The organism is Streptomyces sp. NPDC017095, assembly GCF_044332325.1.
Taxonomy (GTDB): Bacteria; Actinomycetota; Actinomycetes; order Streptomycetales; family Streptomycetaceae; genus Streptomyces.
Genome location: NZ_JBIROU010000012.1, coordinates 57,672 through 243,017 on the forward strand (window position 1 = coordinate 57,672; position 185,346 = coordinate 243,017).

The window sequence follows — 185,346 nt, forward strand, 5'->3', positions numbered from 1 at the left end:
GGGGACCAGCTGCCCGGCGAAGAAGGCGACCACGCTCTGCTTCACCATGCGCACCCCCCAGGTGTTCGTGGTCACGAATCCCGTCATCCCGGTCAGCAGGTTCACCAGGAAGGCGAGCAGGACGGACAGCGCGGTGGACACCAGGAACAGCAACACGTCCCCGGGCCGCGGCACGGACAGCGGCACGATCAGGGCGAACAGGGCGAGCACGGGAACGCCGACCAGGACGGCGTTGGCCGCGACGACCGGCAGGCAGGCGAAGAACCGCATCACCGGGTAGCTGACGGGCCGCACCAGCATCACGGCCACGTCGCCGCGGTAGACGTCGGCCGCGACCTCGTCGTCCACCCGGTTGGCGTGCAGGACTTGCAGCACCTGCGCCATCAGCAGATAGGTGGTGATGCCCTCGGTGGTGAAGCCGCCCGGTCCGCCGCCGGGCGGGGAGCCCGCGTACACGGCCCGCCACAGGAAGACGGTGACCGCCGCGCCGGCCGCGGCCGTGATGCCGGTGGTCACGAACGTCGAGCGGTACTGGAGCAGGGACTGCAGTCCGCCGGTGGCGAAGGGCAGGTAGCGCCGGACGCGCGCGGTCGGCGGCACGGGCCCGGGAACCTCCCGCGGCCGGGCGGGGGAGCCGCTCATACGGCACCCTCCCGGCGCGCGCCCGGAGTGTCCGCCGTGGCCGGCGCGCGGTGCTCGCCGGCGTAGATCCGCCGCAGGACGTCCTCCAGGTCGGGTTCGGGCGCGTAGCAGTCCGCCAGGTCGAAGTGGTCGAGCAGGAAGGCGAGCACCTGGCGGGAGGTGAACGCCTCCGCCGGGTAGTCGACCCTGATCCGGCCGTCCTCGGTGGCGGACGCGCTCACCCCGGGAAGCCCCCGCTCGATGTCCGCGCAGGCCTGCCCGGGTCCGGGGCCGCCCCGGTGGTCGAACAGGACGCAGCGCCGGCCGGCGGTGTGCAGCAGCTCGCGCAGGCTGCCCTGGTGCACCACCCGGCCCCGGTCGACGACCAGGGCGCTGTCGCAGATCGCGGCGATGTCCGCGATGTCGTGGCTGGTGAGGACGACGGTCGTGCCCAGTTCCCGGTGGACGTGGTTGACCAGGTGCCGCACCGCGTCCTTGAGCACCATGTCGAGGCCGATGGTGGGCTCGTCCCAGAAGACGACCTGCGGATCGTGCAGCAGGCTCGCCGCTATCTCCGCCCGCATCCGCTGGCCCAGGCTGAGCTGGCGCACGGGCGTGGTGCCGAGGGCGTCGATGTCGAGCAGCTCCCGGTACAGGGCGAGATTGCGGCGGTACACCGGGTCGGGGATGTCGTAGATACGCCGCAGGATGCGGAACGAGTCCGGCACGGACAGGTCCCACCACAGCTGGCTGCGCTGGCCGAAGACGACCCCGATGCCGCGGGCGTTGGCCTGCCGGTGCCGGTAGGGCTCGATGCCGCGCACCACGCAGCGCCCGCTGGTGGGCGTCATGATGCCGGTCAGCATCTTGATCGTGGTGGACTTGCCGGCCCCGTTGGCGCCGATGTACGCCGTCTTCGAGCCGGCCGGGATCGTGAAGGACACGCCGTCGACCGCGCGGACGATCCGGTGCCGCCTGGTGAACAGGGTGGACAGACTGCCCGCCAGGCCCGGCTTGCGCTCGGCGAGCCGGAACTCCTTGACGAGGTTCTCGGCGACGATCACGACAGCACCCGCTCCAGAGCCTCTTCGAGCAGCCCGACGCCCTCCTCCAGGAGGGGCTCGTCGATGGTGAACGGCGGTGCCAGGCGCAGGATGTGCCCGCCGAGGGCCACGCGCAGACCCAGGTCGAGGGCGGTGGTGTACACGGCCCGGGCCAGGTGCGGCGCCGGGGTGCGGCTGTGCCGGTCGGTGACGAACTCCAGCCCGTACAGCAGCCCCAGGCCGCGCACCTCGCCGAGGTTCTCGAAGCGGGCCCCCAGCGCGGTCAGCCGCTCGTGCAGCACGTCCCCGAGGACGCGCACGCGCTCCAGCAGCCGGTCGCGCTCGATGACTTCCAGGGTGGCGCGGGCGGCCGCGATGCCGAGCGGGTTGCCCGCGTACGTCGACGCGTAGGCACCCGCCCCGGAGGCCGCCGGATGGTGCAGCAGGTCCGCCCGTCCCGCCAGGACGGCGAAGGGGAACCCGCTGGCCAGGCCCTTGGACAAGGCGGCCAGGTCCGGTTCCACGCCGAACTGTTCGCTCGCCAGGAAGGTGCCCGTCCGGCCGCCGCCGGTGAGTACCTCGTCGGCGACGAGCAGCACCCCGCCTGCCTGGCAGGCGTCGGCGATCTGCTCCCAGTAGCCCGGGGGCGGGACGATGACCCCGGCGGCGCCGAGGACCGGCTCGAAGACCAGCGCCGAGACGTTGGGCTTGTCGGCGATGTGCTTGCGCACCAGCGAGGCGCACCGCACCCCGCAGGACGGGTAGGTGAGTTCCAGCGGGCAGCGGTAGCAGTAGGGCGCGTAGCCGAGGACGGAGTTGCCGGCGAAGGCCTGGTGGCCGATGTCCCAGTGCACGAGCATCCGCGCACCCATCGTCTTGCCGTGGAACCCGCCGCGCAGCGCCCCGATCCGGTTGCGGCCCGGTGCGGCGGTCGCCTGCACCACGCGCAACGCGGCCTCGACGACCTCCGCGCCGGTGGAGAACAGGGCGTAGGTGTCGAGCTGTTCGGGCAGCAGCCGGGCCAGCAGCTCCAGCAGGCCGGCCCGGTCGGGCGTCGCCGAGTCGTGCACGTTCCACAGCCGCCGGGCCTGCGCGGTGAGGGCCTCGACGACTTCGGGATGGCCGTGTCCGAGGGACTGCGTCAGGGTGCCCGCGGCGAAGTCCAGGTACTGGTTGCCGTCGAGATCGGTGAGGACCGGCCCCCGTCCCTCGGCGAACACCCGGCGTCCCACGGCCGCCTCCTCGGAGGCGCCCGGTGCCAGATGTCCGGCCTCGCGCTCCAGCCGTTCCCGCTGGTGCCGTCCTGTCACTGCTGCTCCCCACCTCTGGTGCGAACTGCTGTGCGGGGCACCGCCTTTGAGCGGTGCCGGGAGTGAGTCAAACACCGAAGCGCAGCTCCTTGCAAGAGATTGCTGAAAGTTTCAGTTGTCTCTTGCGTGGGGTCGGTGTCCTCTGCTTGAGTCAGGACCAGCTCCACCGGTGACACCGCGACTTCCGTTCGAGGAGAGATCCGTGAGACCACAGACCCAGCCCCCTCCGCGACTCCGGTGGCCGACGTGAAGGCCCTGGTCCTGGCCGGCGGCACGGGCAGCAGACTGCGGCCCTTCACCCACACCCGCGCCAAGCAGCTCCTCCCCATCGCCAACCAGCCGGTGGTGCACTACGCCCTGCGGGCGATCGCCGACGCCGGCATCGTGGACGTGGGAGTGGTGGTCGGCGGCCACGCCGACGACATCCGCCGTGCCGTGGGGGACGGCTCCGCCTTCGGCCTGCGCGTCACCTATCTGCACCAGCCCGAACCGCTCGGTCTCGCGCACGCGGTGCTGATCGCCCGGGACTTCCTCCAGGACGACGACTTCCTGCTGTACCTCGGCGACAACTACCTGGAAGGCGGGGTCACCGAGTTCGTCCGGCGCTCCCGGGCGGGCCGGGACGCCGCCCGGCTGCTGCTCACCGCGGTCCCCGACCCCACCGCCTTCGGCGTCGCGGAGGTCGACGGCGACGGACTGGTGCGGCGGCTGGAGGAGAAACCGGAACAGCCGCGCAGCGACCTCGCCATGATCGGGGTCTACGCCTTCACCCCCGCGGTGCACGAGGCGGTGCGCGCGATCGCCCCCTCCGGCCGCGGTGAACTGGAACTCACCCACGCGGTCCAGTGGCTGATCGACCGCGGCCTCGGCGTCCGCGCGGAGACCACCACCATGCCGTGGCGCGACACCGGCAGCGTGGACGACCTGCTGGAGGCCAACCGGCACGTCCTGGACCGGCTGGAGGGACGCGTCGACGGCAAGGTCGACGCGCACAGCGTCCTGGTGGGCCGGGTCAGCATCGCCGAGGGCGCGGTGGTCAAGGGCTCGCGGATCGTCGGGCCGGCGGTGATCGGACCCGGGGCAGTCATCAGCAACTCCAGCGTCGGGCCGTACACCGCCATCGGCGAGGACTGCCGGATCGAGGACAGCGCGATCTCCTTCTCGGTCCTCCTGCGGGGCGCGCGCGTGGAGGGCGCTCCCTGCATCGAACAGTCGCTCATCGGCCGGGAAGCGGTCGTGGCGGCGGCGCCCCGGCCTCCGCAAGCCCACCGTCTCGTCCTCGGCGACCACAGCAAGGTGCAGCTCACGTCATGACTTCCCGCATCCTCGTCACCGGCGGAGCCGGTTTCATCGGGTCCGCCTACGTCCGGGCGCTGCTCGGCCCGGACGGGCCGCCCGGCGTCACGGTCACCGTGCTGGACAAGCTGACCTACGCGGGCAGCCTGGCCCGCCTGGACGCGGTGCGCGGCCATCCCGGCCTGGCCTTCGTGCAGGGCGACGTCTGCGACACCGCGACCGTGCGGCGGCTGGCCGCCGGGCACGACGAGATCGTCCACTTCGCGGCCGAGTCGCACGTGGACCGCTCCATCGAGGACGGCTCCGGCTTCACCCGGACCAACGTGGTGGGCACGCAGACGCTGCTGGACGCGGCGCTGCGGCACGGCGTGCGGACCTTCGTCCAGATCTCCACCGACGAGGTCTACGGCTCGATACCCGAGGGTGCCGCGCGGGAGGAGGACCTGCTGCGGCCCAGTTCGCCGTACGCCGCGTCCAAGGCGGCCGCGGATCTCGTCGCGCTCGCCCACCATCACACCCACGGCCTGGACGTCCGGGTGACCCGCTGCTCCAACAACTTCGGCCCCTTCCAGCATCCGGAGAAGGCGATCCCGCGTTTCGTGGCCACGCTCCTGACCGGCGGGAGCGTGCCGCTGTACGGCGACGGCCGGCAGGTGCGCGACTGGCTGCACGTGGACGACCACGTCCGGGCGGTGGAGCTGGTGCGCACGGGCGGGCGGCCGGGCCAGACGTACAACATCGGCGGCGGCACCTCGCTGACCAACCTGGAGCTGGCGCGGCAGCTGCTCGACCGGTGCGGTGCCGGCCCCGGCCGCATCACGCACGTCGCGGACCGCAAGGGCCACGACCGCCGGTACGCGGTGGACCACGGCAAGATCACCGCGGAGCTGGGCTACCGGCCGCGGACCGACTTCGCCTCGGCGCTGGCCGCGACGGTGGACTGGTACCGGACCCACCGGTCGTGGTGGGAGCCGCTGCTCGTGGCGGTCTGAACAGGGGCGGGCAGCGGCCGGGACGTCCGTGCCGGTCCGCCGGGGAGTGTGCCATCCGACGCCCCTTCCGCCCCGTCGGGGCGCGAGGTCCGGTCCACGGTGGTCAGGGGCTCCGGCCCGGACGGCCGGGCGCGTCGGGGGCACGGGTGGTGCACCCCGCGGCCGGGGGCCGGAGTCCGTCGAAGGTAACACCGCTGAAACTCTTGCGAAAGGGATTACGCACACGGGCTTTAACTATTGCCTGATCAACTGGTCATTCGTCCCCAGGGGTTGACCTGCGGTAAGCGGCGCCGTACGGTCTCGATCGCAATTTCTTGCAGCAAGAACCAACGAACGGCCTTCCCCTGGCACGGCGCGTTGTCAACCGAGGCTGTCCTCCGGTATCACCCCACTCCCCAAACTGGAGACACCATGGCCAAGAAGCCCGTGGCCGCTGCACTCGCCCTTCTGGCGGGAGCCGCTGTGGCCGTCACGGCACCGACGCCGGCGCAGGCCAGTGCGCCCGGCGGCAAGGACGTCACCGCGGTGATGTTCGAGTGGAACTTCCAGTCCGTCGCGAAGGCGTGCACGGACGAACTGGGCCCGGACGGGTACGGATACGTCCAGGTCTCCCCGCCCAACGAGCACATCCAGGGCAGCTCCTGGTGGACGTCCTACCAGCCGGTCAGCTACAAGATCGGCACCAAGCTGGGCGACCGCACCGACTTCAAGAGCATGGTGGACACCTGTCACGCCGCGGGCGTCAAGGTGGTCGCCGACACCGTCATCAACCACATGGCCAACGCCTCCGGCACCGGCACCGCCGGGTCGTCGTTCAGCAAGTACGACTACCCCGGCACCTACTCGTCCGCCGACATGGACGACTGCAAGACCAGCATCACCGACTACAGCGACCGCTGGAGCGTGCAGCACTGCGAGATGGGAGGGCTGCCGGACCTCGACACCGGCGAGGAGTACGTCCGCAAGACCATCGCCGGCTACCTGAACGACCTGCTCTCCCTCGGCGTCGACGGCTTCAGGATCGACGGAGCCAAGCACATAGCCGAGGAGGACCTCGCCAACATCAAGTCCCGGCTCACCAACCCCGGCGTCTACTGGAAGCAGGAGACCATCGGGGCCTCCGGCGAGGCCGTGCAGCCGCCCGAGTTCTACAACACCGGTGACGTCCAGGAGTTCCGCTACGCCTACGACCTCAAGCGGGTCTTCAACAACGAGAAGCTGGCGGAGCTGAAGAACTTCGGCGAGGCCTGGGGCTACGTCCGGTCCGACAAGGCGTCCGTCTTCGTCACCAACCACGACACCGAGCGCAACGGCGGCACCCTGACCTACAAGGACGGCGCCAACTACAGCCTCGCGCACGTCTTCATGCTGGCCTGGCCCTACGGCTCACCCGACGTCCACTCCGGCTACGAGTTCAGCGACACGTCCGCCGGCGGCCCGAACAACGGCCAGGTGAAAGCCTGTTACAGCGACGGCTGGAAGTGCCAGCACGCCTGGCGCGAGATAGCGGGCATGGTCAAGTTCCGCAACACGGCCGCCGGGAGCGCGGTGACCGACTGGTGGGACAACGGCAACAACCAGATCGCCTTCGGCCGCGGCGACAAGGCGTACGTCGCCATCAACCACGAAGGCTCCGCCCTGACCCGCACCTTCCAGACCTCCCTGCCCGCCGGTGACTACTGCGACGTGCAGAGCGGCAAGGGCGTCACCGTCAACTCCTCCGGACAGTTCACCGCCACCCTCGGCGCCAACACGGCCCTCGCCCTGCACGTCGGCGCCAAGACCTGCGGCGGCGGCTCGGGCAGCGGCTCCGGCGACAGCGGTAACACCGCCACCGGAGCGTCGTTCCGCGTCAACGCCACCACCCAGATGGGCCAGAACATCTACGTGGTCGGCAACAACTCCGCTCTCGGCAACTGGAACCCCGCCGGCGCCCTGAAGCTGGACCCCGCGAACTACCCCGTCTGGAAGCTCGACGTCTCGCTGCCCGCGGGCACGTCGTTCGAGTACAAGTACCTCCGCAAGGACGGCAGCGGCAACGTGACCTGGGAAAGCGGCGCCAACCGCACCGCCACGGTCGGCTCCGCCGGCCTGGTCGCGCTGAACGACACCTGGCGCGACTGACCGCCGTACCCGACGGCGACGGCGTCCGCCCACGGCACACCGCGACCGCCCCGGCGGACCGCCCGGCCCCTTCCCCGGTGCCGGGCGGCCCGCGGCCCCGCCCGTCCGGCGGGGTCCCGTCCTTGCCCGTCACCCAGCTCTCAAGGAGAGGCTCCCGTGGCCGGCAGACCCCGACACTACGCAACCACCCTGGCCGTCGCCCTGCTGACGGCGGCCCTGCCACCGCTGACGCCCCGGGCGTCGGCCGTGGCGGGGCCGCCCCCGCCGCCGTCGGACGCCTGGCTCGCCGGGCAACCCGACCGGCCGGCCGCGAGCCGGGAGCAGTTCTACCTGCTGCTGCCCGACCGCTTCGCCGACGGCTCCGCCGCCAACGACCGGGGCGGCCTGACCGGCGACCGCACCAGCACCGGGTACGACCCCACCGACAAGGACTTCTTCCAGGGCGGCGACCTCCGGGGCGTCATCGACCACCTCGACTACATCAAGGGTCTCGGCACCACGGCCATCTGGCTCGCCCCCGTGTTCCGGAACAAACCCGTGACGGTCCGCGACGGCAGGGCCACCGCGAACTACCACGGCTACGCCATCACCGACTTCACCCGCGTCGACCCCCACTTCGGCACCGACGCCGACCTGTCGGAGCTGATCGGCAAGGCGCACGCCAAGGGGATGAAGGTCTTCTTCGACGTCATCACCAACCACACCGCGGACACCGTCGACTACGCCGAGGCGCGCTACGGCTACCGCGGCAAGGGCGCCTACCCCTACCTCGACACCGAGGGCCGCCCGTTCGACGACAGCGCCGGCATGCGCCCCGTGGACGCGGACGGCGCCCCCTACACCCCGCGCGTCTCCGCCGACCCGCGGGACCGCAAGGTACCCGAGTGGCTCAACGACCCGGCCATGTACCACAACCGGGGCAACTCCACCTTCGCCGGGGAGAGCGCCCTGGACGGCGACTTCATGGGCATGGACGACCTGTGGACCGAGCGGCCCGAGGTCGTGCACGGCATGGAGGAGATCTACGAGAAGTGGGTCGACGACTTCGGCGTGGACGGTTTCCGCGTCGACACCGCCAAGAACGTCGACATGCCCTTCTGGACCCAGTGGGCCACCGCGCTCGACCGGTACGCGGCCCGCCACGGACACCGGGACTTCTTCCTCTTCGCCGAGGCGTTCTCGGCCGACGCGGCCGTCACCGCCCCCTACGTCACCCAGGGCCGGCTCGACTCGACCCTCGACTTCCCCTTCCAGGCCGCCGCCCGCAACTTCGCCTCCCGCGGCGGTCCCGCCGACGACCTCGCCCACGTCTTCGCCCAGGACTACCGCTACAGCACCGACAAGACCAACGCCTACAGCGAGGTCACCTTCCTCGGCAGCCACGACATGGGCCGCATCGGCACCTTCCTCGCCCAGGACAACCCCGGCGCGGACGACGCCGAACTGCTGCGCCGCGACCGCCTGGCCCACGAGCTGATGTTCCTCTCGCGCGGCAACCCGGTGGTCTACTCGGGCGACGAGCAGGGATTCACCGGCGCCGGCGGCGACGTCGACGCCCGCCAGACCCTGTTCGCCTCCCACGTCCCCGACTACCTGGACGACGACGAGATCGGCACCGCCCGGACGGCGGCCTCCGACGCCTACGACACCGCCCACCCCCTCTACCGGGCGATCGCGCGCCTGTCCGCGCTGACCCGGCACCACCCCGCGCTGCGCGACGGCGTACAGACCGAACGCCTCTCGCAGGGCTCCGTGTACGCCTTCTCCCGCACCGACGTCCGACGGGGCCGGGACTACCTGGTCGCCTTCAACAACGCCACCGCGGACCGGACGGTCACCGTGCCCACCGGCTCGCCGCGCACGGGCTTCAGGGCGCTGTACGGCACCACGGGCCACCCCCGGAGCGACACCACCGGCGCGCTCACCCTCACCGTCCCGGCCCTGTCCGCGGTGGTGTACGAGGCGGCCCGTCCGCCCGCCCCGCCGGCGGCCGCGCCCTCCCTCACCCTCCGCCCGCCGGCCGCGGGCGCCTACGGGACCGTGGAGATCTCCGCCGACGTCAGCGGCGGCGGACCCGAGCGGGTCGTCTTCGCCGCACAGGCGGGCGACGGCCCCTGGAAGCCCCTCGGCACCGCCGACCACGCCCCCTACCGGGTCACCCAGACCATCACCGGGGACATCCCGGCCGGCACGCCCCTGCGGTACAAGGCGGTCGCCGTCGACAGCGCCGGCCGGACCGCGGGCGACCTCGCCGCCACCGTCGCCGGCCACGCGCCGGCGGCCGGGAAACCGACCGCGGCACGCCACCGGGCCGTCGTCCACTACCGGCGCCCCGACGGCGACTACGACGGCCTGCGGCTGCGGACGGCGGACGGCGGCACCGCAGAGTTCACCGGCCGGGACGCCTACGGAGCCTTCGCGTGGTTCAGCCCGCCCCCGGGCAGCACCGACGTGCCCTTCACCGTCGAGAAGGACGGCACCCCCGACGGCCCCGCACGCACCCTCGACTTCGCCGCCGCGCCCGAGGTGTGGACGGAGCAGCACAGCGACACCGTGACGCGGACCCGACCGGCGGCCGACTACCCCGCGCAGGACCCGGCGAAGGCGGTCATCCACTACCACCGCCCCGACGGCGACTACGACGGCTGGGGACTGCACGCCTGGACCGGAGCGGCGAACCCGCCGGAGTGGAACGACCCCGTGCGCCCGGTGCGCCGGGACTCCTTCGGTCTCGTCTTCGAAGTCCCGCTGACCGGCCACACCGACTCGCTCAGCTACCTCCTGCACAAGAAGGAGGACAAGGACGTCCCCACCGACGAGACCCTGGACTTCTCCCTCTACGGGCACGAGGTGTGGCGCGTGGCCGGCGATCCCGCCTACCTCGCCCCGTCCCTCGGCGGCGCGTTCGGCCTGGACCTGGGGACCTCGGCCGCGACCTGGCTCGACGACACCACCGTCGTCTGGCCGGGCACCGGGACCGGAGTCGCCAGCCAGCAGCTCGTGTACGCGCCGGACGGCGGCATCACCCTCCGGGACGGCGCCTTGTCCGACGAGGGCCGCTGGCTGCGCCTGAACCCCTCCGAGCTGACCGGGGACCAGCGGGCCGCCCACCCGGAGTTCGCCCACCACCAGGTCTTCACCGTCGACCCGCGCGACCGCGACCGCATCGCCGAGGCCCGGACGAGCCGCCAGGTGATCGCCACCCAGCGCGGGGCGGACGGGGCCCTGCTCGGCGCCACCGCCGTGCACCCCGTCCAGCCTTGAACCGCACCCGCACCGACCGAAAGGAACGAGCCGCACCGTGACCCCTTCACCCACCGGCAGAGGCAACCCCGGCGGACGACCGGCCCGCCTCCCGCGCCGCGGCCGCCCGGCCGCCGCGCCCCGCGCCGCCACCGCGGCCGTCGCCGCCGCCCTCCTCGCCACGGCCCTGCACGCCGCCCAGCCGGCGAGCGCGACCGCCCGGCACTCCGCGCCGCCGTCGGACCGCCGGCTCGCCGCGGTGGCGGCACGGCACGACCTGACCCGGGAGCAGTTCTACTTCCTCCTGCCGGACCGCTTCGCCAACGGCTCCGCCGCCAACGACCGGGGCGGCCTGCCCGGGGACCGCACCAGCACCGGGTACGACCCCACCGACAAGGGGTTCTACCAGGGCGGGGACCTCAAGGGCCTGATCAACAAGCTGGACTACATCAAGGGACTCGGCACCACCGCGGTCTGGCTGGCCCCGATCTTCAAGAACAAGCCGGTGCAGGGCAACGGCGAGAGCGCCGGCTACCACGGCTACTGGATCACCGACTTCACCCACGTCGACCCCCACTTCGGCACCGACGCCGACCTCGCGGAACTCATCCGCAAGGCCCACGCCAAGGGCATGAAGGTCTTCTTCGACGTCATCACCAACCACACCGCCGACACCCTCACGAACGCCGAGAAGACGACCGCGTACCGCAGCAAGGGCGCCTACCCCTACCTGGACACCGAAGGCCGCCCCTTCGACGACGCCGCAGGCATGCGCAGGATCGACGCACGCGGCCTGCCCTACACCCCGGTGACCAGCCCGGCCGAACGCAACGCCAAGGCCCCCGCGTGGCTGAACGACCCGACGATGTACCACAACCGCGGTGACTCCACCTTCGTCGGCGAGAGCGGCCTCTACGGCGACCACACCGGCCTGGACGACCTGTGGACCGAGCGCCCCGAAGTCGTGCACGGCATGGAGGAGATCTACGAGAAGTGGGTCCGGGACTTCCGTGTCGACGGCTTCCGCGTCGACACCGTCCGCAACGTCGACCTGCCCTTCTGGACGCGGTGGGCGACGGCCCTCGACGCCTACGCCGCGAAGAAGGGCCGCGAGAACTTCTTCATCTTCGGCGAGACACTCTCCTCCGACCCGTCCGTCACCTCGCCGTACGTCCGCCGGGGCCGCCTCGACGCGACCCTGGACTTCCCGCTCCAGGACGCGATCCGGCAATACGCCTCCCAGGGCCGCGGCGCCGACCGGCTCGCCGACGTCTTCGCGCAGGACTACCGCTACACCACCGACAAGGCGAACGCCTACGAACAGGTGACCTTCCTCGGCAACCACGACATGGGCCGCATCGGCGGGTTCCTGCTGAAGGACAACCCCGGCGCGGGCGACGCCGGTCTGCTGCGCCGGGACCGCTTCGCCCACGAGCTGATGTTCCTCTCCCGGGGCAACCCGGTCGTCTACGCCGGTGACGAGCAGGGCTTCACCGGCGCCGGCGGCGACAAGGACGCCCGGCAGACGATGTTCGCCTCGAAGGTGCCGGACTACCTGGACGACGACGAGATCGGCACCGACCGGACGGCCGCCTCCGACGCGTACGACACCTCCCACCCGCTGTACCGCGCGATAGCCACGCTCTCCCGGCTCACCCGGCAGCACCCCGCCCTGCGCGACGGCGTCCAGACCGAGCGCTACGCCGAGGGCTCCGTGTACGCGTTCTCACGGACGGACGTGCGCCGCCGCGCCGACTACCTGATCGCCTTCAACAACGCCGCCGAGGCCAAGACCGTGCGGGTGCCCACCGGGTCGGCCGGGCTGGCCTACCGGGGCCTGTACGGCACCACCGCCACGGTGACCAGCGGCGCCGACACCCGGGTGACCGTCACCGTCCCCGCGCTGTCGGCCGTGGTCCTGAAGGCGGCGAAGCCGCTCGCCACCCCGGCCACCCCGCCCTCCCTCACGCTGCACGCCCCGGCACCGGGCGCGACCGGCGACGTCGACGTCAGCGCCGACGTGAGCGGCGGCGGCCTGAACCGGGTCGTCTTCGCCGCCCGGACCGGCAACGGCGCCTGGCACACGCTCGGCACCGCCGACCACGCCCCCTACAAGGTCACCCAGCACCTGCCCGGCACGGTGCGCGAGGGCACCCCGCTGGCGTACAAGGCCGTGGCCGTCGACCTGGCGGGCCGCACCGACGGTGACCTCGCCACGACCACGGCGGGCCGGCCGCCGGCGCCGCAGCCGCCGAGCGCCGTGCACCGCGACTACGCCGTCGTGCACTACCTGCGCCCGGACGGCGACTACACCGGCTGGACGCTGGACGCCGCCGGGCAGTCGGCCGCGTTCACCGGACGCGACGCCTACGGCGCCTTCGCCTGGGTCAGGCCCCAGGACGGCGTGAAGAGCCTGACGTACACGGTCACCGGGAACGGCACCGCGGACGGCCCCCAGCGCACCATCGACCTGGACCGGACGGGCGAGGTCTGGCTCCGGCAGGGCGAGGACACCGCCTCGGACACGGCACCGGCGGGCGCCTACCCGCCCCTCGACCCCGGCAAGGCCGTGATCCACTACCACCGGGCCGACGGCGACTACGACGGCTGGGGCCTGCACACCTGGACCGGTGCCGCCCGGCCCACCGACTGGACGACCCCGCTCACACCGGCCGGCCGGGACTCCTTCGGCGTGACCTTCGAGGTTCCTCTCGCCCAGGGCGCGACCTCGCTCAGCTACATCGTCCACAAGGGCGACCAGAAGGACATCAGCGCCGACCGGTCGCTGGACTTCGGCACCTACGGCAAGGAGGTCTGGCTGGTCGGCGGTGACGACGACTACCTGCTGCCGACCGTGGGCGCGGCCCCCGACCTGGACCTCGGCGCGGCGAAGGCCCGCTGGATCGACGCGGACACGGTGGTGTGGCCGGTGAAGGTCACGGACTCCACCAGCCAGCAACTGGTGTACTCCCCGCACGGAGGCATCACCGTTAAGGACGGCGCGCTGTCCGACGAGGGCCACTGGCTGCGTCTGGTCCCGGCCGCACTGACCGACGCGCAGAAGAAGGCACACCCGGAGCTGGCGGACGCCCCGGCCTTCCGGGTCGACGCCCGCGACCGCGACCGCGTCCCGGCCGCACTGCGCGCCCAGCTCATCGCCACGCAACGGGCCGCCAACGGCGCGCTGCTGGCCGCCACCTCGGTCGCCGTCTCCTGACACCGCTCCCCTCACACGCCGGCCGGCGGGTGCCTCCCGTACCGCTGGGAGACACCCGCCGGCCGGAGACCTCTCGGTCCCGTGAGGAGGGGGGGCGGGTTCAGGAGCGGAACACCGCGACCGTACGGGCCGGCACCGTGAAGGTGCCGGTCCGCCGCTCGTAGTGGGAGGTCTTCACCACCGGGTCCGCACCGGCGGCCTGCACCGGGTGCAGGTGGTACGAGGTCCCGGCGAGCCGGCCGATCCGCTGCCGCTGCCGCTGCGGGGTGGCGTTGAAGACGACGACCAGATCGCCGAGGGCCATGGTGACGACGCCCGGGGTCTCGTGGGTGCCGGACAGCGGGAAGGACAGGCGGTCCTGCACCTGGGCGGCGGTGCGGAGGGAGAACGTGTCCTCGGTGGTGCGGATGCGCAGCAGGTCGCGGTAGGCGGCGGAGGCGGCGGTGATCTGGGGACAGCCGGCCCTGACGGTGGTCAGCAGCGCCTTGGCGTACTGCCACTTGGACTGGTTGTCGGCCGCGGGGGGCAGTCCGCGTCCGAAGCCGTTGCCGTCGGCGCAGTTCCAGTGGATGGCGTTGAACCAGTCGCCGCTGTCGAAGGAGTTGCGGTCCAGGGACTTCGAGCGCAGCAGGTCGGTGCCCGCCTGGGAGAGCGCCGGACCTTGGGAGAGGGTGGCCGTGGCCATGGCGAGGACCTGCATCCGGGCCCGGTCGGCGGGGGAGGTGCCGGCGGGCAGCTTGTAGGCCAGGGCGTCGAAGAGGGACTCGTTGTCGTGGGCGTCGGCGTAGGCGAGGGCGTCACCGGGCGCGTCGGCGTAACCGGCGGGCGCGCCGTTGTAGTCGACGCCGGCGCCGCTGACCCGTTCGCCGCTGGTGTCGGTGAAGGTGAAGTCCTTCAGACTGCCGGTCAGGCCGACCTTGACGAGGTCCTGGTAGTGCAGGAGCCGGGCCTTCTGTTCCTCCGTCGTGCCGTTGGCGGGGGAGGTGTTGGGGTCGGTGTAGAGGCCGGAGCCGAAGCCCTGGACGCGGGGATCGGCGTCGAAGGGGCTGCCGCCGCGCACGGCGTCGCGGGCGCGGTCGGAGAAGGTGGCGATGCCGGTGCCGGCCATGTTCGCCTGCGTGGCCTGGGTGAAGCGGGCGTTGTCGGCGACCTCGCCGAAATTCCAGCCCTCCCCGTACAGGATGATCTTCTTGCCGTCCACGTCGTCCTTCGCGGGAGTGAGGGCGTCCAGGGCTTGGCGGACGGCGAGGAGGTTGGCCTTGGGCTGGTGGCCCATGAGGTCGAAGCGGAATCCGTCGACCTTGTACTGCCGCGCCCAGGTGACGACGGAGTCCACGACCAGTTTGCCCATCATCGTGTTCTCGGTCGCGGTGTTGGCGCAGCAGGTGCTGTTGGCGACCGAGCCGTCGGCCAGCAGGCGTTGGTAGTAGCCGGGCACGATCCGGTCCAGGACGCTGGTGCCGGCCTGGCCCGCGGCGGCGGTGTGGTTGTAGACGACGTCCATGACGACCCGCAGACCGTCCTGGTTGAGAGCCTGCACCATCCGCCGGAACTCCACCGTGCGGGCGGTGCCGTCCGGGTCGGTGGCGTAGGAGCCCTCGGGCACGGTGAAGTGGTACGGCTCGTAACCCCAGTTGTAGGCGTCCTGCGCGGCGGTCTTCGCCACGCACTCCTGCTGCCGGCCGGAGTCGGCCGGGTAGGACGGCAGAGCACACGCCGGGACCGCCTGGTCCGCCGCGCGCTCGGGGATCCCGGCGATGTCGAAGACGGGCAGCAGATGCACGTACGACGTGCCCGCCCGCGCCAGTCGCCGCAGGTGCCGGGAGCCGTCACTGTCCTTGTCGGTGAACGCCAGATAGGTGCCCGGATGCCGGGAGGTGCGGTCCTCCACCGAGAAGTCCCGCACGTGCAGCTCCTGGATCTGCGCGTCCCTGAGCGCGACGGCCCGGGGCTTGCGCAGCCCCGCCCACCCGGCAGGCGCCAGGGACGGATCGTCCAGGTCCACGACCAGACTGCGCCCGGAGTCCGCGGTGAGGGCGACGGAGTAGGGGTCGGTGACCTTGTTGGTGACGACCTCGCGCACGCTCGGCGCCCACACCTTCACCACGTACCGGTAGGACTTGCCCGTCCAGGACGCCGGGCCCGTCACGGACCAGACACCGGTGGCGTCGTCGCGGCGCATGGCCACGGTGGAGCCGTCCAGCTCCAGTGAGACGCTCTGCGCGGTCGGCGCCCACACGTTCAGGGCGGGCCGGCCGTGGTGGAAGACCGGGCCCAGCTCCGCCTTGGCCGCGCCACGGTAGAGGTCGTCGAGCACACCGGCGGTCTGCACCCCGGTCGCGGCCAGCACCGTTCCGTCCGCCGCCCGCTGCGCGGCCACGAGCTGGCCCCGGAGCGCGGCGCGCACCCGGTCCCGGTCCCGCGGGTCCACCGACCAGGCGGTGTAGTCCTCCAGGTGCGGGAACCTGGCCTTCTGGGCGTCCGTGAGCGCGGTCCTCCCCAGCCTGATCCAGCGCTCGTCGTCGCCGCTCAGGGTCCCGTCCCGGACGGTGAGGGAACCGTCTTCGGAGGCCAGCAGCTGGGTGGAGGCGGCGCCGTCGACGCCGTTCCAGGCGACGGTGTCCCGGTCTATCCAGATCGCCTTGGAGGTGGTCAGGTCCACGGCGGCGGTGTCCGCCGCGCCGGGAGCATCGGCGGCCGCGCGGACGGGCGCGGCGAGCGACTGGAGGGCGGCGGTGGCGAGCAGGACGGCGGTGACCGCCGCCGCCCGCCGCCGTATGCCTCTCCTGCGCACGGACCGGAGGAGGCCGCCCCGCACTGGGGCCGGCCGGTTGGCTGTCACGAGTGTCGACTCCTCGCGTCGAGGGATGGCTTGAGCGGGCCCGGCGGCGCGCCGGCGAGCGGCTTCGGCGCCGGGACGCCGGCGCGACCGTATCCACGCCGGGACGGTTACAGCAAGGGTCTTGAAAGCCCCAGCAAGAATCTTCACTACTAAAGCTGACGACACGTCAGATCATGCGAATGCCGATACGGGCGGTGGCGGTCCGGCGCTTCGGGTCCGGGTCCGGTGGAGGGAGGGGTGTCTGCCGCGAGAGGGGGCGGGAGATGCCGTAGAGCGCGCTGGAGCCTCGGCTGACCTGCACAGACGGGCCGCCGAGTGGTCCCGGTGCACAACCTCCGCCGTAGGTCGCGAAGTTGTCACGGTCGCGGGATCTTGGGGAAATCTCCCTGCAATGTCTTTCGCAAGGGATTGCAACCTTGTTATGTTCAAGTCGCGCCCGGCGGCCGTCGATTGGGACAGACGGCACCCCGGTCCCCTCAAGGGATGACCCGGGCATCCACTTCAAGGAGTTCACATGCGACGTGGCCTTTCGATCGCCGCCGCAGTCACCGTGGTCGCACTCACCGCCTCCGCCTGTTCCGGCTCGGATGGTGACGCTTCCGGCAAGCCGAAGGACCCCAAGGACATCAGCGGGACGATCACGTACTGGGACACCTCGGACGCGGCGACCGAAGCCCCGACGTACAAGGCGCTGGTCAAGAAGTTCGAGACCAAGTACCCCAAGATCAAGGTCGATTACCAGAACGTCCCGTTCACCGACATCGAGCAGAAGTTCAAGTCGGCCGCCAAGAGCGGCAAGGGCGCCCCGGACGTCGTGCGCACCGACGTGGGCCTGATGGCGGAGTACGCCTCGCTGGGCTACATCGCCCCGCTCGACGGCACCCCGGCCCTCCAGGACACCGCCGACTACAACGCCGTCCCGCTGAACACCGCCAAGTACCAGGGCAAGACCTACGGCGTCCCGTCGGTCACCGACACCCTGGGCCTGCTGTACAACAAGAAGCTGCTGAAGCAGGCCGGCATCGCCAAGCCGCCCGTGACCTGGGACGAGTTCATCGCCGACGCCAAGACCATCAAGCGGAAGACCGGGGCCTACGGCACGTACCTCAACCCCGACTCCTACTTCCTGCTCCCGCTGCTCTACAGCAACGGCGCGGACCTGGCCGAGCCGTCGGCCAAGAAGATCACCATCAACAACGACGCCGCGGTCAAGGCCCTCACCGTCGCCAAGAAGATCAACGACGAGGCGTCGATGAAGGTCGACTACGCGAACGCCTACCAGAACATGCAGGCCGCCTTCAAGAACGGGAAGGTCGCCATGCTGGTCCAGGGACCCTGGTCGGTGGGCGACGACCTGACCGGCCCGGCGTTCAAGGACGACAAGGGCAACCTCGGCTTCGCGGCCGTCCCGGCCGGCGCCGGCGGCAAGGCCCAGGCCCCGACCGGCGGCCACAACCTCGCGGTCTACCAGGGTTCGAGCAACATGGACGCCAGCTACCTGTTCACGCAGTTCATGACGTCCACGCAGAGCCAGATCGCCATCGCCGAGGGCACCGGCACCCTGCCGACCCGCAAGTCCGCCTACACCAGCGAGGTCACCGCGGACGCCAAGATCGCCGGCTTCAAGCCGATCCTGGAGCACACGGCACGCGCCCGCGTGGCCCTCCCGCAGGTCGGTTCGCTCTTCACCCCGCTCGCGCAGAACTACGTGAAGATCCTCCAGGGCGACGAGTCGGTCAAGGGCGGCCTCGACGCCACCGCCGACGAGTTCAAGAACCTCCTGCCCGGTTATTCCATCGGCTGACCCGGCGGGCACCGCCCCCGGTCACCGCAGGACACGCAGCCCCGGGGACCAGATTCCCCGCTAACGCCCCGTCCGGGGCTCCCCGGGGCTGCGGAACCACCCGACCTCGTTCGCGAAAGAGCCGATGAGTATGACGATGGCATCGAACACCGGAAAGACCGGCGAAACGGCACGCGGCCGCCAATCCCCGACCCGCCCCCGTGTCTCGGCGCTCCGGCGTTCCTGGGACAAGTACTGGTACGCCTGGGCCATGGTCGCCCCCGTCGCCCTCGTCATCACCCTGCTGGTGCTGTATCCGCTGGGCTACGGCTTCTACCAGTCGCTGACCAACGCCAACGAGTCGAACGTCGCGACCACCATCGGTGCCTTCCACCGCCCGGCCACCTACGACTTCGTCGGGCTGGACAACTACTGGCACGTCCTGTCGGGCGCGGACGGCGACTTCTACCCGCGCCTGCTGTGGACGATCGTGTGGACGGTGTCCTGCGTCGTCCTCCAGGTCGGTCTCGGCATGGCGCTCGCGGTGCTGCTCAACCGCAAGATGCGCCTGCGCGGCTTCTACCGCGCGATGCTGATCCTGCCGTGGGCCGTCCCGTCGTTCATCGGCGTCTTCGCCTGGCGGCTGATGCTCAACTCCCAGTACGGCGTCTTCAACGAGATCATCCAGGCGGTCGGCCTGCCCGCGCAGAACTGGCTCGGCACCCCCCTGGCCCAGAAGATCGCCGTCATCATGGTCAACGTCTGGATCGGCATCCCCTTCAACATGGTCGCCCTCCTCGGCGGACTCCAGTCGATCCCCAAGGAGCTCTACGAGGCGGCCGAGATGGACGGCGCCTCGCCCTGGCAGCGCTTCGTCAACGTCACGCTGCCCGGACTGCGCCCGGTCTCCAACACCGTGGTCCTGCTGGGCTGCATCTGGACGTTCAACATGTTCAACGTCATCTACCTGCTGCTGGGCAACAACACCACCGGCGACACCGACATCCTCGTCACCTTCGCCTTCCACAAGGCCTTCAACGGGATCTCGGACTACGCGGGAGCGGCCACCTACGGGATCATCATCCTCGCCCTCCTGCTGGCCTTCTCGACCTTCTACCGCCGCAGCACCCTGAAGTCCGAGCAGGCGTAAAGGAGTTATCGCCATGACCGCAGCAACGCCCGAGACCGCGGCCGCGCCCCGCGACACGGCACCGCGTCCCGTCCCCGCCCCCGCACCCACCCGCAGGGTGCGCGGCCGGGAGGAACGCGGCGTGGGGGCCTCCGTCGTCCTGCACGGCACGCTGATCCTCGCCACCGTGATCGCGGCCTTTCCCGTGGTGTGGATCCTGTTCATCTCCCTGGGCCCGAAGAACGCCTGGCAGCAGCCGGGCGAGGTGCTGAAGAACCTCAGCCTGCACAACTACGCCGACGTGCTGGCGCACTCGGACCTGATGCAGTGGTTCCTGAACACGGTCATCGTGGCGGCCGGCACCACCGCGCTGGGCGTCTTCCTCGCGGCGACCGCGGGCTACGCCGTGTCCCGGATGCGGTTCCCGGGCAGCCGGCAGCTGATGTGGACCTTCCTGGTCACCCAGATGTTCCCCAGCATCGTCCTGATCGTGCCGCTGTACCTGCTCATGTCCGAACTGCACCTGCTCGACAACTACCTCGGACTGATCCTGGCCTACGCGACCACCGCGGTGCCCTTCTGCGCCTGGATGATGAAGGGCTACTTCGACACCATCCCGAAGGAGATAGACGAGGCGGGCCGGGTGGACGGCCTCACCCCCCTCGGCACCTTCTGGCGGCTGATCGTGCCGCTGGCCAGGCCGGGCCTGGCGGTGACGGCCTTCTACAGCTTCCTCACCGCCTGGGGCGAGGTCGCCTACGCCACCCAGTTCATGCAGTCCGACCACTACACGCTCGCCGTCGGCATCCGCACCTTCGCCCAGGACCAGCGGCCCGACTGGGCGTGGACCTCGGCCACCGCCATCATCATCACCCTCCCCGCCGCCCTCGTCTTCATGCTGGTGCAGCGCAGCCTCGTCTCCGGGCTGACGGCCGGCGGCACGAAGTCCTGACCGGCCCTCGCCCACGCACGACCGGCTCCCGCCGACCGGGCGGGCGCCGCCGCCGTCCTGCCCGCCGCCCCCCAAGGGAGGGAAACCATGACCCAGCACGTCACCGACACCGTTCCCAGCGAAGCCCCCACCGCCGCCCCCGGGCACCGCGAGTGGTGGCGCGACGCCGTCATCTACCAGGTGTACCCGCGCAGCTTCGCCGACAGCAACGGCGACGGGACCGGCGACCTGCCCGGCATCCGCGCCCGCCTGCCCTACCTGAAGGAACTCGGCGTCGACGCCGTCTGGCTCTCGCCGTTCTACGCCTCCCCGCAGGCGGACGGCGGCTACGACGTGGCCGACTACCGCGCCGTGGACCCGATGTTCGGCACGCTCGCCGACGCCGACGACCTGGTGCGCGACGCGCACGCACTGGGCCTGCGCATCATCGTCGACCTGGTGCCCAACCACTGCTCCGACCAGCACGAGTGGTTCAAGCAGGCGCTGCGCGAAGGCCCGGGCTCCCCGCTGCGGGACCGCTTCCACTTCCGCCCGGGCAACGGTGCCGGCGGCGAACTGCCGCCCAACGACTGGGAGTCCATCTTCGGCGGCCCCGCCTGGACCCGGGTCACCGAACCGGACGGCACCCCGGGCGAGTGGTACCTGCACCTCTTCGCGCCCGAGCAGCCCGACTTCAACTGGGAGCACCCCGCCGTCCACGACGAGTTCCGCTCCATCCTGCGGTTCTGGCTGGACCTGGGCGTCGACGGCTTCCGCGTCGACGTGGCGCACGGCCTGGTCAAGGCCGCCGGGCTGCCGGACGTCGGCCACACCGGACAGGTCCGGCTGCTGGGCGCGCAGGCCGTGCCCTACTTCGACCAGGACGGCGTCCACGACATCTACCGCGGCTGGCGCCGCATCCTCGACGAGTACGCGGGCGAGCGCATCGCCGTCGCCGAGGCCTGGACGCCGACCGTGGAGCGCAGCGCCCTGTACCTGCGTCCCGACGAACTCCACCAGGCGTTCAACTTCGACTTCCTCGGCACCGCCTGGAACGCGACGGAACTGCGCGAGGTCATCGACCGCTCGCTGCGCGCCGTGAACGCCGTGCACGCGCCGGCGACCTGGGTGCTGTCCAACCACGACGTGGTCCGCCACTCCACGCGGCTCGCCGAGGGCGACCCGGAGCGCGGTCTGCGCCGGGCCCGGGCGGCGACCCTGCTGATGCTGGCCCTGCCGGGCTCGGCCTACCTCTACCAGGGCGAGGAACTCGGCCTGCCCGAGGTGGTCGACCTGCCCGACGAGGTGCGGCAGGACCCCGCGTTCTTCCGCAACACCGGCCAGGACGGCACCCGCGACGGCTGCCGGGTGCCCCTGCCGTGGTCCGGCGTCGCACCCCCGTACGGCTTCGGCAGCGCCGAGGGCGGGCAGACCTGGCTGCCCCAGCCCGCGGACTGGGCCCACCTGACCGTCGAGGCGCAGCACGGCGACCCGGCCTCCACCCTGGAGTTCTACCGCAGCGCGCTCGCCGTCCGCCGCGCGCACCCGGCGCTGGGCGCGGGCCACCAGATCACCTGGCTGGACAGCCCGGAAGGCGTGCTGGCGTTCCGCCGGGACAGCGGGAACGGCTCCTTCGTCTGCACGGTCAACCTCACCGCCGCCCCCGTCGCCCTGCCCACGCCCGGCACGCTGCTGCTGGCGAGCGCCGACGTCGAACCGGGTGCCGGCACCACGGCGCTGCCGGCGGAGTCCGCCGTCTGGTGGGCAGTCTGACGTGCGTCCGGTACAGACCGTGCCGGTGACCATCCGGCTCGCCGACATCGCGGCCCAGGCGGGGGTGAGCGAGGCCACCGTCAGCCGCGTCCTCAACGGGAAGCCGAGTGTCGCCTCCCACACCCGGCAGTCCGTCCTGGCCGCCCTGGACGTGCTGGGGTACGAGCGCCCCTTACGGTTGAGGCAGCGCAGCGAGGGACTGGTGGGGCTGATCACCCCGGAGCTGGACAACCCCATCTTCCCGGCGCTCGCCCAGGTCATCGGGCAGGCGCTGACCCGGCAGGGCTACACCCCGGTGCTCGCCACGCAGACCCCCGGCGGGTCGACGGAGGACGAACTCACCGAGATGCTGGTGGACCGGGCGGTGGCCGGCGTCATCTACGTCTCCGGGCTGCACGCGGACACCACCGCCGACATGGCGCGGTATGGTCGCCTGCGCGCCCAAGGGGTGCCGTTCGTCCTGGTGGACGGCTTCTCCTCGAAGGTGGAGGCGCCGTTCATCTCGCCCGACGACCGGGCGGCGATGACGCTGGCGGTGGCCCACCTGACGTCCCTGGGACACACCCGCATCGGGCTGGCGGTGGGCCCCCGGCGCTTCGTCCCGGTCCAGCGCAAGGCCGACGGGTTCGTCCGGGCCATGCAGGCCCACCTGGACCTGCCCATGGGCGTCATCGAGTCCGAGCTGATCCAGCACTCCCTCTACAGCCTGGAGGGCGGCCAGGCCGCCGCGACGGCCCTCATCGACAGGGACTGCACGGCGGTGGTCTGCGCCAGCGACATGATGGCGCTCGGCGCGATCCGGGCGGCCCGCCGGCGAGGCCTGGAGGTCCCCCGGGACTTCTCCGTCGTCGGGTTCGACGACTCGCCCCTGATCGCCTTCACCGACCCGCCCCTGACGACGATCCGCAAGCCGGTACCGGCCATGGGCCAGGCCGCGGTGCGCACCCTGCTGGAGGAGATCGGCGGGACGCCCGCACCGCACAGCGAGTTCGTGTTCATGCCGGAACTGGTGGTGCGCGGCTCCACGGCCGCGGCCCTCAGGACCCGGCCCGGCGGCGCCGCAGCGTGGTGACGGCCCCCAGGACCACGCCGACCGCGATGACGATCAGCCCGCGGGTCCAGACCTCGGCCTCGACCTGCGTCGCGAGCACCACGCAGGAGAGCGCGCCCAGGACGGGGACGGCGGTGTACGCCCGGAAGTGGGGCCGCTCCGGGCGGTCGCGCCGCTGGACGAGGACCGCGGTGTTGACGAGGAAGAACACCACGAGGAGCAGCAGCACGAGGGTGGAGGCGAGGCTCGCCACGTCTCCGGTGAGCGCCAGCAGGAAGGACAGGACGGTCGTGGCCGCGATCGAGGCCCACGGCGTACGGCGCCCGGGGAGCACCCGGGTCAGGAAGCGGGGGAGGAGGCCGTCGCGCGCCATGCCGTAGGCCAGCCGGGAACTCATGATGCCGGTGAGCAGCGCGCCGTTGGCGACGGCGACGAGGGCGATGGCGCTGAACAGCTTCGGCGGCACGCCGCCCGCCGCCTTCACCACTTCGAGCAGCGGACCGCTGGAACCGGCCAGCCGCCCGGTGGGGACGGCGGCCGAGGCGACGATGCCGACGAGGACGTAGACGGCTCCCGCCGTCACCAGGGCGCCGAAGAGGGCGCGGGGATACGAGCGGCGCGGGTCGCGGGTCTCCTCGGCGACGTTGACGGAGGTCTCGAAGCCGACGAAGGAGTAGTACGCGAGCACCGTGCCGCCCAGGACGCCGGCGGCGGCACCGGTGTCGGGGGTGCCGAGCCGGACGAGTCTGCCGGGGTCGCCGTCGCCGCGCAGGAACAGCCACGCCCCCAGGCCGACGATGAGCAGGAGACCGCCCACCTCGACGACCGTCGCCGCCACGTTGGCGCGGGTGGACTCGCTGATGCCCCGGGCGTTCAGGAGGGCCAGGGCGCACAGGAAGACGGCCGCCACCAGGACGACGGGCAGGCTGACGAAGGCGGTCAGGTAGTCGCCGGCGAAGCCCCGCGCCAGCGCCGCCACGGACACGATGCCCGCGGCGAGCATGCAGAATCCGGCGAGGAAACCGGTGAACGGGCCGTACGCGAGGGTCGCGTAGTGGGAGGCGCCGCCCGCCCTCGGGTACTTGGTGGCGAGCTCGGCGTACGAGGCGGCCGTCAGGAGCGACAGCAGCAGGGCCAGGAGCAGGGGCACCCACACGGCGCCGCCCGACTCCGCGGCGATCTGGCCGACGAGGACGTAGACGCCCGCGCCCAGCACGTCACCGAGGATGAAGAAGTAGAGCAGAGGCGTGGTGAGCGCCTTCTTGAGCGAGGTGGTCGCGCCCTGCGGCGCGCCGCCGGACGTCTTCACGGAGGGAGTAGTCACCACGGCCGTCTACCCCTGCGGCGCGGTGACAGACGGGACGGATGTGACCCGTGGGACGGCCCGGTCCGGGCCGCCACCTGCGGCGGACGGGGGCGACCGTCGCGGCGCAGCGGGTCGGCGCCGCGTCAGCCGCTTCTCCCGATGAGTTCGGCGAGGGCGCCGTCGAGGTCCAGGTGGTCGCTCTCGGTGCCGGCGGGCACCAGGGCGAAGGTCTGCCGCAGGAACGCGGCCACCTCCGCGGCCGGCAGCTCGACCAGTGCCGCACCGATGTCGTCGCTGAGCACGACGCGCACGGAGCGGGGACGGTGGCAGTACCGGGGCACGACCAGGACGGCCCCGGGGCCGACGGGCCGCCTCATCCCCTCGTCGAGCAGCTCCCGGGCGAACACCCAGGTGACGGGCGGCCCGGTCGACGAACCGAGGGAGAGCCGTACGGCGTAGGGGTCGGCGGTCCCGTAGTGCAGCTCGGCCGGCAGCGGCAGGGACGATCCCTTCAGCACGCTGACCTGTGCCGTCACCGCGCACCTGACCGTGCTGGGACGTTGTTCCATGGGCGGCCCCCGAAACAGTGCGGATGTGTCATTCACTCGTCACGAACCTAGGAACGGGTGACCGGGAGAGCTTGTCCCGCAGCGCACGGACCGTTGTCCCCGGGAGCACGGTTGGGCGGATCCACGCCGAACGGAGCGGGAGCACCCGGCGGCCGGGGGGATGCTTGATCGCGTCCGTGAGGCCCCGCGTTCGACGGGCGCCTCGACACCCACGCGTAAAGGACACCCACGCCATGTTCCGCAGCATTCTCGTCGCCGTCGATTCCAGTCCCGCCCGCCACTCCGCCGTCCGCCTGGCCGGTGACATGGCCCGGCTGACCGGGGCCGCGGTCGGCGTCCTGCACGTCGCCGCGTCCACCGCGACGCTCGCCACCATCGTCTCCCTGGAGGACGACGCGCAGGCCAAGGCCGTCCTCGACGAGGCCGTCACCTCGCTGCGGGACACGGGCGTCGAGGCCGAGGGCCTCATCGCCAACGCCCTGACGACCCAGATAGCCACCACCATCTCCGCCGTCGCCGAGGAGCGGCAGGCCGACCTGCTGGTCCTCGGCCCCCATCACCGCGGCCTGCTCCAGGCGCTCGTCAGCCCCCGGGTCACCGACTCCGTCGTCCACAACAGCCGTACGGCCGTACTCCTCGCGCCTGCGGACGGGTCCGGTGCCGCGGGCTGACCACGCGGCCGGACACGCCACGCGGGCCGCCCGCCGTTCCGCGCGCCCTCACCCCGGGTCCGCCCGGCCGTGAGCGGTGCGCTGACGGGCTCCGCACGGTGCACACAGGAGCAACCGGCCCGCCCGGCGCCTTCCTAGCCTGGCCGCGGCCCCCGTGAGCGACCACCAGAGGAGCACCATGGCCGGACAGTCCGTCGCCGAGCAGTATGTCGACCTCCTGGCACGCGCCGGCGTGCGCCGCATGTACGGGGTGGTCGGCGACAGCCTGAACCCCGTCGTCGACGCGGTCAGACGGCACGACCGCCTGGAGTGGATCCAGGTCCGGCACGAGGAGGCCGCGGCCTTCGCCGCCGGTGCCGAAGCCCAGCTCACCGGCAGGCTCGCCGCGTGCGCCGGGTCGTGCGGGCCGGGCAACCTGCACCTGATCAACGGCCTGTTCGACGCGCACCGCTCGATGGCACCGGTCCTCGCCCTGGCCGCGCAGATACCGAGCGGCGAGATCGGCACCGGCTACTTCCAGGAGACCCATCCCGACCGGCTGTTCGAGGAGTGCAGTCACTACTCGGAGCTGATCTCCTCGCCCCGGCAGATGCCGCGGGTGGTGCAGACCGCGATCCAGCACGCGGTCGGCCGGCGCGGAGTGTCCGTGGTGACCCTGCCCGGCGACGTGGCGGCCCAGGACTCCCCGGCCGACCGGGCGGAACTCGCCACGCCGCTGGACCGGCCGGCGGTCCGCCCGGGCGACGGGGAACTGGCCCGGCTGGCCGAGCTGGTGGATGCCGCCGAGAAGGTGACGGTCTTCTGCGGCCGGGGCGTCGAAGGGGCCCACGCGGAGGTGATGGCGTTCGCCGAGAAGGTGAAGGCCCCCGTGGGCCACACGCTGCGCGGCAAGGAACACATCCAGTACGACAACCCTTTCGACGTCGGCATGTCCGGCCTGCTGGGGTACGGCGCCGCCTACGAGGCGATGCACGAGTGCGACCTGCTGCTGCTCCTCGGCACGGACTTCCCGTACACGGACTTCCTGCCCCGCCGGGTGCGGACCGTACAGGTCGACGTGCAGCCCGAGCGGCTGGGACGGCGCACGCAGCTCGACCTCGCCGTGTGGGGAGACGTCCGCGAGACGCTCCGGTGCCTGACACCCGCCGTGCGGGAGAAGCCGTCCCGCCGGTTCCTCGACCGCATGCTGCACCGGCACGTCCGCGCCCTGGAGGGCGCCGTCGGCGCCTACACCCGCGACGCCGGCCGCCACACCCCGATCCATCCCGAGTACGTGGCGTCCGTGCTCGACGAGGAGGCCGCAGACGACGCGGTGTTCACCGTGGACACCGGTATGTGCTGCGTCTGGGCGGCCCGCTATCTGACGCCGAACGGCCGGCGCCGCATCCTCGGCTCCTTCGTGCACGGCTCCATGGCCAACGCGCTGCCGCAGGCCATCGGCGCGCAGTTCCTGGACCGCTCGCGCCAGGTCGTCTCGCTCTCCGGCGACGGCGGCTTCTCGATGCTGATGGGCGACTTCCTGACGCTGGTCCAGCACGGCCTGCCGGTCAAGGTCGTCGTCTTCAACAACTCCTCGCTGGGCATGGTCGACCTGGAGATGATGGTCGACGGACTGCCGCCGCACGGCACCGGCTACCCGCACACCGACTTCGCCGCCATCGCCACCGCGGCCGGCGCACACGGCATCCGGGTCGAGAAGCCCGCCCAGGTGCGCGAAGCCCTGCGCGAGGCGTTCGCCCACGACGGGCCGGCCCTGGTCGACGTGGTCACCGACCCCAACGCCCTCGCCATCCCGCCGAAGATCACCACCGGGCAGGTCACCGGCTTCGCGCTGTCGGCGAGCCGCACCGTCCTCACCGGCGGCGTCGGACGCATGATCGACCTGGCCCGGGCCAACCTCCGCAACGTACCGCGTCCCTGAGCGGACCCACGGCCCCGGCGCCGCTCCCGGCGTCCCGCCGACCCGTACCCCGCCGCTGCACGGACAGGCCGCCGGCGCGGCACGGACGGGCAAGGACACCTCGCCCGCCGTTCCTGGAGTCGCCTACCAGCCGGCGGTGACGGCATCCCGCGCACCGCGACCCGCCGCCGGACCGGCGGACCGTCCCGCGCACCCACCACGACACCCGTCCCGCGTACCCACCACGACACCCGTCCCGCGTACCCACCACGACACCCGTAAGGAAGTACCCCCATGTCCCGTTCCCCCCAGCCGACCGTCGTCCTCGTCCACGGCGCGTTCGCCGACGCCTCCAGCTACGCCGAGGTGATCCCCCGGCTCCTCGCCCGCGGTCTGGACGTGGTCGCCCCGGCCGTCCCCAACCGCAGCCTGATCGGAGACGCCGCGTACGTCGCCTCGGTCGTCCGGCAGATACCGGGCCCCGTCGTCCTGGTGGGCCACTCCTACGGCGGTGCCGTCATCACGGTCGCCGGCACCGAGGACAACGTGCAGGCGCTGGTCTACCTGGCGGGTTACGCGCTGGAGCAGGGCGAGAGCCTCGGCGAGCTCCAGGGCCGTTTCCCGGACTCCGACCTCGCCGCCGCACTCGTCTACACGCCCTTCCCTCTCGACGGCCCGGACGAGACCGGCACCGACGTGTCCGTCCGGCCGGACCGCTTCCCGGCGATCTTCGCCGCCGACGTCGACGTCCGCCGCGCCGAGGTCCTCGCCGTCTCCCAGCGCCCGCTCGCCGCCCAGGCGTTCGCCGACGCCGCACCGGCCGCCGCCTGGAAGACCAAGCCCTCGTGGGGTCTGGTCGCCTCCTCCGACCACACCATCAACCCGGACGTGGAGCGCTACGGCTACCAGCGGGCCGGTATGACCACCGTCGAGGTCGACTCCTCCCACCTGGTGATGCTCTCCCACCCCGAGCGGGTCGTCGAGCTGATCGAGGAAGCCGTCCGGGCCACCTCCGCCTGAGACCCGCTGCCGGCCACGCCCGTCCACCCGGCCGTCCGGGAACGGCCCCCTCCCTCCGCAGAGAGCGAACGATGAACGCACCGATCTCACGTCGTACCGTGACCGCGTCCCTCCTGGCCGGCGCCGCCGCGCTGGGCACCGCGGGCCCCGCGTACTCCGTGCCCGCAGCGGCGGCAGACCGCCCGGGCGGCCCGCACGGCCACTCGGAGACACCCACCGTCGTCCTCGTCCACGGCGCCTTCGCCGACGCCTCGAGCTGGAGCGGCGTGGTCGCACGCCTGCACCGGCACGGCCACCGCGTGCTGGCCCCCGCCCTGCCGCTGCGCGGACTGGCGAGCGACGCCGCCTACATCCGCAGCGTGCTGGACAGCGTCACCGGTCCGGTCGTGCTGGTGGGCCACTCCTACGGCGGAGCGGTCATCAGCCAGGCCGCGGCCGGCGCCCCGCGGGTCAAGGGCCTGGTCTACGTCGCCGCCTTCGTGCCCGAGGTCGGCGAGAGCGCGCTCCAGCTCACCGACCGGTTCCCCGGCAGCACCCTCGGACAGGCCACCGTCACCCAGCGCTACCCGCTGCCCGGCGGCGGAGAGGGCGAGGAACTGGTCATCGCCAGACACCTCTTCCGCGAGCAGTTCGCGGCCGGTGTGCCCGTCCGGACCGTCCAGGTCATGGCCGCGGGACAGCGGCCGATCACCCTCGCCGCGCTCCAGGAGCCCGCCACCGCCGCCGCCTGGAAGACGATCCCCAGCTGGTACCTCGTGGCGACCGAGGACCGCAACATCCCGCCGGCCGCGGAGCGGTGGATGGCCGAGCGCGCCCGTGCCCGCACCGTCGCCGTCCGCGCCCCGCACGCGGTGTCCGTGAGCGACCCCGGGGCGGTCACCGACCTGATCCTGAGCGCCGTCCGCTCCGTCCGGTCCGGTCACCGGCCCTGACCGCGACGGCTGCACGGACCGCCCCGGCACCCGGCGGCGGTCCTCATCTCCGTGCGGTGCGAAGAACGAGCCGAAGAACGACCCGAAGAAAGAAGGCACAGCCCGCATGCCCCCATTCCTCACCAGGACGCGCACCGGCGTCCTCGCCTCCGCCGTGGCGGCGGCCTTCGCCGTGACGGCGGCCGGCCCCGCGACCCCGGCGGCCGCCGGCCCCCGGCCGGACGTGCGCTTCGTGGCCCACCTGGACATCGCCGCCGGTCAGCGTCCGGAGAACATCACCTTGGAACCCGGCGGCGGCGCCGTCGTCACCTTCGCCTACAGCCGCCAGGTCGCCCGCATCGGCCCCGAGGGCCGGGTGCGCGTCCTGGCCACCCTGCCCGCACCGCCGGCCGGCTCCGCCACCCCCGTCCTGTCGTCCCCCTTCCTCGGCGGCATCGTCCGCGCCCACGACGGGACGCTGTACTTCCTGTACGCCACCGGGAGCAGCGATCTGACCGGCCTGTGGCGCCTGCGCCCCGGTGGCACCCCGCAGCGCATCGCCGTGCTCCCGGCCGACGGCCTGCCCAACGGCCTGGCCCTCGACCGGCACGAACACCGGCTGTACGTCGCCGACTCGGTCCTCGGCACCGTCTGGCGGGTGCCCGTCACCGGGGGCACGCCCACCCGCTGGGCCACCGCGCCCGCGCTGGCCGCCGGCGGCTTCCTCGGGGCCAACGGCATCAAGGTCCACCACGGCGCGGTCTGGGTGTCCAACCTGGACCGGGGCACCGTGCTCCGCATCCCGGTCACCCGGCACGGAACGGCCGGCGCCGTCGAGACCCGGGCCACGGGTCTGGCCGGCATCGACGACTTCGCGTTCACCGGCCGCGGCGACACGCTCCTGGCCGCGATCAACGCGGACAACGACGTCGCGCTGGTGGAGTCCGGCGGCCGGCACCGGACCGTGCTCACCGGCGCCGACGGGCTGGAGAACCCGACCTCGCTCGCCGTACGGGGCACCACCGCGTACATCGCCAGCGGCGCCTACTTCACCGACGACGACCCCAACCTCCTGGCCGCCCGGATCGTCCCGGGCGAGTAGGCCGGCCCCCGCCGCCCACCCGGGGCGGCGGCCCCATCCCACGAGAGGACGACTCGATGACACAGCCCGACACGGCACCGGACACGTACCTGCTGCGGCGCCGGTGAGCAGGGGAAGAGACGTGACCCACCGCTTCCTCCTGCCCGGAGCCCTCCTCTGCTGCGCCGTGCTGGCCGGTTGCGGGGGCGGCAGCACGGACGGCACCGCGCACCCCGGCCCGAGCGGGCCCGCACCGTCGGCACCGGCGGCCGCCACCGCCGGGGGAGCTTCCGGCACCGGCACCTCCGGCCCGGCCGACGGGACGGACGCCGCGCCGCCACCGTCGCCCGGCGCCGGCACCGCGTCATCGGGGACCGCCGTACCGACGACGGGACGCCGCTGCCACACCGCGGAACTGAAGGCGTCCGTCGGAGCCGACCACCCGGGCGCCGGCCAGGCGAACTTCGCCCTCGTCCTGGCCAACACCTCCGGCCGTACCTGCACGGTGCACGGCTTCCCCGGCGTGGCGTTCGTCGACGGCGCGGGCCAGGCGGTCACCCCGGATCCCGAGCGGGCCACCGGCGAGGCGGCAAGCACCGTGACGCTGTCTCCCGGGGGCCACGCCTGGTCGGCGCTGACGTACGCCAATCCGGCGATCACCGGCGTCACCACCGTGACACCGGCCTCGGTCCTCGTCACGCCGCCCGACGAGACGGCCGCGATCCGGGTCCGCTGGAGCGGCGGCGAGGTGTCCAACACGGGCAAGGCGTCCGTGCCCCGGGTGAGCCCGCTGCGACCGGGCGACGGCGCCTGATCCGGCGCGGCACAGCGACGCATGACGGCGGACGGGACCACCGCCGCTCCGGTGGCCGGGGAAGACCCCGCCGCACCAGGCCCGAACGAGGAGGAAGCACAGATGACTGCCGAGATGACGGGTGACGAGGTCTACCAGCCGGACGGGGCGGAGGTGCAGGACGACGCCGGTCTGCTGGACGCGTCCGACACCCTGGACTACGGGGCCGGAGACGAGGTCCTGGACGAGGGCTACTCCCCGCCGGAGAGGCCGTGGGGCGCGGAGCACACCGGTGTCACGGCGTCCGAACGGCGGCGCGGGGAGAGCCTGGACGAGCGCCTCTCGGAGGAGATGCCCGACCTCCGGGTCCCGGAGGGCGACGGGCTAGGCGACCTGTGGGGCGGGGACGGCGAACTGCTCGACGACGAGGTCGGCGACGCGCGTGCCGGACGGCTGGTCGCCCCGGACGAAGGCAGCCGCGAGAACACCGAGTCGGATGTGTTCGCCTCCGACGTCGGGCTGGACGGAGCCGGTGCGTCGGCGGAGGAAGCGGCGATGCACGTGATCGCCGACACCGACTACCGCTGACCGCGCACGACTCCGTACGGCGCCGTCCGCGCACGGCAGGAACAGGGCCGGGACACGCTGTCCCGGCCCCGGTGTGTCAACGCCCGAGGGAACCCGAGGGAACCGGAGAGAAGCGGACGGGTGTCAGGACACCCCGGCGATCGACCGCGGCATCACCACGTGGTCGATCAGTCCGTACTCCTTGGCCTCCGGGGCGGTGAAGATCTTGTCCCGCTCCACGTCCTGGGAGATCCGCTCCAGCGGCTGCTTCGTGTGCTGCGCCAGGACCCGCTCCATCATCACACGCAGCCGCTCGACCTCCGCGGCCTGGATCTCCAGGTCGGACACCTGACCCTGGCTGCCCTGGCTGTACGGCTGGTGGATGAGGATCCGAGCGCTCGGCAGCGCCAGCCGCTTGCCTGCCGTGCCCGCGGCGAGGATCACCGCGGCGGCGGAGTTCGCCTGGCCCAGGCAGACGGTCTGGATGTCCGGCTTGACGAACTGCATGGTGTCGTAGATGGCCGTGAGGGCCGTGAAGGAGCCTCCCGGCGAGTTGATGTAGAGGGAGATATCCCGGTCCGGGTCCATGGCTTCCAGGCAGAGGAGCTGCGCCATGATGTCGTTGGCCGACACGTCGTCGACCTGGTGTCCGAGGAATATCACCCGCTCGCTGAAGAGCTTGCCGTACGGGTCCAGTTCCCTGGTTCCCTGTGAGGTGCGCTCCACGAAGCTCGGAACGACGTAGCGGCCTTCCATGGGCAGGCCTCGGTCTGGGGACGAGAAATCAATCGGCTTCACTGAGCGTGACACCTCCATGCGAACGGGCTTGTGGTTCCAACCGCGCGGTCAGCCGGCGGGCGTGCTCGGGTAGGCACCGCTGCCCGGTGCGCCCGACGCATGGGTCATGATCTCGTCGATGAGGCCGTACGCCTTGGCCTCGGCCGGCGTGAACCAGTGGTCCCGGTCCGAGTCCTTGGTGATCTGCTCGAAGGTCTGCCCCGAGTGATGGGCGATCAGCTCGGCCATCTCCCGCTTCGTCTCCAGCAGCTGCTTGGCGTGGATCTTGATGTCCGTGACGGAGCCCGCGAGCCCGGCCGACGGCTGGTGCATGAGGATCCGGGTGTGCGGCAGCGCGAACCGCTTGCCCGGGGTGCCGGCCGTGAGCAGGAACTGGCCCATGGACGCACAGAATCCCATCGCGATGGTGACGACGTCGTTGCGGATGTACTGCATCGTGTCGTAGATCGCGAGACCGGCCATCACCGAGCCGCCGGGGGAGTTGATGTAAAGGTAGATGTCCTGTTCCGAATCGGCCGCCAGCGTGAGCATCTGCGCGGTGATCTGGTTCGCGATCTCGTCGTCGACTTCCTTGCCCAGGAAAATGATGCGGTCACCGAGCAGGCGGTTGAAGATCTGGTCACCGAACGCGACGCCGCCGCTGGGGCTGTAGGCCGACGGTGCCATCGACGATGCCGGGAGGTGGAATTTCGCGTCACTCATGTCTTTCCCCTGTTCTTGACCGAGCCCCAGGCGCCCCGGGGAACTGCGTTGGGCAAGCGGTGATCGAAATCGCCTGCCCCAGCCTCGTTCGAAGCTAACACGCTCACACGCCACGGAGAGCGGCTCCGCCTGCCGTTCGCTGAGAGCGGAGGCAGGGCCTCAACATCCCTGCTGGCGCAGCCTGTTGGGGGTTTGACCGCAAATCGCCGACGGGCGCCATCCGGTCTCGGACGAACAGCGATGCATTTCAGTCAGATGTCGCAGATCTTTGCCCATCCTGGGTGCGCGCAGGGTAAGAGCGTCCGTCCTCGCCGGTCCCCGCGCTTATTGATCTTGCCTTATCTGACGGTGCGTCAGAACGTGTTGGCGCGGTGATCGATGTCGTCGGCGGATCCGCTCCCGGCCCCGGGCCCGGTTCCGGCCATGCGGGCGATCGGCTTGTTCCGGACCCATGGTGCGAGAGCGGTCCGGTCCCTTATGGGATGCCTCGTGCCATAGTCGCCCCTGTGTCCGGCGTATCCGGCGGGGTGTGGGTCCGCACGCTGTCACGGTCCGGCCGGCAGCCCCTGTCACCACCGCGTTTAGCGCATTGCCGGCCGCCGTCGCTCCGTCGTTCTGTCCGGGTCAGGAAAATGGTCCAGCTCCCCCCGTTTTCTTCGAGGGAAAGATTTCGGCCTTGTAACCGAACGGGTTCTGGTCGTCTTCGGCGCTCCCGGCGGCCTGAAGGGGAGGAAGGCAGACGCGAGTACCGCACGTTTCACGCCACCCGGGGGCGGGGTGGTGGCTGGAGAGGCCTTGTGTGACCTCCAGGTTTGCTGTTGCCTCTTGGGCGGGGGAGGTGGCGGCGATGCAGCAGACCATGGAGAGACGGCGCCACTCGTTCGGCGCCGGCGTTGCCGGGCCGGGGGACCGGGCTCCCGGGAGAAGACGCCGCTGTACGGGCCACCGCACACCGCCGGGGCCGATGACGCCGAGGCCGCGCCGCGTCCCTGTGAGGGCGAACGCCGCCCGCCGGCCCGCCGGATGACGCACAAGGCGTACTCCATGTCCGAAACGGAGCGGTAGGACAGCCTGCCGCGGACGGCGGTCCGCGGCGCCCGCTCCCGTCCTCTTTCCCGACTTTCCCGAATGTCCCGAACGGCGATCGATCAGCAGAACCGGACGATGCTGGACTTCACCACGACTCGGCCGACGGTGTGCGCACCCGAGGCCCGCGAAACCGTGAAGGGGATCATCATGACCGAACCGTCGGCGACCGCCCTGGACGAGCTGTGGCAGCTGGTGTACACCAGCTTCCGCTTCCCGTTCCTGCACGCGGCACTCCGTCTGAAACTGTTCACCCTGCTCAAGGAGCGGCCGGGCAGCACCCTGGATGAGATCACCCGCGAACTGGGCCTCGAAGAACGCCCCGGACACGTACTGCTGTTGGGATGCAGCGCGTTCGGACTCGTACGCAAGGAAGGCGACGGGTACCACAACACCGCCGCGACCGATCTCCTGGCGGGCGACCCGGACGGCTTCATGCCCGTCATCGTCCGCTACACCCACGAGATGCTGTACCGGCCGATGAGCTGGCTCTACGAATCGCTGGTGGACAACGAGAACCAGGGTCTGCACCGTGAGCTGCTCGCCGGATCGTCGGCGACGACGCTCTACGAACTCCTCGCCGAGGACAAGAACCTCGAGCAGGTGTTCACCGCCATGATGGAGCACCAGAGCCGCTCGGTGGTCGAGGACTTCGTCGACTCCGTGGACTTCTCGTCGTACCACCACGTCCTGGACGTCGGCGGCGGGACCGGGACCAACGCCATCGGCTTCGCCGAGCGGTGGCCGCAGCTCCAGGCGACCATCCTGGAACTGCCGAACGTGGCCGCGATGGCGAACGACCGGATAGCCGAGGCCGGCCTGTCCGACCGGGTCCGCGCGATCGGCACCGACGTCATGAACGACGCGTTCCCGACGCCGGACACGTCCCACGACTGCGTCGTGTTCTCCCGGTTCCTCGAGATCTGGTCCCCGGAGCAGGTCCGCGACCTCTTCGCCAAGAGCTACCGGGCGCTGGAGCCGGGCGGCCATCTGGTGATCGTGGCCTGCGCCCAGAACGACGAGGAGACCGGTCCCGCGCACGCCGCGTTCATGTCGGCGTACGTCCAGACGGTCGCGTCGCCCGAGGGCCGCATCTACACGCCCCGCGAATTCGAGCAGTGGTACGCCGAAGCGGGCTTCGAGCCCCTGGACCGTCAGTACCCCGGGCGGTTCGACGTCATCCTCCGCGCCCGCAAGCCCCTGGCCGGCTGAGCCGCCGCTGCCCGCACCAGGGCAGGTCACGCCGGCCGGCCGGACAGAGCGGTGCTCTTCGGGCCGGGCGGCGGACAGACCATCGGTCTCCATGCCCACGTGAGGACCGCACGACCGGGATGAGCCACCGGCGGGAGGAGCGCACCGCCCCTGACCGCGTCGTCGGCGGCCGGGGCACCGTGGCGGGGGCGTTCCGCCACGGCCGGCGAACCGCTCACGGCCGGGTGCGGCAGGCGCACCCGGGCCGCTGTGATGCCGCGGAGCACGCGCCACGCGCCGCGACGGCACGGAACGCCGGGTCCGGGCCGCGCCACCGGCGCGGACGCCCGGGTGCCGGGGCCACACCGCCCCACCCGCGCCACCGGAGGGCCCGAGCGGCGTTCCACGGTGCGCCCTGGCGGCGCCGGGCCGGAGCGCTCACTTCCTGGAAGACGGACATATCGACGGGAAGGCAGTGTTTGATGCGACAGAGTGTGAGTGGAACACCCGACAAGCTGGCCGTCGTCACGGGCGGAACGAAGGGGATCGGGCTCGCGTTCAGCCGCCGGCTCGTCCGGCTGGGATACCGGGTGGTGGCGACGTTCCACAGTGACCAGGAGTCCGCGAACCAAGCCGTCAGGGAGATGGAGAAGGGCCTGTCCGTCGTCCGGTCGGATGTGTCCGACCCCGACGAGGTGGCACGGCTGGCCGAACTCGTGCGGGCCGAACACGGAGTTCCGCGGGTGCTGGTCAACAACGCCGGCCTGAACATCGACCGGCCGGTGCTCGACATCTCCGACTCGGACTGGCGCCGGGTACTGGACACGAATCTCTCGGGGCCGTTCTATATGACCCGGGCGTTCGCTCCGCCCATGCGGGAGAGCGGCGGCGGTTCCATCGTCAACATCGGCGCCACCACGGCGATCCGTCCCCGGCTGAACGGCGCCAATTACTGTTCGAGCAAAGCGGGTCTGCTCCATCTGACCAAATGCCTGGCCATGGAACTCGCGCCGGACATCCGGGTGAACTGCCTCATCCCGGGAATGATCGACACGGAGGAGATGCGGACCCGCTACCGCGTGGCCGAACCGGAATACCTGAGCGCGCTGCTGGACGAGATTCCGCAGCGCAGGATAGGCACCACCGACGAGATGGCGGACGCCCTGGAATTCCTGGTGGGCGAGGGCGCCGCCTATGTCACCGGCCAGAAACTGATCGTGGACGGCGGCCAGTTCATGTGGTGAAGACCCCCGGCCGTTCCCTGGAGACCGCGCATCAGCACCATCTGACAGCACCGGCAACCGAGGAAGAGAGGCACAGTCATGCGATCACGCCTTGAGCGCTACCAGGAGTTCCTGGAGCAGGAGTACCGCTCCGGTTTCACGAAGTACAACGAGTACGACATCTCCGGTATATCGGAGGACCTGGCGAAACAACTGCGCAACGGCCGGTTCAACCGCATCGTGTTCAGCGGCATGGGCTGCTCGGCCATCGTGTCGGACGTGATCAAGGTCTTCTTCACCTCGATCCGCAGCGGCCTCGAAGTGCATGTCTTCAACGACTACGACTTCGAGTACCTGATCCCGCGCTCGGTGATCGAGGACGACCGCACGCTCATCATCCTCAGCTCCTACAGCGGTCACTCCAACGAGCCGATCCGCGCCTTCCACGCACTGCGCCCGATGCACGACCGGGTCCTGCTGCTCACCTCCGGGGGCCGACTCGGCGAACTGGGCGAGGAGCACGGGGTGTCCATCGCGCGCTGGACCCTGAGCAAGCCGGACCGCGAGTACCCGCTGTTCCACGTCGGCCAGTACTTCTCGATCCTGGTCGACATGTTCCTGAAGCTGGGGCTTCTCGACACCGACCACGGTCCCGAGGTCCGGGCCCTGGCGAAGACCCTGGAAACCGACTTCACACCCGCCCTGCGCGAGCTGGCCGCCGACGCCGCCGCGCGCAGCGAGAACGCCAACATCATCATGCTCGGGTCGCCCAAGTGGCACGAGAGCCTGCTGAAGCTGGCCAAGATGCACTTCAACGAGATCGCCATGGTGCCGGCCACCCGGAACTACTTCCACGAGTTCTGCCACAGCGAGGTGGCCACGCTCACCGACCCCGAGCGCCGGCACAGCATTCTGCTCTTCACCGACCCGGACGAGGACGACTACACCCGCGCCAAGCGCAAGAACCTGGTGGCGCTGCTGACCGCGCCGATCCCGCAGAACGCCAACGTCACCGTCACGGAGATCGAACTCGACCAGCCGACGTTCATGCGCCAGTATTTCACCGCGCTGGAATTCGTCCAGTACATGACTCTTGATCTCGGAAAGGCGCGGGAGACGAAGTCGCGCAACCTGATCTCCGAGGCCGCCGGAAACCCCTGGTACCACGGCAGCACCATCGCTGCGGAGCAGGCCGGCTGAGGCAGTCGTACAGCTCGGACACCGAAGGCAACAGCCGAGAAAAGCCGAGAAAAATGGAGCGATCGTGAATCTCCGGGGGCGCAGCTCTCTCACGGCCTATCAACAGGACATCTGGGCGGCGAACTCGCTGTTCCCGGATCTCCCGCAGTTCAACTGCTTCATCACCGACCGGTTCACCGGTGAGGTCGACGTCGACCTGCTCAAGGAGTGCCTGCGCCGTGCGGCCGACCGCAACGACGCGTTCCGGCTCCGGATCGACCCGGAGGACGGCACCCCGCGCCAGTGGGCCGAGGACGAGACGTACGACATCCCGACCATCGACCTCTCCGGAGCCGAGGAGCCCCGCGCGGCCTGCGAGGCTTGGATCAGGGACGAGTTCGACGTCCCGTTCGAGGTGGAGCGCCGCCGGCTGTTCAGGATCGCGGTCCTCAAGGAGCGCGAGGACGTCGTCCACGCCTACGTCAAGGTGCATCACATCGTCGCCGACGCCTGGGGCCTGAACCTGTTCATGTCCCAGGTCCGCGCCGAGTACGACCAGGTGCGGCGGACCGGGCGGTTCGACGACCGGCCCGTGCCGTCGTACCTGGACTTCGTCGAGGAGGAGCGCCGCTACCAGGCGTCGGACGACCACGCACACGACCGCGCCTACTTCCAGGAGCAGTTGCGGGACGTCGCCCCGGCCTTCTTCCGCCGGTCCGCGCGGGCCGGCTCCCGGCGCAGCGCCCGCCACAGCTTCCTCATCGAGCGCGCCGTCATCGAAGCCATCCGGGAGCGCGGCCATTCGGTCTTCGCGTTCGTCGCCAGTGCCTTCGCCGTCTATCTGTCCCGCGTCCACGGCAGCGACGAGGTCGTCCTCGGCGTACCGCTGCTGAACCGGCCCACCGCCGGGCAGAAGCAGACCGTCGGCCACTTCGCCAACACCCTGCCGCTGCGCGTGGCTCCCGGCGGACAGCGCACGATGAGCGACCTGGTCGCCGGGGTGCAGAGCGCGACCCGGACCCTCAAGTCCCACGAGCGCTTCTCCCTGGGCGACCTGCTGCGCTCGGTACCGCTCCAGGACAGCGGCCCCAAGCGGCTGTTCGACACCACCATCGCCTATCTGCGCTGGCCCAGCCCGCTCGACGTGCAGGGCGTGACGTACGAGACCGTCGTGCAGGCCCGCGCCCACGACGACGACGTCCTCGCGGTCGTCGTCAACGAACTGGACGACGTCAGCGACGTCCTGGTCGACATGGACTACGCCCTCGACGTCTTCGACGCCGACTTCCCCATCGAGTCGGTGGCCACCCACATCGAGGCGATCCTCAAGGGCACCCTGGCCCGGCCGGACCGCCCGCTGGCGGAGATCCCCATGATCGGCGACGCCGAGCGCGCCGCCCTGATCGCGACGGGCAGCGGCCCGGTGACCGGCTTCTCCGACGACACCACGCTGCACGCGCTGTTCGAGCGGCAGGCGGCCGAGACGCCCGACCGGCCGGCCGTCGTCGCGGACGACCCCGCCGCCTCGCTGACCTTCGCGCAACTGGACGCGTGGGCGAACCACATCGCGCACCGGTTGCGCGATGACGGGGTGGGCGCCGGCGACCGGGTGGCCGTCGTGGCCGAGCGCGGCCCGCACCTGATCGCGGCCGTCCTCGGGGTGCTCAAGGCGGGCGGCGCGTACGTACCGGTCGACCCGGGCCACCCCGCGGAACGGGTCGGGTTCCTGCTGGCCGACAGCGGGGCCAAGGCCGTCCTGCTCGGCAGCACCGTGCCCGCTTCCCTGGTGGGCGACGCGGTGCCCGTGCGCCGCCTGGACAGCACCCCGCAGGCCGCGCCCGCACCGCCCGCACCCGCCGGCGGCCCGGGTGACCTCGCCTACGTCATCTACACCTCCGGCTCCACCGGGCGGCCCAAGGGCGTGCAGGTCGAGCACCGTTCCGTGGTGAACCGGCTGGAGTGGATGCAGCGCGGCTATCCGATCGGCGCCGGGGACGTCCTGCTGCAGAAGACACCGGTGACCTTCGACGTCTCGGTGTGGGAGCTGTTCTGGTGGGCGATCACCGGCGCCGGACTCGCGCTGCTCCCGCCCCGCGGCGAGCGGGATCCCGGAGCCATCCTCCAGACGGTGAAGACCCACCGTGTGAGCGTGGCCCACTTCGTGCCCTCGATGCTCGGCCCCTTCCTCGACCTGCTGGAGGAGACCCCGGCGCTGCTGCACGACCTCGCGTCCCTGCGCCTGGTGTTCTGCAGCGGCGAGGCGCTGACGCCCGCCCACGTGAACAGGTTCAACCGGGTCTTCGCCGCGGCCGGCGCCGACGCGCCACGGCTGGTCAACCTCTACGGCCCGACCGAGGCCACGGTCGACGTCACGTACTACGACTGCCCGGGCGACGCGGCCGAGGAGATACGGCGCGTACCGATCGGACGGCCGATCGACAACATACGGCTCTACGTCGTCGGTGCCCACGGCGACCTCCAGCCCACCGGGGTGCCCGGTGAGCTGTGCATCGCGGGCGTGGGCGTGGCGCGCGGCTACCTGGACCGGCCCGAACTGGACGCGGCGGCGTTCGTGCCCGACCCGTTCACCCCCGGCGGGCGGATGTACCGCACCGGTGACCGGGCGCGCTGGCTCGCGGACGGCACCCTCGCCTACCTGGGCCGGCTGGACGACCAGGTGAAGATCCGGGGCAACCGGGTGGAACTGGGCGAGGTGCGCAACCGGCTGGCCGCCCTCCGGGGCATCCGGGACGCCCTCGTCGTAGACCGGACCTCACCGTCGCGCGGTGTCCACCTGGTGGGCTACTACGTCGCGGACGACGAGGTGCCGCTCACCGACCTGCGGGCCCAACTTCTGGACGTACTTCCGGAATTCATGATCCCGGCGTTCTTCGTCAGGCTCGACCGGATCCCGCTCACCGCGAACGGCAAGGCCGACCGGCGGCGGCTGCCCGCGCCCGCCGTGGAGGCGGACACCCGGACCACGGCACCGGCCAACGAGATCGAGGCGAAGATCGCCGCCGCTTGGTCGGCCGTCCTCGAGACCGACGTGATCGGCGTCGACCAGGACTACTACTCCCTGGGCGGCGACTCGATCATGATGCTCCGCATCCAGGCCGAGGCACGGCGCGCGGGCGTCCACTTCACCCTGGCCGACATGGTCCGCAATCCCACCGTGGCGGCGCTCGCCGCGACCGCGACCACCACCTCGCCGGACGGACAGGACGCCCCGCTGGAACCGTTCGCGCTCGTGTCCGGGGTCGACCGCGCGCGGCTGGCCGGCCTGGCGGACGCCTACCCGGCGACCCGGCTGCACCTCGGCCTGCTCTACCACAGCCGGGAACGCGAGCGGTCGGCCGTGTACCACGACGTCTTCCGCTACTCCCTGAAGACGGTCTGGGACGAGGAGGCGCTGCGCCGCGCCTTCGACGGCCTGGTCGGCCGCCACCCGGTCCTGCGCTCCGCGTTCGACCTGGGCGGCTACTCCGAACCCCTGCAACTCGTCCACCGCGAGGCCCACGGCGGACTGGAGATCGCGGACCTGCGCCGCCTCGGCGACCAGGAGGCCGAGGCCGAGGTCGCCCGGCACGTCGAGGAACGGCGGTACCACGCGTACCGGCTGGACCGCCCGCCGCTGTACCTGTTCCGCGTGCACGTCCTGCGCGACTCCGTGGAACTGGTCTTGAGCTTCCACCACGCGATCCTGGACGGCTGGAGCGTGGCCACCCTGGTGAGCGAACTGCTCCAGGACTACCTGCACCACGCCGGGCGGCCCGTCGCCGCCGTCCCGACCGGCCATCTGCCGTCCCCCGCCCTCTACGTGCGCGAGGAACGGCGGGCCCTCGCCTCCGAGGATTCCCGGCGCTACTGGCAACGGCTCCTCACCGGCGCCGAACTGGTCCAGATCGACGGATTCCGGCCGTACGAGCCCGCGGGCGACCAGGAACTCATCGTCCACCACGTGGAGCTGCCGGACGGCCTCGGCACCCGGGTGCGCCACCTGGCGCGCGCCCACGGCCTGCCGGTGAAGGCCCTGCTGCTCGCGGCGCACTGCCTCACCCTGCGGCTGCTCTCCGACACGCGGGACATCACCACCGGCCTGGTCACCGGCGGCCGGCCGGAACAGGCCGGCGCCGAACGGATCACCGGACTCTTCCTCGAAACGCTGCCGCTGCGCCTGGACACCCGGCCGCGCACCTGGCTGGACGCGGCGCGCGAGGTCTACCGGCAGGAGCGGGACAGCCACCCGCACCGGCACTACCCGCTCAGCGCGATCCAGGAGGACCGCGGCGGGGACGTCATCTTCGAGACCGCTTTCAACTACGTCCACCTGCGCGTGCTCAACTCCCTTCTGAAGGACACCGGCCTGGAGCTGACCGACTTCCGGACCTGGGAGGAGACCAACTTCAAGCTGCTGGTCAACGCGGTGGTCGACCCGGTCGACGAACGCCTGTGGCTGCGCATGGACGGCGACGGACGCACCTTCTCCCGGGCGCAGGTGGAGAGCATCGGCCGGACGTACCTCGCCGTGCTCCGGCAGATCACCGACCACCCCGACGCGGACGTGGACTTCGCCTTCCTGTGCGACCCACGGGACGAGGCGGCACTGCGGACCGGCTCCGCCCCCGGCGCGGCCGGGGACGCGCTGCCCGACGTCATCCGGCGGATCGACGAGCACGTCGCCCGCACCCCGGACGCGGTGGCCGTCTCCTGCGGCCCGCGCCAGTGGACGTACGCCCAGCTCGACGAGGCCGCGCACCGGATCGCCCGCGGCCTGATCGCGGCCGGTGCCCGGCCCGGATCGACCATCGGCATCGCCATGGACCGCTCGCCCGAGACGCTGGCCACCGTGCTCGGAGTCGGGAAGGCCGCCGCCACCTGCGTCCCGCTCGACGTCAGCTACCCGCCGGCCAGGCTCGCGGCGATGGTCGCCCAGGCCGACCCGCTGCGGATCATCACCCACGACACGCACGCGCACCTGTTCGCGGACTCCGACCGGCTCCTGTCCGTGGACGACCTGCTCGCCGCCGAGCCCGCACCCGACGGCCCGCCACTGCCGGAGATCACCGGCGAGACCGTCGCCTACCTGCTGTTCACCTCCGGCTCCAGCGGCGAGCCCAAGGGCGTCGAACTCCCGCACCGGGTGCTCGCCAACTACATGGAGTGGCAGATCCCCTCCGCCAGCGGCGCCGCGGGCGGCAAGACCCTCCAGTTCGCGCCGCTCAGCTTCGACGTGGCGTTCCAGGAGATCTACTCCACCCTGTGCGGCGGCGGCACCCTCCAGCTGATCTCCGAGGAGGAGCGGCGCGACATGCCGGCGCTGCTGCGCCTGCTGGACCGCGAGGAGGTGGAGCGGGCCTTCATGCCGTGCGTCGCGCTCCAGCAGCTCGCGGAGACCTCCCAGGCGCTGGGCATCCGGCCCCGCGCGCTGCGGGTGGTGATCTCCTCCGGTGAGCAGCTGCGGATCACCGAGGAGATCCGGCGGTTCTGCGCCGCGCTGCCGGGCACCGTGCTGGAGAACCAGTACGGGCCCACCGAGACGCATCTGCTGACCCATCACACGATGACCGGCGACCCGGCCGGCTTCCCCGACCTGCCGCCCATCGGCGTCCCGGTCGACGGCATCGAGATCCACCTGCTCGACGGGCTGATGCGGCCGGTGCCGCCCGGCGCGAAGGGGGAGATCTACATCGGCGGGGTGTGCCTGGCCCACGGCTACCGCAACCGGCCCGACCTGACCGAGCAGCGCTTCGTCCCGCACCCTTCCGGCGTGCCGGGCGCCCGCCTCTACCGCACCGGAGACCTGGCCCGGGTCATGCCGGACGGGAACCTCGTGTGGCTGGGCCGCGCCGACTCCCAGGTGAAGGTGCGCGGCTTCCGGGTCGAACTGGCCGAGGTGGAGCTCGCGATCGCCAAAATCGCCGAGGAGCAGCCCGGTATCCGGGAGGCCGCGGTGGTGGCCCGGCGCCGGGAGGGCGCCGACGCGTTCCTCGCCGCGTTCCTCGTCGGCGACCCGGACGCGGTGGACCTGGACGAGGTGCGCACCCGCCTGCGCACGGCGCTGCCGGACTACATGGTGCCCTCGCACCTGGAGTGGCTGCCGCGCCTGCCCCTGACGCCCAGCGGCAAGCGCGACGACGCGCTGCTGCGCCGGATGCCGCTCGCCGCGCCCGCGACGGACGCCACCCCGCCGGCCGACGAGCACGAGAAGGCCCTGGTGGGCATCCTGGCGGAACTGCTGGAGCTGCCCACGCTCGGGGTGCGGGACAACTTCTTCGACATCGGCGGTACCTCGCTGACCGCGATGCGGCTGGTGATGACCCTCGAGAAGCGGTACGGCGTCACCGTCCCGCTCTCCGCGTTCGTCGCGGCGCCGACCGTGGCCGGGCTGGCGGAATGGCTGCGGTCGGGGAACCCGGCGGCGGAGTTCGACCCCGTGGTGCCGATCCGCACCCAGGGCGGCAAGCCGCCGCTGTTCCTGGTCCACCCGCTCGGCGGCCATGTGCTGTGCTACGTACGGCTCGCCCGCCACCTGCCGGACGACCAGCCCGTCTACGCGTTGCAGGCCGCCGGGACCGTCCCCGGCACCGAACCGCTCGACTCCGTATCCGAGCTGGCCGCAAGCTATCTGAAGGCGATGCGCCGGGCCTGCCCGGACGGCCCGTACGTCATCGGCGGCTGGTCGTTCGGCGGCTTCGTCGCCTTCGAGATGGCCCGTCAGCTGCGGCGCACCGACCCGGAGGCGCTCCAGGGCACCGTGCTGATCGACCCGATCTTCGTCCGGCAGGGCGAGCGGCCCGACGTCGCCGACCACTCGCTGCTGGAGTGGTTCTTCTGGGAGCTGCTGTGGACGGGACGTGACGGGACCGCGCCGGTGGTCTCGCTGCCGGACGGGCTGGACGACGAGGCGAAGCTGGACTTCATCGTCGAACACGCCACGCGCGCCGGTGTGTTGCCGACGGGCAGTTCCCGCACCACCGTGCGGCGCCTGTTCACGATGTTCAAGGCGCACTGGCGGGCGATCCTCACCTACCAGCCCGCACCGGGCGACGAGGACGTGGTCCTGCTGCGCGCCACCTCCGAACTCCCGGAGATCCTGCGGCCGATGCACGGAGCCGCACAGAGCCTGCACGAGGACCCCACCAACGGCTGGGGAGCCCTGACCACCGGCCGGCTCCAGGTGGTGGACGTGCCCGGCGACCACCTGGTCCTCCTGGACGAACCGCACGTGAACGACGTCGCCCGACGAGTCGCAGAAGTGGTGGACGGCCGCCCCGACGGGCGGCAGGCCGAGAGGAGCGGGACATGACCCAGCACCCCACACGCAAGGCCCTCGTCATCGGGGCCGGGATCGGCGGGCTGGCCGCCGCGGCCACGCTGCGCCGGGCCGGCGTCGAGGTCCAGATCTTCGAACGGGCCCCCGAGCTGCGGCCCGGGACCACGGCGGTCTCCTTGATGGCCAACGCGATCCTGGCACTGCGCAGCGCGGGCATCGACATCACCCCGGGCCTGGACAAGCGCGCCGTGGTCTTCGACGAGCTGAGGTTCCTCACCAAGCGCGGCCGGCTGATCAGGGCGCTGCCGTTCCGCGGACTCGCGGACAAGCTGGGCGCACCGAACTACGCCGTCCACCGGGCCGACCTCCAGCAGACACTGCTGGACGCGGCCGGACCCGGCCTGGCCATCGAACTCGGCGCCACGGCCACCGGGTTCGTCACCGGTGACGACGGGGTCGAGGTGACCTTCGAGGACGGCCGGAAGGCCACGGGCGACCTCCTGATCGGCGCGGACGGCTTCAACTCCGCCCTCCGCCGACAGGTGGCGACCGCCGACGAGCCGCGGCCCGGCGGCTATGTGTGCTGGCTGGCGACGGTGCCCTTCAGCCATCCCCGGATGACCAAGGGCTACGCCGCGCACTACTGGGGGCGGGGCCAGCGGTTCGGTCTCGCCGACATCGGCCACGGCCGCGCCTACTGGTGGGCGACGAAGAACGTGCCCGCCGGGATCTCCCCGAGCCGGCGGCCCGGCAAGGCCGGGGTCACCCGCCTCTTCGCCGGCTGGGCCGACGAGGTGCGGGAGGCGATCCGGATCACCCCGGAGGAGACGATCGTCAGCATCACCGCCCAGGACCGTCCGTTCCTGTCGCGCTGGGGCAGCGGACGCATGACCCTGCTCGGGGACGCGGCGCACCCGATGCTGGTGAGCCTCGGCCAGGGCGCGGCGCTCGCCATCGAGGACGCCGTCGTCCTCGCGCGGCACCTCAAGGACGCCCCGGACCTGTCCGCGGCCCTGCGCGGCTACGAGGACGAACGCCGGCCGCGGACCGAGGCACTGGTCGCCGCGGCCCGCGCGCTCAGCCTCACCGAGCAGCTGGAGGGCCCGGTGGCCGCCCCGATGCGCGACCTCTACTTCCGGTTCGCGCCCCTGTCCAAGTTCACCAGCCAGAACGAGGCGGTCCTCACCTGGCCCCCGCTGGGATGACCACGCCCCCGGCCGCCGGCCCGTGGCACGCACCCACGCGGCCGGCGCGCCGGCGGAACTGCTTCCACGAGTTCCGCCACAGCGAGGACGAGGACGCCTACACCCGGGCGGAGATGAGGAACCTCGTCGGCCTCCTCACCGGCGACCGCCCGGAGAACCGGAACCTGTGCCGCGCGGGGAGCGCACCGAGCGCCCAAGGAGGGCCTTCATGCAGGCAGCACCCAGCACCTTCGATCCGGAACCGGTCGCGCTCCTCACCCCCGAGGGCCTGCCGGTGCACGACCCGCCGTTCGACGCGGCGCTGTCACCGGAGGAACTGACCGGCCTGTACGAGTGGATGGTCGTCACCCGGGCCGTGGACGAGGAGTTCGTCAACCTCCAGCGGCAGGGGCAGCTGGCCCTGTACCCCTCGTGCCGGGGCCAGGAGGCGGCCCAGATCGGCTGCGCCGCCGCCCTGCGCCCCGACGACTGGCTCTTCCCGCAGTACCGGGAACTCGGCGTGTTCCTGGTGCGCGGGGTGCCGGCCGCCGCGGTCGGCTCGGCCTGGCGCGGCACCTGGCACGGCGGCTGGGGCTTTCCCGAGCACGCCTGCGCACCGATGTCCATCCCCATCGGCACGCACGCCCTGCACGCGGTCGGCGCCGCCATGGCGGCGACCCGGCTCGGCGAGGACTCGGTGACCGTCGCGTTCATCGGCGACGGCGCGACGAGCGAGGGAGACGTGCACGAGGCGCTCAACTTCGCCGCGGTCGCCTCCGCGCCGTGCGTGTTCTACATCCAGAACAACCAGTGGGCGATCTCCGTGCCCCTGTCCCAGCAGACCCGGGCCCCCTCCCTCGCGCACAAGGCCGTGGGCTACGGCATGCCGGGGGTGCGGGTCGACGGCAACGACGTACTCGCCTGCCGGGCGGTGACCGAACAGGCCGTCCGCCGGGCCAGGGAGGGCGGCGGTCCGACCCTCGTCGAGGCGGTCACCTACCGGCTCGCCCCGCACACCACCTCCGACGACCCGACCCGGTACCGCCCGCAGGAGGAGGTGGACCGCTGGGAACGGCTCGACCCCCTGCCACGCTACCGCCGCTACCTCACCCACCTGGGCATCTGGCACCAGCGGGACGAGGAGCGCGCGCAGGCCCGGGCCGCGCGGATGTGCACCGGGCTGCGGGACGCCGTGTTCGACGCACCGGACGTTCCGCCGGAGGAACTGTTCGCGCACGTGCTCGCGGAACCGACGCGGGATCTGCTGGAGCAGTCCCGCCGGCTCCGCGCCGAGCTGGCCCGGGAGGAGTGAGCAGTGGCGGCGACCATGGTGGAGGCCATCAACACGGCGCTGCGCGAGACCATGGCCGAGGACGAGCGCGTCGTCGTCTTCGGCCAGGACGTGGCGCGCAACGGCGGAGTCTTCCGGGTGACGGAGGGCCTCGCCGAGCGGTTCGGCCCGCAGCGCTGCTTCGACACGCCCCTGGCCGAGTCGGCGATCGTCGGAGTGGCGCTGGGCATGGCGATGCGCGGACTGCGCCCGGTGCCCGAGATCCAGTTCGACGGATTCACCTACCCGGCCCTGGACCAGATCGTCAGTCACCTGGCCAAGTACCGCAACCGCACCCGCGGGCAGCTCGCGGTGCCGGTGACGCTGCGCGTCCCGTCCTTCGGCGGCATCGGCGCGGTCGAGCACCACTCGGAGTCCACCGAGACCTTCTGGGCGCACACCGCCGGGCTGCGCGTGGTGACGCCGGGCACGGCGGCCGACGCCGGCGTCCTGCTGCGCCAGGCCATCGACTGCGACGACCCGGTGCTCTTCCTGGAGCCCAAGCGGCGCTACTGGGAGAGCGGTGACCCGGCCGCCGAGGCCCCGCCGGCGGACCTGGCACGGGCGGTGGTCCGCCGCACCGGGACCGACGTCACGGTCGTCGCCTACGGCGGCACCGTCGGCACCGCCCTCGAAGCCGCTCAGACCGCCCGTCGCGAGCACGGCTGGGAGCTGGAGGTGCTGGACCTGCGGTCGCTGGCACCCCTCGACTTCCCCGCCATCGCCGCGTCGGTGGCCCGCACCGGACGCTGCGTCGTGCTGCACGAGGGCCCGCGCACCCTGGGGCTGGGCGCGGAGATCGCGGCCCGGGTGCAGGAGGAACTGTTCTGGGACCTGGAGGCCCCCGTACTGCGGGCTACGGGTTTCGACACACCGTATCCGCCCGCACGATGGGAGAAGGCATGGCTGCCAGGGGTGGACAGGCTGCTCGACAGCATCGACCGGTCCTTCGGGTACGCCCATGACTGACGCCGGCACCGACAACCGCGCCGGCACCGACGACACGGTCCGGGAGTTCCTCGTGCCCGACCTGGGGGAGGGGCTGGTCGAGGCGACCGTCGTCGAGTGGTCGGTGGCACCGGGCGACCCGGTCGCGGTCAACCAGCCGCTGTGCGTGCTCGAAACGGCCAAGGCCGAGGTGGAGATCCCCTCCCCGTTCGCCGGAACCGTCCTGGAACGACACGGCGAACCCGGGGAGACCCTGCCGGTGGGCACGCGCCTGACCCTCATCGACACCGCACCGGCCGCCGCCGGCACCGGCGGCGAGGACGGCGGCGAGGCCGGCACCGGCGGCGAGGACGGCGGCGAGGACGGCACCGGCGGTGCCGGAACGGGGCCGGTCCTCGTCGGATACGGCGCGCACCGGGGCACGGACGGCGGACGGCGCACCGTCCGGCGGCGCCCCGCGCCCCGGCGCGCGCAGACCGTCCCCACGGACACCGGACGCCCCCGCGCCAAGCCGCCCGTGCGCCGGCTCGCCCGCGCGCTCGGCGTGGACCTGGCCGCGCTCGGCCGCGGCTCGGGCCCCGAGGGAACCCTCACACGGGCGGACGTCCACGCGGCCGCGGACTCTCCCGTCACCCGGCCCGAGGACCCGCCCGGAACCGCACCGGAGGTCCGCACCACCCGGCCCGAGGACCCGCCCGGAACCGCACCGGGGGTCCGCACCCTTCCGGTCCGCGGCATACGGGCGCGGACGGCCGCGCGCATGACCCTCTCCCGCCGGGAGATCCCGGACGCGCACTGCTCCGTCACCGCCGACTTCTCCCGCCTGCTGGCCCTGCGCGACCGCCTGCGGGAGGACTCCCGCGCGGACGGGGTCACGCCCTTCGCACTCCTGCTGCGGCTGCTGACCCTGACGCTGCGCGATCATCCGCGGCTCAACGCCACCTTCACCGAGGACGGCCCGGCGGTGCGCACCTACGACGCGGTGCACCTGGGCATCGGCACGGCGACCCCGCGCGGCCTGGTCGTGCCGGTGGTCCGGGACGCCCAGGAGCTGACCACCGCGCGGCTGGCCGCGGAGACGGCGCGGCTGGCGGCCGGGGCCCGCGCGGGCACCCTCGGCCCCGGCGAGCTGACCGGGTCCACCTTCACCGTCTCCAACTTCGGCGCGCTGGGGCTCGACGAGGGGGTGCCGGTCATCAACCACCCCGAGGCGGCGATCCTCGGCGTCGGCTCGATCCGGCCCCGCCCGCACGTATTGGGCAGAGACACGCTCGTCGTACGGCCCACCGCCAAGCTCACCTGCGCGTTCGACCACCGGGTGTGCGACGGCGCGGAGGCCGCCGCTTTCCTCACCGCGCTGCGGGACCTCGTCGAATCACCCGAAACGGCCCTGCTGCGGATGTGAGAAGGGTGCCCGGGACGATTTCCATCGGTCATTCCCTATGACACAAGTCGGCGGAGACATTTCTTCTTCGCGGGGCCTGTTCACCGTGAAAACGAGCGAAGAGAGGTCCCCTGCCCACCGCGATCGACAATGCGCACCGCTTTCCCCGCGGATCGCCGGCATCTCCGGGTTCCGGGACGGCCGCTGCGGGCAGCCGTGCCGGCCTCGCGCGTGAACGCGCGAGGCCGGCACAGCCCGTGTCCAGCGCGTCCGGCCGGCTAGATGAGCCCGGACCGGTAGGCCAGGGAGACGAGCTGGGCACGGTCGCGGACGCCCAGCTTGGTGCGCACCCGGTACAGATGGGTGCGCACGGTGGCCACGCCGATGGTCAGCTCGCGGGCCACCTCCTCGGTGGACATGCCCCGGGCCACCAACTGGGTCACTTCCTTCTCGCGCGGGGTCAGGTCGGTGACCTCCGGGCAGGACGGGTGCTGCCGGGTCGCGGGCTGTTCGCGGAACCAGGTGACCAGGCGGTGGGCGATGTCCGGGGCGAGCAGGGTCCGGCCGGCGGCCGCGGCCCGGATGGCGGTGATCAGCTCCTGCGGGCTCGCGTCCTTGCCGAGCAGACAGCTCGCGCCGGCGTGCAGCACGTCGCTGACCGTCTGGTCGGCATCGGACCGGGTGAAGACGACGATGTGCGGGGGCGTGTCCTCCTTGCCGAGCCGGCGGATCAGCTCCAGACCGGAGATGGTGCGCAGGCTCAGATCGGTGACCACGACGTCGGGCCGGCTGGTGCGCACCAGGACGATGGCCTCCATGCCGTTGTCGGTGGTGCCGATCACGTCGATGTCCGGTACGGCGTCGAGCAGGGTTCTCAAGCCGTCCCCGATGACGGGCAGTTCGTCGCAGATGAGTACCCGTATGGTCATGGTGTTCCGCCTCGGTGAGGGTCGCTGGAAGCGCTTGACTGCGGGCGCCGGCTTCCGTTCCGCACGGTCACGGCCGGCTTCGGCTCCGGCGGCCTGATCGATGGCAGGCGATGTGCCGGCAGCACAAAGGGCACCGCCCCGATCATCAGACTGATCGGGGCGTTGACGAACTGCGACAGGCTCGGTGTGCGGATGATCGCCGTTTCACAGCTGTGCTCAACATCTGTGTTTCCCCCTGTTCTACGCGTCGACCTTGTGGGTCGCGTCGCTTACCGGTCCTCGGAACGGTCTCATCATCGGCCGGAAAGCGGCGCCGTGGACGCCCGTAGAAGCGCCATTCATCACGATGTCGGCGAAAAGTGCTTCCGACCCTGCCTCGTGCGCGATTGTCGGGGACGAGCGGCTCTGTCGTGCGGTGAAGGCGTGTCAATAGGCGTCGACGAGTCCGTTCACGCCAGGATTGGGCCTAGGAGTTTTTAGTCGATGTTTTGATCGAATGTCAAGGTTACCGGGAGGGTGTTCCGGCGGGATTTCCCGGCCCGCGCGCGGGTTCCGCGCAGGTCAGCACGCCGGCCGGGTGGCCGTATCGGTGCCCGGGCAGCCCGCCGGCGCACCGCCGCGACGGGAGTGGATCCAGCCGTCGCGCCGCCCGCGGACCGGAGGGTTCCGCCCGCCGCGGGCAGGCCGCGCAGCACGGCAGGCATGCCCTGACCGGGCCCGGGAGCCGTCCGGTTGTGAGGGTCTCGCACACGCAAAACGGCGTCCTGGCAGATCACTTGACCGAGCCGACCATGGCGTGTTTGAGTCGGCTGACCTCATTGCCCGCCGAGGGCGCCGCGCTATTGCTCGATCGTTTTACACGGTGTTCGACCGACCGACCGACTGACGCCGCGCCGGCGGCGTCCGGCATGAGAGGGGCAGCCCGATGAGCCTGGTCGATGTGCACACGGAATGGGATCCGCTCGAAGAGATCGTCGTCGGAACCATGGCAGGTGCGCGGGTGCCGGTCGCGGATCGCAGCCTGATAGCCACGGAATACCCGGACATGGACCCGGCGGAGATTCCGTCCGGACCGTATCCCGCCCACGTCGTCGAGCAGACCGAGGCCGAACTCGAAGAGCTGACGGCCATTCTCACCGGCCTCGGTGTGAAGGTGCGGCGGCCCGGCGGACGTGATCACAAGGCGGTCCTGGCCACCCCGGACTGGAGCACGGACGGGTTCTACGACTACTGCCCCCGGGACGGGTTCCTCGCGGTCGGCGACTCGATCATCGAGTCGCCGATGGTGCTGCGGGCCCGCTGGCTCGAAGGCTTCGCGTACAAGGACCTGTTCCTGGAGTACCTGGAGAGCGGCGCCCGCTGGCTGTCGGCGCCCAAGCCCCAGCTGGCCGACGACATGTACGAGCCCACCGCGCCGCCCGGCAAGCGGCTGCGCAATCTGGAACCGGTCTTCGACGCCGCGAACGTGCTCAGGTTCGGCACGGACCTGCTGTACCAGATCTCCGACAGCGGCAACGCGCTCGGCGCGCGCTGGCTGCAGGCCCTGCTCGGCGACCGGTACACGGTGCACGCGTGCGAGGGCCTGTACACCTCCACGCACATCGACTCGACCATCGTGCCGCTGCGCCCCGGGCTCGTCCTGATAAACCCGGCCCGGGTCAACGACGCCAACATGCCCGGCTTCCTGCGCGGTTGGGACCGGATCGTCTGCCCGGAGCTGGTGGACACCGGGTACCTCGGCGACCACCCGAAGTCGTCGGTGTGGATCGGGATGAACTTCCTGGTGGTCGCGCCCGGGAAGGCCATCGTGGACAAGCGCCAGGTCGGCCTCATCCGGGTGCTGGAGCAGCATGGCGTCGAGGTGATCCCGGCACAGCTCACCCATTCCAGGACCCTCGGCGGCGGATTCCACTGTGTGACGCTCGACGTGCGCCGCAGGGGCGAACTCGCCACGTACCGGTAGGACCGGCCGCGGGCCGCTCGTCTCCTCCCGACATCGAAAAGCCCCAGGGCGCGCGCGTACACGCGACGGCTCCCCGGACCGCGGCTGTGCCCGGTCCGGGGAGCTTTCTCTTTCTCCGGTGCCCCGCGGCGGGCAGGCTCAGGAGAAGACGACGGACCGCACGAGCAGGCGGTCGCCGGCGCCCGCGCCGGAAGGCAGGGTGTAGTAGACGTCGCCCTCGCAGCCGGCGGCCAGGAAGACGGTGGCGGTCGCGTCCGTGCGGTTCTTGGGGGCGCGGCCGGGGGAGCCCGGCTCGGAGCCGGGTCCGTGCAGGTCGATGCACTCACCGCCGGCCGGATCGTTCAGGAAGCCGACGGCCTCGTACCCCTCCGCGGTGGTGTAGGAGTAGCGGAACTGGCCGGTCGCCGCCAGGGCGGAGCCGGGCACGGCCAGCAGGAGGACGAGGGCACTGGTCAGGGTGCCGGCGGACGCGGCGAGGGAGCGAAGACGCACGGGGTTTTCCTCTGTCGGAAGGCGAACCTGGTCAGTGCGAGCGATGCCCCGGCGGCCGGCCGTGATGCGCGTCTTTCCTCGAACGGGGTGGGTCTTCCCCCGATCGGGGAACACCGCATCGTTTCTCTCCGGCCGACGGACGGCATCCCCCGGACCCCGCGGTGCGGCCGGGGCACCCGGGACGACCGGGCCGCCCGGCCGATCCGGGTTCACGGCCCTCCCCGGCACGCGGCCCGGGCGGCGGGTGCGCAGAATGAGCACAGGTCACAGATGAAGCGGCTGTCTCTTCCGCGAGGCGGGGCATAGGGGTAGGGACGCCGCGGGCACAACGCCGTACGGACGCGGAAGCGGCGCCGGGGGCGCAAGCCCGGTTCCGAGAGAGGCAAGGACATGGTGAGACCGGAGAGCACGGAGGCCGGACGGAAGGGGCCCGCGGCCGTGCCCTCTGCTTCGCTCGGCGTGGTCCTGGAGGCCATCGGGGCCGGTGTGTACGTCGTCGACGAGCAGGGCCACATCGTCGCCGTGAACTCCCGCGCCGAAGACCTGCTGGGCCGGTCCGCCGGGCAACTCGTCGGGCAGGACGCCCACGACCTGCTGCACCGGGGCGCGCAGGGCCAGCGGCTGGCCACGACCCAGTGCGGCATGCGGCAGGCGTTCCACGCCGGGAGCCCGGCCCAGGGCGGCGACGAGTACTTCGCGCGCGGGGACGGCTCGCTGCTGCCCGTCTCCTGGACGATCACGCCGTACGACATCGGTGCCGAGCGCAACGGCACACTCGTCGTCTTCCACCCGTCCGAGCAGGCATCCGGCACGGGGCAGCGCACGGGACAGACCACCGAGACGCTGACCGACTTCGAGCGGCTGGCCCTGCTGGCGGAGACGACCACCCAGCTGACGTCCACCTTCGACATCGACGAGGCCCTGCGCCGGCTGGTGGCCCTGGTGCTGCCGCGCCTGGCGGACTGGGCCGTCATCGACCTGATCACCGAGCGCGACGAGGTGTGGCGCACCGTCGTGGCGCAGGCCGACGGCGAGACGGTGATCCGTCGCGAGGACCTGGAGGGGCCGATGCCCCCGGTCCCTGAGGAGTCCCCGATGCCGCTGTCCCGGGCCCTGCGGGGCGTCGCCTCCACGCTGGCCGGCCCCGACACCTACCAGCGCGCCCCCGACTCCGGCATCGCCGTCGAACAGCACCGCCTGTTCGAGGTCACCGGCATGCACTCCGCGGCCATCGCGCCGCTGCGCAGCACGCGCGACGTCCTCGGCGCGCTCACGCTCGGCCGTGCCGGGAAACCCGGGAACTTCACCACCGCCGACCTGACCCTGGTCGAGGACATCGCGCGCCGCGCCGGTCTGGCGCTGGACAACGCCCGCCTCTACCAGCGGCAGCGCAAGGTCGCCGAGACCATGCAGAACCACCTGCTGCCCCAGATGCCCCGCGTGCCCGGCCTGCAGATGACCGTCCGCTATCTGCCCGCCCCCGACGCCTCCCAGGTCGGCGGCGACTGGTACGACGCCTTCACCCTGCCCGACGGCGCCACCGCGCTCGCCGTCGGCGACGTCGTCGGCCACGACCTGGAGGCCGCCGCCGGCATGGCCCAGCTGCGCAACATGCTCCGCGCCTACGCCTGGTCCCAGCAGGAACCGCCCAGCAGCGTCGTGGAACGCCTCGACGAGGCGATCATGCCCATCACCGACGTCTCCATGGCCACGCTCATCTTCGCCCGGGTCACGGAGACCAGCGACGGCCACTGGCAACTGTCCTGGACCAACGCGGGCCATCCGCCGCCGCTGCTCGTCACCCGGGACGGCCTGACGCACTACCTCACCGACGGCCACGGCCTCCTGCTGGGCACCGGCGTGCGCACCTCCCGCCCCGACGCCACGATCCTGCTGCCGCCGGGCGCCACCCTGCTGCTGTACACCGACGGCCTGGTCGAGGCGCCCGGCCACACCCTCGACGAGGGCCTGAACCGGCTGCGCCAGCACGCCGCCGCCCTCGCCCACCGGCCCCTGCCGTCCTTCACCGACCACCTCCTGCGCCGCGTCCACCCGCCGGGCCTGGACGACGTAGCCCTCCTGGCCGTAAGAGCCCCCGCCCGAACAGACCCCCACCCACCCACATAACAGCACCACGGACACACGGCCCGGCCCCGCGCCGCCCCGCGTCGGGACGGCGGCCGGCCGGGTCAGTGCAGCGGGACGACGTCGACGAGCGCCGGCGGGAGGCCCTCGCCCGCGTGGATGCCGAGGCGCAGCGCGTCCTGGGTGCGGATTTCCGCGGGGGACGCGCGGGTCCAGGCATGGACGGCCGACGCGGCGGCGTCGAAGGAGGCCCAGGCGGGACGGTCGGCCCAGTGCGCGCGGAGTCGCGTGTCGTCTCCGAGGAGCACGGTGCAGCCGTGGCCGGTTTCCTCCACCGCGATCAGAGCGCACCCGGGGAACCGGGCGGCGAAGTCGGACCACCGCACCGCGTCCGGGTACGGATATCTCGTGTGCGGCAGCAGGAGGACCTCGGCCGACCGGGGCCAGCGGCGGTCGGGATCGTCCGGGTCCGCGGTCAGATGGGCGGCGGCGAGGTGGTCGTGCGGCGCCTGCTGGAGCGCGGCGGGAAAGCGGCGCAGGGAGATCTCCGGGTCCCGGCCGCCCTGGTTCACGGCCGTGGACACCAGCGTCGCGGGCAGGTGAGGGAGCCGGCCGGCGCGCGGCGAGGGGACCGACGGGACGGGTACCGCCCGGGTCGCCGCGGGGTACGGCGGCTCGGGCAGGCTCAGCCGGGAGTAGAGCAGCCGGCGTACGAGGGCGGCCGACTTCCCGGGTTCCGATGTCACGCTCCGTCTCAGCGCGGCCAGCTCCCCGTCGTCCCGCTGGGTGTCGGCGGCGTGGGCGAGCTGGGCGGACAGCGGCCGCGTCCCGGTGATGCCCGGGACGAGTCCGCGCAGGCGCCGCATGGGGGATCCCGGGGCGACGACGGGATCCCGGAAGGCGCCGAGAAGGCAGGGGACTCCGAGCGCGACGCCGTACAGGGTCAGTGAACCGTGGTCGCCGATCAGGAAGTCGGCCGCGCACAGGGCGGCTTTCCACACCTCCGTTTCGGGAGCGGGCAGGACGAGTCCCGCGTCGACGAGGGAGGCCAGCCAGGTGCGTAGCTGCCAGGCGCCGTGTCCGTACCAGGCGTTGGGGTGGACGGCGGCCAGCACCCGGAACTCGTCGGCGGGCAGTTCCGCGAGGGCCCGGCGCAGGATGCCGGTCCGAGGCGAGCCGAGGACCGAACCATGGCCCCAGGTCGAGGAGACGACGACCAGACGCTGACCGGGCAGCAGACCGAGGGCCTCCCGGTACACGGCGCGGAAGGCCCGGCCGGCGCTCAGCTGGTCGAGAACCGGGTCGCCCACGACCTGGGCGATGGGCAGGGCCCGCGGGCAGCCCTCGGCCAGCCGGTCGAGCTGTTCCGTGTGCGACAGCGCCAGCGCGGCGGGAAGCAGCCTGCCCTCATGCACGAGCCATTCATCGGTGAGCCCGAAAGCCCCGCCTTCCCGGCCGAGTCTCTTGTTGTAGCCGGCGCCGTGGGGTGCGAACACGACGGGACAACGGAGCCGGTCGAGGTCTCCGCCCCGGCTCGTGGCGACGGCGATGTCGAAGGACCGGGACACCGCCTCGCTCCACGGAAGGTGCAGCATGCCGTGCGCGGTGAGGAACGCGCCGGTCCCTTCGTCGAGGGCCGACGATCCGGTGCAGGAGAAGAACACCTGCACCCGCTCGTCGTTCTCGAAGACGGACAGCAGATCCAGCAGCCGGGTGGCGGAGGTGATGTTGTGCACGACGCCCAGGACGCTGCGCTCGGCCGGCACCGTGCTCCAGCGCCGCCCGTCACCGCGCAGCGCGACGGGCAGCCGCCCCACCTCGCCCACGCCTTCACCCCCGTGATCGTCCGGCCCGTGGAGGCACACGATAGTCCCGGGCCGTTCGCGCTGTCGTGGCGTGTACCGGACTTGGGGGCGGTTTGGTGAGCCGCCCCAAAGCCCGTGCCGGGGCGTTACCCGGCGAGCGCCGTGATTGCTTCCGGGCCGTGGCCGGCGGTGAGCAGGGGGGTGCGGATGTCGGTGTCGAGGTCGGGGAGGTAGCCGAGCAGGACGTCGGCCGGGCCCTCGATCCGGAGCCGGCCGAGTGCCGCGGGCAGCAGCAGGCTCTCGGCCCGGCCCAGCCGCTCCCGTCCCCCGGGAGTCGCCACGGTGACGGGCGCCCCGGCGTTGCTGAGGACCAGCGCGGTGGAGAACGTGTGCACCAGGGGCGCCGTGGTGCCGGCCCGCCACCGCTCCAGCGCGAAGTAGGGGCCGGCGCACAGCACGGTGCGCTCCACGCCGTCGTCCACCCGCGCGCTCAGTCCGGAGCGGAAGTCGGGGCGCGGTCCGGGCCGCCATTGCGCCAGCAGCCGGTCCAGGTTGGTGCGCCACTCCTGGTCCGTGAGCGGCGAGCCGTCCTCCATCCGGTGGCGCATGGCGTGCTGCTGGATGTCGGAGGTCTGCTCGATCTCGTAGACGAGGGTGCCGGGGCCGAAGCTGTGCAGGGTGCCGCCCGGGACGTACAGGGTCTGCCCGGCGCGCACCGGGAGCCGGCGCAGCACGGCGTCGAAGTCCTGTGCCAGCAGCGCCTGGTGGAGCCGGTCGCGGTCGACCCCGGGCTTGACGCCGGCCAGCGCGGTGGCCCCGGGAGCCGCCTCCAGGACGTGCCACGCCTCGGTCTTGCCGTTGGGCTCGCCCTCGAACCGGCGGGCGGTCTCGTCGTCGGCGTGCAGATGGACCGGGAGCGGGCCGGTGGCGTCGATGAACTTCGTCAGCACGGGGAAGCGTTCACCGCGCCAGCCGCGCCCGACCAGCTCCTGCGGATGCTCCTCGGTCAGCTGCCGCAGGCTGCGCCCGGCGAGCGGGCCCGCGGTCACCACGGAGCCTTCGCCGTCCACGTCGCTGACCTCCCACGTCTCGGCGACCGGGCCGTCCGGCAGCCCGGCGCGGCCCCACCGGCCGGCCAGGACGCGCCCGCCGAAGACGTGCTGCTTGACCGGCGTGGTCAGGCGCAACGGATACCAGTCCACGGGATGCGCGCTCCTCACAGGATGGGCTGGCCGCCGGTGACCGCGATCCGGGCGCCGGAGACGTACGAACCCTCGTCCGAGGCGAGCAGCACGTACACCGGGGCGACCTCGGCCGGCTGGCCCGGACGGCTCAGCGGCACGTCGGAGCCGAAGCTCTCCACCTGCTCGGGCGGCATCGTCGCGGGGATCAGCGGGGTCCAGATCGGGCCGGGGGCCACGCTGTTGACGCGGATCCCGCGGTCGCCCAGCAACTGGGCCATGGCGCCGACCATGTTGGCGATGCCCGCCTTGGTCACGTCGTAGGGCAGCAGGGTGGGCGGCGGCATGTCGGAGTTGACCGAGGTGGTGGCGATGATCGACGCTCCCGGCCGCATATGCGGCACCGCCGCCTTGCACAGGTGGAACATCGCGCTGAGATTGGTCGCCAGCGTGCGGTCCCACTCCTCGTCGGGGATCTCCTCCAGCGACGTCCGGGTCATCTGGAACGCGGCGTTGCTCACCAGCACGTCGATCCGGCCGAACGTCTCCACCGCCCGGCCGATCACCTCCCGGCAGTGCGCCGGTTCCACGAGGTCGCCCGGCACCAGCACCGCCTTGCGCCCGGCCTGCTCCACCCACCGCGCGGTGTCGCGGGCGTCGTCTTCCTCCTCGGGCAGATAGGAGAGCAGTACGTCCGCGCCCTCCCGGGCGAAGGCGATGGCCACCGCCTTGCCGATACCGCTGTCCCCACCCGTGATCACCGCGGCCTTCCCGGCCAGCCGGCCCGACCCCCGGTAGCTGTCCTCCCCGTGGTCGGGCCTCGGTCGCATCTCCGCTTCCGTGCCGGGAGGCTGTTGCTGCTGCGCGGGCTGAGTCATCGGTTACCAGCTCCTTGACCTGGGCAAACGTGATACGGGACGGAGGGCGACGCCCGCGAGGGGCGGGCGCGCCGTCCGTGTCCCGCGATCGGGTTACCCGGACCAATCACCGGAAACCGCCCGGACGGCCGAATGTCGGGCGCCGACGGGACGGGTGAGTGAGGACCGTGTGATGTTCACGTGCCGGTGGGCGTTCGGGGCGTCCCGGGCGGATGGCCGGCCGTGCGGACGCGGACCCCGCTGTCGCGCAGCCGCCGCACCTCGGCCGCCGGGGCCGCCTCGTCGACGAGCACCAGGTCGAAGTCGGTGAGCGGGGCGAGCGCGTACAGCCCCTGATGGGCGAACTTGGTGTGGTCGACGAGCAGCACACGGCGCGTGGCGGCGGCCATCATCGCCTGCTTGACCTGCACCGTCTCCGGTGACATGTGATAGCAGCGGCCGCCGGTGACCGCCGTGGTGGACAGGAACAGCACATCCGCCCGGAACGCCCGTACGCTCTGCGCGGTGTGCGCGCCCATGAACGCGTCGTAGGCCGGGAAATAGGTGCCGCCCAGGGCGATCAGGGCCACGCCGGGCTCACGGGCCAGCGCGGAGACGACCGGCAGCGAGTTGCTGATCACGGTGAGGGGCGTGTGCCCGGGCAGGTGCCGGACCAGGTGCAGACAGGTCGTGGAGTCGTCGATCATCACCACCTGCCCGGGGGCGAGTTCCCCGGCGGCGGCGCGCGCCAGCGCCTGTTTGGCCCGCACCCTCGTCGTCAGGCGCTCGCCGGCGCTGCCGTGGAACTGCGTCGAGGGCAGACTGCTCGCCCCGCCGCGCACCTTGCGCAGCCAGCCCTGTGCCTGGAGCGCGTCCAGGTCGCGGTGGACGGTCATCACGCTCACACCGAACTCGGCCGCGAGGTCGGCGGTGCGGACGAACCCCTCGCTGGTGACCCGCTCGCGCACCCGGCCGCGCCGTTCCTCCCGGGCCTCCGTCCGGGCGTCCGCACCGGGCATGGCAGCCGCTCCTCTCGGGTGTCCCCCCCGGGTGACCGAGCGCCGCACCGCTGTACGCGAGGAGCACGAACGGGGAGGAACTCGTGAGAAAACCACAGGAACGTAACACGGCCACAGCGGGCCGTGAACCGGCCGCCGGCCGCGCGAACGGCGGGTCGGCCCCCGGGCGGACGCGGGCCGGTCCGGGCCGGACGGCGATGTCACACGGCGCCCGGAGCCGGCCGCGGGATAAGCCGCACGGCCGATTGACGGCCCGCTCGGGCAGGCGTTTGGCTGAGGACCGCGAGCCGCACGCGGCCGGACCGCCCGGTCCGGCGGACCCGGTCGCCGGGCGCGGCCCGGGCGGAGGGGCAGGGAGGGCAGTCATGACGGTGCTCACCATCGACGTCGGAACCTCGGTCATCAAGTCCGTCGTCTTCGACGACCAGGGCCGCGAACTGACGGTCTGCCGCATCGGCACCGAGGTGCTGCGGCCCCGCCCCGGCTGGGCGGAACAGGACATGGACGCGGTGTGGAACGCCGTCGTCCACACCGTGCGCGACGCCCTGGACCGGCTCGGCCCCGGCCGGGACCCGGTCCGGCTGGTCGGCTTCACGGCCCAGGGCGACGGCTGCTGGCTCGTCGACGGCGACGGCCGCCCCACCGGCCCGGCGATCCTGTGGTCCGACGGCCGGGCCGGCGACCTGCTCACCCGCTGGCAGGCCGACGGCGTCCTGGACCAGGCGTTCCGCCGCAACGGCTCGCTCACCTGCAGCGGCATGCCGAACGCGGTGCTGAGCTGGCTCGCCCGGCACGACCCGGACCGGCTGCGGCGCTCCCGCACCGCGCTGACGGCGGCCGGCTGGCTGTTCCTGAAGTTCACCGGGGTGCGCGCGGTGGACGAGTCCGACGCCTCCGCGCCCTTCCTCGACCACGCCACCGGCGGCTACGACCCGGCGATCCTCGACCTGTTCGCCCTGCGGTGGGCCGAACCGCTGCTGCCGCGCATCCTCGGCGAAGGGGAGCGCGTCGCCGAGCTGACCCGGCACGCGGCCACCGAACTCGGCCTGCCCCCCGGCCTGCCCGTCGTCATGGCGCCCTACGACATCGCCGCCACCGCCCGCGGCGCCGGCGCCGTCGAACCCGGCCAGGCGTGCGCCATCCTCGGCACCACGCTGTGCACCGAGATCGTCAGCCGGGAGCCGGACACCGGCGGTGAGCCGTGCGGGATCACCATCGCCTATCAGGGGCGCGAACGGGTGTTACGCGCCTTTCCCACCCTCGCCGGGACCGAGGTCCTGGACTGGGCCTGCCGCACCCTGGCCGTAGCGGACCCCGCCCAGCTCGGCGGGCTCGCCTTCGGCAGCCCGCCGGGCGCGGGCGGACTGGGATTCCTGCCGTACCTCTCGCCCGCCGGCGAGCGCGCCCCGTTCCTCGACCCGCGCGCCCGCGGCGTCTTCTGGGGCCTGTCCCTCGACCACACGCCCGCCCACCTCGCCCGCGCCGTCTTCGAGGGCCTGTCCCTCGTCGTCCGCGACTGCCTGACCGCCTCCGGCACCCGCGTCGGCGAACTGCGCCTGTGCGGCGGCGGCGCCGCAAGCGACGGCTGGTGCCGGCTCATCGCGGACGTCACCGGCGTGCCGACGGCCCGCGGCACCGACACGGAACCGGGCGCCAAGGGCGCCTTCCTGACCGGGCTCGTCCGCACCGGCGCGGCCAGCGGCATGCGCGAGGCCGCCGCCCGGTACGTCCGCACGGGCGCGACCTGGGAGCCGGACGCGGAACGGACCGCGTTCTACGACGGGCTCTACGACACGTACATCACCTGGCGCGCCGCCGCCCGCTCCCTCGGCTGGTCCTCCGCACCCGCGCCCGCGCCGGCCGCCCCGCCGCCCGCCGCCTTCGCCCCGGAGGCCCCGCATGTCTGACGCGCTGCCCGCCGACGCCGTCCACCTCGGGCTCGACCTCGGCACCCAGAGCGTCCGCGCGGTCACCGTGGACGGCACCGGCCGGCTGCTGGGCGCCGCCTCCCGCCCGCTGACCGGCCGCCGCGACGGCGTCCGCCACGAGCAGGACCCCGAGCAGTGGTGGTCCGCGCTCGCCACCGCCTGCCGCGCGGCCCTGACCGGCGTCGACCCGCGCCGGGTACGGGACCTGGCCGTGGACGCCACCTCCGGCACCGTGCTCCTGGCCGACCCGGCGGGCGTCCCGCTCACCCCGGGGCTGATGTACGACGACCGCCGCGCCGACGCGCACACCGACCGCGTCAACACCCTCGGCGCCCCGGTCTGGGACAAGCTGGGCTACCGCGCCATGCAGCCCTCCTGGGCCCTGCCCAAACTCCTCTGGCTGCTGCACGACCGGGCCCGGCCGGGCGGCGCGGCCCCGCCCGCGGGCGCGCGCCTGCTGCACCAGGCCGACCTGGTCACCTGGCGGCTGGCCGGGCACCAGGTCCCGGCCGACGCCAGCCACGCCCTGAAGACCGGCTACGACCTCGTCGCGGAACGCTGGCCCGAAGCCGAGCTGGACGCGCTGGGCGTCCCGGCCGGGCTGCTGCCCGACGTCGTACGGCCCGGCACGGTCCTCGGCACCGTGTGCGCCGCCGCGGCCGAGGCGACCGGCATCCCGGCCGGCACCCTCATCACCGCGGGCATGACCGACGGCTGCGCGGCGCAGATCGGGGCCGGCGCGCTCACCCCCGGCGCCTGGAACTCCGTCCTCGGCACCACCCTGGTGTTCAAGGGCGCGAGCCCGCACCTCGTCCGCGATCCCGGCGGCGTCGTCTACTGCCACCGCGGCCCCGACGGCACCTGGCTGCCCGGCGGCGCCTCGGGCAGCGGGGCCGGCGTCCTCGCCGCCCGCTTCCCCGGCGCGCGCCCCGCCGACCTCGACGCGCTGACCGCGCGGGCCGCCGCGACCGGCTCCACCGCCGTCGTCTACCCCCTGGTCGGCTCGGGCGGCGAGCGCTTCCCGTTCCGCGCCCCCGAGGCCGTGCCCTTCACCCTCGGAGAACTCTCGGGCGAGGCCGAGGAGTTCCACGCCTGCCTGCTGGGCGTGGCCCTCCTGGAACGGCTCTGCTTCGACTACCTCGACCACCTCGGCGCCCCCGTGACCGGCCCGCTCACCTTCACCGGCGGCGGCGCCCGCAACCCCTACTGGTCACAACTGCGCGCCGACGTCCTCGGCCGCCCCGCCCGGCTGCCCGAACACGCCGAGAGCGCCGTCGGCATGGCGGTCCTCGCCGCCACCGCCTCGGGTGCCACGCTGGCGGAGGCGGCGGGCGCCATGGTGCGGCTGCGCGGGGAACTGCGTCCCGACCCCGCGCGCACCGCCCGCCTGCTGCCCGTCTACCTCGGCTTCGTGGACGCGCTGGCCCGCCGCGGCTGGCTGCCGCCGGCCGTGGCCGCACACGCGCGCGGAAGGGCCCGGCCGTGACCGACTTCGTGCTCGTACGCCACGGGGAGACCGTGTGGCACGCCGAGAACCGCTACGCGGGCCGCACCGACGTGCCGCTCACCGCACACGGCCGCCGGCAGGCCGCCGAACTGGGCGCCTGGGCCGCCGGACAGCACCTGGACGCCGTGCTCTGCTCACCGCTGTCCCGGGCCCGGCTGACCGCCGCGCCCGCCGCGACCGCGCTCGGCCTCCCCCTCCGGGTGGACGAGCGCCTGTACGAGGTGGACTTCGGCCACGGCGACGGGCTGACCCGCGCCGAGATGGCCGAGGCGTTCCCCGAGGCGCTCGCCGCCTTCCTCGCCGACCCGGTCGCCCACCACCTGCCGGGCGGCGAGGACCCCGCGGCGGCGGCCGGCCGCGCCACCGGCTGCCTCCAGGAGACCGCGCGTGCCCTCCCCGACGGCCGCGTCCTCGTCGTCGCCCATTCCACCCTGCTGCGCCTGGCGCTGTGCGCACTGCTCGGCATCCCCCTGGCCCGCTACCGCCGGGTCTTCCCCGTCCTCGGCAACGGCGCGCTGACCGAGCTGCGGCTGCGCGACGGCCAGGCGGCCCTGCTGCGCCTCAACGTCCCCGTCCGCTGACACCGCCGCTTCCCCGGGAGTGCCACCGTGCCCACCACCGTCCTCGCCGCCGGCGACCACTTCGTCCTGCCCCGGCTGCTGGAACAGGAACTGCGCGCCGCCGCGCCCGCCGGCTGCGAGCTGGACGTCCGGCAGCTCCGGCTGCCCTGGCCGCACACGCCGTTCGGCAGGGTCGCCGGGGTCGACGAGGCGTCCGGCACCGAGGAGGAGATGATCGAGGCGCTGCGCGGCGCCCGGATCTGCGTCACCCAGCTGGCGCCGCTCACCGAACGGGTGCTGGCCGCCTGTCCGGAGCTGGAACTGTTCTGCGTCAGCCGCGGCGGACCCGTCAACGCCGACCTGGCGGCCGCCACCCGGCACGGCGTCGCCGTCTGCTACGCCCCGGGCCGCAACGCCGTCGCCACCGCCGAGCACGCCCTCGCGCTGATCCTCGCCGCCGCCCGCGGGATCGGCGACGTCCACACCGACCTCAAGCGGGGCGTGTGGCGCGGGGACACCTACGACTACGCGCGCTGCGGCGTCGAGATCGACGGCTCGGTCGTGGGACTGGTCGGCTGCGGCGCCGTCGGTTCCCGCGTCGCCCGGGTCCTGCACGCCATGGGGGCCACGGTCCTCGTCCACGACCCCTATGTGCGGCCCGAAGAGGTGCGCGGCGTCGCCGAACTCGTCTCCCTGGACGAGCTGCTCAGCCGCTCCCGGATCGTCTCCCTGCACGCCCGGGTGACCGAGGAGACCCGGGGCATGATGGGACGGGCCCGGATCGAGGCGATGCCGCGCGGCTCGGTCCTCGTCAACTGCGCCCGCGGCGCCCTGGTCGACTACGACGCGGTGTGCGACGCGCTCGACTCGGGCTGGCTGGCCGCGGCCGGCTTCGACGTGTTCCCCGTCGAACCGGTGCCGGCCGGCTCCCGCCTGCTGTCCACGCCCGGTGTCGTCCTCACCCCGCACATGGCCGGCGCCAGCCGCGAGGTCGCCCACAAGGCCGCCCGGATCGTCGCCGCCGAGGCCGGCCGCTTCCTACGCGGCGAACCACTGGCCCACTGCGCCAACCCGGCACCGCGGGCTGGCTGACCCACGCGCCCGGCGCCCGGTCCGGTCACCGCGGGTGCGGTCCCGGCGGCCTGCGGCCTGCCTACCCCGCGGCCGCCGCAGGTCCGGCTGTGCCGGGCGCGGGCCGCGCCGCGCCGCCCCGCCCCGCTCCGGGCTGCGCCGCCCCGCTCCGGGCTGCGCCGGGCTGCGCCGCGCCGCCCCGTGTCGTGTCGAGCCGTGTCGGGCCGGGCTGCGTCGTGCCGTGTCGGGCCGTGCTGCCCCGCGGCGTCCCGCCCCGTGCTGCCTCGTCCCGCCCCGCGCCAGGCCGCGCCGGGCCGAGCTGCTCTGGGCCGCGCCACGCCACCCCGATCCGCCCCGCGCCAGGCCGCGCCGGGGCGCGCTGCCCCGCGCTGCCCCGCCCGCGCCGCGCCGCGCTGCCCCGCGCCGCCCCGCCCCGCGCCGGGCCGCGTTGCTCTGGGCCGCGCCGCTCCGGGTCGCGCCGCGCCGCCCCGCCCCGTGCTGCCCCGCGCCGCGCTGCCCCGGGCCGCGCCGCGCCGCGCTGCCCCGCCCCGCGCCGGGCCGCGTTGCTCTGGGCCGCGCCGCTCCGGGTCGCGCCGCGCCACCCCACCCTGCGCCGCCCCACCCCGTGCTGCCCCGGCCGCCCCACCCCGTGCTGCCCCGGCCGCCCCGCCCCGTGCTGCCCCGCGCCGCCCCGCCCCGCGCTGCCCCGCCCCGCGCCGCCCCGCCCCGCGCTGCCCCGCGCCACCCCGCCCCGCGCTGCCCCGCCCCGCGCCGCCCCGCCCCGCGCTGCCCCGCGCTGCCCCGCGCTGCCCCGCGCTGCCCCGCGCTGCCCCGCGCTGCCCCGCGCTGCCCCGCGCTGCTCCGCGCCGCGCCGGGCCGCGCCGGGCCGCGTTGCTCTGGGCCGCGCCGCGCGGGACCGTGTCGGGCCGGGGTGGGCTGGGCCGCGCCGCGCCGGGCCGTGTGGGGCCGGGCTGCGCTGGGCCGGCGTCGTGCCGTGCCGCCGTGCCGCGCCGAATCGTGCCGCGCCGCCCCGCGCCGTACCGCGCCGTACGGCGGCCGGGGACCGTGCCGGTGTGGCCGGGCGGGCCCCCGGCGCGGCGGTTTCGGCGGTGTGCCGCCGTGGCCGTCCCGGGCCCCGTGCCGCATCGTGGAAAGGGCCGCTGATCTGCGGGACGACCGCTCGCCCCGGCCCGCGGGGCGAGCCGGTCGCCGCCGGTGACGCCGGCCGAGGAAGGAGCGCGCGCCATGAGGCGAGAGGAGCAGCGCCCGGAGCAGGCGGATCACCTGGCCGGCGCCGCGGCGGACCCGAGCGGGCTGATGGACCTGCTGGGCGTCGCCGCGGTGCTGCTGGAAGCCGACGGCAAGATCGACATGTGGAGTCCGCAGGCCGAACAACTGTTCGGCTATACCGGTGACGAAGCGGTCGGCCAGTACGCCGCGCCGCTTCTGCTCCACCCCCAGCACCAGGACGCGGCGATCACCCTGTTCGCCGACGTGATGGAGACCGGCCGGGGCTGGGCGGGCGCCTTCCCGGTCCGGCACAAGGACGGCAGCACCCGGATGGTGGAGTTCCGCAACGTCCGGCTGACGGACAGCCTCGGTGACCACTACGCCCTGGGACTGGCCACCGACCGGATCGCCCTGCGGCAGATGGAACGCAAGCTGGCCCTGTCCAACCGGCTGGTCACCCAGGCGCCGATCGGGCTGGCCGTCCTGGACACCGAGCTGCGCTACCTGGCCGTCAACCCGGCTCTGTCGGCCATGCACGGGGTCTCCGAGGCCGGCCACCTCGGCCGCCGCTTCCGCGAGATCCTGTCCGGCGCGCCCTTCCTGGACGCCGAGACCGTGATGCGGCAGGTCCTGGCGTCCGGCGAGCCCGTGGTGGAGGAACAGGTGGTGGGCCGGACGGCCGCCGACCCGGGGAACGAGCACGCCTGGGCCGTGTCCGTCTACCGGCTGGAGGACCACCAGGGCCGGGTGCTGGGCATCGCCAACGTGGTGGTCGACGTCACGGACCGCTACCGGGCGGCGAAGAAGGCCGACGAGGCCCAGCAGCGCCTGCGCCTGATGGCCAACGGCTCGGCCCGGATCGGCACCACCCTGGAGGTCGAGCGCACCGCCCGGGAGCTGGCCGACGTGCTGGTGCCCGACCTCGCCGACATGGTCTCGGTGGACCTGCTCGACTCGGTGCTGGAAACGGGCCGCACGGACCTCGGCGAGGGCCCGGCGCTGTTCCGCGCCGTGGCGGTGAAGACCGCGTACCCGACGGACGCCGGCCGGGCGCTCGTGCCGCCCGGCCACCTCACCACCTACCACGCCGAGCACCCGGCGTCGTACTGCATCCGCAGCCGCCGCCCCTTCCTCCTCACCCACCTGGACGGCGGCGAGCTGGCCCGCATCGCCACCGACTCCGCGGCCGCCGGACTGCTGGCCCGGGCCGGTGTGCACACCGACATGGCCGTCCCGCTCATCGCCCGCGAGAAGATCATCGGCGTGATGAGCCTGGCCCGGGCGCGCAACCCGCTGCCGTTCGACGACGACGACCTCACGCTCGCCTGCGAGCTGGCCTCGTCCGCCGCGCTGAGCATCGACAACGCCGTCCTGCACCAGCACATCCGCAGCGCCGCCGAGACCCTCCAGCGCAGCCTGCTGCCGCAGCTACCGCCGGGCCGCCCGGGCCTGGAGCTGGCCGCCCGCTACCGGCCCGCCGAAGCCCGCAGCGAGGTCGGCGGCGACTGGTACGACGTGATCGCACTCGACGGCGACCGCACGGCCCTCGCGGTCGGCGACGTCATGGGCAGCGGTATCCCGGCCGCCACCACCATGGGCCGGCTGCGCACCGCGACCTCCACCCTGGCCGACCTCGACCTGGAACCGGCCCGCATCCTCACCCACCTCGACAAGATCACCCGCGATCTGGACCCGTACATCGCCACCTGCCTGTACGCGGTCTACGACCCGCACCGCGAGCAGCTGCACGTGGCGTCCGCCGGCCACCTGCCGCCGGTCCTGGTGCGGGCCGGCGGACAGCCGCACCTCCTCGACCTGCCCACCGGCACGCCGCTCGGGGTCGGCGGCGTCCCGTTCGAGAGCACCACCATCGGCTTCGGGCCCGGCGACCGCCTGGTGCTGTACACCGACGGGCTGGTGGAGACCCGCCACGATCCCATCGACGAACGGCTGGAGGAACTGCTGCGGCTGCTGGCCCTGGCCGACCGGTCCCCTGAGGAGACCTGCGACCGGCTGCTGCGGCAGCTGTGGCACCCGGCCGGCCACGACGACGTGGCCCTGCTCATCGTCCGGGCCCAGCCGCTCTCCGCGGACTGAGCGGCCGCCCGGTCCTCCGCGGGGCGGCGGACACCGGCGGGCGGAGGGCGTCAGAGGCGGGGCAGGGTGAGGACGGCCAGGACGGCGAGGGCGGCCACGGCGGCGAAGAAGACGAAGCCCCACGGGTGGCCGATCCCGGCACTCACCAGCGCGCCCGTGACCGTGGGGCCGACGAGGGAACCGATCCGGCCGATGCCGGACGCCGAGCCGAGCGCGGTGCCGCGCACGGAGGGCGGGTAGAAGCCGGTGACGTACGCGTAGACGAGCACCTGCGCCGAGAAGACGAACACCCCGGTGAGGAAGACCACCGAGTCGAGCAGCAGATCGCTGTGCATCCTGATGCCGAGGCAGGCCAGCAGGGCCGCCGAGACCGCGAACCAGGCCGCCGTGGTCCGCTTGATGCCGCGCCGGTCGGCCACGAAGCCGCCCAGCACCAGACCGGCCACCCCGCCCGCGTTCAGCACCAGGAGCTGGGTCACGGCCGTGGGCACGGGATAGCCGGCGTCGTTCATCAGCTTGGGCAGCCAGGTGTTGAGGCCGTACACCAGCAGCAGACCCATGAACGAGGCCGCCCAGATCCCGAGACCGGCGCGCAGGTACGCCGGCTTCAGCAGCTCGGTGAACGGCACCCGGACGGCCCCGGCCGGGTGCCCGGCGCGGACGAACGCCTCCGACTCCGGCAGCCGGAACCACTGGACGGCCGCGGTGACCAGCCCGGCGGCGCCTAGGACGTAGAAGAGGACCTGCCAGTGCCCGGCCAGTTGGAGCGCCAGCAGCGAGGTGATCACGGCACCGGTGTGATAGCCGGTCATGACCAGCGTGCCGGCGCGGGCCCGCCGGTCCGCCGGCAGCCGCTCGGCCGTCAGCGTGAGCGACACGGGCATGCACGCGCCGAGGCCCACCCCGGCCGCGAACCGCAGCAGGGCGAACACCGTGACGGAGCCGGCGAGCGGCACCAGGAGGGTGAAGACGGAGAACAGCACCACCGAGGCGATCAGCAGCAGACGCCGGCCGAGCCGGTCGGCCAGCGGACCGACCAGCATCGCGCCGACGGCGACGCCGGCCAGCGACAGCGTGGCGACGGTGGTCGCGTCCCCGGCCGTCATGCCCAGGTGACGGGTCTTCAGCAGGGTCGGGATGATGGCGCCGAGGACGACGAGGTCGTAGCCCTCCAGCAGGACGGTGACCCAGCACAGGACCACCGTCCAGACGGTACGGCCGGTGGCTCCGGTCCCCGTGGCGGTGCCGGGGGAGCGGGACGGGGCGACGGACGGCATGACGGCATACCCCCTGGAGCGGCTGCGGGTCCGGTGCGGGAGTGCGCGACGGACAGTACCGGGGGAGGGCGGGGGAGCGGAACGGGTGGGCCGCGACGGGTGGCCGGCGGTGTCCGCGCGGAGGACGGCCACCGCGCCGTACCGGCCCGCCCCCGCACCAGTCCCGGCGTGGTCGGCCCGGCGTGGTCGGTGCCGTGTCGGCGGGCCGCTCGTCCCGCAGGGCCGCGAAGACCTCCTCGGGGTGCGGCAGCGGCCCTCGCGCGGACCGCGGCGGCGGTACGGGCCGGTCCGGCAGGTACGACGGCAGGCGGCGCAGCCAGGCCTCGAAGACAGCCTGGGCGAACGCGCGCGGCACGTCCCGCGCGCACGCCGCTTCGGCCGCCCAGCCGACGAACGGCCGCGTCAGCGACGCGGCGCACACCGGGGAGGGCGCGGCCCGGTCACCGGGAAGGCTAACGTGCGGCCGGGCTCAGGCGGCCGGGTCGAGGACGACCGGCAGTTCGGCGAGGCCGCGGAAGGCGGGGAACGGCACCTCCAGCCACCGGGGGCCGCCGGCCGGGTGGGCCAGGGCCATCCGGGGGAACCGGTCGAACAGGAGGGTGAGGGCGAGCTGGGTCTCCAGCCGGGCCAGCGGGGCGCCCAGGCAGTAGTGGCTGCCGTGCCCGAAGCCAAGGTGGGCGTCCTGCGCGTTGCCCGGCCGCCGGACGTCCAGCTCGTCCGGGGCGTCGAACTTCAGCGGGTCGCGGTTGGCCGAGCTGAGCGCGACCTGCACCAGGGCGCCCTTGGGGATCAGGGTCCCGCCGTACTCCACGTCCTCGGTCGCGTAGCGGAACGTCGCGCTCTCCACCGAGCCGTCGTAGCGCACCAGTTCCTCGACCGCCGCGCGGATCAGCTCCGGTTCCTCCCGTACGGCGCGCAACTGCGCGGGCTGGGACAGCAGATGGTGCACGGCGTTGCCGATGAGGTACGCGGTCGTCTTGTGGCCCGCGAACATCAACAGGAAGGCAGTGGAGACCAGTTCGCTCTGGGTGAGGGCGCCGTCCTCGCCGTCCCGGGCCGCGATGAGCGCGCTCAGCAGGTCGTCACCCGGCCGCTCCCGCTTGGCGGAGACGAGCTGCGTGAAGTACGCGTGCAGCTCCTCCTCGGCCTTCTGCTGGGCCCGCTTGAACTCCTCGCCGAACCCGGTCTGCGCCACCGTCGTGGACAGCCGCTGCAGCCCCGACCGGTCCTCGGCCGGCACGCCGAGCAGGTCGCAGATCACGATGATGGGCAGCGGGAACGCGAACGCCGGGAGCAGGTCGACGGGTTCCCGGGCCGGGCACGCGTCGAGCAGACCGCGGACGACCTCCTCGATGCGCGGGCGCAGCGCCTGCACCCGCCGGGGGGTGAAAGCGGAGTTGACCAGCCGGCGCAGCCGGGTGTGCTTGGGCGCGTCGGAGTTGAGCATGTTGTCGTCCAGCGCGACGGACGAGTCACCGAAGATCCTCCGGTAGGCGTCCATGGCCCCGTACATGTCCTTGCTCAGCCGCGGGTCCGACAGCGCGGCCCGCGCGTCCTCGTACCGGGTGATCAGATACGTCTCGTTGCCGTGCGGCGGTGTCATGGGACAGACGGGCGCCGCGGAGCGCAGGTGGGCGTAGACCGGGTGCGGATCGCGACGGAACTCGGGGGTGCACCGCTCGGCCGCGGTGACGGCCTCCTGGGTGGTGGTCACGGACGGCTCCTGAGGTCGAAGAGGGTCTGGGCGTTGCCGCCGAGGATGAGCTGCTGGGACGCCTTGTCGAGCGGCAGCTTCTCGATCATGTGGACGAAGTCCTCCAGCGGCGCGGCCATCGGCGGCGAGTCGGTGCCGAACAGCATCCGGCCGGGGCCCAGCACCTCCGCGTTCAGGCTCAGGTGCGCCGCGCTGAACGGGCTGGTGTCGACGTACATGCGCCGCAGCGCGGCGGCCGGGTCGGCCGCGGGCTCGACGGCGTCCGGACCGGGCGCCGGCCGTACGACCGGCGGTGCCCCGCCGGTCCGAGTCCCGCCGGCCCCTGTCCCACCGGTGCCTGCCCCGCCGGTCGGGGGTCCGCCGGCCGGGGACCCGCCGGTCCGTGCCCCGGCCGCCGCGTCCGCGGTGCCCGGACCCCGGCCGCCCGGGGACGCGGCGGGCGTCCCCGGGCGGCCGCCGGCGGGCGGCGCGCCCCCGGCCCAGTGCGGGGGGCGCGCCGCGGTCTGCAGCCGCTCCGGCAGCAGCGCCAGCGCGCCGCCGCCGGTCGCGCCGATCAGCCGCAGCCCCGGGTACTTGTCCAGCCACCCCGCGAACGCGATCATGGCCAGGCCCAGCGTGACATCGCCGAAGCGCCCGATCTGCTCCACGAAGCCGGACTGCTCGACCCGTTCGGTGCCGGCCGGTTCGGCCGGCGCGTGGACCAGGACCGGCACCCCCGCCTCCGCGGCCAGCGCGAAGAAGGAGTCGGCGCGGCGCGAACCGAGCAGTTCCCCGTGCACGCTGGACGTGGTGATCAGACCGACGAAGGCGGGGTCCGCCAGCGTCTCCCGTACGCCTTCGAGGTGATCGTCGTCCCCGAACGGGTTGGCGTACACATAGCCGCGCAACTGGTCCGGGAACCGGCGGATCAGGCCCGACATCCAGGCGTGGAACGCGCGCAGCCGGTCCCGCGGCTGCGCGTAGTTGTCCACGCCGGGCACCCGCGCCATCGCCCCGGCCCCGACCGGGCTGCCGATGAGAGTCAGGTCGATGCCGGCCTCGGCGCGGGCGGCGAGCATGCCGTCGACGTCGGTCAGGCTCGGGGGCATGGGGAAGCGTGCGGCGGCTTCCGGTGGGGACAGGTGCCCGTGGATGTCGATGATCACGTGTCGGTTCCCGGTTTCGGTCTCAGTGCGCGGGTGACCGCGGCACAGTCCTGGTCGCCCAGTCCCTGCTCGGTCGCGCGGACGTGGGTCTCCGCCGCGGCGGTCGCCAGCGGCAGGCTCAGGCCGGCTGCTGCCGCCTGCTTGGTAGCGAGCATGAGGTCTTTCGCCATCAGGCGCAGCCGGAAGTCCGGCTCGTCGAACCGGTCGGCGGCCAGCCGCCGCGACTTGAACGCCATGACCGGGGAGGCGAAGCCGCTGCCCGCGATGGTCTTCAGGACCAGCCTCCGGTCCAGTCCGCAGGCCTCCGCCAGTTCGGTGGCCTCGGCCAGCGCCTGCACCTCGATGCCCATCAGCAGGTTGAGGAGCAGTTTCATCCGCATGCCGGAACCGAGTGCGCCCAGATGGACGACCTCCTTGCCCAGCGTCTCCAGCAGCGGACGGGCGGCGGCGCACGTCTCCTCCGTGCCGCCGACGAACAGCCGCAGCTCTCCGTCGCGGGCGTGGTCGCGGTTGCCGAGCATGCCCATGTCCAAGACGGCGGGCAGGTCCCCGGCGATCTGCACGACCTCCTCGGGCGCCACGGTGCTGGCGCACAGCAGGATGCCCGGGTACGGACCCCGCGACAGGACGCCGTCCGGGCCGCGCAGCACGCTGCCCAGGGCCTCGCCGTCGGCGACGGCGCACAGCGCGGCGACCGTGCCCTCGACCGCCTCGGCCGGGTGGGCGGCGACGTGGGCGCCGGCCTCGGCGAGCGGCGCGGTCCGGTCGGCGGTGCGGTTCCAGACCCGGACCGGCACGCCCTGGTCGAGCAGACGGCGGGCCAGCCCGGCGCCCATCGCGCCCAGGCCGAGTACGGCGACGGGGCCGCGCGGGATGCGCGTCATGACGCCACCCCCCGGGTCTCCTTGATCACGCGGTACCGCAGCGACTGCCGCTGGTCCACGAACTGGCGCAACGGCGCGACGAGTTCGCGGTGCTCCTCGCTCTGCTGCCAGGCGAAGAAGTGCTCGGCCGTCTGCCACTCGCTGGTGATCACCCACTGACGGGAGTCGTCGGCGGGCTCGCCGAGCCGTTCGATGAGGTGACCGGGCGTCCCGGACACGGACTTCCGGAGCTGTTCGTACAGGTCCAGGAAGCCCTGTTCGCCGCCCTCGACGACGCGGACGGCGAAGACGACGCCCAGCTTGTCGGCCGATCGGCCCTGGTGGTTGGTGCCCATGGTTCCTCCTGAGTGAGATCCGGTGGGACACGCCTCCCACGGACTCATGTCGCCCGTACGGCCGCAACTCCGAATGGGGCGGGGTCCAGTGGGGACAAGGGGTGCACGGTGCGTCATTAGTCATTTCGGGTGAGTGTCGGACCGCTTCCGGCGTCTCGCGGCGGAGCGTGGCGGGCGGCCCCGGGAAGGGGTCGGGCTGGTTACCCGTTCGAGTGGCCGCCGCCCGCCGCCCGCCGACCGCCGCCCGCCGCCCGCCGCCCGCCGCCCGCCGGCCGGTGTCGGGTCCGGGCTCCGCCGCACCGCGCGGGAGCGCGCGCCTTGTTCGGATGCGTCGCCTTGTTCGGATGCGTCGGCTTATTCGGATGCGTGGGCGCCGGCGGCTGTGTCAGGCTCCGGCGGTGGACCACGACGAGATCTCCCGGCACGCGCACGCGGACCATCCGATAGCGGCGCCGCTCGACGACGACGCGGTGCGCCGGCTGCTGGAGCGGGGGCTGCCGCGGGGTGCCGGACGCGTGCTCGACCTCGGCTGCGGCGGCGGGGAGTGGCTGCTGCGCGCCCTGACCGCCTGGCCGGGGCTGCGCGCCGAGGGCGTCGACGTCTCCGGGCGCGCGCTGGACGACGCGCACCGGGCCGCGCGCCGGCTCGGCGTGGACGACCGTCTGGAACTGCACCGGCAGGACGCGGCGACGTTCACCGCCCCGCACGCCTTCGACCTCGTGCTCTGTGTCGGGGCCACGCACGCGTTCGGCGGCCTCCTGCCCGCTCTAGCGGCGGCGCGCCGGCATCTGGCACCGGGCGGCCGCGTCCTGGTGGGCGAGGGGTTCTGGGACGGCGAGCCCTCCGCCGAGGCCGTCGACCTGCTCGGTGACCTCGACGACCTGCCGGTCACGGTGGACCGGATCGTCGCGGACGGCTGGACGCCCGTGCACGCGCACGTCAGCACGCGCGAGGAACTGGACGCGTACGAGTGGGCCTGGACGGGATCGCTGGCCTCCTGGGCGCTGGACCGCCCCGCCCATCCGGACAGCGCCCGGGCGCTGGAGACGGCCACGGTCCACCGCACCGAATGGCTGCGCGGCTACCGGGACGTCTTCGGCTTCGTCTCCTTGGTCCTGCGTCCTACCGAGGGCTGAATCACCAAGAATTGGCCAAGATCGAACAATATATGTTCTTATTCGGGCTGTCCGGAGATCATTTCCGGCCTGACCGCGCCGTCGTGCCGAAACCGCCAGGCCGGTGAGCAAGCCCCAGGAGAACAACGCATGTGGGTGGCTCTCTTCGCCGTTGCCGCCGAGGTGACCGCCCTGGTCCTCTACACGGTCCGCCGGGGTCGCGGCGCGGACCTGCCCTCGCTCGGCCAGGTGGACCTGCGCGACCTGATCCTCGCCGCGATGGCGGTGGCCGCCGGCGGCGCACTGACCGGGAACCAGGACGCCGGACCGGACGACCTGATGGCGCTGCTGCTGTGCGGCTGCCTGCTGCCCACGCAGGCGGGCGCGGCGGTGAGCCGCATGCACGCACGGTGGTCCTCGGCGGCGTGGGTCATCGCCTGCGCGGGCGGCCTGGCCGTGGGCACGCTGAACCAGGACACGGCCTGGCCCTGGAGCTGACGGCAAGGGGCGCGGGCCCAGGTGGCACCGGGCGCGGACTCGGGTGGCGTCGAGCGCGAACCCGGGCGGGGCCGGGCGGGTGGTGCCCGCGTGGTGGTGGGTGTGAGGAGCCCCTCCCCGTCCGGCCCCGCCGGACGGGGACCCGCGGAGAGGGGGTCGCCGTCGCCTCGGCGGGCGGCGCACGAGAAGATCGTCGGCGACCCGTGGTGCCCGATCCGGAAGGAAGCGACCAGATCATGCGTGACATCGTGGCCCGTGGCCTGACCGAGGGGTGCGGATGACCGGCGGCGCGCGGACGGCCCCGCCCCACACGGCCGAACCCGTCCTGGCACGCACCGAGGGACGGGCCGCGTACCTCACGCTCAACCGGCCCAGGGCGCTCAACGCCCTGAACCACGGCATGGTCCGCCGGATCACCGAGGCCCTGACCGCCTGGGAACACGACCCGGCCGTGGAGACCGTCGTCATCACCGGCGCGGGGGAGCGCGGGCTGTGCGCGGGCGGCGACATCCGCGCCGTCCACGACGACGCCCGCGACGGCGACGGCACCGCCTCCGCCGCGTTCTGGCGCGACGAGTACCACCTCAACGCCCGTATCGCCCGCTACCCGAAGCCGTACGTCGCCGTGATGGACGGCATCGTCATGGGCGGCGGGGTCGGCGTCTCCGCGCACGGTGGCGTCCGCGTCGTCACGGAGCGGTCGCGGATCGCCATGCCCGAGACCGGCATCGGCTTCGTCCCCGACGTCGGCGGCACCCATCTCCTCGGCCGCGCCCCCGGCGAACTGGGCACCCACCTCGCGCTGACGGGCATGGAGATCGGCGCCGGCGACGCCCTGCTGTGCGGGCTCGCCGACCACTACGTCCCGGCCGCGTCCCTCGGCGCCTTCGCCGCCGACCTCGCCGCCGTCCCCGTGGCGGACGCCCTGGCCCGGCACGTCCAGCCGCCGCCGGCCGGGCGGCTGGCCGGGCAGCGCGACTGGATCGACAGCTGCTACCCGGCCGGCACGGCCGAGGAGATCGTCGAGCGGCTGTTCGCCCACGGCGACCCGGACGCGAAGGAGGCGGCCGAGACCCTCCTCGCCCGGTCGCCCACCGCGCTGAAGGTCACCCTGGCCGCACTCCGCCGCGCCCGGCGCCTCGGCTCGCTGGAGCGGGTCCTCGACCAGGAGTACCGCGTCTCCCTCGCCGCCCTGTCCAGCCCCGACCTGGTCGAGGGCGTACGGGCCCAGCTCGTCGACAAGGACCGCCGTCCGCGCTGGTCGCCCGCGACCCTCGCCGAGGTCACCGACGCCGACGTGGCACGCTTCTTCGCACCGCTCGGCGACGGCGAACTGGGACTCGCGGCAGACCCGGCCGGCGACGCCGCGCACTGAACCGGCCACGGTCCGGCCGACGCACCGCATACCGCCGGGCGGGAGATAGTCTCGGTGTCGATCAATCGTCTCGTGGCTTGGAGGAAGTACCCATGACGAAGGCCCCGTTCATCGCCATGGCCGCCGGCACCGCGGCGCTGGGCACCGCACTCGGTTCCCTCGCGCTCCGGCTGCGCGCGGACGGCTATGAGCAGTACGTCGAGTCCGTGGCCACCTTCAGCGTCCTGATGTACGTCACCGCGGCGCTGGTCCTGGTGACCTGGGTCCGGGACGGCCGACCGCACGCGAACTGACCCTGCTGCCGGTCACCGTCCTGCACGGTCTCTCTCCCCCGACCGCAGACGATGCGTCCGGCCCGCGGTCACAGCCTCGTGAGAGGCGATTCTAGGCCTCCGGCCCGCGACGCCCGGGTGGCTGTTCGGCCGCCTGTTCGACCAGGCCGCGGACCACGTCGAGTCCGCGCGCGGAGAGCGTGGCGACGGCCGCCGCGCGCAGGGCGACGGCCTTGACGTCGTTGTTGCGCATCGCGGTGATCAGGGCGAGCCGGGCCGTGGTCTGGTCGGCGACGGCGTCGTCCACGAAGTAGCCGACCGGTACGCCGAAGAAGGCGGCGAGCGCGCGCAGTGTGCCGATGGTGGGGTTGGGCGCCTTGCCGTTCATCAGCATCGACAGCCGGCCCACCGACAGGGAGGTGCCGCCCGGTTCCTCGTCCGCCTTGATGCCGTCGACCACCTCCTGGAGGGTGTGGCGCCTGCCGAGCGGCTGTACGTGCGCGAAGAGGTATTCGAGGCGGGCGGCCAGCCGCTGCCCTTCGGTCTCACTCACGGTCGCTCACCTCTCGACGCCACCTGCCGTCCGGGCATTATCGCGTGCCCCGCGCGACACGCGGGGCAGCTGCCTTCCGCTTTCACCGCAGTGAAAGCATCTTGCGCATTCGGGCCAGCTGAAGGTGGCTGATTCCCGACGCATTTCTGGCGAGTCGCCCAGTTTTGTCATGACAGATGGTCATGATGTTCCCGTGTGCCCCGCATTGAACCGGCCACGTCGGTGATCGTGTGGTTTCAATAAACACTGACTCTGTTCGAGCGACGCCTGCATGATGCTCGTCGTGACCAGGCGTCACATCCGCACCACCCCCTCGGAGAACGCACCGAGCGCGCATGACTGCCCACATTCATGGGGGAACCACTCATGTCCACCACACGTGTCCTGCACCGCGCGCTGGTCGCGGCCGCCGCCACGCTGACCGTCGGCATCGCCGCCACCAGACCGGCGCTGGCCGCGCCGGGCGACGCCCCGTCGGCCGCCGTCCCCGCGAAGGACAAGGGCGGTGCCGGGCAACGCCGTTCCGCGCTGACCGCCCGGTTCGCCGCCGCGCCCGCCCTCACCCGCGCCGAGGTCATCGACCGGGCGGCGTCCTGGGTCGGCCTCGGACTCGACTACAGCTGGACGAAGACCTACCAGGGCTACCGCCAGGACTGCTCCGGTTACGTGTCCATGGCCTGGGACCTCGACACCCCCGGGCTCGACACCACCAGCTTCGTCCCCAGCGGTGTCGCCTCCTGGATCGGCAAGGAGGACCTGAAGCCGGGTGACGCGCTGCTCAACGACGCGGCCGGCGCCTCCGGCCACATCGTCCTCTTCGACGGCTGGACCGACTCCGCCCACACCTCGTACAGCGGCTACGAGTTCACCGGCACCGGCGTGCACCACCGGACCATCCCCTACCCGTACTTCTCCGGTTACGGCACCTTCAAGCCGGTCCGCAACAACAGCGTGGTGGACGACGTCGTGGACCCGGGCCCGGACAACGTCGGCATATACCGCCCGTCCACGCACGAGTTCCACCTGCGCAAGGACGACGGCACCCTCGTCAAGGTCGGCTGGGGCACCACCGGAGACCTCCCCGTCTCCGGCAACTGGGACGCCCGCCAGTAACCCCGCTCCCCGACGGCGCGGCAGCCCGCCGCGCCGTACGACCCGACCGGCCCCGTGCCCGGGTACCGCACCCGCCCCGGCCCCGCCCCCCGCGCCCAGGGCGTCCCGCACCGCGTGACGGCGGGACGGCGTGGCCGGCCGGGGTCCGGTGGGCCGGGTCAGCCGCTGACGAGGGCGGCGAAGCGGGCGGTGTCGATGTTGCCGCCGGACGCGATGAGGCCGATCCGCCGCGGCGGCCGGGCGACGCGTCCGGCCAGCAGCGCGGCCAGCGGCGTGGCACCGCTCGGCTCCAGGACGATCTTGAGCCGTTCGAAGGCGAAACGCATCGCGGTGACGATCTCCGCGTCGCTGACCAGGGCTATGGAGTCGACCAGCCGCTGGATGACGGGGAAGGTGAGTTCGCCGGGCGTGTCCGGGGCCTGCCCGTCCGCGATGGTGCGGGGTACCGGGATGGTGACGCGCGCACCGGCTTCCAGGGAGCGCTTGGTGTCGTCACCCGCCTCCGGTTCGACCCCGACGACCCGGATGCCGGGGTGCAGCGCGGTGGCGGCGATGGCGCTTCCGGCGATCAGTCCGCCGCCTCCCACGGGCACCAGGAGGGCGTCCAGCGGGCCGGTCTCCTCCAGGAGTTCCAGGGCGGCGGTGCCCTGGCCGGCGATGACGTCCGGGTGGTCGTAGGGCGGGATCAGGGTCAGGCCGCGCTCTTCGGCCAGGGCATGGCCGAGCGCGATGCGGTCCTCGGTGTAGCGGTCGTAGGTGACGACCTCCGCGCCGTATCCGGCGGTCGCCGCCAGCTTGGAGCGGGGGGCGTCCTCGGGCATCAGGATGACGGCGGTGGTGCCCAGTTCGCGGGCGGCCAGCGCGGTGGCCTGGGCGTGGTTGCCGGAGGAGTAGGCGGCGATGCCCTGCGCGAGCCGGTCCGGCGGGAGCTGGGCGGCGGCGTTGTAGGCGCCGCGGAACTTGAAGGCACCGACCCGCTGGAAGTTCTCGGCCTTGATGAACACCTCCGCTCCCACCAGGGAGTCCAGCGTGCGGGAGGTGAGGACGGGAGTGCGGCGGGCGACGCCCTGGAGGCGGGCGGCGGCCTCCTGGACATCGGCGAACGTGACGGGCGGTGCGGTGGCCATGGACTGTCCTTCGGGCGAGGGGACGGGACGGGGGAGCGGCGCGGTCACCAGCCGAGGACGCGGGGCCAGTACGCCTCGATCGCGGGCGCGGACGCCGTGGCGCGGGCGTTGTCGACGACGTGGTAGCCGTGGTGCTGGGCGGCGGTGGCGCAGGCGTGGTTGGGCAGGACCCGCAGCCGGGTGCCGATGGGCAGCTCGGGCAGGGCGGCGCCGTCCCGGGCGGTGAGCGTGCCGTGCTCCTGGCTGGCGGCGGTCATGACCAGACCCGGGACCAGGGTGCCGGACAGGTCGGTGACCAGGCCGTAGCCCTGGTCCTGCGGCTGGGCGGCGGTGCCGCGGTCGCGGGACATGGCCATCCAGCCGCCGTCGGTGAGGATCCACCCGTGTTCCGGGCGATGGCCGATGACGGTGACCACCACCGACAGGGCGAGGTCGGACAGGGCGCAGACGCCGAGGCCGGCCATCACCAGGTCGAAGAAGACATAGGTGCCGGCGCGCAGTTCGGTGACCCCGGTGAGGTCGTCGGCGGCGTGCGCGGTGGGCGTGGAGCCGACGCTGACCGTGGCCACGGGCAGGCCGGCCGCGCGCAGTCGGCCGGCCGCGGCGACCGCCGCGTCGCGTTCGTCGCGCGCCGCCTCGCGCCGTTCCCCGGCGGTGTAGGCGGCGTACGACGCGCCCGCGTGGGTCAGTACGCCGTCCAGGCAGCCCGCGTCGTGCAGGACACGGCCGAGGGCGGGCAGCTCCGGGGCGTCGGGCCGCAGGCCCCCGCGGTGGCCGTCGCAGTCGATCTCGATCTGGGCGGGCACGGCGACACCGGCCGCGCGCGCGGCCTCGGCGACGAACGCCGCCTGCTCGATGCTGTCCAGCAGCACGCGCAGGGTGACCCCGCGGCGCAACAGGGCCACCACGCGCGGCAGTTTGCGCGGTTCGATGCCGACGGCGTAGGTGATGTCGTCGTATCCGGCGCCGGCGAACGCCTCGGCCTCGGCGAGGGTGGAGACGGTGACCGGACCGGGGGCGCCGCCGTGCAGCAGGGCGGCGAGGTCGAGGCTCTTGGCCGTCTTCACATGCGGGCGCAAGGAGACGCCGAGGCGGTCCGCCCGCGCCCGCAGCCGCGCGATGTTGCGCCGCGCCCGGTCCGCGTCCACGACGGCGAACGGCGTGTCGGGATCGGCCAGGGTCCGGACGGCGGGGGAGTCGGTGCTCAAGGTCGGACGGCCCTTCACTTGGCGTAGTTGTAGACCGTCGCCCGGGACACGCCGAGCAGGTCCGCGATGGTCTGGGCGGCGTCGCGCGAGGCGAAGTAGCCGTCGCGCTGCAACCGGCGCACGAGCGCCCGCTTCTCCTCCCGGCTCAGCGAGCGGGGCGTGGCGGCGCGCTCGGCGGCGTGGCTCTCCACCACCTCGCGCAGCTCGCGCGCGGTGCGGTCGCGCAGGGTCTCCAGGGGCCGGCCGTGGTGCTCACGGTCCGTGGCGACGAGGTTCGACAGGGCCAGGGTGACCGGGGACAGGACGGACACGTCGAGGTTCAGGCACAGCGCCGCGACGTACTCGCCGGCCGCGTTCCTGATGCCGATGGACGTGCTCTTGGCCGGGCGGCCGTCGGGAAACCGGTTGGGGTAGTTCTGGATGACGCTCGGGTACTCCGGGTCGGCGATGCGCGCGAGTCCCAACTCGGTCGCGGAGTCGCCGACCTGACGGCCCGACAGGTTGTTCTCGATCACCCGGACGGCGTGCCCGGGGTCGCGCAGGTCGTGCAGCACGACCTCGCACAGGCCCGGGAACATGCGGCCCAGCGCGACGGCGATCTTCTCCACCTCCCGGATGAGGTGCTCGTCCGCGGCGTCGCCCTCCGCGCCGTCCACGGCCCTGCCGTGCGCCACCCGGTCCATGGCCCCTCCCCAGACGGGAATCGACAGTCCGTCCACTTCTGGATCGAGAGTCTAAGGCGCCGGATGTCCGCTGTCCACCAGAGCCCGGACCGGTCCGCACGCCCCGCCGCCGCCCACGTCAACTAGGCTCCACAGCAGCACCTTTCGCACTCGGCACACACCATCGAGGGGGATCCATGGCCGACCGGTCCAGCGCGGAGCACCAGAAGTGGCTGCGCGACTTCCACCAGCCGGAGCCCGGTGCGCCGCGGCTGCTCTGCCTGCCGCACGCCGGCGGCTCCGCCAGCTTCTACTTCCCGGTCTCCAAGGCGCTGTCGCCCGCGGTCGACGTACGCGCGGTGCAGTACCCGGGCCGCCAGGACCGCCTGGCGGAACCGCCGCGGGACTCCATCCAGGACCTCGCGCAGGGCGTGTTCGACGCGCTGGACGAGCGGGAGGAGACACCCCTGGCGGTCTTCGGGCACAGCATGGGCGCCCTGGTCGGCTTCGAACTGGCCCGGCTCCTGGAGAAAGCCGGCCGGCCCCTGTCGGCGCTTTTCCTCTCCGGCCGCCGGGGCCCGTCCGTCGAGCGGACCGAGACCGTGCACCAGGGCGACGACGCGCGGCTGCTCGAAGAGGTCACCAAGCTGGACGGCACGGACTCCGCCCTGCTCCAGGACGAGGAGGTGCTGCGGATGATCCTGCCCGCGCTGCGGGCCGACTACCGGGCGGTGGAGACCTACCGGGCCGCTCCCGGACCGCGTCCGGGCTGCCCCGTCGTCGTCATGACGGGCGACGCCGACCCGCGGGTCACCCTGGACGAGGCCCGGACCTGGGAACAGGAGACGGACGGCCCGTTCGAGTTCCACGTGTATCCCGGCGGCCACTTCTACCTGGTGGCGCAGCAGCGGGCCGTACTGGCCGACATCCAGTCCGCGCTGCGGCGGTTCGTACCCGGCCCCGGCACGGCGGTCTGAGCCCGGACACGCGTACCCCGCCCCGGCCGGGCGGCACGGGGCCGGCGGGCCGGGAGCCGCGGGGCGGCGGGGACGCGGGGCGGCACCGGTGGAGACGGTGCCGCCCGGCGGGGTGCGTCAGCCGAGGACCTTGGCGGACTCGATGACCACGGACTCGGTGGGCACGTCCTGGTGGCCGTGCTTGCTGCCCGTCTTGACGGCCTTGATGGCGTCGACGACGTCCTTGCCCTCGGTGACCCGGCCGAACACGGCGTAGCCCCAGCCGTTCGGGGTCTTCGCCGAGTAGTTCAGGAAGGCGTTGTCCGAGACGTTGATGAAGAACTGCGCCGTCGCCGAGTGCGGGTCACCCGTCCGCGCCATCGCCACGGTGTAGTTGTCGTTCTTCAGACCGTTGTCGGCCTCATTCTGGATCGGCGCCTGGGTGGGCTTCTGCCGCATGTCCGTGGTGAAACCGCCGCCCTGGACCATAAAGCCGTTAATTACCCGGTGGAAAACCGTGCCGTCGTAGTGACCGCTGCGCACATACGACAGGAAGTTCTCGACGGTCTTGGGCGCCTCGGCGTCGTTCAGCTCCAGCACGATCCGGCCGAAGTTGGTGTTCAGCTCGACGGACGACATCACAATCTCCTTATTCCAGTGGGCTTGCCCACGCTACAGGTACGGCCCTGCCGGCCGTTCACCGGTGCGATCGGGGACCACGCCGGTCCGACGGCCCCAGCGCACCATGGAATATACGACCACAGGACACGCGTACGCGGTCGCGGCGCCCCGGGGCTCGAACGGCCATCCGGGTCATGACGCGGCCCGGCGACGGCCGCGCGGGCCCATTTCCACCGCATTACCGGCGGGTCCCGGCATTCCCGGGCGCGGCGTCGGGAGGGCCGGGCGCGGCGCCGGGCACCGCAGGCAGCGCCAGATGGGCCAGGTCGGCCGGCGGCGGGGTGCGCACCGGCCACAGCGGGGCGGCCTGGCCGTCGGCGAGCGCGGCCGGCGCGTCGGTGAGGTTCATCCGCTCCCGCAGCCGTCCGTAGAAGTCCGTGGGACCGAGCCGCACCACCCGCAGCCGGCGCGGAGCGGCGTACACGCCGATCCAGTCCCCGGGGTTCAGCACCCCGCGCAACTGGCCGTCGATGCTGACCGCGGCCCGCCCCGAGCGCGGCAGCACCCGCAGCGCGACGGGCTCGTCCGGCGCGGCCACCACCGAGCGGTTGAACACCATGTGCGGCGCGACCGGCGTGAACACCAGGCCCTCCGCGCGCGGCGAGACCACCGGACCGCCCGCGGCGAAGCTGTACGCCGTCGAGCCCGTGGGCGTGGCCACCAGCAGCGCGTCGGCCGAGTAGCTCGCCAGCAGCCGGCCCGCCAGATACACCCCGACCGACACCTGCCGGTCCCGGGCCAGCTTCTCCACCACCACGTCGTTCAGCGCGGTGACGTCCAGCGCGACCCCCCAGTCGCCGCCCGTCTCGCACTCCGCGCGCACCCGGGGCGGCGGCAGCATCGGCCCGCGCCCGTACCGCAGCAGCGCCTCCATCCCCGCGGGCACCTCCAGCCGGCACGAGGCGCGCAGGGTGAGCAGCATCCGGCTCTCGACGTCGATCCGCTCCTCCCGTACGGCGTCCAGCGCGGCCCGCACCGCCGCGGCGGGCACCTCGGTGAGGAAACCGACCCGGCCGAGGTCGACACCAAGCACCTGGGCGTCGGTCTCGGCCGCCAGCCGGGCACCGCGCAGGAACGTGCCGTCACCGCCCAGGGTGACGACGAGGTCCGGACCGCCCGCGCCGTCCATCTCCTCGCGGGCGCTGCGCCGGGCGCCCTCCTGCCACACGTCGATGTCCGCGCACGCCACGCCGTGCCCGGCGCACCAGGCGCGCACCTCCCGGGCGGCGGCCACGGCCTCGGAGCGCCCGCCGTGCACGACCAGACCGACACGGTTCACCGTCATACCCGCACACCCGCCTCCCGGACCGACACCCACGGCCGCCCCGCGCACACCGTCGCGCCCGCGGACGGCCGCGACGACGGCCCGGACCGTGCCCGGCGCCATCCTCACCGCGAACCGGCCCGTCCCGGCGCGCGCCACGCCGCCGACCCGAGGCGCGGGCCCCGGGCGGGCGCCGGCCGCCGTCCGCGCCCCCGCGCCGTCACTGCCGGCCGTCGTCGTCCGTGCCCCCGCGCCGTCACCCCGGTGTCACCGCCGGCCGTCGTCCGCCGCGAGGAACGGCTCCAGCAGCGCCAGCAGGGCTTCCGGCCGGTCCAGCGGGACGAGGTGACCGCAGTCCGGGATCACCCGGCCGGTCAGCTCGTCGGCGTGGGGCCGCAGTTGGCGCTCCAGCGAGCGGCCCACCGGATGGGCGCCGACCGTCAGGGCGGGCACGGTGAGCCGGGCGCCGGCCACGGCCTCCCGGATCTGCCGGGCGCCGGCGGACAGCGCCCGGTAGGGGCCGAACGCCGCGCGCAGCGCCTCGGCGCCGGTGTAGGCGCGGACGAACGCGGCGCGCACGTCCGGCCGTACGCCCCGGCCGAGCGTGCCCTGGCGCAGGAACCAGTCGACGTACGCCTCCTCGTGCCCCACGAGCACGGACTCCGCCAGTCCGGACGCGGCGTGGAACCCGAACCACCACGGCGGCCCGGCCGCGAGGAACTCCTCGGCGCCCGGCAGGTCGCCCAGCAGCGATTCCATCAGCACCAGCCGCCGTACCAGCGCGGGCCGCCGCATGGCCAGCAGGAACGCGGGCGGCGCCCCGAGGTCGATGCCGACCACGGCGGCCGGGCCGGCGTCGAGCGCCTCCAGCAGGCCCGCGGCGTCGGCGGCGAGCGTCCCGGCGTCGTAGCCGTCCGCCGGGCGGTCGCTGTCGCCGAAGCCCCGCAGGTCCGGCGCGATCACCCGGTGGCGGCGGGCCAGCGGCCCGATGACCTCGGTCCACAGCCGCCAGGTGTGCGGGAAGCCGTGCAGCAGCAGTACGGCCGGGCCCGCGCCCGCCGTGGCGACGTTGAGCGCGGTCCCGCCGACGGTGACCCGGCGCAGGCGCACACCGGGCACGGAGGTGACAGTCATGGGCATCCTTCGGGTAACGAATGGTGACAACCGAACGCTAGGTAATTAGGGTCGGGTGCAACAGAACGCACTTTCCCGTCAGTTGGTGAGCTTCAGGTGACCTCCCAGGCCAAGGACGCGCCCGCCGCGCGCGGCGACCTCTTCGACCCCGCGTGCCCGACCCGCCGGCTGCTGGACCGGATCGGCACGAAGTGGACGTCGATGGCGGTGAAGGTGCTGGCGGAGGCGGCCCCGGGAGAGGTGCGCTTCGCCGAACTGCTGCGCCGGATGCCGGGCGTCTCGCACAAGATGCTCGCGGTGACCCTGCGGACCCTGGTCCGGGACGGCCTGGTCGCGCGCAGGGTGGAGCCCTCCGTGCCGCCCGGCGTGCACTACCGGCTCACCCCGCTCGGCCTGTCGCTCGACACCGTGCTCGCCGCCGTACGCGACTGGGCCGAGGAGCACATGGCCGAGGTGGACCGGGCCAACGAACTCAGCGACCGGCAGGACGGGCGGCCCGGCGGGGCATGAGCCGCCCCGGCCCGCTGTGATCTCTCTCCTTGCGGCCGTCCCGCCGCTCCTGTGAGCCTCCCCTCGAACGATTTTCCGAAGAACTGTTATCGGCGCCGCACCGGGCGGTCTCCCAGGTAACGGACAGCACGTCGGGCGTCGAAGGACAGGGAAGCTCTGATGGGGACACGGCACACGCAGGACACGGCGGCACTGGTGAGCGCTGCCCGGGCGGGGGACCCGGCGGCCCAGGACGCCCTGGTCGGCGCCTGCCTCCCGCTGGTCTACAACATCGTCGGGCGGGCCCTGAACGGTTCCGTGGACGTCGACGACGTGGTCCAGGAGACCATGCTCCGGGCCCTCGGCTCACTCGGCGACCTGCGCGACCCGGAGAGCTTCCGCTCCTGGCTGGTGGCCATCGCGATGAACCGGGTACGGGCGCACTGGCAGGACCGGCGACTCGCCCCGGACGCCGTGGACGAGGCCGCCGACGTCGCCGACCCGGGCGCCGACTTCGTGGATCTGACCATCGTCCGGCTCCAGTTGTCCGGCCAGCGGCAGGAGACCGCGCACGCCACGCGCTGGCTGGAGCCGGACGACCGCGAGGTGCTCTCGCTGTGGTGGCTGGAGTGCGCCGGTGAGCTGACCCGCGCCGAGGTCGCCACGGCCCTCGGTGTCTCGCCGCAGCACACGGCGGTACGGGTGCAGCGGATGAAGGCGCGGCTGGAGGCGGCCCGCGTGGTGGTCCGGGCGCTCGGCACCCGGCCCGCCTGCGCGGACCTGCACACCGCGCTGGCCGCCTGGGACGGGGTGCCCTCCGCGCTGTGGCGCAAGCGCATAGCCCGGCACGCCCGCGACTGCGCCCGCTGCGGCGGCCTGTGGAACGGGCTGCTGCCCGCGGAGGGCCTGCTCGCCGGGCTCGCGCTGGTCGCGGTGTCCTCGGCCCTGCTCGCGACGACCCGGTCCGCGGTGGCCGGCCTCCAGCCGGCCGCCCATACGGCCATCGCCGGCCCGGACCCGGCCGGCGGCGCCTCGCCCACCCCGGCCGCCCCGTCCGGCCGGCCCGGCGAGACGGAGCAGCCGGCCCCCGTCGGCCTGCGCGCCTCCCGGCGTCGTACGACCGCACGCGGCGAGGCGCGGCGCCGGCGGCGCAACCGGCGCCGGGCCGTCTCGGGCGCCGTGGTGGCGGCCTGCGTCGCGGGCGGCGGCCTGTGGTACCTCGGCACCGGCACCGGACCGCAGACCCGGGACGCGGCCGCCGCGCCCACCGCCGGCGCCCCCGTCGCCGACCTCGCCGCGACCGGCGCCGCCACCACCCCGGCCTCGCCCTCGGTATCGCCGTCCCCCTCAGCCTCCGCGTCCCCGTCGCCCTCGCCCACCCGCACCAGGCAGCCGAGCCCCGCGCGCAGTCCCCGCCCCGCGCGGACGAGCGGCACACCGAAGGCCGAGCCGCCCGCCCCCGCGCCCACCACGCCCCGGGCCGCCCCGGCGACCCCGCGGTCGCGGCCGGCGCCCGCCGGCACGGTGGCCCAGGTGGTCGCGCTCGTCAACAAGGAGCGGGCCACGGCCGGTTGCGGCCCGGTCACCGAGGACCCGCAACTGGAGGCGGCCGCCCAGGGCCACTCCGACGACATGGCCGCCCGCGACTTCTTCGACCACACCAACCCCGACGGCGCCGGCCCCGGCGAGCGCGTCACGGCGGCGGGCTACCGCTGGTCCACGTACGGCGAGAACATCGCCCGGGGCCAGCAGGACCCGCGCGCGGTGATGGACTCCTGGATGCACAGCCCCGGCCACCGCGCCAACATCCTCAACTGCGCGTTCCAGGACATCGGCGTCGGCGTGCACCACGGCTCCGGCGGGCCCTGGTGGACCCAGGACTTCGGCGCCCGGTCCTGAACCGGCGGCCGGGCCCGGCCGTCACCCGCGCCTGCTGCCCGGCGTGTGCCCTCGGCTACGCCGCGGCCTCGGGTGTCGTCCTCGCCGCCGCCCTGCTGTCCTCGGTGGCGCAACCGCTGTTCGGCGCGCTCACCGACCGCCGTCCCGTTTCCTGGCTGCTGCCGGCCGGCACGCTCCTGGCCGGGCTGGGCATCGCGCTGAGCGGCACCGCCGGGTCGTACGCGCTGACGCTGCTGTGCGTGGCGGTGTCCGGGACGGGCGTCGCCGCCTGCCATCCCGAGTCCGCCCGGGTGGCCCCGGCTGGCCGGCGGCGACGGTCACCGCGCCATGGCCTGGTTCTCGTTCGGCGGCAACGCCGGCTTCGCCCTGGCCCCGTTCCTGGTCGCGGCCGTCGTCGGCACCGGGGGACTGGACCGGACCCCGCTGCTGGCCCTGCCGGCGCTGGCCGGCGCCGCGCTGAGCCTCGCCGTACTGCGCGCGCCGGGGCAGCGGCGGCGCCTGCTCGCCCGCGAACCCGCGGCCGGCCCCGACGACCGGGCGTCCTTCCTGCGGCTGTCGCTGGCCGTGGTGTGCCGCTCGGTCGTGTTCACCGGCCTGAGCAGCTTCCTGTCCCTGTACGCGGCACAGCGCACGGGCGGCGGCCCGGCGGCCGGTACGGCCGCCCCGTTCGTGCTCTACCTGGGCGGCGCGGCCGGCTCCGTGCTGGGCGGCGCGGCCGGCGGGCCGCTGGCACCGGGTGACGGTGTGCCGCGGGGCGTACCTGCTCTCGGCCGTGGCGGTCGCGGGCGCCGTGTTCGTCCCCGGCCCCGCGCTGTACCTGTGCGTGGCCCTGACCTCCGCCGGCCTGTACGTCCCGTTCTCCCTCCAGGTGACGCTCGGCCAGGACTACCTGCCCGCACACGTCGGCACCGCCAACGGGATCACCCTCGGTCTGACCGTCAGCGCCGGCGGACTGCTGAGCCCGGTCATCGGCCGGGTCGCCGACGCCACCTCCCTGCGGACCGCGCTGGCCCCGCTGGTGCCGATGCCGGTCCTGAGCTGGCTGCTGCTGCGCACCCTCACCGAACCGGCGGTTCCCGGCGGGCGGTCCGGGCCGCCCGCCGGGGGCGGTCAGCGGGCCGTGCCGAAGTCCTGGGTCCAGTAACCGCCGGGCTGCGCGAGACCGACCCCGAGCTCCGTGAACCCGCAGTCGAGGATGTTGGCCCGGTGGCCGGGGCTGGCCATCCAGCCCGCCATGACCTGCTCCGCCGTGGTGTAGCCGTAGGCGACGTTCTCGCCGTAGCTGCTCCAGGTGTAACCGGCGCGGGTGATGCGGTCGCCCGGGGAGGAGCCGTCGGACCCGGTGTGCGACATGTTCCGGTGGGCGGCCATGTCCTCGCTGTGGGCCTGCGCGGCCTTGCTCAGCGTGGAGTTCAGGGTCAGCGGCCGGCAACCGGCGCCGCTCCGCTCGGCGTTGACGAGCCGCAGGATATCGGCGGCGGCAGCGGACGCCGTGGCGGCGGGCTGTCCGGTGCTCGGCGCAGCGGACTGCGGGGCGCTCGGCGCGGCGGGCGGCACGGACGGGGACGCGGCGGTGGCCGGCGCCGTGGTGGCCGCCGCCGTGGTCGCCGGCGCCGCGGTGGTGGGCGTGGAGGGCGCGGCGGCGGTGGGCGTGGCCGGAGGAGTGGCGGGCGCCGCGGTGTGCCGGGGCCCCGGGACCCGATGAGCCTGCTGGGACCGCTGCACCGGAAGCCTCTTCTTCGCGCCCGGCTCAGTGCTCGGCGTCGTGGCCGGCGGGGCGGGGGCGGCCGGAGCGGTGCTCCACGGAGTCGCCGGTCGGGCGGTCTGCCCCGCGACCGCGTCGAGTCCGTTGCGCGAGTGATCCCCGTACGCCACCTGTCCCCATGCCATGGGCGTGCCCGTCACAGCGGCCTGCGGCTGCGCGCCGGTGCCGGACGGCCACTCGGAACAGGCCAGGGCGACGGAGGGTACGCCCACGGCGCCGACGGCGGCGGCGGTGATGAATATGCGCCGGTAGTGCTTGGTCTTGCGGTGCTGCCCCATACGTCAACCTCACTCGGTGATCGCGGAGCGCCCATTCTCAGGAGGCCCTCACACGCGACGCAAAGGGCTCGTCCACTACCTCGCCTCGTAGAACGGCACGGCCCTTGCCAGGCAGACCGGAAGGTGCCGATCTTCGCTAGAGCGATGTTTGCCCGACGCTGTCGGCCCGTCAGGAGACGGCACACTGCGACGGATACGACGACACGCGCGGAGGCCGAGCGGCCGGGACGCGGACCACGCCACGCGCCCACGGTAAGCCGGACAAATCCCCTATGTCGCCGGAGCGGCGACTACTATGCGGCACCCTTAGTGGCCAGACCCTCTGTGGCGGATGTCACTTCCCGCCTCCGCCTCCCCGCCGCGTGCGCGCACCAAGCGGCGGCCGGAGCCGAGGCATCCGGCCGCCGCACACCCGTGTCCGGTCGCCGTCACTCGTTCTGGAAGACGGCCTTGCTGACCTCGGCGGGATTCTGGAACTCCTTCTTTCCGAGGTGGGAGATCCGCTCCGTGACCTCCTTGGGCGCGTGATTCTTCTCGGCGACCTCCCGAAGCTGATCGGAACTGGCCGGGTAATCCGCGCCGGAGAGGGCTTTCTGCAGATCAGGTGGGGTGATACCCGCCATGGTTCCTCCAGGCGGTGAGTTGGTGCAGGATCAAACGGCCCGGCGCCGCATGCTGCGCCGAGACTGCCTGGGTACCCCTCGTCCGGCGGTGGATTCACCTCGACCGGCAGGTGATGGACCCGGCCGCGCGCGGGTACCCGGCACGCCGGAACAGCCGTGAACCGCGTCCGAGAGGAACCAGATGAGCGAGAACACCCCGTCCGGCGTCCCGTCCGACACGGCCGCCGGCACCCCGTCCCAGGCCGAGGGCGAACGGGAGCCGGACACGCCCGACGCGGAGCAGCCGCCCCGCACCACCCCGTCCCAGGCCGAAGGGGACGACCCCGCCGCGGACGAGGACGAGGGCACCACGTAGGCAGGTGACCGGAGCCGCCTTGACGCCCTCCGGACGCCGACCTAGCGTGACCCGACACGTTCGGACAGGTACGGCGGCCGGGACGCCGCGGTGGGGGCAGGTGGCTCGGTGACGGCATTACCGCAGGATCCTCTCGACGGCGCGTCCGCGAACCGCGCCCTGCGGGTGGAGACCCACGGCCTGGACGTCATCGAGGACGCGGAACGCCACGGCACCCCGCGCACCCTGTTCTGGCCCTGGTTCGGGGCGAACGTCTCCGTCCTCGGACTCGGCTACGGCGCCTTCGCGTTCGGCTTCGGCATCTCCTTCGGGCAGGCCCTCGCCGCCGGTGTGCTCGGCATCGTCGTCTCCTTCCTGCTGTGCGGCTTCGTCGCGGTCGCCGGCAAGCGCGGCTCGGCACCGACCATGGTGCTCAGCCGCGCCGCCTACGGAGTGCGCGGCAACCGGCTGCCGTCCGTCGTCTCCTGGATGCTCACCGTCGGCTGGGAGACCGTCCTCACCGCACTCGCCACGATGGCCACCGCGACCGTCTTCAGCCGCCTCGGCTGGGGCGGCGGCACCGAGACCAAGGCGGTCGCCCTGCTGGTGGTGGCCGCGCTGACCGTCGTCGGCGGGGTGATGGGCTTCGGCCTGATCATGCGGCTGCAGACCTGGATCACCCTGATCACCGGCGTCCTCACCGTCGTCTACGTCGTGCTCGTCGCCGACCGCATCCACTGGAGCACGGTCGCCGCCCTCCCGTCCGGTTCGGCGCAGCAGTTCATCGGCGCGCTGGTGTTCATGATGACCGGCTTCGGCCTCGGCTGGGTCAACGCCGCCGCCGACTACTCCCGCTACCTGCCGCGCGCCGCCTCCAGCCGCGGCGTGATCGGCTGGACCACGTTCGGCGGCTCCCTCGCCCCGCTGGTGCTGCTGGTCTTCGGTCTGCTGCTGGCCGGGTCCTCCGCCCCGCTGAGCCAGGCGATCGGCGCCGACCCGATCGGCGCGCTCTCCACCCTCCTGCCGACCTGGTTCCTGGTGCCGTTCGCGGTGGTCGCCGTCCTCGGCCTGGTCGGCGGCGCCGTCCTCGACATCTACTCCTCCGGCCTGGCCCTGCTCTCGGCCGGCCTGCGCGTGCCCCGCCCCCTGGCCGCGCTGCTCGACGGCGTCCTGATGATCGCCGGCGCCGTCTACATCGTGTTCTTCGCCGACGACTTCCTCGGCCAGTTCACGGGCTTCCTCACCACCCTCGGCGTGCCCATCGCCGCCTGGGCCGGCGTCATGCTCGCCGACCTGGCCCTGCGCCGCCGCGACTACGACGACGGCGACCTGTACCGACCGCACGGCCGCTACGGCGACGTCCCGCTCCTGCCGCTGCTGCTCACCCTGGCCGCCACGGCCGTCGGCTGGGGGCTGGTCACCAATACCGCCGCGCACTGGCTGACCTGGCAGGGCTATCTGCTCGGACCGCTCGGCCTCGGCGGCCGCGACGGCTCCTGGGCCTACGCCAACCTGGGCGTCCTGGCCGCCCTGGCGCTCGCCTTCCTCGGCACGCTGCTGCCCGGTCCGGGCCGGGTACGCCGCCAGGAGGCCCAGGCACCGAGTCCGGCGCCCGGGGCGAAGGCGCCGGCCCCGTGATCCGCGGCCACCTCGCCGTCATCGACATGCAGCGCGTCTTCGCCGACCCGGCGAGCCCCTGGGCCGCGCCCCGGTACGCCGACGCGGCGGCGGGAGTGCGCCGCCTGCTGCCCGCCTTCGCCGGCCGTGTCACCTTCACCCGCTTCCTGGCCCCGGAACACCCGGCGGGCGCCTGGCGTGCCTACTACGACCGGTGGCCCTTCGCCCGCCTGCCGCCGCAGGCCGGCCTGTGGGAGCTGACGGACGGTTTCGCGGACCTCGCGGACCATGTCGTGGACGCCGGCACGTTCGGCAAGTGGACATCCGAACTCGCCGCCCGTGTCGGCCCGGACGGCCGTCTGGTGCTGGCCGGCGTCAGCACCGACTGCTGTGTGCTGTCCACGGCCCTGGCCGCCGCGGACGCCGGCGCGGAGGTGCTGGTCGTGGCGGACGCCTGCGCCGGCGCGGACGACGACTCCCACCGCAGGGCGCTGGAGATCATGCGGCTGTACGAGCCGCTGATCCGCGTCACCACCCTCGCCGGCCTGCCGCTCCCCGCCCCCGGCACCTGACCGCGCCCCGCACCGGCCGGCACCCCCGCGACTTGTGCGGCGCCCGACCTCCCGTCGATCCGCGCGCATGCCCCGCACCCCACCGGGTACGCGAGGCGGGAGCACGCCCGGGCAGGACCGTCCGGGCAGCCCGTACGACCGTCCGCTACCTGGGGATCAGCCATGGAGACACCCGCACACGCCGACCTTCCGACGCCGGCCCAGCAGGCACTGGACGCGCTGGCCGCGAACGCCGAGGACCAGGCCGCCCTGGACACCCTCGCCCACAGCGACGTACTCGTCCCGGTGCCGGACGACACGGTGGACGGAGAGGGCGCCGACGCCACGACGGTGGCCCTGCCCGTCCTGGAACAGCCCGGCGGTGATCCGGTCGTCCCGGTGTTCACCACGGAGGGCGAGATGGCCGAGCTGCTGCCCTTCGTCTCGCGCTACCGTCTGATCCCGCTCGGCGCGCTCGCCGCGCAGTGGCCCGAGGAGAACCTCTCCCTCGCCATAGACGGCAGCTCCGACCACTCGCTGACGCTGACCTCGCAGGGCGTCCGCACGCTGCTGGCCCGCTGAACCGGCCGGCACACGCGCGGGAGCGGACAGCGCGCCGGGGCGCCGCCGGACGGACCGGTGCTTCGGGGCCTGTCGCCCCGGATCAGGACTCCTGCCCGGCCAGCATGCGCCGGAGCACCGCTCGCTGGAGCGGCAGGACCTCGGCGTGCAGCGCGCGCCCCTTGGGCGTGAGTTCGACCCACACACCGCGCCGGTCCTCCACACACACCGAGCGCTCGACCAGACCGTCCTTCTCCAGCCGGCCGATCAGCCGGGACAGCGCGCTCTGGCTGAGGTGGACCCGGCCGACCAGGTTCTGCACCCGGCACTGCTCGCCCCGCTCCGGCCGCTCCGCGGCCAGCAGGTCCAGCACCTCGAAGTCGCTCGCGCCCAGCCCGTGCGGGTGCAGAGCGCGGTCGATCTCGCACATCGTGCGCGCGTGCACGGCGAGGATGTCCCGCCAGCGTTCCTCGAGCCGGGTCTCGACCGTCTTGACTGCCATAACGGCACCGTAGCACCGAACGGGCTCTTCGTTGAGTGTGCAACTAGTGCCCCGCACGGGCGGTCCCGGGACCTCAGGCGGCCGTGTCCTGGAGCAGCCCCACCAGATTGCCGTCGGCGTCCTTCACAGAGGCGATCAGCCGGCCGTTGCCGACGTCCCGGGCGTCCTGGAGCAGCTCCGCGCCGGCCGCGAGCAGGGCCGCGAGCCGCTCGCGCAGGTCGGTCACGTGCCAGTACGGCACCGGACCGGTCAGCCCCTGCGCGTGCCCGTTGGGGTCCAGGCCGACATCCTGCCCGGCGGCCTTGAAGCCGATGTAGTACGGCTCGTCGACGTACGGCTCCACCCCCAGCAGGGCGGTGAAGACGGCCTTGGCCCGCTCCGGGTTCTTCACGGGGTAGATGATCGTCTGCAGACCGGCGGTCATGGGGACTCACTCCTTCGCGGTGCGGCCGGCGGGCTCCCCGCCGGTGTTCCCACGCTAGAGGCGCGGGGCCCGCGACGGCTTCTCCGATCCTGACCGGTCGCCCCCGGCGACCGGGAACCAGGGCACCCGCAGCGGCTCCGGTACGACGTGCGGCGGCACCCGTACGACGTGCGGCGGCACCCCGGGCACCCGGGCCGCCCGGCCGCACCCGGCGTCACGTCGAGTCGCGTCGGACCAGTTCCGTCGGCAGGATCACCGCCGCCGGGTCCTCCCCGCCCATCTGGGCCAGCAGCACCCGCACCATCTCGGTGCTGATCCGGTCCCACGGCTGCCGGATGGTGGTGAGCGCCGGGGTGGCGGCGGTCGCCGCCGGCGAGTCGTCGAACCCGCCCACGGCGATGTCCTCCGGCACCCGCCGGCCGGCCCGGTGCAGGGCGGTCAGCACACCGAGGGCCATCAGGTCGGAGGCGACGAACACCGCGTCCATGTCCGGTGCCCGGGCCAGCAGCCGCTCCGCGGCCGCCTCGCCGCTGGCGCGGCTGTAGTCACCGGAGACGACGAGCCGGTCGTCGGCCGCGACACCCGCCTCCGCGAGCACCTCCCGGTAGCCGGCGAGCCGCTCCACACCGCCCGGGGTGTCGAGCGGGCCGGTGACCACGCCGATCCGGCGCCGGCCCAGCGACAGCAGGTGCCGGACCATGTCCCGGGCGCCGTCCCGGTCGTCGGCGGCCACGTAACTCACCTTCGAGCCCAGGCCGATCGGCTTGCCGCAGGCGACCAGCGGCACCCCCGCCTCGCGCAGCTCCTCGGCGACCGGATCACCGGAGTGGCTGGAGACCAGCAGCACCCCGTCGACGTGCCCGGCGGTGATGTACCGCGTGATCCGCCGCCGTTCGTCCGGAGTGCCCGCCAGCATCAGCAGCAGCGGCACGTCGTGGGCGGCCAGCGCCTGGGTGCAACCACGCAGCAGGACATTGAAGTTGGGGTCCTCGAAGAACCGCTCCTGGGGCTCGGTCAGCAGGAAACCGACCGAGTCCGAACGCCCGGTGATCAGCGAGCGGGCGTGTCGGTTCACGACGTAACCCGTCTTGCGGATCGCGGCGTTGACGGCCTCCTGCGCGGCGGGACTGACGTAGTGCCCGCCGTTGAGCACGCGTGAGACGGTGCCGCGCGAGACACCCGCCTCGCGCGCCACGTCGTGGATCGTCGGCGGTCTGCGCCGTCCCCCCGGATTGCTCATGGTCATGACTTTACGGCCCCGGACAGCAGGTCCAGGCTCCAGAACCGCTGGATGACCAGGAAGAGGGCGATCAGCGGCAGCACCGCGAGGAACGCGCCGGTGATCACCAGGGTGTACAGGGCCGGCGTGTTCGAGCCCTGCTCCAGCAGGGTGTAAAGACCCAGCGTGAGCGGGAACTTCTCGTCGTCGCTGAGCATGATGTACGGCAGCAGGAAGTTGTTCCAGACCGCGACGAACTGGAACAGGAAGACCGTGACCATGCCGGGGATCATCATCGGCAGCGCGATCCGGGTGAAGATCCGCCACTCGCTCGCCCCGTCCATCCGCCCGGCCTCGACCACGTCGGCCGGCACGGCGGCCGACGCGTAGATCCGGGCGAGGTAGACGCCGTACGGCGAGAGGATCTGCGGCAGCAGCACGGACAGGTAGGAGTCCGTGAGGTCGGCCTTCGCCAGCAGCAGGTACTGCGGGATCGCGAGGATCACCGGGGGCATCAGGACGCCCGCGAGCAGGACGTTGAACATCGTCTCGCGGCCCCGGAAGCGGTAGATCGCGAGCGCGTAGCCGCTGAACGCCGACACGGCGGTGGACAGCAGGGCCCCGAGGCCGGCGTACAGGGCGGAGTTGCCCATCCACGTCCAGTAGACGCCGTCCCGGTAGGCGTTGAGGTCCTTGACGTTGTCGAGGAAGCCGGTGCCGGGCAGGAAGGTGAACGTGGAGAACAGCTCGTGCCCGGACTTGGTCGACGCGATCACCACCCAGGCGACCGGGAGCAGGGTGTACACCGCGCCCAGCAGCAGGGTGAGCGTCGGGACCAGCGCGATCCGGCGGCGCAGCGGAGGCCCCTGCGCCGTACCCGGAGTGGTGCCGGCGGCCGGGGCGGCCTTGCGGACGGCAAGAGTACTCAACGCGTCGCCTCCTGCTTGTTGCGGCGGTTCGCGGCCCGCAGGAAACCGAACGACAGCGCCAGCGTGACCACGGCGATCAGCGTCGCCTCGGCGGCCGCCGCGTACATGTCGTTACGGCCGAAGGCGTCCTGGTACACCTTCATCAGCGGACTCCAGGTCGTGTTGACCGAGTTGGTGAGCGGCTTCAGGGTGGTCGGCTCGTTGAACACCTGAAGCGTCGCGATGATCGAGAAGAAGAAGGTCAGCACCAGCGAGGGCGCCACCATCGGGATCTTGATCCGCAGGGCGACCTGCAACGGGGTGGCGCCGTCCAGCTTCGCCGCCTCGTACACCTCGGCCGGGATCGACCGCAGCGAGGTGTAGATGACGATCATGTTGAAGCCGGTGCCGCCCCAGACCGCGATGTTCGACAGGGCGAGGTAGAGCGGACCGCCGTCCAGCAGGTCCGGCTGCGGCAGGCCCAGCCGGTCGAGCACGAAGTAGAACGGGCTGACGTCCGGCAGGTACAGGAACCCCCACAGCAGCGCGGCCACCACACCGGGAATGGCGTACGGCAGGAAGATCGCGAGCCGGGTGAAGGGGGCGAGCCGTACCTTGTCCGAGTCCAGCATCAGCGCGAACAGCAGCGCCAGGCCCAGCATCACCGGGACGACGACGCAGCCGTAGCCGAGCACGCGCAGCGCGCCGTGCAGCAGTTCGCTGTCCTGGAAGGCGCCGGTGTAGTTCTCGAACCCGGCCCAGACCTCCTTGCGGGCGCCCGAGCCCAGGCCGAGCCCGGAGACGCGCACCTTGCGGAAGCTGAGCCAGACCGCGTAGCCGATGGGCAGCGCGAAGAAGAGGGCGAACAGGAGCGTGGCGGGCAGGAGGAAGCCGTACGGGGCCCCCTTGACCCCGTACGGCCGACGGCCGGCGGAACTGCTCACCGGGAGACCTCGAAGCCCTGCTTCTCCAGGTCGGCGACCGTGGCGTCCTGCATCGTGCGCAGGGCGCCGGCGAAGTCCGACCGGTTCTTGGCGGCGGCGCCGAAGGCGTCCTTGAAGGAGGTGTAGGCGACGTTGACGTTCGGGCCCCAGGCGGACGGCGCGGTGGTCTTCGCGATGTCGGCGGCCTTGGTGTAGAAGTCCGGCTGGTTGGCGAAGTACGCCGGCGGGTTGGAGAACGCGCCGCTGAGCTGGGCGGAGGTGGACGCCGGATAGATGCCGCCCTCCTTCGCCAGCGCGTTCAACGCGTCGTGGTCGGTGTTCAGCCAGGTCGCGAACGCGGCGGCGGCCTCCGGGTGCGCGGAGTCGGTGGTGACCGCCGTGGAGGAGCCGCCCCAGCTGCCGGTGACGTCCTGGTCGAGCGACCACTGGGGGAGCGGGGCCATCGCCCACTTGCCCTTGGTGTCCGGCGCCGCCGTGGTCAGCGTGCCCGGCGCCCACACGGCGCTCACCCAGGCGATCTGCTTGCCGGTGTCCAGCGCCTTGTTCCAGGACGGCGTGTACATCGGCTGGTTGTCGATGACGCCGTCCTTGACCAGACCGCCCCAGAACGTCGCGACCTTCCGGGTGGCCGCGTCGTCGATGCCGACCTTCCACTTGTCGCCGGAGGTGGTCCACCACTTGGCGCCCGCCTGCTGGGCGAGCCCCGCGAAGAGGCCGGAGTCGTTGGCGGAGAAGGTGGTCAGGCTCTTGTCCGGCGCCTTCTCCTTCAGCCGGCGGGCGGTCTGGGCGAACTGCTCCCAGGTGGTGGGGACCTTCAGGCCGTACTGCTTGAACAGGTCCTCGCGGTAGTAGAACATCATCGGGCCGATGTCCTGCGGCACCGCGTAGACCGCGTCCGTGCCCAGCGTGGTCTGCTGCCAGACGCCCTCGGCGAACTTGCCCTTGACGTCGCCGACCTTCCCCGAGATGTCGGCCAGCGCGTCGTTGCTGACCAGCGTCGGCAGCGCCTGGTACTCGGCCTGCACCAGGTCCGGGGCCTTCTTCGCCTTGTGCGCGGTGAGGATCTTGGTGACCAGCGTGTCGCCGGACGCCTGCTTCTTCACCGTGACGGTGATCCGCTGCTTCTTCCCCGGCCCCTTGTTCCACAGGTCCACGACCTTGTCCATGCCGGGTGTCCAGGTCCAGTACGTCAGCGAGACGGGACCCGATCCGGCCTCGTCCCCGTCCCCGGAGCCGCAGGCGGCGAGGGCGGTGGCGCCGAGGGACACGGCGACGGCGGTTGTCACGAGGCGGCGGCGCTTCGTGTGCGGCATGGTTTCTCCCCTGACCTGGGCCCCCGCCCGCTGCGGGGACCTGCCATGCAGATGTGCACGCTCACATGACCCGGCTGCTCACTGCCGCGAGCCCCTGCCATGCTTCTGTGAGCGTTCACAGTAGAGAAACATCCCGGACACTTGTCAATGGTTGTTGCTGTGCGGTTATGTTGGGCTCGCACGGCTGCCGTTGTCTGTGCACGTTCCCATCTGATCGATTTCCCGGGAGGGATCCATGCCGGACACCAGCCCCAGGGGCCTCACGAGGCTCGCCTTCGGCGGGGACTACAACCCCGAGCAGTGGCCGGAATCCGTCTGGCGCGAGGACGTCCGGCTGATGCGCGAGGCCGGCGTCACGATGGTGAGCGTGGGCATCTTCTCCTGGGCCCTGCTGGAACCGGCACCGGGCCGGTACGACTTCGGCTGGCTCGACCGGGTACTGGACCTGCTGCACGAGAGCGGCATCCGCGTCGACCTCGGCACGCCCACCGTGGTGCCGCCCGTCTGGTTCTACCGGGCCCACCCCGAGGCCCTGCCGGTCACCGCCGAGGGCGTGCGCTACGAGTTCGGCTCGCGCGGCGCCATCTGCCACAGCAACGCCGACTACCGCGCCGCCGCCGCGAACATCACCACCCGCCTCGCCGAGCGCTACGGCGACCACCCCGCGCTCGCCCTGTGGCACGTCCACAACGAGTACGGCGTCCCCGTCTCGGCCTGCTACTGCGACTCCTGCGCGGTCCACTTCCGCCGCTGGCTCGCGGACACCTACGGCAGCGCGGAAGCGGTCAACGAAGCCTGGGGCACGGCCTTCTGGGGCCAGCGCTACGCCGACCTCGCCGAGATCAACCCGCCCCGGGCCACCCCGACCGTCGGCAACCCGGGCCAGGCCCTGGACTACAAGCGGTTCGCCGACGCCACCATCCGGGAGAACTTCCGCGCCGAACGCGACATCCTGCACCGCCTGTCACCCGGCGTCCCGGTCACCACCAACTTCATGACCGCCCTCAGCCAGTGCGACTCCATGGACTACTGGGCCTGGGGCCGCGAGGTCGACCTGGTCACCAACGACCACTACCTGATCACCGACGGCCGGCGCACCCACGTCAACCTCGCCATGGCCGCCGACCTCACCCGCTCGGTCGCCGGCGGCGCGCCGTGGCTGCTGCTGGAGCACTCCACCTCGGGCGTCAACTGGCAGCCCCGCAACCCCGCCAAGGCCCCCGGCCAGATGGCCCGCAACTCCCTCGCCCACGTGGCGCGCGGCTCCGAGGGCGCGATGTTCTTCCAGTGGCGCCAGTCCCGGCGCGGCGCCGAGAAGTTCCACTCGGCGATGCTCCCGCACGGCGGCACCGACACCCGCGTCTGGCGCGAGGTGGCCGAACTGGGCGCTTGCGTCGGCGCGCTGAGCGAGGTCCGGGGCACCCGCACCGAGGCAGACGCGGCCCTGCTGTGGGACTGGCAGTCCTGGTGGGCGCAGAACCTCGCGTGGCGCCCCAGCGAGGACCACGACCCGCGCGAACGCGCCGACTCCTTCTACGAGACCCTCTACGACCGCCACCTCACGGTCGACTTCGCCCACCCCGAAGCCGACTTGTCGGCCTATCCCCTTGTCGTCGTACCGGCCCTCTACCTGATGACCGAGGCCGCCGGGCGCAACGTCCGGGAGTACGTCGAGAACGGCGGCACGCTCGTGGTGTCGTACTTCTCCGGGATCGTGGACGAGCACGACGCCGTCCACGAGGGCGCCTACCCGGGCGTGCTGCGCGACGTCCTCGGACTGACCGTGGAGGAGTTCTCGCCGCTGCTGAAGGACGAGCGGGTGCGGCTGACCGGCCCGGACGGCACCGGGCCGACCGGTGACGTGTGGACGGAGTTCGTCGTCCCGCGCGGCGCCGAGACCGTCTGGACGTACGCCGACGGGCTCACCGCGGGCCGCCCGGCCGTCACCCGGCACCGGCTCGGCCGCGGCACCGCCTGGTACGTCTCGACCCGCCTCGACACCCAGGGCCTGGACGCGGTGATCGGCCGCGCGGCCGGTGACGCCGGGCTCGCTCCGCGCACCGAGCTGCCCCGTGACGTCGAGGTGGTGCGCCGCAGCGGTGAGACGGGCACCTACCTCTTCGTCGTCAACCACACCGCCGGCGACACCAAGGTGCCGCTGGACACGCCCGGCACCGAGCTGCTGACGGGCGAACGCGCCGCGGGCCGCCTCGCGGTCCCCGCGGGGGCCGTCCGGGTCGTACGGCTCGACGGCTGAACCGGCTCCCCTCCGTCCGCGCGAGCCGTGGAGCCGCGGGCGGAGGGGTTCTCCTCCGGCACCACCGGAGGACCCTCTCCCCAGTTACGTCGAAGGGACGACGGACGATGAAGTTCCATCCCAGACGCACCACCAGGGCCCTGCTGCCGGCGCTCGCTGCCGGGCTCGCCCTCACCGCCCTGCCCGCCCAGCCCGCCCAGGCCGCGAGCACCCTCGCCAACGGCGGCTTCGAGTCCGACGGCGCGGGCGCGGCCACGCCCGCCGGCTGGTCGGAGTACGGCGACACCGGAGCCTCGTACACGGAGGCCGGCGGCCACGGCGGGAGCTACCGCCTCAGCCACTACGCGGCGTCCGCGTACAAGGTGGAGACGTACCAGTACCTGTCCGGGCTGGCCAACGGGAACTACACGGTGACCGCGTGGGTGCGGTCCAGTGGGGGACAGAAGGCCGCGTACATAGCGCTCAAGAACTGCGGCGGTGCCGAACAGCGCACTGATCTCCCGATCTCGTCCAGTGGATGGATCAGGATCGTCACGCCGGTCAAGGTGACCAACAACCAGTGCACCATCAGCGTCAATAGTGACGCGAATGCCGGCAACTGGATCAATGTGGACGACCTGACCTTCGCGTCCGGCACCACTGGTACATCCATCCATGGTGCCGACATCTCCTCCCTCGCCAAGAGCGAGGCCAAGGGCGGTGTCTACCGGACGAGTTCGGGCGGCACGGGCGACGCGCTGTCCATCCTCAAGTCGTACGGCATGAACTACGCGCGTCTGAAGGTCTGGGTGAACCCGGCCGACGGCTTCAACGACAAGGCGCACGTGCTGGCGACGGCCAAGCGTGTCAAGGCGCAGGGTATGAAGCTGCTGGTCGACTTCCACTACTCGGACACCTGGGCCGACCCGGGCGCGCAGCAGAAGCCGGCCGCATGGACGGCCCATACATACAGTCAACTCAAGACGGACGTGTACAACCACACGTACGATGTCTTGAACGCCTTGAAGGCTCAAGGCACCACCGCCGACATGGTCCAGGTGGGCAATGAGATCAACGGCGGCATGCTGTGGTCCGAGGGGTCGACAGACCACTGGAGCCAGCTCGCCGGGTTGATCAACTCGGGCTACGACGCCGTGAAGGCCGTCAACTCCGCAACCGTCGTCGCGCTGCACCTGGCCAAGGGCGGCGACAAGGCCGGCACCGAGTGGTGGTTCGACAACGCGGTGGCGAACGGCGTGAAGTTCGACGCCATCGGCCTGTCCTACTACGGCTACTGGCACGGCCCGCTCGCCGACTTCCAGACCACGCTGGACGACGCGGCCTCCCGCTACGGCAAGCCGGTCTTCGTCGCCGAGACGGCCTACCCCTTCCGTCTCGACAGCGACGACGCGCTCACCAACCAGATCGACACCACCGGCGAACTCGTCCCCGGCTACCCGGCGACCGTGGCCGGCCAGACCAAGTGGATGAACGACGTGGCGAGCATCGTGGAAGCCGTCCCGAACGGCCGCGGTCTCGGAGTCTTCTCCTGGGAGGCCACCTGGACCGCTGTCGCCGGCAACGGCTGGGACCCGGCTGACGCCGCCTCCGGCAACGGCTGGGAGAACCAGGCCCTGTTCGGCTACGACGACCGGGCGCTGTCCTCCATGACGTGGTTCAGCCACCGCTGACCCACCGCTCACCAGGGTCCACCCGGCCCCGCGCACCCTCGCCCGGAAGGCGGCCGCGCGGCGTCGGACTCGGCCCGGGCCCGGCCGCGACACGGCGGCCGGGCTCTCGCGCCGGGCCGGGCTTTCGCGCCGGGCGGGGCTTTCGCGCCGGGCGGGGCTTTTGCGCCGGGCGGAGCTTTCGTGCCGGGCCGGGCCCTCGTGCCCGGCGGACCTCTGGCGCGAGGGCCCCGGCGGCCCGATCCGGGTCGCCCTGGCCAGTCCGCCCGTACCCGCGCTGCGCCTGCTGCACCGCGCCGCGCCGGCCGTCCGGCGCGGCACCGCGCGGGCCGCCGTACACGCGCCGTACCGCCCGAGCGGGACCGCGGGCGTCGTCGCCGTGGACGACCAGGAGGCGTATCGTGCACCACCTCACCCGCCGCCGGTCCGGTCTCCGCATGGTCACCAGCGTCTGCGCGACCGGCGGGCACCTGGTGCCGGGCAGCCTCCGCGAGCCCGGTGTGGCCGTCTGCGCCCGGCCGGCCGCCGGCTGACGCGGCGGTACGCTGGGTGCGGCCTTGATCGCCCGACGGGGCAGGGGCCGTAAGAGGAGACGTACCAGATGACAGCCCCGGAAACGGAGACCCGCGGCGTCCGCCCCGCACCGCCCCGGCGGTCCGGGTGGCGCGCGCAGGCGCCCGTCGTCGCGGTCGTGGCGGCGGGCGGCGCGCTCGGCGCGACGGGCCGCTACGCGCTCACGCTCGCCTGGCGCCCCCCGCCCGGCGGCTTCCCCTGGGCGACGCTGTGGACCAACGTGTCCGGGTGTGCCGCCATGGGCGTCCTCATGGTGCTCGTCACCGATGTGTGGGCCGCCCACCGTCTGCTGCGGCCCTTCCTCGGCACCGGTGTGCTCGGCGGCTACACCACCTTCTCCACGTACGCGGTCGACATCCGCACCCTGGCCGGCGCCGGCCGCCCGGGCTCCGCCCTCGCCTATCTGGCCGTGACGCTGTGCGCGGCCCTCGCGGCGGTGTGGCTGGCCTCGGCCGCCGCCCGCCGGGTCTTCCTCGGGAGGCGGCCATGACATCCCTCACCGGCCGCGCGCTGCGGCTGACGGCCTACGTCGGCGAGAACGCCACCTGGCACCACCGGCCGCTCTACGCCGAGATCGTGCACCGCGCGCATGCCGCGGGACTCGCCGGCGCCAGCGTCTTCCGGGGCATCGAGGGCTTCGGCGCCTCCTCCCGGATCCACACCTCCCGCCTGCTGTCCCTCAGCGAGGACCTGCCGGTCGCGGTGGTCGTGGTCGACGCCGAGGAGCGGGTCCGGGCGTTCCTGCCGCACCTCGGCGAACTGGCCGACGCGTGCCTCGTGACCCTGGAGGAGTGCGAGGTCGTCCGGTGGACGCGGGGTGCGCACGGTCCGGACGAAACGGACCCGGAGGGTAAGAAGTCGTTGTGAACTGGCTGCTGGTCGTCGCGGGCGCCGTGGTCGGCGCGCCCCTGCGCTACCTCACCGACCGCGCCGTGCAGGCCCGGCACGACTCGCTCTTCCCCTGGGGCACCTTCGTGGTGAACGTGACCGGCTGCCTGGTCCTCGGGCTGGTCACGGGCGGTGCCTCGGCCGGGGCGGTCGGTCCCGATCTGCGGCTTGTGCTGGGCACCGGGCTGTGCGGCGCGCTGACGACGTACTCGACCTTCTCCTACGAGACCCTGCGGCTGACCGAGGCCGGCTCCGGCCTCTACGCTGCCGTGAACGTCGTGGCGAGCGTGGCGGCGGGACTCGCGGCGGCGTTCACCGGTTTCTCACTCGCCGGCCTCCTGTGGGCATAGGCGCTCGCCGCGCGGCCCCGCGCCGTGAGTACTGTCTACAGCACTGTCGACCAACCCTTCCTCAGAACTGGATCCCATGAGTGCCATCTCCGTCGGTCAGGCCGTCGTCCTCGGAGTAGTCGAGGGGGTGACCGAGTTCCTGCCGGTGTCCTCCACCGGCCACCTCAAGATCGCCGAAGGGCTCATGGACATTCCCGTCGACGACGCGTCCGTCGTCGGGTTCTCCGCCGTGATCCAGGTCGGCGCCATCGCGGCCGTGCTCGTGTACTTCTTCAAGGACATCAAGCGGATCGTCACCGCCTGGTTCCGCGGGCTCGCCCACCGCGAGGAGCGCTACCACCACGACTACAAGTTCGCCTGGTGGGTGATCGCCGCCACCATCCCGATCGTGGTGGTGGGCCTGGCCGCGAAGCCGCTGATCGACGGCCCGCTCGCCTCCCTGTGGGTGGTCGCCGGCTCGCTGATCGCCGGTTCCGGCGTGATGTGGGCCGCCGACCAGATGGGCCGGCACAAGCGCGGCGAGGACGACACGTCCTTCAAGGACGCGATGTGGGTCGGGTGCTCCCAGATCCTCGCCCTGCTCTTCCCCGGCTTCTCCCGCTCCGGCGCCACCATGTCCACCGCGCTCATCCTGGACCTGGACCGCGTCGCCGCCACCCGGCTGTCCTTCTTCCTCGGCATCCCGGCCCTCACCGGTGCGGGCCTGTACGAGCTGAAGGACGCCCTCGGCGCGGGGGTCGGCGCCGCCCCGCTGGCCGTCGGCACGATCGTGTCGTTCGTCGTCGCCTACGCCTCGATCGCCTGGCTGCTGAAGTTCGTCGCCAAGCACTCCTTCAACGCCTTCGTGATCTACCGGATCATCGTCGGCGCCCTGCTGCTCGGCCTGCTCGCCACCGGCACGCTCAGCGGCTGAGCCGCCACCGCCGAGCACCCACGGGGTGCGGACGCCCGGGCACGGGCGCCGCACCCCGTGCGCGTCCCCCCGCCTTGACACTCCCGGCCGCCACCGCGCAGGATCGCTCCGTGAACCTGTCAGACAGCCAGACAGGTGGTCTCGCTCCCCGGCGTGTCAGCGCCCTCGAAGCAGTGCTCGGCCACCTCCGCGACGCCATCGAGCGCGGCCGGTACGCCGTCGGCGACAAGCTCCCCTCCGAGGCCGAGCTGTGCCGCACCCTGGAGGTGTCCCGGCCGGTGCTGCGCGAGGCGCTGCGCGCCCTGCAGACCATGGGCCTCACGGTCTCCCGGACCGGCAAGGGCACCTTCGTCGTCGCGGACACCGTCGAGGACCCCACCTTCGGCGACTACGCGGCCAGCGACCTGCTGGAGGTGCGCCGCCACATCGAGATCCCGGTCGCCGGCTACGCCGCCCTGCGCCGCACCCCGGAGCACCTGGACCACCTCGCGCACCTCCTCGACCGCATGGAGCGGGAGACCGACACCACCGCCTGGGTCGCGATGGACACCCTCTTCCACCTCGGCGTGGCCGAGGCCGCCCAGAACCCGGTCTTCCGCCGGGTCATCGAGGAGATCCGCGACGCGCTGGCACGTCAGTCGGCCTTCCTCAACGAGCTGGGCGGACGCCGCGAGCAGTCCGACCGCGAGCACCGGGCGATCGTGGAGGCACTGGCCGACGGCAGCGAGCGGGACGCGGTGGCCGCCATGAGCCACCACCTGGACCGGGTCGAGACGAGCCTCACCGACATCGTGCGGCCGCAGCGGACGGACACCCGGGCGGCAGACGGAACCGGGACGTGAACGCCATGACGACACCCGGCGCCGCCCGCCCGAAGGGTCACGGCCCGCTCCCGTACGGCAGGACACCGCTCACCGGCTCTACGCGAGCACCCGGCTGCACGGACACTCCCGGGCACGCCACCGTGGCCTGTCCGCCGCCGACGGTGGCGGCACCGGCTGGGGGCCGGTAAAGCGGCCGTGGCCGCGCGTTCCTGGCCTTCACCGGCGGCGGAGGCACCATCGTGCCCTGTCCGCTGCCGGCGGTCGCGACGCCGACCGGGGGCCGGTACGGCAGCCGTGACCGCGCGATCCCCACCTCCACCTCCACCGGCGCCGGCGCGTGACCCGCGTACCGGCCGATCCCGACCTTGAGATGCAGGAAGTGATGTACAGCAGTTCCCCCGCCGGCGCCCCCGTCGTCCGTGAGCCCCTCCACACTCCCGTCGCCCACCTCGTCCGCGGCGGCGTGGTGGAGGGCGTCCACTACGGCTCCGTCGTCGTCCATGGTGCCGACGGCCGGGTGCGGTTCCAGCTCGGCGACATAGAGGCGGCCTTCTACCCGCGCTCGGCGCTCAAGCCCGTCCAGGCCGTGGCCATGCTGCGGGCCGGCCTCCCGCTCGACGGCGAACTGCTGTCGCTGGCCGCCGCGAGCCACTCCGGCGAGGAGCGGCACCTCGCCGGCACCCGGCGCATCCTCGAACTCGCCGGTCTCGGCGAGGACGACCTGCGCAACGTGCCCGACCTGCCGTTCGACCCGGTCGTCCGGGACGCCTGGGTCCGCGAGGGCCGCCTGCCCTCCCGCCTCGCCCAGAACTGTTCCGGCAAGCATGCCGCCATGCTGTGGACGGCCAAGCTCAACGGCTGGTCCCTCCCCGACTACCTGGACCCGGCGCACCCGCTCCAGCAGGCCATCGCCCGCACCGTCGAGGAACTGACCGGCCAGCCCGTCGCCCGGGTCACCGTGGACGGCTGCGGCGCCCCGCTGTTCGCCGTCTCCCTGCACGGCCTCGCCCGCGCCCTCGCCCGGATCACCTCCGCCGCGCCCGGCACCCCCGAGGCCCGGGTCGCCGCCGCGATGCGCGAGCACGCCGAGATGGCCTCCGGCTCGGGACGCGACGTGGCCGCGCTGATGCGCGCCGTGCCGGGCCTGCTCGCCAAGGACGGCTTCGAGGGCGTGCAGGTGGCGGCGCTGCCCGACGGCACGGCTGTCGCCGTGAAGATAGCCGACGGCGCGAACCGGGCGCGCATCCCCGTCGCCGCGGCGGCGCTCGCGCTCGCGGGCGTCGACCCGCGACTGCTCACCGAGTTCGCGGGAGAGCCGCTGCTCGGCGGCGGCCGGCCGGTCGGCCGGGTACGGCCGGTGGACGCACTGGAGCCGACCGCGCCCACCGCTGCCGCCTGAGAGGGTCTCTTTGGTGGGCTCATCAGTTGATCTGGTGTGTCTGTCCGATGAGTGAAGGTCCCTACGACCGCGTCGGTCAGACCAGCGCCTGGGCGACGATGACGTTCTCACCGTTCAACGTGACGGCGGGGCCTTCGTGCAGCTCGTAACCGAGGTCGTTGGCTGCCAAGCGGGGAGAACCCTCTGCCCAGGGGTCATCCTTCGTACCGGGTGGCCAGGGTTCGTGCCGTCTGGGCGATGCGGTTGCGTAGTTCGGCCGGTGCCAGGACCTCGACGTCGGCGCCCAGCCGCAGGAAGTCTCGGTGAGCGTGGTCGATCGACTCGATGGGCACGCGGACCTCCGTCCATCCGTCACCCGTGGGTGTCACGCCGAGGCGGCGGGCGCCCTCTGGGGTGAGCCGCACCAGCGCATCCGCGGTGTGCAGTCGCGCTCGGAAGTCGGCCAGATGGACGTTCCAGTATGCGGCCAGGTCGAACCCGTCCGGGGTGACGGACTCTTCTTCCAGCGGCCGTGTTCCGAGGATCTGGTCGACTCGGTAGGTGCGGATCCCGGACGGTCCACCGGCGACCAGGTACCAGCGGCCGGCCTTGAGGACGAGCCCGTACGGCTCCACCCGTCGCTCGATCTCATCCGGCGCCCGCCAGCGCCGGTACCGCAGCACCACCGCTCGCCGCGCCCACACCGCGGCGGCGACCGCGGCCAGGTGAGGCACCCGGTCGACGTCGCCGTACCAGCCGGGGGCGTCGAGCAGGAAGCGTTCCTGGATCCGCTCGGCGTGCGCGCGCAGCTCCGCCGGAAGGGCGGCCCGCAGCTTGAGCCGGGCGGTGGCAAGCGCCTCGCCGAGGCCGAGTTCGGCAGCGGCACCGGGGAGCGCCACGAGGAACGCGGCCCGCGCCTCGTCCACGGTCAGTCCGGTGAGCCGGGTCCGGTAACCGTCGACCAGCCGGTAGCCGCCCGCGTGCCCGGCGGCGCCGTACAGCGGGATGCCGGCGGCACCGAGCGCCTCGACGTCCCGGTAGACCGTCCGGACCGAGACCTCCAGTTCCTCGGCCAGCTGCCGGGCCGTCATCCGGCCGCGGTTCTGGAGGAGCAGAAGCAGGGTGACCAGCCGGCTCGCACGCATGCCGCCAGTATCCACTGACAGTTGGTGTCAGCAGAGCGGACCTAACCTGCGGCACATGGACGACAACTGGACCCTGGACCTCGCACGTACCGGGCGGGCCACCGCATGAGCATCGTCGAACTCCGGCAGTACACCCTGCATCCCGGCGCCCGCGAGACGCTGATCGAGCTGTTCGAACGCGAGTTCGCGACCGGTCAGCAGGCGGTCGGAATCACCGTCGGCGGCCGGTTCCGCGACCTGGACGACCCGGACCGCTTCGTCTGGCTGCGCGCGTTCCCCGACATGGCGCACCGCCGGCGCGCGCTGGAGGCGTTCTACACCGGCCCGGTCTGGCAGAAGCACCGCGACACCGCCAACGCCACCATGATCGACAGCGACGACGTCCTGCTGCTGCGCGGCCCGGGCTTCATGCCGGAGCCGGATACGAACGAGGTGCTCGTGACCATCTGCCATCCGACCGACGCGGCCGGCTTCGACGCCTACGCCGCCCGGCACCTGGGCCCGGGCCACGCGCTGCACCGTACCGAGCACGCCGAGAACGACTTCCCCCGCTTGCCCGTCCGAACCGGGGAGGACGTCCGGATCTGGTTCGGTCATGCCGAGCCGGCACCCTGGCCGACCCGACGGCTGCGATGGGAGCCCGTGAAGCCTTGGAACCCCTGACCGCGCACGGCTGGTGAAACGTGCTGCCGACGGGTGGTCAGGTAAGCGGGAAAGTACCTCTGAACAGCAAGAACGAGGATTGTCGAGGCCTTTTCCCTTGCCACCGTCGGAGGCGCTTCCCAGGTGAAGAAGCGTATCGGGTCCTATCCACGCGTCCCCGTCGAGGACGGGGGACAAGAGATAGTGCCCCAGGCCTGGGCCGTGCTGCTGGTCGAGACGATCCGCAAGGCCGGGGTGGATCGGGCGATATCGACGGCGTTGATGCCCTGGCGCCCATTCGCGGACGGTGCACGCTCCGGGCAAGATCCTGCTGGACGCGGTCCTGGCGGTCGCGCTGGGCGGGGGCCGAATCGCGGACAGGGCCTTCGGTCCAGCCGTGGTACGGGTGGTCACTTGCCCTGCGGCGTCCGGGCCCGCGTTCTCGGCCATGCTCCAGACACGCTCGCGGGCTTCGGCCCGCGGTGGATCCGGACGGGGTGCTCGTGCCGGCCCACTGCGCGAAGCAGGACGCCACCGCGGCCTGGAAGAAGACCTGCGGACATCATCCTCCGTTGGCCTTCGTCGACGACGGAAGAGGCGGGAGCGCTGAGCCGGTGGCCGGCCTGCAGGCCGGCCACCGCGGGCAGCAACACCGTCGCCGACCACATCACCACCACTCAACTCGCTCTGGCCCAAATGCCCAAGAAGGTTCCTACCGACTCCGGAGGCGAAACACGCGCTGGTCTGGATGCCCACGCTTGCTCTGGCCGGCGAAACGCGCAGGTGGGCCACTGGCCTGGACCGAGTGATCGCCAACTCCCCGGCACGGCTCGCAGCTCTCCCCGACCCCGGCTGAAGGTGTGTCCCCGGCCCGGACCGGAGCTGCTCTCCCTCCGGCGGTATCCGGACTGCTGATCGCCCGGGCCGCACACCACGGGGGTGGCCGGACTCCCCATTACCCGGAAAAACGGCGCCTGTTGGAGGCATCGGCGCCACATCCGGGCGGACGGCCGCCGCAGCCGGGCCGACGGCCTGTCCCGCGGTCGTACCGGCTACCTGACCTGCGGTGACGTCGGCACGGTGAGGCGACGGGACCGGCCTGGAGGCACAATGGTGATCATGACAACGACGTCGTCCACCGCCTTCCTGCCGGTCCTGGAACGCATCGCCGAGGAGATCAGCCACACCCCCGGCCGCGGCCGCCCGGCCGACTACATCCCGGCGCTCGCGGCCTGCGATCCGCGCAGCTTCGGCATGGCCGTCGCCGAGCCGGACGGCACCGTGTACGGGGTGGGGGAGTGGCGGCAGCCGTTCTCCGCGCAGTCGATCACCAAGGTGTTCACGCTCGCCCTGGACCTGGCCCGCGAGGGCGACGCGCTCTGGGAGCACGTGGGCCGCGAGCCGTCCGGCAACCCGTTCAACTCCCTGGTCCAGCTGGAGTACGAGAACGGCATCCCGCGGAATCCTTTCATCAACGCGGGCGCCCTCGTCGTCACCGACCGGCTCCAGACCCGTACCGGGGACGCCGCCGGCGAACTGCTGTCCTTCCTGCGCGCCGAGAGCGGCAACCCGGAGCTGGACTTCGACCGGGAGGTCGCCGCCTCCGAGACCGCGCACGGCGACCGCAACGCCGCCCTCGCCCACTTCATGGCGTCCTACGGCAACATCGACAACGAGGTGCCGGTCCTGCTCGACCAGTACTTCCGGCAGTGCTCCATCGCCGCCTCCTGCGCCGACCTGGCCCTCGCCACCGGTTTCCTCGCCCGGCACGGCATCCGCGCCGACGGCTCCCGGCTGCTCAGCCGCAGCCAGGCCAAACAGGTCAACGCGATCATGCTGACCTGCGGCACCTACGACGCGGCCGGTGACTTCGCCTACCGGGTGGGCCTGCCCGGCAAGAGCGGGGTCGGCGGCGGGATCATCGCGGTCGTACCGGGCCGCTGCACGCTGTGCGTATGGAGCCCGGGCCTGGACGAACGCGGCAACTCGGTGGCGGGCGTCGCGGCCCTGGACCGGTTCACGACCCTCACGGGCCTGTCGGTGTTCTGACCGTCATCCTTCCCTCTCGCCGCAGCCCCGCCCTTACCGGTACGCGGTGCGGTGGACCAGCGCGGTGCGCTGTGGTCCGACGACTTCTCCGGCCGCGGCGGCTCCCCGGCGGTAATGCCCGCGCCTGTCTCTCGCCGGGCCTGTCGCCCGGACTGCCGGCGGGTCAGCCGCGGGCCGACCGGCCGCCCTTGGCCCGCAGCGCCAGCGCCACGGCTCCCGCACCGAGCCCGGAGAGCCCCGCGACGACGGCCGTGCCGGACCAGTCCGACGCGTCGTCCCGCGCCGGTGCGCCGGCCGCCGCCACCGGCGCGGCGGACGGCACCGGGCGGGAGGGCGGGCGCAGCCCGTCCAGCGAGCCCACCGGGTCCACCCGCGTGGCCGACGCGAACCCCCAGTCGAGCAGCGCGCGGGCCTCCTCGTACACGGTCAGCCCGCCGTCGGCCTGCGGGTTGAGCACGCTCACCACGAGGGTGCGCCCGTCCCGGCGCGCCGCGGCCACCAGGGTGTTGCCGGCGTTGCTGGTGTAGCCGTTCTTGATGCCGATGAGCCCGGGGTACGGCGTCACGCCGTCCTCGCCGGTCAGCAGCCGGTTGGTGTTCTCGATGGGGTACGGCGAACCGTCACCGGGGAAATCGGCCACGGCGGTGGAGCAGTACCGGGCGAAGTCGGCGTTGCGCAGGCCCGCGCGGCCGAACACCGCCAGGTCGAAGGCGGAGGACACCTGGCCGGGGGCGTCGTAGCCGTCCGGGGAGACCACGTGGGTGTCCAGGGCGCCGAGCGAGCGGGCCTTGTCCTGCATCCGGGCGGCCGTGGCCTCCCAGCCGCCGCCGAGCCGGGCGAGCACGTGCACGGCGTCGTTCCCGGAGCTGAGGAAGACCCCGCGCCACAGGTCGGCCACCTGGTAGGTGTGCCCTTCCTCGACGCCGACCAGGCTGCTGCCCTCGCCGACGTCGGCCAGTTCGTCGTACCGCACGGTGTGCTGGAGTCCGCCGGGCAGCACCGGCAGCACGGTGAGGGCGAACAGGGTCTTCAGGGTGCTGGCGGGCGGGAGTTCGCGGTGCGCGTCGCTCGCGGCCAGCACCTCTCCGCCGGTCGCGTCGGCGACCAGCCAGGACAGCGCCGAGACCTCCGGCACTGCGGGTGCGCCGCGGTGCGGCCGGACCTGGGTGCCGGAGTGGTACAGCAGGGCCGGGCCGGGCATCGCGGCCCGGGGGCGGGGCGGGGCGGGTTCCCCGGCCGGGTGTCCGGCGGCGGCAGCGGCGGGCGTGAGCACCAGCAGGCCCGCCACACAGAGGGCGCAGGCCGACACTGCCGCACGATAAGAGAATCCGATGACCATATGATCAACCTACGAACAGGCGCCGCAGTCATCGCGCTGCCCGGGCCGTTCGGGGCGCCGTGCAACCCGGATGCCGCACCGGCCGTCCGGGCCGGGCGTCAGGCGGCCGGCAGCGTGGGCCGGATCTGCCGCAGGAACGCGGCGTTGTCCGGGGTGGCCCGCAGCCGTTCGAGGAGGGTCTCCGCGGCGGCGGGACCGGTCTCCCGGGCGCGCAGGGCGCGGCGCAGGCCGTGTACGGCCGTCAACTCGGCCGGGGTGAGCAGGAGTTCCTCGCGGCGGGTGCCGGAGGCGTCGATGTCCACGGCGGGGAAGACACGCCGGGTGGCGAGCTCACGGTCCAGCCGCAGCTCCATGTTGCCGGTGCCCTTCAGCTCCTCGAAGAAGAAGCCGTCGGCGCGGGAGCCGGTCTCCACCAGCGCCGTGGCGAGGATGGTGAGGGAGCCGCCCTCCTCGGCCTGGCGCGCGGCGCCGAAGAACCGCTTCGGGCCGAGCAGGGCGCCCGCGTCGACACCGCCGCTGAGCGTACGGCCGCCGGCGGCGGAGGCGTTGTTGTGCGCCCGGCACAGCCGGGTCAGCGAGTCCATCAGGATGACGACGTCCTCACCGGCCTCCACCAGCCGCTTGGCCCGCTCCACGACGAGGTCGGCGAGGGCGATGTGCTCCTTGGGCGACCGGTCGAAGGTGGACGCGTACACCTCGCCGCGCACCGAGCGGCGCATCTCGGTGACCTCCTCGGGCCGCTCGTCGAGCAGGAGGACCATCAGCCGGCACTCGGGGTGGTTGCCGGCGACGGCGGCGGCGAACTGCTGGAGCAGCACGGTCTTGCCGCTCTTGGGCGGGGCCACGATGAGGCCGCGCTGGCCCTTGCCGACCGGCGCGAGCAGATCGGTGACGCGCCCGGTCAGCCGGGCGGCGGGGTGTTCCAGGCGCAGGCGCCGGTGCGGGTGGAGCGGGGTGAGGTCGCGGAAGTGCCGCCGGGCGCCCGGCTCGCCGGGTGCGCGTCCGTTGATCCGCGCGACCTCGGTCAGCGTCCGCTGGGCGCCCCGGACGCCCTCGATCAGGTCGCCCTTGCGCAGTCCGTGGCGCTGGATCAGGGCCGGGGCGACCTGCGGATCGGCGGGGGCGGGGAGCAGGCCCGCGGACCGCAGATGTCCCTTCCCGTGGGCGTCGATGTCCAGGACACCGGTGACGAGCGGGGCGGCCGACGACTGCCGGGCCTCGGAGGAGCGTTCGAGTGTGGTGGTCATGTGGGAGTCCTTTCGCGGACGGAACGGGGAAGAGAAGCGGGAGCGAGGCCGCGAGCGGGAGGCGTCCGCGGAGCCTTTGGGGGGCGGCGGAAACGGCGCCTCGGACACGGCGGGAAGGGCCGGTCGCGAAATGGAGCCGGGAAGCTGACGCGCCGGGAACCGGGGGATCCGGGACAGCGACGAGCACAGTCAGCTGAGAGAAAGAGACTGGCACCGGCGCCCACTGTGGGCGTGCACACGTGCTGACTGCACGCTACCACCCGTTGGGATGCGGCGTCCGCTACTGCTGCAACAAACCACCGGAACGTGTGATTCCCAGCCGGATATACGGCAGACGTCCGCAGACCGTAACGATTGCGGGCGTCTGGAAACGTGATCTCCGGGCGTGTACTACCTTCGCGGCATGTCCACGCCACCGCAGTCCCCGCCGCCGGCCGGCCCGCCGGACGACCGGCCCGACCGGCAGCCGGCCGTCCCGCCGCAGCCGGCGGCCTCTCCGCACCCGGACCCGCAGCCGCCCGGGGCCTTCTACGCGCAGCCCACACTGGTCGGCCGGCCGGCGCCGGGCCCGCCGCAGCCCGGGAACCCGTACGCGCAGCCGCCCGGGTACGCACCCGTGCCGCCCGTCGTCACGGTCCGTGGCGGCGGGGCCGGCCGGGCGGTGCTGTGGGCCGCCGTCGGCGCGGTCGTGGCCTCCGCCGCCTGGGCGGCCGGGGTCTTCCTGACCGGCGTCAAGGACGGCGGCGCGGACCTGCGCGGCTACGCGGCACCCGCCAGCATGTGCTCCGGCGCCGACTACTCGTCCTTCACGGGCGAGTATCCCCAGAAGGACTCCGCCCCGACCCACACCTCGCTCAAGGAGCGGGCGCTGGAGGAGAGTTACTGCAGCCTGGGTCTGAAGAAGACCGGCTCGTCGTACGCGGACGCCTATCTGAGCATGCAGCTCGACCTGCACAAGAGTACCGACCCCGGACCCGAGTTCACCGCCACCTGGAAGAACTACGCCTCCAGCCACACCGGTTACGACACCGACCCGGTGGAGGGCATAGGCGACGAGGCGTACCTGATCAGCCAGGACACCGTGACCGGCTCCTCCGGCGGCTCCCGGTACGCCACCCTCGCCGTCCGCGACGGCTGGGTGACGTACCTCATGACCTACAGCCTGTACCTCACCTCCTACGGCACGGACAAGGACCCGCCCACGCTCACCGAGGTGACCGGCTGGCTGAAGACCGATGCCAGGGCCACGCTGAAGCGGCTCCGGGACTGACCCGCGGACCGGCGGCCGGCGCGCTCGCGCGCGCCGGCCCTCCCGCCGGGCGCGGTGCGTCAGCCCGGCCGGTCGCTCGTCGGGGTGGTCCTCGGGCGCGGGGCGAGCCGTGACGCCGGACGGTGCGGCACAGTGGGCGGGTGCCTCGCCGACTTCTTCCGCTGCTGGTGGCGGCGCTGGTGAGCGTCGCCGGCTGCACCACCGTCAGCCCCGCCGCCCCGCCCGACGCCGGCGCCCGGCGCGCCCAGACGAGCGGCCCGGCCGCGACACCGTCGGGACTCCCCGCCCCGGTGCGGGAGTCACGGTCCGGAGCGGCACTCGTCCGCACCGGTCACGGAGGTCCGGACCGAGCCGCCCGGCCGCCGCGGGACTCCGCGTCCCACGACGGACCGGCACCCGCCGGACCGCCCCGGGCCACCATTCCCGCCGCCCCGCGCGCCCGGGGCGAGCGCCCCGAGCGGCGCGCGCCCGTGCGGCAGCGGCTCCCGCGTCCCCGCCCGTCCGCCGCCGCCCGGATGCGCGACCTGTGCCGCCGGGCGGACGGCATGGCCTCGCCCGCGATCGTCCGCCTGTGCCGCGACACCTTCGGCTGACGCCCGTCCCCGAGGCCGGCCGAGCGCGCGCCCGCGGTCCGCGGCGCCGCCGTAGGCTGCTGCCATGTTCGGTCCCGAAGGCCCCACCTGCCGCGAACTCGCCGTGCAGGCGCTGTCGTCCGTCGAACGCGGCTACGACCTGCTCGCACCGAAGTTCGACCGCACGCCGTTCCGCACACCCGACGGCGTACTGGACTCCGTGGCCGCGACGCTCGCCCCGCTCGGCCCGTTCACGGACGGACTCGACCTGTGCTGCGGCACCGGCGCGGGGACCCGGCTGCTCACCGGGCTGTGCCGGCGCGGCGTCACCGGGGTCGACTTCAGCGCCGGCATGCTCGACGTCGCCCGGCACCGGGTGCGGACCGCCGGTGCGCCGCGGGTCACCTGGGTACGGGCCGACGCCCGGGCCCTGCCGTTCGCCGCCGCCTTCGATCTCGTCGTCTCCTTCGGCGCGTTCGGGCACTTCCTGCCGGGGGAACTGCCGGACCTCTTCGCCGGGGTCCGGGCGGCACTGCGGCCCGGCGGCCGGTTCGCCTTCCCGGTCTTCGCCCCGCCCCGGCCCGGGCATCCCGCCTTCTGGCTGCTGCTCGGCTTCGACGCGGCCATGCGGGTACGCAACGCGCTGTGGCGGCCGCCGTTCGTCATGTACTACCGGGCGCTGCGACTCGGCACCGTGCTGCGGGACTTGGAGCGAGCGGGTTTCGCGGTCGAGCTGCGCCCCCTGCCCGGGTTCGGCCGCCGGGCGGACGGTGCCCCGCGCGGGCGGCTGGTGGTGGCCCGTGCGCCGGCTCCGGACGGCTCGCCCGGTCAGCCCGCGGCGGGCAGGGTGAACTCGTAGACCAGCGCCTCCTGTTCGGCGTTCACGACCAGATCGGTGATCTCCAGCGGGCGTGCGTACTGGTCGTGCACGCGCCGGGTCACCAGGACCGAGGAGGCGTCGCCGACCTGGGTGATGCAGTCCCGGTGGTGCAGCGAGAGCCCGGCCTTGCGCATCCAGTCGTAGGCCCGGCGCAACTGCGCGGGCGTCGCCCCGTCGGCCCGGCCCCGGTAGCGGGCCAGCTCCGCCACCTCGGCCAGCACCACCGCCGAGAACGTCGTCACCGCCGTCCGCAGCGACCGTCCGTCTTCCGTCACCGACCGGTAGCGGTGCACCAGCGTCGGCCGGTGCGGGGCCAGTCCCAGCGCCCGGGCGTGCTCGGGCGACGGCGCCTCCCAGGCCACCGTGGCCCGGTCGACCGCACAGGGGTGCGCCGGCCGGGCGCCCACCGGGAAGGTGAGCGACTCCGGTGACTCGACCGGCCGGCCCGGCAGCGTGGCATGGCTGCCCCGCCGGTCGGTGGCGACCACCCCGCTGCGGCGCAGCACCTCCAGCGCCTGCCGAACGGTCTCCCGGCTGACCCCGAAGTGCGCGGCCAGGTGCCGCTCGCCCGGCAGCCGTTCACCCGGCGGAATGGTGCCGGCGCGCAGCTCGCCGAGCAGCAGCGCCGCTATCCGTCCGTACAGGGGCCGGTCGTCGCCGGGCGGGGGGTCGTGCGGGGTGGTGCGGGCCATGCCGCGCCTCCTGTCGGTGACAAGACGTAGTCATACGGGCTCGTTGCGCGACCACAATTACCATTGGTCTAAACCACAAGGGAAGGCCGGTCCGCTGGTTCGACCGGAATCCACCCGTCTGTACGGCGGTCACCCGCCGCCACGGCACTCGTTCAGCGTGCGCGGTACAGCGCGTCCACCAGTGCCGACTTCCGCGGATCGTCGGCGATGCGCGACCCCATCCGGTTCATCACATAGCCCAGGGACACCCCCGCCTCCGGGTCGGCGAGCCCGCAGGAACCGCCGAACCCGTCATGGCCGAAAGCGCGTGGATTCGGGCCGTACGAGCCCTGCGGCCCGCTCAGCCACACCCCGAGCCCGGCCTCGGTCTCACCCTCCAGGCCCACCCCGAGCACCAGATCGCGGCAGCGGCCCTGGCCCTCGCGCACCCGCTCCGCCGCCTTTGGTGACAGCAGCCGCCGGCCGCGGTGCGCGCCACGCCCCGCGAAGACGCCGTACAGCGCCGCCACCGCACGCGCCGTGCCGTGACCGCCTGCCGCGGGTATCTCCGCCGCCCGCCAGCCGGCGCTGTTCGCCTGCGCGGCCCCGACCGCCGGATTGCTCAGGGCGGCCCGCACGGCCGGCGGCAACAGGCCGAGAGCGGCCTCCCGTTCGGCGGACGACCCGGCCGGCCGGTGCACCAGGCCCGCCGCCCGGCCGTGGTCCCGCGCCGGCAGGCCGATCGTGAAGTCGACCCCGAGCGGCCCGGTCACCTCCCGCTCCAGGAAGGCCCCCGGCCGCAGCCCCGAGACCCGCCGTACGACCTCGCCGACCAGGAAGCCGTACGTCAGCGGGTGATAGCCCGACCGGGTGCCCGGCTCCCACCAGGGCGCCATGGCGGCCAGCCGCGCGGTGGTCAACTCCCAGTCGTACAAGTCCTCCAAGGTGTGCGGCTCCCGGAATCCGGACAGCCCCGCGCGGTGTGACAGGAGGTGCCGTACCAGCACCTTCTCCTTGCCCGCCGCGGCGAACTCGGGCCAGTACGCGGCCACCGGCGCGTCGAGGTCGAGCAGCCCCCGGTCGGCGAGCAGGTGTGCGCACAGCGCGACCGGCCCCTTGGTGGTGGACCACACGTTCACCACGGTGTCCCGCTCCCAGGGCCGGCTCCGCGCCGCGTCCGCCCAGCCGCCCCAGAGGTCCACCACCGTCTCCCCGGCGACGGTGACCGCCACCGCCGCGCCGAGTTCGCCGCGCTCACGGAAGTTCTCCTCGAAAGCCTCCCGCACCGCCGCGAACCGCGGAGCGCAGTGCCCGTGGATCGGCACGGGCGTGTTCGCGGTCCTCGGTGTCTCCTGCGTGGACATGGGCCCTCCGTCGTCGCCGGGAAACCGGGCCGCGCCGGCCGGCGGCCCGGAGCCCCGAACGTACCGACTGGTCGGACAGGAGGAAAGGGGTGGTGCGGCCCGGACCGGACCGCCGGGCGGCCGTCAGGCGTACGACCGCAGCCAGCGCAGTTTCGCCGCGTCGTGGAAGGGCCCGCCGCCCTCGTGGTCGTTGAAGTCGTACACCTCGATCGCCTTGTCCTGGTGCGCCCACGCGTTGAACGCGGCGAACACGGTCGACGGCGGGCACGTCTCGTCCTCCAGGGCCACCGAGAACAGGGCCGGCGCCCGGCCCCGCGCCGCGAAGTGCACCGCGTCGAAGTACGCCAGCGTGCGCCGCACCTCCGCCGAACGCCCGCGGTGCGTCCTGAGGAACAGGCCGATCTCCCGGTACGGGTGCCGGTCCGTCAGCGTCACCGCGCGCGGGAAGTCGCACAGGAACGGCACGTCCGGGGCGACCGCGATCAGGTCGGGGACCAGCCCGGCGACGGCGAGCGTGATGCCGCCACCCTGGCTGGCCCCGGACACCACGGTCCGCGCCGCGTCGGCCAGCGGGTGCGAGCGCGCCGCCTCCACCGCGCGCACGGCGTCCGTGAACACCCGGCGGTAGTAGTAGTTCTCCGGGGCGTCGATGCCCCGCGTCATGAACCCGGGGTACGCCGGCGCCGCGCCTACCGGGTCCGCCGTCGCACCGCCGCCGCCCCAGGCGCTGCCCTGCCCGCGGGTGTCCATCAGGAAGTGCGCCCGGCCCGTCGACGCCCAGAGCAGGTTCTCCTGCGGCAGGCCGCGCCCGCCGCCGTAGCCGACGAACTCCACGACCAGCGGCAGCGGTTCCGTGGCCCCGGCGGGCAGCCGCAGCCAGCCCTTGACGGGCTGGCCGTCGAACCCGGCGAACGTCACGTCGTAGACCTCGACCGTGGTCAGACCGGCGTCCACGCGCTCGAAGCGCGCGTTCAGCTCGTGCTCACGGGCCTGCTGGAGCGTCTTCTCCCAGAAGGCGTCGAAGTCCTCCGGTTCGGTGGACTCGCTGCGGTACGCGCGGAGTTCGTCGAGAGGAAGATCGAACAGGGCCATCAACAACCGCCTTGGTGACGAAAGAGTGTGTCGGGTGTGCCGCCTCACGGTACGTGGGTGATCGGACCACTCGCCAGGGTCACCGCGGACCGGACCGTCCGGCGGTCACCGCGCCGACCGGACGAACACTCCTGGTCCGCGAGTGGGCAAGCGTTTGCTCCCGACCGGCGCGCGCACGCCCGGCCGGAGGCCGGTGACCGGACCACCGGTCACGTCCGTGGCTGGGTCCACCGCGGTCCGGTCCGCTCCCACTCCCGCTCCCACTCGGCCAGCCGATGGCGCAGGGCGATCCGCCGCTCGACCGTGCGGCTGAGGAACACCACCGTCGCCGTGCCCGTCGCCGCGCACAGCCCGACGGTCACCGCGTGCTGCCACACCGCCATGTCGTCCGGGGGCGGCGCCACACTCCGGCCCCGGGAGTCGAGCCACACCGTCACCGGCTTCCCGGGGCGGGACCCGGCGGGCACCCGGGTCCACACCGTCCGCACACCCCCGCCCGGCTCGGCCCAGCGCACCTGGGCGCGGTAGGGGAGCCGGTGGTCTCCTTCGGTGGACGGCCGCCGGGACGGCTCGTCGATCACCACGGCGCGCACCTGATGGCGCTCGGCCCGCTGCACCGCGGCGAGCGCCCGGGCCTGGCCATGGGCGTGCAGGCCCGCCGCGGCACCGACCAGGGGAGCGACGACGAGCATGAGGACGGCGACCACCAGGACCGTCCACGCCTCCACGACGTCCGACCGGCGCCGCAGCGGATTGCGCCGCCAGCGCCAGCCCCGCACCCGGGTCCGCATGTCCACCTCCTCGCTGCCGAAGGGGGAGCCGGACCGCCGGCCCCCCGCCCACGCACACGAGCGTCCTCAGGTCTCGTACCCCGTTCGGCGCACCTCGCGCACACCGCGAACAGCGAGTTCCGGCCCATCAGGCGCACGAGGACAGCCCCGCGCCCCACGATCGCGCCCGGGAGCCGCCGGCGCGAGCGGGGGAGCGGTCACGGGGGGCACCTTGCGGGGTCGGCGGCACCTTGAGGTGTCGGCGGCACCTTGCGGGGCTTGCGGGGTCGGCGGGGCCTGCGGGATGGGCCGGGCCGCGCGGGGCCACCGGGATCGCGGTGCACGGCGGGATCGGCGGGGCACGGCGGGACTCCTGGGATCAGCGGCGGCGGCCCGGGCCCCGTCCCGTCCGCTCAGCCGAACCGTTCGATGCGGATCCGGTCGACCGGCTGGCCCGCCGCCACCAGCAGCCGTGAAGCGTGCTCGGCGAAACCGTTGGATCCGCACACATAGGCTTCCCACCCACCGTCCGGCTGCTCGGCCAGGAGCGGCGCCACATGTGCGGCCGTCATCCGTCCCACCGGCACCCCGGGCGGGGCGCTGCGGGTGAACACGGGCGTGGTCTCGGGGCCCAGCTCGGCCGCGTAGATCAGCTCCTCGGGACTGCGCGCCGACACCAGCATGCGCAGCGGGACGGTGAGCCCCTGCGCCCGGTGGTACCGCACCATCGACATCAGCGGTACGACCCCGGAGCCGGCCCCGAGCAGCAGCGCCGGCCGGTCGCCCGGCCAGGCGAAGAAACCGCTCAGCGGGCCGCGCACCTCGATCGTGTCACCGGGCCGGGCCACGGTGTGGAACCAGCCGGAGACCTCGCCGTCCGGCACCCGGTCCAAGGTCAGCTCGATGCGCCCGGACTCGTCCGGCGCCGACGCGATCGAGTAGTGGCGCTGTGCCTTGTAGCCGTCCGGGGCGGTCAGCCGCAGCATCAGGTGCTGGCCCGGCAGATGCCCCGCCCACGCCGGCACCGCCAGGCGGAACGTGGCCGCGTGCGGTGTCTCGCGGCGGATCTCCGTCACGGTGGCGGTCTGCCACCGCGAGGCCGTCCCGCCGTCCACCGCGATCCGCCCCGGCACCGCGAACCGCGTCACGGCAGTCGTCGTCCCCGTCACCGTCTCAGTCACCGGAATACCGCTGCTCCTCCCACGGATTGCCGCGCGCGTGGTAGCCGTTGCGCTCCCAGAAGCCCGGCTCGTCGTGGTCCAGCAGCGTGATGCCGGCGATCCACTTGGCGCTCTTCCAGAAGTAGAGGTGGGGCACCAGCAGCCGCGCCGGACCGCCGTGCTCGGCCGGCAGCGGCGCGCCGTCGTACTCCCAGGCGATCCAGGCCCGTCCGCCGGTCAGGTCGGCGAGCGGCAGGTTGGTGGTGTAACCGGTGTGGGAGTAGGCGAGGGCATGTGTAGCGGACTTATGTGGCCGCACCACACTGAAGAAGGCGTCCAGTGAGACACCGCCGAACCGCACACCGAACTTCGACCAGCCGGTCACACAGTGGATGTCGCCCTCGTACGCCGCCGCAGGCAACGCGTGCGCGGCGTCCCAGTCCCAGGTGTGCGGGCTGTCGACCAGGCCGTCGATGCGGAAGGACCAGTCGGCGGGCGCGAGGTCCGGGGTGACCTCGGCGGACAGGACGGGCCAGTCCCCGCGCGCGTCGTACTGCCCGGGCGGCAGTCCCGGACCGGCGGCGCGCGGGCGGCCCGTGAAGCCTCGCGTGACGTTCATGCTTCAACCGTACGCTGTCGTTCCGCGTGCTCGTTCCCCGGCCGGCGCCCCCATCGTTGCGGCCGTATGAACTCTGCCGGGGCCCGGGAATACCGGTCCCGGACCGCTCCTTGCCGATCGGTGACCGGCTTCGGCCGGCCGGTGACAGAGCGAGAGAAGTGAGGAACGAGGATGCCCCAGGCGTATGACCCCAGGTCCGTGATCGAGGTGGCCGGATGAGCGCCGTGAACGGCCAGGGCGGCCCCGGCCCGACCGCCGCCGGCGCCCCGCACGTCCTCGACAACCCGGCCCGCGCCTCCCTGACCGGGCCGCACGCCCACTTCGCCGAGCGGCGCGGCCGGGTCCTGCGCTATCCCCTCGACGTCTCCCCGTGGCTGGCACTGCCGGACGAGCCGGACGCGCGGGACTGGGCGGACCTCGCCGCGCTGGCCGGTCCCGGCGCGGGGGTCCCGCTGCCCGGCTTCCGCGGGGAGGTGCCGGAGGGCTGGGAGATCACCCAGCGGGTCGAGGGCGTGCAGTACGTGGACGACGGCCTGGCCGCCGCGCCGGACCCGGAGGCGGTGCCGCTCGGACCGGCGGACGTGCCGGAGATGCTGGACCTGGTGGCGCGCACCCGGCCGGGACCGTTCCTGCCGCGCACCGTGGAACTCGGCACCTACCTCGGCATCCGCCGGGACGGGGCGCTGATCGCCATGGCGGGGGAGCGGCTGCACCCGCCGGGCTGGACTGAGATCAGCGCCGTCTGCACCGACCCCGCGTTCCGCGGCGAGGGCCTGGCGAGCCGCTTGGTCCTCGCGGTGGCGTACGGCATCCGGGAGCGCGGGGAGACGCCGTTCCTGCACACCGGTGCCGGGAACACGCACGCCATCCGGCTCTACGAGTCCCTCGGCTTCCGGCTGCGCCGCCGCACGGCGTTCCTGGAGGCCCGGACACCGCAGCGGCTGGTGAACGACCGCGAGGCGGTACCGGTGCCGTAGGCCCGGTGGCCGCTCCGGTCCGTGCGGGTGCCGGCCGGGCCGGGGCGGCGGTGGCCACGCTGGACCTACGCCGACGTAAGCCGGCGTACGCGGGCGCGCGCCGACCGGTGGCCGCTTCGGTCGGCGCCGGCGCCGGCTGGTTCTGTTGGACAAGCGCCCGGCGCCCTTCGGCCCGCACCGCCGTGGACCGGCGTGGACCGGCCCCGTGGCCGCGCCCGCCCTCAGTCCGTACCGGTGTCGGCCGAACCGGCGTTGTACCGCTCCAGGTAGGCCGCGAACCGCACCAGGTCCTCCTCCGGCCACTCGGCGAGCCGTTCCCGGAAGGCCGTCCGGCGGCTGCGGGTGACCTGGGCCAGGATCTCCCGGCCGGCCTCCGTCAGGTGCAGCACCTGCACCCGGTGGTCCTCCGGGTCCAGCCGGCGCTCGATCAGGCCGGCCCGCTCCAGCGCCGCCACCTGACGGCTCACCGTGGACTTGTCCAGCGCGTAGTGGGCCGCCAGGTCCGTCGCCCGGCAGCCGTCGCGCTCCTCCAGGTGGCCGAGCAGGGTGTACGACACGAGGGACAGCTCGGGGTGCATCCGGCCCGCCGAGGCGCGGGCCCGGCGGGCGAAGATGGTCATCTCGTGCTGGATCGTCTCGACGGCCGACTCCGCTGCGCTCACGCGAATACCTCCTCCGGGGGTTCTAGTTGTATAGTACAACTTGAACGGGAAGTTGTATAAGCCAACCTTTGGAGGTCGTGCGCGATGAGGTCACCGGCACTGCGCCATGTGCTCACGCACCTGATCACCCCGCTGCTGATGTGCATAGGCATGGGGCTCGCGTACATGGGTGCGTTCGTCACCCCGGAGCCGCACCACCTGCCGGTCGCCGTCGTCGGCACCGCCCCGCGGGCCAAGGTCTTCGCGCAGACGGTCAAGGACACCGCGGGCGAGAAGCTGGACGTCCGCACGGTGGCCACCCGCGCCGCCGCGGTCGGCCTGCTCAGGTCCCGCGAGGTGACCGGCGCCTATGTGCCGAGTGCCCAGGCGCCGGAGCTGCTGGTGGCGAGCGCCGCCTCCGACATGGGCGCGACGGCCGTGGAGAAGGTGTTCACGCCGGTCGCCGCCGAGGAGGGCCTGCCGCTGAAGATCACCGACGTGGCGCAGCCGGTCGCCGACGACCCGACCGGACAGGGCCTGTTCTTCCTGCTGATCGCGGTCAGCATCGGCTCGTACGCCTCCGTCGCCGCGCTCGGTGCCGCGGGCGCCGCGCTCCCGATGCGGATCCGCGCGCTGCTCACCCTCGGCGTCTCCGCGGTGGTCGGCGGCATCGGCGCGCTGCTCGCCGGGCCGGTGTTCCACCTCGCCCACCACGGCCTCGCGGGCGTCTGGGGCATGGCCTGGCTGTACTCGGCGGGCGTCCTCTTCATCGGCGTCGGCCTGCACACGTTCCTGAAGCGGTGGACCACGCTGACCATGATGGTGCTGTTCGTGATGCTGAACTTCACCAGTTCCGGCGGCCTGTTCCGGCCGGAACTGCAGAACGGCTTCTTCGGCGCCCTGCACGCCTTCTGGAACGGCGCCGGTTTCGTCGAGGGCGTCCGCAGCCTGCTCTACTTCGGCCACGACGGTCTCGCCCGCGAGGTGTGGACGCTCGCCGGCTGGCTGCTGGCCGGTCTCGCGGTGACGGCGGTCGCCGGACTGTACGAGCGCACCCGCCACACCCCGCGGCACTCCGCCCGCACCGCGCCCGTTACCGCCGCCGGGGCCCGGCAGGACCGGCCGGACACCGCGCAACAGGACAAGCAGGACAAGCAGGCAGAGCAGGCCGAGGAGGCCGAGGAGGAGACGGAGGAAGCGGTCGGCGTCTGATCCGGCCGTGGGATAAAGTGGCTGTCGGGCCGCGCACTTCGCGGCCCCTCGTGACGAGGAGGTGAGACCCATTACCGCTGTGTCGGCCGGGGTGCTCGCCTCTCGTGACGACGCGGTACACCGGCAGTGGTGACCGCGGGAGCGCCCTGAGATCTCGCGCTCCCGAAAGGCTTCCGGCTCCTCATGCCCGTATCCCCCATGCCCGTTCCCGCACCGCTGACCCCGTCCGCCATCGTCTCCGCGCTGCGCGCCGCCGGGTGCGTCTTCGCCGAGGACGAGGCCGAGTTGATCCTCGCCACCGCCCGCACGCCCGAGGAGGCGGCCGGCATGGTGGACCGGCGGACCGCCGGCCTCCCGCTCGAACACGTCCTCGGCTGGGCCGGCTTCCACGGGCTGCGCGTCACCGTGGCGCCCGGGGTGTTCGTCCCCCGCCGTCGTACCGAGTTCCTGGTCGACCAGGCGCTGGCCGCGGCGCCGGACGCGGCCGTCGTCGTGGACCTGTGCTGTGGTTCCGGCGCGCTCGGCGCCGCCCTCGCCCACGCCCTGGACGGCGCCGAGGTGCACGCCGCCGACATCGACCCGGCCGCCGTGCGCTGTGCCCGCCGCAACCTCGCGGCCTGCGGCGGGCGGGCCTACGAGGGCGACCTGTACGACGCCCTGCCGGCCGGCCTGCGCGGCCGGGTCGGCCTCCTGACGGCCAACGTCCCCTACGTCCCGACGGCCGAGGTGCCCCTGCTGCCGGCGGAGGCCCGCGACCACGAGCCGCTGGTCGCGCTGGACGGCGGCGCCGACGGCCTGGCCGTGCTGCGCCGGGTGGCCGACGGAGCACCCGGGTGGCTCGCCCCCGGTGGCAGCCTGCTGACCGAGACCAGCGAGCGCCAGGCACCCGCCGCCCTGCGGGCGTTCACCGACGCGGGCCTGACGGCCCGGCTGGCGGTGTCGGACGAACTCGCCGCGCACGTGGTGATCGGCGTACTGCCCTGACGCTCCGCCCGCTCACCCCGGCAGGTGCTGGGCGCGGGCGATGAGCAGGGCCACGTCGTCGTCGTTGTCCGGCTGGTGCAGGGTGCGCAGGAGGAGGTCGCAGACCTCCTCCAGGGGGCGGGCGGGATCGTCCAGGAGGGAGAGCAGGAAGGCCAGGCGCTCGTCCAGGGAGTGGCGGCGGGTCTCCACCAGACCGTCGGTGTAGAACACCAGCTCGTCACCGGGCGCGAAGTCCACCGTGACGGTGGAGAAGCCGACCCCGCCCACCCCGAGCGGCACGCCCGTCGGCAGGTCGAGCAGCTCCGGCGGGTGGCCCGGCCGTACCCGGACCGGCGGCAGATGGCCGGCGTTGGCGATCCGGCACTGGCGCAGATGCGGGTCGTGGACGGCGTACACACAGGTCGCGATGGAGTGGTCCAGGGCCGAGGTCGTCTTGTCCAGGTGCTCCAGCAGCCGGGCCGGGTCGAGATCGAGGGCGGCCAGGGTGGTGGTCGCGGTGCGCAGCCGGCCCATCGTGGCGGCTGCGCTGACGCCGCTGCCCATCACGTCGCCCACGACGAGCGCGGTCTTGCCCCCTTCCAGCGGGATGACGTCGAACCAGTCGCCGCCCACCTCGCTGGTGGTGCCCGCCGGCTGGTAGCGGGAGGCCACCTCCAGGCCGGTGGTGACCGGCGGATGGCCGGGCAGCAGGCTGCGCTGGAGGGTGAGCGCGGTGTTGCGGGCGTTCTGGTACCAGCGCGCGTTGTCGATCTGCACGGCCGCGCGGGCGGCCAGCTCCCGCGCCAGCAGCACGTCGTCCTCGTCGAACGGCGCCGGATTGCGGGTGCGTTTGAGGTCCAGCGCGCCGAGCACCTCGCCGCGCGCGATCAGCGGCACCGCGAGGTACGAGTGCAGGCCCGCCCGGCCGAGCAGCACGGCCGCGTCGGCGGAACGGGCGATCCGCGGCAGGTCCTCGTCCTTCACCCGCGGCACCAGCACCGCCTCGCCGGTGCGCACGCACTCGGTGACCAGACGGTCGGGCGCGTACCGGGCGATCTGGCCGGGCGGGTCGGCGGCCCGTACGGCGTCGCTGCCCTCCTCCGGGCGCAGGGCCAGCGCCCGGATCACCGCGGACTCCGAGGGTCCCAGCGCACTGGGCCGGCCCTCGACCACCGCGTCCAGCAGGTCCACGGCCGCCACGTCCGCCAGTTCCGGCACGGCGACCTCGGCCAGCTCCGAGGCGGTGCGCTCCAGTTCCAGCGTGGTGCCGATGCGGGCGGAGGCGTCGGCGATCACCGCGAGCCGGCGCCGCGCGGTCTCCGCCTCCACGGAGGCCCGGTGCTGCTCCGTGATGTCGACCAGCGAGACCGCCACACCGAGCACGTTGCCGAGGGTGTCCTCCAGCCGGTACAGCGAGTGCGACCAGGTGTGGTCCTCGTCCGGGTCGGCCGGGGTGCGGCCGACGAGCGTGTCGTCGACCAGCGGCTCGCCCGTCTCCAGCACCCGCCGGGCGACGGCCTCCAGCTCGCGGGCGTTCAGCAGCGGCAGCACCTCGGGCAGCGTCCGGCCCACGTGCGCGGCGACCGGCAGGCCGTTGATCCGCTCCAGGGCCGGGTTGACGGAGACGAACCGCAGCTCGGTGTCGAGGACGGCGTAGCCGATCGGGGACTGCTTCACCATGCGCTCGGACAGCGCCACGTCCTGCTCCAGCCGCCGTACGGTCGACTGGTCGGCGGCCAGCCCGAGCGCGTAGACGTCCCCGCGGTCGTCCAGCAGGCGCATGTTGCGGAACTCCACCAGACGGGTGCTGCCGTCCTTGTGCCGGACCGGGAAGCCGCCCGCCCAGCTCTGTCCGGTGCGCATCACCTCGGCGAACAGCTCGCCGACGAGCCGGATGTGCCGCTCGTGCACCATCAGCCGGGCGGCGTACTGGCCGAGGGCCTCCTGCGCGGAGTACCCGAACAGCTCCTCCGCCTGCGGGCTCCACAGCACGATCCGGCCCCGGGTGTCCAGCACCACCGACGCCACGCCCAGGACGTCGAGCAGACCGCCCGGCGGCACCGGCCCGCGCGCCGGCTCGCCGTTCTCGGCCACCGGAGCCTCGGCTGCACTCATGCCACGCACCGCCTTCGCCCGTCCGCACGGTACGACGTCCCCCGTGCCGTCTTGCCTCGTCCTGCCGTGCTCACACCCGACTCTCCGCCGCGTTCGCCGTCTGCGTCCACCTCCACCATCTCTCACCAAGGCGCGGTACGTCCGCCGGAGCCGCCGTGCGCGAGCCGCCGCGCCGTGACTCCTGCCCCGGGCTCCCGGAGCCGTGAGAGTTCACGCTCCCGTCCCGTTGTTGGTCTGTACATGACGATCTGGTCCCGCCAGACTGTCCGCCGGCGGAACGTTCCCGTCCGCCCAGCCCGTGTCCCCGCCCCTCCGAGGAGCCGCCCATGCCCGCGTCGTCCGCCCGGCAACGTTGTCGCGCAGCTCTCACCGGACTCGTCACCCTCGCCACCGCCGCCGTCGTCTCCCTCGCCGTGCCCGGGCCCGCCTCCGCGGCCGCCGTCTGGACCGAGACCGGCTCCGACCGTGCCGACCCGCTCACCGAGAGCCAGGGCCTGACCTCGGTGGAGGTGCCGGCGAACAGCCCGAACCGCTACACCGGCATCGGGACCGTTCCGCCCGGCGTCGCCGGCCGCGGCTGGAACCACGTCGGCGACCCCGACGCCTCGTACGACGGCTACTACATCGAGCCCTACCAGCGCGACTCCGGCAACTCGAAGATGTTCCGCGTGCAGGCGCCCGACGGCACCTGGTCCGAGTACGTCCACACGCTGGGCGCGGGCGAGGCGCTGAACAACTCCTGGGCCGCCGTCTCGCCCGACGGCCGGTGGATGCTGTCCGGCGAGTGGGGCACGATGACCCGCCTGCTGGTCTTCCCGGCGCCCGGCGCCAACCCGGACACCTCGCCCGCGGCGGACCTGCCGCAGGTCTCCGCCGTCCGCCTGGACCACGCCGTCCGCGACGTCCAGGGCTGCGACTTCGCCGGCCCGGTCACCCTGCTGTGCTCCTCCGACGACCCGGAGGGCAGCCTGTTCGGCCTCACCAAGCCGCTCCTCCAGATCGACCTGTCGGCCGCGCCGAACGGCACCGCCGACGTCCTCGGCCATGTCACGGCGCTGCGCCAGCTGCCGCTGCGCAGCTCCTGCACGGGCACCTTCGAGGCGGAGGGCATCGACTACGACCGCCGCAGCGGCGTCCTGCGCGTGATCGTCGTCTCGCCCGGCTTCTGCGTGCTGACGGACAGCAAGACGTACAAGTTCGCCCGCGGCTGAGGTGTGCGCGGCTGCCCGTGGTGTTTTCCTGGGGGTGGACGAGGCACGACGGGGTACACCGTCTCCTCGTAGCACGGCCACGAAAGGAGCGATGATGGCAGACACGGAGCAGCCGCATCCGGACACCGTCTCGGTGGAGATCAGCGGATATTCCAAGGACGACGCACGGCTCGTCTTCGAAGCGCTCAGCGCCTGCTTCGCCTCCGACCGGGCTCCCGGGGAAGCGCCCCAGCAGCTCCACGAGAGCCGTCCGATGGTGTGGCTCGGGACCTTCGACGTCGCGGACGCCCGGGAGCACGACTGCCCGGCGGTCCGCCTGGACTCGCCCGTCCAGGCGGACGTCCAGGGCAGCTACCAGGCGGTGGAGCGGTTCCGGCAGACCCTGGACTCGATGTTCACCGTGCAGGAGACCTGCACGGCCTCCGGCGACCAGGAGCGGGATCTGCACCTGCGCCTGGAGAGCCGCTGACCCCTCCTCGCCCCCGCGCCCCGGCCGGCTCCTCGTCGGCCGGGGCGTACTGCGCCAGGCCGTGGCCGAAGGACCAGTCAGGCGAGGCGTGCTCGGTCAGGGTCACGAAGACGTTGCGGGGCTCGGTGCCGGTGCGCCGCCGGTTTGGTCACCGGTGAGTGTACATACTAGTAGGTACAGAGTGGTGGGAGTCACCCTCCAGCGGTTATGCAACTAGTTGCACAAGGCATCGGGGTTCCTCTACAACAAGAGGCGACGACACCGTGTACGGAGGGCCGATGAGCCGTTACCCGCATCTGATGACCCCGCTCGACCTGGGCTTCACCACGCTGCCCAACCGCGTCCTCATGGGCTCGATGCACGTGGGCCTGGAGGAGGCCGAGCGCGGCTTCGAGCGGATGGCGGCGTTCTACGCGGCCCGCGCGCGCGGCGGGGTGGGACTCATCGTCACCGGCGGCATCGCGCCCAACGAAGAGGGCCGGCCGTACGAGGGCGGGGCCATGCTCACCACCGAGGAGGAGGCCGAGCCGCACCGCACCGTCACCGAGGCCGTACACCGCGAGGGCGGCCGGATCGCCCTGCAGATCCTGCACTTCGGCCGGTACGCCTACCACCGCGACCTCGTCGCGCCCAGCCCGCTCCAGGCGCCCATCAGCCCCTTCGTGCCGCGCGAGCTGACCGACGCCGACATCGAGCGCACGATCGACGACTACGCCCGCACCGCCCGCCTCGCCCGGCGGGCCGGCTACGACGGCGTGGAGATCATGGGCTCCGAGGGCTATCTGATCAACGAGTTCACCGCCGCGCCCACGAACCGGCGCGACGACCGCTGGGGCGGCTCGTTCGAGAACCGGACCCGGTTCCCGGTCGAGATCGTCAAGCGGGTGCGCGAGGCCGTCGGCGAGGACTTCATCGTCATCTACCGGCTGTCCATGCTGGACCTGATCCCCGGCGGCTCCTCCCTGGAGGAGGTGATCGCCCTCGGCAAGGCCGTCGAGGCGGCCGGCGCCACGCTCATCAACACCGGCATCGGCTGGCACGAGGCCCGCATCCCCACCATCGCCACCTCCGTGCCGCGCGGCGCCTACACCTGGGTCACCAAGCGGCTCATGGGCGAGGTCTCCGTGCCGCTGATCACCACCAACCGCGTCAACACCCCCGATCTCGCCGAGGAACTGCTGGCCGACGGCTACGCGGACATGGTGTCCATGGCCCGCCCGATGCTCGCCGACCCCGACTTCGTCGCCAAGGCCGCCGCCGGCACCCCGGAGGCCATCAACACCTGCATCGGCTGCAACCAGGCCTGCCTCGACCACAGTTTCAGCGGGCAGCTCACCTCCTGCCTGGTCAACCCGCGCGCCTGCCACGAGACCGAGCTGGTCCTCGCGCCGACCCGGCTGAAGAAGCGGATCGCGGTCGTCGGCGCCGGTCCGGCCGGCCTCGCCTGCGCGGTCTCCGCCGCCGAACGCGGCCACGCCGTCACCCTGTTCGACGCCGGCAGCGAGATCGGCGGGCAGCTCAACGTCGCCCGCAAGGTGCCGGGCAAGCAGGAGTTCGACGAGACGCTGCGCTACTTCCGCCACCAGCTCCAGGCGCACGGCGTCGACGTACGCCTGGACACCTGGGTGGAGGCCGGCGACCTGGCGGACTTCGACGAGGTCGTCGTCGCCACCGGCGTCACCCCGCGCACCCCGGACATCCCCGGCGTCGACCACCCCCGCGTCGTGGGCTACCTCGACGTGCTGCGCGACGGCGCCCCCGTCGGCGACCGGGTCGCCGTCCTCGGCGCCGGCGGGATCGGCTTCGACGTCGCCGAGTACCTGACCGACGCCGGGGACAAGGCGAGCGAGGACCCGCAGACGTACTTCAGGCACTGGGGCGTCGACACGGAGTACCGGACGCCCGGCGGCCTCACCGCGCCGCGGCGGCCCGCCCCGCCCCGCCAGGTCCACCTGCTCCAGCGCAAGGCCACCAAGGTCGGCGCCGGACTCGGCAAGACCACCGGCTGGATCCACCGCGTCGAGCTGAAGCACCGGGGCGTCACCATGGTGCCGGGCGTGCGCTACGACCGGATCGACGACGCCGGTCTGCACATCACCGTCGGCGGCGAGAGCACGGTCCTGGAGGTCGACACGGTGGTGCTGTGCACCGGCCAGGAGCCGCGCCGCGACCTGTACGAGACACTGGTCGCCGCCGGCCGCCGCGCGCATCTGATCGGCGGCGCCGACGTGGCCGCCGAACTGGACGCCAAGCGCGCCATCAAGCAGGGCACCGAGCTGGCGGCGGCGCTGTAGCCGCCGGGCGCCGTGGGCGACGTTCCTAGGATGAGGCCATGTCACTCCCGCACGCGATCCTGACCGCCCTGCTGGAAAAGCCGTCGTCGGGCCTGGAGCTGACCCGCCGGTTCGACAAGTCGATCGGCTACTTCTGGTCCGCGACGCATCAGCAGATCTATCGCGAGCTGGGGAAACTGGAGGCCGAGGGCTTCATCCGCGCGCTGCCGGCCGAACAGCCGGCCCGCGGGCAGAAGAAGAGCTACGAGGTGCTGCCCGCGGGCCGGGCCGAACTGGCCCGCTGGACCGCCGCCGCGCAGGACCCCCGGCCGATGCGGGACCCGCTGCCGCTGCGGCTGCGCGCGGCGGCCGTGGTCGGCACGGCCGGCCTGGAGGCCGACCTGCGCCGCCATCTGGAGCTGCACCGGCGGCAGTTGGCCGAGTACCAGGCGATCGAGGACCGCGACTTCCCGCCGGACCGCGACACCCCGCAGGACCGGCTGCACCACCTGGTCCTGCGGGCCGGGATCGACCTGGAGAACTTCTGGATCCGGTGGCTCGCCGACGCCTTGGCGGAGTTCGACGCACGGCCGGGGGAGCGGCCGGAAGAGGACTGAGGGCCGGCTCCCCGGACCGCCGCCCGGCCGGGGACGCCCGGCGGCCGGCTCAGAGCCGGTACGGCCCGGAGCGGCGGCGCAGGACCCAGCCGGTGGCCACGACACCGGTGGCGACCAGGGCCGCGCCGACGCCGAGCGTCAGGGGGCCGTAGTCGCGGGCGGCGCCGCCGAGGCCGCCCATCACGCCCCGGGACGGGGCCGGAGCGGTCGTCGCCGAGATCGTCGGCCTGGTCTGCGGGCTGGTCTGGGGCCGGGTCTGCGCGCTGGGCTGCGCGGCCGCAGCGGAGACGATCACCGACTGGCTGCCCGCGGTGCTGCCGCTGGAGCAGACCACCACCACGGTGTAGGTGCCCGGGCTCACCGCGGACCAGGCCGCGGACTGGCTGACGGACGTGCCGGCCAGACTCACCTGCCGGCCCTGGGAGAAGTTCGCCTGGCGGCTGCCGAGCAGCGCCGAGGTGCCCCAACTGCCGTTGATCTGGGTGCACGCGCTGGTGACCACCGAGACCGTCGAGCCGATGGTGCTGACCGAGATGCCCGAGGCCGCGGCGGTCGGCCCGGCGAGCGCGGCCGGGAGGACGGCGGCGGCCGCCAGGGTCAGGCCGGAGCGGAGCAGGAGTCGCGAGTTGTCCATGGGACTGGCCTCCGGCGGCACGGTCGGCGGTACGTCCGATGCGCCGCCGGGGATCGGGGAACGCCCGTGCTGCCTCAACCGCAGCCAACGCCCCGCCGGTCACCGGCGCACCCGGGGGAGGACCGATCAGGTGACCGCGGCGGGTTCCCGCGCACCGGACCGCCGGTGCCCGTCGGCCGTGACCGTGACCGGCGCCGTCCCGTCGTGTCCGGCCGCCGCGCGGGCGGGGTCAGCCGCCCGTGGTGACCGTCCGCTCCGCCGACCAGCCGCCCCAGGTGCCGTCCGGCAGCCGGGCCCGCAGCCGCACCCGGTGCTCCTCGCCTGCGGCGGTGCCCGCGTAGAAGCTGTGGTGCGCCCGGCCGCTCGGCGGTGCGCCGCCCCAGACGAGCGAGGAGTCCGTGCCGCCGTCCAGCCTGATCAGGTATTCCGTGATCACGCCGTCCACGCGCGGCGGGTCCCAGGCGAGGTCGATGTAGTAGGCGCCGCCGGACCGGTGGGCGGTCGCGGTGAACGAGGCGGGCGCGGTGTTCCGACCGTCGTCGTGGCCTGGTGTGGTGAGACGGACCGGTGCGCCGGCGGGGGAGAGGTTGTCGGCCGCGTCCCGGGCCCGCACCGTGAAGACGTACCGGCCGCCCGGGCGCAGACCGGTGACGACGGTGGCGGTCTGGTTCGCGCCGACGCTGTGGATCTTCACCCCGCCCTGGTAGACGTCGTACGACAGCACGCCCCGGTCGTCCCGGGACGCGCTCCAGGACAGCTGGGCGGCGCGGCTGCCCACGGCCCGCCCGGTGGCCTTGCCCGGCCGGGTGGGAGCCGAGCGGTCCGCCGCCGTGACGGCCGGTGTGCGGGCCCGCACCGCCGCGCTCGGCGGACCCAGCCGGCCCGCGGTGTCCCGGGCCCGCACGGTGAAGGCGTACCGGGTGGACGGCCTGAGCCTGGTGACGTCCACCATGTGCTGCGCACCCGGTACTTCGGCCACTTTCGTGGTGTCCCGATATACCTCGTACGTACGGACCCCGGCGCTGCGCGGTGCCGCGTTCCACATCACGTGCACGCTCGTGGCGCTGCCCGCGGTGGCCGTGACCCCGGCCGGGGCGCCCGGTATCCGGCCCTCGTCCGCGGCCCGGCCCCAGCCGCAGGACGCGACCAGCAGCACCACGCCGCAGACCAGCACGAGCGCAAGCGGAACGCGTCGCACGGCACTGCCCTCCCGACGGACCGGATATCCTCTAAAGGTCCGGACCAATAGTGGCCCGGCCGGGGGCCCGCAGCAAGGGGCCGTGCTGGTGACCACCGCCCGGCGTTACGTATGCTGGCGTTCCCTACGGCTGAACTGCCCGCCAGGACAGGGAAGTTCACGCCCATGGCGCGGACACGCTGTCGTCGCCGATCCCGCGCCGGCGCGGGTGGCCGGGGAGCCGGGCGGCACCCGCTCCGGATCCCCGGCCCCTGTCGTCCCCGCCGGGTGCCCCGGCGGCCGGCGCCGCTCCGCTGTCCCCTTACGGAGTGTCAGGAGCGTGCTCCATCCGGCCCCTTCGCGGTGGCTCCCGTGGCCGCACGCCCGTTCCCCCCGCACAGTGGGCTCGGTTCGTCCCCGACGAGAGGGTCCTCCATCGTGCGTGTCCCGTCCCTGACGCTGGCAGCGGCCGGCGCCGCCCTGCTCGCCCCGGCGGCGCTGCCCGCCCCGGCCACCGCCGTCCCGCCGCCCGTGCGGCCCACGGCCCCCGGCGAGGGCGCGGTCACCGCCGCGGACCTCCTGGCCCGGGCCGGCGCGTGCAGGCAGCTCTCCCGGGGCCGGTACCGCACCGACGCGGACGGCCGCGCGACCGTGCGGGTCTGCGGCACCCGCGACGCCGTCTTCTGGAAGGCCGACCTGGACGTCGACTGCGACGGGCGGCCCACCGCCCGCTGCAACCGCCGCACCGACCCGCTGTTCGCCGACACCACCGCCTTCCAGCAGTCCGACGGCCGCCAGCTCACCTCCGAGACCCTGCCCTACATCGTGGTCCCGGCACCCAGCCGCCGCTGGAACCCCCACGCGTCCGGCGTGCGGGGCGGCTGCGTGGCCGCCGTCGTCTACCGCGACCGGGTGCGGTACGCGGTCGTCGGCGACACCGGCCCGCGCGACCTCATCGGCGAGGCGTCCTACGCCGCCGCACGCGCCCTCGGCATCCGGCCGGACCCGGTCGAGGGCGGGGCGCCCTCCGGCGTGACGTACATCGTCTTCCGCGACTCCCGGGTCCGCCGTATGGAGGACCGGGCGGCGACGGCCGCGGAGGGCGAGCGGCTGGCCAGGCGCTTCATCGGCAAGCACCGGCCGGCCGTCGCCCGGTAGCGGACGCCGTCACACCTTGCGGTAGCCGTACGCCTCCGCCGCCGCGGCCTCCACCGCGTCCAGATCGGCACCCGTGGCGGCGGTGACCACCGCCGCCACCGCGCCCTCGACGAACGGCGCGTCCAGCAGCCGGGTGCCGGCCGGCAGCTCGTCGCCCTCGGCGAGCAGCGCCTTCACCGTGAGCACGGCGCTGCCCAGATCGGTGAGCACCGCCACGCCGGCGCCCCGGTCCACCGAGGCCGCCGCGGCGGATATCAGCTCGGCGCTGGTGCCGAGCCCGCCGCCCTCGGTGCCGCCCGCCGGGGCCACCGGTACCGCGTCCGCGCCGCCCGCCAGGCCCATCGCGAGCCGGGCGACGGAGGCGGCCACCTCCGCGCTGTGCGACACCAGTACGATCCCGACCCGCTTGTCGTCCGTCACCTTGTCCTCACTCACCGTCCGCCTCCGCCGTCTCGGCCAGCGCGGCGATCAGCAGCGCCGACGAGGTCGCCCCCGGGTCCTGGTGGCCGATGCTGCGCTCGCCCAGGTAACTGGCCCGCCCCTTGCGCGCCCGCAGCGGCGTGGTCGCCAGCGCGCCCTCCTCGGCGGCGGTCCGCGCGGCGGCGAACCCCGAACCGAGCGCGTCCACGGCCGGCACCAGGGCGTCGATCATGGTCTTGTCGCCCGGCGCCGCTCCGCCGAGCTGCATCACCGCGTCCACGCCCGTCCGCAACGCCGCGGCCAGCTCCGCCACGCCGACCTCGGCGGCATCGCCGAGCGCCTTGCCGGTCCGGCGCAGCAGGGTGCCGTACAGCGGCCCCGACGCACCGCCGACGGTCGATATCAACTGCCGTCCGGCCAGGGCCAGGACGGCCCCCGGGGTGCCCGGGGCCTCCTTCTCCAGGGTGGCCGTCACGGCCGTGAACCCGCGCTGCAGATTGCTGCCGTGGTCGGCGTCCCCGATGGCCGAGTCGAGGGTGGTGAGCCGCTCCGCCTCGCGGGCGACGGACGCGGCGGCCGCCGTCATCCAACGGCGGAAGAAATCGGCGTCGAGCACTGGATCTCCTTGTGTTCTAGGGCCGTTGACCATGCGGCCGGCACCGGTGGCCGGCTGCCGGTGCGGATCACATGCCCCAGCGCAGGGCCGGGGTGTTCACGGGCGCGTCCCACAGCCGCAGCAGCTCCTCGTCGGCCTGGCACAGGGTCACCGAGGCGCCCGCCATGTCCAGGGAGGTGACGTAGTTGCCGACCAGGGTGCGGGCCACGGCCACACCGCGCTCCCGCAGCACCCGCTGCACCTCGGCGTGGAACCCGTAGAGCTCCAGCAGCGGGGTCGCGCCCATGCCGTTGACCAGCACCAGGACGGGGTTGCGTGGCGGCATGTCCTCCAGGACGGCGTTGACCGCGAAGTCGGCGATCTCCCCCGACGTCATCATCGGCCGCCGCTCCCGGCCGGGCTCGCCGTGGATCCCGACGCCCAACTCCAGTTCGCCCTCCGGCAGGTCGAAGGTGGAACTGCCCTTCGCGGGCGTCGTGCAGGCACTGAGGGCCACGCCGAAGCTGCGGGAGTTGTCGTTGACCCGGCGGCCGATCGCCTCCACGCGCTCCAGCGGCTGGCCCTCGGCCGCGGCGGCGCCGGCGATCTTCTCCACGAAGAGCGTCGCGCCGGTGCCCCGGCGGCCCGCCGTGTAGAGGCTGTCGGTGACCGCCACGTCGTCGTCGACGAGCACCTTGGCCACCTGGATGCCCTCGTCCTCGGCGAGTTCCGCGGCCATGTCGAAGTTCAGCACGTCACCGGTGTAGTTCTTCACGATGAACAGCACGCCCGCGCCGCTGTCCACGGCCGCCGCGGCGCGCGCCATCTGGTCCGGCACCGGTGAGGTGAAGACCTCCCCGGGACAGGCGGCGGCGAGCATGCCCGGGCCGACGAACCCGCCGTGCAGCGGCTCGTGGCCGGACCCGCCGCCCGAGACGAGGGCGACCTGCCCGGCCACGGGCGCGTCCCGGCGGACGATCACCCGGTTCTCCACGTCCACGATCAGCTCGGGGTGCGCGGCGGCCATACCGCGCAGCGCGTCCGCCACGACCGTCTCCGGTACGTTGATCAACATCCTCATGGGTGTCTCCTCGTGAGCCTGACCTCGGCCCAGGGAACCCGCGTCGTGGCAGGTCACCGGCCCGGAGGTGGTTTTCTGATCTCGGCGGTTCGGTGGGGTCGGCAGGGGGGTCGCCGCGGGGTGCGCGCCGACTCGGTGCGGACGTCGGTGACGGGCCGTCAGGTGGGGGCCGGCGACCTGCCGCGGATGGCCGTCCCACCCGTCTACTGGCAGTATCGACCTTGGCGCGGCGGAGGTCACCCGAGACCACACGGCTTCACGTTCCGTGGCGAACCGTCGACTTTGTGTGTCCGGCTTTCCGGCCCCCGCACGCCCCCGTCCCCGCCCGCATCCGGACCCGCCGTGCCCGGCGCGGCGGGATCACCCGGGCGGAGCCGGGGCCGGCCGCCCGGCCCGCGGTGGCCCGCCCGGGGCGTTCCCGTCCCGCGCGGCGAAGGCGGTGCGCATCAGCCGGGCCGTGGGGGGCGGACGGGTGGCCATGGCGCGGTCGAGGGTGAGCGGGTGGCGGCTCGTGCGCGCGGAGGGAGGCCGTCCGGCCCGTCACCCGGACGAAGTCTCGTCCGGCCACGTCCGGACGCTCCGGCCGCACGGAGGAGCGCGCCCGCCCCGGCCGCACGGAGGAGTGTCCGGCCCGCTCTGCCGGGCGGGCGAGGGTGCGGCTGGGCGGCGGCGAGGTGCTGCCGTGACGCGTACGGGTCCATGACGAGCCCTCCTCTCCAGGGCGCCGCGAGCATGGCGAGGTGACCGCACCGGCCCGGCGAACCGCCTTCCCACACCACCGACTTGACACAACCTCATGTGACGAGGCCCACTGCCGGCCGGCTCGGAACGGGCGCCGTGTCCGGCTCGTCCGGCCGCGGGAAGCCTGCGGCCGGACAGTCCCCGCGCCGCCGACTGGTAGGCACCGCCAGACAGTGAAGCATTCAAGTGCCGTGCGCCTCCGGTGATTCCGGAACATGGCGTCACCGCCGCGGCGGCTTCACAAGAGTGCGGACATCGCCGCGGCCCACGCCGCCGGCATGGAGGTCAGACGTCCGGCCCTGCGCCCGCACCCCGGCCGCCTGAACCCGCCCGGCCCCCGGGCCGCCGGCACCGCATCGGCCGGGCCGTCCGGGGAACCCGGTGCCGGGCGGTTCCAGCAGGCGGGGAGCCCGTCAGGCCGCCGACCGGAGGAGGTGCCGTCGCCGTGGACGAGTGGAGGATGTGGGAGCACGACGAGGTGCGGCTGTCGGCGCGCGAGCGGCTCGCGCTGCTGCGGATCGAGGCGGACCTCCGGCGGGACCGCCGGTTCGCGCGCCGCATGGGACGGATGAGGCGCAGAGGCATGACCCGGCGCGGCGCCTGGCTGCCGGCGGCGGTGCTGCTGCTGGGGGCCGCCTCGGTGTTCGTCGCCGTGATGGGCATGCGCACCGCGGACCCCGCGCTGCTGTGGTGCTTCGCGCTGCTGTGGCCGCTGACCCTCTCCCAGGTGTTCCGGCTGCTGTGCCGGGCGAGCCGCCCCGTCCCGCGGCCCCGCCGCGGCACCCGGCCCGCCTCCTGGCTCTGAACCGGCGCCGTCCGCGTCCCGGACGAGGAGTACGGCGTGCGGCGTAGAGGAGTCACGGCCTGAGGCGTACGGCGAGCCGCGCACCGCCTGAGGCGTACGGCGAGCCGCGCACCGGGAGAAACCGGGCGCGGCCCGCCGGGACACCGGCCGCCTTTCGAGGCGGGACCGTAAGGCGCGGCCGAACGCGCGGCCGTAACCCCGTGGCTGTAACCCCGCAGCCGTCAGTCCTTGTCCTTGCCGCGGCCCGACAGCGCGTCCCGCATCCGGTCGACGAGACCGGCTCCCGGCGCCAGCAGCTTGTTGGCCGGGGGCTTGTCCGGCGCCGACGGGTGCGGGCGGGTCGGGGCCGTCTTCTTGGCCCGGCGGACCTTGTCGCCCAGCTCCATCAGCGCGTCCGGCGGACAGGCGGCCTCCAGCCGCGGGAAGAGGTTCTCCTCCTCGTCGGCCACATGGGAGCGGATCACACTCATCAGCCGCGTGATGAGTGTGTCGAACCGCGGATCGTCCGCCTGGCAGCCCTCCAGGTCCTTCATGAGCCGCTCGGCCTCGGCGTGCTCCTCGATCTCCTTGTCGGCCAGGGCGTCACCGCCCGTCAGGTGCTCGCGCACCGCCGGGTACAGGTACGACTCCTCGGCGACCGAGTGCCGGACCAGCTCGATCGTCGCCTGGTCGCACAGGGTCTTGCGGTCCGGGGAGCCCGGCGGCAGCGCCTCGATCCGGCCGAAGATCTCCTCGACCTCGCCGTGGTCGGTGGTCAGCTCCTGGATGACGTTTCCGCCATGGCCCATGGTCGTTACCTCCTGCGTGGAACGCGGCGGCCCGTGAGCGGCCGGCCGTCGCTGCGCCGGGTGCCCCGGACACGGCGCGTTACACGGCCGGCCGCGCCCGGTCAGCGCATCGGGTGGCGGGCGGCGGCCGTCCGGCCCGGTCCGGACAGCGCCCACTCCCACCAGTGGTCCATAATGAGCGCGGTCAGCGCGTCCGCCGCGACCAGCGCCGGCCAGCCCAGGACTCGGGCCTGCGCGGTGACCTTCGCACCGCCCGCGACCGGGTCGACGGCGATCACCGGGGTGCCGGCGCGCAGTGCGAGCACCAGGCCGTGCAGCCGGGTGGTGACGACCACGTCGAAACGGGCGACGAGGGCGAGGAACTGCTCCGCGGTGGCGCACAGCCGCCAGTCGTCGACGGCCAGCCGGGTCTCGGCCGGCACCCGCGCGCAGTCCTTGCCGGCGAGCCAGCCGGTGATCGCCGCGTTCACCTCCGTGTGCCGCCGGCGCGTGCCGTACTCGCCCTGGCCGCCGGAGAGCACCACGCCGGCCACGGGCGGCGGCGGACCCACCGGTGCGGCGGCGGCCAGATCGCGCCGGACGGGGTCCGCGGTGCCGTCCCGGGCGACGATCGCGTGGAAACCGGTGGCGGCGGGGTCCGCCGGGTCGACCACGGAGACCCCGGCCGCCAGTCGTGTGCAGGATCCGAACCTGGCATGCAGTGCGGCCACTTGGGGTCCGTGCACCGGACCGCACACGAAGAGCAGCGTGTCGTAGGCGTCCGGGACGGCCGTGCGCAGCGACAGCGCCCCGGGCCGGAAACCGGGGCTCCACGCGGTGTCGTGCGCGATGCCCGCCCGGGCCAGCGCGGCGGACATGTGCCGCTGGGCGAGCACGTCCCCGGCCGTGGCCTCCCCGTCGAGGAAGCTGAACCAGCCGGTGAGCAGCAGCCGCTCCGGGGTCCGGCCGGGTGCGCGCAGCAGCCGCAGTACGGCCGCCGGGACGTCGTCGTGCATCGGGGTCTCCACCGTGGTAACGGGGCGCAGGAGTCGCGCGAGTACCCATGATTCCGGACAATAAGGATCAAAGGTGTGAAAACAACTGGCTCGGGAACTCCGCAGCCAGTGCCGTCCAGCCAGTGGCGGCCGGACAGGGCGGTCCCGGCGTCCGGGGGGACCCGGGCCCTGTCCTCCCCTCGCCGACGGGTCCGTCCCCGACAGCCCGTCCCCAACGGGCCGTCCCCGACGAGCCCCTCCCCAACGGGCCGGCGGACCGGGCCCGGTGGCGCGGTACGCGCCGAACCGGCCCGCGCACGGCCCGGCGCCACGCGGCCGGAGCGTCCGGCGACCCGTTCCGGGCCCCGGACCTCGAAGGACGACGAAGGAGTAGCCCCCATGACTGGTGTGACACCGTTCCCCTGGCGGCGCGCCCTCGTGACCGGCGGCGCCGGCTTCCTCGGCTCCCACCTGTGCGAACGGCTGCTGGATTCAGGCGTCGAAGTCGACTGCGCCGACAACCTGGTCTGCGGGTGCCGCGAGAACATCGCGCACCTGGAGGACCGGCCCGGCTTCCGCTACGTGCACTGCGACGTCTGCGCGGACGAGTGCGCCGGGCTGCTGCCGGGCCCGTACGACCTGATCCTGCACTTCGCCTGCCCGGCCTCGCCCGCCGACTACCTGCGCCTGCCCCTGCAGACCCTGGACGTGGGCAGCACCGGCACCCGCAACGCGCTGGCCCTCGCCGAACGCGACGGCGCCCGCCTGCTGCTCGCCTCCACCTCCGAGGTGTACGGCGACCCGCAGGTGCACCCGCAGCACGAGGGCTACTGGGGCAACGTCAACCCGGTCGGGCCGCGCAGCGTGTACGACGAGTCCAAGCGGTTCGCCGAGGCCCTGGTCACCGCGCACGCCGGCACCCGGGGCACGAACGCCGGGATCGTCCGGCTGTTCAACACCTACGGGCCGCGGATGCGGGCCCACGACGGCCGCGCCGTGCCCACCTTCATCTGCCAGGCCCTGGCCGGCGAGCCGCTCACGGTGACCGGCGACGGCAGCCAGACCCGCTCGCTGTGCTACGTCGACGACACGGTGGACGGCATCCTGCGGGTCGCCGCGAGCCGGTCCGTGCGGCCGGTGAACATCGGCGGCAGCGACGAGATCACCGTCGCCGACCTGGCCCGCCGGGTGGTCGCCCTGACCGGTTCCCGCTCCCCGATCGCGTTCATCGACCGGCCCGTGGACGACCCCGGCCGGCGCCGCCCCGACACCACCCTCGCGCGCGAACTGCTCGGCTGGTCGCCGCAGGTGCCCTGGGAGGAGGGCCTGAAGCAGACCATCGCCTACTTCACCGCCCTGTCCCCGCAACCGGCCCCGTCGGCGACGGCCCCGCCCCCGCTGCCCTGACCCCGGCCGCTCCGCCCGTATCCCGGCCCCCGCCTGCCCCAATCCCCCCGCCCGTCCCCGGCCCTGGAGACAGCGCATGCACGTCCTCGGAATCAACGCACTCTTCCACGACCCGGCCGCCGCCCTGCTCACCGACGGCACGGTCGTGGCGGCGGCGGAGGAGGAGCGGTTCTCCCGCCGCAAGCACGGCAAGCGGCCCCTGCCCTTCTCGGCCTGGGAACTGCCCGAGCAGGCGGCCCGCTGGACCCTGGAACAGGCCGGCCTGACCCCGTCCGACCTGGACGCCGTCGCCTACTCCTACGACCCCGCCCTGGCCCGCCCCGCCGACCGCATGGGCCTGCACGACCCCTGGGACCACCTGCGCCAGGACTACGCCCGCCAGGCACCGGCCTTCCTCGCCGAGGCGCTGCCCGGCCTCGACCCCGCCAAGGTGCGCTTCGTCCCGCACCACGTGGCGCACGCGGCCTCCGCCGGGGCCGTCTCGCCGTACCCCGACTGCGCCGTCCTCGTCCTGGACGGCCGCGGCGAGTGCGGCTCCCACCTGGCCGGCCGCTACGGCAACCGCGAGCTGACCGTGCTCGCCGCCCAGGAACTGCCCGACTCCCTCGGCCTGTTCTACGAGGACCTCACCCAGCACCTCGGATTCCTGCGCAGCAGCGACGAGTTCAAGGTCATGGCGCTCGCCTCCTACGGCACCCCGCGCTTCGCCGGCCGGCTGCGGGAGTACGTCCGCGCCGACGAGCGGGGCGGCTTCCGGGCCCGCCCGGTGCCCTGGGCCGAACTCGTCCCGCCACGCCCGGCCGGCGGCGCCTGGAACCAGGACCACGCCGATCTCGCCGCCAGCGCCCAGCTCTGCCTGGAGGAGGTGATGCTGGCGCTCGCCCGGTGGCTGCGCGAGCACACCGGCGAGGACGCGCTCACCCTGGCCGGCGGTGTCGCCCTGAACTGCGTCGCCAACACCCGGTTGTGGCGCGAGAGCGGCTTCCGGCACCTCTGGGTGCAGCCCGCCGCCGGCGACGCCGGCACGGCCCTCGGCGCCGCCGCGCACATCGCCGGGCAGAAGGACACCCTGGAGCCGATGCCGACGGCCGCCCTGGGCCGCGGCTGGAGCGACACCGAACTGCGGGCGTGGCTGGAGCGGGCCGCCGTGCCGTACGAGGAACCCGCCGACATCGCCGAGACGGCCGCCGAGACGCTGGCCGCCGACGGGATCGTGGCCTGGTTCCAGGGCCGCAGCGAGTACGGGCCGCGCGCGCTCGGCCACCGCTCCCTGCTCGCCCACCCGGGCAGGGCGGCGAACCTGGAGCGGCTCAACGCGGTCAAGGGACGCGAGGAGTTCCGGCCCGTCGCGCCCATGGTGCTCGCCGAACGCGCCGCCGAGATCTTCGACGGGCCGCTGCCCAGCCCGCACATGCTGTTCGTGCACGACGTGGCCGCCGAGTGGCGGGCCCGCATCCCGGCCGTGGTGCACGTCGACGGCACCGCCCGCATCCAGACCGTCGACCGCGCCCAGGAACCTCTGGTGGCCCGGATGATCGAGGGCTTCGAACGGCGCACCGGGCTGCCGGTGGTGGTCAACACCAGCCTCAACACCGCCGGCCGGCCCATGGTCGACGACCCCCGGGACGCCCTGGAGTGCTTCGGCTCCGCCCCCGTGGACCTGCTGGTGCTCGGCCCGTTCGCGATCCGCCGCGGGAAGGTCTTCGCATGAGTGACGCCCCCGCCTACACCGTCGTCGTCCCGACCATCGGCCGCCCCTGCCTCGCCGAGTGCCTGCGCGCGCTCGCCCAGGGCACCGGCGAGCACCCTCCGCACGAGGTGGTCGTCGTGGACGACCGGCCCGCCTCCGAGGGCGACCTGCCGCTGGAGAGCGCCGGACACCTGCTCGACCGGGTGCGCACCCTGCGCACCGGCGGCAAGGGCCCGGCCGCCGCCCGCAACACCGGCTGGCGCACCGTCCGCACGCCCTGGACGGTCTTCCTGGACGACGACGTCCAGGTGCTCCCCGACTGGTCCCGGCGGCTCGCCGGGGACCTGCGCGAGGCCGGCCCCGACACCGGCGGCGTCCAGGGACGGCTGCGGGTCCCGCTGCCCCCGGACCGCCGGCCCACCGACTGGGAACGCACCACCAAGGGCCTGGAGAACGCCGCCTGGGCCACCGCCGACATGGCCTACCGCACCGAGGCCCTGAAACGGACCGGCGGCTTCGACGAACGCTTCCCGCGGGCCTTCCGCGAGGACGCCGACCTCGCCCTGCGCGTCCAGCGGGCCGGCTGGGCCCTCACCCGCGGCGCCCGCGTCACCCGGCACCCGGTCCGTCCCGCCCACTGGTGGGCCTCGCTGCCCGTACAGCGCGGCAACGCCGACGACGCCCTGATGAACCGGCTGCACGGCCGCGACTGGTGGCACCGCGCCCGGGCACCCCGCGGCCGGCTGCCCCGCCACCTGGCCGTCACCGGCGTGGCCCTCGCCGCCACCGCCTGCGCGCTGACCGGCCGGCACCGGGCCGCGACCGCCTGCGCCGCCCTGTGGACCCTCGGCACCGCCGAGTTCGCCCTCGCCCGCATCCTGCCCGGCCCGCGCACCGTCCGCGAGGTCGCCGGGATGCTCGGCACCAGCGTGCTCATACCGCCGCTCGCCGTGCAGCACTGGCTGCGCGGCGCCGTCCGCCACCGGCACGCCCGGCCGCTGGGAGGTGCCGGATGACCCCCGTCCGCGCCGTCCTGTTCGACCGCGACGGCACCCTCGTCGCGGACGTGCCGTACAACGGCGACCCGGACCGGGTCCGGCTGCTGCCGGGCGCCGGGGAGGCCGTCGCGCTCGCCCGGTCCCAGGGCCTCGCCACCGGCGTGGTCAGCAACCAGTCCGGCATCGGACGCGGACTGCTCACCGTCGGACAGGTCCTGCGGGTCAACGCGCGCGCCGACGCGCTGCTCGGCGGCCTGGACACCTGGGTGTTCTGCCCGCACGCCCCCGACGCCGGCTGCCCCTGCCGCAAACCCCGGCCCGGCCTGGTCCGCGCCGCCGCCGCCCGGCTCGGCGTACCGCCCGCCGCCTGCCTGGTGATCGGTGACATCGCCGCCGACGTGCTGGCCGCCCGCGCCGCGGGCGCCCGGGGCGTGCTGGTGCCGAACGCGGCCACCGCACCGGCCGAGACGGCACGCTTCGCCGGCCAGTCGGCCCCCGACGTGCTCACCGCCGTACGGAGCGCCCTCGGCGCGGCAGCGGGGAGGACACCGGCATGAACTCCCTCGTCGTCCGGCTCGACAGCTTCGGTGACGTCCTGCTCGCCGGCCCCGCCGTCCGCGCCGTCGCCGCCCACAGCAGCCGGGTCACCCTGCTGTGCGGACCGCGCGGCGCGGACGCCGCCCGGCTGCTGCCCGGCGTCGACGAGGTACTGGTGTGGGAGGCGCCCTGGGAGGGCTTCGACCCGCCCCCGGTCAGCCCCGCGGACATCGGCGCCCTGCTGGACCGGCTGCGCGCCGGCGCCCACGACAGCGCGCTCGTCCTCACCTCCTTCCACCAGAGCCCGCTGCCCACCGCCCTGCTGCTGCGGCTCGCCGGCGTCCGCCGCATCGGCGCCGACAGCGCCGACCACCCCGGCCGGCTCCTCGACGTACGCCACCGCCGCCGGGCCGGCCGGCACGAGGCCGAGGCGGCCCTCGACACCGCCGCCGCCATGGGCTTCACACCGCCGCCCGGCGACGACGGCCGGCTGCGCGTCCTGCCCCCGCCGGACACCGGAGGACTGACTGGCCACGGCCCCTACGTCGTCCTGCACCCCGGCGCCAGCGCCCCCGCCCGCGCCTGGAGCCCCGGCCGGTGCGCCGAGGCGGTCACCCTGCTCGCCGACGCCGGGCACCGCGTCGTCGTCACCGGCGGCCCCCACGAGACCGGCCTCACCCGGCGGGTCAGCGGCGACACGGCCGTGGACCTCGGCGGCCGGACCTCCCCGCGTACCCTCGCCGGGGTGCTGCGCCTGGCCGACGTCGTGATCAGCGCCAACACCGGACCCGCCCACCTCGCCGCCGCCGTCGGCACCCCGGTCGTCTCGCTGTTCGCACCCGTCGTACCGGCCGAACGCTGGGCGCCCTACGGCGTCCCCGTCATCCTGCTCGGCGACCAGTCGGCGCCCTGCGCGGACACCCGGGCCCTCACCTGCCCGGTGCCCGGCCACCCCTGCCTGGACGAGGTCACCGGACAGGACGTGGTGCGCGCGGTGCACAAGCTCATCCAGGAGCGGCAGTCATGAACATCCTCGTCTGGCACGTGCACGGATCCTGGCTCACCGCCTTCGTCCAGGGCCCGCACACCTATCTGGTCCCGGTCACCGAGGACCGCGGACCCGACGGCCTCGGCCGCGCGGTGACCTGGGACTGGCCCGGGTCCGTGCGCGAACTCACCCCCGGCGAACTGCGGGACGCCGACATCGACCTGATGGTGCTCCAGCGCCCGCACGAACCCGGACTCGCCCTGCGCTGGACCGGCCGCCGGCCCGGACGGGACGTACCCGCCGTGTACGTCGAGCACAACAGCCCCGACGAGTCGCCCGAACGGCAACTCCACCCGCTCGCCGGGCAGTCGGCCGTGCCCGTCGTGCACGTCACCCACTTCAACCGGCTGATGTGGGACAACGGCCGGGCCCCGGCGGAGGTCGTGGAACACGGCATCGTCGACCCCGGCCCGCTGTGGACCGGCACCGAGCCGCACGCGGCCGTCGTCGTCAACGACCCCGTGCGCAGGGGCCGTACGACCGGCACCGACCTGCTGCCGGCGTTCGCCCGGTGCGCACCGCTGGACGTCTTCGGCATGCGCACCGAAGGACTCGCCGGCCACCTGGGCCTGCCACCCGGGCGCTGCCGCACCCGGGATCTGCCCCAGCGCGAGCTGCACCGGGAGATGGCCCGGTGCCGCCTGTACCTGCACCCCGTGCGCTGGACCTCGCTCGGCCTGTCCCTGCTGGAAGCCATGTTCCTCGGCATGCCCGTGGTCGCCCTGGACACCACCGAGGTCCGGGAGGCCGTACCCGAGGGCGCCGGAGTGGTCTCGAACCGGCTCGACGTACTGCAGGACGCCGTACGCGCCTTCCTCGCCGACCCCGCACTGGCCCGCCGGACCGGCGCGGCGGCCCGGGCCGCGGCCCGGGCCCGCTACGGAGAGCGGCGCTTCCTGGACGACTGGGAACGCCTGATCAAGGAGGTCACCCGATGAGCCGCATTCCGCACTCGGCCGGGCGCGTCGCCATGGTCTCCGAGCACGCCAGCCCGCTGGCCGCGCTCGGCGGCCCGGACGCGGGCGGCCAGAACGTGTACGTGGCGCAGCTCGCCCGACAGCTCGCCCGCAGGGGATACCGGGTCACGGTCTACACCCGGCGGGACTCGGCCGGCCTGCCGGACCGGGTGACCCTCATCGACGGCGTCCAGGTGGTGCACGTGCCCGCCGGACCGCCCGCACCCGTCCCCAAGGACGAACTCCTCCCGCACATGACCGAGTTCGGGAACTTCCTGGCCCGCCAGTGGACGCAGAGCCCGCCCGACGTGGTGCACGCCCACTTCTGGATGTCCGGCCTGGCCGCCCTGGCCGGCGCCCGCGACCAGGGCGTCCCCGTCGTGCTGACCTACCACGCGCTGGGCACGGTGAAGAAGCGCTACCAGGGCACCGCCGACACCAGCCCGCCGCAGCGCCTGGCCATCGAGGAGGCCATCGGCCACGAATGCGCCCGGATCATCGCCACGTGCAGCGACGAGGTGGCCGAACTGAAGGCCATGGGACTGCCCGAGGACCGGATCAGCGTCGTGCCCTGCGGCGTCGACCCCGACCAGTTCGCACCGGTCGCCCCCACCCGCCCGCCCGGCGCCCGCAGACGGCTGCTGGCCGTCGGCCGGCTCGTGCCCCGCAAGGGTTTCGACCACGCCATCCGCGCCCTGGCCGGCGTCCCCGACGCCGAACTCCTCATCGCCGGCGGCCCCGAGGCCGACCTGCTCGGCACCGAACCCGAGGCCGCGCGCCTGTACGGCATCGCCGGCGAGTACGGCGTCTCCGACCGGGTCACCCTGCTCGGCGGGGTCGGCCGGGCCCGGATGCCCCGGCTGATGTCCAGCGCCGACCTGGTGCTGTCCCTGCCCCGGTACGAGCCCTTCGGCATCGTCCCGCTGGAGGCCATGGCCTGCGCCACACCGGTCGTCGCCACCGCCGTCGGCGGCCAGCTCGACACGGTCGTCGACGGCACCACGGGCCTGCTGGTCCCGGCCGACGACGACTACGACCTCGGCGCGGCCCTCCGCGCCCTCCTCGCCGACCCCGGCCGGCTCGCCCGGTACGGGGCCGCCGGCCGCGACCGGGTGCTCGGCCACTACACCTGGGACCGGGTCGCCGACGGCGTGGCCGGGGTGTACGCCGCCGTGTCCCCGGTCCGCTCGCTCTCGGGGGTGGTCCGATGAACACCGGCCTCCACGCCACACCGCACTGCGACGACCTCGCCAAGGCCCTGGAGGCGTTCCGGGAGCACGGCCCGCTGCTGGAGCGCTGGGGCGCCGAACTCGCCCGCCGGCTGGGCGCGGGAGCCCGGCTGCTCGCCGCCGGCAACGGCGGCAGCGCCGCCCAGGCCCAGCACCTCACCGCCGAACTCGTCGGCCGCTACCGCGACGACCGCCCGCCGTTCTCCGCGGTCGCCCTGCACGCCGACACCTCCGCCACCACCGCGATCGCCAACGACTACGGCGTCCAGGAGCTGTTCGCCCGGCAGACCGCCGCGCACGGCCGCCCCGGCGACGTGCTCCTGCTGCTGTCGACCAGCGGCGCCAGCGCCAACCTGCTGACCGCCGCCGAACGCGCGCACGGCCTCGGCATGACGGTGTGGGCGCTGACCGGACGCCCGCCCAACCCGCTGCACCTCGGCGCCGACGAGGCCCTGTGCGTCGACGCGCCCGGCGCCGCCACCGTCCAGGAACTCCACCTCGTCGCCGTGCACATGCTCTGCGAGAGCTTCGACCGGGCCGTGGAACGCGGCGCGGCGGGCCAGGGGGCGGATGGCACAGTGGTCGGCGGCGGCGACGACGGTGAAGCGGGTGCGGGTGGTCGGGCTGGCGTGGGTGGCCGGCCCGGCGTCGATGGTCGGGCCTGCGTTGCTGGTGAGCCGGTCGTGGACGGCCAGCCCGGCGCGGGCGCCCGGTCCGGCGCGGACGCCCCGCCCGGCGTAGACGGCCAGCCCGGCGCCGTCAGCGGGCCCGGTGCCGACGGCCAGCCTGGTGTCGTCGGACGGCCCGGTGTCGACGGCCGGCCGGTCGGCCGTGCCCGCAGCGTCGGCCGGACCGCACCCGGCGCGCCCATAGCCCCTAGGAAGGGACAGGCATGACCGCCTCACAGACGCCCCTGGTCGTCGTCGGCGACGCCCTGCTCGACCACGACCTGTGCGGCCGGGCCGACCGCCTGGCCCCGGACGCGCCGGTACCCGTCGTCCACGACACCCGGCGCAGCTCCCGCCCGGGCGGCGCGGCCCTCGCCGCCTGCCTCGCCGCCGCCGACGGCCGTCCCGTCACCCTGGTCACCGCCCTCGGCACCGACCCCGCCAGCGACACCCTGCGCGCCCTGCTGGCCGGCCGGGTCCGCCTCGTCGCACTGCCCCTGGACGGCACGCTGAGCAGCAAGACCAGGGTCCTGGCCGGTGACCGGCCGCTGCTGCGCCTGGACGACGGCGAGGGCCGCGCCCGCGAGGCGACCCCGCAGGCGGTGGCCGCGATCGCGGCGGCGGCGGGCGTCCTCGTCGCCGACTACGGCCGGGGCACCGCCGACGTCCTCCGGGACGCCCTGGCCCACACGGCGGCCCCCGTCGTCTGGGACCCCCACGTACGCGGCCGGCCCCCCGTCCCCGGCGTCCGCCTCGCCACCCCCTCCGCCCAGGAGGCCCGCGCCTTCGCCCGGCGGCTGACCGCGGCCGGCGCCGGGGCGGCCGGCGACACGGCCGGGCTGCGCACCGCCGCCCGGGACGCCCGCGCCCTCGTCCGGGCCTGGCGGGCCCAGGCCGTCGCGGTGACCCTCGGCGACCGCGGCGCCCTGCTCTCGCACGGCGAGACCCCGCTGCTGGTGCCGACCCCGGCCGCCGCCACGGGCGACCCGTGCGGAGCCGGCGACCGGTTCGCCGCGGCCGCCGCCGGACAGCTCGCCGACGGCGCCCTCACCGAGGCCGCCGTCCAGGCCGCCGTCCACGCCGCCACCCGCTATGTCGCCGAGGGCGGCGCCCGCGCGATCGCCGTACCGGACCGGCCGGAACCGGCCGCGGAGCCCGCGGCCGACGGCGACACCACCGCCGACGCCGTGCGCACCGCCGCCCGGGTCCGGGCCGCGGGCGGCACCGTCGTCGCCGCCGGCGGCTGCTTCGACCTGCTGCACGCCGGTCACGTGGCCCTGCTCCAGGCCGCCCGCCGGGCCGGTGACTGCCTCGTCGTGTGCGTCAACTCCGACGCCTCCGTGCGCCGCCGCAAGGGCGCCGGCCGGCCCCTGGTCCCGGCCGCCGACCGGGTACGGGTGCTGCGCGCGCTGGAGTGCGTGGACGCCGTCGCCGTCTTCGACGAGGACACCCCCGAACGCCTCCTCGGCGAACTCCGCCCGCACATCTGGGCCAAGGGCGGCGACTACGCGCGGACCCGGCTGCCGGAACAGCCGCTGGTGGAGAGCTGGGGCGGCCAGGTCCTGCTGCTGCCCTACCTCGACGGCCGCTCCACCACCGGCCTGGCCCGCCGGGCGGCCCTCACCCCCACGGCGGGAGACCCCCAGTGACCCCCACCCCCCGCACACGCACCCCCCACCCCCCGCACGTGCCCCACCCGACGGCCACCACCAGGACCCGCCCGGCCCCCGCCGCCCTCGGTCCCGAGATCCGCCGCGCGGTCCCCGCCGCCCCCGCCGCCGAGTCCCGCCTCGGGCGCCCCGCCGCCGACGCGGCCGGGTGCGCGGCCGGGTGCGTCGTGGGCCGCTTCCCCGTGCGCTACGGAGGACGCGTCCAGTGACCGCCGAGCAAGCCCCGTGCGTCCTGGTCCTGCGCGCGCTGGGCCTGGGGGACCTGCTGGCCGGGGTGCCCGCGCTGCGCGGGATCCGCCGCGCCTTCCCCGGCCACCGGATCGTCCTCGCCCAGCCGCCCGGCCTGACCGAACTCGCGCTGGCCAGTGGCGCGGTCGACGCCGTGTTCCCGGCCGAGGCACCGGGCCGCGCGGTGCCCGGCCTGCGCCACTGGCCCGGTCCACCACCCGACGTGGCCGTCGACCTGCACGGCAACGGCCCCGAGAGCCGCGACGCCCTGGCCGCCCTGCGCCCGCGCCGGCTGCTCGCCCACGCCTGCCCGGACGGCCCGCCCTGGCCGGCCCGCGTCAACGAACGCGACCGCTGGTGCGCCTTCCTGCGCGCCTACGGCATCCCCGCCGACCCCCGGGACCTGCGGCTGCCCCGCCCCGCCACGCCGTCCCCGGCCCCGGGCGCGGTCGTCGTGCACCCCGGCGCGGCCTCCGCCTCCCGCCGCTGGCCGGCGGAGCGGTTCGCGGCCGTCGTACGGTGCCTGCGCGCCGCCGGCCACCGCGTGGTCCTCACCGGCGGCCCCGGCGAGGACGACCTGGTCCGCGAGGTCGCCGAACGCGGCGGCCGGCCCGGCGGCGACGTGTTCACCGGCGGCCTGCCCCCGGGCCCGCTGAGCGCCCTGATCGCCGGGGCCGCCCTGCTGCTCAGCGGCGACACCGGCCTCGCCCATCTCGCGGTGGCCCACGGCACCCGCTCCGTCACCCTGTTCGGACCCGTCTCCCCGCGCCTGTGGGGCCCGCCGCCCGGCCCGGACCACGTGGCCCTGTGGAAGCCCGGCCCGCCCGGCGACCCGCACGGCGCCACCACCGACGCCCGCCTGCTGCGCATCGGCACCGGCGAGGTCGCCGCGGCCTGCCTGACGCTCCTGCGGGACACCCGCGCCCGGCGCCGGGCGACCGGAGAGGAGGTGGCCCATGCCCACTGAACCGGCCCCCGGCCGCACCCGCGCCCCCGCCGCCCCCGGCGATCCGCGGATCACCGTCGCCGTCATCACCCGCGACCGCCCCGCCAGCCTGCTGCGCACCCTGGACGCGCTGGCCGCGCTGCCCGAACGGCCACCGGTCGTCGTGGTCGACAACTCCCGCGCCGACACCACCCGCCGGGCCGTGGCCGGCCACCCGGCCGTCACCCGCCTGCTGCGGCCCGCCCGCAACACCGGCGCCGTCGGCCGAACCCTGGCCGCGCGCCACGCCCGCACGCCCTACGTCGCCTTCAGCGACGACGACTCCTGGTGGGAACCGGGCAGCCTGGCCCGCGCCGCCGACCTCCTCGACCGGTACCCGCGGCTCGGCCTGCTCGCCGCCCGCACCCTGGTCGGCGCCGAGGCCGCCGAGGACCCGCTCAACGCCGTCCTCGCCGCCTCGCCGCTGCCCGCCCGGCCCGACCTGCCCGGCCGCCCGGTGCTCGGCTTCCTCGGCTGCGCCTGCGTGGTCCGCCGGGAGGCCTTCCTCGGCGTCGGCGGCTACCACCCGCTGCTCTTCTTCGGCGGCGAGGAGACCCTGCTCGCCTACGACCTGGCCGCCGCCGGCTGGGGCGTCACCTACGAGCCCGCCCTGCGCGCCCGCCACCACCCCGAGGACCACGGCCGCACCGGCCGCTCCTCGCTCGTCCGGCGCAACCACGTCCTCACCACCTGTCTGCGCCGCCCCTGGCCGGTCGCCCTGCGCGCCGGCACCGACCTGGCACTGGCCGCCGCGGCCGGCCGCCCCGGCGCGCGCCGGGCCCTGAAGGAGGCCGTCGCCCGGTTCCCGGCCGCGCTCGCCCGCCGCCGCCCCCTGCCCCCGCGCGTCGAGCACGCCGCCCGGCTGCTCGACCGGGAGGCCTCCGGACGCCCACGGGAAGGCACCGCACCGACATGACCCGGACCGGACCCGACGACCGTACGACCGTCGTCGTGATCACCCACAACCGCCGCGACGAACTGCTGCGCACCCTGGCCCTGCTGCGCGGACTGCCCGAACGCCCGCCCGTCATCGTCACCGACAACGCCTCCACCGACGGCACCGCCGAGGCCGTCGCCCGGGACTTCCCGGAGATGACCCTGCTGCGCCCCGGCCGCAACCTGGGCGCCATCGGCCGCAACCTGGCCGTCCGGCGGGCGCGCACGCCGTACGTCGCCTTCTGCGACGACGACAGCTGGTGGGAGCCCGGCAGCCTGCGCCGGGCCGCCGACCTGCTGGACACCCGGCCCCGGCTGGCGGCCGTCACCGCGCGCATCCTCGTCGAGCCGGCCGGCACCGAGGACCCGGTGGTGCGCGAGCTGCGCGAATCCCCACTGGCCGGACCCGGCTGGCTGCCCGGACCCGCGCTCGGCTCCTTCCTCGCCGCCGCCACCGTGCTGCGCACCGAGGCGTTCTGGGCCGGCGGCGGCTTCCACCCCGGCCTGTGGCTCGGCGGCGAGGAGGAACTGCTCGCCTGCGATCTGCAACGCCAGGGCTGGTGGCTCGCCTACGCCGAGGAACTCACCGTCCACCATCAGGCCTCCCTGCTGCGCGACAGCACGGCCCGCCGCGTCCTCGGCCTGCGCAACACCCTGTGGTTCACCTGGCTGCGCCGGCCCCTGCTGCCGGCACTGCGCCGCACCGGGCACCTCGTGAGGACCGTGCCCCGGGACGCCGCGTCCGCCCGCGCGTTCGCCCACGCCACCGCCGGACTGCCGTGGGTGCTGCGCCAGCGCGATCCCGTGCCGGCGGCCCTGGAACGCCGGATCGCCGCGCTGGAACGGGCCCGCCGCGACTCACCCGCACGGCGGTACGTCGGCTGACCGGCCGACGCCGCGCCCGCGCCCGGCGCCCGGAGACACCGGCGTGCCCGACGCACCCCGCGCACCGGCGCGCACGCCGGACAGGCCGCCTGCACAGGCCGCCCGGACCGGGGAGCACCCGCCGCTGGACGCACCGACGCGTACCCCACCCGCGCCACCGCGCCGCGCCACGAACCCCGGCCGCCCCGGCAACGCCCGCGCCCGGCCCGTCGTACAGCCCGGCGGCACGTCCGCCAGACCCGACCGCGGCCGGCCCACCCGGCACCGGGTGCACGCCACCCCAGCCTCCGCCCCGCACGCGACCCGGCGGCCCCGGCCGGCCCCTGTGGGGGCCGCCCGCGCCCGGCGCCGTGGATGGCGCGGCCGCGGAGCCGCGCTTACCGTGCACAGTGGGTGCCGAGGCCGGGAAGCGGCCGGGCGAGACCTCCGTGACGTCCTGTCCGGCCGGCAGGACGTCCGCTCCGGTGCCGTGACGTCCTGTCTGGGTGATGCGATGAAACCTTCCGCCGGCCGGCCGGCCGCACCGGCCCGGCTCGTCATCGAGTCCTCCGTAGTCGAGGGACTGCCCGCCGAGGGCGCCCTGCTGCTGCGCATGACCGGCAGCCTGGACGCCCACGGCGCCGAGATCTGGGCGGAGGAACTCCGCGGCCACCTGGCCCGGGCCGACCGCGCCGGACTGCGCCCCGTCCTCGACATGGCCCATGTGCAGCTCGGCGGCGCCGCAGTGCTGCGCACGCTCAGCGAGACGACCCGGGTGCGCACCGGACGCCCGGACCTGGTCATCGTCCGCGCCCGGCCCGGGGTGCGCGAGGCGGTGCACCTGGCCCGGCTGACCGGCGTCCAGCTGTACGCCACCCTGGACGAGGCGCTGCGCGCGCTGGCCCGCGCCGCCTCCCGGGTGGAGGAACTGCCCGCCTGGCGGTCCCAGCTCGCCGACCCGGTCCGCCCCTCGTACGAGGACCTGCACAAGGAGGTCCGCGCGCTGCGCGCCCGGGTGCGCAGCGCCCCGCTGATCGGCATGGCGCAGGGCGTGCTCATGGTCCGCTACGGGCTGCCGGACTCCGGCAGCGCCTTCCGGGCGCTGCGCGAGGCGTCACAGCGGTTCAACGTGCCCCTGCGCGTCCTGGTCTCGGCCGTGGTCGTGGCCCGGGCCCCGAGCGGCGAGGTGTGGTTTCCGGGCCGCAGGCCCCTGCCCATGCCGCAGCTGCGCGTCCTCGCCCGCGGCGGCCGGGACCCGCGCTGCCGCCGCCGGATGATCGACACCGTGCTGCACGAGGCGCTGGCCATCGGCCGGGCGCCCGGCGGCTATGTGCAGCTGGTCGACCCGGCGGTGAACGCCCTGGTGCCGGAGACCCACCACGGCTGCGCGGAGACGCTTCTCGACCACCTCGCGCGCGGCCGGGGCGAGGGCACCGCCGACGCGGCGGCCCGCACCCGGGGCCGCCAGGTGAGCGTCCCCGACGTCGCCACGGACGCGCTGCTCTCCGACGAGTGCCGGTACGTGCTGCTGGCCGGCGGCGCCCGCGCCCTGCACAGCGTCCCGGTGCTCTCCTCGGCCGGTTCGTGCGCGGGCGTGATCGGCCTGCACTGGCCCGACGCCGGCCACCGGCCCACCGCCGCGCAGACCGAGGCGCTCGCCCTGCTGGCCGCGGACACCTCGGTCTGGCTGAGCTGGTACCACCGCTCGGTGCTGCTGGACGCCCTCGAACACCTCCACGGGGCGCTGACGCCCACCGGCTGAACACCTCCGCCGACCGCGCGGCCCGCGCCGCCCCGGAGCCGGTCCGCACGCCTCGCAGCAGTGGTCCCGTAACAGCGACCCGGCCGTTCATGATCCGCGCGCCACCACGTCCCGTCCGGCCGCCCCGGGAAGCCGCCCGGCAGGTCCGGCCGCCGTGCGCGGGCGCTACGCTCCGGAGTATGCGGATCTCCGTCTCCTCCGACATGGACGAACCCGTCGCCCGCCTGCTCGTCGCGGAGCTGCGCCGCCGTGGTCACGACGTCCGGGAGCACGGCGCGCTGCGGCCCGGGGCCGACGCGCGCTGGGCGGTCTGTTCGGAGGCCGCCGCCCGGGAGGTGGCCGACGGCGCGGCCGACCAGGCGGTGGTGTGCTGCTGGACCGGCACCGGCGCGTCCATCGCGGCCAACAAGGTGCCGGGCGTCCGGGCGGCGCTGTGCGCGGACGCCGCCACGGCGGACGGCGCGCGCCGCTGGAACGACGCCAACGTCCTGGCGCTCAGCCTCAGGCTGACCTCGGAACCGCTGCTGCGGGAGATCCTCGACGCCTGGTTCGCGGCCGAGCCCAGCCAGGACCCGGAGGACCGGGACAACATGACCCGCGTCGCCCGCCTGGACGCCGCCCGCGACGGCTCCTGAAGACCCGGTCCGGGCCAGAAATCATCCGGGCCGGGCGAGACCACCCGGTCCGGGCCGCAGCGGCTCAGTGGGCGCCGAGACCGCCGCCGCCGAACGAGCCGCTGGAGCCCTTGCTCCAGCGCGGGCGGTCCTTCGAGTCACTCGGCCGGGTGTCCATGTTGGACAGTTCGTACGGGGTGAGCGGGCGCTCTCCCTTGGCGATCCGGGGCACCTCCGCGGACTCCCTGTTCTCGCGGACCTCGTGCACCGGCCCGCCCGGCGGCATCGTGGGCTGTTCGTCGGGGCGGGGGCGCGGCAGCTCCCTGGACCTGACGCGGGAGGTCATCCAGAAGCCGCCCCCGAGCAGCGCGAGCAGGGCCACGGCCACGACGAACAGGACCAGGCTCATCAGACCGCTCGCCGCGGCGAGTTGCATCGAAGCTATGTTCATGAAAGACGAATACCCCCATAGAGAGGTATGAATCGAACAAAGCGGACATCAGGGATGAGGGGTGGAGGGTTTGCGGCCGCCCGCCCCGGCTACCCGCCCCCTGTGACATCGCCGACTTCCCAGCAGCTGTACCGGTTCCTAGAGGACCGCTTCACCTGTGCCCAGGCGTGTACGGAGTGCGCCCGGGCCTGCGCCGTGCGGGCGAGCCTGGTCGACCCGGACGGCACCGAGGGCCAGGAGCGCGTGCGCCGGCTGGGCATCATGTGCGCCGAGGCGTGCGACGCCACCTGCCGGGTGCTGTGCGAGGAGAACCAGCAGGACGAGGAGGGCATCCGGGTCCGGGTGGACTGGTGCCGCTCCGTCTGTCTGGAGTGCGCCCTCGCCTTCGACCGGCTCCCCGGCGCCGAGTCGGCCGCGGCCACCTGCCGCGCCTGTGCCGACGCCTGCGCGGGCTTCCTCGAAGTGCTCCAGTAGGTGCTACGGGCCCCTGGCAGTCCGCCGCGCCCCGTGGGTCATACTGCGCACATGGCGGACCCCGGGCTGTTCACCCCCGACTCGGTGACCTGGCAGCTGCACGGCGACCCCATGATGTGGGTCGCCGGCGTGCGCGCGCTGTACCTCCAGGCCCTGCATCCCCGTGCCGTCCGCGGCGTGCTCCAGAACTCCGACTTCCGGCGGGACGCGTGGGGGCGGCTGATGCGGACCGCGGACTTCGTCGGGACGACGACGTACGGCACCACGCGGGCGGCCGAGCAGGCCGGTGCCCGGGTGCGCCGGATCCACGCCGCGCTGACGGCGGCCGACCCGGACACCGGGGAGCGCTACCGCCTCGACGAGCCCGCGCTGCTGCTCTGGGTGCACTGCGCGGAGATCGGCTCCTATCTGCACGTCCTGCGCCGCTCGGGCGTGCCGCTGACCGACGCCCAGGCCGACCGGTATCTGGCCGAGCACCGGACGAGCGCCCGGCTCGTGGGGCTCGACCCGCGGGCCGTGCCGGCGAACCGCGCCGAACTGGCCGCCTACTTCGAGAAGGTACGCCCGGACCTCGCCGCCGGCCCCGAGGCCCGCGAAGTGGACGCCTTCCTGCGCCGCCCGCCCGTCCACCCGCTCCTCGTCCCGGCGCGCGAGCTGCTGTGGCGGCACGTGGCCCGGCTGGCCTACGCCTCCCTGCCGCCGTACGCCCACGAGCTGTACGGCCGGCCGGCCCCGCCGCCCGCCGCCGTCACCCGCGCCCTGCGCGCCACGGGCGCCGTACTGCGCGCGATACCCGCCCGGGTGCGCTGGCAGCTCCCGCCGAAGCACATCCTGCGCGCGATGGCCCGCCTCGGCCCGCACGCGCGTCCGGCACCGGGCGGAGCGAGGCGGTGACCTGGCCGGAACCCCGCCCCTGGCCGTCGTGAACGGCCGCGTGCTACGAAGAACCATGCCCGCGAACGAGACAGGCCGCGCCTACGACGCCGTGATCGTCGGCGGCGGCCACAACGGCCTGGTCGCCGCCGCCTACCTGGCCCGGGCCGGCCGCTCCGTGCTGGTGCTGGAGCGGCTGGACCACACCGGCGGCGCGGCCGTCTCCACCCGCCCGTTCGCCGGGATCGACGCCCGGCTGTCCCGGTACTCCTACCTGGTCAGCCTGCTCCCGCCGAAGATCGTGCGCGATCTCGGGCTGGACTTCCGGGTCCGCGCCCGCACCATCTCCTCGTACACCCCCGCCGAGCGCGCCGGACGGCCCACGGGCCTGCTCGTCGGCGGCGGCGAGCAGCGCACCCGGGAGGCGTTCGCCCGGCTGACCGGCGGCGACGGCGAGTACGCGGCCTGGAAGCGGTTCTACGGCATGACGCGCCACGTCGCCCAGCGCGTCTTCCCCACGCTCACCGAACCGCTGCCCACCCGTGACGCGCTGCGCCGCCGCGTCGGTGACGAGACCGCCTGGCGAGCCCTGTTCGAGGAGCCGCTCGGCGTCGTCGTGGAGAAGACGTTCGCCGACGACCTGGTCCGGGGCGTCGTCCTCACCGACGCGCTCATCGGCACGTTCGCCGACGCCCACGACCCGGACCTCGCCCAGAACCGCTGCTTCCTCTACCACGTCATCGGCGGCGGCACCGGAGCCTGGGACGTGCCCGTCGGCGGCATGGGCGCGCTCACCGACGCGCTCGCGGCGGCGGCCCGTTCGGCGGGGGCGCGTCTGGCCACCGGGCACGAGGTGACCCGGATCGACACCGACGGGCGCCACGCCGAGATCACCTACCGCACGGCCGACGGCGAGGGCACCGCCGCCGCCCGGCACGTCCTGGTCAACGCCTCCCCGCACGAACTGGCCGCCCTCACCGGCGCCGCGCCGCCCGAGCCCGCCGAAGGCGCCCAGCTCAAGGTCAACATGCTGCTCACCCGGCTGCCCCGGCTGCGCGACCTGGGCACCGACCCCCGCGAGGCCTTCGCCGGCACCTTCCACGTCGCCGAGGGCTACCGGCAACTGGCCACCGCGCACGCCCAGGCCGCCGCCGGCCGGCTCCCCGGGTCCCCGCCGTCGGAGATCTACTGCCACTCCCTGACCGACCCCACCGTCCTCGGCCCCGACCTCGCCCGGCGCGGCTACCAGACGCTCACCCTGTTCGGCCTGCACACCCCGGCCCGCCTCTTCGACCGGGACAACGACGCCGCCCGCGAGGAACTGCTGGCCGCCACCCTCGCCGAACTCGACACCCACCTCGCCGAACCCCTCGCCGACTGCCTGGCCACCGACGCCGACGGCCGCCCCTGCATCGAGGCGAGGACCCCGCTGGACCTCGAACGGGACCTGCGCCTCCCGGGCGGCAACATCTTCCACCGCCCCCTGTCCTGGCCCTACGCCCAGCCGGACACCGGTCGCTGGGGCGTGGAGACCGCCCACCCCAACGTCCTGCTGTGCGGCGCGGGCGCGGCACGCGGCGGCGGGGTGAGCGGGGTACCGGGCCACAACGCGGCGATGGCGGTCCTGGAACGGGACTGAACCCGCTTGGCCGCTCCCTCTCGATCCGCACTGTTCCCGGGCGTTGACAGGACGTCACCCCCCTCTCATCATGGGAGCGCTCCCACCGTCGGGTTCCGGCCGCCCGGCCCGCACACGCACCACCGCAGGCGTCCCATGCCCACGCGCACCACCGCACGCGTCCCACGCTCCGCCTTTCCGTGTCCGGCGCGGAACGTCCCGCCGCCGCGCCGTCACACCGCCCGTCCGGCGGTACCGTCCGGCACCCGCCGCGCCGCCGGGCCCACGAGGGAGGACTCGCATGCCACCACTGCCCAGAACCGGCCGGCCGGCCGGTGCCCGGGGGCTCCGGCCCCTCGTACGGGGCGCGACCGTGCTGGCCGCCGCGCTCGCCCTGCTGCCCCCGCTGGCCGGCGCCGCCCCCGCCGCACCCCAGCGGGCGGCGGCCGCCGCGGACGTCGCCGTCCAGGTCAACGCCCAGGCGGCACTGGGCCGGCTGTCCGGCACCGCCCGCGGCGTCAACACCGCCATCTGGGACGCGCACATGAACGATCCCGAGGTCGCCCGCCTGATGAAGGCGGCCGACGTCGGCACGATGCGCTACCCCGGCGGTTCCTACGCCGACATCTACCACTGGGAGACCCACACGGCGCCCGGGGGATACGTCGCCCCGGGCACCGGCTTCGACTCCTTCATGGGCACCGTCCGCGCCACCGGGGCACAGCCGATCCTGATCGCCAACTACGGCTCGGGCACGCCCGAGGAGGCGGCCGGCTGGGTCAGGTACGCGAACATCACCAAGAACTACGGCGCGAAGTACTGGGAGATCGGCAACGAGATCTACGGCAACGGCCATTACGGCAGCGGCTGGGAGCACGACGAGCACGCGGACAAGAGCCCGCAGGAGTACGCCCGTCAGGTCCGCGCCTACGCCAAGGCGATGAAGGCCGTCGACCCCACCGTCAAGATCGGCGCGGTCCTCACCGCTCCGGGCGAGTGGCCGGACGGCGTGGTCGGCGAGGGCGACGCCGGCGACTGGAACCACACCGTGCTCTCCCAGGTGACCGACGTCGTCGACTTCGTGAGCGTGCACTGGTACGCGGGCGGATCCGACACCACCGCCGAGGACGCCACGGCCCGGCTGGCTAGGCTGCCCGGTGAACTGCGCGAGGTGCGCAGCCAGCTCGACCGGTACGCGGGCCCCGACTCACCGCGCATCGGCATCGCCCTCACCGAGATCAACACCAACACCGGCGGCGCCCGGCTCACCGCCCGCCCCAACGGCCTGTTCGCCGCCGACGCGTTCATGACGGCACTGGAGAACGGCGTGTTCACCGTGGACTGGTGGGACACCCACAACGGCGCCGGCCAGATCACGACCGTCGACGGCGAGACCGACTACGGCGACATGGGCATGCTCTCCAGCGGTGCCTGCACCGGTGACGTCTGCGAACCCGCGCCGAACACACCGTTCCACCCCTACTACGGCATGAAGATGACCAGCGAACTGGGCACCGCGGGCGACACCATGGTCGCCGCCGAATCCTCCGCGCAGGACGTCTCGGCACACGCCGTACTCCGCCGCGACGGGCGCCTGAGCGTCCTGCTCGTCAACAAGAACCCGGACGCCGCCCGGACCGTGGACCTCGGCTACACGGGCTTCACCCCGTCCGCCGCCGCACCCCGGGTCAGCCGCTACGCCCGCGGCGACAGCGACATCACCGAGGTCACCGGCGGGACAGCGTCCGCCTCCCGGGTCACCGTGGAGCCCTACGGGCTGCTCACCGTCACCCTCACCCCGCAGGCCGGCACCGGACCCGGCGCCTCGGCCGCCGCGACCCCGGGCACACCCCGGCTGGAGGCCGTGACCGACACCACCGCACGCCTGTCCTGGGACGGCGCGACGGGCGCCGCCCGCTATCTGGTCCAGGAGCGCGACGGCACGCACACCCGCCTGACCGGGGAGACCACCGGCACGTCCGTCACCCTGCGGAACCTGCCCCCGGGCAGCACCCACACGGTCAACGTGCTCGCGGCCGACACCTCGGGCCGGCTCTCCGCCCCGTCCGTTCCGCTGACCTTCACCACCGGCACCCCGCCCAACGCCGCCTGCGCGGTGACCTACCACCGCGACACCGGCTGGGGCAACGGCTTCGTGGCCACGGTCACCGTCCGCAACCTCGCGGACACCCCGATCACCGGCTGGACCGTCGACTGGGACTGGCCGACCGCCGGTCAGTCGGTGTCCTCCGGCTGGAACGCCACGTTCCACCAGAGCGGCACACACGTGCGGGTGACCGCCCCCGACGGCGCCGGCCCGCTGGCCCCGGACGGCGGCTCGACCGCGTCCTTCGGGTTCGTCGGCGCCAACGACGGACCCAACCCCGATCCGACGGTCTTCCGTCTCAACGGCACCGTCTGCTCGGGCGGCTGACCACCGGCCCGCCCGGAACCGGACCGGATGCCGGCCGCCCGCCGTGCTCAGTCGGCCGAGAGCTGCCAGCCCGCGGACGTGATCCGCGCCGTGTCCGCCGGGCGGGCGCCGTCGAAGAGCACCGCGCCGGCCGACTCGACGCGCAGCGCGTCCACGTACGCGCCCCGGCCGACGTACAGCGCGTCGGTGGTGTAGCGCCAGCGCAGCACCAGGCGGCCGGCCGGCAGCGGCGCGGTCACCCGGTGCCAGACCCGGCCCGACCAGCCGGTGACCGTGCCCGCCGGGTGCTCCTCGGGGTCCGCGCCGTGCCGGCTGGTGGTGAAGGGGACCGGCCGCCAGGTGGTGCCGCCGTCCGTCGAGCACTCCAGGGACACCGGGTCGGACCCCGGCTCGGTGTCCCACCACAGGGCGCAGCGCAGCCGGGCCGGACCCGGGGCGGTGTCCAGCGCCGGGAGCGTGAGCGTCGCGGCCGTGCCGCCCGCCATCCCGGAGAACCAGGCGGTACGGCCCCGGGCCGGACGCACCGGCACCGCGCGGGCGAGCCGGTTCGCGGTGGCGACCCGGGGCGCGGAGCCGGAACGCCAGGTCCGCACCGGGTGCACGGAGTTGCCGAGCACGATCAGGAAGGAGTCGGTCGTGGGGTCGAGCACGAGCGAGGTGCCGGTGAAACCCGTGTGGCCGGCCGTGCGCGGGGTGGCCATCGCGCCCATGTACCAGTGCTGGTACAGCTCGAAGCCGAGGCCGTGCTCGTCGCCGGGGAAAGCCGTGTTGAAGTCGGTGAACATCAGGTCCACCGACTCGGGCCGCAGGATGCGCGTCCGGCCGTAGGAGCCGCCGTTGAGCAGCGTCCGGCCGAGGACCGCGAGGTCCCAGGCGCAGGAGAACACGCCCGCGTGACCCGCGACGCCGCCCAGGCCGTAGGCGTTCTCGTCGTGCACCTCGCCCCACACCAGGCCGCGGTCGAGCCCGGACCAGGGCGGGCGCGCGTCCTCGGTGGCCGCGATCCGCCGCTTCCAGGAGGCGGGCGGGTTGTAGCGGGTGCTGTCCAGGCCGAGCGGGCCGGTGATCTCGTCGCGCAGCAGTACGTCCAGCGCGCGTCCGGTGATCCGCTCCAGGACGAGTTGCAGGGTGATCAGGTTCAGGTCCGAGTACAGATAGGCGGTGCCGGGCGGGTGCAGCGGCGGCTCGTTCCAGATCCGTTCCAGCTTCCCCTCGTACGACGGCTCCTCGTACAGCGGCAGCCAGGAGCGCAGGCCCGAGGTGTGGGTGAGGAGCTGACGGACGGTCACCTCGCCCTTGCCGGCGCGTCCGAAGTCCGGGAGGTACGAGGCGACGGTCCCGCCGAGGTCCAGGGCGCCCCGCTCGATCTGCTGCACGGCCAGGAGCGAGGTGAACAGTTTCGAGACGGAGGCCAGGTCGAACACCGTGTCACGGGTCGTCGGGAGCTGCCGGTCGGGCGGGAACTCCACACCGCTGTCGGTCTTCTCGTCGTACGCCGCGTAGCGCACCGCCGTGCCGATCGGCTCGTGCAGGGCCACGGTGCCGCCGCGCCCGGCGAGCAGGACGGCGCCCGCGTACCAGGGGTGCCGCGGGGACGGGCCGAGGAACGCCTCGGCGTCCGCGACGAGTTGCCGCAGGTGGGCCGGGAGCAGTCCGGCGCGCTCGGGCGAGCCGTGGCGCAGGGTGGGGCGGCGGTCCGAGGCGGCCGCGGCGGCTGGATGCGCGGGGAGGGCGCCGAGCGCGAACGCGCCGCCCGCGGCCAGGGAGCCCGCGACGAGCCGGCGCCGGCTCGGCCCGCCCCCTCGTCCGCCTGCCAGGTCGTCCGTCATGGTGCGGCCTCCCGCCTGAAAGTATCTTTCGGGACTTGCCCTGCCGGTGAAACTTTCCTGTCGGACGGGGAGCGTGTCAACGGGGCGCGGGCCGGGGACGCTTCCGGACAAGGCCGTGGTCTTCGGGCACGCCCGGCGGGTGCCGCGCACCCGGGTGGCGGGCCGTCACGCGCGGCCGGGGGCATCGGTCACGGGTTCCGGCCCGCCGCCCGGCCGGCGGGCGACGCCGGGATGCTTGACCGGTCCGGCCGGCGGGCCGAGGATCGGCACTCATGAGCCAGGGACACGGCAGCACGGTCGACGGGGTGCTGCGGCGCAGCGCCCGCCGCACCCCGGCGCGCGTCGCGGTGGAGTACCGCGAACGCGCCTGGACGTACGCGGAACTGGACGACGCCGTCTCCCGGGCGGCCACCCTGCTGCTCGCCGAGGGCCTCACGCCCGGCGACCGGGTCGCCGTCTACGGCCGCAACTCCGACGCCTGTCTGATCGCCTTCCTCGCCTGCGCCCGCGCGGGCCTGGTCCACGTGCCGGTCAACCACGGCCTCGTCGGTGCCGACCTGGCCTATCTGCTCGGCCAGTCGGGCAGCTCCCTGGTCCTCGCCGACCCGGACCTCGCCGGACGGCTCCCGGACGGCGCACGGACACTGCCGCTGCGCGACACCGGCGACAGCCTGCTCGCCCGGCTGCCGCGGGCCACGCCGTACGACGGCCCCGAGCCCCGCGGCGAGGACCTGGCGCAACTGCTCTACACCTCCGGTACGACCGCTCTGCCCAAGGGCGCGATGATGACGCACCGGGCGCTGGTGCACGCGTACCTGAGCGCGATCACGGCGCTCGACCTGAGCGCGGGCGACCGCCCCGCGCACTCCCTGCCGCTCTACCACTCCGCGCAACTGCACGTCTTCCTGCTGCCCGGCCTGGCGGTCGGCGCCACCAACCTGATCCTCGACGCGCCCGACGGCGACCTGCTGTTCGACCTGATCGAAGCGGGCCGCGTGGACAGCCTGTTCGCGCCGCCGACGGTCTGGATCGCCCTGGCGGGCCGCCCCGACTTCCCCACCCGGGACCTGTCCGGGCTGCGCAAGGCCTACTACGGCGCGTCGGTGATGCCGGTCCCGGTGCTGCGGCGGCTGCGCGAGCGCCTGCCCGGACTCGCCTTCTACAACTGCTTCGGGCAGAGCGAGATCGGCCCGCTGGCCACGGTCCTCGGTCCGGAGGAGCACGAGGGGCGGCCGGACTCCTGCGGGCGTCCCGTCCTGTTCGTCGAGGCCCGGGTGGTGGACGAGAGCGGCGCGGAGGTGCCCGCCGGCACGCCCGGTGAGATCGTCTACCGCTCACCGCAGTTGTGCGAGGGCTACTGGGACAGGCCCGAGGAGACCGCCGAGGCCTTCCGGGGCGGCTGGTTCCACTCCGGCGACCTCGCGGTGCGGGACGCCGAGGGCTACTTCACGATCGTGGACCGGGTGAAGGACGTCATCAACACCGGCGGCGTGCTGGTGGCCTCGCGCCAGGTCGAGGACGCCCTCTACACCCATGAGGCGGTCGCCGAGGCCGCCGTGATCGGTCTGCCCGACGAGCGGTGGATCGAGGCCGTCACGGCGGTCGTCGTCCCGCGCGGCGAGGTGACGGAGGAGCAGCTCATCGCACACGTGAAGGACAGCATCGCCCCGTTCAAGGCACCCAAACGGGTCCTGTTCGTCGGCGAGCTGCCCCGCAACGCCAGCGGGAAGATCCTCAAACGCGAGCTGCGCACCCGGTTCGGCGGCTAACCGCGCCCGGTCCGCCGGCCGGGTGCGTGTGGTCCGGCGGCTAGCCGCGCCCGTCCGCCGCCTGGGCGCGTGCGATTCACCGGCCGGGTGCGCGCGGTCCGGTGGTGCTCAGCCGCGGTCGTCGTCGGACAGCAGCGCGCCGGCCAGCGTCCGCCAGTGCGGCAGCGTCGACGCGCCCGGCTCGACCCCGACCACCTGCACGGCCACATGGTCGGCGCCTGCGTCGAGGTGGCCGCGCAGCTTGCGCGCGATGGTGTCGGTGTCGCCCCAGAACACCAGGTCGTCCACGAAGCGGTCGCTGCCGCCACCGGACAGGTCGTCGTCCGTGTAGCCCAGCCGGCGGAACTTGGCGACGTTGTACGGCGTCTGGAGGTAGCCGTGCAGGTGCTCGCGGGCGAGGGCGCGGGCCCGGACCGGGTCGGCCTCCGGCAGGACGGCGTGCTCGACGGCCAGGAAGGCGTCCGGGCCGAGGATCTCCCGGGCCTGCGCGGTGTGGGCGGTGTTCACCTTGTAGGTGTGGGCCCCCTCGGCGCGCTCCCGGGCCAGCTCCAGCATCTTCGGCCCGTACGCGGCGAGCAGCCGCCGCACCGGGGCCGCCGGGCGCGGATTGGGCGTCTCCGGGCCGTCCAGCTCGTCCAGGTAGGCGTTCATGGCGGCCAGCGGCTTCACGCCCGGCCGGGGATCGCCGCCGAAGCCCAGGCCGACGATGTGCCGGCCCGGGTAGGCGTCCGCGAGCAGCAGCGACGCGCCCTTGGCCCAGAGGGCCTCCCGGGACCAGATGCGGGCGATGCCGTTGACCACGGTCAGCCGGCTGGAGGAGGCGAGCAGGAAGCCGGCGTGGGTGAACGCGTCCCGGCCGAGCGCCTCGGGGACCCACAGCGCCCGCCAGCCCAGCTCCTCCAGCTCCGCGAGGGAGTCACGGATCTGGGCGGCCGGCTGGAATTCGAAGTCGAAGGTGTAGATCCCGAACGTGCCGAGGTCCATCGGTGTGCTCCCTAGCAGGGTGGGCCAATCGGAGAATCGTAATATCGCAGAATCTCGACATGAAGCGCAAGGAGTGTCCACGGGAGGGACCTGCCAGGGGGTTCTAGAGCGTCCGGCCCAACTCCGCGACGAGGGCGGCGATGCGCTCCTCGTCCCGCTTGTAGTGGGTCCACTTGCCCACACGGGTCGCCCGGACCAGGCCCGCCCGCTGGAGCTCGGCGAGATAGGTCGACACGGTGGACTGGGCCAGGCCCGCCTTCGCCTGGATGTGGCTCACGCACACACCCACCTCGGCCGGGTCGGCGATGGCCGCCTCCATCGGGAAGTGCCGTTCGGGCTCGCGCAGCCAGCGCAGCATCTGGAGCCGTATCGGGTTGGACAGCGCCCGCAGCGCGTTGACCAGGTCGGGGTCCGGGGTTGCGGCGGTGTCCGTCATGAGGCGAGTATAGGCCCGGCCGTCGATTCGGGATACGTCGATACGGTGCTGCGGTCAGGTGCGGTCAGGAGTGGCCGGGCGCGGTCACCCGGTGGTCCGCTGGCGCAGCGCCGCCTTCTTCGCCCGGTTGCCGCAGGTGTCCATGGAGCACCAGCGCCGGGTGCCCGGGCGGGAGGTGTCGAGGAAGAGCGCTCCGCACGCCGCCGCGGCGCAGTCGCGCACCCGGTCCACGGCCGGCGAGGCGACCAGGTCCAGCGCGTCCCGGGCGACGAGGGCCAGCGTGGCGCGCACCGGGTCGCCGGTGTGCCAGGTCAGCCGGCCGGAAGCGGTGAGCGCGGGCACGGGCACGGGACGGGCCGCGGCCGCGTTGACCAGGGCGCGGGTCCGGGCGTCCGGTGTCCGGCCGGTGCGGGCGGCGCCGATCAGCCGGTGCACCGCCTCGCGCAGTTCCTGCGCCTCCGGCACCAGACCGGGCGTGGCGTCACCGGGCCCGGCGGGACAGGGGCCGCACTGCCGCACCCAGGCCGCCAAGGCCTCGGCGTCGGGCAGCTCCTCCACGGCCCCGTCCGTGCCCCGGTAGCGCAGGGTCCGGGCGAAGTCCAGGCACAGGCGTCCGGCGCCCTGGCGGAAGCGGATGGTCGTCGACACCTTCGCAGCCTACCGGGAACCGGTTTGACTGGTACCGTTCGGGAACCGCTCAAACCGGTTCCCGGAGAGGTGTCCGTGTGTCCGCGTCCCCCGAACCGCCGGCCCCGCCCCGCCGGGTGATCCTGGTGCTGGCACTCGCCTGCGGAGTGAGTGTCGCCACCATCTACTTCCCGCAGGCGATCAGTTCGCTGATCGCCGCCGACCTGCGCGTCCCGGCCGGCGACGCGGCCCTCGTCGTGACCGCGGCCCAGTTCGGCTACGCGGGCGGCATCTTCCTGCTGGTGCCGCTCGGCGACCGGCTGCCGCACCGCCGGCTGATCGTCACCCTGCTCGCGCTGACCGCGGCCGGCCTGCTCGCCGCCGGTGCCGCGCCGGCCCTGCCCGTCCTGATCGCCGCCAGCGCGCTCACCGGCGTCACCACGGTCGTCCCACAGATCATCATCCCGATGGCCGCCGGACTCGTCCCCGCCGCACGGCGCGGCGCCGTCACCGGCACGCTGCTCAGCGGGCTCATCGGCGGCATCCTGCTCGCCCGCACCTTCAGCGGCACCCTCGGCCAGTGGCTGGGCTGGCGCGCCCCCTACCTCGTCGCCGCCGCACTGCTGCTCGGCCTGGCGGCGCTGCTCACCCGGGTGGTGCCGGACACCACACCTTCCTCCCGGGAGCCGTATCCACGCCTGATATCCGCCCCGCTGCGGCTGCTGCGCGAGGAACCCGCTCTACGGCGCTCCTGCCTCTACCAGGCGGCCGTCTTCGGCGGCTTCAGCGCCGCCTGGACCGCGCTCACCCTGCTGGTGACCGGAACGGTGTACGGCATGGGTGCCCAGACCGTGGGTGTGCTCGGACTGGTGGGTGCCGCGAGCATGTTCTGCACACCGCTCGCCGGACGCGCGGCGGACCGGCGGGGACCGGACGCGGTGAGCCTGTGGTGCCTGCTCGGGGTGATCGGCTCGGCCGGAGCGCTGGTCCTCGGCGGCATGGGCGGCACCGCCGGACTGGTCGTCCTGGCCGGCGGCATGCTGCTCCTGGACGTGGCCGTGCAGAGCGGCCAGGTCGCCAACCAGGCCCGCAACTTCGCGCTGCGCCCCGACGCGCGGGCCCGCGTCAACACCGCCTATATGACCTGCGCGTTCCTCGGCGGCAGCGCCGGGTCCTGGCTCGGGGTCCGGGCGTACGGCCGGTTCGGCTGGCCGGGCGTGGCGACGCTGGTCGCCCTCGGCGCCGTCCTGGCCCTCGCCCGGCATCTGACCAGACCCCGGGCGTCGGCCGCACCGGCCGCGGCCCCGGTGCCACCGAGCCGGGTGCCCTGAGCGGTGCCCGGCGGGACGGGCGGGGGAGCGGGGGCGCCGCGCGCTCTGGCGCGTGCGCCTACCCTTCCGTCGCCCGCTGCCGCAGGTCCACGATGCGGCGGATCTTGCCCACCGAACGCTCCAGCGACTCGGGCTCCACGATCTCCACGTCCACCGACACCCCGATGCCGTCCTTGACCGCCGCGACGATGGTCCGGGCCGCCGCCTCCCGTACCTGCGGCGGCGCGTCCGGGCGGGCCTCGGCGCGGACCGTCAGCGCGTCGAGGCGGCCCTGCCGGGTCAGGCGCAGCTGGAAGTGCGGCGCCACTCCGGGCGTGCGCAGCACGATCTCCTCGATCTGGGTCGGGAAGAGGTTGACCCCGCGCAGGATCACCATGTCGTCGCTGCGTCCGGTGATCCTCTCCATCCGCCGGAACGCCCGTGCCGTGCCCGGCAGCAGCCGGGTCAGGTCCCGCGTCCGGTACCGGATGACCGGCATGGCCTCCTTGGTCAGCGAGGTGAAGACCAGCTCGCCCCGCTCACCCTCCGGCAGCACCTCGCCCGTGACCGGGTCCACCACCTCCGGGTAGAAGTGGTCCTCCCACACATGGAGGCCGTCCTTCGTCTCCGCGCACTCCTGGGCGACACCGGGACCCATCACCTCCGACAGCCCGTAGATGTCGAGGGCGTCGATCCCGCACCGCTCCTCGATCTCCCGCCGCATCGCCTCGGTCCACGGCTCGGCGCCGAAGACACCGACCCGCAGCGAGGTGGCCCGAGGATCCACGCCCTGCCGCTCGAACTCGTCCAGCAGCGTGAGCATGTAGGACGGGGTCACCATGATGACGGACGGCTCCAGATCCAGGATCAGCCGCACCTGCCGGGCCGTCATCCCGCCGGACGCCGGGATGACCGTACAGCCCAGGCGTTCGGCGCCATAGTGGGCGCCCAGGCCACCGGTGAACAGGCCATAGCCGTACGCCACATGGACGATGTCGCCGGGCCGGCCGCTGGCCGCCCGGATCGACCGGGCCACCAGGTCGGCCCACAGGGAGAGGTCGCGGTCCGTGTACCCGACCACCGTGGGCTGCCCGGTGGTGCCGCTGGAGGCGTGCAGCCGGCGGATCCTCTCCCGGGGCACGGCGAACATGCCGTACGGGTAGTTCGCCCGCAGGTCGGCCTTGCCGGTGAAGGGGAAGCGGGCCAGATCGGCGAGCGTACGGCAGTCCTCCGGGCGGACCCCGGCCCGGTCGAAGGAGTCCCGGTAGAACGGCACGTGCTCGTAGGCGTGCCGCAGCGAGGCCCGCAGCCGCTCCAGCTGCACCGCCCGCAGCTCGTCCGCCCCGAGCCGTTCGCCCGCGTCGAGCAGGTCCGCCACCTCCGCCATCGCGACGCCTCCCTCACCATCCGTACATACCGGGCGACCGATCATTCGGTCCGTGCTGGGGTCAGTAACGCAGGCGGTCGCGCCTCCGGGCAAGAGGCGGGCGGGATTTCCGGCGGAACACGTTGCGAGCGGCCGGGGGCGCCGGAAGGATCACCGCATGCCCACCTTCACCGCGGCCGACGGGACCCGGCTGGCCTACCACCTGCGCGGCACGGGCGAGCCGCTCGCCGTGCTGCCCGGCGGCCCCCTGCGGGCCTCCGCCTACCTCGGGGACCTCGGCGGCCTCACCGCGCACCGCCGCCTGGCCCTGCTCGACCTGCGGGGCACCGGTGACTCGGCGGTGCCGGCGGACCCGGACACCTACCGCTGCGACCGGATGGTCGAGGACGTGGAGGTATGGCGGGACCACATGGGTCTGGAACACATGGATCTGCTCGCCCACTCGGCGGGTGCCGCCCTGGCGATGCTCTACGCGGCCCGCCACCCGCACCGGATACGCCGGCTGCTGCTGATCACTCCCAAACCGTCCGCACTGGGCCTGCGGGCCACGCCCGAGGAGCGGCTGGCCGCGGCCCGGCTGCGCGCGCACGAGCCGTGGTTCGCGGACGCGTTCCCGGCCTTCCGGGCCTGGCTCGCCGGACGGGCGGACTTCGACGACGTGTTCCTGCCGTTCTTCCACGGCCGCTGGGACGACACCGCCCGGGCCCACACCGCCGCCGAGGTCGGCCAGACCAACGAGGAGGCGGGCGAGCGCTACTTCGCCGAGGGCGCCTTCACCCCGCGCGAGACCCGGGCCGCCCTCGCCGCCCTGCCCGCGCCGGTCCTCGTGTACGCGGGCGCCCTCGACGGCGGCCCGTGCCCGGACCTCGCCCGCCGCACCGCCCGCGCCTTCCCGCACGCCGAGTGGACCGTCCAGTCCGGCGCCGCCCACTACCCCTGGCTGGACGACCCGGAAACGTTCCGCCACCGGACACTCGCCTTCCTGAACCCCGCCTGAGCGGTCCCGCCGCAGTCCGACGGGAACGGGCCCCTGACGGGAACGGGCCCCTGACGGGAACGGGCCCCTGACGGGAACGGGCCCCTGACGGGAACGGGCCCCTGACGGGAACGGCCCTCCGCCGGGAACGGGCCTCCGCCGGGAACGGCCGGGCAGCAGGCCCCGGACCGGTGCCGCTCACCGGCCCCGCGATCCGTGGCAGCCGGTATGCGGCGCCCTCGGGAGGCGGGCGCGGGCCGCCGGGGCGGGGGTCCGCGTGACGGGACGCGGGCGGACCGGCCGCGCACGTCCCGCCGGACCGCCGGAAAGACCGCGCCCACGTGCCCTGTCGGCCGTAGCGACCGGTCGCTAGGCTGGCCCGCGGACGACGAACCGGGAGGAGCACGGACGTGGCCGAGAGCACCACCCAGCAGCAGCGGCTCGCGGGCTGGGACAAGCCGGAGCTGGATCTCAGCAAGGCCGAGTGGCAGTCCAGCAGCCGAGGGCTGGGCGATGTCCAGATCGCCTTCGTCGAGGGCTTCATCGCGATGCGCAACGGCCGCCGGCCGGAGAGCGCCTCCCTGATCTTCACGCCCGCCGAGTGGGGCGCCTTCGTCTCCGGCGCCCGGGAAGGCGAGTTCGACCTCACCTGAGCCGCCCGCCGCGCCCCCGCCCGGGACCCTGGCCGTCCCTCACCTGAACCGGGGTGTGTTCCCGGCGGATTTCCGGACACGCGCCCGGCGGCGCCCGGCGGGAGCCGGACCTGAGCGAGGCTGGCCCCAGCACGGGGAAGTCCCCGCTCCGGAGGTGAGGAAGCATGAGCGCTGCACCGGTCATCGCCGCGGTCGACGGGTCCGCGGACAGTCTGCGCGCCCTGGACTGGGCGCTGGACGCCGCCCGCCGTCGCCGGGCACCGCTGCGCGTGGTGCACGTGCGGCAGTACGCGGCCTGGGGCCAGTCCGATGTGCTGGTCGCCGGACCGCCGCCCGAGGCGGAGGGTGATCCGGTGCTCGACGAGGTGCGCGCCCGGCTCGGGAACGGCACCGGGGAAGGGGCCGGGGAGCCGGCCGCGGAATACGTCGCCCTGGCGGGCGTCCCCGGCGCCGTCCTGCCCGAACTGGGCCGGGAAGCCGAGCTGTTGGTGCTCGGATCGCGGGGCCGCGGCGGGTTCGCCAGTCTGCTGCTGGGCTCCAACGGCCTCGCCGTCGCCCGGGACGCCGCCTGCCCGGTGGTCGTCGTACCGCCGCCCGGCCGCGAGGTGCACGGGGAGACGACCGCCGGGCCCGGGCCCCGGGTCGTCGTCGGCCTGCACGCCGAAAGCCCCGACGACGGCGTGCTCGCCTTCGCCTTCGCCGAGGCCGCCGGACGCGCCGCCCGGCTCCAGGTGATCGCTGCCTACCCGTGGCCGGTACCTACCTGGTCCGCGCCCGGCCAGCCGGTGCCGCCCCTGGTCGACCAGGAGGCGGTCGCGCACGAGATCCGGACCCTCGCCGAGGGCTTTCTCGCCCCCCACCGCGAGCGGCACCCGGAGGTCCGCGCCGACGCCGAGGCGCTGCCCGGCGACGCGGCCGGCCGGCTGGTCGCCGCCTCCGGGGACGCCGACCTCGTCGTCGTCGGCCGGCACCGGCGGCGGCTGCTCGCCCCGGCCCGCATGATGGGCTCGGTCACCCAGGCGGTCCTGCTGCACGCGGCGAGCCCGGTCGCGGTCGTGCCCCCGGCCCCACCACAGGAGTGACGGCCCCACCGGGGGAGTGACGGCCGCGGCGCCCCCGCTGCCAACCGGCGCCACGTCGGACGGTACCTCTCGCGGATCGGTGGAACTCTGAAGAAATGAGCAAGACTGCGCTGATCGTCATCGACATGATCAACACGTACGACCACAAGGACGCCGAGCAACTCCTCCCGTCGGCGGAGTCGGTCGTACCCGTCCTGGCCGACCTGCTGGAGCGTGCGCGGCGTCATTCCGTGCCGGTCGTCTATGTCAACGACAACTTCGGCGAATGGCGCTCACACCATGGTGAGGTCCTCGAACACGCCCTGGCGAGCCCGCACGCCGACCTCGTCGACCCGCTGAAACCCGACAGCGACTCCCTGTTCGTGCTCAAGGCCCGCCACTCGATCTTCTTCGAGACACCGCTGCACTACCTGCTGCAACAGCACGGCATCGAACGGCTCGTGCTGACCGGACAGGTGACCGAACAGTGTGTGCTCTACTCGGCTCTCGACGCCCACATCCGGCACTACGACGTGACGGTTCCCCGGGACGCCGTCGCACACATCCACGGGGACCTCGCCGACGCGGCACTGCGGATGATGGAGCGGAACATGGGCGCCCACGTGTGCGAGAGCCAGGACCTCTGGGCGTGACAGCTCGCGCCCGACGCTCCTGGACGACCATCCTGAACGCGTCGGCGCCCGCCGCCACCCGGAGTCTCACGGCCGATCGTCATCCGGTCGCCATGGTGTCCGGCACCCTGGAACGGGCCGTCATCATGGTGGCCCCGCACATGTCCGCGACCGCCACACCGCCTCTAGCCTCCAGCGCGTCCCCAGACCCGCCGGAGGAACGGTATGCCCCCGCACCGAACAGAACACCACCGCGCCCGGCGCACCACGCCGGGCGCGCTCGCGCTCGTCACCGTCTGCGCACTCCTGACCACCCCGGCCACCGCGGCCCCCGCGACCCCCGAGGGACCGGCCACCGCGGACGCCCACTGCGCCGGCCTCGCCCGGCTGGACGTGCCCGGCGCCGCCCGACGGCAGGCCGACTGCCTGGACGAGCTGACCACCGCCGGGACCGTCGCCTCCGGCCACACCGACCCCGCCGACTACGCGGGCCTGACCCCCAGGGACCTGCCCACGCCCACGGGCGTCCCCGGCATCCAGCTCGACGGCTACTTCCCGGACACCTCCGCCACCAACACCAACCACGGCTGGCGGCACGACTCCCAGTTCGTCATCCGCCTGCCCGACCACTGGAACGGCGGCCTCGTGGTCGCCGGCACCCCGGGCATCCGTGAGCAGTACGCCAACGACCGGGCCATCTCCGACTGGGTGCTCGACCGCGGCTACGCGTACGCCGCCACCGACAAGGGCAACACCGGCCCGGCCTTCTTCCGCGACGGCCGCCGGCCCGGCGACGCCATCGCCGAATGGAACACCCGCCTCACCCAGCTCACCCGGGCCGCCCGCGCGGTCGTCACCCAGCGCTACCGCCGCCCGCCGGCCCGCACCCTCGTCACCGGCCTGTCCAACGGCGGCTACCTGGTGCGCTGGCAACTGGAGCGCCACCCCGAGCTGTACGACGGCGGAGTGGACTGGGAGGGCACCCTCTGGCGCTCCGCCGGCCCCAACCCGCTCACCTCCCTGCCCGTCGCCCTGCGCCACTACCCGGCCTACGCCGCCGGCGGACCGGGGTCGGCCGAGGCCGCGGCGGCACTGCACCGGGCCGGTTTCCCGGCCGGCTCCGAGTTCCTGTGGCCGTACCACCACCAGGTCTACTGGGACCTCACCCAGCGCATCTACCGCGAGGAAGTCGACCCCGGCTACGACGGGGACACCGAGGCCGGCACGCCGTACTGCGCCCCGGGCACACCCACCTGCGACGCCGACTACGACTACGCGTCCCGGCCCGCCGCAGTCCACCGCGCGGTCGGCCGCATCGCCCTGACCGGACGCATCGGCAAGCCCCTGATCACCCTCCAGGGCACGCTGGACGTGCTGCTGCCGATCAGCCAGGACTCCGACGTCTACGCCCGCATGGTCCACGAGGCCGGCCGCGGCGCCCTGCTGCGCTACTACCGCATCGAGGACGGCACCCACACCGACTCCCTGGCCGACGCCTTCCCCGGCCGGCTGCGCCCGATGGTGCCCTGCCACCGCTCCGCGTTCACGGCCCTGGAACGCTGGATCGGCGCGGGGGAGCCCCCGCCCGCCGGCCACACCGTCCCCCGGCCGCCCGGCGCCGACCCGGCCACCCTGCTCACCCACTGCCCGCTGGGCTAGCGTCTTTCCCCGGGATCCGGCCTGATCCACACGAGGGGCCCCTGGCGATTTGCCGCCCGGCCGCCCTCCCGGCGACGCCGGGAGGGCCGGGCGGACCCCGGTCGATCTTCGGAAGCCCACGGCTCACCCACCGCGGCACGGACACGTACCATGGCCGCATGTCGTTCCTCCGCCGCCGCAGCGCGACCCCCGCCGGACCCGACTTCGACGTGCTGGCCATGGACCCGGGCGACTGGCCGGGCAACCTCGGCGCGGGTCTGCTGCCCGCCCCGGACGGCACCTGCCAGGGCGTCTTCCTGCGGTACGACCTGTTCGGCGGACGCGGCCCCGCCATGATCATCGGCAACCTCCCGGAGGGCTCCCCGGCCCGCGAGGTCGCCGAGGGCGAGATCCCCTTCGAGGTGGGCCAGCTGCTGCTGGCGCTGGAGAACGACGAGGAGGTCACCGTCGTCGGCACCGAGGACACCCCGGTGCTCCAGGGCGACAACCTGCTCATCGTGCGGCGGCTGAAGCTCTCCGAGAGCCGGATCTCCTGCGTCCAGTTCGACCGCAGCGACGGCGTCCTCGTGACCATCGCCGCCTGGGACCGCCCCATCACCGACGACCTGTACGCCCTGCTGAAGCCGCTCCCGGCGGAGCTCTTCCAGCAGGGCTGAGACCCATCAGGGCCGAGACCCGGCGGGGCCGGGGTCCGGCGGGACCCGGCCACCGCCGTCCGGTCAGCGGGCCGCGCGCTCGACCGTCACGTCCGCGGCCCGCACGAACGCCACCCGGTGGCCGTACTGGATCTCGTAGTACCGGTCCTCGCCCACCACGACCCGGTGCGACTCGGGCGTGAAGGTGACCGCGTAGTAGTACTCGCCCGGCAGCTCGTCGCCCACCACGTACTTCTGCCCGGCCGGGACCGTGTAGGGCAGCGGCACCACCGACTGGGCGGGGACCTCCGCCGGGTACGCCGCCTTCTCCGGATAGGCACGGCCGTACACCGGGACGCTCGCCAGGCCGTCCCGCGGTGTCACCACGAGGCCGCGCGCGGGCACCGCCGCCGGGTTCTCGCCGGGGTTGCGGAACCACGCCTTCTGCCCGAGGTACCAGATGGCCGTCCAGTCGCCCCAGCGGTCCGCGACCGCGTACTGCTGGCCGGTGGAGACCCGCGAGGACAGGTCGTTGACGCCGGTGGTCGGGTCCGTCTTCAGACCGATGTCCTTCACCAGCGGCGCGGACTCGTCGTGGTCGGTGTACAGCCGGACCTCACCGGAGCCGTGGGGCGCGCAGGGCTCGCCCTTGGCCGTGCAGCCGGTGTAGACGGGCTGGTTGGCGGCGTAGTCCGGCAGCACCGTCACCACCCCGGAGTGCTTGCCGGCCGTGCGCGTGAAGGGATGGCCCAGCAGCCGGAAGTAGTGCCGCCAGTCCCAGTACGGGCCCGGGTCCGTGTGCATCCCCGGGACCGTGGAGGCGGTCGGTCCGGGCACGTTGTCATGGCCCAGGATGTGCTGGCGGTCCAGCGGGATGCCGTAGGTCCGGGCGAGATACCGCACGAGCCGCGCCGAGGAGCGGTACATCGCCTCCGTGTACCAGGCGTCCGGAGCGGCGAGGAAACCCTCGTGCTCGATGCCGATGGAGCGGGCGTTGACGTCCCAGTTGCCCGCGTGCCAGGCCACATCCTTCGCCTGGACATGCTGGGCGATCAACCCGTCGGTGGAGCGGATCGTGTAGTTCCACGACACATAGGTGGGGTCCTGGACGAGGTTCAGGACCCCGTCCCAGGTGCCCTCCGTGTCATGGATGACGAGGTACTTGATGCGCTGGGACGCCGGACGGTCGCCGAGGTCGTGGTTGCCGTAGTCGTCGCCGCCGAACTCCGCGTACGGCGCCGGGACCGACTCGCAGGACACCGACCTCGGGCACTCGGTGCCGTCCCGGGACAGCGTGCGCAGGCCGGCCCGCCCCAGCTGGGCGGTGTCGGCGGTCAGCCCCGGGCGCGCGGCCAGGGTCACCAGCTCGCCGTCGTCCGTCACCCGCTCCTCGCCGGTGCGCAGCACGTCGTACACGTCGTCGGCGTACGCCGCGGCGGTCGCGGTGTCGTCCGCGCCGGAGAACCGGGCCACCGCGCCGTACCAGTCGGCCGGGTCCGTGCTCGCCGGCTCGCCCAGCTCCCGCTGCGCGGCGGCGAGCAGAGCGGCGCCGCCGGCCACGTTCGCCGCCGGGTCGGTGCGCAGCCTCCCGGCCGGGATGCCGGTCAGTTCCGCCGCCTTCGGCAGCGTCCGCAGCCGGGCCGGGAACTCCAGCGGGGCCGGCGTCCCGGCCGTGGGACGCCATGCGGCGCGTGCGGTGTCGCCCCGGGCGTCCTCCGTGCCGTCGGCGAAGTGCTCCGCGGTGGCGAGCGCGGTCCGGGCGTCGGTGAGATGCATCGGGCCGTAGCCGCCGGTCACGCTCGGCGCGCCGGCGTGGCCGTCCCAGCGGGACTGGAGGTAGGAGACGGCCAGCAGCACGCCGCGCGGCACGTGGTAGGCGGCCGCCGCGTCGGTGAACGCCTGCTGGAGACCGTGCCCGGAAGGGTCCGGGGCGGGCTGGGCCGGGGCCGCGGCGAGCAGGGGCAGCAGCAGGGCCGCGGAGGCGAGCGGGACGGCGGTCCGCCGTGGACGCCCGGAACCGGTCGTGGATGAGGGGTCGTTGGCGGATCCTCGCAATGCGGCCTCCTGTGACGGGCGGAGCGTGGCGGGGCGTACGGCGCCGGGCTGGGTCAGTGCTACCGGCTGGCCGACGATCCGTCAATGATGCCGTCAGGGAGGGGATGTCCCACGTCGCGGAGGGGTCACGGCGGGTTTCGCGGCGACGGCGGCCGGGCCTGCGGGGCGTCACCGGCGTACACCAGTGGCGTCGGTGCCCGGCCTGTGCCGGAGACCCGCGGTGTGCCGCCGCCCGGGGCACACCGCGGAGCAGTCGTCCCCGTCAGCGCGTGCCGACCGCCGCGCGGACGGCCCTGCGGGCCATCTGGCAGTCGTCGTGCAACCGCCGGAGCAGCAGCCGCTGTTCCTCGCCGGACGGCACGGCACCCGGGTGGGCCGGTGCCGCCGGGGCCGCGTCGTGCAGCGCGCGCTGCAGGGCCGTCTCGAGCGTGCGGATCTCCCGGGTGAGCAGGAGCATCAGGTTCACCAGGAAGGCGTCCCGGGAGGCGGGGCCCGCCGACTGGGCGATCTGGCTGATCTGCCGCCGGGCCACCGGAGCGGCGTCCCCGAGGACCAGCCACAGTGTCGCCAGGTCGTAGCCCGGCAGATACCAGCCCGCGTGCTCCCAGTCCACCAGCACCGGCCCGGCCGGGGACAGCAGGATGTTGGACGGCAGGGCGTCGCCGTGGCAGAACTGGAGCATGCCGTGCCGGCCCACCTCGTGGGCGATGCCGTGCAGCAGCTTCTGCAGGTCGCCGAGGTCCCGGTCGGTGAGCAGGCCCAGCTCGTGGTACCGGGAGATCCGGGCCGCGTAGTCCAGCTGCATGTCGAACGTGCCCGCCGGCGGCCGCCAGCCGTTCACCCGGCAGATCGCGCCGAGCGCCGCCCGGATGTCCGTGCGCGGCGGCGGCTCCACCGGATGCCGCTGGACCGCCACCGGCCGGCCGGCCATACGCTCGATCACCAGCGTGCAGTTGTCCGGGTCCGCCGCGATCAGCCTCGGCACCCGCACCGGCGGCCGGTGCCGGACGAACGTGCGGTAAGCCGCTATTTCCTGACGGCTCCGCTCCACCCAGGCGGGCGAGTGGTCCAGGAGACACTTGGCGACCGCCGTGCTGCGCCCCGTCGTCCCGACCAGGAGGACCGACCGCCCGCTGCGCCGCAGGACCTGCACCGGGGCGAACTCGGGACAGATCCGCTGCACCGCCGCGAGCGCGGTGCGTAACTGGGCGCCCTGCGGACCGGACAGGTCGAGCCGCCCGCTGAGCGGCTGCGCCCCGGGCTGGCCCGGAACCCGCCGGAGCCGGCCCGCGCCCGCCACCGGGCCGCCCGGACGCGCCCCCGGGTCGAGATACGGCCCGCCTCCCGCGGGGCGGGAGCGCAACGGCCGGGGCGGAGCGGACACGGAGGACGAAGCTGCGTACATGGGAAAGACAGATCCCTTCGTGTGCCTGCTGTGCCTGCCTGTACGTCCGCGCTCCGCACTCCCGCCCGCGGGGGCGTGCCCCGTGAGCGCGGTGGCGGAGCATGCGCCCACCCGGCCCGGCCGTCCGGGCACACCCTGGGGAGTGTGCCCGTCATGGCGACCGGACGGCCGTCACGGGGAGGTGGCGACCGGGTCGGGGTGGCGCTTTCCTACCTGACACCCGATGAGCGGTGGCACACCATCTGGCGGACCCTGGCGAACCCTGGCGAATAGTCGCCCGGCAACCTCCGCGGCACTACTGTCAACTCAGCCGAGAACCTGGGGGCTTGATGTGAGCGGACGACCCAACACCCGCCTTGCGGACCTGTTCGGCCTGGCCGGCTGGTCGAAGGGGGAACTCGCGAGGCAGGTCAACCGGCAGGCGGCGGCCATGGGCCACCCGCAGCTGGCGACCGACACCTCCCGGGTGCGGCGGTGGATCGACCGGGGAGAGATCCCGCGCGATCCCGTGCCGCGGGTGCTGGCGGCCCTGTTCACCGAGCGTCTCGGCCGTGTCGTGACCATCGAGGACCTCGGTCTGGTGCGGCACGGGCGTGCGGGGAAACGGCAGGGCGACGGGATCGAGGAACATCCCGACGGCGTGCCCTGGGCGCCCGAACGGACCGCCGAGGTCCTCACCGAATTCACGGGAATGGACCTCATGCTCAACCGACGCGGCTTGGTGGGCGCGGGTGCCGTGCTCGCCGCGGGATCCACACTCAGCAGCGCCATGTACGACTGGCTGCACACCGACCCGGCCCTGAAGGCCGACGCCCCTGTCCTCGACGACCCACTGCACGCCGACCCGGCCGGGTTCGACCGGTACGAGGCGGCTCCCGTCGGCATCCAGGAGATCGAGGCCCTGGAGTACTCGGTCGGGGTGTTCCGCGCCTGGGACGCGGCCCGCGGCGGCGGGCTGCAGCGCAAGGCGGTGGTGGGCCAGCTCAACGAGGTGGGCGGGATGCTCGCCTACCACCATCCACCCCATCTCCAGCGGCGCCTGTGGGGCGTCGCCGCCAACCTCGCCGCCCTGGCCGGCTGGATGTCGCACGACGTCGGTCTGGAACCCACGGCGCAGAAGTACTTCGTCATCGCCGCCCACGCCGCCCGGGAGGGCGGTGACCGGCCGCGCGCGGGCGAGGCGCTGTCCCGGGCGGCCCGGCAGATGGTGCACCTCGGCCGGCCGGACGAGGCCCTGGACCTGATGAAGCTGGCCCAGTCCGGCTCCGGGGACGGGCTCCAGCCGCGCACCAAGGCGATGTTCCACACCGTCGAGGCCTGGGCGCAGGCGGCGATGGGCAGGGGCCAGGCGATGCGCCGGACGCTCGGCCAGGCGGAGGACCTCTTCGTCGCCGACCGACAGGACGCGCGGCAGCCGGACTGGATGCAGACCTTCAAGGACGAGGATCTGTACGGCATGCAGGCACTGGCCTACCGCACCCTCGCGGAGTTCGACCCCGGCGCGGCCGGGACCGCCCGGCACTACGCCGAGAAGGCCCTCGCGCTGCGCGTCGACGGACGGGAGCGATCGAAGATCTTCGACCATCTCTCCATGGCCTCGGCCTGCTTCATCGCCGACGACCCCGAACAGGCCGACCGGTACGCGCGGCTGGCCCTGATGTCCATGGGCTCCAACTCCTCCCGTCGCACCTGGGACCGGCTGGAGCAGATGTACCGGCTCACCGCCGAGTACGCCGGCTCGCCCGGGATCCGCCGGCTGCGGGAGGAGATCAGAGTGGCCCTGCCCAGGCAGCGGGCCAGGCCGGGCGGGGCCGGCGCACAGGCGTAGGGGACCTGTGCGCCGTCCGCTCGGGCGGGCCGGTCCGCCTCACCCGGTCACCTTGGCGACGTCTCACCCGGTCACCTTGGCGACGAGGACGCACGCGTCGTCCTCGCGCCCGGCCGCGCCGAACTCCTCGGCGACCGCGCGCACGCACTCCTGCGCCGTGGGCGCCGGGCCGAACCGGGGCGCGAGGCCGAGCAGCCGGTCCGCGGCCGCCGTCCTGTCGTGGCCCGGGAGCAGTCCGTCGGTGTGCAGCAGGAGGAGGTCGCCGGGGCGCAGGGTGACGGCGGACTGTCCGTAGCCGGTGCCGGTGGCGGCGCCGAGGAGGGCGGTGTCCGGCGCGTCCAGCACGCGCCCCGTCCCGTCGCGGTAGAGCAGCGGGGCGGGGTGTCCGGCCCGCGCCCACAGCAGGGTGCGGGTCCCGGGCCGGTAGCGGCAGCAGACGGCGCTGCCGAGCACGGGCTGCGCGGTGGCGGCGAGCAGCCGGTTGAGCAGCGCGAGCATACGGCCGGGCTCCGTGCCGGCCATCGCCATGCCGCGCACGGCGCCGAGCAGCGTCGCCGTCCCGGCGTCCGCGGCCACGTCCTGCCCGGTGAGGCCGCCCACGGCGAGCAGCGTCTGGCCGTCGGGCAGTTCCAGTGCGTCGTACCAGTCCTCGCCGAGCAGGGTGGCGGTCGCGGCCGGGAGCCGGTGGGCGGCCAGCTCCAGGGCGGCCGGGCCCTCGTGCGGGAGCCGCGGGGAGCCGGGCCGGGGCGGTGGCACGGCTTCTGGCGGCCCGGCCGCGATCCGGTGCCCGGTCCGCTCCCGCCGGTGGCGGTGCAGCGAGTCACGGGTCTCGCACACCGTCCGCTGGCTGCGGCGCAGTTCGCTGACGTCACGGAGCACGGCCCACAGGGAGGCCGTGCCGCCGTCGGCGCCGAGCACGGGTTCGCCCATCATGTGGACGGTGCGCACGGCGCCGTCGGGCCGTACGACGCGGAACTCGCCTTCGATCGGCTTGGCGTCGACCAGGCAGTCCGTCACCATCGCGGTGAGTGCCGGCCGGTCCTCCTCGGCGACCAGGCCGGGCAGTTCGTCCAGGGTGAGGGCGGGGCGGGCCGGGTCGAGGCCGAGGATCCGGTACAGCTCGCCGGACCAGGTGACGGCGTCCGTCAGCAGGTTCCACTCGGCGCTGCCTACGCGGCCGAGCAGCGACCCGCCCGGAGCGGGGGGCGCGGGCCGGGCGGCGGACGGTCCGGCCGGCTCGGGCGGCGGGGGCGGTGGACCGTCCCGGAGCTGGGCCAAGTGGGCGTGGAGGTCGTCGAGCTGGTGCAGGGCGAGGTCGTACAGGGCGCGCTGCCAGCGTTCCTCCGGGTCCGCTCCGTCGCCGCGGGTGTCCCGTCGTACGGCGTTCACGTCGCCCTTGAGCCGCCGCGTCTGCGTGATCAGCGCTTCGACCGAGCCGCGTCCGGGCGGCTGGGCCGATGAGCGGTCCGCGGAGACTGGGGACGGCATGACGCACTCCGGGTGGGGGGACGGTTCGGCGGCGGACGACGGGGACCGGCTACGACTCTGGCACAGCCCGCGACGCGCTGTAAGGGATTCGGCAACACACGATACGGCGGTGCTTCCGGCATATGCCAGAGTCCTTCCGGAGGGGTGGACGCAGGTCAACGGCGTACGCGCCGCTCCGGTCAAGTCGTAGGACGGGTACGTGAGTTGAAGCAGACGGCCGACGCTTCGGCCCTGTTCAAGCGGGTGTTCGACGCTGCTGCGTCCGTTCCTTCGCTTCGCTGTACGGGAGAGCGGCCGGTACCTGCCGAACTCTGACCGGAATTGACGGCATGCGACCGGCCCGTACGGACTCTTAAGGGCATGGACACCAGTGTCGAACAGCTCGCCCACGCCTGGCTCGTCACCGCCGGGGACCAGGAGGTCCCGGTGCCCGCCACGCTGCGCTACACCGCGGCCGACCCGCTCGCGGTGTACCTGGACTTCCCGCCCGAGGCGGCCCTGCACGGCCGGGAGGTCACCTGGACCTTCGCGCGCTCCCTGCTCGACGAGGGGCTGGAGGCCCCGGCCGGGCACGGGGACGTGGGGGGGGGGGGGGGGGGGCGCCCCCCCCCCCCCCCCCCCCGCCCCCCCCCCCCCGCCCGCCCCCCCGGGGGGGGGGGGGGGGCCCCCCCCCCCCCCCCCGCCGGCGCCCCCCCCCCCCGCGGGCCCCCG

At 73.8% G+C, this 185,346-nt stretch carries 154 protein-coding genes and 5 pseudogenes (1 of these 159 cut by a window edge); 97 read left to right on the top strand and 62 right to left on the bottom strand.

What is annotated here, in order from left to right; translation table 11 throughout:
* The 3 genes in view from ACH4OA_RS23730 to ACH4OA_RS23740 are tightly spaced (each overlapping or abutting the next) and all read right to left on the bottom strand, a layout consistent with a single transcriptional unit that may run on beyond the window.
* A protein-coding gene (locus ACH4OA_RS23730; protein ID WP_397970669.1) for an ABC transporter permease crosses the window boundary here: on the bottom strand, positions 1-642 show its 5' portion. 219 nt of this gene lie to the left of the window's left edge; the window shows 642 of its 861 coding nt (coding positions 1-642); the start codon lies at positions 640-642; its stop codon lies beyond the left edge, outside the window.
* A complete protein-coding gene (locus ACH4OA_RS23735; protein ID WP_397970671.1) occupies positions 639-1,685 on the bottom strand; it encodes an ATP-binding cassette domain-containing protein in 1,047 nt (348 codons plus the stop codon). The genes ACH4OA_RS23730 and ACH4OA_RS23735 overlap by 4 nt, the downstream gene beginning before the upstream one ends.
* Positions 1,682-2,974 carry an aspartate aminotransferase family protein gene (locus ACH4OA_RS23740; RefSeq protein WP_397937304.1) on the bottom strand — a complete coding sequence of 431 codons (1,293 nt, stop codon included), beginning with the start codon at positions 2,972-2,974 and terminating at the stop codon, positions 1,682-1,684. Before ACH4OA_RS23740 ends, ACH4OA_RS23735 begins: the two co-directional genes overlap by 4 nt.
* Positions 2,975-3,220: 246 nt before the next feature.
* Here ACH4OA_RS23740 and ACH4OA_RS23745 point away from each other — a divergent pair, with 246 nt between their 5' ends.
* The 5 genes and pseudogenes from ACH4OA_RS23745 to ACH4OA_RS23765 form a co-directional block, all read left to right on the top strand.
* Entirely contained in the window at positions 3,221-4,288 is a 1,068-nt protein-coding gene (locus ACH4OA_RS23745) for a glucose-1-phosphate thymidylyltransferase (RefSeq protein ID WP_397970926.1), read from the top strand.
* Positions 4,285-5,262, top strand: coding sequence for a dTDP-glucose 4,6-dehydratase (gene rfbB, locus ACH4OA_RS23750; RefSeq protein WP_397937306.1), 978 nt, complete (start codon positions 4,285-4,287; stop codon positions 5,260-5,262). The genes ACH4OA_RS23745 and rfbB overlap by 4 nt, the downstream gene beginning before the upstream one ends.
* Positions 5,263-5,673: 411 nt before the next feature.
* Positions 5,674-7,386: a carbohydrate-binding module family 20 domain-containing protein gene (locus ACH4OA_RS23755; protein ID WP_397970673.1), complete on the top strand. Its 1,713-nt coding sequence runs from the start codon at positions 5,674-5,676 to the stop codon at positions 7,384-7,386.
* A gap of 156 nt (positions 7,387-7,542) precedes the next feature.
* A pseudogene (locus tag ACH4OA_RS23760) lies at positions 7,543-10,632 on the top strand (alpha-amylase family glycosyl hydrolase); the annotation flags it as partial.
* 184 nt (positions 10,633-10,816) lie between these two features.
* Positions 10,817-13,834, top strand: a pseudogene (locus tag ACH4OA_RS23765) (alpha-amylase family glycosyl hydrolase); the annotation flags it as partial.
* A 112-nt stretch (positions 13,835-13,946) separates the two neighbouring features.
* On the opposite strand, the gene pulA reads toward ACH4OA_RS23765, so the two are convergent.
* Positions 13,947-16,640 (bottom strand): pullulanase-type alpha-1,6-glucosidase, encoded by a 2,694-nt coding sequence (gene pulA / locus ACH4OA_RS23770; RefSeq protein ID WP_397970675.1) that lies wholly within the window; start codon positions 16,638-16,640, stop codon positions 13,947-13,949.
* Between the two features lie 562 nt (positions 16,641-17,202).
* Here pulA and ACH4OA_RS23775 point away from each other — a divergent pair.
* The 5 genes from ACH4OA_RS23775 (at position 17,203) to ACH4OA_RS23795 (ending at position 23,376) form a co-directional block, all read left to right on the top strand.
* A complete protein-coding gene (locus ACH4OA_RS23775) occupies positions 17,203-18,492 on the top strand; it encodes an extracellular solute-binding protein (protein ID WP_365879082.1) in 1,290 nt (429 codons plus the stop codon).
* A 130-nt stretch (positions 18,493-18,622) separates the two neighbouring features.
* The gene (locus tag ACH4OA_RS23780) at positions 18,623-19,621 is read left to right on the top strand and encodes a sugar ABC transporter permease (RefSeq protein WP_365879080.1); all 999 of its coding nucleotides are present in this window, start codon (positions 18,623-18,625) and stop codon (positions 19,619-19,621) included.
* A 13-nt stretch (positions 19,622-19,634) separates the two neighbouring features.
* Positions 19,635-20,552, top strand: a complete 918-nt coding sequence (locus ACH4OA_RS23785) for an ABC transporter permease subunit (RefSeq protein ID WP_365879078.1) — start codon at positions 19,635-19,637, stop codon at positions 20,550-20,552.
* Between the two features lie 87 nt (positions 20,553-20,639).
* Positions 20,640-22,304, top strand: coding sequence for a glycoside hydrolase family 13 protein (locus ACH4OA_RS23790; RefSeq protein WP_397970677.1), 1,665 nt, complete (start codon positions 20,640-20,642; stop codon positions 22,302-22,304).
* 25 nt (positions 22,305-22,329) lie between these two features.
* Entirely contained in the window at positions 22,330-23,376 is a 1,047-nt protein-coding gene (locus ACH4OA_RS23795) for a LacI family DNA-binding transcriptional regulator (RefSeq protein WP_365879084.1), read from the top strand.
* Here the strand turns inward: ACH4OA_RS23795 and ACH4OA_RS23800 are convergent.
* Both ACH4OA_RS23800 and ACH4OA_RS23805 read right to left on the bottom strand, forming a co-directional pair.
* Positions 23,342-24,679, bottom strand: coding sequence for an APC family permease (locus ACH4OA_RS23800; protein ID WP_397970679.1), 1,338 nt, complete (start codon positions 24,677-24,679; stop codon positions 23,342-23,344). The two genes, ACH4OA_RS23795 and ACH4OA_RS23800, sit on opposite strands and share 35 nt — an antisense overlap.
* A 125-nt stretch (positions 24,680-24,804) precedes the next feature.
* Positions 24,805-25,230 (bottom strand): SsgA family sporulation/cell division regulator, encoded by a 426-nt coding sequence (locus ACH4OA_RS23805; protein WP_397970681.1) that lies wholly within the window; start codon positions 25,228-25,230, stop codon positions 24,805-24,807.
* Between the two features lie 233 nt (positions 25,231-25,463).
* Here ACH4OA_RS23805 and ACH4OA_RS23810 point away from each other — a divergent pair, with 233 nt between their 5' ends.
* The 7 genes from ACH4OA_RS23810 to ACH4OA_RS23840 all read left to right on the top strand — a co-directional run bounded on the left by ACH4OA_RS23810 (position 25,464) and on the right by ACH4OA_RS23840 (position 32,194).
* Complete coding sequence (locus ACH4OA_RS23810; protein ID WP_397970683.1) at positions 25,464-25,901, top strand: universal stress protein; 438 nt, start codon at positions 25,464-25,466, stop codon at positions 25,899-25,901.
* Between the two features lie 178 nt (positions 25,902-26,079).
* Entirely contained in the window at positions 26,080-27,822 is a 1,743-nt protein-coding gene (locus ACH4OA_RS23815) for a pyruvate dehydrogenase (protein WP_397970685.1), read from the top strand.
* A 273-nt stretch (positions 27,823-28,095) separates the two neighbouring features.
* Entirely contained in the window at positions 28,096-28,821 is a 726-nt protein-coding gene (locus tag ACH4OA_RS23820; protein WP_365879066.1) for an alpha/beta hydrolase, read from the top strand.
* Positions 28,822-28,892: 71 nt separating this feature from the next.
* Positions 28,893-29,753 carry an alpha/beta fold hydrolase gene (locus tag ACH4OA_RS23825; RefSeq protein ID WP_397970687.1) on the top strand — a complete coding sequence of 287 codons (861 nt, stop codon included), beginning with the start codon at positions 28,893-28,895 and terminating at the stop codon, positions 29,751-29,753.
* Positions 29,754-29,859: 106 nt separating this feature from the next.
* Complete coding sequence (locus tag ACH4OA_RS23830; protein WP_397970689.1) at positions 29,860-30,834, top strand: SMP-30/gluconolactonase/LRE family protein; 975 nt, start codon at positions 29,860-29,862, stop codon at positions 30,832-30,834.
* Positions 30,835-30,955: 121 nt separating this feature from the next.
* Positions 30,956-31,627, top strand: a complete 672-nt coding sequence (locus tag ACH4OA_RS23835) for a DUF4232 domain-containing protein (RefSeq protein ID WP_397970691.1) — start codon at positions 30,956-30,958, stop codon at positions 31,625-31,627.
* 102 nt (positions 31,628-31,729) lie between these two features.
* On the top strand, positions 31,730-32,194 hold the full coding sequence (locus ACH4OA_RS23840; protein ID WP_397937324.1) for a DUF5709 domain-containing protein: 465 nt from the start codon (positions 31,730-31,732) through the stop codon (positions 32,192-32,194).
* A 123-nt stretch (positions 32,195-32,317) separates the two neighbouring features.
* Here ACH4OA_RS23840 and ACH4OA_RS23845 read toward each other — a convergent pair whose 3' ends face one another.
* Together ACH4OA_RS23845 and ACH4OA_RS23850 are read right to left on the bottom strand one after the other, a co-directional pair.
* A complete protein-coding gene (locus ACH4OA_RS23845; RefSeq protein ID WP_397937326.1) occupies positions 32,318-32,989 on the bottom strand; it encodes an ATP-dependent Clp protease proteolytic subunit in 672 nt (223 codons plus the stop codon).
* A gap of 30 nt (positions 32,990-33,019) precedes the next feature.
* On the bottom strand, positions 33,020-33,637 hold the full coding sequence (locus ACH4OA_RS23850; RefSeq protein ID WP_365941947.1) for an ATP-dependent Clp protease proteolytic subunit: 618 nt from the start codon (positions 33,635-33,637) through the stop codon (positions 33,020-33,022).
* A 1,272-nt stretch (positions 33,638-34,909) separates the two neighbouring features.
* On the opposite strand from ACH4OA_RS23850, the gene ACH4OA_RS23855 reads away from it, so the two are divergent.
* From ACH4OA_RS23855 to ACH4OA_RS23890, 8 genes are all read left to right on the top strand, one after another.
* Positions 34,910-35,971 (top strand): methyltransferase, encoded by a 1,062-nt coding sequence (locus tag ACH4OA_RS23855; protein ID WP_397970694.1) that lies wholly within the window; start codon positions 34,910-34,912, stop codon positions 35,969-35,971.
* Positions 35,972-36,444: 473 nt separating this feature from the next.
* Complete coding sequence (locus tag ACH4OA_RS23860; RefSeq protein ID WP_397937329.1) at positions 36,445-37,194, top strand: SDR family NAD(P)-dependent oxidoreductase; 750 nt, start codon at positions 36,445-36,447, stop codon at positions 37,192-37,194.
* Positions 37,195-37,272: 78 nt separating this feature from the next.
* The gene (locus ACH4OA_RS23865) at positions 37,273-38,373 is read left to right on the top strand and encodes an SIS domain-containing protein (protein ID WP_397937330.1); all 1,101 of its coding nucleotides are present in this window, start codon (positions 37,273-37,275) and stop codon (positions 38,371-38,373) included.
* A 64-nt stretch (positions 38,374-38,437) separates the two neighbouring features.
* Positions 38,438-45,661, top strand: a complete 7,224-nt coding sequence (locus ACH4OA_RS23870) for an amino acid adenylation domain-containing protein (RefSeq protein ID WP_397970697.1) — start codon at positions 38,438-38,440, stop codon at positions 45,659-45,661.
* Positions 45,658-46,833 carry an FAD-dependent monooxygenase gene (locus tag ACH4OA_RS23875; RefSeq protein WP_365878186.1) on the top strand — a complete coding sequence of 392 codons (1,176 nt, stop codon included), beginning with the start codon at positions 45,658-45,660 and terminating at the stop codon, positions 46,831-46,833. Before ACH4OA_RS23870 ends, ACH4OA_RS23875 begins: the two co-directional genes overlap by 4 nt.
* Positions 46,834-47,041: 208 nt before the next feature.
* The gene (pdhA, locus tag ACH4OA_RS23880; RefSeq protein ID WP_397970699.1) at positions 47,042-48,124 is read left to right on the top strand and encodes a pyruvate dehydrogenase (acetyl-transferring) E1 component subunit alpha; all 1,083 of its coding nucleotides are present in this window, start codon (positions 47,042-47,044) and stop codon (positions 48,122-48,124) included.
* A gap of 3 nt (positions 48,125-48,127) precedes the next feature.
* Positions 48,128-49,111: an alpha-ketoacid dehydrogenase subunit beta gene (locus ACH4OA_RS23885; RefSeq protein WP_397970702.1), complete on the top strand. Its 984-nt coding sequence runs from the start codon at positions 48,128-48,130 to the stop codon at positions 49,109-49,111.
* Positions 49,104-50,495, top strand: a complete 1,392-nt coding sequence (locus ACH4OA_RS23890; RefSeq protein ID WP_397970704.1) for a dihydrolipoamide acetyltransferase family protein — start codon at positions 49,104-49,106, stop codon at positions 50,493-50,495. Before ACH4OA_RS23885 ends, ACH4OA_RS23890 begins: the two co-directional genes overlap by 8 nt.
* Positions 50,496-50,752: 257 nt before the next feature.
* Here the strand turns inward: ACH4OA_RS23890 and ACH4OA_RS23895 are convergent, their stop codons facing one another.
* On the bottom strand, positions 50,753-51,403 hold the full coding sequence (locus ACH4OA_RS23895; RefSeq protein WP_365941944.1) for a response regulator transcription factor: 651 nt from the start codon (positions 51,401-51,403) through the stop codon (positions 50,753-50,755).
* Between the two features lie 925 nt (positions 51,404-52,328).
* Here ACH4OA_RS23895 and ACH4OA_RS23900 point away from each other — a divergent pair.
* Positions 52,329-53,366, top strand: a complete 1,038-nt coding sequence (locus ACH4OA_RS23900) for an inosamine-phosphate amidinotransferase 1 (protein WP_397947553.1) — start codon at positions 52,329-52,331, stop codon at positions 53,364-53,366.
* Positions 53,367-53,504: 138 nt separating this feature from the next.
* Here the strand turns inward: ACH4OA_RS23900 and ACH4OA_RS23905 are convergent, their stop codons facing one another.
* Entirely contained in the window at positions 53,505-53,858 is a 354-nt protein-coding gene (locus ACH4OA_RS23905; RefSeq protein ID WP_397970706.1) for a hypothetical protein, read from the bottom strand.
* A 390-nt stretch (positions 53,859-54,248) separates the two neighbouring features.
* Here ACH4OA_RS23905 and ACH4OA_RS23910 point away from each other — a divergent pair, with 390 nt between their 5' ends.
* Positions 54,249-55,985, top strand: coding sequence for a SpoIIE family protein phosphatase (locus ACH4OA_RS23910; protein WP_397937340.1), 1,737 nt, complete (start codon positions 54,249-54,251; stop codon positions 55,983-55,985).
* A 62-nt stretch (positions 55,986-56,047) separates the two neighbouring features.
* On the opposite strand, the gene ACH4OA_RS23915 is transcribed toward ACH4OA_RS23910, so the two are convergent.
* The 4 genes from ACH4OA_RS23915 to ACH4OA_RS23930 all read right to left on the bottom strand — a co-directional run bounded on the left by ACH4OA_RS23915 (position 56,048) and on the right by ACH4OA_RS23930 (position 60,805).
* On the bottom strand, positions 56,048-57,769 hold the full coding sequence (locus ACH4OA_RS23915; RefSeq protein WP_397970708.1) for a hypothetical protein: 1,722 nt from the start codon (positions 57,767-57,769) through the stop codon (positions 56,048-56,050).
* Between the two features lie 125 nt (positions 57,770-57,894).
* The gene (locus ACH4OA_RS23920; RefSeq protein WP_397970710.1) at positions 57,895-58,950 is read right to left on the bottom strand and encodes a type I phosphomannose isomerase catalytic subunit; all 1,056 of its coding nucleotides are present in this window, start codon (positions 58,948-58,950) and stop codon (positions 57,895-57,897) included.
* A 14-nt stretch (positions 58,951-58,964) separates the two neighbouring features.
* Complete coding sequence (locus ACH4OA_RS23925; RefSeq protein WP_365881270.1) at positions 58,965-59,807, bottom strand: SDR family oxidoreductase; 843 nt, start codon at positions 59,805-59,807, stop codon at positions 58,965-58,967.
* A gap of 176 nt (positions 59,808-59,983) precedes the next feature.
* A complete protein-coding gene (locus ACH4OA_RS23930) occupies positions 59,984-60,805 on the bottom strand; it encodes a DeoR/GlpR family DNA-binding transcription regulator (RefSeq protein ID WP_397937343.1) in 822 nt (273 codons plus the stop codon).
* Between the two features lie 365 nt (positions 60,806-61,170).
* Here ACH4OA_RS23930 and ACH4OA_RS23935 point away from each other — a divergent pair, with 365 nt between their 5' ends.
* The 5 genes from ACH4OA_RS23935 to ACH4OA_RS23955 all read left to right on the top strand — a co-directional run bounded on the left by ACH4OA_RS23935 (position 61,171) and on the right by ACH4OA_RS23955 (position 69,198).
* Positions 61,171-62,712, top strand: a complete 1,542-nt coding sequence (locus ACH4OA_RS23935; protein ID WP_397970712.1) for an FGGY-family carbohydrate kinase — start codon at positions 61,171-61,173, stop codon at positions 62,710-62,712.
* Complete coding sequence (locus ACH4OA_RS23940; protein ID WP_397970714.1) at positions 62,705-64,219, top strand: FGGY-family carbohydrate kinase; 1,515 nt, start codon at positions 62,705-62,707, stop codon at positions 64,217-64,219. The genes ACH4OA_RS23935 and ACH4OA_RS23940 overlap by 8 nt, the downstream gene beginning before the upstream one ends.
* Positions 64,216-64,821, top strand: a complete 606-nt coding sequence (locus ACH4OA_RS23945; protein WP_397970717.1) for a histidine phosphatase family protein — start codon at positions 64,216-64,218, stop codon at positions 64,819-64,821. Before ACH4OA_RS23940 ends, ACH4OA_RS23945 begins: the two co-directional genes overlap by 4 nt.
* A 27-nt stretch (positions 64,822-64,848) precedes the next feature.
* Positions 64,849-65,892, top strand: a complete 1,044-nt coding sequence (locus tag ACH4OA_RS23950) for a 2-hydroxyacid dehydrogenase (protein ID WP_397970720.1) — start codon at positions 64,849-64,851, stop codon at positions 65,890-65,892.
* Positions 65,893-67,116: 1,224 nt separating this feature from the next.
* Positions 67,117-69,198 carry a SpoIIE family protein phosphatase gene (locus ACH4OA_RS23955; protein ID WP_397970722.1) on the top strand — a complete coding sequence of 694 codons (2,082 nt, stop codon included), beginning with the start codon at positions 67,117-67,119 and terminating at the stop codon, positions 69,196-69,198.
* A gap of 50 nt (positions 69,199-69,248) precedes the next feature.
* Here the strand turns inward: ACH4OA_RS23955 and ACH4OA_RS23960 are convergent, their stop codons facing one another.
* The 5 genes from ACH4OA_RS23960 to ACH4OA_RS23980 all read right to left on the bottom strand — a co-directional run bounded on the left by ACH4OA_RS23960 (position 69,249) and on the right by ACH4OA_RS23980 (position 74,553).
* A complete protein-coding gene (locus ACH4OA_RS23960; RefSeq protein WP_397970725.1) occupies positions 69,249-70,475 on the bottom strand; it encodes an MFS transporter in 1,227 nt (408 codons plus the stop codon).
* 469 nt (positions 70,476-70,944) lie between these two features.
* Entirely contained in the window at positions 70,945-72,189 is a 1,245-nt protein-coding gene (locus tag ACH4OA_RS23965) for a cytochrome P450 (RefSeq protein WP_397970728.1), read from the bottom strand.
* On the bottom strand, positions 72,186-73,334 hold the full coding sequence (locus ACH4OA_RS23970; RefSeq protein WP_397970731.1) for an amidohydrolase family protein: 1,149 nt from the start codon (positions 73,332-73,334) through the stop codon (positions 72,186-72,188). The genes ACH4OA_RS23965 and ACH4OA_RS23970 overlap by 4 nt, the downstream gene beginning before the upstream one ends.
* Positions 73,331-74,218, bottom strand: coding sequence for an NAD(P)-dependent oxidoreductase (locus tag ACH4OA_RS23975; RefSeq protein WP_365884184.1), 888 nt, complete (start codon positions 74,216-74,218; stop codon positions 73,331-73,333). The genes ACH4OA_RS23970 and ACH4OA_RS23975 overlap by 4 nt, the downstream gene beginning before the upstream one ends.
* Positions 74,215-74,553 (bottom strand): antibiotic biosynthesis monooxygenase family protein, encoded by a 339-nt coding sequence (locus ACH4OA_RS23980; protein WP_365884185.1) that lies wholly within the window; start codon positions 74,551-74,553, stop codon positions 74,215-74,217. The genes ACH4OA_RS23975 and ACH4OA_RS23980 overlap by 4 nt, the downstream gene beginning before the upstream one ends.
* 398 nt (positions 74,554-74,951) lie before the next feature.
* Between ACH4OA_RS23980 and ACH4OA_RS23985 the strand changes: the two genes are divergently transcribed.
* From ACH4OA_RS23985 to ACH4OA_RS24000, 4 genes are all read left to right on the top strand, one after another.
* Positions 74,952-75,689 carry an SAM-dependent methyltransferase gene (locus ACH4OA_RS23985; protein ID WP_397947542.1) on the top strand — a complete coding sequence of 246 codons (738 nt, stop codon included), beginning with the start codon at positions 74,952-74,954 and terminating at the stop codon, positions 75,687-75,689.
* Positions 75,690-75,818: 129 nt separating this feature from the next.
* On the top strand, positions 75,819-76,166 hold the full coding sequence (locus ACH4OA_RS23990) for a hypothetical protein (protein ID WP_397970734.1): 348 nt from the start codon (positions 75,819-75,821) through the stop codon (positions 76,164-76,166).
* 277 nt (positions 76,167-76,443) lie between these two features.
* Positions 76,444-77,541: an enoyl-CoA hydratase/isomerase family protein gene (locus ACH4OA_RS23995; protein WP_397970737.1), complete on the top strand. Its 1,098-nt coding sequence runs from the start codon at positions 76,444-76,446 to the stop codon at positions 77,539-77,541.
* 92 nt (positions 77,542-77,633) lie between these two features.
* On the top strand, positions 77,634-77,834 hold the full coding sequence (locus ACH4OA_RS24000; RefSeq protein ID WP_397970740.1) for an SCO3870 family protein: 201 nt from the start codon (positions 77,634-77,636) through the stop codon (positions 77,832-77,834).
* A 91-nt stretch (positions 77,835-77,925) separates the two neighbouring features.
* Here ACH4OA_RS24000 and ACH4OA_RS24005 read toward each other — a convergent pair whose 3' ends face one another.
* Positions 77,926-78,366, bottom strand: coding sequence for a hypothetical protein (locus tag ACH4OA_RS24005; protein WP_397947538.1), 441 nt, complete (start codon positions 78,364-78,366; stop codon positions 77,926-77,928).
* Between the two features lie 366 nt (positions 78,367-78,732).
* Here ACH4OA_RS24005 and ACH4OA_RS24010 point away from each other — a divergent pair, with 366 nt between their 5' ends.
* Positions 78,733-79,479, top strand: a complete 747-nt coding sequence (locus ACH4OA_RS24010; protein ID WP_397970743.1) for a hypothetical protein — start codon at positions 78,733-78,735, stop codon at positions 79,477-79,479.
* A 158-nt stretch (positions 79,480-79,637) separates the two neighbouring features.
* Here the strand turns inward: ACH4OA_RS24010 and ACH4OA_RS24015 are convergent, their stop codons facing one another.
* The 3 genes from ACH4OA_RS24015 to ACH4OA_RS24025 are packed head-to-tail and all read right to left on the bottom strand — an operon-like array spanning position 79,638 to position 82,497.
* Positions 79,638-80,606 (bottom strand): threo-3-hydroxy-L-aspartate ammonia-lyase, encoded by a 969-nt coding sequence (locus tag ACH4OA_RS24015; protein ID WP_397970745.1) that lies wholly within the window; start codon positions 80,604-80,606, stop codon positions 79,638-79,640.
* 44 nt (positions 80,607-80,650) lie between these two features.
* Positions 80,651-81,814: an alanine racemase gene (locus ACH4OA_RS24020; RefSeq protein ID WP_397970748.1), complete on the bottom strand. Its 1,164-nt coding sequence runs from the start codon at positions 81,812-81,814 to the stop codon at positions 80,651-80,653.
* A 14-nt stretch (positions 81,815-81,828) separates the two neighbouring features.
* Positions 81,829-82,497, bottom strand: a complete 669-nt coding sequence (locus ACH4OA_RS24025) for a PAS domain-containing protein (protein WP_365883136.1) — start codon at positions 82,495-82,497, stop codon at positions 81,829-81,831.
* Between the two features lie 176 nt (positions 82,498-82,673).
* Between ACH4OA_RS24025 and ACH4OA_RS24030 the strand changes: the two genes are divergently transcribed.
* A complete protein-coding gene (locus ACH4OA_RS24030; protein WP_365883135.1) occupies positions 82,674-83,453 on the top strand; it encodes an alpha/beta fold hydrolase in 780 nt (259 codons plus the stop codon).
* A gap of 117 nt (positions 83,454-83,570) precedes the next feature.
* Here the strand turns inward: ACH4OA_RS24030 and ACH4OA_RS24035 are convergent, their stop codons facing one another.
* From ACH4OA_RS24035 to ACH4OA_RS24045, 3 genes are all read right to left on the bottom strand, one after another.
* Positions 83,571-84,071 (bottom strand): peptidylprolyl isomerase, encoded by a 501-nt coding sequence (locus ACH4OA_RS24035; RefSeq protein ID WP_397937379.1) that lies wholly within the window; start codon positions 84,069-84,071, stop codon positions 83,571-83,573.
* A gap of 220 nt (positions 84,072-84,291) precedes the next feature.
* Positions 84,292-85,398, bottom strand: a complete 1,107-nt coding sequence (locus ACH4OA_RS24040) for an NAD(+)/NADH kinase (protein ID WP_397937381.1) — start codon at positions 85,396-85,398, stop codon at positions 84,292-84,294.
* A 246-nt stretch (positions 85,399-85,644) separates the two neighbouring features.
* Entirely contained in the window at positions 85,645-86,511 is an 867-nt protein-coding gene (locus ACH4OA_RS24045) for an alpha/beta fold hydrolase (protein WP_397937382.1), read from the bottom strand.
* A gap of 96 nt (positions 86,512-86,607) precedes the next feature.
* Between ACH4OA_RS24045 and ACH4OA_RS24050 the strand changes: the two genes are divergently transcribed.
* The 3 genes and pseudogenes from ACH4OA_RS24050 (at position 86,608) to ACH4OA_RS24060 (ending at position 90,043) form a co-directional block, all read left to right on the top strand.
* Positions 86,608-87,021: a helix-turn-helix domain-containing protein gene (locus tag ACH4OA_RS24050; RefSeq protein ID WP_365883131.1), complete on the top strand. Its 414-nt coding sequence runs from the start codon at positions 86,608-86,610 to the stop codon at positions 87,019-87,021.
* Positions 87,022-87,180: 159 nt separating this feature from the next.
* The gene (locus ACH4OA_RS24055; protein WP_397970751.1) at positions 87,181-88,899 is read left to right on the top strand and encodes a sigma-70 family RNA polymerase sigma factor; all 1,719 of its coding nucleotides are present in this window, start codon (positions 87,181-87,183) and stop codon (positions 88,897-88,899) included.
* Positions 88,896-90,043: pseudogene (locus tag ACH4OA_RS24060) on the top strand (MFS transporter). The gene ACH4OA_RS24055 and the pseudogene ACH4OA_RS24060 overlap by 4 nt, the downstream one beginning before the upstream one ends.
* Here ACH4OA_RS24060 and ACH4OA_RS24065 read toward each other — a convergent pair.
* The gene (locus ACH4OA_RS24065) at positions 90,010-90,942 is read right to left on the bottom strand and encodes a CAP domain-containing protein (RefSeq protein WP_397970754.1); all 933 of its coding nucleotides are present in this window, start codon (positions 90,940-90,942) and stop codon (positions 90,010-90,012) included. The pseudogene ACH4OA_RS24060 and the gene ACH4OA_RS24065 sit on opposite strands and share 34 nt — an antisense overlap.
* Positions 90,943-91,370: 428 nt before the next feature.
* On the bottom strand, positions 91,371-91,565 hold the full coding sequence (locus ACH4OA_RS24070) for a DUF2795 domain-containing protein (RefSeq protein WP_365876790.1): 195 nt from the start codon (positions 91,563-91,565) through the stop codon (positions 91,371-91,373).
* A 181-nt stretch (positions 91,566-91,746) separates the two neighbouring features.
* Between ACH4OA_RS24070 and ACH4OA_RS24075 the strand changes: the two genes are divergently transcribed.
* The 4 genes from ACH4OA_RS24075 (at position 91,747) to ACH4OA_RS24090 (ending at position 94,649) form a co-directional block, all read left to right on the top strand.
* Entirely contained in the window at positions 91,747-91,920 is a 174-nt protein-coding gene (locus ACH4OA_RS24075; protein ID WP_397937387.1) for a hypothetical protein, read from the top strand.
* Between the two features lie 108 nt (positions 91,921-92,028).
* Complete coding sequence (locus ACH4OA_RS24080) at positions 92,029-93,537, top strand: cytosine permease (RefSeq protein ID WP_365876786.1); 1,509 nt, start codon at positions 92,029-92,031, stop codon at positions 93,535-93,537.
* Positions 93,534-94,088 (top strand): isochorismatase family protein, encoded by a 555-nt coding sequence (locus tag ACH4OA_RS24085; protein WP_397970757.1) that lies wholly within the window; start codon positions 93,534-93,536, stop codon positions 94,086-94,088. Before ACH4OA_RS24080 ends, ACH4OA_RS24085 begins: the two co-directional genes overlap by 4 nt.
* 162 nt (positions 94,089-94,250) lie before the next feature.
* Complete coding sequence (locus ACH4OA_RS24090; protein WP_365876784.1) at positions 94,251-94,649, top strand: SseB family protein; 399 nt, start codon at positions 94,251-94,253, stop codon at positions 94,647-94,649.
* Between the two features lie 82 nt (positions 94,650-94,731).
* Here ACH4OA_RS24090 and ACH4OA_RS24095 read toward each other — a convergent pair whose 3' ends face one another.
* From ACH4OA_RS24095 to ACH4OA_RS24120, 6 genes are all read right to left on the bottom strand, one after another.
* Complete coding sequence (locus tag ACH4OA_RS24095) at positions 94,732-95,130, bottom strand: MarR family transcriptional regulator (protein ID WP_365876782.1); 399 nt, start codon at positions 95,128-95,130, stop codon at positions 94,732-94,734.
* A 73-nt stretch (positions 95,131-95,203) separates the two neighbouring features.
* A complete protein-coding gene (locus ACH4OA_RS24100; protein WP_397970760.1) occupies positions 95,204-95,554 on the bottom strand; it encodes a VOC family protein in 351 nt (116 codons plus the stop codon).
* 214 nt (positions 95,555-95,768) lie between these two features.
* Positions 95,769-96,800 (bottom strand): LacI family DNA-binding transcriptional regulator, encoded by a 1,032-nt coding sequence (locus tag ACH4OA_RS24105; protein WP_397970763.1) that lies wholly within the window; start codon positions 96,798-96,800, stop codon positions 95,769-95,771.
* A complete protein-coding gene (locus ACH4OA_RS24110) occupies positions 96,797-97,702 on the bottom strand; it encodes a carbohydrate ABC transporter permease (protein WP_365876776.1) in 906 nt (301 codons plus the stop codon). The genes ACH4OA_RS24105 and ACH4OA_RS24110 overlap by 4 nt, the downstream gene beginning before the upstream one ends.
* Positions 97,699-98,625: a carbohydrate ABC transporter permease gene (locus ACH4OA_RS24115; RefSeq protein WP_397970766.1), complete on the bottom strand. Its 927-nt coding sequence runs from the start codon at positions 98,623-98,625 to the stop codon at positions 97,699-97,701. The genes ACH4OA_RS24110 and ACH4OA_RS24115 overlap by 4 nt, the downstream gene beginning before the upstream one ends.
* Positions 98,622-99,938: an ABC transporter substrate-binding protein gene (locus ACH4OA_RS24120; RefSeq protein WP_397970769.1), complete on the bottom strand. Its 1,317-nt coding sequence runs from the start codon at positions 99,936-99,938 to the stop codon at positions 98,622-98,624. Before ACH4OA_RS24120 ends, ACH4OA_RS24115 begins: the two co-directional genes overlap by 4 nt.
* 235 nt (positions 99,939-100,173) lie before the next feature.
* Between ACH4OA_RS24120 and ACH4OA_RS24125 the strand changes: the two genes are divergently transcribed.
* The 9 genes and pseudogenes from ACH4OA_RS24125 (at position 100,174) to ACH4OA_RS24165 (ending at position 108,809) form a co-directional block, all read left to right on the top strand.
* Positions 100,174-102,195, top strand: a complete 2,022-nt coding sequence (locus tag ACH4OA_RS24125; protein WP_397970772.1) for a beta-galactosidase — start codon at positions 100,174-100,176, stop codon at positions 102,193-102,195.
* Positions 102,196-102,302: 107 nt separating this feature from the next.
* Complete coding sequence (locus ACH4OA_RS24130; RefSeq protein ID WP_397970775.1) at positions 102,303-103,865, top strand: glycosyl hydrolase 53 family protein; 1,563 nt, start codon at positions 102,303-102,305, stop codon at positions 103,863-103,865.
* 193 nt (positions 103,866-104,058) lie between these two features.
* Positions 104,059-104,395, top strand: a pseudogene (locus tag ACH4OA_RS24135) (SMP-30/gluconolactonase/LRE family protein); the annotation flags it as partial.
* A 68-nt stretch (positions 104,396-104,463) separates the two neighbouring features.
* A complete protein-coding gene (locus ACH4OA_RS24140) occupies positions 104,464-104,925 on the top strand; it encodes a fluoride efflux transporter FluC (protein WP_397970778.1) in 462 nt (153 codons plus the stop codon).
* Positions 104,922-105,302, top strand: a complete 381-nt coding sequence (locus ACH4OA_RS24145) for a DUF190 domain-containing protein (RefSeq protein WP_365876764.1) — start codon at positions 104,922-104,924, stop codon at positions 105,300-105,302. Before ACH4OA_RS24140 ends, ACH4OA_RS24145 begins: the two co-directional genes overlap by 4 nt.
* On the top strand, positions 105,299-105,673 hold the full coding sequence (crcB, locus tag ACH4OA_RS24150; RefSeq protein ID WP_397937405.1) for a fluoride efflux transporter CrcB: 375 nt from the start codon (positions 105,299-105,301) through the stop codon (positions 105,671-105,673). The genes ACH4OA_RS24145 and crcB overlap by 4 nt, the downstream gene beginning before the upstream one ends.
* A gap of 76 nt (positions 105,674-105,749) precedes the next feature.
* Positions 105,750-106,586 carry an undecaprenyl-diphosphate phosphatase gene (locus ACH4OA_RS24155; RefSeq protein ID WP_365876760.1) on the top strand — a complete coding sequence of 279 codons (837 nt, stop codon included), beginning with the start codon at positions 105,750-105,752 and terminating at the stop codon, positions 106,584-106,586.
* A 110-nt stretch (positions 106,587-106,696) separates the two neighbouring features.
* The gene (locus tag ACH4OA_RS24160; RefSeq protein ID WP_397937406.1) at positions 106,697-107,428 is read left to right on the top strand and encodes a FadR/GntR family transcriptional regulator; all 732 of its coding nucleotides are present in this window, start codon (positions 106,697-106,699) and stop codon (positions 107,426-107,428) included.
* Between the two features lie 364 nt (positions 107,429-107,792).
* Positions 107,793-108,809, top strand: coding sequence for an asparaginase (locus ACH4OA_RS24165; protein ID WP_397970781.1), 1,017 nt, complete (start codon positions 107,793-107,795; stop codon positions 108,807-108,809).
* Between the two features lie 194 nt (positions 108,810-109,003).
* Here the strand turns inward: ACH4OA_RS24165 and ACH4OA_RS24170 are convergent, their stop codons facing one another.
* Positions 109,004-109,933 carry a helix-turn-helix transcriptional regulator gene (locus ACH4OA_RS24170; protein WP_397970784.1) on the bottom strand — a complete coding sequence of 310 codons (930 nt, stop codon included), beginning with the start codon at positions 109,931-109,933 and terminating at the stop codon, positions 109,004-109,006.
* Positions 109,934-110,038: 105 nt separating this feature from the next.
* Between ACH4OA_RS24170 and ACH4OA_RS24175 the strand changes: the two genes are divergently transcribed.
* Together ACH4OA_RS24175 and ACH4OA_RS24180 are read left to right on the top strand one after the other, a co-directional pair.
* A complete protein-coding gene (locus ACH4OA_RS24175) occupies positions 110,039-110,596 on the top strand; it encodes an NIPSNAP family protein (protein ID WP_397970787.1) in 558 nt (185 codons plus the stop codon).
* Between the two features lie 1,089 nt (positions 110,597-111,685).
* Positions 111,686-112,624: a glutaminase gene (locus tag ACH4OA_RS24180; protein WP_397937409.1), complete on the top strand. Its 939-nt coding sequence runs from the start codon at positions 111,686-111,688 to the stop codon at positions 112,622-112,624.
* Positions 112,625-112,787: 163 nt separating this feature from the next.
* Here the strand turns inward: ACH4OA_RS24180 and ACH4OA_RS24185 are convergent, their stop codons facing one another.
* Together ACH4OA_RS24185 and rho are read right to left on the bottom strand one after the other, a co-directional pair.
* Positions 112,788-113,963: a D-alanyl-D-alanine carboxypeptidase family protein gene (locus ACH4OA_RS24185; RefSeq protein ID WP_397970789.1), complete on the bottom strand. Its 1,176-nt coding sequence runs from the start codon at positions 113,961-113,963 to the stop codon at positions 112,788-112,790.
* 98 nt (positions 113,964-114,061) lie between these two features.
* Complete coding sequence (rho, locus tag ACH4OA_RS24190) at positions 114,062-115,318, bottom strand: transcription termination factor Rho (RefSeq protein ID WP_397970792.1); 1,257 nt, start codon at positions 115,316-115,318, stop codon at positions 114,062-114,064.
* Between the two features lie 295 nt (positions 115,319-115,613).
* Between rho and ACH4OA_RS24195 the strand changes: the two genes are divergently transcribed.
* The 3 genes from ACH4OA_RS24195 to ACH4OA_RS24205 all read left to right on the top strand — a co-directional run bounded on the left by ACH4OA_RS24195 (position 115,614) and on the right by ACH4OA_RS24205 (position 117,911).
* Positions 115,614-116,480, top strand: coding sequence for a hypothetical protein (locus ACH4OA_RS24195; protein ID WP_397970795.1), 867 nt, complete (start codon positions 115,614-115,616; stop codon positions 116,478-116,480).
* Between the two features lie 140 nt (positions 116,481-116,620).
* On the top strand, positions 116,621-117,073 hold the full coding sequence (locus ACH4OA_RS24200; RefSeq protein WP_397970798.1) for a hypothetical protein: 453 nt from the start codon (positions 116,621-116,623) through the stop codon (positions 117,071-117,073).
* 64 nt (positions 117,074-117,137) lie between these two features.
* Positions 117,138-117,911, top strand: coding sequence for a class I SAM-dependent methyltransferase (locus tag ACH4OA_RS24205; protein ID WP_397970801.1), 774 nt, complete (start codon positions 117,138-117,140; stop codon positions 117,909-117,911).
* On the opposite strand, the gene ACH4OA_RS24210 is transcribed toward ACH4OA_RS24205, so the two are convergent.
* The 6 genes from ACH4OA_RS24210 to ACH4OA_RS24235 form a co-directional block, all read right to left on the bottom strand.
* Positions 117,881-118,624, bottom strand: coding sequence for a GntR family transcriptional regulator (locus tag ACH4OA_RS24210; RefSeq protein WP_397937415.1), 744 nt, complete (start codon positions 118,622-118,624; stop codon positions 117,881-117,883). The genes ACH4OA_RS24205 and ACH4OA_RS24210 overlap by 31 nt on opposite strands.
* Before the next feature lie 152 nt (positions 118,625-118,776).
* On the bottom strand, positions 118,777-119,967 hold the full coding sequence (locus ACH4OA_RS24215) for a serine hydrolase domain-containing protein (RefSeq protein WP_397970803.1): 1,191 nt from the start codon (positions 119,965-119,967) through the stop codon (positions 118,777-118,779).
* A 123-nt stretch (positions 119,968-120,090) separates the two neighbouring features.
* Complete coding sequence (locus ACH4OA_RS24220) at positions 120,091-121,059, bottom strand: acetylxylan esterase (protein WP_397970806.1); 969 nt, start codon at positions 121,057-121,059, stop codon at positions 120,091-120,093.
* A gap of 209 nt (positions 121,060-121,268) precedes the next feature.
* On the bottom strand, positions 121,269-121,850 hold the full coding sequence (locus ACH4OA_RS24225) for a hypothetical protein (RefSeq protein ID WP_397970808.1): 582 nt from the start codon (positions 121,848-121,850) through the stop codon (positions 121,269-121,271).
* Positions 121,851-122,242: 392 nt separating this feature from the next.
* Positions 122,243-122,998, bottom strand: a complete 756-nt coding sequence (locus ACH4OA_RS24230) for a ferredoxin reductase (protein WP_397970928.1) — start codon at positions 122,996-122,998, stop codon at positions 122,243-122,245.
* Positions 122,999-123,002: 4 nt separating this feature from the next.
* Complete coding sequence (locus tag ACH4OA_RS24235) at positions 123,003-123,608, bottom strand: sulfite oxidase-like oxidoreductase (RefSeq protein WP_365941680.1); 606 nt, start codon at positions 123,606-123,608, stop codon at positions 123,003-123,005.
* 215 nt (positions 123,609-123,823) lie between these two features.
* On the opposite strand from ACH4OA_RS24235, the gene ACH4OA_RS24240 reads away from it, so the two are divergent.
* A complete protein-coding gene (locus ACH4OA_RS24240) occupies positions 123,824-124,585 on the top strand; it encodes a GNAT family N-acetyltransferase (protein WP_397970810.1) in 762 nt (253 codons plus the stop codon).
* Positions 124,586-124,806: 221 nt separating this feature from the next.
* On the opposite strand, the gene ACH4OA_RS24245 is transcribed toward ACH4OA_RS24240, so the two are convergent.
* Positions 124,807-125,247, bottom strand: coding sequence for a MarR family winged helix-turn-helix transcriptional regulator (locus ACH4OA_RS24245; RefSeq protein ID WP_397937425.1), 441 nt, complete (start codon positions 125,245-125,247; stop codon positions 124,807-124,809).
* Between the two features lie 84 nt (positions 125,248-125,331).
* On the opposite strand from ACH4OA_RS24245, the gene ACH4OA_RS24250 reads away from it, so the two are divergent.
* A complete protein-coding gene (locus ACH4OA_RS24250) occupies positions 125,332-126,438 on the top strand; it encodes a hypothetical protein (protein ID WP_397970812.1) in 1,107 nt (368 codons plus the stop codon).
* A 198-nt stretch (positions 126,439-126,636) separates the two neighbouring features.
* The gene (locus ACH4OA_RS24255; RefSeq protein WP_397970815.1) at positions 126,637-127,422 is read left to right on the top strand and encodes a putative protein N(5)-glutamine methyltransferase; all 786 of its coding nucleotides are present in this window, start codon (positions 126,637-126,639) and stop codon (positions 127,420-127,422) included.
* Between the two features lie 12 nt (positions 127,423-127,434).
* On the opposite strand, the gene ACH4OA_RS24260 is transcribed toward ACH4OA_RS24255, so the two are convergent.
* Positions 127,435-129,516 (bottom strand): SpoIIE family protein phosphatase, encoded by a 2,082-nt coding sequence (locus tag ACH4OA_RS24260; protein ID WP_397970818.1) that lies wholly within the window; start codon positions 129,514-129,516, stop codon positions 127,435-127,437.
* Between the two features lie 326 nt (positions 129,517-129,842).
* On the opposite strand from ACH4OA_RS24260, the gene ACH4OA_RS24265 reads away from it, so the two are divergent.
* Positions 129,843-130,727: a hypothetical protein gene (locus tag ACH4OA_RS24265; protein WP_397947500.1), complete on the top strand. Its 885-nt coding sequence runs from the start codon at positions 129,843-129,845 to the stop codon at positions 130,725-130,727.
* Between the two features lie 94 nt (positions 130,728-130,821).
* Positions 130,822-131,196: a hypothetical protein gene (locus ACH4OA_RS24270; RefSeq protein WP_365878651.1), complete on the top strand. Its 375-nt coding sequence runs from the start codon at positions 130,822-130,824 to the stop codon at positions 131,194-131,196.
* Positions 131,197-131,233: 37 nt separating this feature from the next.
* Here the strand turns inward: ACH4OA_RS24270 and ACH4OA_RS24275 are convergent.
* Positions 131,234-131,326 (bottom strand): annotated as a pseudogene (locus ACH4OA_RS24275) (tautomerase family protein); the annotation flags it as partial.
* 148 nt (positions 131,327-131,474) lie between these two features.
* Between ACH4OA_RS24275 and ACH4OA_RS24280 the strand changes: the two are divergent.
* Positions 131,475-133,490: an FAD-dependent oxidoreductase gene (locus ACH4OA_RS24280; protein WP_397937436.1), complete on the top strand. Its 2,016-nt coding sequence runs from the start codon at positions 131,475-131,477 to the stop codon at positions 133,488-133,490.
* Between the two features lie 38 nt (positions 133,491-133,528).
* Positions 133,529-134,086 (top strand): PadR family transcriptional regulator, encoded by a 558-nt coding sequence (locus ACH4OA_RS24285; RefSeq protein WP_365941677.1) that lies wholly within the window; start codon positions 133,529-133,531, stop codon positions 134,084-134,086.
* A 49-nt stretch (positions 134,087-134,135) separates the two neighbouring features.
* On the opposite strand, the gene ACH4OA_RS24290 is transcribed toward ACH4OA_RS24285, so the two are convergent.
* Together ACH4OA_RS24290 and ACH4OA_RS24295 are read right to left on the bottom strand one after the other, a co-directional pair.
* Positions 134,136-134,720: a hypothetical protein gene (locus tag ACH4OA_RS24290; protein WP_397970821.1), complete on the bottom strand. Its 585-nt coding sequence runs from the start codon at positions 134,718-134,720 to the stop codon at positions 134,136-134,138.
* A gap of 229 nt (positions 134,721-134,949) precedes the next feature.
* Positions 134,950-135,918: a fibronectin type III domain-containing protein gene (locus ACH4OA_RS24295; RefSeq protein WP_397937442.1), complete on the bottom strand. Its 969-nt coding sequence runs from the start codon at positions 135,916-135,918 to the stop codon at positions 134,950-134,952.
* A gap of 417 nt (positions 135,919-136,335) precedes the next feature.
* On the opposite strand from ACH4OA_RS24295, the gene ACH4OA_RS24300 reads away from it, so the two are divergent.
* Positions 136,336-137,055 carry a glycoside hydrolase family 75 protein gene (locus tag ACH4OA_RS24300; RefSeq protein ID WP_397937444.1) on the top strand — a complete coding sequence of 240 codons (720 nt, stop codon included), beginning with the start codon at positions 136,336-136,338 and terminating at the stop codon, positions 137,053-137,055.
* A gap of 9 nt (positions 137,056-137,064) precedes the next feature.
* Here ACH4OA_RS24300 and ACH4OA_RS24305 read toward each other — a convergent pair whose 3' ends face one another.
* The 3 genes from ACH4OA_RS24305 to dhaK all read right to left on the bottom strand — a co-directional run bounded on the left by ACH4OA_RS24305 (position 137,065) and on the right by dhaK (position 139,151).
* Entirely contained in the window at positions 137,065-137,475 is a 411-nt protein-coding gene (locus tag ACH4OA_RS24305; RefSeq protein ID WP_365883259.1) for a PTS fructose transporter subunit IIA, read from the bottom strand.
* A gap of 7 nt (positions 137,476-137,482) precedes the next feature.
* Positions 137,483-138,091: a dihydroxyacetone kinase subunit DhaL gene (gene dhaL, locus ACH4OA_RS24310; protein ID WP_397970824.1), complete on the bottom strand. Its 609-nt coding sequence runs from the start codon at positions 138,089-138,091 to the stop codon at positions 137,483-137,485.
* Positions 138,092-138,158: 67 nt separating this feature from the next.
* Positions 138,159-139,151 (bottom strand): dihydroxyacetone kinase subunit DhaK, encoded by a 993-nt coding sequence (dhaK, locus tag ACH4OA_RS24315; protein ID WP_397970827.1) that lies wholly within the window; start codon positions 139,149-139,151, stop codon positions 138,159-138,161.
* Between the two features lie 1,186 nt (positions 139,152-140,337).
* Between dhaK and ACH4OA_RS24320 the strand changes: the two genes are divergently transcribed.
* Entirely contained in the window at positions 140,338-140,697 is a 360-nt protein-coding gene (locus ACH4OA_RS24320) for a DUF3040 domain-containing protein (protein ID WP_397970830.1), read from the top strand.
* A 221-nt stretch (positions 140,698-140,918) separates the two neighbouring features.
* Here ACH4OA_RS24320 and ACH4OA_RS24325 read toward each other — a convergent pair whose 3' ends face one another.
* Both ACH4OA_RS24325 and ACH4OA_RS24330 read right to left on the bottom strand, forming a co-directional pair.
* Positions 140,919-141,485 (bottom strand): hemerythrin domain-containing protein, encoded by a 567-nt coding sequence (locus ACH4OA_RS24325; RefSeq protein ID WP_365877581.1) that lies wholly within the window; start codon positions 141,483-141,485, stop codon positions 140,919-140,921.
* Positions 141,486-141,586: 101 nt separating this feature from the next.
* Positions 141,587-142,480, bottom strand: coding sequence for a polysaccharide pyruvyl transferase family protein (locus ACH4OA_RS24330; protein ID WP_397970832.1), 894 nt, complete (start codon positions 142,478-142,480; stop codon positions 141,587-141,589).
* 378 nt (positions 142,481-142,858) lie between these two features.
* Here ACH4OA_RS24330 and ACH4OA_RS24335 point away from each other — a divergent pair, with 378 nt between their 5' ends.
* The 15 genes from ACH4OA_RS24335 (at position 142,859) to ACH4OA_RS24405 (ending at position 158,072) form a co-directional block, all read left to right on the top strand.
* Positions 142,859-143,866 (top strand): NAD-dependent epimerase/dehydratase family protein, encoded by a 1,008-nt coding sequence (locus ACH4OA_RS24335; RefSeq protein WP_365877585.1) that lies wholly within the window; start codon positions 142,859-142,861, stop codon positions 143,864-143,866.
* Between the two features lie 76 nt (positions 143,867-143,942).
* A complete protein-coding gene (locus ACH4OA_RS24340) occupies positions 143,943-145,577 on the top strand; it encodes a carbamoyltransferase (RefSeq protein WP_397970835.1) in 1,635 nt (544 codons plus the stop codon).
* A complete protein-coding gene (locus ACH4OA_RS24345; protein WP_397970838.1) occupies positions 145,574-146,572 on the top strand; it encodes a glycosyltransferase family 2 protein in 999 nt (332 codons plus the stop codon). Before ACH4OA_RS24340 ends, ACH4OA_RS24345 begins: the two co-directional genes overlap by 4 nt.
* Complete coding sequence (locus ACH4OA_RS24350; protein ID WP_397937454.1) at positions 146,569-147,111, top strand: D-glycero-alpha-D-manno-heptose-1,7-bisphosphate 7-phosphatase; 543 nt, start codon at positions 146,569-146,571, stop codon at positions 147,109-147,111. Before ACH4OA_RS24345 ends, ACH4OA_RS24350 begins: the two co-directional genes overlap by 4 nt.
* A complete protein-coding gene (locus ACH4OA_RS24355) occupies positions 147,108-148,118 on the top strand; it encodes a glycosyltransferase family 9 protein (RefSeq protein ID WP_365877593.1) in 1,011 nt (336 codons plus the stop codon). Before ACH4OA_RS24350 ends, ACH4OA_RS24355 begins: the two co-directional genes overlap by 4 nt.
* On the top strand, positions 148,115-149,077 hold the full coding sequence (locus tag ACH4OA_RS24360; RefSeq protein WP_397937456.1) for a glycosyltransferase: 963 nt from the start codon (positions 148,115-148,117) through the stop codon (positions 149,075-149,077). Before ACH4OA_RS24355 ends, ACH4OA_RS24360 begins: the two co-directional genes overlap by 4 nt.
* Positions 149,074-150,306: a glycosyltransferase gene (locus ACH4OA_RS24365; RefSeq protein ID WP_397970841.1), complete on the top strand. Its 1,233-nt coding sequence runs from the start codon at positions 149,074-149,076 to the stop codon at positions 150,304-150,306. The genes ACH4OA_RS24360 and ACH4OA_RS24365 overlap by 4 nt, the downstream gene beginning before the upstream one ends.
* The gene (locus tag ACH4OA_RS24370) at positions 150,303-151,220 is read left to right on the top strand and encodes an SIS domain-containing protein (protein ID WP_397970844.1); all 918 of its coding nucleotides are present in this window, start codon (positions 150,303-150,305) and stop codon (positions 151,218-151,220) included. The genes ACH4OA_RS24365 and ACH4OA_RS24370 overlap by 4 nt, the downstream gene beginning before the upstream one ends.
* Entirely contained in the window at positions 151,217-152,641 is a 1,425-nt protein-coding gene (locus ACH4OA_RS24375) for a PfkB family carbohydrate kinase (protein WP_365941676.1), read from the top strand. The genes ACH4OA_RS24370 and ACH4OA_RS24375 overlap by 4 nt, the downstream gene beginning before the upstream one ends.
* Positions 152,642-152,679: 38 nt before the next feature.
* The gene (locus tag ACH4OA_RS24380) at positions 152,680-152,871 is read left to right on the top strand and encodes a hypothetical protein (protein WP_397970846.1); all 192 of its coding nucleotides are present in this window, start codon (positions 152,680-152,682) and stop codon (positions 152,869-152,871) included.
* The gene (locus ACH4OA_RS24385; protein ID WP_397970849.1) at positions 152,868-153,857 is read left to right on the top strand and encodes a glycosyltransferase family 9 protein; all 990 of its coding nucleotides are present in this window, start codon (positions 152,868-152,870) and stop codon (positions 153,855-153,857) included. Before ACH4OA_RS24380 ends, ACH4OA_RS24385 begins: the two co-directional genes overlap by 4 nt.
* Complete coding sequence (locus ACH4OA_RS24390) at positions 153,847-154,791, top strand: glycosyltransferase family 2 protein (protein ID WP_397970852.1); 945 nt, start codon at positions 153,847-153,849, stop codon at positions 154,789-154,791. The genes ACH4OA_RS24385 and ACH4OA_RS24390 overlap by 11 nt, the downstream gene beginning before the upstream one ends.
* Positions 154,788-155,696: a glycosyltransferase family 2 protein gene (locus tag ACH4OA_RS24395; protein WP_397947489.1), complete on the top strand. Its 909-nt coding sequence runs from the start codon at positions 154,788-154,790 to the stop codon at positions 155,694-155,696. The genes ACH4OA_RS24390 and ACH4OA_RS24395 overlap by 4 nt, the downstream gene beginning before the upstream one ends.
* 493 nt (positions 155,697-156,189) lie before the next feature.
* Positions 156,190-157,437, top strand: coding sequence for an ANTAR domain-containing protein (locus ACH4OA_RS24400; RefSeq protein ID WP_397970855.1), 1,248 nt, complete (start codon positions 156,190-156,192; stop codon positions 157,435-157,437).
* 179 nt (positions 157,438-157,616) lie between these two features.
* Positions 157,617-158,072, top strand: coding sequence for an RpiB/LacA/LacB family sugar-phosphate isomerase (locus tag ACH4OA_RS24405; protein WP_397937471.1), 456 nt, complete (start codon positions 157,617-157,619; stop codon positions 158,070-158,072).
* A gap of 64 nt (positions 158,073-158,136) precedes the next feature.
* Here ACH4OA_RS24405 and ACH4OA_RS24410 read toward each other — a convergent pair whose 3' ends face one another.
* A complete protein-coding gene (locus ACH4OA_RS24410) occupies positions 158,137-158,502 on the bottom strand; it encodes a DUF6479 family protein (RefSeq protein WP_365877611.1) in 366 nt (121 codons plus the stop codon).
* A gap of 102 nt (positions 158,503-158,604) precedes the next feature.
* On the opposite strand from ACH4OA_RS24410, the gene ACH4OA_RS24415 reads away from it, so the two are divergent.
* The 4 genes from ACH4OA_RS24415 to ACH4OA_RS24430 all read left to right on the top strand — a co-directional run bounded on the left by ACH4OA_RS24415 (position 158,605) and on the right by ACH4OA_RS24430 (position 163,901).
* Positions 158,605-158,976: a ferredoxin gene (locus ACH4OA_RS24415; protein WP_365877613.1), complete on the top strand. Its 372-nt coding sequence runs from the start codon at positions 158,605-158,607 to the stop codon at positions 158,974-158,976.
* 51 nt (positions 158,977-159,027) lie between these two features.
* Positions 159,028-159,870: an oxygenase MpaB family protein gene (locus ACH4OA_RS24420; protein WP_397970857.1), complete on the top strand. Its 843-nt coding sequence runs from the start codon at positions 159,028-159,030 to the stop codon at positions 159,868-159,870.
* Between the two features lie 55 nt (positions 159,871-159,925).
* On the top strand, positions 159,926-161,488 hold the full coding sequence (locus ACH4OA_RS24425) for a phytoene desaturase family protein (RefSeq protein WP_397970860.1): 1,563 nt from the start codon (positions 159,926-159,928) through the stop codon (positions 161,486-161,488).
* A 280-nt stretch (positions 161,489-161,768) separates the two neighbouring features.
* Complete coding sequence (locus ACH4OA_RS24430; RefSeq protein WP_397970863.1) at positions 161,769-163,901, top strand: cellulose binding domain-containing protein; 2,133 nt, start codon at positions 161,769-161,771, stop codon at positions 163,899-163,901.
* Positions 163,902-163,948: 47 nt separating this feature from the next.
* Here the strand turns inward: ACH4OA_RS24430 and ACH4OA_RS24435 are convergent, their stop codons facing one another.
* Positions 163,949-165,730 carry a serine hydrolase gene (locus ACH4OA_RS24435; RefSeq protein WP_397970866.1) on the bottom strand — a complete coding sequence of 594 codons (1,782 nt, stop codon included), beginning with the start codon at positions 165,728-165,730 and terminating at the stop codon, positions 163,949-163,951.
* A gap of 272 nt (positions 165,731-166,002) precedes the next feature.
* On the opposite strand from ACH4OA_RS24435, the gene ACH4OA_RS24440 reads away from it, so the two are divergent.
* Complete coding sequence (locus tag ACH4OA_RS24440) at positions 166,003-167,499, top strand: acyl-CoA synthetase (RefSeq protein ID WP_397970868.1); 1,497 nt, start codon at positions 166,003-166,005, stop codon at positions 167,497-167,499.
* A gap of 108 nt (positions 167,500-167,607) precedes the next feature.
* On the opposite strand, the gene ACH4OA_RS24445 is transcribed toward ACH4OA_RS24440, so the two are convergent.
* From ACH4OA_RS24445 to ACH4OA_RS24455, 3 genes are all read right to left on the bottom strand, one after another.
* A complete protein-coding gene (locus tag ACH4OA_RS24445; RefSeq protein WP_397970871.1) occupies positions 167,608-168,483 on the bottom strand; it encodes a TIGR03620 family F420-dependent LLM class oxidoreductase in 876 nt (291 codons plus the stop codon).
* Between the two features lie 103 nt (positions 168,484-168,586).
* Complete coding sequence (locus ACH4OA_RS24450; protein WP_397947483.1) at positions 168,587-168,919, bottom strand: ArsR/SmtB family transcription factor; 333 nt, start codon at positions 168,917-168,919, stop codon at positions 168,587-168,589.
* An 84-nt stretch (positions 168,920-169,003) separates the two neighbouring features.
* Positions 169,004-169,567 carry a CGNR zinc finger domain-containing protein gene (locus ACH4OA_RS24455; RefSeq protein WP_397970874.1) on the bottom strand — a complete coding sequence of 188 codons (564 nt, stop codon included), beginning with the start codon at positions 169,565-169,567 and terminating at the stop codon, positions 169,004-169,006.
* A gap of 77 nt (positions 169,568-169,644) precedes the next feature.
* Between ACH4OA_RS24455 and ACH4OA_RS24460 the strand changes: the two genes are divergently transcribed.
* Positions 169,645-170,877 carry an MFS transporter gene (locus ACH4OA_RS24460; RefSeq protein ID WP_397970877.1) on the top strand — a complete coding sequence of 411 codons (1,233 nt, stop codon included), beginning with the start codon at positions 169,645-169,647 and terminating at the stop codon, positions 170,875-170,877.
* A gap of 58 nt (positions 170,878-170,935) precedes the next feature.
* Here the strand turns inward: ACH4OA_RS24460 and paaK are convergent, their stop codons facing one another.
* Positions 170,936-172,243, bottom strand: coding sequence for a phenylacetate--CoA ligase PaaK (paaK, locus tag ACH4OA_RS24465; protein ID WP_397970880.1), 1,308 nt, complete (start codon positions 172,241-172,243; stop codon positions 170,936-170,938).
* 157 nt (positions 172,244-172,400) lie between these two features.
* Between paaK and ACH4OA_RS24470 the strand changes: the two genes are divergently transcribed.
* The 6 genes from ACH4OA_RS24470 to ACH4OA_RS24495 all read left to right on the top strand — a co-directional run bounded on the left by ACH4OA_RS24470 (position 172,401) and on the right by ACH4OA_RS24495 (position 177,880).
* A complete protein-coding gene (locus ACH4OA_RS24470) occupies positions 172,401-173,240 on the top strand; it encodes an alpha/beta fold hydrolase (protein ID WP_397970883.1) in 840 nt (279 codons plus the stop codon).
* Positions 173,241-173,629: 389 nt separating this feature from the next.
* Entirely contained in the window at positions 173,630-173,872 is a 243-nt protein-coding gene (locus ACH4OA_RS24475) for a DUF397 domain-containing protein (RefSeq protein ID WP_365941673.1), read from the top strand.
* 164 nt (positions 173,873-174,036) lie between these two features.
* Positions 174,037-174,954 (top strand): universal stress protein, encoded by a 918-nt coding sequence (locus ACH4OA_RS24480; protein ID WP_397970885.1) that lies wholly within the window; start codon positions 174,037-174,039, stop codon positions 174,952-174,954.
* A gap of 95 nt (positions 174,955-175,049) precedes the next feature.
* Positions 175,050-175,586 carry an isochorismatase family cysteine hydrolase gene (locus ACH4OA_RS24485; RefSeq protein WP_365884075.1) on the top strand — a complete coding sequence of 179 codons (537 nt, stop codon included), beginning with the start codon at positions 175,050-175,052 and terminating at the stop codon, positions 175,584-175,586.
* A 204-nt stretch (positions 175,587-175,790) separates the two neighbouring features.
* Positions 175,791-177,224, top strand: coding sequence for a tannase/feruloyl esterase family alpha/beta hydrolase (locus ACH4OA_RS24490; protein ID WP_397970888.1), 1,434 nt, complete (start codon positions 175,791-175,793; stop codon positions 177,222-177,224).
* 158 nt (positions 177,225-177,382) lie between these two features.
* Positions 177,383-177,880 (top strand): hypothetical protein, encoded by a 498-nt coding sequence (locus ACH4OA_RS24495; protein WP_070026621.1) that lies wholly within the window; start codon positions 177,383-177,385, stop codon positions 177,878-177,880.
* Positions 177,881-177,943: 63 nt separating this feature from the next.
* Here the strand turns inward: ACH4OA_RS24495 and ACH4OA_RS24500 are convergent, their stop codons facing one another.
* Together ACH4OA_RS24500 and ACH4OA_RS24505 are read right to left on the bottom strand one after the other, a co-directional pair.
* On the bottom strand, positions 177,944-179,914 hold the full coding sequence (locus tag ACH4OA_RS24500) for an N-acetylmuramoyl-L-alanine amidase (RefSeq protein ID WP_397970891.1): 1,971 nt from the start codon (positions 179,912-179,914) through the stop codon (positions 177,944-177,946).
* 262 nt (positions 179,915-180,176) lie between these two features.
* The gene (locus ACH4OA_RS24505; RefSeq protein ID WP_397937497.1) at positions 180,177-181,319 is read right to left on the bottom strand and encodes an aminoglycoside phosphotransferase family protein; all 1,143 of its coding nucleotides are present in this window, start codon (positions 181,317-181,319) and stop codon (positions 180,177-180,179) included.
* Positions 181,320-181,650: 331 nt separating this feature from the next.
* Here ACH4OA_RS24505 and ACH4OA_RS24510 point away from each other — a divergent pair, with 331 nt between their 5' ends.
* Positions 181,651-183,147, top strand: coding sequence for a hypothetical protein (locus ACH4OA_RS24510; protein ID WP_365882626.1), 1,497 nt, complete (start codon positions 181,651-181,653; stop codon positions 183,145-183,147).
* A 63-nt stretch (positions 183,148-183,210) separates the two neighbouring features.
* Here ACH4OA_RS24510 and ACH4OA_RS24515 read toward each other — a convergent pair whose 3' ends face one another.
* Positions 183,211-184,635 carry a PP2C family protein-serine/threonine phosphatase gene (locus ACH4OA_RS24515; protein WP_397970894.1) on the bottom strand — a complete coding sequence of 475 codons (1,425 nt, stop codon included), beginning with the start codon at positions 184,633-184,635 and terminating at the stop codon, positions 183,211-183,213.
* Between the two features lie 360 nt (positions 184,636-184,995).
* Here ACH4OA_RS24515 and ACH4OA_RS24520 point away from each other — a divergent pair.
* Positions 184,996-185,346, top strand: a 351-nt coding sequence (locus tag ACH4OA_RS24520; RefSeq protein ID WP_397970930.1) for an SsgA family sporulation/cell division regulator, incomplete at its 3' end; no start/stop codon positions are given.

Excerpts from the sequence above, each read along its gene's own strand:
- ACH4OA_RS23850 (WP_365941947.1), bottom strand. The coding sequence starts at position 33,637 with ATGGCACCGTCGGCCTACAGCCCCAGCGGCGGCGTCGCGTTCGGTGAC.
- ACH4OA_RS24070 (WP_365876790.1), bottom strand. The coding sequence starts at position 91,565 with ATGGCGGGTATCACCCCACCTGATCTGCAGAAAGCCCTCTCCGGCGCG.
- ACH4OA_RS24345 (WP_397970838.1), top strand. The coding sequence starts at position 145,574 with ATGAGTGACGCCCCCGCCTACACCGTCGTCGTCCCGACCATCGGCCGC.
- ACH4OA_RS24390 (WP_397970852.1), top strand. The coding sequence starts at position 153,847 with ATGCCCACTGAACCGGCCCCCGGCCGCACCCGCGCCCCCGCCGCCCCC.
- ACH4OA_RS23960 (WP_397970725.1), bottom strand. The coding sequence starts at position 70,475 with ATGCCGTCCGTCGCCCCGTCCCGCTCCCCCGGCACCGCCACGGGGACC.
- ACH4OA_RS24265 (WP_397947500.1), top strand. The coding sequence starts at position 129,843 with ATGCCCGCGTCGTCCGCCCGGCAACGTTGTCGCGCAGCTCTCACCGGA.
- ACH4OA_RS24045 (WP_397937382.1), bottom strand. The coding sequence starts at position 86,511 with ATGACTGTCACCTCCGTGCCCGGTGTGCGCCTGCGCCGGGTCACCGTC.
- ACH4OA_RS24025 (WP_365883136.1), bottom strand. The coding sequence starts at position 82,497 with ATGGACCGGGTGGCGCACGGCAGGGCCGTGGACGGCGCGGAGGGCGAC.
- ACH4OA_RS24270 (WP_365878651.1), top strand. The coding sequence starts at position 130,822 with ATGGCAGACACGGAGCAGCCGCATCCGGACACCGTCTCGGTGGAGATC.
- ACH4OA_RS24250 (WP_397970812.1), top strand. The coding sequence starts at position 125,332 with ATGAGGTCACCGGCACTGCGCCATGTGCTCACGCACCTGATCACCCCG.
- dhaK (WP_397970827.1), bottom strand. The coding sequence starts at position 139,151 with ATGAGGATGTTGATCAACGTACCGGAGACGGTCGTGGCGGACGCGCTG.
- ACH4OA_RS23790 (WP_397970677.1), top strand. The coding sequence starts at position 20,640 with ATGACCCAGCACGTCACCGACACCGTTCCCAGCGAAGCCCCCACCGCC.
- ACH4OA_RS24165 (WP_397970781.1), top strand. The coding sequence starts at position 107,793 with ATGTACAGCAGTTCCCCCGCCGGCGCCCCCGTCGTCCGTGAGCCCCTC.
- ACH4OA_RS24490 (WP_397970888.1), top strand. The coding sequence starts at position 175,791 with ATGCCCCCGCACCGAACAGAACACCACCGCGCCCGGCGCACCACGCCG.
- ACH4OA_RS24130 (WP_397970775.1), top strand. The coding sequence starts at position 102,303 with ATGAAGTTCCATCCCAGACGCACCACCAGGGCCCTGCTGCCGGCGCTC.
- ACH4OA_RS24425 (WP_397970860.1), top strand. The coding sequence starts at position 159,926 with ATGCCCGCGAACGAGACAGGCCGCGCCTACGACGCCGTGATCGTCGGC.
- ACH4OA_RS23925 (WP_365881270.1), bottom strand. The coding sequence starts at position 59,807 with ATGACTCAGCCCGCGCAGCAGCAACAGCCTCCCGGCACGGAAGCGGAG.
- ACH4OA_RS23935 (WP_397970712.1), top strand. The coding sequence starts at position 61,171 with ATGACGGTGCTCACCATCGACGTCGGAACCTCGGTCATCAAGTCCGTC.
- ACH4OA_RS24075 (WP_397937387.1), top strand. The coding sequence starts at position 91,747 with ATGAGCGAGAACACCCCGTCCGGCGTCCCGTCCGACACGGCCGCCGGC.
- ACH4OA_RS24335 (WP_365877585.1), top strand. The coding sequence starts at position 142,859 with ATGACTGGTGTGACACCGTTCCCCTGGCGGCGCGCCCTCGTGACCGGC.
- ACH4OA_RS23840 (WP_397937324.1), top strand. The coding sequence starts at position 31,730 with ATGACTGCCGAGATGACGGGTGACGAGGTCTACCAGCCGGACGGGGCG.
- ACH4OA_RS24225 (WP_397970808.1), bottom strand. The coding sequence starts at position 121,850 with ATGCGGACCCGGGTGCGGGGCTGGCGCTGGCGGCGCAATCCGCTGCGG.
- ACH4OA_RS23775 (WP_365879082.1), top strand. The coding sequence starts at position 17,203 with ATGCGACGTGGCCTTTCGATCGCCGCCGCAGTCACCGTGGTCGCACTC.
- ACH4OA_RS24105 (WP_397970763.1), bottom strand. The coding sequence starts at position 96,800 with ATGACCATGAGCAATCCGGGGGGACGGCGCAGACCGCCGACGATCCAC.
- ACH4OA_RS24125 (WP_397970772.1), top strand. The coding sequence starts at position 100,174 with ATGCCGGACACCAGCCCCAGGGGCCTCACGAGGCTCGCCTTCGGCGGG.
- ACH4OA_RS24375 (WP_365941676.1), top strand. The coding sequence starts at position 151,217 with ATGACCGCCTCACAGACGCCCCTGGTCGTCGTCGGCGACGCCCTGCTC.
- ACH4OA_RS24370 (WP_397970844.1), top strand. The coding sequence starts at position 150,303 with ATGAACACCGGCCTCCACGCCACACCGCACTGCGACGACCTCGCCAAG.
- ACH4OA_RS24170 (WP_397970784.1), bottom strand. The coding sequence starts at position 109,933 with ATGCGTGCGAGCCGGCTGGTCACCCTGCTTCTGCTCCTCCAGAACCGC.
- ACH4OA_RS23895 (WP_365941944.1), bottom strand. The coding sequence starts at position 51,403 with ATGACCATACGGGTACTCATCTGCGACGAACTGCCCGTCATCGGGGAC.
- ACH4OA_RS24035 (WP_397937379.1), bottom strand. The coding sequence starts at position 84,071 with ATGTCGTCCGTCGAGCTGAACACCAACTTCGGCCGGATCGTGCTGGAG.
- ACH4OA_RS23805 (WP_397970681.1), bottom strand. The coding sequence starts at position 25,230 with ATGGAACAACGTCCCAGCACGGTCAGGTGCGCGGTGACGGCACAGGTC.
- ACH4OA_RS24290 (WP_397970821.1), bottom strand. The coding sequence starts at position 134,720 with ATGGACAACTCGCGACTCCTGCTCCGCTCCGGCCTGACCCTGGCGGCC.
- ACH4OA_RS23890 (WP_397970704.1), top strand. The coding sequence starts at position 49,104 with ATGACTGACGCCGGCACCGACAACCGCGCCGGCACCGACGACACGGTC.
- ACH4OA_RS24330 (WP_397970832.1), bottom strand. The coding sequence starts at position 142,480 with ATGCACGACGACGTCCCGGCGGCCGTACTGCGGCTGCTGCGCGCACCC.
- ACH4OA_RS24480 (WP_397970885.1), top strand. The coding sequence starts at position 174,037 with ATGAGCGCTGCACCGGTCATCGCCGCGGTCGACGGGTCCGCGGACAGT.
- paaK (WP_397970880.1), bottom strand. The coding sequence starts at position 172,243 with ATGGCGGAGGTGGCGGACCTGCTCGACGCGGGCGAACGGCTCGGGGCG.
- ACH4OA_RS24195 (WP_397970795.1), top strand. The coding sequence starts at position 115,614 with ATGTCCACGCCACCGCAGTCCCCGCCGCCGGCCGGCCCGCCGGACGAC.
- ACH4OA_RS24440 (WP_397970868.1), top strand. The coding sequence starts at position 166,003 with ATGAGCCAGGGACACGGCAGCACGGTCGACGGGGTGCTGCGGCGCAGC.
- ACH4OA_RS24175 (WP_397970787.1), top strand. The coding sequence starts at position 110,039 with ATGAGCATCGTCGAACTCCGGCAGTACACCCTGCATCCCGGCGCCCGC.
- ACH4OA_RS24090 (WP_365876784.1), top strand. The coding sequence starts at position 94,251 with ATGGAGACACCCGCACACGCCGACCTTCCGACGCCGGCCCAGCAGGCA.
- ACH4OA_RS24030 (WP_365883135.1), top strand. The coding sequence starts at position 82,674 with ATGGCCGACCGGTCCAGCGCGGAGCACCAGAAGTGGCTGCGCGACTTC.
- ACH4OA_RS23940 (WP_397970714.1), top strand. The coding sequence starts at position 62,705 with ATGTCTGACGCGCTGCCCGCCGACGCCGTCCACCTCGGGCTCGACCTC.
- ACH4OA_RS23865 (WP_397937330.1), top strand. The coding sequence starts at position 37,273 with ATGCGATCACGCCTTGAGCGCTACCAGGAGTTCCTGGAGCAGGAGTAC.
- ACH4OA_RS23785 (WP_365879078.1), top strand. The coding sequence starts at position 19,635 with ATGACCGCAGCAACGCCCGAGACCGCGGCCGCGCCCCGCGACACGGCA.
- ACH4OA_RS23975 (WP_365884184.1), bottom strand. The coding sequence starts at position 74,218 with ATGACGCGCATCCCGCGCGGCCCCGTCGCCGTACTCGGCCTGGGCGCG.
- ACH4OA_RS24280 (WP_397937436.1), top strand. The coding sequence starts at position 131,475 with ATGAGCCGTTACCCGCATCTGATGACCCCGCTCGACCTGGGCTTCACC.
- ACH4OA_RS23990 (WP_397970734.1), top strand. The coding sequence starts at position 75,819 with ATGTGGGTGGCTCTCTTCGCCGTTGCCGCCGAGGTGACCGCCCTGGTC.
- ACH4OA_RS24120 (WP_397970769.1), bottom strand. The coding sequence starts at position 99,938 with ATGCCGCACACGAAGCGCCGCCGCCTCGTGACAACCGCCGTCGCCGTG.
- ACH4OA_RS24515 (WP_397970894.1), bottom strand. The coding sequence starts at position 184,635 with ATGCCGTCCCCAGTCTCCGCGGACCGCTCATCGGCCCAGCCGCCCGGA.
- ACH4OA_RS24360 (WP_397937456.1), top strand. The coding sequence starts at position 148,115 with ATGAACATCCTCGTCTGGCACGTGCACGGATCCTGGCTCACCGCCTTC.
- ACH4OA_RS24260 (WP_397970818.1), bottom strand. The coding sequence starts at position 129,516 with ATGAGTGCAGCCGAGGCTCCGGTGGCCGAGAACGGCGAGCCGGCGCGC.
- ACH4OA_RS23825 (WP_397970687.1), top strand. The coding sequence starts at position 28,893 with ATGAACGCACCGATCTCACGTCGTACCGTGACCGCGTCCCTCCTGGCC.
- ACH4OA_RS24210 (WP_397937415.1), bottom strand. The coding sequence starts at position 118,624 with ATGGCCCGCACCACCCCGCACGACCCCCCGCCCGGCGACGACCGGCCC.
- ACH4OA_RS23980 (WP_365884185.1), bottom strand. The coding sequence starts at position 74,553 with ATGGGCACCAACCACCAGGGCCGATCGGCCGACAAGCTGGGCGTCGTC.
- ACH4OA_RS24215 (WP_397970803.1), bottom strand. The coding sequence starts at position 119,967 with ATGTCCACGCAGGAGACACCGAGGACCGCGAACACGCCCGTGCCGATC.
- ACH4OA_RS24155 (WP_365876760.1), top strand. The coding sequence starts at position 105,750 with ATGAGTGCCATCTCCGTCGGTCAGGCCGTCGTCCTCGGAGTAGTCGAG.
- ACH4OA_RS23830 (WP_397970689.1), top strand. The coding sequence starts at position 29,860 with ATGCCCCCATTCCTCACCAGGACGCGCACCGGCGTCCTCGCCTCCGCC.
- ACH4OA_RS23930 (WP_397937343.1), bottom strand. The coding sequence starts at position 60,805 with ATGCCCGGTGCGGACGCCCGGACGGAGGCCCGGGAGGAACGGCGCGGC.
- ACH4OA_RS24445 (WP_397970871.1), bottom strand. The coding sequence starts at position 168,483 with ATGGACCTCGGCACGTTCGGGATCTACACCTTCGACTTCGAATTCCAG.
- ACH4OA_RS24000 (WP_397970740.1), top strand. The coding sequence starts at position 77,634 with ATGACGAAGGCCCCGTTCATCGCCATGGCCGCCGGCACCGCGGCGCTG.
- ACH4OA_RS23810 (WP_397970683.1), top strand. The coding sequence starts at position 25,464 with ATGTTCCGCAGCATTCTCGTCGCCGTCGATTCCAGTCCCGCCCGCCAC.
- ACH4OA_RS24240 (WP_397970810.1), top strand. The coding sequence starts at position 123,824 with ATGAGCGCCGTGAACGGCCAGGGCGGCCCCGGCCCGACCGCCGCCGGC.
- ACH4OA_RS23845 (WP_397937326.1), bottom strand. The coding sequence starts at position 32,989 with ATGGAGGTGTCACGCTCAGTGAAGCCGATTGATTTCTCGTCCCCAGAC.
- ACH4OA_RS23875 (WP_365878186.1), top strand. The coding sequence starts at position 45,658 with ATGACCCAGCACCCCACACGCAAGGCCCTCGTCATCGGGGCCGGGATC.
- ACH4OA_RS24285 (WP_365941677.1), top strand. The coding sequence starts at position 133,529 with ATGTCACTCCCGCACGCGATCCTGACCGCCCTGCTGGAAAAGCCGTCG.
- ACH4OA_RS23855 (WP_397970694.1), top strand. The coding sequence starts at position 34,910 with ATGACCGAACCGTCGGCGACCGCCCTGGACGAGCTGTGGCAGCTGGTG.
- ACH4OA_RS24365 (WP_397970841.1), top strand. The coding sequence starts at position 149,074 with ATGAGCCGCATTCCGCACTCGGCCGGGCGCGTCGCCATGGTCTCCGAG.
- ACH4OA_RS23755 (WP_397970673.1), top strand. The coding sequence starts at position 5,674 with ATGGCCAAGAAGCCCGTGGCCGCTGCACTCGCCCTTCTGGCGGGAGCC.
- ACH4OA_RS24340 (WP_397970835.1), top strand. The coding sequence starts at position 143,943 with ATGCACGTCCTCGGAATCAACGCACTCTTCCACGACCCGGCCGCCGCC.
- ACH4OA_RS24430 (WP_397970863.1), top strand. The coding sequence starts at position 161,769 with ATGCCACCACTGCCCAGAACCGGCCGGCCGGCCGGTGCCCGGGGGCTC.
- ACH4OA_RS24015 (WP_397970745.1), bottom strand. The coding sequence starts at position 80,606 with ATGGCCACCGCACCGCCCGTCACGTTCGCCGATGTCCAGGAGGCCGCC.
- ACH4OA_RS24325 (WP_365877581.1), bottom strand. The coding sequence starts at position 141,485 with ATGGGCCATGGCGGAAACGTCATCCAGGAGCTGACCACCGACCACGGC.
- ACH4OA_RS24095 (WP_365876782.1), bottom strand. The coding sequence starts at position 95,130 with ATGGCAGTCAAGACGGTCGAGACCCGGCTCGAGGAACGCTGGCGGGAC.
- ACH4OA_RS23900 (WP_397947553.1), top strand. The coding sequence starts at position 52,329 with ATGAGCCTGGTCGATGTGCACACGGAATGGGATCCGCTCGAAGAGATC.
- ACH4OA_RS24235 (WP_365941680.1), bottom strand. The coding sequence starts at position 123,608 with ATGAACGTCACGCGAGGCTTCACGGGCCGCCCGCGCGCCGCCGGTCCG.
- ACH4OA_RS24185 (WP_397970789.1), bottom strand. The coding sequence starts at position 113,963 with ATGGTCATCGGATTCTCTTATCGTGCGGCAGTGTCGGCCTGCGCCCTC.
- ACH4OA_RS24180 (WP_397937409.1), top strand. The coding sequence starts at position 111,686 with ATGGTGATCATGACAACGACGTCGTCCACCGCCTTCCTGCCGGTCCTG.
- ACH4OA_RS23995 (WP_397970737.1), top strand. The coding sequence starts at position 76,444 with ATGACCGGCGGCGCGCGGACGGCCCCGCCCCACACGGCCGAACCCGTC.
- ACH4OA_RS24040 (WP_397937381.1), bottom strand. The coding sequence starts at position 85,398 with ATGACGGTGAACCGTGTCGGTCTGGTCGTGCACGGCGGGCGCTCCGAG.
- ACH4OA_RS24420 (WP_397970857.1), top strand. The coding sequence starts at position 159,028 with ATGGCGGACCCCGGGCTGTTCACCCCCGACTCGGTGACCTGGCAGCTG.
- ACH4OA_RS24410 (WP_365877611.1), bottom strand. The coding sequence starts at position 158,502 with ATGAACATAGCTTCGATGCAACTCGCCGCGGCGAGCGGTCTGATGAGC.
- ACH4OA_RS24065 (WP_397970754.1), bottom strand. The coding sequence starts at position 90,942 with ATGGGGCAGCACCGCAAGACCAAGCACTACCGGCGCATATTCATCACC.
- ACH4OA_RS24505 (WP_397937497.1), bottom strand. The coding sequence starts at position 181,319 with ATGTACGCAGCTTCGTCCTCCGTGTCCGCTCCGCCCCGGCCGTTGCGC.
- ACH4OA_RS24405 (WP_397937471.1), top strand. The coding sequence starts at position 157,617 with ATGCGGATCTCCGTCTCCTCCGACATGGACGAACCCGTCGCCCGCCTG.
- ACH4OA_RS24255 (WP_397970815.1), top strand. The coding sequence starts at position 126,637 with ATGCCCGTTCCCGCACCGCTGACCCCGTCCGCCATCGTCTCCGCGCTG.
- ACH4OA_RS24495 (WP_070026621.1), top strand. The coding sequence starts at position 177,383 with ATGTCGTTCCTCCGCCGCCGCAGCGCGACCCCCGCCGGACCCGACTTC.
- ACH4OA_RS23815 (WP_397970685.1), top strand. The coding sequence starts at position 26,080 with ATGGCCGGACAGTCCGTCGCCGAGCAGTATGTCGACCTCCTGGCACGC.
- ACH4OA_RS24435 (WP_397970866.1), bottom strand. The coding sequence starts at position 165,730 with ATGACGGACGACCTGGCAGGCGGACGAGGGGGCGGGCCGAGCCGGCGC.
- ACH4OA_RS23820 (WP_365879066.1), top strand. The coding sequence starts at position 28,096 with ATGTCCCGTTCCCCCCAGCCGACCGTCGTCCTCGTCCACGGCGCGTTC.
- ACH4OA_RS24220 (WP_397970806.1), bottom strand. The coding sequence starts at position 121,059 with ATGGCCCTGTTCGATCTTCCTCTCGACGAACTCCGCGCGTACCGCAGC.
- ACH4OA_RS24450 (WP_397947483.1), bottom strand. The coding sequence starts at position 168,919 with ATGACGGACACCGCCGCAACCCCGGACCCCGACCTGGTCAACGCGCTG.
- ACH4OA_RS24395 (WP_397947489.1), top strand. The coding sequence starts at position 154,788 with ATGACCCGGACCGGACCCGACGACCGTACGACCGTCGTCGTGATCACC.
- ACH4OA_RS24205 (WP_397970801.1), top strand. The coding sequence starts at position 117,138 with ATGTTCGGTCCCGAAGGCCCCACCTGCCGCGAACTCGCCGTGCAGGCG.
- ACH4OA_RS24355 (WP_365877593.1), top strand. The coding sequence starts at position 147,108 with ATGAACTCCCTCGTCGTCCGGCTCGACAGCTTCGGTGACGTCCTGCTC.
- ACH4OA_RS24485 (WP_365884075.1), top strand. The coding sequence starts at position 175,050 with ATGAGCAAGACTGCGCTGATCGTCATCGACATGATCAACACGTACGAC.
- ACH4OA_RS24400 (WP_397970855.1), top strand. The coding sequence starts at position 156,190 with ATGAAACCTTCCGCCGGCCGGCCGGCCGCACCGGCCCGGCTCGTCATC.
- ACH4OA_RS24055 (WP_397970751.1), top strand. The coding sequence starts at position 87,181 with ATGGGGACACGGCACACGCAGGACACGGCGGCACTGGTGAGCGCTGCC.
- ACH4OA_RS24470 (WP_397970883.1), top strand. The coding sequence starts at position 172,401 with ATGCCCACCTTCACCGCGGCCGACGGGACCCGGCTGGCCTACCACCTG.
- ACH4OA_RS24145 (WP_365876764.1), top strand. The coding sequence starts at position 104,922 with ATGACATCCCTCACCGGCCGCGCGCTGCGGCTGACGGCCTACGTCGGC.
- ACH4OA_RS24140 (WP_397970778.1), top strand. The coding sequence starts at position 104,464 with ATGACAGCCCCGGAAACGGAGACCCGCGGCGTCCGCCCCGCACCGCCC.
- ACH4OA_RS24100 (WP_397970760.1), bottom strand. The coding sequence starts at position 95,554 with ATGACCGCCGGTCTGCAGACGATCATCTACCCCGTGAAGAACCCGGAG.
- pdhA (WP_397970699.1), top strand. The coding sequence starts at position 47,042 with ATGCAGGCAGCACCCAGCACCTTCGATCCGGAACCGGTCGCGCTCCTC.
- ACH4OA_RS23910 (WP_397937340.1), top strand. The coding sequence starts at position 54,249 with ATGGTGAGACCGGAGAGCACGGAGGCCGGACGGAAGGGGCCCGCGGCC.
- ACH4OA_RS24350 (WP_397937454.1), top strand. The coding sequence starts at position 146,569 with ATGACCCCCGTCCGCGCCGTCCTGTTCGACCGCGACGGCACCCTCGTC.
- ACH4OA_RS24010 (WP_397970743.1), top strand. The coding sequence starts at position 78,733 with ATGTCCACCACACGTGTCCTGCACCGCGCGCTGGTCGCGGCCGCCGCC.
- ACH4OA_RS23780 (WP_365879080.1), top strand. The coding sequence starts at position 18,623 with ATGACGATGGCATCGAACACCGGAAAGACCGGCGAAACGGCACGCGGC.
- ACH4OA_RS23955 (WP_397970722.1), top strand. The coding sequence starts at position 67,117 with ATGAGGCGAGAGGAGCAGCGCCCGGAGCAGGCGGATCACCTGGCCGGC.
- rfbB (WP_397937306.1), top strand. The coding sequence starts at position 4,285 with ATGACTTCCCGCATCCTCGTCACCGGCGGAGCCGGTTTCATCGGGTCC.